This window comes from Shewanella goraebulensis, from assembly GCF_030252245.1.
Lineage (GTDB): Bacteria > Pseudomonadota > Gammaproteobacteria > Enterobacterales > Shewanellaceae > Shewanella > Shewanella goraebulensis.
In genome coordinates, this window is record NZ_CP126972.1 from 2,652,890 (window position 1) to 2,883,575 (window position 230,686).

General features: G+C 39.8%; 187 protein-coding genes, 8 tRNA genes, 1 pseudogene and 2 riboswitches (2 of these 198 cut by a window edge). Of the genes and pseudogenes, 56 read left to right on the forward strand and 140 right to left on the reverse strand.

Annotated features, from left to right (window positions below; translation table 11 throughout):
• The 7 genes from thiH to QPX86_RS11200 form a co-directional block, all read right to left on the reverse strand.
• A protein-coding gene (thiH, locus tag QPX86_RS11170; protein ID WP_285162693.1) for a 2-iminoacetate synthase ThiH crosses the window boundary here: on the reverse strand, positions 1-921 show its 5' portion. 189 nt of this gene lie to the left of the window's left edge; only the first 921 of its 1,110 coding nucleotides appear in the window; it begins with the start codon at positions 919-921; its stop codon lies beyond the left edge, outside the window.
• A gap of 13 nt (positions 922-934) precedes the next feature.
• Entirely contained in the window at positions 935-1,699 is a 765-nt protein-coding gene (locus QPX86_RS11175) for a thiazole synthase (RefSeq protein WP_220754313.1), read from the reverse strand.
• A 1-nt stretch (position 1,700) separates the two neighbouring features.
• Positions 1,701-1,904: a sulfur carrier protein ThiS gene (gene thiS, locus QPX86_RS11180; protein ID WP_220754314.1), complete on the reverse strand. Its 204-nt coding sequence runs from the start codon at positions 1,902-1,904 to the stop codon at positions 1,701-1,703.
• A gap of 35 nt (positions 1,905-1,939) precedes the next feature.
• Positions 1,940-2,782 (reverse strand): HesA/MoeB/ThiF family protein, encoded by an 843-nt coding sequence (locus QPX86_RS11185; protein WP_285162694.1) that lies wholly within the window; start codon positions 2,780-2,782, stop codon positions 1,940-1,942.
• Entirely contained in the window at positions 2,775-4,421 is a 1,647-nt protein-coding gene (thiE, locus tag QPX86_RS11190; protein WP_285162695.1) for a thiamine phosphate synthase, read from the reverse strand. The genes QPX86_RS11185 and thiE overlap by 8 nt, the downstream gene beginning before the upstream one ends.
• A gap of 2 nt (positions 4,422-4,423) precedes the next feature.
• Entirely contained in the window at positions 4,424-6,472 is a 2,049-nt protein-coding gene (thiC, locus tag QPX86_RS11195; RefSeq protein WP_285162696.1) for a phosphomethylpyrimidine synthase ThiC, read from the reverse strand.
• Between the two features lie 240 nt (positions 6,473-6,712).
• Positions 6,713-6,811, reverse strand: a riboswitch (TPP riboswitch).
• Between the two features lie 214 nt (positions 6,812-7,025).
• Positions 7,026-8,321, reverse strand: a complete 1,296-nt coding sequence (locus QPX86_RS11200; RefSeq protein WP_285162698.1) for a hypothetical protein — start codon at positions 8,319-8,321, stop codon at positions 7,026-7,028.
• A 288-nt stretch (positions 8,322-8,609) separates the two neighbouring features.
• On the opposite strand from QPX86_RS11200, the gene trhA reads away from it, so the two are divergent.
• From trhA to QPX86_RS11215, 3 genes are all read left to right on the forward strand, one after another.
• Positions 8,610-9,290, forward strand: a complete 681-nt coding sequence (gene trhA / locus QPX86_RS11205; RefSeq protein WP_220754318.1) for a PAQR family membrane homeostasis protein TrhA — start codon at positions 8,610-8,612, stop codon at positions 9,288-9,290.
• A gap of 95 nt (positions 9,291-9,385) precedes the next feature.
• On the forward strand, positions 9,386-9,730 hold the full coding sequence (locus tag QPX86_RS11210; protein ID WP_285162700.1) for an MGMT family protein: 345 nt from the start codon (positions 9,386-9,388) through the stop codon (positions 9,728-9,730).
• 236 nt (positions 9,731-9,966) lie between these two features.
• A complete protein-coding gene (locus QPX86_RS11215; protein WP_220754352.1) occupies positions 9,967-10,692 on the forward strand; it encodes a DUF3108 domain-containing protein in 726 nt (241 codons plus the stop codon).
• Between the two features lie 145 nt (positions 10,693-10,837).
• Here the strand turns inward: QPX86_RS11215 and QPX86_RS11220 are convergent, their stop codons facing one another.
• Positions 10,838-11,623 carry a class II glutamine amidotransferase gene (locus QPX86_RS11220; protein ID WP_220754320.1) on the reverse strand — a complete coding sequence of 262 codons (786 nt, stop codon included), beginning with the start codon at positions 11,621-11,623 and terminating at the stop codon, positions 10,838-10,840.
• A gap of 240 nt (positions 11,624-11,863) precedes the next feature.
• Between QPX86_RS11220 and fadE the strand changes: the two genes are divergently transcribed.
• A complete protein-coding gene (gene fadE / locus QPX86_RS11225; protein WP_220754321.1) occupies positions 11,864-14,311 on the forward strand; it encodes an acyl-CoA dehydrogenase FadE in 2,448 nt (815 codons plus the stop codon).
• Between the two features lie 247 nt (positions 14,312-14,558).
• The gene (locus tag QPX86_RS11230) at positions 14,559-15,539 is read left to right on the forward strand and encodes a DUF1214 domain-containing protein (RefSeq protein ID WP_220754322.1); all 981 of its coding nucleotides are present in this window, start codon (positions 14,559-14,561) and stop codon (positions 15,537-15,539) included.
• A gap of 58 nt (positions 15,540-15,597) precedes the next feature.
• On the opposite strand, the gene QPX86_RS11235 is transcribed toward QPX86_RS11230, so the two are convergent.
• The 5 genes from QPX86_RS11235 to dapA all read right to left on the reverse strand — a co-directional run bounded on the left by QPX86_RS11235 (position 15,598) and on the right by dapA (position 22,614).
• Entirely contained in the window at positions 15,598-15,933 is a 336-nt protein-coding gene (locus QPX86_RS11235; protein ID WP_285162703.1) for a Fis family transcriptional regulator, read from the reverse strand.
• Positions 15,934-16,132: 199 nt separating this feature from the next.
• A complete protein-coding gene (locus tag QPX86_RS11240; RefSeq protein WP_285162704.1) occupies positions 16,133-19,228 on the reverse strand; it encodes an efflux RND transporter permease subunit in 3,096 nt (1,031 codons plus the stop codon).
• Complete coding sequence (locus QPX86_RS11245) at positions 19,225-20,307, reverse strand: efflux RND transporter periplasmic adaptor subunit (protein WP_220754325.1); 1,083 nt, start codon at positions 20,305-20,307, stop codon at positions 19,225-19,227. Before QPX86_RS11245 ends, QPX86_RS11240 begins: the two co-directional genes overlap by 4 nt.
• Positions 20,308-20,625: 318 nt before the next feature.
• Positions 20,626-21,726: an outer membrane protein assembly factor BamC gene (bamC, locus tag QPX86_RS11250; RefSeq protein WP_285162705.1), complete on the reverse strand. Its 1,101-nt coding sequence runs from the start codon at positions 21,724-21,726 to the stop codon at positions 20,626-20,628.
• A complete protein-coding gene (dapA, locus tag QPX86_RS11255; protein WP_285162706.1) occupies positions 21,727-22,614 on the reverse strand; it encodes a 4-hydroxy-tetrahydrodipicolinate synthase in 888 nt (295 codons plus the stop codon). It abuts the gene before it with no gap.
• 355 nt (positions 22,615-22,969) lie between these two features.
• On the opposite strand from dapA, the gene QPX86_RS11260 reads away from it, so the two are divergent.
• Together QPX86_RS11260 and bcp are read left to right on the forward strand one after the other, a co-directional pair.
• Positions 22,970-23,497, forward strand: a complete 528-nt coding sequence (locus tag QPX86_RS11260; protein WP_220754328.1) for a glycine cleavage system protein R — start codon at positions 22,970-22,972, stop codon at positions 23,495-23,497.
• A 22-nt stretch (positions 23,498-23,519) separates the two neighbouring features.
• Entirely contained in the window at positions 23,520-23,993 is a 474-nt protein-coding gene (gene bcp, locus QPX86_RS11265; RefSeq protein WP_285162707.1) for a thioredoxin-dependent thiol peroxidase, read from the forward strand.
• Positions 23,994-24,102: 109 nt separating this feature from the next.
• On the opposite strand, the gene QPX86_RS11270 is transcribed toward bcp, so the two are convergent.
• From QPX86_RS11270 to dnaQ, 5 genes are all read right to left on the reverse strand, one after another.
• Positions 24,103-26,037 (reverse strand): cation:proton antiporter, encoded by a 1,935-nt coding sequence (locus QPX86_RS11270; protein ID WP_285162708.1) that lies wholly within the window; start codon positions 26,035-26,037, stop codon positions 24,103-24,105.
• A 234-nt stretch (positions 26,038-26,271) separates the two neighbouring features.
• Positions 26,272-26,348, reverse strand: a tRNA-Asp gene (locus QPX86_RS11275).
• Between the two features lie 50 nt (positions 26,349-26,398).
• Positions 26,399-26,475 (reverse strand) — tRNA-Asp (locus QPX86_RS11280).
• Between the two features lie 320 nt (positions 26,476-26,795).
• Positions 26,796-28,094: a TIGR03503 family protein gene (locus tag QPX86_RS11285; protein WP_285162709.1), complete on the reverse strand. Its 1,299-nt coding sequence runs from the start codon at positions 28,092-28,094 to the stop codon at positions 26,796-26,798.
• A 23-nt stretch (positions 28,095-28,117) separates the two neighbouring features.
• Entirely contained in the window at positions 28,118-28,852 is a 735-nt protein-coding gene (gene dnaQ / locus QPX86_RS11290; RefSeq protein WP_220754332.1) for a DNA polymerase III subunit epsilon, read from the reverse strand.
• 73 nt (positions 28,853-28,925) lie between these two features.
• On the opposite strand from dnaQ, the gene rnhA reads away from it, so the two are divergent.
• The gene (rnhA, locus tag QPX86_RS11295; RefSeq protein WP_220754333.1) at positions 28,926-29,399 is read left to right on the forward strand and encodes a ribonuclease HI; all 474 of its coding nucleotides are present in this window, start codon (positions 28,926-28,928) and stop codon (positions 29,397-29,399) included.
• Positions 29,400-29,495: 96 nt separating this feature from the next.
• Here rnhA and QPX86_RS11300 read toward each other — a convergent pair whose 3' ends face one another.
• Positions 29,496-30,245, reverse strand: a complete 750-nt coding sequence (locus QPX86_RS11300) for a class I SAM-dependent methyltransferase (RefSeq protein WP_285162710.1) — start codon at positions 30,243-30,245, stop codon at positions 29,496-29,498.
• Between the two features lie 403 nt (positions 30,246-30,648).
• Between QPX86_RS11300 and gloB the strand changes: the two genes are divergently transcribed.
• Positions 30,649-31,440: a hydroxyacylglutathione hydrolase gene (gene gloB, locus QPX86_RS11305; protein WP_285162711.1), complete on the forward strand. Its 792-nt coding sequence runs from the start codon at positions 30,649-30,651 to the stop codon at positions 31,438-31,440.
• Between the two features lie 142 nt (positions 31,441-31,582).
• The gene (locus tag QPX86_RS11310) at positions 31,583-33,097 is read left to right on the forward strand and encodes a LysM peptidoglycan-binding domain-containing protein (protein ID WP_285162713.1); all 1,515 of its coding nucleotides are present in this window, start codon (positions 31,583-31,585) and stop codon (positions 33,095-33,097) included.
• A 157-nt stretch (positions 33,098-33,254) separates the two neighbouring features.
• On the opposite strand, the gene QPX86_RS11315 is transcribed toward QPX86_RS11310, so the two are convergent.
• From QPX86_RS11315 to QPX86_RS11325, 3 genes are all read right to left on the reverse strand, one after another.
• On the reverse strand, positions 33,255-33,794 hold the full coding sequence (locus tag QPX86_RS11315) for a BsuPI-related putative proteinase inhibitor (protein ID WP_220754337.1): 540 nt from the start codon (positions 33,792-33,794) through the stop codon (positions 33,255-33,257).
• Entirely contained in the window at positions 33,794-35,635 is a 1,842-nt protein-coding gene (locus QPX86_RS11320) for an AsmA family protein (RefSeq protein WP_220754338.1), read from the reverse strand. Before QPX86_RS11320 ends, QPX86_RS11315 begins: the two co-directional genes overlap by 1 nt.
• Before the next feature lie 62 nt (positions 35,636-35,697).
• The gene (locus tag QPX86_RS11325; protein ID WP_220754339.1) at positions 35,698-36,192 is read right to left on the reverse strand and encodes a putative 4-hydroxy-4-methyl-2-oxoglutarate aldolase; all 495 of its coding nucleotides are present in this window, start codon (positions 36,190-36,192) and stop codon (positions 35,698-35,700) included.
• Positions 36,193-36,367: 175 nt separating this feature from the next.
• On the opposite strand from QPX86_RS11325, the gene QPX86_RS11330 reads away from it, so the two are divergent.
• A complete protein-coding gene (locus QPX86_RS11330; protein WP_285162715.1) occupies positions 36,368-36,679 on the forward strand; it encodes a hypothetical protein in 312 nt (103 codons plus the stop codon).
• Positions 36,680-37,032: 353 nt separating this feature from the next.
• Here QPX86_RS11330 and QPX86_RS11335 read toward each other — a convergent pair whose 3' ends face one another.
• The 17 genes from QPX86_RS11335 to QPX86_RS11415 all read right to left on the reverse strand — a co-directional run bounded on the left by QPX86_RS11335 (position 37,033) and on the right by QPX86_RS11415 (position 63,570).
• Positions 37,033-38,679 (reverse strand): methyl-accepting chemotaxis protein, encoded by a 1,647-nt coding sequence (locus tag QPX86_RS11335; protein ID WP_285162717.1) that lies wholly within the window; start codon positions 38,677-38,679, stop codon positions 37,033-37,035.
• 606 nt (positions 38,680-39,285) lie between these two features.
• Complete coding sequence (locus QPX86_RS11340) at positions 39,286-40,338, reverse strand: LacI family DNA-binding transcriptional regulator (protein WP_259651338.1); 1,053 nt, start codon at positions 40,336-40,338, stop codon at positions 39,286-39,288.
• A gap of 355 nt (positions 40,339-40,693) precedes the next feature.
• Complete coding sequence (locus QPX86_RS11345; RefSeq protein WP_285162720.1) at positions 40,694-41,176, reverse strand: GNAT family N-acetyltransferase; 483 nt, start codon at positions 41,174-41,176, stop codon at positions 40,694-40,696.
• Positions 41,177-41,289: 113 nt separating this feature from the next.
• Positions 41,290-42,246 carry a Gfo/Idh/MocA family protein gene (locus QPX86_RS11350; RefSeq protein ID WP_285162721.1) on the reverse strand — a complete coding sequence of 319 codons (957 nt, stop codon included), beginning with the start codon at positions 42,244-42,246 and terminating at the stop codon, positions 41,290-41,292.
• A gap of 311 nt (positions 42,247-42,557) precedes the next feature.
• Complete coding sequence (locus tag QPX86_RS11355; protein ID WP_220754344.1) at positions 42,558-43,091, reverse strand: cell division protein ZapC; 534 nt, start codon at positions 43,089-43,091, stop codon at positions 42,558-42,560.
• A gap of 189 nt (positions 43,092-43,280) precedes the next feature.
• Complete coding sequence (gene pyrD / locus QPX86_RS11360) at positions 43,281-44,303, reverse strand: quinone-dependent dihydroorotate dehydrogenase (protein WP_220754345.1); 1,023 nt, start codon at positions 44,301-44,303, stop codon at positions 43,281-43,283.
• A gap of 65 nt (positions 44,304-44,368) precedes the next feature.
• Positions 44,369-49,213 (reverse strand): NAD-glutamate dehydrogenase, encoded by a 4,845-nt coding sequence (locus QPX86_RS11365; RefSeq protein WP_220754346.1) that lies wholly within the window; start codon positions 49,211-49,213, stop codon positions 44,369-44,371.
• A gap of 266 nt (positions 49,214-49,479) precedes the next feature.
• A complete protein-coding gene (locus QPX86_RS11370; RefSeq protein ID WP_285162722.1) occupies positions 49,480-51,834 on the reverse strand; it encodes an efflux RND transporter permease subunit in 2,355 nt (784 codons plus the stop codon).
• A 141-nt stretch (positions 51,835-51,975) separates the two neighbouring features.
• A complete protein-coding gene (locus QPX86_RS11375) occupies positions 51,976-52,989 on the reverse strand; it encodes a WD40/YVTN/BNR-like repeat-containing protein (RefSeq protein WP_285162723.1) in 1,014 nt (337 codons plus the stop codon).
• Between the two features lie 48 nt (positions 52,990-53,037).
• Entirely contained in the window at positions 53,038-54,402 is a 1,365-nt protein-coding gene (locus tag QPX86_RS11380; RefSeq protein ID WP_220754349.1) for a DUF1329 domain-containing protein, read from the reverse strand.
• 13 nt (positions 54,403-54,415) lie between these two features.
• Entirely contained in the window at positions 54,416-56,467 is a 2,052-nt protein-coding gene (locus QPX86_RS11385) for a DUF1302 domain-containing protein (protein WP_220754350.1), read from the reverse strand.
• Between the two features lie 315 nt (positions 56,468-56,782).
• Entirely contained in the window at positions 56,783-56,998 is a 216-nt protein-coding gene (locus QPX86_RS11390) for a DUF2835 domain-containing protein (RefSeq protein WP_285162724.1), read from the reverse strand.
• 100 nt (positions 56,999-57,098) lie between these two features.
• Entirely contained in the window at positions 57,099-59,660 is a 2,562-nt protein-coding gene (gene pepN, locus QPX86_RS11395; RefSeq protein ID WP_285162725.1) for an aminopeptidase N, read from the reverse strand.
• Positions 59,661-59,755: 95 nt separating this feature from the next.
• Positions 59,756-61,870 (reverse strand): carboxy terminal-processing peptidase, encoded by a 2,115-nt coding sequence (prc, locus tag QPX86_RS11400; protein ID WP_220754700.1) that lies wholly within the window; start codon positions 61,868-61,870, stop codon positions 59,756-59,758.
• Positions 61,871-61,892: 22 nt separating this feature from the next.
• Positions 61,893-62,528 carry an RNA chaperone ProQ gene (gene proQ, locus QPX86_RS11405; protein ID WP_220754699.1) on the reverse strand — a complete coding sequence of 212 codons (636 nt, stop codon included), beginning with the start codon at positions 62,526-62,528 and terminating at the stop codon, positions 61,893-61,895.
• 269 nt (positions 62,529-62,797) lie between these two features.
• Complete coding sequence (locus QPX86_RS11410; RefSeq protein ID WP_220754698.1) at positions 62,798-63,256, reverse strand: GAF domain-containing protein; 459 nt, start codon at positions 63,254-63,256, stop codon at positions 62,798-62,800.
• Between the two features lie 20 nt (positions 63,257-63,276).
• Positions 63,277-63,570 carry a YebG family protein gene (locus QPX86_RS11415; protein WP_285162727.1) on the reverse strand — a complete coding sequence of 98 codons (294 nt, stop codon included), beginning with the start codon at positions 63,568-63,570 and terminating at the stop codon, positions 63,277-63,279.
• A gap of 229 nt (positions 63,571-63,799) precedes the next feature.
• Here QPX86_RS11415 and QPX86_RS11420 point away from each other — a divergent pair, with 229 nt between their 5' ends.
• The 3 genes from QPX86_RS11420 to QPX86_RS11430 all read left to right on the forward strand — a co-directional run bounded on the left by QPX86_RS11420 (position 63,800) and on the right by QPX86_RS11430 (position 67,752).
• Positions 63,800-64,429 carry a paraquat-inducible protein A gene (locus tag QPX86_RS11420; protein ID WP_220754696.1) on the forward strand — a complete coding sequence of 210 codons (630 nt, stop codon included), beginning with the start codon at positions 63,800-63,802 and terminating at the stop codon, positions 64,427-64,429.
• 106 nt (positions 64,430-64,535) lie between these two features.
• Positions 64,536-65,126 (forward strand): paraquat-inducible protein A, encoded by a 591-nt coding sequence (locus tag QPX86_RS11425; RefSeq protein WP_259651353.1) that lies wholly within the window; start codon positions 64,536-64,538, stop codon positions 65,124-65,126.
• Positions 65,113-67,752 carry an MlaD family protein gene (locus QPX86_RS11430; protein ID WP_285162728.1) on the forward strand — a complete coding sequence of 880 codons (2,640 nt, stop codon included), beginning with the start codon at positions 65,113-65,115 and terminating at the stop codon, positions 67,750-67,752. The genes QPX86_RS11425 and QPX86_RS11430 overlap by 14 nt, the downstream gene beginning before the upstream one ends.
• A gap of 104 nt (positions 67,753-67,856) precedes the next feature.
• On the opposite strand, the gene QPX86_RS11435 is transcribed toward QPX86_RS11430, so the two are convergent.
• Complete coding sequence (locus QPX86_RS11435) at positions 67,857-69,083, reverse strand: nucleoside recognition domain-containing protein (RefSeq protein ID WP_285162729.1); 1,227 nt, start codon at positions 69,081-69,083, stop codon at positions 67,857-67,859.
• A 135-nt stretch (positions 69,084-69,218) separates the two neighbouring features.
• Between QPX86_RS11435 and rsmF the strand changes: the two genes are divergently transcribed.
• The gene (gene rsmF / locus QPX86_RS11440) at positions 69,219-70,670 is read left to right on the forward strand and encodes a 16S rRNA (cytosine(1407)-C(5))-methyltransferase RsmF (protein WP_285162730.1); all 1,452 of its coding nucleotides are present in this window, start codon (positions 69,219-69,221) and stop codon (positions 70,668-70,670) included.
• A gap of 375 nt (positions 70,671-71,045) precedes the next feature.
• On the opposite strand, the gene QPX86_RS11445 is transcribed toward rsmF, so the two are convergent.
• The 8 genes from QPX86_RS11445 to apbC all read right to left on the reverse strand — a co-directional run bounded on the left by QPX86_RS11445 (position 71,046) and on the right by apbC (position 77,741).
• Positions 71,046-71,834, reverse strand: a complete 789-nt coding sequence (locus QPX86_RS11445) for a TatD family hydrolase (protein WP_220754691.1) — start codon at positions 71,832-71,834, stop codon at positions 71,046-71,048.
• Positions 71,835-71,878: 44 nt separating this feature from the next.
• Positions 71,879-72,205, reverse strand: a complete 327-nt coding sequence (locus QPX86_RS11450) for a PilZ domain-containing protein (RefSeq protein ID WP_220754690.1) — start codon at positions 72,203-72,205, stop codon at positions 71,879-71,881.
• A gap of 12 nt (positions 72,206-72,217) precedes the next feature.
• A complete protein-coding gene (holB, locus tag QPX86_RS11455) occupies positions 72,218-73,177 on the reverse strand; it encodes a DNA polymerase III subunit delta' (protein ID WP_220754689.1) in 960 nt (319 codons plus the stop codon).
• A gap of 35 nt (positions 73,178-73,212) precedes the next feature.
• A complete protein-coding gene (gene tmk, locus QPX86_RS11460; protein WP_220754688.1) occupies positions 73,213-73,842 on the reverse strand; it encodes a dTMP kinase in 630 nt (209 codons plus the stop codon).
• Positions 73,839-74,849 carry an endolytic transglycosylase MltG gene (gene mltG, locus QPX86_RS11465; protein ID WP_220754687.1) on the reverse strand — a complete coding sequence of 337 codons (1,011 nt, stop codon included), beginning with the start codon at positions 74,847-74,849 and terminating at the stop codon, positions 73,839-73,841. The genes tmk and mltG overlap by 4 nt, the downstream gene beginning before the upstream one ends.
• Before the next feature lie 17 nt (positions 74,850-74,866).
• A complete protein-coding gene (pabC, locus tag QPX86_RS11470; RefSeq protein ID WP_285162731.1) occupies positions 74,867-75,712 on the reverse strand; it encodes an aminodeoxychorismate lyase in 846 nt (281 codons plus the stop codon).
• 265 nt (positions 75,713-75,977) lie between these two features.
• Positions 75,978-76,616, reverse strand: a complete 639-nt coding sequence (udk, locus tag QPX86_RS11475; RefSeq protein WP_055024449.1) for a uridine kinase — start codon at positions 76,614-76,616, stop codon at positions 75,978-75,980.
• Between the two features lie 9 nt (positions 76,617-76,625).
• Positions 76,626-77,741 (reverse strand): iron-sulfur cluster carrier protein ApbC, encoded by a 1,116-nt coding sequence (gene apbC, locus QPX86_RS11480; RefSeq protein WP_055024448.1) that lies wholly within the window; start codon positions 77,739-77,741, stop codon positions 76,626-76,628.
• A gap of 155 nt (positions 77,742-77,896) precedes the next feature.
• Here apbC and metG point away from each other — a divergent pair, with 155 nt between their 5' ends.
• Positions 77,897-79,939, forward strand: coding sequence for a methionine--tRNA ligase (metG, locus tag QPX86_RS11485; RefSeq protein ID WP_285162735.1), 2,043 nt, complete (start codon positions 77,897-77,899; stop codon positions 79,937-79,939).
• A 75-nt stretch (positions 79,940-80,014) separates the two neighbouring features.
• Here metG and QPX86_RS11490 read toward each other — a convergent pair whose 3' ends face one another.
• Both QPX86_RS11490 and QPX86_RS11495 read right to left on the reverse strand, forming a co-directional pair.
• Positions 80,015-81,973, reverse strand: a complete 1,959-nt coding sequence (locus QPX86_RS11490; protein WP_285162737.1) for a monovalent cation:proton antiporter-2 (CPA2) family protein — start codon at positions 81,971-81,973, stop codon at positions 80,015-80,017.
• A gap of 112 nt (positions 81,974-82,085) precedes the next feature.
• Positions 82,086-82,853, reverse strand: a complete 768-nt coding sequence (locus tag QPX86_RS11495) for a Nif3-like dinuclear metal center hexameric protein (protein WP_220754683.1) — start codon at positions 82,851-82,853, stop codon at positions 82,086-82,088.
• A 197-nt stretch (positions 82,854-83,050) separates the two neighbouring features.
• Between QPX86_RS11495 and QPX86_RS11500 the strand changes: the two genes are divergently transcribed.
• A complete protein-coding gene (locus QPX86_RS11500; RefSeq protein ID WP_220754682.1) occupies positions 83,051-83,431 on the forward strand; it encodes a hypothetical protein in 381 nt (126 codons plus the stop codon).
• A gap of 94 nt (positions 83,432-83,525) precedes the next feature.
• On the opposite strand, the gene QPX86_RS11505 is transcribed toward QPX86_RS11500, so the two are convergent.
• Entirely contained in the window at positions 83,526-83,960 is a 435-nt protein-coding gene (locus QPX86_RS11505; RefSeq protein ID WP_285165162.1) for an outer membrane lipoprotein, read from the reverse strand.
• Positions 83,961-84,070: 110 nt separating this feature from the next.
• Here QPX86_RS11505 and aat point away from each other — a divergent pair, with 110 nt between their 5' ends.
• From aat to infA, 3 genes are all read left to right on the forward strand, one after another.
• Positions 84,071-84,778 (forward strand): leucyl/phenylalanyl-tRNA--protein transferase, encoded by a 708-nt coding sequence (gene aat, locus QPX86_RS11510; RefSeq protein ID WP_285162738.1) that lies wholly within the window; start codon positions 84,071-84,073, stop codon positions 84,776-84,778.
• A complete protein-coding gene (locus QPX86_RS11515; RefSeq protein WP_285162740.1) occupies positions 84,768-85,481 on the forward strand; it encodes an arginyltransferase in 714 nt (237 codons plus the stop codon). Before aat ends, QPX86_RS11515 begins: the two co-directional genes overlap by 11 nt.
• 83 nt (positions 85,482-85,564) lie before the next feature.
• Entirely contained in the window at positions 85,565-85,783 is a 219-nt protein-coding gene (infA, locus tag QPX86_RS11520; RefSeq protein WP_011496276.1) for a translation initiation factor IF-1, read from the forward strand.
• Between the two features lie 145 nt (positions 85,784-85,928).
• Here infA and clpA read toward each other — a convergent pair whose 3' ends face one another.
• Both clpA and clpS read right to left on the reverse strand, forming a co-directional pair.
• On the reverse strand, positions 85,929-88,187 hold the full coding sequence (gene clpA / locus QPX86_RS11525; protein ID WP_220754678.1) for an ATP-dependent Clp protease ATP-binding subunit ClpA: 2,259 nt from the start codon (positions 88,185-88,187) through the stop codon (positions 85,929-85,931).
• Positions 88,188-88,247: 60 nt separating this feature from the next.
• The gene (gene clpS / locus QPX86_RS11530; protein WP_102528713.1) at positions 88,248-88,556 is read right to left on the reverse strand and encodes an ATP-dependent Clp protease adapter ClpS; all 309 of its coding nucleotides are present in this window, start codon (positions 88,554-88,556) and stop codon (positions 88,248-88,250) included.
• 195 nt (positions 88,557-88,751) lie between these two features.
• Between clpS and cspD the strand changes: the two genes are divergently transcribed.
• Positions 88,752-88,958 carry a cold shock domain-containing protein CspD gene (cspD, locus tag QPX86_RS11535; protein WP_055024439.1) on the forward strand — a complete coding sequence of 69 codons (207 nt, stop codon included), beginning with the start codon at positions 88,752-88,754 and terminating at the stop codon, positions 88,956-88,958.
• Positions 88,959-89,195: 237 nt separating this feature from the next.
• Here cspD and QPX86_RS11540 read toward each other — a convergent pair whose 3' ends face one another.
• A complete protein-coding gene (locus tag QPX86_RS11540) occupies positions 89,196-91,421 on the reverse strand; it encodes an NADP-dependent isocitrate dehydrogenase (RefSeq protein ID WP_285162750.1) in 2,226 nt (741 codons plus the stop codon).
• A 284-nt stretch (positions 91,422-91,705) separates the two neighbouring features.
• Here QPX86_RS11540 and QPX86_RS11545 point away from each other — a divergent pair, with 284 nt between their 5' ends.
• From QPX86_RS11545 to QPX86_RS11570, 6 genes are all read left to right on the forward strand, one after another.
• A complete protein-coding gene (locus QPX86_RS11545; RefSeq protein WP_285162751.1) occupies positions 91,706-92,365 on the forward strand; it encodes an rRNA large subunit pseudouridine synthase E in 660 nt (219 codons plus the stop codon).
• A gap of 91 nt (positions 92,366-92,456) precedes the next feature.
• Positions 92,457-92,936: an NUDIX hydrolase gene (locus QPX86_RS11550; RefSeq protein WP_220754675.1), complete on the forward strand. Its 480-nt coding sequence runs from the start codon at positions 92,457-92,459 to the stop codon at positions 92,934-92,936.
• Between the two features lie 180 nt (positions 92,937-93,116).
• Positions 93,117-94,241, forward strand: a complete 1,125-nt coding sequence (gene mnmA / locus QPX86_RS11555; protein WP_285162753.1) for a tRNA 2-thiouridine(34) synthase MnmA — start codon at positions 93,117-93,119, stop codon at positions 94,239-94,241.
• Between the two features lie 3 nt (positions 94,242-94,244).
• Positions 94,245-94,865 carry a high frequency lysogenization protein HflD gene (gene hflD / locus QPX86_RS11560; RefSeq protein ID WP_220754673.1) on the forward strand — a complete coding sequence of 207 codons (621 nt, stop codon included), beginning with the start codon at positions 94,245-94,247 and terminating at the stop codon, positions 94,863-94,865.
• Between the two features lie 40 nt (positions 94,866-94,905).
• The gene (gene purB / locus QPX86_RS11565; protein WP_220754672.1) at positions 94,906-96,276 is read left to right on the forward strand and encodes an adenylosuccinate lyase; all 1,371 of its coding nucleotides are present in this window, start codon (positions 94,906-94,908) and stop codon (positions 96,274-96,276) included.
• Between the two features lie 83 nt (positions 96,277-96,359).
• Positions 96,360-97,490 carry a ribosomal protein uL16 3-hydroxylase gene (locus tag QPX86_RS11570; protein ID WP_285165163.1) on the forward strand — a complete coding sequence of 377 codons (1,131 nt, stop codon included), beginning with the start codon at positions 96,360-96,362 and terminating at the stop codon, positions 97,488-97,490.
• Positions 97,491-97,617: 127 nt separating this feature from the next.
• On the opposite strand, the gene lpxM is transcribed toward QPX86_RS11570, so the two are convergent.
• The 4 genes from lpxM to pheS all read right to left on the reverse strand — a co-directional run bounded on the left by lpxM (position 97,618) and on the right by pheS (position 102,428).
• Complete coding sequence (lpxM, locus tag QPX86_RS11575) at positions 97,618-98,553, reverse strand: lauroyl-Kdo(2)-lipid IV(A) myristoyltransferase (RefSeq protein ID WP_220754671.1); 936 nt, start codon at positions 98,551-98,553, stop codon at positions 97,618-97,620.
• Positions 98,554-98,737: 184 nt separating this feature from the next.
• On the reverse strand, positions 98,738-99,037 hold the full coding sequence (gene ihfA / locus QPX86_RS11580; RefSeq protein ID WP_055024430.1) for an integration host factor subunit alpha: 300 nt from the start codon (positions 99,035-99,037) through the stop codon (positions 98,738-98,740).
• Between the two features lie 4 nt (positions 99,038-99,041).
• On the reverse strand, positions 99,042-101,429 hold the full coding sequence (gene pheT / locus QPX86_RS11585) for a phenylalanine--tRNA ligase subunit beta (RefSeq protein WP_285162754.1): 2,388 nt from the start codon (positions 101,427-101,429) through the stop codon (positions 99,042-99,044).
• A 15-nt stretch (positions 101,430-101,444) separates the two neighbouring features.
• Positions 101,445-102,428, reverse strand: coding sequence for a phenylalanine--tRNA ligase subunit alpha (gene pheS, locus QPX86_RS11590; RefSeq protein ID WP_220754669.1), 984 nt, complete (start codon positions 102,426-102,428; stop codon positions 101,445-101,447).
• 391 nt (positions 102,429-102,819) lie between these two features.
• On the opposite strand from pheS, the gene QPX86_RS11595 reads away from it, so the two are divergent.
• On the forward strand, positions 102,820-104,328 hold the full coding sequence (locus QPX86_RS11595; RefSeq protein WP_220754668.1) for a methyl-accepting chemotaxis protein: 1,509 nt from the start codon (positions 102,820-102,822) through the stop codon (positions 104,326-104,328).
• Between the two features lie 118 nt (positions 104,329-104,446).
• On the opposite strand, the gene QPX86_RS11600 is transcribed toward QPX86_RS11595, so the two are convergent.
• From QPX86_RS11600 to yceD, 10 genes are all read right to left on the reverse strand, one after another.
• A complete protein-coding gene (locus tag QPX86_RS11600) occupies positions 104,447-105,319 on the reverse strand; it encodes an NAD(P)-dependent oxidoreductase (RefSeq protein WP_220754667.1) in 873 nt (290 codons plus the stop codon).
• Positions 105,320-105,384: 65 nt separating this feature from the next.
• Complete coding sequence (locus QPX86_RS11605) at positions 105,385-105,870, reverse strand: acyl-CoA thioesterase (RefSeq protein ID WP_220754666.1); 486 nt, start codon at positions 105,868-105,870, stop codon at positions 105,385-105,387.
• A 249-nt stretch (positions 105,871-106,119) separates the two neighbouring features.
• Positions 106,120-107,364, reverse strand: a complete 1,245-nt coding sequence (fabF, locus tag QPX86_RS11610) for a beta-ketoacyl-ACP synthase II (protein WP_285162757.1) — start codon at positions 107,362-107,364, stop codon at positions 106,120-106,122.
• A gap of 212 nt (positions 107,365-107,576) precedes the next feature.
• Positions 107,577-107,810 carry an acyl carrier protein gene (gene acpP / locus QPX86_RS11615; RefSeq protein WP_011496723.1) on the reverse strand — a complete coding sequence of 78 codons (234 nt, stop codon included), beginning with the start codon at positions 107,808-107,810 and terminating at the stop codon, positions 107,577-107,579.
• 160 nt (positions 107,811-107,970) lie between these two features.
• Complete coding sequence (gene fabG / locus QPX86_RS11620) at positions 107,971-108,717, reverse strand: 3-oxoacyl-ACP reductase FabG (protein WP_220754664.1); 747 nt, start codon at positions 108,715-108,717, stop codon at positions 107,971-107,973.
• Between the two features lie 9 nt (positions 108,718-108,726).
• Entirely contained in the window at positions 108,727-109,653 is a 927-nt protein-coding gene (fabD, locus tag QPX86_RS11625; protein WP_285162769.1) for an ACP S-malonyltransferase, read from the reverse strand.
• A 201-nt stretch (positions 109,654-109,854) separates the two neighbouring features.
• Complete coding sequence (locus tag QPX86_RS11630) at positions 109,855-110,814, reverse strand: beta-ketoacyl-ACP synthase III (protein WP_220754662.1); 960 nt, start codon at positions 110,812-110,814, stop codon at positions 109,855-109,857.
• A gap of 9 nt (positions 110,815-110,823) precedes the next feature.
• Positions 110,824-111,852 carry a phosphate acyltransferase PlsX gene (gene plsX, locus QPX86_RS11635; protein WP_220754661.1) on the reverse strand — a complete coding sequence of 343 codons (1,029 nt, stop codon included), beginning with the start codon at positions 111,850-111,852 and terminating at the stop codon, positions 110,824-110,826.
• Positions 111,853-111,867: 15 nt separating this feature from the next.
• The gene (rpmF, locus tag QPX86_RS11640; protein WP_011496728.1) at positions 111,868-112,038 is read right to left on the reverse strand and encodes a 50S ribosomal protein L32; all 171 of its coding nucleotides are present in this window, start codon (positions 112,036-112,038) and stop codon (positions 111,868-111,870) included.
• A gap of 17 nt (positions 112,039-112,055) precedes the next feature.
• Positions 112,056-112,580: a 23S rRNA accumulation protein YceD gene (yceD, locus tag QPX86_RS11645; RefSeq protein ID WP_285162774.1), complete on the reverse strand. Its 525-nt coding sequence runs from the start codon at positions 112,578-112,580 to the stop codon at positions 112,056-112,058.
• A gap of 240 nt (positions 112,581-112,820) precedes the next feature.
• Between yceD and QPX86_RS11650 the strand changes: the two genes are divergently transcribed.
• Together QPX86_RS11650 and QPX86_RS11655 are read left to right on the forward strand one after the other, a co-directional pair.
• A complete protein-coding gene (locus QPX86_RS11650; protein WP_220754659.1) occupies positions 112,821-113,435 on the forward strand; it encodes a Maf family protein in 615 nt (204 codons plus the stop codon).
• Positions 113,436-114,550: 1,115 nt separating this feature from the next.
• Entirely contained in the window at positions 114,551-115,774 is a 1,224-nt protein-coding gene (locus QPX86_RS11655; RefSeq protein ID WP_285162775.1) for a hypothetical protein, read from the forward strand.
• Between the two features lie 108 nt (positions 115,775-115,882).
• Here QPX86_RS11655 and QPX86_RS11660 read toward each other — a convergent pair whose 3' ends face one another.
• Positions 115,883-116,539 carry an HAD family hydrolase gene (locus QPX86_RS11660; RefSeq protein ID WP_285162776.1) on the reverse strand — a complete coding sequence of 219 codons (657 nt, stop codon included), beginning with the start codon at positions 116,537-116,539 and terminating at the stop codon, positions 115,883-115,885.
• Positions 116,536-117,492, reverse strand: a complete 957-nt coding sequence (gene rluC / locus QPX86_RS11665) for a 23S rRNA pseudouridine(955/2504/2580) synthase RluC (RefSeq protein WP_220754656.1) — start codon at positions 117,490-117,492, stop codon at positions 116,536-116,538. Before rluC ends, QPX86_RS11660 begins: the two co-directional genes overlap by 4 nt.
• Positions 117,493-118,098: 606 nt before the next feature.
• On the opposite strand from rluC, the gene rne reads away from it, so the two are divergent.
• Positions 118,099-121,293, forward strand: a complete 3,195-nt coding sequence (rne, locus tag QPX86_RS11670) for a ribonuclease E (protein ID WP_285162777.1) — start codon at positions 118,099-118,101, stop codon at positions 121,291-121,293.
• A 193-nt stretch (positions 121,294-121,486) separates the two neighbouring features.
• Positions 121,487-123,046, forward strand: coding sequence for a SulP family inorganic anion transporter (locus tag QPX86_RS11675; protein ID WP_220754490.1), 1,560 nt, complete (start codon positions 121,487-121,489; stop codon positions 123,044-123,046).
• A gap of 129 nt (positions 123,047-123,175) precedes the next feature.
• On the opposite strand, the gene QPX86_RS11680 is transcribed toward QPX86_RS11675, so the two are convergent.
• The gene (locus QPX86_RS11680) at positions 123,176-124,099 is read right to left on the reverse strand and encodes a bifunctional methionine sulfoxide reductase B/A protein (protein WP_220754491.1); all 924 of its coding nucleotides are present in this window, start codon (positions 124,097-124,099) and stop codon (positions 123,176-123,178) included.
• A 181-nt stretch (positions 124,100-124,280) separates the two neighbouring features.
• Between QPX86_RS11680 and QPX86_RS11685 the strand changes: the two genes are divergently transcribed.
• On the forward strand, positions 124,281-125,120 hold the full coding sequence (locus tag QPX86_RS11685; RefSeq protein ID WP_285162778.1) for an isopenicillin N synthase family dioxygenase: 840 nt from the start codon (positions 124,281-124,283) through the stop codon (positions 125,118-125,120).
• Positions 125,121-125,239: 119 nt separating this feature from the next.
• Positions 125,240-126,184, forward strand: coding sequence for a ribosome biogenesis GTPase YlqF (gene ylqF / locus QPX86_RS11690; protein ID WP_285162779.1), 945 nt, complete (start codon positions 125,240-125,242; stop codon positions 126,182-126,184).
• 113 nt (positions 126,185-126,297) lie between these two features.
• Here ylqF and QPX86_RS11695 read toward each other — a convergent pair whose 3' ends face one another.
• Positions 126,298-126,774: a low molecular weight protein-tyrosine-phosphatase gene (locus QPX86_RS11695; RefSeq protein ID WP_220754539.1), complete on the reverse strand. Its 477-nt coding sequence runs from the start codon at positions 126,772-126,774 to the stop codon at positions 126,298-126,300.
• A gap of 142 nt (positions 126,775-126,916) precedes the next feature.
• Positions 126,917-127,753 (reverse strand): DNA ligase, encoded by an 837-nt coding sequence (locus tag QPX86_RS11700; protein ID WP_285162780.1) that lies wholly within the window; start codon positions 127,751-127,753, stop codon positions 126,917-126,919.
• A gap of 173 nt (positions 127,754-127,926) precedes the next feature.
• Here QPX86_RS11700 and QPX86_RS11705 point away from each other — a divergent pair, with 173 nt between their 5' ends.
• Entirely contained in the window at positions 127,927-128,301 is a 375-nt protein-coding gene (locus tag QPX86_RS11705) for a diacylglycerol kinase (protein WP_220754495.1), read from the forward strand.
• A gap of 85 nt (positions 128,302-128,386) precedes the next feature.
• Here QPX86_RS11705 and QPX86_RS11710 read toward each other — a convergent pair whose 3' ends face one another.
• Positions 128,387-129,238, reverse strand: a complete 852-nt coding sequence (locus QPX86_RS11710; RefSeq protein WP_285162781.1) for a LysR family transcriptional regulator — start codon at positions 129,236-129,238, stop codon at positions 128,387-128,389.
• A 598-nt stretch (positions 129,239-129,836) separates the two neighbouring features.
• On the opposite strand from QPX86_RS11710, the gene QPX86_RS11715 reads away from it, so the two are divergent.
• The gene (locus QPX86_RS11715; RefSeq protein ID WP_220754497.1) at positions 129,837-130,724 is read left to right on the forward strand and encodes a hypothetical protein; all 888 of its coding nucleotides are present in this window, start codon (positions 129,837-129,839) and stop codon (positions 130,722-130,724) included.
• A 124-nt stretch (positions 130,725-130,848) separates the two neighbouring features.
• On the forward strand, positions 130,849-131,874 hold the full coding sequence (locus QPX86_RS11720) for a GGDEF domain-containing protein (protein WP_285162782.1): 1,026 nt from the start codon (positions 130,849-130,851) through the stop codon (positions 131,872-131,874).
• A 53-nt stretch (positions 131,875-131,927) separates the two neighbouring features.
• Here QPX86_RS11720 and QPX86_RS11725 read toward each other — a convergent pair whose 3' ends face one another.
• The 3 genes from QPX86_RS11725 to pdsO form a co-directional block, all read right to left on the reverse strand.
• Positions 131,928-132,539: a class GN sortase gene (locus QPX86_RS11725; protein WP_407696586.1), complete on the reverse strand. Its 612-nt coding sequence runs from the start codon at positions 132,537-132,539 to the stop codon at positions 131,928-131,930.
• On the reverse strand, positions 132,536-135,007 hold the full coding sequence (locus tag QPX86_RS11730; RefSeq protein ID WP_285162785.1) for a marine proteobacterial sortase target protein: 2,472 nt from the start codon (positions 135,005-135,007) through the stop codon (positions 132,536-132,538). The genes QPX86_RS11725 and QPX86_RS11730 overlap by 4 nt, the downstream gene beginning before the upstream one ends.
• A gap of 117 nt (positions 135,008-135,124) precedes the next feature.
• The gene (pdsO, locus tag QPX86_RS11735) at positions 135,125-135,922 is read right to left on the reverse strand and encodes a sortase-associated OmpA-like protein PdsO (protein ID WP_220754500.1); all 798 of its coding nucleotides are present in this window, start codon (positions 135,920-135,922) and stop codon (positions 135,125-135,127) included.
• A gap of 225 nt (positions 135,923-136,147) precedes the next feature.
• On the opposite strand from pdsO, the gene pdsR reads away from it, so the two are divergent.
• The 3 genes from pdsR (at position 136,148) to QPX86_RS11750 (ending at position 140,297) form a co-directional block, all read left to right on the forward strand.
• Positions 136,148-136,840, forward strand: coding sequence for a proteobacterial dedicated sortase system response regulator (pdsR, locus tag QPX86_RS11740; protein ID WP_220754501.1), 693 nt, complete (start codon positions 136,148-136,150; stop codon positions 136,838-136,840).
• Complete coding sequence (gene pdsS / locus QPX86_RS11745) at positions 136,840-139,005, forward strand: proteobacterial dedicated sortase system histidine kinase (protein ID WP_285162786.1); 2,166 nt, start codon at positions 136,840-136,842, stop codon at positions 139,003-139,005. Before pdsR ends, pdsS begins: the two co-directional genes overlap by 1 nt.
• 98 nt (positions 139,006-139,103) lie before the next feature.
• Positions 139,104-140,297: a cystathionine beta-lyase gene (locus QPX86_RS11750; protein ID WP_220754503.1), complete on the forward strand. Its 1,194-nt coding sequence runs from the start codon at positions 139,104-139,106 to the stop codon at positions 140,295-140,297.
• A 114-nt stretch (positions 140,298-140,411) separates the two neighbouring features.
• On the opposite strand, the gene QPX86_RS11755 is transcribed toward QPX86_RS11750, so the two are convergent.
• From QPX86_RS11755 to yegD, 3 genes are all read right to left on the reverse strand, one after another.
• A complete protein-coding gene (locus QPX86_RS11755; protein ID WP_220754504.1) occupies positions 140,412-140,894 on the reverse strand; it encodes a double zinc ribbon domain-containing protein in 483 nt (160 codons plus the stop codon).
• A gap of 62 nt (positions 140,895-140,956) precedes the next feature.
• A complete protein-coding gene (locus QPX86_RS11760) occupies positions 140,957-141,379 on the reverse strand; it encodes a CreA family protein (protein WP_119968384.1) in 423 nt (140 codons plus the stop codon).
• A 92-nt stretch (positions 141,380-141,471) separates the two neighbouring features.
• Positions 141,472-142,836 (reverse strand): molecular chaperone, encoded by a 1,365-nt coding sequence (gene yegD / locus QPX86_RS11765; RefSeq protein ID WP_119968312.1) that lies wholly within the window; start codon positions 142,834-142,836, stop codon positions 141,472-141,474.
• A 327-nt stretch (positions 142,837-143,163) separates the two neighbouring features.
• Between yegD and ppk1 the strand changes: the two genes are divergently transcribed.
• Complete coding sequence (ppk1, locus tag QPX86_RS11770) at positions 143,164-145,290, forward strand: polyphosphate kinase 1 (protein WP_285162787.1); 2,127 nt, start codon at positions 143,164-143,166, stop codon at positions 145,288-145,290.
• Position 145,291: 1 nt separating this feature from the next.
• A complete protein-coding gene (locus tag QPX86_RS11775; protein WP_285162789.1) occupies positions 145,292-146,806 on the forward strand; it encodes a Ppx/GppA phosphatase family protein in 1,515 nt (504 codons plus the stop codon).
• Between the two features lie 161 nt (positions 146,807-146,967).
• On the opposite strand, the gene trhO is transcribed toward QPX86_RS11775, so the two are convergent.
• Positions 146,968-147,945 (reverse strand): oxygen-dependent tRNA uridine(34) hydroxylase TrhO, encoded by a 978-nt coding sequence (gene trhO / locus QPX86_RS11780; RefSeq protein ID WP_285162791.1) that lies wholly within the window; start codon positions 147,943-147,945, stop codon positions 146,968-146,970.
• 330 nt (positions 147,946-148,275) lie between these two features.
• Between trhO and QPX86_RS11785 the strand changes: the two genes are divergently transcribed.
• Positions 148,276-148,983, forward strand: coding sequence for a glutathione S-transferase (locus QPX86_RS11785; protein WP_285162792.1), 708 nt, complete (start codon positions 148,276-148,278; stop codon positions 148,981-148,983).
• 206 nt (positions 148,984-149,189) lie between these two features.
• Positions 149,190-149,396, forward strand: coding sequence for a hypothetical protein (locus QPX86_RS11790; protein ID WP_220754508.1), 207 nt, complete (start codon positions 149,190-149,192; stop codon positions 149,394-149,396).
• Positions 149,397-149,539: 143 nt separating this feature from the next.
• On the opposite strand, the gene QPX86_RS11795 is transcribed toward QPX86_RS11790, so the two are convergent.
• The 10 genes from QPX86_RS11795 to hinT all read right to left on the reverse strand — a co-directional run bounded on the left by QPX86_RS11795 (position 149,540) and on the right by hinT (position 158,519).
• On the reverse strand, positions 149,540-150,088 hold the full coding sequence (locus tag QPX86_RS11795) for an NAD(P)H nitroreductase (protein WP_285162793.1): 549 nt from the start codon (positions 150,086-150,088) through the stop codon (positions 149,540-149,542).
• Positions 150,089-150,179: 91 nt separating this feature from the next.
• Complete coding sequence (locus tag QPX86_RS11800) at positions 150,180-150,764, reverse strand: HvfX family Cu-binding RiPP maturation protein (RefSeq protein WP_407696587.1); 585 nt, start codon at positions 150,762-150,764, stop codon at positions 150,180-150,182.
• Positions 150,765-150,866: 102 nt separating this feature from the next.
• Complete coding sequence (locus QPX86_RS11805) at positions 150,867-151,712, reverse strand: DUF6279 family lipoprotein (protein WP_220754510.1); 846 nt, start codon at positions 151,710-151,712, stop codon at positions 150,867-150,869.
• 44 nt (positions 151,713-151,756) lie between these two features.
• Positions 151,757-152,797 carry a phosphotransferase gene (locus QPX86_RS11810; RefSeq protein WP_285162794.1) on the reverse strand — a complete coding sequence of 347 codons (1,041 nt, stop codon included), beginning with the start codon at positions 152,795-152,797 and terminating at the stop codon, positions 151,757-151,759.
• Between the two features lie 67 nt (positions 152,798-152,864).
• Entirely contained in the window at positions 152,865-153,527 is a 663-nt protein-coding gene (pnuC, locus tag QPX86_RS11815) for a nicotinamide riboside transporter PnuC (RefSeq protein ID WP_285162795.1), read from the reverse strand.
• A gap of 108 nt (positions 153,528-153,635) precedes the next feature.
• Positions 153,636-153,896 (reverse strand): YkoF family thiamine/hydroxymethylpyrimidine-binding protein, encoded by a 261-nt coding sequence (locus QPX86_RS11820; protein ID WP_153915403.1) that lies wholly within the window; start codon positions 153,894-153,896, stop codon positions 153,636-153,638.
• Positions 153,897-154,055: 159 nt separating this feature from the next.
• The gene (locus QPX86_RS11825; RefSeq protein ID WP_285162797.1) at positions 154,056-156,242 is read right to left on the reverse strand and encodes a TonB-dependent receptor; all 2,187 of its coding nucleotides are present in this window, start codon (positions 156,240-156,242) and stop codon (positions 154,056-154,058) included.
• Between the two features lie 114 nt (positions 156,243-156,356).
• A riboswitch (TPP riboswitch) is annotated at positions 156,357-156,468 on the reverse strand.
• Positions 156,469-156,615: 147 nt separating this feature from the next.
• On the reverse strand, positions 156,616-157,005 hold the full coding sequence (locus tag QPX86_RS11830) for a YcfL family protein (RefSeq protein ID WP_220754514.1): 390 nt from the start codon (positions 157,003-157,005) through the stop codon (positions 156,616-156,618).
• Positions 157,006-157,141: 136 nt separating this feature from the next.
• Positions 157,142-158,152 carry a PaaI family thioesterase gene (locus QPX86_RS11835; RefSeq protein WP_220754515.1) on the reverse strand — a complete coding sequence of 337 codons (1,011 nt, stop codon included), beginning with the start codon at positions 158,150-158,152 and terminating at the stop codon, positions 157,142-157,144.
• Between the two features lie 10 nt (positions 158,153-158,162).
• Complete coding sequence (gene hinT / locus QPX86_RS11840) at positions 158,163-158,519, reverse strand: purine nucleoside phosphoramidase (RefSeq protein ID WP_220754516.1); 357 nt, start codon at positions 158,517-158,519, stop codon at positions 158,163-158,165.
• Between the two features lie 225 nt (positions 158,520-158,744).
• On the opposite strand from hinT, the gene QPX86_RS11845 reads away from it, so the two are divergent.
• Positions 158,745-160,502: a M61 family metallopeptidase gene (locus tag QPX86_RS11845; protein WP_285162799.1), complete on the forward strand. Its 1,758-nt coding sequence runs from the start codon at positions 158,745-158,747 to the stop codon at positions 160,500-160,502.
• Positions 160,503-160,582: 80 nt separating this feature from the next.
• Here QPX86_RS11845 and QPX86_RS11850 read toward each other — a convergent pair whose 3' ends face one another.
• The 16 genes from QPX86_RS11850 to htpX all read right to left on the reverse strand — a co-directional run bounded on the left by QPX86_RS11850 (position 160,583) and on the right by htpX (position 179,972).
• On the reverse strand, positions 160,583-161,434 hold the full coding sequence (locus QPX86_RS11850; RefSeq protein ID WP_285162800.1) for a CsgG/HfaB family protein: 852 nt from the start codon (positions 161,432-161,434) through the stop codon (positions 160,583-160,585).
• Between the two features lie 2 nt (positions 161,435-161,436).
• Positions 161,437-161,841, reverse strand: a complete 405-nt coding sequence (locus QPX86_RS11855) for a curli assembly protein CsgF (RefSeq protein WP_285162801.1) — start codon at positions 161,839-161,841, stop codon at positions 161,437-161,439.
• Between the two features lie 15 nt (positions 161,842-161,856).
• The gene (locus QPX86_RS11860) at positions 161,857-162,441 is read right to left on the reverse strand and encodes a curli production assembly/transport protein CsgE (RefSeq protein ID WP_285162803.1); all 585 of its coding nucleotides are present in this window, start codon (positions 162,439-162,441) and stop codon (positions 161,857-161,859) included.
• Positions 162,438-163,070 carry a LuxR C-terminal-related transcriptional regulator gene (locus tag QPX86_RS11865; RefSeq protein ID WP_285162804.1) on the reverse strand — a complete coding sequence of 211 codons (633 nt, stop codon included), beginning with the start codon at positions 163,068-163,070 and terminating at the stop codon, positions 162,438-162,440. Before QPX86_RS11865 ends, QPX86_RS11860 begins: the two co-directional genes overlap by 4 nt.
• 145 nt (positions 163,071-163,215) lie before the next feature.
• Positions 163,216-164,733 (reverse strand): beta strand repeat-containing protein, encoded by a 1,518-nt coding sequence (locus tag QPX86_RS11870; RefSeq protein ID WP_285162805.1) that lies wholly within the window; start codon positions 164,731-164,733, stop codon positions 163,216-163,218.
• Between the two features lie 40 nt (positions 164,734-164,773).
• A complete protein-coding gene (locus QPX86_RS11875) occupies positions 164,774-165,316 on the reverse strand; it encodes a curlin (RefSeq protein WP_285162806.1) in 543 nt (180 codons plus the stop codon).
• A gap of 294 nt (positions 165,317-165,610) precedes the next feature.
• Positions 165,611-167,524: a bifunctional protein-serine/threonine kinase/phosphatase gene (locus QPX86_RS11880; RefSeq protein WP_285162808.1), complete on the reverse strand. Its 1,914-nt coding sequence runs from the start codon at positions 167,522-167,524 to the stop codon at positions 165,611-165,613.
• A gap of 68 nt (positions 167,525-167,592) precedes the next feature.
• On the reverse strand, positions 167,593-169,059 hold the full coding sequence (locus QPX86_RS11885; protein ID WP_285162810.1) for a NarK family nitrate/nitrite MFS transporter: 1,467 nt from the start codon (positions 169,057-169,059) through the stop codon (positions 167,593-167,595).
• A gap of 11 nt (positions 169,060-169,070) precedes the next feature.
• Complete coding sequence (gene nirD / locus QPX86_RS11890; RefSeq protein ID WP_285162812.1) at positions 169,071-169,397, reverse strand: nitrite reductase small subunit NirD; 327 nt, start codon at positions 169,395-169,397, stop codon at positions 169,071-169,073.
• Positions 169,394-172,048 (reverse strand): nitrite reductase large subunit NirB, encoded by a 2,655-nt coding sequence (gene nirB, locus QPX86_RS11895; protein ID WP_285162814.1) that lies wholly within the window; start codon positions 172,046-172,048, stop codon positions 169,394-169,396. Before nirB ends, nirD begins: the two co-directional genes overlap by 4 nt.
• A 321-nt stretch (positions 172,049-172,369) precedes the next feature.
• The gene (locus QPX86_RS11900) at positions 172,370-172,999 is read right to left on the reverse strand and encodes an ANTAR domain-containing response regulator (protein WP_220754526.1); all 630 of its coding nucleotides are present in this window, start codon (positions 172,997-172,999) and stop codon (positions 172,370-172,372) included.
• A 70-nt stretch (positions 173,000-173,069) separates the two neighbouring features.
• Complete coding sequence (locus tag QPX86_RS11905) at positions 173,070-174,260, reverse strand: glycosyl transferase (RefSeq protein ID WP_285162816.1); 1,191 nt, start codon at positions 174,258-174,260, stop codon at positions 173,070-173,072.
• Complete coding sequence (cobA, locus tag QPX86_RS11910) at positions 174,253-175,164, reverse strand: uroporphyrinogen-III C-methyltransferase (protein ID WP_285162818.1); 912 nt, start codon at positions 175,162-175,164, stop codon at positions 174,253-174,255. The genes QPX86_RS11905 and cobA overlap by 8 nt, the downstream gene beginning before the upstream one ends.
• Positions 175,164-178,112, reverse strand: a complete 2,949-nt coding sequence (locus tag QPX86_RS11915; RefSeq protein ID WP_285162821.1) for a nitrate reductase — start codon at positions 178,110-178,112, stop codon at positions 175,164-175,166. Before QPX86_RS11915 ends, cobA begins: the two co-directional genes overlap by 1 nt.
• A 366-nt stretch (positions 178,113-178,478) precedes the next feature.
• Complete coding sequence (gene cctA / locus QPX86_RS11920; RefSeq protein ID WP_102529272.1) at positions 178,479-178,814, reverse strand: tetraheme c-type cytochrome CctA; 336 nt, start codon at positions 178,812-178,814, stop codon at positions 178,479-178,481.
• A gap of 294 nt (positions 178,815-179,108) precedes the next feature.
• A complete protein-coding gene (htpX, locus tag QPX86_RS11925) occupies positions 179,109-179,972 on the reverse strand; it encodes a protease HtpX (RefSeq protein ID WP_220754530.1) in 864 nt (287 codons plus the stop codon).
• A 403-nt stretch (positions 179,973-180,375) separates the two neighbouring features.
• On the opposite strand from htpX, the gene pepE reads away from it, so the two are divergent.
• The gene (gene pepE / locus QPX86_RS11930; protein ID WP_285162828.1) at positions 180,376-181,086 is read left to right on the forward strand and encodes a dipeptidase PepE; all 711 of its coding nucleotides are present in this window, start codon (positions 180,376-180,378) and stop codon (positions 181,084-181,086) included.
• A 169-nt stretch (positions 181,087-181,255) separates the two neighbouring features.
• On the opposite strand, the gene QPX86_RS11935 is transcribed toward pepE, so the two are convergent.
• The 13 genes and pseudogenes from QPX86_RS11935 to QPX86_RS11995 all read right to left on the reverse strand — a co-directional run bounded on the left by QPX86_RS11935 (position 181,256) and on the right by QPX86_RS11995 (position 197,052).
• Positions 181,256-183,511, reverse strand: a complete 2,256-nt coding sequence (locus QPX86_RS11935; RefSeq protein ID WP_285162830.1) for a TonB-dependent hemoglobin/transferrin/lactoferrin family receptor — start codon at positions 183,509-183,511, stop codon at positions 181,256-181,258.
• 448 nt (positions 183,512-183,959) lie between these two features.
• Positions 183,960-185,534, reverse strand: a complete 1,575-nt coding sequence (locus QPX86_RS11940; protein WP_285162832.1) for an efflux transporter outer membrane subunit — start codon at positions 185,532-185,534, stop codon at positions 183,960-183,962.
• A complete protein-coding gene (locus tag QPX86_RS11945) occupies positions 185,534-188,683 on the reverse strand; it encodes an efflux RND transporter permease subunit (protein ID WP_220754534.1) in 3,150 nt (1,049 codons plus the stop codon). Before QPX86_RS11945 ends, QPX86_RS11940 begins: the two co-directional genes overlap by 1 nt.
• Positions 188,683-189,906 (reverse strand): efflux RND transporter periplasmic adaptor subunit, encoded by a 1,224-nt coding sequence (locus QPX86_RS11950; RefSeq protein ID WP_285162833.1) that lies wholly within the window; start codon positions 189,904-189,906, stop codon positions 188,683-188,685. The genes QPX86_RS11945 and QPX86_RS11950 overlap by 1 nt, the downstream gene beginning before the upstream one ends.
• 379 nt (positions 189,907-190,285) lie before the next feature.
• Positions 190,286-190,480, reverse strand: a pseudogene (locus tag QPX86_RS11955) (DUF7661 family protein); the annotation flags it as partial.
• Between the two features lie 72 nt (positions 190,481-190,552).
• Positions 190,553-190,978 carry an N-acetyltransferase gene (locus QPX86_RS11960; RefSeq protein ID WP_220754537.1) on the reverse strand — a complete coding sequence of 142 codons (426 nt, stop codon included), beginning with the start codon at positions 190,976-190,978 and terminating at the stop codon, positions 190,553-190,555.
• A 163-nt stretch (positions 190,979-191,141) separates the two neighbouring features.
• Positions 191,142-191,486: a hypothetical protein gene (locus QPX86_RS11965; RefSeq protein WP_285162835.1), complete on the reverse strand. Its 345-nt coding sequence runs from the start codon at positions 191,484-191,486 to the stop codon at positions 191,142-191,144.
• Between the two features lie 104 nt (positions 191,487-191,590).
• Positions 191,591-191,890 (reverse strand): hypothetical protein, encoded by a 300-nt coding sequence (locus QPX86_RS11970; protein WP_285162836.1) that lies wholly within the window; start codon positions 191,888-191,890, stop codon positions 191,591-191,593.
• 494 nt (positions 191,891-192,384) lie between these two features.
• Entirely contained in the window at positions 192,385-192,777 is a 393-nt protein-coding gene (locus QPX86_RS11975) for a hypothetical protein (RefSeq protein WP_285162837.1), read from the reverse strand.
• Positions 192,778-192,888: 111 nt separating this feature from the next.
• Positions 192,889-193,695, reverse strand: a complete 807-nt coding sequence (locus tag QPX86_RS11980) for an alpha/beta fold hydrolase (RefSeq protein ID WP_285162838.1) — start codon at positions 193,693-193,695, stop codon at positions 192,889-192,891.
• Positions 193,696-193,803: 108 nt separating this feature from the next.
• Positions 193,804-194,457 carry a hypothetical protein gene (locus QPX86_RS11985; protein WP_285162839.1) on the reverse strand — a complete coding sequence of 218 codons (654 nt, stop codon included), beginning with the start codon at positions 194,455-194,457 and terminating at the stop codon, positions 193,804-193,806.
• Positions 194,458-194,610: 153 nt separating this feature from the next.
• Entirely contained in the window at positions 194,611-196,308 is a 1,698-nt protein-coding gene (locus QPX86_RS11990) for a P-loop NTPase family protein (protein WP_285162840.1), read from the reverse strand.
• Positions 196,309-196,425: 117 nt separating this feature from the next.
• Entirely contained in the window at positions 196,426-197,052 is a 627-nt protein-coding gene (locus QPX86_RS11995; RefSeq protein ID WP_285162841.1) for a hypothetical protein, read from the reverse strand.
• Between the two features lie 530 nt (positions 197,053-197,582).
• Here QPX86_RS11995 and QPX86_RS12000 point away from each other — a divergent pair.
• The gene (locus tag QPX86_RS12000) at positions 197,583-198,542 is read left to right on the forward strand and encodes an integron integrase (protein ID WP_285162842.1); all 960 of its coding nucleotides are present in this window, start codon (positions 197,583-197,585) and stop codon (positions 198,540-198,542) included.
• Between the two features lie 34 nt (positions 198,543-198,576).
• Here the strand turns inward: QPX86_RS12000 and bioD are convergent, their stop codons facing one another.
• From bioD to bioB, 4 genes are read right to left on the reverse strand one after another with little or no spacing between them, the layout of a single operon-like run.
• Positions 198,577-199,239, reverse strand: a complete 663-nt coding sequence (bioD, locus tag QPX86_RS12005; protein WP_285165165.1) for a dethiobiotin synthase — start codon at positions 199,237-199,239, stop codon at positions 198,577-198,579.
• A gap of 15 nt (positions 199,240-199,254) precedes the next feature.
• Positions 199,255-200,064: a methyltransferase domain-containing protein gene (locus QPX86_RS12010; protein WP_220755674.1), complete on the reverse strand. Its 810-nt coding sequence runs from the start codon at positions 200,062-200,064 to the stop codon at positions 199,255-199,257.
• Positions 200,065-200,122: 58 nt separating this feature from the next.
• A complete protein-coding gene (locus QPX86_RS12015; RefSeq protein ID WP_285162843.1) occupies positions 200,123-201,340 on the reverse strand; it encodes an 8-amino-7-oxononanoate synthase in 1,218 nt (405 codons plus the stop codon).
• Positions 201,341-201,358: 18 nt separating this feature from the next.
• Positions 201,359-202,411 carry a biotin synthase BioB gene (bioB, locus tag QPX86_RS12020; protein WP_220755672.1) on the reverse strand — a complete coding sequence of 351 codons (1,053 nt, stop codon included), beginning with the start codon at positions 202,409-202,411 and terminating at the stop codon, positions 201,359-201,361.
• Between the two features lie 110 nt (positions 202,412-202,521).
• On the opposite strand from bioB, the gene bioA reads away from it, so the two are divergent.
• Complete coding sequence (gene bioA, locus QPX86_RS12025; RefSeq protein ID WP_285162844.1) at positions 202,522-203,865, forward strand: adenosylmethionine--8-amino-7-oxononanoate transaminase; 1,344 nt, start codon at positions 202,522-202,524, stop codon at positions 203,863-203,865.
• 287 nt (positions 203,866-204,152) lie between these two features.
• On the opposite strand, the gene QPX86_RS12030 is transcribed toward bioA, so the two are convergent.
• On the reverse strand, positions 204,153-204,674 hold the full coding sequence (locus QPX86_RS12030; protein ID WP_220755032.1) for an Lrp/AsnC family transcriptional regulator: 522 nt from the start codon (positions 204,672-204,674) through the stop codon (positions 204,153-204,155).
• 219 nt (positions 204,675-204,893) lie between these two features.
• Here QPX86_RS12030 and QPX86_RS12035 point away from each other — a divergent pair, with 219 nt between their 5' ends.
• The 5 genes from QPX86_RS12035 (at position 204,894) to QPX86_RS12055 (ending at position 214,894) form a co-directional block, all read left to right on the forward strand.
• Complete coding sequence (locus QPX86_RS12035) at positions 204,894-207,047, forward strand: TonB-dependent receptor (protein ID WP_285162845.1); 2,154 nt, start codon at positions 204,894-204,896, stop codon at positions 207,045-207,047.
• A 97-nt stretch (positions 207,048-207,144) separates the two neighbouring features.
• Positions 207,145-208,500, forward strand: a complete 1,356-nt coding sequence (locus QPX86_RS12040) for a cytosine permease (protein ID WP_285162846.1) — start codon at positions 207,145-207,147, stop codon at positions 208,498-208,500.
• A gap of 129 nt (positions 208,501-208,629) precedes the next feature.
• The gene (locus QPX86_RS12045) at positions 208,630-209,769 is read left to right on the forward strand and encodes a DUF917 domain-containing protein (protein WP_285162847.1); all 1,140 of its coding nucleotides are present in this window, start codon (positions 208,630-208,632) and stop codon (positions 209,767-209,769) included.
• Between the two features lie 921 nt (positions 209,770-210,690).
• A complete protein-coding gene (locus tag QPX86_RS12050) occupies positions 210,691-213,666 on the forward strand; it encodes a TonB-dependent receptor (RefSeq protein WP_285162848.1) in 2,976 nt (991 codons plus the stop codon).
• Positions 213,667-214,012: 346 nt separating this feature from the next.
• On the forward strand, positions 214,013-214,894 hold the full coding sequence (locus tag QPX86_RS12055) for an NAD(P)-dependent oxidoreductase (protein ID WP_220755028.1): 882 nt from the start codon (positions 214,013-214,015) through the stop codon (positions 214,892-214,894).
• Positions 214,895-215,132: 238 nt separating this feature from the next.
• Here QPX86_RS12055 and QPX86_RS12060 read toward each other — a convergent pair whose 3' ends face one another.
• Complete coding sequence (locus tag QPX86_RS12060; protein ID WP_285165166.1) at positions 215,133-215,732, reverse strand: glutathione S-transferase family protein; 600 nt, start codon at positions 215,730-215,732, stop codon at positions 215,133-215,135.
• 100 nt (positions 215,733-215,832) lie between these two features.
• A complete protein-coding gene (locus QPX86_RS12065) occupies positions 215,833-219,255 on the reverse strand; it encodes a hybrid sensor histidine kinase/response regulator (RefSeq protein ID WP_220755027.1) in 3,423 nt (1,140 codons plus the stop codon).
• A 186-nt stretch (positions 219,256-219,441) separates the two neighbouring features.
• On the opposite strand from QPX86_RS12065, the gene acs reads away from it, so the two are divergent.
• The 3 genes from acs to QPX86_RS12080 all read left to right on the forward strand — a co-directional run bounded on the left by acs (position 219,442) and on the right by QPX86_RS12080 (position 223,697).
• Complete coding sequence (gene acs / locus QPX86_RS12070; protein ID WP_220755026.1) at positions 219,442-221,394, forward strand: acetate--CoA ligase; 1,953 nt, start codon at positions 219,442-219,444, stop codon at positions 221,392-221,394.
• A 212-nt stretch (positions 221,395-221,606) separates the two neighbouring features.
• Positions 221,607-223,364 (forward strand): DEAD/DEAH box helicase, encoded by a 1,758-nt coding sequence (locus QPX86_RS12075; protein WP_220755025.1) that lies wholly within the window; start codon positions 221,607-221,609, stop codon positions 223,362-223,364.
• A gap of 72 nt (positions 223,365-223,436) precedes the next feature.
• Entirely contained in the window at positions 223,437-223,697 is a 261-nt protein-coding gene (locus QPX86_RS12080) for a GrxA family glutaredoxin (RefSeq protein WP_055026330.1), read from the forward strand.
• Between the two features lie 117 nt (positions 223,698-223,814).
• Here the strand turns inward: QPX86_RS12080 and QPX86_RS12085 are convergent, their stop codons facing one another.
• The 13 genes from QPX86_RS12085 to tolQ all read right to left on the reverse strand — a co-directional run.
• Positions 223,815-224,966, reverse strand: a complete 1,152-nt coding sequence (locus tag QPX86_RS12085) for a DcaP family trimeric outer membrane transporter (protein ID WP_220755024.1) — start codon at positions 224,964-224,966, stop codon at positions 223,815-223,817.
• A 382-nt stretch (positions 224,967-225,348) separates the two neighbouring features.
• Positions 225,349-225,424: transfer RNA gene (locus QPX86_RS12090), tRNA-Lys, on the reverse strand.
• A 66-nt stretch (positions 225,425-225,490) separates the two neighbouring features.
• Positions 225,491-225,566 (reverse strand) — tRNA-Lys (locus QPX86_RS12095).
• 68 nt (positions 225,567-225,634) lie between these two features.
• Positions 225,635-225,710 (reverse strand) — tRNA-Lys (locus QPX86_RS12100).
• Positions 225,711-225,859: 149 nt separating this feature from the next.
• Positions 225,860-225,935 (reverse strand) — tRNA-Lys (locus QPX86_RS12105).
• A gap of 52 nt (positions 225,936-225,987) precedes the next feature.
• Positions 225,988-226,063, reverse strand: a tRNA-Lys gene (locus QPX86_RS12110).
• A 149-nt stretch (positions 226,064-226,212) separates the two neighbouring features.
• Positions 226,213-226,288, reverse strand: a tRNA-Lys gene (locus QPX86_RS12115).
• Positions 226,289-226,505: 217 nt separating this feature from the next.
• The gene (ybgF, locus tag QPX86_RS12120; protein WP_285162849.1) at positions 226,506-227,231 is read right to left on the reverse strand and encodes a tol-pal system protein YbgF; all 726 of its coding nucleotides are present in this window, start codon (positions 227,229-227,231) and stop codon (positions 226,506-226,508) included.
• A gap of 63 nt (positions 227,232-227,294) precedes the next feature.
• Positions 227,295-227,846: a peptidoglycan-associated lipoprotein Pal gene (pal, locus tag QPX86_RS12125; RefSeq protein ID WP_220755022.1), complete on the reverse strand. Its 552-nt coding sequence runs from the start codon at positions 227,844-227,846 to the stop codon at positions 227,295-227,297.
• Between the two features lie 20 nt (positions 227,847-227,866).
• Positions 227,867-229,195: a Tol-Pal system beta propeller repeat protein TolB gene (gene tolB / locus QPX86_RS12130; RefSeq protein WP_285162850.1), complete on the reverse strand. Its 1,329-nt coding sequence runs from the start codon at positions 229,193-229,195 to the stop codon at positions 227,867-227,869.
• Between the two features lie 9 nt (positions 229,196-229,204).
• Positions 229,205-230,140 (reverse strand): cell envelope integrity protein TolA, encoded by a 936-nt coding sequence (gene tolA / locus QPX86_RS12135; protein WP_285162851.1) that lies wholly within the window; start codon positions 230,138-230,140, stop codon positions 229,205-229,207.
• A 4-nt stretch (positions 230,141-230,144) separates the two neighbouring features.
• A complete protein-coding gene (tolR, locus tag QPX86_RS12140) occupies positions 230,145-230,570 on the reverse strand; it encodes a protein TolR (RefSeq protein WP_220755019.1) in 426 nt (141 codons plus the stop codon).
• Positions 230,570-230,686, reverse strand: the final stretch of a protein-coding gene (tolQ, locus tag QPX86_RS12145) for a protein TolQ (protein ID WP_220755018.1). Its footprint extends 573 nt past the window's final position; only the last 117 of its 690 coding nucleotides appear in the window; its start codon lies beyond the right edge, outside the window; its stop codon occupies positions 230,570-230,572. Before tolQ ends, tolR begins: the two co-directional genes overlap by 1 nt.

The window sequence follows — 230,686 nt, forward strand, 5'->3', positions numbered from 1 at the left end:
ATTGTCTCTGAACTCAGGAGTTTCTCGAGTAGACAAACTAATTTCTAACTGCGCATTGAACAATCTAAATGCACAAATCAGTTGCACTAAACCTTCGTCGGTGAGCTCAACTTTCGGCGTTATCCCACCAGTACAAGGCCTTAACCTAGGTAACGAGATACTATAGCGCGTTCGCCAATAATACTTCTCTAAATACCCAAGATGATATCCCATCACTAGTGCATCTAACCGCCAGTCATCCAGCCCAAGTAACACCCCTAAACCAATTTTATCAACACCCGCGGCAGCGACTCGATCAGGAGTTGCTAAACGATATAAAAAATCTTGTTTTTTTCCGCGAGTATGGTGCTTACGATACGTTTGAGGTTGATAGGTTTCTTGATATACCATCACGGCATCAAGACCCAGCTCCACTAACGTTCGATACTCTGATTCAGTTAACGGCTGTACTTCAATTGCAACATAGCTAAATTGTTGCTTTACGATGGGTAAAACATGTTTAAAGTACTCAATACCTACTTTGGTTTCATGTTCACCAGACACCAGCAAAATTGAATCAAAACCTCGCTGCTTAATAATACTCATCTCAGCTAATAATTCTGCATCAGACAGTGTTTTTCGCTTGAGCTTATTACTCATCGAGAAACCACAATAATCACACTCATTAGCACACAAGTTAGACAAATAAAGCGGCAAATATAATCCAATATTGGCACCAAAACGCTGCCGAGTCAGCTGATAAGCTTTTTGCGCCATTTGTTCAAGATATGGTTGTGCCGCTGGCGATAATAAAGCCATTAAACTGTCGATGTTACCTTGCGAATGTGAAATCGCACGCTCCACATCTACAGCAGTGGTTGAATATAAGCGCATAGACAATTCATCAAGGTTTAACTGTTTAAATTGTTCAGTAAAACTCATTACTATCCTGACCTTAAAACTTTAAAAAGTTCGTTAGCGGACTAGTGTGTTCTGCTTGTTTTGAAACATTGCCGAGCCCTGCTAAATACGCTTGCCTTCCTGCTTTGACCGCATTGTTAAAACACTCCGCCATAGAAATAGGATCTGTACTACTGGCAATCGCGGTATTTACTAAAACGGCATCAGCTCCCATTTCCATCGCTCTACACGCATGCGAAGGTGCGCCTATACCAGCATCAACCACAACTGGTATATTCGCTTGCTCAATAATAATTTCTAAAAAGGGCTCTGTAGCCAAACCTTGATTGCTCCCAATAGGGCTACCTAATGGCATAACAGCGGCGCAGCCCACCTCTTCCAGTCGATAACATAAAACAGGGTCAGCATGTACATATGGCAATACAGTAAAACCTTTATTGCATAGTATTTCAGCGGCTTTTAACGTTTCTACGGCATCTGGCATTAAGTATTTAGGATCTGGATGTATTTCTAGTTTGATCAGCTTTGTAGCTAACATTTCACTGGCAAGTTCAGCTGCAAAAATGGCTTCTTTTGCATTACGTGCTCCTGCAGTATTTGGTAATAACTTAACTCCCATTTGCTGCAATGGCGTCAGTAAGTCATCAAAATCTTTACTGTGATCGATCCGCTTCATCGCTAGCGTCACTAATTGGGACTGAGACGCCGCTATCGCCGCTAACATTGTTTTAGAGTCGGTAAATTTCCCTGTTCCAGTAAACAAACGTGATTCGAATTCTTGATTAGCAATTGATAACATCTTATCCCCCTGCTACTGCTGAAAATACGTCAATTTTGTCACTTTGTTGACATTCAATCTGCGCCCAACGACTACGAGGAACAACTTGGTCATTCAAAACTAGTGCCAATGACTTCGGATTTAAATCTTTTAACTCAACTAACTGCAGCAAGCTTGCGTTGCTATGTAGTTTTTCAGCTGAACCATTAAATTCTATTGTGATCATAATTTTTCCTAACGTACTTAAAAGGCTGAAACTGCTTAATTTAATGCGCAAATACAACAATTTGGATCTTGTGACATACCGACATGGCGCCACTGTAGATTTTTAGCATCGAATAAATGCAGGCGGCCTTTCAAATCTCGCTTTTGTATTTCATCGCTTTTTAACCAATTTAGGCCCAGTAAAGCTTGCATTGATGCAACGGACAATAATGCTGAGGTTAGCACTCCAGCTTGAGCGCATGACTGATTTACGGCTGAATCTTCTGGATAAAGACATTGATAACAACCCGCTTTGTGCTCAGTATTGTTAGACGGTAGGATGTCAGATCCAGAGCTATTTTTGTCATGAGTGGCGACAAGATCCCCGTAAGAAACAGCCTGAGTAAAATCGAGACAAAATAACTGCCCATTTGCACCGCTGACGGCACCACTTATCAGCGCTTTTTTAGCACGGACTGCAATCCGGTTTATCAATAAGCGAGAAGTAAAATTATCAGTGCAATCAAAGACTATATCTGCATCGTTTAATATCGCGTCATCTTGAGCCATAAACCTTTGACATAGCGGTGTTATGACACAATCAGCATAAGCTAGAGAGAGTTTATGGGCGGCAACATCAACTTTTTTAAAACCGATATCTTCATTTTGAAATAACAATTGTCTTGGCAAATTTGATAACTCGACAATATCGTCATCCATCAAGATAATCTTGCCGACGCCAGCAGCAGCAAGTTGGTGAGCTACAGCATGACCTAAGCCGCCAATACCAATAATGACCACAGTGCTGTTCATCAATTTAAGCTGACCATCCTCACCCATATCAGGCAGTAATACATGGCTTGAATAACGCATATACTGAACATCAGATAATTTATTCATGACTAGTCTCGCACTGTAAACTTAAATCATCACTTTGCCACTGACTCAACAAACGTTTATATGCTGATGTTGGATAGGCAGCTTCAGTGACCGCTCTTACCACTGCGACGCTATCGACTTTGCTGGCTTTTATCTGATCGAGAACCTGCCCATCTATGCCACCAATCGCCACTGTTGGATAAACTGATTTAAGCAGAGCTGAGTAACGGGCTAATTTTGTTAAACCTTGGGGCGCCGATGGCATTACCTTAGTGGTCGTTGGAAAAATATGGCCAAGAGCGATATAGGAAGGTTTTAATTGGTGGGCAAGTAAGATCTCAAAAACGCTGTGACTCGATAAACCAATCGCAATCCCCGCTTCATTAATTACATCTAGCGGCGCCAATTCTGCGTCTTCTTGCCCTAAATGAATACCAAAAGCACCATGTTTTAACGCAAGCTGCCAATGATCGTTAATAAACACTTGGGCTTGATAATCACGCCCTAAAGTAATCGCTTGTTGAATTAGCGTCTCTATATGCTCATCTAATGTATCACCAGTTTGTTTTATTCTAAGCTGAACTGTTGTGCATTTAGCTTTAAGTAACGCTTCAAGCAATGCAATATCTTCAACAACGGGATAAACACCAATTTCTTGCTCTAATTTCGCAAAAGCCTTATTTGAACCATGACTTGAGCCAATAGTTTGATCTGCTGAGTTCGTTAGATTCTTATTCGAATCAATTGCGTAATAATGACTAACACGAGGATATAGACCAATATCCTCTGGCCAACCGGTTTTAGCTAAAGGGCCAGCGCCTTTGCCAAATTGCACACTATCTAATAAGCCTTTTGACACGTATGCTTTCGCCATCACAATTGCATCGTGAAGCACGTAGTCATGTGCCATAAAACAAGCAATAGCAGAAGATAATGTACAACCACTTCCGTGATTATTATTAGTTCCAATACGTTTTGATGATAGCCAAAAGCTTTGATATTGATGTGATTCGCTGACACCTAAAACCTGCTGACAAACAAATAAGTCACTGGCTGTATCTCCTTGCCATTGCTGGGCATCACCGCCTTTTGCAAGAAGATTACATTTTAAATCTATATTTAGAAACGAAGCAGCATCATAAAAACTCGCTTTACCTAAATCGATTTTTACAGCTGATTTTGGTACTAACCTAAACAACTCTTGAGCATTGGGCGTCAATAAAGTGATCAAACCTTTAAAAGCGCTGAAATCCAGTTCAGCTTGTCGATTTAAACCATCTCCACAACTGGCAACCATTACAGGATCGACAATCACAGGCACGATTTTGTTGGCAATATCTTTGCTTCTAAACGATTTGAGCCACTTAGCAATAACATTCAGCTGTTGTTGATTGGCAATCAGTCCAATTTTTATTGCTGCAGGTGTTAAATCAGCTTCAAGCACATTTAACTGAGCGATTAACATGGCATCTGATACTGGTTCAACCAAGTTCACTTCCACAGAGTTTTGGGCAGTCAGTGTAGTAATAACACTGCAGCCAAAACAGCCTAAGTCGTTCATCGTTGCTAAATCTGTTTGAATACCTGCGCCGCCACCACTGTCTGAACCCGCAATGGTCCAGACAATAGGTTTCTTAATATTTTGCATCAGTTGAGACATACTTAGCCCTCAACGTCTTCAAGTTCAGGGGTCTTGTTTGCCGTTGTAGCATCTTGTGCAGTTTTAGCGCTCTTCTGATTATCAGTAACAGAATGATATATTGCTGAACCTGTCGCTTTGAACTCGGCTGATTTTTGCGCCATTGCCGCATTTACATCAAGCTCGATACTACTCTCTTTCGTTGCTTGGAACTCATTTGCGTCAACAATCGAAATTGTCTGCTCAACACCTGTCGAAAATGCCTGCTTTTCTTGTTTAGCGGCATACTCACGAACTTCCTGTGTAATTTTCATTGAACAAAATTTAGGGCCACACATTGAGCAAAAATGGGCTACTTTGGCAGATTCTTGCGGCAATGATTCATCATGATATGCACGGGCGGTATCGGGGTCTAAACCAAGGTTATATTGATCTTCCCAGCGGAATTCAAAACGAGCTTTTGACAATGCGTTATCACGTATTTGTGCAGCTGGATGGCCTTTTGCGACATCTGCGGCATGGGCTGCAATTTTATAGGCAATTAACCCCTGTTTAACATCTTCTTTGTTTGGTAAGCCAAGATGTTCTTTAGGGGTGACATAGCACAGCATTGCGACACCATACCAGGCCATTTGGGCTGCACCTATGCCAGAGGTAAAGTGATCATAACCAGGTGCGATATCCGTTGTTTGTGGCCCTAAGGTATAAAAAGGTGCTTCATCGCAGTGGGCTAACTGCTTTTCCATATTGACTTTAATGAGTTGCATTGGCACATGACCAGGTCCTTCGATAATGGTTTGCACATCGTATTCCCATGCCACTTTTACCAACTCACCTAAGGTCTCAAGTTCTGCAAATTGTGCTTCGTCATTGGCATCTGCAATGCTACCTGGACGCATTCCGTCACCAAGCGACAAAGATACATCATAAGCCGCGCAGATTTCACAGATCTCTTTAAAATTTTCATACAAAAAACTTTCTTTGTGGTGACTCAAACACCACTTAGCCATTATGGAACCGCCACGAGAAACAATACCCGTTAAGCGTTTTGCCGTCATTGGGACATAACGCAGTAACACCCCAGCATGAATAGTGAAATAATCAACGCCTTGTTCAGCCTGCTCAATCAAGGTATCGCGAAACACTTCCCAATTAAGGTCTTCAGCAACACCATTCACTTTTTCTAACGCTTGATAAATTGGCACAGTACCAATTGGTACTGGTGAATTCCTGATTATCCATTCACGAGTTTCATGGATATAACGACCTGTAGAGAGATCCATTACCGTATCGGCGCCCCACCGCGTTGACCACACCAGCTTTTCAACTTCTTCTTCTATCGATGAAGTCACGGCTGAGTTACCGATATTGGCATTCACTTTAACTAAAAAGTTACGTCCAATAATCATAGGTTCAGCTTCTGGATGATTGATGTTGAGCGGAATAATCGCACGGCCGCGAGCCACTTCGTCACGGACAAACTCTGCGGTAATTGGCTGCCCGATCACTGCGCCAAATGCTTCTCCAGTAGCTTTTTGAGTTAGTATTTCATCTGTTACTTGCTCTCTTGCCATATTTTCACGTATGGCAATATATTCCATTTCAGGCGTGATGATCCCCTGGCGAGCATAGTGCATTTGGGTTACACACTTCCCTGTTTTAGCGCGTCTTGGCGGTACTAATGCTTCAAATCGTAAATGATCTAAACCATCATCAGCTAAACGTTGCTGGGTAAAGTCTGAGCTCACTCCTGCAAGTTGCTCTGTATCTTCACGTTCATCAATCCAACTTTCGCGGAATTTGTTTAAGCCTAAGCGGACGTTAATTTCAGCATCGGGATCAGAATATGCCCCAGCGCAATCGTAAACCTTAATGGGTGGATTACCCTGGGTAACAGGAGCGTCATCAGTGCCACCTAAAATAGTGTTTGTTTGATGAATTTGGCGCATACCCACGAATAAATCTTCGCGGGAACCGGTAAGATAAATTTTTTCAGAATTTGGATGTTGTAGTGGCTTTAATGTATCAATAAAAGCTTGGGCTTGTTCACGGGTTTGGCGACGATTTGACATTAGCAACCTCAAAATTAATTAAAAAGAGTTGCTTGCCTGGAGAGGTTTGTTGATGACGAGCGAGTTATAAATAACCCTGTAATTTGCTTTAATAAAGTTTCAAATAAACCTCTCGTAAGAAGCCTATATAACTTTACGCAATGTAAAACTCTAGCTGCTGACGGCATAAATTTAATGTTCGTCAAAACACACCAAATAATTTTACACTTTCAAAAAATCTGAAAACAGAAAGAAGAAATAGCAAATTAACTGCTTGTTTCCTTCGCAGGTTTTAACCTGATCAGGTTCAACGGATCCCGAATAAACGGTCTCAGCCATAAGGCACTCCGACAAGATGTCGTGCAGTATACTCAGCATACGAATTAAATTACAAGTGAATTACATTCAATTTCAACAATACAGCAATGATATTAATTCATCCCCCAAACCTTTGATAAAATTGAAATTGATTTAAATATGAAACAATAAAAAGACTAATCAATGAATTTATACCTAAGTAAAACACCATAAAAATAAACTCATTTATAAAGCACCAACAAGTGGCGTACAAAAATTACGGTAGTTGTACTTTCGATAACCTATTTTGAATTGCTCTATTTAGCGCCTTTTTCATTCGCGCACTATCACAGGGTTCAGCAAACCCTAAACCTTCTGCATGAGGGTTAATTTGTGTCGGCAGTGGCACAATCCGATAGCAAGTATCACCATGTTTCATTATACGATTAGGGTCTAAGCGATGGTCGAGAGTTGTGGCTTGTCGCTTGTCTTCTATTTCTATGATTTCAATATTAAACATTTCAGGCGTCAGCTCACTCAAACTGGCTCCATCACCAGAGGTGGCTCTGCGCGCTTGTTGAGAAACCAACGTTTGTAACGCTTGCTGGTTTAAGTTTTGCAAAACATTACTTGTCGCTGAATTCAAAACATTAAATTGTGAGTCACTTAATTCATTTTTATTGAACAGGTGCGAATGGACAGCCTCATCCTTCGGCTCCTGCAGATACATGCTGTCGACACTGCTCCAATTAAATTCAGTATCTAGTTTACTGGGAGCAGTATTTATCGTTTTATCATTTATAGGTTCGACATTTGATAGTTCGTCTACAGTGACTTTTTCGATTATAACTTCTTCAATAGGAGCTGCAGGTAATGGTGCTTGCTCAATAACTTGTTCTAATGCTACTGGCTTCACTTCAGTATCTAGCGGTATATTTTCTAGTGCCTTTATTGCCGCTATTGTAGTGGCAGAGTCGGAATTGACTTCAGCTGACGGCTCTGATGTTTCTGCAGGAGTCTTTTGTGGAGTCTGCTCTGGGGTGATTTTATGTTTAGTTGCTTGAGAAATTGCCGCTAACTGTTCTGCAGAAATGAAATAAGCATTTATTTCATTATTCTCTAATTGTGATTGTATTGAACTGTCTATTTTGTCTTCTTGTCTAGCTTTAGCTATTTCGACAAACACATCAACGGTTTGCTCAGCCAATAACAATAGTAATAAGAAACCAGCGACATGAATGATGGTCACAAATATCACGCTTGGTGACAGTATCTGTTTTAATCTTGTGGCTAAATAGTGGTTTTCAGCAAGTGCAGTTGTCTCCCTAGCAGAATCAATTGACTCGGCACGCAAACTTGGAATGGATAGAGTAATATCTGCACAGTTAAGGTTTTTGAGGTTTGAAAATGCTAGTTCTGATTGTTCAAAATCGATATCTTTAGCTTGTGTCTGTCTTTCAGCTGAAATAAATGGCGTTACATTGCCTGCATCAATATTCTCAAGAAACAGATCGTGTTCCAACAATTTATTATTTGTTGCTGTTTTTAAATCTGCTTCATGCTTATCGATCATTTAGCGCATCCTATCGCTCGAAAACATACTCATTTCAATAAATTGTAATTGATTGGTTTTTTAACCACCTAGAATCTAATCATCATGGTTTGAATAACATCTGATTCACAATTACAGAAATAGTTCACTTTGGCATCTATTTTACTTACACCTCAACGTTTAACAGCTAACATTATGAATGTATTAGCAAAACAAATTAAGCTTACACGTGTACGCTAAAATCATAGTATTTTATTATTTAAGCTGTTACTCTAATTTCCACATTGCTTAACTAGGTTGTATGCAAAGATGTCTCTTGAGTTAAATGCAGATCAAAAAATTGAAGCTAGCCCGCACTACCAGTCAGATTATTGCGCGACTGAAGAGTTAGCTAATAGCGTTACCCATGGTATTGGCGTGTTTGCAGGTCTTATCGCAATGGTTGCTATGCTAGTGAAAGGCTCATCGCATTTAAATGCCACTGAAATGTTTGGTATTGGAATTTATGGTCTCAGCATTGTTTTATTATTTCTCGCATCAACCCTATACCACTCAAGCACTACGCAGTTATGGCGAAAACGTTTCAAAATGGCCGATCATTGTGCCATCTACACCTTAATTGCAGGTACCTACACTCCGTTAATGCTTATTAGTCTAGATGGCGAACAAGCCAATATTGTACTCGCTGCCATTTGGTTGCTCGCATTAGGTGGTATTGTATTTAAAACCCTGTTTATAGGTCGATTTAAAGCTTTCAGTGTCATTCTTTATTTAATCATGGGTTGGTTGTGCGTTACTGTGATGAGTGATCTTATTCAAGGCATGTCCAACTTAGGATTTAATTTGTTACTATTAGGTGGTGCTTTCTACAGCATTGGAGTCATTTTCTATGTGAGTAAGCGTATTCCTTATAATCATGCTATTTGGCATTTGTTTGTTCTATCTGGTGCGCTGTCTCATTTTCTGTGTATCTATTTAACGGTGATTTAGTGGTTTAATCACTGTCTCCAAATTTTATAGCTCGTAATGATTCCTATCAGCACAATGATGCTTTATGCTGATGTTTTATTTGTGATGCTTTATACATGAACGAGCTGTCTTCGAAACAAAAAATTTGGTTTATCGTCAACATGATCCCCGAAGGAAATGTTCTCGCCTACGGCAAGGTTGCCGATCTTGCAGGTCTTCCAGGCCGCGCACGTTATGTATCTAAAGCATTAAAGGACGCCCCATCTCATCTTAACCTTCCTTGGCATAGAGTCATTAACAGCCAAGGGAAAATATCCTTTAAACTCAATACGATTAGTTTCCAAAATCAGCAAGAGCGTCTAAGATCAGAAGGAATTGAAGTGAACAAAGGTAAGATTTCACTGTCAAAATTTGAATGGAAGCCTGATATGGCAACATTGGTTCTCTCTTTACCTTTTTAACTCCAGACATAGGTACTATTTTGGTTAAACTATTTTCTGAAATTTCGAATCATATTACTTTTAGCAAAAAGCCTTGTTCAATTATCGCCCTTCTGGCGACAATATACGTTCAACCATTCAATTTAGCTTATGCGCAAACCACAGAAGATATTCAATCAGAAACTACTAACGAGGTTAGCTCAGCTGTTACAGAATTAGATTCTACGAAATTGGCTTCTACCAATAAGACTTCTGCTATGAGTAACATTGAAGTTGAAAACAAAAGCGACTTCCTAACACCTCTAGCTCCACATGATGCCGAATATAATGTTTATTACGGCAGCATCCATTTAGGTAAAGCGCGCTATCAATTACCTTTATCAGATAACGGTTTCTATCAATACCGATTCGATAGTGATGTCAGCTTATTGATGCTATCTGATGTGCGTAACATCAGTAGCGAGTTCCAATTAGTCGAGGGAAAACTTAAACCTATTCGTTATATGAGTAAACGCACTGGCACAGGAAGTGACTATAACGAACAAACCGTATTTGCAGAAGGCCAAGGTGTTATTCACACCATATATAAAGATGAGCGAGCTAAACTAGACTATGCAAACGATATTTTCGACCCATTAATGGTACAACTGCAATTTAGAATGGATATGTACAATCCACCAGAGAAACTGCAATACAAGATGGTGAAAGATAAAGAACTCGATGATTATGAATTTAAAGTTGTAGGTAAAGAGCGAGTGACTATCGAGAGTGGTTCATACGAAACCATTAAGATTGAAGTAGTAAGAACCAGTAAAAAACGCCAAACTTTTTTTTGGATGGCGCCAGACTTAGGCTTCTTACCCATTAGACTTAGTCACTTCTCAAAAGGCAGTAAGCAACTAGATATTAAATTGGATAATTATCAGTTTTTAGACACACCTAAAACCGTAACAGCTGTGCCAGAAATGGCATCAAAAAAATAACAAGCGTTTGAAATTGATTTACGAACAGCGTTTGAATATGGTTATAGCGTTCATAATAATAAAATGACAATCTACCAATATCTCCTTATTGGAGACTGTCATTTATCTTTATGTTCAATCTATAACAAATGAATTTTTCTATTATCTATGCTTGATTACTCGCTTGAAGTTCACCTTTCCTGAAAAGCTTCCAGTCACCTGGTTTTAATATGTTCCACTCTTCATTTTTAGTAAGAGGCCTAGTCGCAATAACAGTAACAACGTCATTTGGCGTGGTTTCTTTATTAAAGTCGATAACCACATCTGTATCGATTAGTTTTGCTTTCCCAAAGGGTGCACGGCGGGTGATATAGCAAAGGTTATTGCTACAATATGTCATCAAGTCCACACCATCGCTTAGGATCATATTAAACACACCAAGCGTTCTAATCTCATCAGCTAGACCTGCAATAAACGCAAATACAGCGTTCATATTTTCCGGTTGTTTAGGACCAAATTCAACTAACACCTGTTCCATTATCCAGCAGAAAGCCAACTCACTGTCAGTGTCACCAACAGGTTGGAAACGGTTAACGACAAACTTTTCTTGATAATCAGATAACTGACCATTGTGGGCATATGTCCAATACTTACCCCATAATTCCCGTGTGAAAGGATGGGTATTTTCAAGTGACACACAACCTCGATTAGCCTGACGAATATGGCTTACGACTATCTCACTTTTGATAGGGTAAGATTTAATCAGTTTGGCAATATGTGACTCACTGCTTGGACAAGCATCTTTAAAAGTACGACTACCCTTGCCTTCGTAGAAAGTAATTCCCCAGCCATCGACATGAGGACCAGTCACACCGCCTCTTTCAGCTAAACCTGTGAAACTAAACACAATATCAGTTGGAACGTTAGCGCTCATCGCTAATAACTCACACATGGGGAAACGCCTTAAAAAGTTTTATAAGTCATAATTTTATCTAATAACTATTGTACCTAGTGCAAAACATTTTTGGGATATTTTATTGTAGAAAATATTTTAAACAATTGTTTGAAAAAACTTGTAATCGTGGTCAGTAACGTTTAATTTTATGTGATACAGGTCTGACCACACTCAGTTCTGTGAATAGGATCATTAATTTGTAAGTGCTCATTTTTGAATGCTTTAAGGAGAAAGACATTGACTACCCTGACTTGGATCATCGCCATGATCGCAGTGCTCGGCGCAGCCACTTATATGCGAGTGTCGTTACTCACGGCTACCGTAGCTGCTGCAGTCGTCATGCTGATTGGCAGCGTATTAGATATTGTTGGTAGCGTGGCATGGATTGTATTTTTAGTCTTAGCACTACCGCTAAATGTAAAATCATTCCGCCAAAACTTCATTTCCCGTCCATTGCTTAAAGTATATCAAGGCATCATGCCTGAAATGTCTTCAACAGAAAAAGAAGCCATTGAAGCTGGTACGACTTGGTGGGAAGCTGATTTGTTTGCGGGTAACCCAAACTGGAACAAATTACACAACTACCCTAAAGGTCGTTTGACTGCTGAAGAGCAAGCTTTCCTTGATGGCCCTGTTGAAACAGTGTGTAAAATGCTTAACCAACATCAAGTGTCACATGAACTTGCTGATTTACCACCAGAAGTATGGCAATACCTAAAAGATGAAGGTTTCTTTGCCATGATCATTAAGAAAAAATACGGTGGTCTTGAATATTCAGCTTATGCCCAATCTCGTGTGCTTCAAAAGCTTGCAGGCTTAAGTAGTGAATTAGCATCAACTGTCGGTGTACCAAACTCTTTAGGTCCTGGTGAACTACTTCAGCACTACGGCACCCCAGAACAACAAGATCATTACCTACCTCGCCTAGCAAAAGGCTTAGAAGTACCTTGTTTTGCATTAACTAGCCCTGAAGCTGGTAGTGATGCAGGTGCAATCCCTGATTTTGGTGTTGTGTGTAAAGGTGAGTTTGAAGGCGAAGAAGTGTTAGGTATGAAACTAACATGGAACAAGCGTTACATTACCTTAGCCCCTGTTGCTACTGTATTAGGTTTAGCGTTCAAATTACGCGATCCTGATGGCCTACTTGGCGATACTGAAGATTTAGGTATTACTTGTGCGCTTATCCCAACCGACATCCCAGGTGTTGAAACTGGTCGTCGTCATTTCCCACTTAACTGTATGTTCCAAAATGGTCCAACCCGCGGTAATGAAGTCTTTGTGCCATTAAGCTTCATCATTGGTGGCCCAGAAATGGCTGGTCAAGGCTGGCGTATGCTGGTTGAGTGTTTGTCAGTGGGTCGTGGTATCACCCTGCCTTCTAACTCTGCAGGCGGCATTAAAACGGCAGCACTAGCAACAGGTGCTTATGCACGCATTCGTCGTCAATTTAAGCTACCTATCGGTAAACTTGAAGGCATTGAAGAGCCAATGGCACGTATTGGCGGTAACGCTTATCTAATGGACGCTGTGAGCTCGCTTACCACTGTTGGTATCGGTTTAGGTGAAAAACCTTCGGTTATCTCTGCAATCGTTAAATATCATTTAACCGATAGAATGCAGAAATGTGTTATCGATGCGATGGATATCCACGGTGGTAAAGGTGTGTGTCTTGGCCCGAATAACTATTTAGGTCGCGGTTACCAAGCTGCACCGATTGCGATTACCGTTGAAGGGGCAAACATTTTGACCCGCTCAATGATCATTTATGGTCAAGGCGCTATTCGTTGTCATCCATATGTACTTGCCGAAATGGAATCAGCTTTTGATACCACTTCTGGTAAAGGCTTAAGTAACTTTGATAATGCGATATTCGGCCATATCGGTTTCGCTATGTCTAACTTTGTAAGAAGCTTTTGGATGGGTGTAACATCTAGTCACTTCTCAAAGTCACCTTATAACGATAAAACAAAACGTTATTACCAACAGATGAATCGCTTCAGTGCTAACTTAGCCTTGTTATCAGATTTAGCGATGGCAACACTGGGTGGCAACCTGAAACGTAAAGAACGTATTTCGGCTCGTTTAGGCGATTTATTAAGCCAATTATACCTCGCCTCAGCAACGCTTAAACGTTATGAAGATGAAGGTCGTTTAACTGAGGATTTACCGTTAGTCCAATGGGCTGTTGAAGATTCACTTTATAAACTACAAACATCACTTGATGATTTACTAGATAACTTCCCTATGGGTCTTGGTTTCGCCTTACGCGCTGTCATCTTCCCGTTTGGTCGCCCTCTTAAACGTCCAAGTGATGTACTAGACCATAAAGTATCAAAAATTATGCAAACTCCGTGTGCTAGCCGTGACCGCTTAGGTCAAGGTCAATTCTGGACTCCTTCAGAGCACAACGTGGTGGGTATTCAAGAACAAACCTTACTGGATATTCTGGCTTCAGAGCCATTATATGACAAGGTATGTAAAGCTGCAGGTAAACGTCTGCCATTTATGTGGTTAGACAAAGTTGCTGCGGAAGGTAAAGCACTTGGCGTGTTAAGCGATGCTGAAGTTGCATTACTCGAAAGAGCTGAAGTTGGGCGTCTGAAATCAATTAATGTTGATGATTTCGACTCAGAAGAACTTGAAGCAAAAGCTGCTGTAATAGCAAAACAAATTCAAGCAGCTTGATAGATTTCACAATCTAACTTCAAAGGGAAAGCAATTGCTTTCCCTTTTTTTATCTCCAAATGTCCCCTATTACACAAACCCTGCTATCGATTAACTTCCTATGAGTAATTGGAACATTGTTTTTCTTAAATATGGATATTGTTGTTAAATGCCAGCAAATTAGCGCTAGTTTAATTGTAATTTGTTAAGACAGTGACGATGAGTTAGTTTAGATTATAAACTGGTCACTTTACCTTCAAGGAAGAAAATGAAAATTTTGCCAAATCTAACTATTATTGCAATTTTAGCCTCAAGTAGCGTGAATGCTAAGCCGATTATAGTTACTCAAGATAATTTCCCCCAAGCTTATACCAACCTGCGTTTTGCTGCGATTATTGACAAAGCTGGCGGCTTAAATAAATTCATAAAGATGCCAGTTCCAAGTAGTGTTCCAACTGAGCAGTTCGTTGTAAGAATGAATAGAGATACTGCATATTCAACTTCTGTTTTCGATTTATCTAGCAGAAAAGTTTACGTCACAATCCCGAAAACAGATAAGTACGTAACCATTCAAGTCGTCGATGAAAATCATGAAACCCAGCGGATGATATATGGCTCAGGCAGGCACTTGTTAACCGCTAAGACAGATCATGCATTTGTCATAGTTCGTACTCTTGATAGTGAGTTACGTGACAATATTGTGGTAGAAGCACCACAACCAAAACCATTCAAAACAAAAAACTGGGATAAACAATCACTCCAAAAAACAGAAGAAGCTGGCAATGCCGATTTCAGTGATGGTTATTACCAAGCCAGTGCTTTTAGTAATGTTGAAAGCGGTCAAACTCCATACATGAACTATGTTGGTGTTGCAGGCGGCTGGGGCGGCGCAATGGTCATGGATAACATTTATCAAACCAGCCCCTATTTTGACGCTAATGGTTGCTACGAAACGACATTCGTCAATCCGGAAGCAACTTACTTTTGGTCAGCTACTGTATATAACGGTGACGGATATATGTTTAATGACGTTGCCAATATATCAAGTGAAATGAAGCCAAAGAAAAATGCTGATGGAACTTATACTTTACGTTTTGGTTGCAAAGGCCAGCCAAACAACATTCCAGTGTTAGAAGGAAATACCACAGGCAAATTTAATGTCTTGATGCGCCATTATGGCCCTAGTGAAATGGTGAGTAATGGCGAATACGGTTACAACATGACGCAGTTTATTCGAAAGTCTGATTAATGTTAAATACGCTATCAAGAGATTGATTATTGCGAAATGAATTGAGGCAAAGTAAAGATTATTTTAATCGCTTTGCCCAATTCCCATTATGCTGAGCTTCACAACGTGTTTCGCTATCAAACACGACTTGTTTTGTTTGCAGCTTAATGCCCTGCTGCTGTAATTTATGAATTATCAAATTTTGAATATAAACATCTTCTTTGTGTAATACTAAACCTGTCAGTTGAGCATCATTTTCAAAAATACATACGACTTTTAATGAGGTCGGAAATGCACTGAATTTAACCGTATGGGTTAGCCACTCAAAGCCTTGATATTGATCAAGTAACATATCGCAAACTTCTGTCAATGTTTCTGTAATTTGTCTGTCTAATTTTTTATCTGTTTTTTTCATTCATTCATTCATGACTTAGTGTTAACTACAGCCAGTTCCCCGCCATTATCATATTATTTTCGTATGTTTCTGAGTAAATTGCTAAAGAACCATAAGACCCAAGATGCTCTTTATACCGACTCACTAAATAAAAACATCTACATAACTAGCAATAAAAAAGCCAGTTAAAACTAACTGGCTTTATTTAGCTTGCTAAAGATTAATCGTTAGAAAGCTCTTTCTCGAGCTGTTTAGTAATAGCATCTGGAGAGCTGCTATTGCGAGCAAAAAGACTGTATGCCACCGGTATCACTAATAATGTAAAGAATGTCGCTAGCAATATACCTGACAATACCACAACACCTATAACAAAGCGGGTTTCAGCCCCAGCACCACTCGACATCACAAGCGGGATAGCCCCTGCAGCTGTAGTAATACCCGTCATTAATATTGGACGTAAGCGCTGTGAGGATGCCTGAATAACGGCTTCATCAAAGGCAATACCTTTGTCACGAAGTTGGTTGGCAAATTCAACAATCAAAATACCGTTTTTGGCCGCAAGTCCCACCAGCATGATGATGCCGATTTGACTGTAAATATTGATACTTTGATCAGTAAACCATAAGCCGATTAAGGCACCAAGTGTGGCCAATGGTACAGTAAGCATAATCACCATTGGATGCACATAGCTTTCAAACTGAGCTGCCAAAACCAAGAATACAATGCCTAAAGCCAAAACAAATACAAAGTACATTGAATTACCCGAACTCTGATAATCCAATGACTGCCCTTTGTAACTGATCACTGCTTCAGCAGGTAAATAAGTATCGGCAATATCATTAAGATAATCTAACGCTTCACCTAAACTGTAACCATCAGCTAAGTTAGCTTCAATGGTAATAGCGCGCATTCGGTTATAACGATTTAATGAACTCGCATCAGCGTATTCTTCAACAGTAACCAAATTTGATAATGGCACCAACTCGTTGGTTCTATCAGAACGAACATAGATGTTTTCAAGATCGGTCGCCGTGTTTTGATTATCACGATTACCTTCAATAATCACATCGTATTCTTCACCATCACGCATGAACGTGGTAACTAATCGCGAACCCAACATCGACTCTAACGTTCGGCCAATATGCGAAATCGACACACCTAAATCAGCCGCACGGTCTTTATCAATGGCAACTCTTAACTGAGGTTTGGTTTCTTTATAATCATGATCAAGACCTGCGAGCATTTCGTTCTCACCTGCTTTTTCAAGCATGATATCTCGCCAATTGGCTAACTCTTCATAGCTAGGTCCGCCTAATACAAACTGCACAGGTTTACCTACACCACGACCAAATGCTTGCCGCATAATTGGGAACGCTCTAACGCCAGCTAAATCTGATATTCTTGTTCGAATATCAGTAATAATCTCATTTGCTGGACGACGTTCAGCCCAATCTTCTAATACAATAATCGCCATACCATTAGAAAAGTCTGCTGCAGTACCAAAACCACGAGGAGCACGTATTAATAGGCGTTTAATGTCACCTGCTTCAACTAAAGGCATTAAGCGGCCTTCAATTTCATCCATGTACTTTTCTATGTATTCAAAGCTTGCACCTTGTGGGCCATTAACCACCAAAAACATCGAACCACGGTCTTCCTGTGGCGCAAATTCCTGTGGCACCTTATTCAATAAATAGCCGCTGAAAGCAAACGCAGCCACCACAATAATACCAATGAGATAAGGCTGCTTAATCGCGCTATTAAGATTTGATTGATAGATTTTGGTAACAAAATCCATCATCGCATCCACTTTACGAACTAACCAAGAAGATTCACCTGCTGGTTTGAGCAGTTTCGAGCACATCATTGGGCTTAAGGTTAATGCTACAAGGCTTGAGAACATCACTGCTGCACTCATAGTGACAGCAAACTCTTTAAATAATTTACCTAAATCACCATCAAGGAAACTAATCGGCATAAACACTGCGATAAGGACTAGAGTTGTAGCCACAACAGCAAACGCCACCTCACGTCCACCCAGATATGCCGCTTTTAATGGCGAATCCCCTTGCTCAATTCGACGATGAATATTTTCTAGCATTACAATTGCATCATCAACCACCATACCAATGGCTAAAATCATCGCCAGTAGGGTTAGCAAGTTAATGGTATACCCTAGGGTATATAAAACGATAAACGTTCCCATAAGTGATACAGGAACCGTTAATGCCGGAATTAACATTGCACGCACACTACCTAAGAAAAGGTAAATGACAATAATCACTAACACCATGGCAATAAACAGCGTTTGATATACTTCTTTAATCGAGGCTTCAATAAATACCGAACTATCGTAAGAGCGTTTAATCTCCATTCCCGCAGGTAATGTAGGATTTATTTCATCCACTAATGCATTGGCGGCGCGAGCAACTTCCAAGGTATTAGAGGTAGATTGCTTTGATACACCCAAACCAATCATCGACTCAGTATTACCGCGAAACATAATTCGTTCTTCTTCAGAACCAATTTGAACCTTAGCAACATCACCTAGCCTAACTAAATAGCCATCATCTCCTTGGGTAATAACAAGGTTAGCGAAATCTTGCTCAGTTCTAAAACTTCTATCGACACGTACTGTGAAGTGACGCTCTTTGGATTCAATGGAGCCCGCTGGCAGTTCAACGTTTTCAGAACGTAGCGCTGACTCAACATCCGCAACGGTTAAGTTACGAGAAGCGAGTGCTTGGCGGTCAATCCAAATACGCATGGCATAAACTTTACCACCACCTAAACGTATATTAGCCACACCATCGACTACAGAAAAGCGATCGGTTAAATAACGGCGTGCGTAATCAGTTAATTGCAATGTCGTCATTTGATCTGAGACTAGATTCAGCCACATAATCACTTCATCACCGCCATTGGCTTTTTCAACCTCTGGTGGATCTGCTTCTTCTGGTAAATTATCCATTAGTCCAGAAATTCTATCGCGCACATCATTGGCAGCAGCTTCGATATCTCGGCCGACATCAAACTCTAATGTGACAGACGAGCGACCATCACGGCTTCGCGAGCTGACATGTTTAATGCCTTCAACGCCACTTATTCTATCTTCAATTAATTGGGTAATACGACTTTCAACAACCGAGGCACTAGCGCCGCGATAACGGGTATCGATAGACACCACTGGTGGGTCAATGTTTGGATATTCACGTAATGGTAGTTTTTCAAAAGAAACTAAACCAAGGATGATAATCAAAATACTGATAACAGAAGCTAATACCGGCCTTTTTACCGAGATATCAGTTAAAATCATGCGGCATTCTCCGAACCTGCCACATTGGCAAAATTAAAGGCCTCAGCAGCTTCTGTTTTGACTTTATCACCCGGTCTTACTTTTAGTAGGCCGCGAATAATCACAGGCGTACCAATTTCAACACCATCGATGATTTCAACCCAGCCACGGTTTCGAATACCTAAAGTGACTGAATGTTGCTCAACCACATTTTCGTCATTGACTGTATATACAAAATGTTTTGATTGAATTGGGATGATTGCAGATTCAGGTAATAACAAGGTTTCACGATTTTGTTTAATCAATTTAACTTTCATCAACATACCTGGCAGTAAAGCAGCGTCGGCATTATCTATAATTGCTCTGACAATCACAGCACGAGTCGATGGATTCACACGGCTATCAATTGATGTCACAACACCTCTAAAAATACGGTCTGGAAACGCTATGGCTTTTGACTCTACACTTTTACCTAATTGAAGCTCTTGGATAAAACGCTCGGGTACAGAAAAGTCGAGTTTAATCTTACTCACATCATCTAGTGTGGTGATTTGAGTACCTGGAGAGACTAACGAACCGACACTTACTTGTTTAAGACCCAAACGGCCAGAGAATGGAGCGTGAATCGCTCTGTCTTCTAATGCTGCTTTGGCTTGTTCAAGCTCCGCGCGGGTTGTATCAATGAGGGTTTGCAGTCGATCTCTTTCGAGTTCTGCAACCGTTTTACTGGTCACTAGACTTCTAATTCTGTCTAATTCGCGTAAGTGATCTTTTACTTTAACTTCGGCAACTCTAACTTTAGCAACTTGTTCTCGGTTACGAAGTTGCACAAGTAAGTCGCCCTTGTTGACGATGTCACCATCATCAAAGTTAATTGAAGCCACTTGCTCAGTGACTTTCGGAGTAATAGTTATAGACTCAAACGCTTTATTGGTACCAATCGCTTCGACTTCATCACGCACTGGTAACATGGCAACCTTGGCCACGACAACATTTGGAATCGGTTTAACACGCTCTTTAGTATTACTAGGAGACAGAGTCGATTGATAACCGAACCAAGCGAGACCTAATGCAACGAGTAATATTATAATTTTTTTCATCGGAATTCCGTTCGTCAAACTCATATACAAAATGTTAAAAGGATTGAAGCAAACGTTAGTTTACCCAGCAGCAAGCTGGTATCAAGGCGTTTTACCTTTCCTTACAAAATACACATTTCATTAACACGCGCATTTTTACGAATCAAACTGAATTGCAGTTCACATTTTGTTATTTATTCCCACCTTAATGATGTAAAACAAACAATATCACTAGATAACCATCTAAAATCAGCATAAAAAAAAGAGACACATAAATGTGTCTCTTTGTAATAACCTGCTGCTTTTTAGAGCAAGTACAAATACTTTGGCGGTTTTAGATTAGCGAACTTTACGGTCCGCTTTCATCGCTTCGTTCAAAACACGATAAAGTTCAGTCACCACTTCATTATCTAATGGGTCACCCGCAGCATTCTTAATAAAGATTTTGGTTTGAGAGTTATCGTCGTTCTCTTCCAATTCAACACGATAATTACCACGCTCTAACGGTAACTTGTCTTCGCCCCACAACGAGCTCCAAAATCCGCCACTTTCTTCAAGAACAATATAATAAAGTCCCTTAGCGCTATTCATATCAACAATGTCAAAGCCAAGCTCTGGCATCACAATACGTAAACGATCCCAGGTTTTGGTAAAGTCAGCTTCAGCTACCCAGTAAGCACCAGTTTCTTCAGTTTCTGCAACTAAATCAACATCGATACCTAAACTTTGTTCGATTCGATCCGCTTTGATTTGCTTATCACGGGTAACACTCATGTAAGCAATGGTATTATTGAGCATATCAATAGTATATCGACGTTGGTCTTCACCACTTAAAAAGATTTCTTGTTCTTCACCGTCATATGATTCTTCATGCTCAACCAGATCAATACTCATACTTCCTGAGCGGCCATGTGGGCTAACATCAACGTCATAGCGGTAGCGCTGACGTAGTAAATAAACTTTATCAGCACCAAACCAACTGGTCTCGATCACATCTCTGTTTTCAATCCAACCAGTCTCTAGTACACCTGATTCATAATCTTCTTTCTCGACTGCGACATCGTACTTAGCAAGGAAGCCTTTGAGATTGTCAAAAACTTCTTGTTTGAGATCGGTTGTACTAGGAATAGACTCAACGATAATTTTAATGTTATCGCTACCCTCTTCAACACGAGTACCTTCAGACATTGGGAGTACAAGCAAAGGTGGACGTATATCTAAACGTTTGCCAATAAGTTCTTTATTAACGTCTTCACCAGCACTTGGAATATCGTATTCACGGCTATATGTGGGTTCAGTTAATCCTTCAGGGATTGTCAGCAACCGAACGGATTTAGCATTTACAAAATCTTCATTGCCATTGGCAACTCGACGATCTGTAGGTGTACTACACGCTGTAACGGCAGCAATTAATAAAATTGGGGTGACTTGCTTCAACATTTATCGGTTTACCTCTATCTGGGCTTGTTTCATCGCTTCTAACAACAGACCATGAAACTGCTCAGAAAGTTCAGTTAAAGGTAAACGAATATGTCCTTGGCTGATTAAACCCATTTGGTGAGCGGCCCATTTCACAGGAATTGGGTTGGCTTCACAGAATAGATGTTCATACAGACCTTTCATCGGCAGGTTAATGCTTTCTGATAGTGCATGATCTCCAGCTAACGCTGCATCACACATAGCTTTGAATGATTTAGGGACGATATTATTAGCAACAGATATAACACCGTCTCCACCTAATAATAAAAAGTCTCGGGCTGTCGCATCATCACCGCTGTACAATTTAAAGTCACTGCCACACAATTCGCGTAATTTCGCGACACGGGTCAAATCACCGGTGGCTTCTTTTACACCAACAATATTACTAACAGAAACTAATTCAGCTACTGTTTCAGGCAACATATCAACTGATGTACGGCCAGGTACATTGTAAAGAATTTGCGGTATGTCAGTACAAGCAGCAACGGCTTTGTAATGAGCAATTAAACCTTTTGGTGTTGGCTTATTGTAATAAGGGGTAACGCCGAGCATACCGACAATGCCAGAATCAGCCATAGATTGGGTCAGTTCAATGGCTTCAGCTGTTGCATTAGCGCCATTTCCGCCGATAACAGGAATTCTACCTGCAGCAAACTTAACGGTTTGTGCAACAACTTGTGCATGTTCTTTCATTGGTAGAGTCGCTGACTCTCCAGTGGTACCAACGGCTACAATCGCATCTGTGCCTTGGTCAATATGAAATTCTACGAGTCTTTCAAGACTACTGTAATCTACTGTGCCATCACTATTCATTGGTGTGATTAAGGCAACGATGCTTCCGTTTATCATCTAAATTCCCCAAGGTTTCAGGATTCGCTATGTTACTTATGCCTACTACTAATGACAAGCATTAACGGGGCTCTCAAATGCATTTATACAAAACTGGCAAAATATCGTGTTATTTGAACACTATTTTTATATTTTTATCTTGAACAACTCATGCAGAAATAAACTTTATTTCCTTATAAATCAATAGTTATTATAAATTAATGCTCAAACAATACTCTTTTCAATCAGTTTATAGCCTAATAAAGACATACTTATGTGGTTTAGTTCTAGTTATGGTAGCATTACGTCCCGCAAAAAAACTTTGCGTTAGCTCGCTAGTTTACGCTCTATGATATCGAAAAAGTGAGGAAAATCCATGACCAACTATCTGGTCGTTACTGCTATGGGCTCTGATCGCCCAGGTTTAGTAAGTCGCCTAGCCCGTTTAGCCAGTGAATGTGATTGTGACATAGTCGATAGCCGTATGGCTTTATTCGGAAATGAATTCACCCTGATCATGATGATCTCAGGATCTTGGGCTGCAATAACTAAGATAGAAACCCTATTACCTAGCTTAAGTGTTGAACTTGAGTTACTTACGGTAATGAAGCGCACCTCAAAGCATACACCTAAGAATTTTGTATCTCGAATCGAAGTCAGTGTAAACGGACAAGATCAACGAGGCACGATGAAGCGTATTACTGAATTTTTAGCAGATCGCTCATTAGATTTAGCAGCGGTACGTTCTCATGCCGATGATGATAATTTAACTCAAACCATTTTGTTTACGATTAACGTGCCTGAAAAAGTTGATCTATTAAAGCTTGAGAAAAGTATTCAAGAACTCGCAAATGAGCTTTCTTTAGATTGTTCCATCAATCACATGCAGGCCAGTGAAAAGTAAAAATAACAAATAAGGACTTTACATGAATACCCTAACAGTTGGTGATTTAGCACCGCAATTCTCTCTACAAAACCAATTTGACGAAACGATTGCGTTAACTGACGCTTTAAAAAAGGGCCCAGTATTAGTGTATTTCTACCCTAAAGCATCCACTCCAGGTTGTACTGTTCAGGCTCAAGGGCTTCGTGACAGTAAAGCAGAGCTAGCAAACCACAATGTAACGGTATTAGGTCTAAGTCCAGATCCAGTGGCTAAATTACTTAAATTTAATGATAAGCAGGAACTAAACTTCTCATTGCTTAGCGATGAAGACCACGCCATTGCCGATGCATTCGGTGTATGGGGTGAGAAAAAGTTTATGGGTAAAATTTATGATGGTATCCACCGTTTGAGCTTCTTAATCGGGCAAGACGGTAAAGTTGCTCACGTATTTGATAAATTCAAAACTAAAAATCATCATGAAGTCGTGTTATCTGTGATTGCTGAACAAAAATAAAACGAATTAAAGTAAACAAGTACAAACGATTAAAATAACTTGATGATTAAAAAGGCTTCGTTAATACGAAGCCTTTTTTGTTTCTATATGCCAGTCGCTGAAATAACCTTTACTTGGGCTCGTTTTCTTCAAGCTCGGAAGTTGCAGTTGTTTGAGCTTCTTCTTGTTCAATTGTTGCCTGTTTAGAATCTTCATCAGCAGCTGACTCTCGCTCAGCGACTTCTTTTAAATTACGCTGAATCACGTCTTTCTCTTGTGCTTCTGCAGGCAGCAAACTAATCAGCTCAATTCCCACTGGCAATTCCCTATCAGCACCAGAGATAATTTTCACTTTTTGATCTTTGGTGAGATAAATCAGCGGCATGGCAGTTTCACCATAACGCTCTTTGAAATCCTGTAGGGTAAAGTTATCCGTAATATTGGTAACTTTTATTACCGCACCTTTCGCCATATAACTGGCAATACGCGCATAAGAAACAGACTCACCAAATAAGCATAACCGTTTTAAATAAGATTCAGACAATTGATGCCTTGCACTTCCACCTTCTGCATTGTTTAAACCATAAACTTTTTGAGTACCCAATAAGTCTTGAAAATGAAAACTGACCAAGGGGTTTAATTGTCGATATGGCGATAATATTAATACGCGGCCAATGCCACTTAAGTCCATAAAGTTTTCGGCATGTTCAGAAGCTGGATTACCAAAATAAACAGGAATGTTAGCCATACGTGCTTGGCGAATATTGTCCCAGTTATTATCAGCAAGCATCACCTTTACATTTTTCTTGGTTAGAACTTTAGCAAGTTCGCGAGAAAATTTAGATGCGCCAAATAATAACAAACCCTGTGACGAATCAGCCTTAACACCAAGGAATTTTGCCCACGGCCCGGCTGTTAAACTTTGAATTACCACGGTGCCAATAATAATTAAAAATACCAATGGCACAATTGAACTTGCCCCATTAACGCCGATGGCTTCAAGCTTAATTGCAAATAAAGATGAAATAGCAGCTGCGACAATACCGCGTGGGGCGACCCAGCTTAAAAACCATTTATCTGACCTTGATAAACTGGTGCCGATACCTGATATCCAAATGCTTAATGGTCTTGCCACCAGCATTACAACCATTAGTACTCCAACACCGCCCCAGCCAAGATCTAACATAGCAGTTGAGTTTAATCGCGCAGCTAATAAGATAAAAAGCGCAGAGATTAACAATACCGTTAGGGTTTCTTTGAATTCTAAAATATCAGCAATATCAACCCCGCGCATATTAGCAAGCCATATCCCCATAACGGTTACCGTTAATAAACCAGACTCCTCTTGAATTAAATTAGAGCCAACAAACATGCCTAACATAATGGTCAACACAGCGGTATTTTTAAGATAATGAGGAAATACTGTCGTTCTCAACGCAATACCAATTAAATATCCTGCAATAGCCCCTAAGCCAAAACCGAGCAACAAGGTCATACCTAGTGCTGATAAGACATGTGTCGTAGGATCGGCCGCAGCAGCTACCGCAATATATTCATACACTAAAACGGCCAGTATCGCGCCAATAGGGTCGATGACAATACCTTCCCAACGTAAGATGCTAGCAAGGTTCGATTTAGGCCTTACAGTCCGTAACATAGGGACAATTACAGTTGGACCAGTTACCACAACTAAAGCGCCAAATAAGAGCGCCATCGGCCATTCAAAGCCTAATAACCAATGCGCTGCTGGTGCAATACAAGCCCAAGTGATAAATGCACCAAAAGTGACTAAATTTGTCACCATACGTCCATGGTCTTTGATTTCTTTGAAATTAAGGGTCAGCGCACCTTCAAATAAGATAACCGCTACACCTAATGAAATAATGGGAAATAACAAATCACCAAAAATTGCATCAGGATTTAAAATATCTAACCCAGGTCCGAGCAGTAAACCACATAACAATAGCGGCAAAATTGCGGGTAAACGCAACTTCCACCCTACCCACTGACACAATAGAGACAAGACGCCAATTAACGCTAGCATGCCTGTGATGTGTTCGACCATGTGTATATCCTTATAAAAGCGCTATTTGTTTTAGTCGTTTTTTTAAATGTCTATCTTTAATAAAATACTAAATACTGAAGTAGAGCAAGTGATATTAATACAATAGACGCAATTAATTAAAATTTTATTAACATCATAAGATGTTGATTTGAAATACGTAAAAGAGGTGAAATAAACAAGAATTGAAATTTAGACACAAAAAAGCCCTTGTCATATGACAAGGGCTGATCTGTTTGGCGGAGCGGACGGGACTCGAACCCGCGACCCCCGGCGTGACAGGCCGGTATTCTAACCAACTGAACTACCGCTCCTAAACTGTGTTATCTGTTAAAACAGATGAACAAAATATAAGTAACTTAACTGGCGGAGCGGACGGGACTCGAACCCGCGACCCCCGGCGTGACAGGCCGGTATTCTAACCAACTGAACTACCGCTCCACTTAAGTTGCGAAGAATAATAGAGATGTCGTCAAAAACCGTCAACCATTTTTTTCACCTTTTTGACTGTTTAGCTAAAAAATGTTCAACCAAGCTTAATTCATGTACTTTTTGTGCGTAAAAGAGTCAAGATTCTAAAGCGGCAAACTAAAATTGAATTAATGAGATGGCTGTTTTAAGTTTTACTTAGTGATTAATTAACAAGCGTTGGGCCGAATGTTCCCATTTTTAGCAGGTATTGAAGAAAAAGTTTAATTGAAATCAGAAGTAATGGAGTCACTACTGCAACCCCATATTTCGATATAGGTGTGTTTTATCAGCTATTTTTCATCTGGCATGGTTAAATCTAAATCATCGATAGTAGATTCTTGACTCTCTTCTCCAGCCCCCTCTTGCTCCAGTCGCAGTTTGGTTGCTGCTAACGCTTTATTTAGCGCCTGTTTTTTACGCCAAATAATTAAGCCTAAAATACCGATCACCAACAAGGTGCCATTTACCACTAAAATCCAGAATATAGCCTTCTCTTTTGCAGCCGCTTCTTCTTTTGCTGCTTGAATTGCCGCTCGCTGAGCTAATTCTTCCGCCGTGGGTGGCGGCGCAGGTGGCTCAATTAAATTGAAAAACTGCTCAGGCAAATCAAGTACAATTTCGCGACCTTCTATTGTGGTCGAAACTGCAGAGCCTTTAATTCGATAGCTGCCAAAATCAGTGACCGCAGGAATCGCGAGTAAGGTTTCTTTAAATTGAACCTCATTTAAACTTACCGGAAGTTTAAGACCTGCAGGCCCGACGATATCAAAGTGAAAATGAGTCTGTTCAAGTTGTAACACTTCATCATCAACAACCAGTTGAATATGCCATACCCCGTTTAACTTATCTTCAGGCTCGATAATATCGACTGCTATCGGTTTTTCCGAGAGATAAAAGGGATAACTAACCTCTCGCTGAAATATATTATTTCTTGCTTCAACCGTTAACGTATAATTTCCCCATGGTTGATTGAGGTTTTTCTTGCCCGTAAAGATGCCATCATCAGGGACTTCATCAAGCCCTTCACCGTTATCTTTATAAGACCCCACAATGATAGTACCAGTAGTAAAATTCGCGTCGGTATTCTTATGATGGCTGGCAAATTTAACAGTCCACTCAATCATGTAGTCAAGACCCGGCAACCTAACAGTCAAACCGTCTCCGAGTAACCGTGAAGTGACCTTAAGGCGTTCACCTTGAAATAAAGGTTGAGGAATCGGTTCGACATCAATTTCAAGTTTAGAAACTTTCTGAATGCTGGAGTTAGGCGCTAGATTGCCTAAAAGCTGCCAAGGACCAGGCATAGGCTTGGGGATTTTTATCATGTCACCCGTTAAGCCATCAACCCACTTAACAGATTCAGGGTGCCTATCTGAATACCATTTAGAACCGTCGGGTAAAATGACAATTACGGGGGCTGAGCCGTATTCTCGTTGAACAAGTAATGTAAGCTCATCAACCATATGATCAATTCTGAATCTATTTTTAAGTTCAGTGGCTTGGGTATATGGCACAGCAAAAACAGATTGGGGCAGCAGGCCACCAACCAATATTAACAATGACAATAAATAGGGGCTAAATCCTTTCATTAATTAGCGCATTACCTTAAGTATTAGGCTTCGCCTCTCCAGAGGCATTTTCCTGATTTTTGGACCAAATCCAATCGTTGGTCATGTGATACTAATTCATCGGCCGTAGCTGAGATCACTTTAAGATTAAACGCATTTTGTTCCACTAATTGAATACCGCCACCTTCTTGACCTGCCTTTTCGTTGGACAAATTAAACTTAATTTGACCACCTGTCATAATCAAATAGACATCGGCAAGAATTTCAGCATCCAATAACGCACCGTGATAAGTACGGCGTGACAAGTCGATACCATAACGACGACACAATGCATCAAGGTTGTTCTTTTGCCCAGGGTGCAAATGCTTGGCAACGACTAATGAATCAAGAATGCCACAGATATCAGCTGTCTTTGGACCTACTGGCTGTAAATGAGCAAACTCATGGTCCATAAAGCTAATATCGAACGGTGCGTTGTGTGCGACAATTTCAGCACCATCAATGAAATCAATAAATTCTTGGGCTATTTGATGAAAGCGTGGTTCTTTAGCGACTCTCTCATCGGTGATCCCATGAACTTCAATCGCTTCAGGGTCAATTAACTGACCTGGATTAATGTATTGATGATAAGTACGACCAGTCAATTTACGGTCTATCACTTCTACACAACCAATTTCAATAATGCGATGGCCAATATATACAGGCCCACCCGCTTGGTTCATACCAGTTGTTTCTGTATCTAAAATAACCTGGCGGCTTGCGCTAGAAATAATATTCATAGGTAACTCAATTAATTGTTATATGTTTAGGTATAATTGCCGACATTAATATGTATTGCATGGTAACAATTTGATGTCAGAACTAAAACAAATCAAAATATATACTGATGGCTCATGTCTGGGTAACCCAGGTCCCGGCGGATACGGTATTGTAATGAAATATAAGCTGCAAACCAAAGAAATGTCTGACGGATTTAAATTAACCACCAATAATCGCATGGAATTATTGGCGCCAATCATAGCATTAGAAGCCCTATATGAGCCGTGCAAAGTTATTTTAACAAGCGATAGCCAATATATGCGTCAAGGCATCACTCAATGGATCCATGGATGGAAGAAAAAAGGTTGGATTACATCAACGAAAACTCCAGTTAAGAACGTCGATTTGTGGAAACGCTTAGATGCCGTGAGCCAATTACATGACATGGACTGGCGCTGGGTTAAAGGACACGCAGGTCATGCAGAGAACGAACGCTGTGATGATTTAGCAAGATGGGCAGCTGAAGCTAAACCAGAGCAAGAAGATGTAAACTATAATCCCGAATAAAATTTTGTATATTCTAGATTCTTAACTTTACAATCTTGATTTTAAACTATTGATTTTTAAACTATGTCTTAAGAAATACGCCTTAAATTAACATTCTTAAGGCTCGTTAGGTTGAGACGGCTGCGAACAAGGCAAGGTAGAGTGACCTGATCTGCCCGCTGTAGATGCTGGTGCCCATTGTGGTGCTCTCGCCTTTTTCTTTTCTCTAATTGGCGTAAGCGGTGATTCCATTTTACGTGCCACAATCAAATAAACACTGCCAATTCCTGGTAACCAACGCTCAATTCGATTTTGCCACCATGTCCCTTGGTTTATATCCCCAATTAATGGATGATAGATAAAGCGTTCATCTTGAAGTATTTGATAACCTAACAACCCTAGCCAATCTTTTACCCTAGCAGGCATAAAAAACTGTCCTGACCAGGGAATTTTAGTTTGATATTTGGGTAATAACTTCCCCATAAACGCAGTACTTACTGGGTTAAAACCGCAGATAAAGATATACCCACCGCTTATCATGACGCGATCGACTTCTCTCAATAAACGATATGGGTCTTGTTCAAACTCGATAAGAAAACTCATTAACACCGCATCCATAGAACCACTATTGAGTGGTAAATGATGCGGATCAGCTATAATTGAAGCGCCTTCACCATCATGAATTGAAAAGTGTCGTGAAATGTTGCAATGAAGACTAGATATTTGGTGGCTTAATGGCCCAAGTTTTAATAGATGATAACCGAAAATCCTTGGCCACCAACAGGCTAACTTCTGTTCAACAGCCACTTGAATTTCATCGCCACAGGGTAATTGTTGCCAATCGTGCGGTTTCTCATTTATCGACATGAACAATTTACCCTCAAGGTTTTTGCGACTCATTTGAGTATAACGATTTTTATATTAAAGTCGTTAAGCTATCTCAATAATATTATTGTAATGAGATCAATGAGTAAATTTAGTCACTGTTTACATTTAGTGACGCTGCTAAGGCAAGAGCTATCCATTTAGTTACAGAACAATAAGTAATGTTGAGCGACGCAGTCACTCTCTACTAGTATCATTTTTAAAATAGTTCAGTTCTAACATACTTAGTCGCTTTACAAAAAAGTGCTAATTAAATAATTAATGTAAAGCATTCTGGCAATGAATAGTTATAGATGACAAGGTACTTCCTTTTTTAATCATCAGGGATTGGTGTCTTAAAGATAATCCGTTAATCTGTAGATTCTTATTTTATCAAGGTGCTTCCATGCTTTCAGTTATTACGATCCCGGCTTTCAATGACAATTATATTTGGTTATTTCATCAAGCTGACTCAAATAAAGCTTATGTTGTTGATCCGGGCTGCGCAAAAAGTGTATTAAGTTATTTGCAGGGTGCTGAAACTCAAGGAAACAAATTGGATTTAGTCGGTATTTTAATTACTCACCATCATGCGGATCACACAGGTGGTATCGCAGAGCTTCAAAAAGCCTATCAAAACCAACTCAATGTTTATGGGCCAAGTAAAGAAAACATCGATGGATTAACTGAGTTAATTGACCACCAACAATCACTATTACTCCCTTTTATTACTAATCCAGTGAATGTAATTGAAGTACCAGGCCATACATTAGGCCATATTGCATACAGTATCGAAGATGCCCTGTTTTGTGGAGATACACTTTTCAGCGGAGGTTGTGGTCGTTTATTTGAAGGCAGCCCAGAACAAATGTCGGCGTCGTTATCAAAATTATCATCACTAGATAAAGATACAAAAGTATACTGTGCTCATGAATACACCCAAGCTAATTTAGCCTTCGCTATGGCGGTTGAGCCTAATAACCCTCAATTGCAACAGTATAATCAGTCTGTTCTAGATGCCAGAATGAACAATATTTCAACAATCCCTACAACTATTGCAACAGAGTTAGCAATAAACCCGTTTTTAAGAAGTCACTGTACGGAAATTAAACAATCCATTTCGCAGCAGTTTAATGTGAACAATCCTACAGATATACAGACATTTACCTTGCTAAGACAGTGGAAAAACAATTTTTAAAAATTAGAACAAGGCTAAGCAAACGCAACTTAGCCAAGACAACAAGCGGGTTTTGCTCTACAATGCCGCTTCAATTTTGACCAATACTTTAGGCTTACAATCTTGTTAAGCCTGTTTGCAAGACTTAGGAATATCGTTTTCGATGCACAAATCTTTATATATTTTTGTTGGTAGCATGGCCTTTTTAACCGGCTGTCAAACACTAACAACTAAACCTACGCCAGAGCCTATTGCTATTCAAAAGCCGGCAGAGCCTGCAGAGCCTATCGTTAAAGTTGAAAAACCAGTTGAAATTACCGATGTATGGCAACGTATCAGTCTACAAATGGAAATGCCTATTGATGACCAGAAACTGGTCAATCAATATCGTGACTGGTATCTCGCAAATCCAAGACACTTAGAAATCGTGTCAAAGCGCGCTGAACCTTACCTTCATTACATTGTTGAAGAATTAGAAAAGCGTGATATGCCTATCGAAATTGCTTTATTGCCAATTGTAGAAAGCTCATTCGATCCTTCAGCTTACTCTGCCAGTGCAGCTTCAGGGCTTTGGCAATTAACCTCGCCTATTTCTAATTACTTCGGTGTAAAAAGTGACTGGTGGTATGACGGACGCCGTGACGTCCCAGCTGCAACTATCGCGGCACTAGATTTCCTAGAATATTTATATGACCGCACAGGTAACAATTGGTTGTATGCCATTGCGGCTTACAATACCGGTGAAGGCCGTGTAAATAACGCAGTACGTCGTAATAAAGCTGCTGGTAAAAGTACTGATTTTTGGTCGTTATCACTGCCAAGAGAAACTCAGCGTTATGTACCACAGTTAATAGCTTTATCTGATGTAATTAAAAATGCCGACAAATACGGTATTAACTTAACACCAATTAGCAACGAACCGCATATTGCGATTGTTGATATTCAAAGCCAAATGGATTTAAAACTAGCTGCTGATTTAGCTGACATGAACATTAACGAGCTTAAAAGCTTAAACCCTGGTCTTGATCGCTGGGCAACATCTCCTGATGGCCCCCACACACTGGTTGTGCCTTATGACAAAAAGGATGCTTTTGAGCAAAAGTTAGCTCAACTTGATCCTAAGTCAAAGCTAAACTGGCATCGTTATAAAATTCAGTCCGGCGACACTGTCAGCCACATAGCAAAGCGCTTCGATACTTCTGCATCGTTTATTCGCTCTAGTAATAATCTAAAGAATAACAATATTCGCGCAGGTCGATACTTGATTATTCCAGTACCACCAGAAGGTGCTGACTTAACTACCGATCAACTGTTAGCCCAGAACCAGTTAACACCAAAAGCTGTTACTTATACGGTTAAATCTGGCGATTCATTGTGGAATATTGCACGTAAATATGATGTTTCTGTAGATGCATTAATTCGCTGGAATCGATTACCGAAAAATGGAGCATTAAGTATTGGTAAAGTATTGACCATTGGTAGTGCTACAACAAACAGTGGCAACGAGCGCACAGTAAATTATAAGGTTCGCTCTGGCGACTCTTTAGCCCGTATTGCTGATAAGTTTAATGTCTCAGTAGATGATTTAATTAAATGGAATAAGTTGCATAACACTAAGTATATTCAACCTGGCCAAATGCTAAGGTTAGTTGTCGATGTCAGTAAGGTAAATGCATAAATCACCATTTATTGCAGGCGAAGTCTTGTAAAATAAAGACATAAAAAAGGCCAGTTAATCACTGGCCTTTTTATTGCAAATTTTTATTGCAAACGAGTCGTCGAAGCACATCTTATGTAAAGGTAACTATCTAAGTAATTAACTTTACTTACTTTAGTTACTTAACGATTAATGGAGTAGAGTTAGCATTAATCAATGGCATACTACTTCCATCAACTTTACCAGCGAATTTCACTTCAAAACGGTAACCAGGACCAGAAACCTTTTCCATAATGGCAACAGGTACACTGAAACGCGTTTTAATGGTTTGTGCAGGGGCTAAAGTCACATCTCTTAATGCTTGGGTATACATCATGTCCTGCGACGATGACCATACTTTCTGTCCTTTTGGATCATACAGCCACAAGTCAGCCGTCATTCCTGAATTAAACCTCAAGCTAACACTGTGACTTTGACTATTGGTCGCTGTGTACATCAAAGACATCGCTTTAGTTGGATCGGTATATTCCTTAGCTTCTAAAAAGCCAACAAGCACAGTTTCAGCCATAGTTGATACTCCAGCGCCTAAGGTAATCGATTTGACTTCCTTAGCGGGTTTTATGACAGCTGCATCTTTACTACCTTCAGCAGTCACATCGGTACTTGTCGCACTACAACCTACTAAAAGTAAACTTAAGCAACCTATAAAACGTTTCATTAAAACCCTCCTAATTTTTTGAACAAGCTATCTTTCAGCTTATCTGTTTCACCTTTTAACTTGGCATCAAATAACGCGCTAGTATCAATACCAAATTTAGGGTCTTGCATACTGCCTTTAATCGTTAGTGGAATATCCACCCCAGCCAATGGATCATTCTCGCCTCCTTGACCTGAAAGCGAACCAACAACCGAGGTTGTCAATTTATAGTCAACAGTTTGAGAATCAATATTGGCGCTGCCATTACCAGCTAAACGAATTAAAGGTGAAGCCATTGCTAAATCAGGATTAGTAAACATTGAATTTTTCAATGAATAACTACCTGTTAAACTAGTGAAATCAGTCTTAAGCTCTTCTTCATTCTGGGCAGATAAATCGCCTTTTAACTTATCTTGAGCGCTACGGATCATCTGCGGAATATTCACCCCATAAAGTGAGCCGTCTGCAATAGTAAAATCCCCATTTGCTAATAGATTTTTCTTTAAGTTATCAGGAATGAGACTTTTACCAGAACCTTTGATATTGAAATTTGCTGAACCAGAAATCAAATCGATATCTGCAGCATCTTTCAATAACGGGCGAAATTGTACTCCCGATAGTGATTTTTCAAAGTTATAACTTGCAACTTTTTGGCGTCCATCAAGTTTTGCTTTTGCAGTTATGCTGCCTTCATATAAATTTGCAGAAAAATCACTCAAATTAGCAATACCGTCTTTTACCGTCGCCTTCATTTCCCAGTCTTGAGTCAATAAATTAGCAACTTTTATTGATTTAACCGTCATGCCTAAAGTTAAATCTATGGTTTTCAATGCAGATAAATCAGGCTCTTGAGCAGGTTCAGTTGAAGCTACTTTTTCTGACGAAGCATCGTCTGCCTTCTCACTCGCTGGTGGCATTATTTTATCTAGATCAATATCACCGAAATCCATTTGAACATTAATCTTAGGGATTTTACTGCTGTAATTAACCTTAACTTCACCAGTAGCATTAATATTCATCGCGGACAGTTTACTGATTGCCACTTGTACGCTTTGTGAATCTAACCCAAGATTAATATCAGTGACTAACTGGGTGGTTAATTTCTTATTAGGAATGCTCTCACCATCTACGTCAGTATTAATGGTAAAACCTGCTATAGACACTTTAGTCAAATCTTTATTAACGGTAAGTTTGCCTTCACCATTACTGCTAACTGTCATATCTGGCATTTGGGCAGAAAAGTCATAAGCAAAATCTGCTGCATTCCCTAATGAAAACTCACCAAGTGTTAAACTATTTAATACAAATACCTGCTTGGTATCGTTCATTTCATCGATGAGATTAATCGTGGTGTTGGTAACCGATACACCACCAATTTGTAGGCTTTGAAGCTGTATATTACTGCTCGAAGGCTCTTTACTGCTCGAAGACTCTGCAGAAGCTTTCGGTTGTTCTGTTACTGCCGCTTTTTCGCCACTTAACCCATCTAAACTTGTCGAGCCATCCTTTTTCGTAACCATATTCAACGTTAAGCCATCTAAAGAAAGCATGGCGATTTGAACTTCTTGACTCAATAAAGGCATCAGTTCTACATTGGCAACGGCTTCATTGATTTCAACAAACGTAGCCGGAGAAAAGTTTTCTGGATTGGATAGTGAAATACCACCTAGGTTTATCCCTATTGATGGGAAGAAGCTCCAACTTAAATCATTTTCAATAACAAATTCGCGCCCAGTTTGTTTTGTAACTGCATCTACTATTTGTGGTTTAAAACTATTGAGATCAAAAAATACCGTTAAATACACGACCAGTATTAATACTAAACCGGCAACGATACCTAATAGCCATTTAAGTGCCTTCATGTTTGCATCCTTGTAAGCAAATTGAATTTCAATTTTAAGTTACTTATGTTGTTAATATTAGTTTAGCTTAATACCGTTAAATCTAAAGGTTTTTTCGCTATAGCTATGCCGTTTTCATCAGCATATACCATCATACTGGGTTTTATTGTGACACCTTCTATTTCAATATCGACATTGACTAAGCCGACCTCTTTTTTCACAGTTTTAATCGGGTTACTTGCTAATGCTTGTACCCCTATATCAATGGTTTTAAGCGTGCCAACATCACGAACAGCACCATAAATAATAATTCCTTCCCAATGATTGGATGCTGCTGATTCTGCAATCATGTCACCTAATAGTGCTCGGCGAAAAACGCCCCCCCCATCGACCACAAGCACTTTACCTCTTCCAGGCTTAGCTAGGGTTGATTTCACTTTAGAGTTATCTTCAAAACATTTAACTGTGACGACTTCGCCATAGAAAATAGTTCTACCACCATAGCTATTCCAATTTGATTGAACTAAAGTCAGTTCATCTTCGTAATAATCAAATAAGTCAGGTAATAAATCTAACATCTCACTCTCCATGTACTAAAATGAATAGAATTTAACATTAATATAAACGGGTATAGCTATTGAAACAATTCATAAATCTGAATAGACTGTCGCTTATACTCTATTGTTCATGGATGAAAACACTGCAATACCAACATTGCTTTTAATTAACTAACCTCTTTAAGTAGTTTTCTATATGACAGATATTAATTTACAAAATGTTATTAATGCTTTCGATGAATTAGATTTCGAAAACCGCACCACAAAAAACCTTGAGAATGCCCGCAATAGAGTTCAAATGAAGACATACTTATCCTCATTGGATTATAGCTTGCGTCGTTTAAAGATCTTAGAAGAAGTGGTATCTGAGATAGTAGAAGAAAAGCAAATTGAGTTATTAAAACAAGAACATATCCAAACCTACAAAGCAAAAATCATCCAGTTATCAAGAGAATATAAAATATCATACCAAGATGTTTTAAACATCATGGTAAAATTAAAACAATAATATTCTTCCAGATTAAAGCAGACATTATTTATTTCTGGCATCATGAATAATTCCTTACCAGTGTTTTAGCATACTTTGGGTTCTGTGTTATTAACTAGAAGCCAGTCGTATTATTAAATTCTATCTAGATGGATATCTAAGTGTGGATATTTAAGTGTAATTATCGTTAGTTTTCTTTTGATAGAAATGACAAATAGTACTAGAAATACAAAATAGTTCTAATGATATTGGTTGTTCATTTACCCTTCTATATTTAAAAATCTATCTATTCTTCTATTTTAAACACTAAGTGAGGAGCTGAGAATTAAAAAATAATGCCATTGATTAATAATACCAATCAATGGCGGCATTAATCACACTTTAAAATTACCGACAATCTTTCCTAATTGATTCGAACCATCAGCTATCTGAATACTGCTTTGAGAAAGTTGCTCATTATGTGTTTTATTTTCAAGCGACATATCGTTAATTCGAGTGATGTTCATATTCAACTCTGATATAACGGCACTTTGCTCTTCAGTGGCTCCTGCAATTTGAATATTCATCTGAGAAATATCGCCAATTGCCGTTTTTATTGAATTGAGTGCAACTTCTACTTTTTGAGTCTCACCGACAGTTTCATCGGATTGAATAATCGCTCGCTCAACCGACTGGTTAACATTTTCAATAGCTTCTCTAATTGCATCAATAATACCGTTAATTTCTCTGGTAGAATCTTGAGTGCGGCTTGCAAGGGTCCTCACTTCATCAGCAACAACCGCAAAACCTCGCCCAGCCTCACCAGCACGCGCAGCTTCAATTGCCGCATTTAAGGCCAGTAAATTAGTTTGTTCTGCAATGCCAACAATTACATCTAAAATTTGCCCTATTTGGCTAGAACTAACTTTTAATCCTTTGGCGACTGATCCAGTTTGTTGTAACTCTGTCGACAAATCACCAATCTTAACAATAGCATTATCAACAATTGCAGCGGTGTTATCAGCTTCACTGTCAGCAACATTGGCACTGTTAGCTGCAGTTTGCGCATTTGATGCTACTTCAGCTGCTGTCATCGACATTTCATTGATTGCTGTTGCAACGTTTTCTGTTTCCATTTGAACGCTAGAAGAGATGTCATTGGCTTTTGAAGAAATAGATGACAAATCACTAGCCAGAGTATGGCTTTCTGAAACAGAAACTGCCACCGAAGACACCAACTGCTGGATTTTATTGGTAAAAATATTAAAGTTTTGCGCTATCAAATTAAGTTCATCTTGACCATCTTCTGACAGCCTTAGAGTCAAATCACCTTCGCCTTTGGCAATATTTTCAAAAGCAGTAATCGTTTGTTGCATTGGCTCTGCAATACTTCGCGTAATCACAATTAAGAGAATAATAATCGGAACCCATATTACCAATAACAGCAATAAATATTGCATCACAAAAGTCGACTGTTGCGCTTGAATGTCATCAATATAAATACCAGTTCCTACAACCCAGCCCCATGGTTGGAAGCGCTCTACGACACTCATCTTAGGACTTGGTGAGTCTTGATTTGGTTTATTCCACATATAATTAACTGTGGCATTCTTAGATTGATTGGTTCGTTCAATCATTAACTGAAAAAGAGGTACTTTCTCAGGATCTCTCATGAATAAAACATTGGTATCTATTAATTTTTTAGCAAAAGCATGTTGAACCATGACGCCTTCTAAATTAATGGTAAAGAAGTATTCATTGCCAGAATATCGAAGTTCATTCAAAGCCGATATTGCAGCAGACTTGGCTTCATCCTCAGTTATTAGACCTTCTTGAGATTGTTGATGAAACTGAGATATAACGGAGCCGGCAACACCAACTAAAGAGGTAAGTTTTGCTTCTTTTTCTTGAACTAAAACATTATCAATTCGATTAAAAGCAAAGAAAAACATTAATATTGTTGCTAATGCTGCCACGATAATCATTGCCAGCAACCGATTTGCAATGCTAGTTTTGCGTAAAAATAGATAAACAGAATTCATGAGTATCACCATTTAATTGCAATTTAAGTTCACTCCGTACTCGTTATGTCGTATAAGCTATAAATTACTTAAAATACAATTGATAAGCTCTACAACCAACTGAAAAAGTGATTAATAGAAGCGAGAAACGATCTCAGCTTTAAAACACTGTAATGTATTTAGAAGCCACAAATCTCTCACTACGACTATTGTATTATCGACCACAGACGACAAATGTTGAACACTATTCGAGCAACCACTAGAATTAATTTGATATTATATTGATTGAAATCAGTTTTAAAAGTGACATGACGCACTGTCACATTGCCGCATTAATTTATTTAAGGTCTCTATCTTTTCATTAATTAGCTTTAACTTCAGACCTATTGAAACAATAATGAATGTTATAAAAGGAGGTTCAAGAAGCTTTAACAAATAAAATTACCAACTCACTCCAGATTAGCATCATGACTTTAAGAGATATTCACAAACCGTGATCTAATAGCAACTGATTTATCTTGATCATTCAAGTAAAAATTAACTGTTATAAACATAAATCAAACGGGAAGTAACCGTTTAAAGTAGAGTAAAAATCAAAAACTATTTTACATACACGTTTTCAAACTATTAGTTACTTTCAACTGAGTCTCGTTGTTTAATCTCAAAATCAAGTACATGTCGTAAACTTGATAAACTAGTCGAATCTATCTTATTCATATCTCCAGAAGTTAATAAATCAACAGATGACTCAGCCATAGCAATGATTGGTTGTTTAACCGTCGTAATATGTGGCCAAATAGTAGTAGCGATTGGCGTGTCATCGTAACCAGCAACACTCAAATCTTTTGGCACATTTAAGCCTAAAGAATTGGCTACTGAAATCACTGCTGCAGCCATATCATCATTACTGGCAAAAATAGCACTAGGTTTGTTAACTCTATCGAGTAATGCCTTAGCAGCTGACAATCCTGATTTATAACAGAATTGACCATACTCTATAAACTCTGGAGGAACTGGTAATTTTTTTGAACGCATAGCATCTAAAAATCCTTGATATCGTAACCTACAGGGACCTTTTTCTTGGTCGCCTACGATAAAACCAATATCTTTATGGCCGCTATTGATTAGCAAGTTTGTCATGTCATATGCAGCTTGATAATCATCCATGCAGACAAACGGAGATAACGTTAACTCTATATCTGGGGAAACACGAATATAAGGGACATTAAGCGAAGCTAGCTCCTTTAAAATAGAGATGTTATTACACAGTGGAGGCAATAAGATAACCCCATCCACACGCGTTTCTTCTATTAAATCACGAGTAATTTTTAGTTTATTTTCTTGGGTGCCTTCGCAATCATCAACGACTAAATGATAACCCTTCTTACGACAGCTTTTTAAAGCCGACAATATGAATTGACTGGCATAGTCACCGTCACTCGAATTCTCATACAACAGCCCAATAAAATAGGATTTTGAACTAGCTAACCTTCTTGCTGAAATATTTGGTCGATAATTCAGCTCTGAGGCCGCTTTCTTAACCTTAGTCCGGGTTTTATCACTTACCTTTTCATCATTATTGAGTACACGCGAAACGGTCATTTTAGAGACACCCGCCAATTTAGCTACATCTTGAATGGTTGTCTTTAATCTAGTACTCATATTAGTCGTTGCGCTCATCATAACTCATTAAGAATTGAAAATATTACAGACAAAGACTGTAACAAAAATAAAATAAAACTCAGAAACAATTTAAAAGAAACTCAAGATGATCCAAGGTATATCGTATATTGTTACCAAACAGGTTTAGCAAAAATATAAATAAAATCATTAACCAAAGCGTATATCACACATATGTTAACAAAAACGATAACCTCGGTATGTAACAACAAGTTTTAGGTTAACGATAACAATCATTAACTATTTCAACGTGCTTAAAGCTAATGTAATTAAAAGATTCACTCTAAATGAAGCTGTTCATTATCGTGTGAATCCTTAAGTCCCGTACTCGGTAAACACTCTTACTAAGCTAAAACTAAAGTTGTTTAAGCATCCACACATCACAACCGCCATGAATAGTGCCATCTAATGGTTGACTTAGATGCTCAAAGCCCACTTTTTCATATAATCTTATCGCTACAGACATGCTGGTTAATGTATCTAAATAACATTGCTTGAAGCCTGCTTTAGTTGCAAAATCCAAGCATTCTTGAGTTAATCGATTACCTAAGCCCAATCCTCGGCTTTGTGGAAGTAAAAACAGTTTACGCAATTCACAGGTATCTCTAGCATTATTAAATGGAGCAATACCTGCACCTCCTACAATTTCACCATCTACAAAAGCAACAAGGTAAATACTTTTCTGCTCAGGAAAATAATGCTGACTCATTTGTTCAACTTCCGCATCTGAGGGACCAAAGCCCTCGCCTACGGCACCAAACTCTTTACCAACTGCCTTTATGATGTTCGCAACGGCAGTATCTTGATCTGCACTTATAGGTTTTATGATTATATTCATCAATTTATTATATTTTTTTGCTTACTCGTATTTTTAGATTATCAGTAATTTTTTAATTTTAAAATAATTAATAAACCCACTTACTTAACCGGTTAATTAGCTAAATAATTTATCTAAATGTACGTTTTAACCCAGGCAATATGTTGTTGGAACAGTCTAGACATTTCTGGTGTCACAATGTCAGAAACTAATTTTCCAACCAGAATATCATTAGCAATGGCCTCAATTTCATAACTAAACCCAATGGTACTTCGGCAATCAGCAAATGAATCCTTATGGTCATCGAGTTCATAAAGATGACATTCACTGGCACGCCAAAAATCAGGGATAGTGATATAGCCTTTGTCGCCAATTATATAAGCCGAGTTTTGTAGTTTACTTCTAAAGGAAGTCCCTAAAACTGCCGTCATTTCAGAGTAATTGAATATAAAATTGGCTTCGTCTTCTACGCCATTGGGAGCAAGATGTGAACTTACATAAATAGATTCGGGGGATTGTTCAGTAAATAAATGTGCTAAAGCGATTGGATATATTCCCATATCAAAAACACATCCTCCGGCAAGATCAGTTGAATATTCTCGAGAATCCGGTGCATAAACTAGAGGGTAACCAAAATCAGCTTTAACTTGCAAAAGAGTGCCAATTCGACCAGCTTTAAGCCATTTTTTTGCTTGGATAATAGCTGGTAAAAAGTATGTCCACATGCCTTCTATAAGATAGACCTGCTGTTGCTCTGCTATTTCAAACAGCAAATGTGACTCTTCAACTGATACTGTAATTGGCTTTTCACACAACACGGACTTACCGGCAAGCATTGCCGCTTTAGCTTGCTCAAAGTGAAAGTTATGTGGTGTAGCAATATATACCACATCAATTTTGTCATCATTGTACAAACTCTCATAGTCGCCATAGGCAACCTTCGCATCGTATTGCTCAGCAAACTCTACAGCTCGTTTTTTATCACGTGCAGCCACTGCATAAAAATTGCAATTACTGACCACAGCCATATCGCTAGCAAATTGATGAGCAATCCGCCCTGCTCCGATGATGCCCCAATTAAGTGTTTTCATTTAAAATCCTTTTCATCGATATTAAAGCATCAATGTTGACGATGATATTTACACATAATTTAGTCGAAAAAGAAACCGAGCAAACTTTGAGTATAAAGTTTATACGATATAAGACTTGTTTAGCCTTTAATACTAATAATGTTAAAGATAGAAGTGAAAATCATGAATTACTATGACAATAAATTGGACAAGACTTAAGTATTGATTAACAATTTTATGGAGGTTAATGTAAGGTAAGAAGTTTTTAAGCAGGAAAATAACCCATATTGTTCAATATATTGAACAATAATAAGTTAATTTAAAACTGTTTATTATGCAGCTACAACAAGTTGTGCTTTTCTGAGCGGATTAAGTCTATTGTGCATCACTTTTATTGTTTCAAACTGCTGAAGGGTTTTATTTTCAGATAGTGGGCACTCTTTTGATAACACCATCACTAACGCAGCTTGTAAGCTATTTTCCACCACCATAACCAATACGCGAGTACCATTGGCATTAAGGTTAAATAACTTACCCACTTCGCAATAAACACATTCTTGGCTAATTTCAAAAAACCAAGATTTTGGCATTTGAGGTTTTAATAAAAAGTGCGCAGCTGTTGCATTTAATGCTGTTTGAACAACTGCAGCATCAGACATGTTAATAATTTTAGGAAGACTTTCAAGTAACTGTATATAGAATTTGGCGTGCTCGACACTAAATTCTGATGTTATTAACGCATCAGGAATGAGGGTTTTAGTTTTGTATGGGGTTAAGAACTCCATCTCGGAACCTAATGAAATACTTAATTGCTTATAGCTTTCATTATATTCCCACTGCCAGTCCTTATTTGGCATTAATAACATTTTTAGTACCTAATTATAAGAATACAATGTGATAATAGTTTATATTTCAGACAATATCAAAAGATAATTAAAAAAATTTGATATAAAGATCATAAAGTTATAGCGATCGAAAGATCGTGAATACGATCGCTATAACTTTTTTAGATCCAATTAATAGATCGTTTGTGCATTATTTAAACTAGTCAGATCTTATTTTGCTTTATAAGCTTTAACAATATCGTTAATTAAGCCTGGGCCTTGATAAATAAAGCCAGTATATATCTGAACTAATTGAGAACCTGCATCAAATTTAGCCAATGCATCTTCTGCACTATTAATTCCACCAACACCAATAATTGGGATCTCACCGTTTAAATATTCAGCTAATTGTTTGATCACTTTAGTAGAAAGATCCGTTAATGGCTTACCACTCAACCCGCCCATCTCATTGGCATTATCTAAACCAACTACGGCATCACGACTTAAAGTTGTATTGGTTGCGATAGCGCCATCGAATTTACTCTTTAATAATGACTCAGCAATTTTTTCAATCTCTTCAGTCGTTAAATCTGGAGCAATTTTAAGCGCTACTGGAACATACTTATTATACTTTTCAGCTAACTCGGCTTGTTTAGCTTTTAACGAGCTTAATAAATCATCTAAAAGCTCACCGTATTGCATTGTACGAAGACCAGGAGTATTCGGAGATGAAATATTAACCGCAATATAATCTGCATGTTGATATACTTTTTCCATACAGATTAAATAATCATTCTTGCCTTCATCGACAGGTGTATCTTTATTTTTACCAATATTAACACCAACAATAATATCGGTTTTCTTTGCCATTAAATTTCTGACTAAATTATCAACACCTTTGTTATTAAAACCCATGCGATTGATAATTGCTTTTGCAGGTTTTAATCTAAATAAACGCGGTTGTTCATTACCTGGTTGTGGGCGTGGTGTTACAGTTCCTACTTCAATGTGTCCGAAGCCCATAGCATGAAACGCGTCAATTGACTCACCATCTTTATCTAACCCAGCAGCAAGGCCTACAGGGTTATTAAACGTAATTCCCATGCAAGTTACTGGCGCCGCACTAACATTTTGACTGTAAAATAGGTTTAAAGGGTTGTTTCCAGTGTTTTTTAAACTTCCAATAGCGATGTTATGCGCTACTTCTGGATCCATTTGAAACATTACTTTTTGTGCAACTTTGTAAAAAAACATGCTTTCTCCTAAACCTAAAAAAAGCCCCGGCTATTTGCCAGGGCTTGTTAACTTATTATAATTAATTATCTTGGGCCTTCGCAATGAAGGATCAATAAATTAAGTTCTCGCAACGCCACTGAGAATTTCGCAAAGTCATGACTTTGAGAGACTTTAAAGTCTGCTAACAAGTGGAACCAACGCTCCAATAATTTCTCATTATTGTCTATCCATTGCTGAATAATCGAATCGGCATCACAGGTATCAGTACAAGCACGAAGCACTGTTGAGCTTAACGCTCGCTGCTGCCAATCTAACTCTTCTCTGAACGCTGCACGAGCAAGTGCTTGCCAATGGTTCGATACTGGTTGATTACTAATTTGTTCTAAGAACCAATGTAATTCAACTTTTGCACCTAATCTGAAGTAAGTTTCAGCAACTAATTGCACTGATTTTCCTTCAAGTTGAGCAATTTGAGCAATATCTAACGCTGAAAATAAAGTACTCATCTTAGCAACAACTTGTGCTAATGGCTTCGGTACATTTTGCTCAGTTAGTGATTTTATTTCACTTGAAATTGCAATCACTTCAGCAGCAATCATATATTGATCAACATTGGTCTTAAGCTCTTCAAATACTGGTTTGAAGAACGCCACTGTTTGCTCAATATTCTCACCTTTACTACGGTGGCGAATGAACCAGCGACACGCTCGGCGCATATTACGACGCAATTGATGCAGCATTTCGCTTTGTACATCAGCAGATACCACACCATTCAATTCAGTAATGGCTTGAGTTAAATCAGCTAAGCCAAAAACTTCGCGGGCCATAGTGTAGCAAATTGCAGCTTCGGCGACTGTGGCACCTGTCTCATCTTGCATACGTTGAACAAAATTAAAGCCCATATCATTAACCAATTCATTGGCTAATGAAGTAGCGATAATTTCACCACGTAGCGGATGAGCAATCATTTTGTCTGCGTATTTATCTTGTAATTGCTGCGGGAAATATGCCGTTAGCAATTTACTTAAGAAAGTGTCTTCAGTAATTTCAGCAGTAACTAATTGCTCTTTTAACACCATTTTACCATAGGCGACTAGCACAGATAGTTCAGGTCTGGTTAGCGGTCGGTTGTTAGCTAAACGCTCTGCTAATTCATCATCTGTCGGCAAGAATTCTAATGCTCTGTCTAACTTGCCATCTTTTTCAAGATACTGAATATAACGGATATGCTCTTTAAGTTGAGAAATACCATGTGCTTGCGTCACCGAGATAGTACGCGTTTGATCATTACAATCTTGCAGTACAATTTCACCCACTTCGTCAGTCATTTCTTCAAGTAGACGGTTACGTTGTTTAATGGTTAACTCGCCATCAGCCACTAAAGTGTTCAACAAAATTTTGATGTTAACTTCGTTATCAGAGCAATCTACCCCGCCAACGTTATCAACAAAGTCGGTATTAACACGGCCGCCATTAGCTGCAAATTCAATACGACCTAATTGGGTAGCACCTAAGTTACCACCTTCACCAATAATTTTAGCGTTTAACTCGTTACCATTAACACGAATAGCATCGTTAGCTCGATCGCCAACTTCTGCATGGCTCTCTGAAGTCGCTTTTACGTAAGTACCAATACCGCCATTCCAAATTAAATCAACGCGCATTTTAAGCAATGCTTGCATCAGTTGATTTGGTGTCATGGTGTCTAAATCAGTTTCAAGCATCGCTTTGATTTCTTTAGTCAACTTAAGTGACTTAGCAGAGCGATTGAAAATCACCCCGCCTTTAGACATCAATTTAGTGTTGTAATCTTCCCAGCTCGAACGCGGTAAGTTAAATAAACGCTCACGTTCTACATAACTCTTTTCAACGTCAGGATTTGGGTCTACAAAAATGTGCATATGGTTGAATGCAGCGACGAGCTTAGTATGACGTGATAACAACATACCGTTACCAAATACGTCGCCCGCCATGTCGCCAACCGCTAAACAAGTAAAGTCTGTGGTTTGGCAATCAATACCTTCTTCACGGAAATGGCGTTTAACTGACTCCCATGCACCTTTTGCGGTAATGCCCATTTTTTTATGGTCATAACCATTACTACCACCCGATGCAAACGCATCACCTAACCAGAAGTCATACTCGATGGCTATTTCGTTGGCGATATCTGAGAATGTAGCTGTGCCTTTATCAGCTGCTACCACTAGGTAGGCATCGTCTTCATCGTGACGAACCACATCTTTAGGAGGTACCACTTTACCTTCGATAATGTTGTCACTAATGTCGAGTAAACCGCGAATAAATAAACGGTAACAAGCTTGCCCTTCATTGAAGAATGCTTCTCGGCCACCATCTGTTGGCAGTTGCTTACAAACAAAACCACCTTTTGCACCTACTGGCACAATGACGGTGTTTTTAACTTGCTGTGCTTTAACAAGACCCAGTACTTCAGTACGGAAATCTTCACGTCTATCAGACCAACGCAAACCACCACGGGCAACTTTACCACCACGTAAATGCACACCTTCAACTCTTGGAGAGTAAACGAAGATTTCGAATTTCGGCAATGGACGCGGCATTTCCGGAATATCTTCAGGTAAAAACTTAAACGAAATGTAAGGCTTGTTCTCGTTTGTAGGTAATGTCTGATAGAAGTTAGTACGCAGTGTTGCGTTAATTAAATCTAGGTAACGACGGATAATGCGGTCATCATCAAGACTAGATACATCTTCAAGACGTAAATCCACCTGCTCTAAAAACTTACTTAATGTACGTGTTTTAAGCTTAGGGTTGAACTTACGAATAAACATTTTAACCAACAAGTCTGCTATTTGCGGATAACGGTTAAAGGTTTCTTCAATATAAGATTGGCTAAACGTTGCATCAATTTGGCGCATGTATTTAGCGTAAGCACGTAGAATAGAAACTTCACGACCGGTTAAACTGGTCGCTAAAATCATTCTGTTAAAACCATCATCTTCAAGCTCTTTATCCCAAACTTGAGATAAAGCATTTTGGAATCTATCTTGACTATCGGCCAAGTTATCAATAGCAGCGCCTTGCACTGTCATTAAGAAATCTAAGATCCAGAATGTATGACCATCAGCCGTTTTAACTTCGTAAGGTCGTTCGTTAATAACGCGTAAACCAAAGTTTTCAAGCATTGGTAATACATCAGAAAGATGGATAGGTTCATCTTTATGAAATAGCTTTAAGCGTACATTATTATCATTCAGCGCTGTCTCTTGCGGCTGATAGAAAAGCATGCCTAATTTGTGCTCATCATTTAATGCTTCAAGATGTTGAATATCAACAACTGCAGAGCTGGGTAGCACATCTTCTTTATAGCTTGGTGAAAATGCAGTTAAATAGCGTTTTGTAAGACCCGTACCTGACTGCTCACCTAACGCATTGTTAAGTGAACTGTGTAATTTATCTTCCCATGAGCGAGCCGCTTCAATTAGGTTTTTCTCAATAGCAGCCACATCGACGTCCATATTATTGTTATCAACTTTAATGATGTAATGCGTTCGCGCTAAAGTTGATTCTGAGAAGTAAGTGGTAAACTCTACATCTTCATTACTGTTAAAATGCTGAGCTAAAATGCGCTGAGTATCTTGGCGTAATTTAGTGTTGTATCTATCTTTTGATACATACACTAAGCAAGATAAGAAACGGCCAAAGCCGTCTTTTCGAACAAACAATTTAAGTTTGTCACGATCTTGCATTTGCAGTACACCACGCGCGATATGCGCCAGCTGATCTTCTTTTGCTTGAATTAGCTCATCGCGCGGAAGATTTTCAAGAATGTTCATCAAGGCTTTGTAATCATGAGAGCGCGGTGTTAGACCCGACTGCTCCATAACACGTTCAACTTTTCCTGCCAGAAGTGGTATTTCTCTTGGGCTACGGTTATACAAGTTTGATGCATACAAACCTAAGAAACGATCTTCACCAATCACATTTCCCGCTTTATCAAAGCGTTTAATACCAACATAATCTACGTAAGCTGGGCGATGAACACGGCTCTTAGTAGAACTCTTAGTCAATACGAGTAGGCTTTCATCCAGTGCTTCTTTACGGGCAGATGCTGAAAATGTTGATAGTAATAATCCGCGATCAGATTGTTGATTGCGTGAACGTGTCATCAAACCAAGGCTTGACTCTAAATCAGGAACCAGTTCCACATCCCCTTCGACACGTTTAAGCTCGTAAGAACGATAACCTAACAGAGTAAAGTGATGATTATTCAGGTAAGTCAAGAAGTTAGTAGCTTCTTCCATTTCAGCTTTTGTGCCAGGAAATGGTTGCTTAGGTAATTTCTTAATTGAGTCAGATAACTTATCCGACATTTGTTGCCAGTCATCGACTGATGAAACAACATCAGCAAATACTGACTCTAGCTCTTTGCCAATGGCTTTGATATCCGCTTCACTGCTTTGACGGTCAATTTCAATTAAAAACACTGCAACGTTTTCAGTTGCTTCTGGTGCATCTTTAATAAAAGAAACTTCTTTAACCAATTCCTCATCACGGACTAATGCTAATGGTGTATGTAGCACCATGTGCGCCGTGATCCCCATGCGATTTAATGCCATAGTCACTGAATCAACCAAGAAAGGCATATCTGGCTGAATAATTTCAATAATACTATGGGTAGACTGCCAGCCATGTTTCGACTGACTTGGGTTAAACACACGGATGTGGCTGTTGGTTTTAGCAGATTTGTTGAGCGCATTCCAAAGGCTTAATACCGCACCATAAAGGTCGCTGTCATTACGAGCATTTAAGTCGTCTTTTGACATGTGGGCATATATACAATTGGCAAATTGCTCAACTTGTTTAGCTTGAGAATTAGGGATTTTTTTATGAATTAAATTGACTACATTTTCTAGTAGTACTGAAGGCATTGCATCTTTAAAGGCCATGTTGCAGTTTCCTTAAGCGTTTATGGCAGCGCTTTTATCATTATATTGGATGCTTCGGCTTGTTGATTCAGTCTAAAACTGAGATCTGGAGCAAAGTTTATTACTAATTAACTGCTATATCGAGCACTATTTTAGTGGTAGATCCTCTAAAATCCTTGTTAACACAAGAATTATAGACACTATTTGACCAATCAAGCGTTTAGACAGACTAACTATGCAAAAAAAAGAGGAGCCTAAGCTCCTCTTGTTGATTCTAAACCGTCTGTTTACTTGGGTTTGCGCCAGAAAACTGCAGATAATGCAGGTAAAATAATTATCGCACCCAACATATTTACTAAAAACATGAAAGTTAACAAAATACCCATGTCCATTTGGAACTTAAGTGCTGAGAAGAACCAAGTACTCACACCAATAGCCAAAGTGAGGCCAGTAAATATCACCGCACTGCCTCGTTCGACTAATGCTTCAAAGTAAGCTTGCTGAACAGCCATACCTTGTGTAAGTTTGCCGGACATCGTCGATAAAATATAAATACCATAATCGACACCAATACCGACACCTAGTGCAATAACAGGTAATGTGCTAACTGCAAGTCCAATATCTAGCCAAGTCATTAACGCTTGAGCCAAGGTCGACACCACATATAACGGCACGATGACAGCAACTGTCGCTTTGATTGAGCGGAAACTAATAAGACACAATACAAACACGGCGCCATAAACATAAATCATCATTGGCAATTGCGCTTCACTTACCGCTTCATTGGTAGCAGCCATTACGCCAACAGGGCCAGATGCAAGTTTAAATTGCAATGTATCGGTGTTTAATTGCTCAGCCACTTGCTTCACTTTAGCAACTACAACCTCAATCGTTTCAGCCTTATGGTCTTTTAAAAATAAGAACACTGGCATGACTGAACAGTTACCATTAAGTAAACCTGAAGTCGTTGGTACTTGACCCACAGCTTGCACTAAACTTGCTGTAGTGCGTGGAAGTACTTGCCACTTAGGATTACCTTCGTTAAAACCTGCGTTAACACGCTTAGAGACTGACGCTAAACTCGCTGTAGACTCGACACCAGGCGTATTACCAACCATCCACTCAAATTGATCAATTTCATTTAGAATTTCATGATAAGTACATGCTTCAGGTGTCGCTTCAACAATTACAGTCATATAATCAGTCGTAATTGAATAATTATCTGTGATGTGAAAAGTATCTTGATTGTAACGCGAGTCTAAATGCAGTGCTGGTGCACCACCTTGTAAATCACCGATTTTCATATTGCTAGCTTGCTGGAAGCCAAAACCATATAAAATCGCCGTACAGGTTAATACAATCACCGCATACTTTGGAGTTGCAAAACGTGAAAGGCTACGCCATAAATTCTCAATTTTGGCTTTCTTAACTGGATCTTCTTTAGTTGGTTTAATCGTTGTATACGAAATAACCAAAGGTAATAAAATCAGGTTAGTTAGAATAATAACCGCGACACCAAGAGATGCAGAAATAGCCAGCTCTCGAATAATACCAATATCGATTGCCAGTAAAGTTAAGAACCCGACCGTATCAGATAACAATGCAACACCACCGGGTACCAGCAAACTACGAAACGCAGATGCAGAAGCTGCTTTAGTATTTTGACCATCGAGTACACGGCGTCTTACTGCATTAATCATTTGTACGCCATGACTTACCCCAATCGCAAACACTAAAAATGGTACAAGAATCGACATTGGATCTAGCCCGAAGCCTACAACCGTCAATAAACCTAACTGCCAAGTTACCGCAACCAAACTACATACAAGCGGTAAAATGGTAAGAATAAGTGATTTTGAAAACAGGTAAACCATCACCGCAGTAATTAATATTGCGATTAAAAAGAACAGTAATACGCCTTGCGCGCCTTCTGCTACATCACCGGCCATCTTAGCAAAACCGATAATATGAATTTTGATGGTATCTGTTTCGTACTTGCCGCGTAATTGCTGTTCTAATTGCTTAGCAAATTGAATGGTATTAAGTGGCTTAGTCGTTATATCTTTTTCAGCCCCTTCAGATTCTGCCATTTCTTCATCAGTTTTTGCCACGAAATCCATTAACTGAGCTGTTAACATAGCTGAAGAATAATCATTAGACACTAATCGACCAACGATACCCGCTTTCTCAACGTTATCGCGGACAACATTGAGTCCATAGTCATCATTGCGAAAATCAGCAGGAATAACCGGGCCGCCGGCAAAGCCATCTTCGACCACTTCTGTGAAACGTGTTGAAGGAGAATATAACGACTTAACTTGCGAGCGTTCTACACCAGGAATGAAAAACAGTTCATCATGAACTTTTTTAAGCGTATCAAAGTACTCAGGATTAAATATATTTCCGCTGGTATCTTCAACAGACACCATGATCCTATTTGCACCACCAAAGTCTTTTTGATGCTTAGTATAGGTTTTCATGTATTCATGATTTAGCGGTATATTTTTGCTGAAAGCCGCGTCCATTTGTAATTGGCTAGCTTGGTAACCAAGAAAAACAGTGATAAGCACGAATGATAAAATCACCCACATGCGGTTTCTAAAAAGATGGGTTTCAAATCCATTGACCAGTTTTTCTAACATCTTATCGGCCCTATTATTGTTGTTTTATTTTTATGCAAACTTATTGATTATTAGGTTCAATTCAAACAGTAACAGATCCAAATTGAAATGTTACTTGCCCCCGAAATTGAACACTCTCGTCCTGAGAAACCTATTCCGACTCTACTTGAGCTGAAATAACCCTTTAGAACCTGCAAACCAAACCTGTCCTTGGTTATCACTTTCTATTGCTACAATATTCTCACCCTGTCTGCGAGCGACAATAGTTGCATTATCTGAACTATCAAGTTCAATAACAACACCAGCATTACCGACGAGGTATAATGTACCTGTGTCAGTGACGAAAGCATTATTGATAGATGACTTTACTGGTAATTCAACTTCTTGCCATTGACTGAACTGTTTATCTGTTTTGAACACGTGACCACGCAGTCCCATCACATAAACAGCATCATTAACTTCAATAGCATTAAACATTGAGCCTTCATAATTGAAAGCTTGTGCGCTAAAAGTCTGACCGTTATCAGAAGATGTTGCGACTAAACCTAATTCACCGACCATCAATAATTGACTGTCAGATAACTGAATGACACGATTAAAATGAGGTAGTAAAGCAGCACGCTCCGATAAATATAATGCTTCATCCTCCGCTTTTAAATCTGCTAAATATGAAACATCTTCTGGAAATAGTAATTCTTCATGGAACTCTTGCACCCAATTTTTACCACCATCTATGGTGCGGTAAAATAAGCCGTATGCTCCAACTGCAATGCCATCTTTTTCGTTGAAGAATAAGATGTCCATTAATGGCTTTTCGACTTCAGTTGACTGAAATTGAACTTGCCAAGTTATGCCACCATCACTTGTATGAATAATTGTAGCATCATGGCCTACTGCCCAACCTTGTTTCTCATTCAAAAAGAACACTTTGGTGAGTTGAGAAATGACGGGAGAATTAATTTGCGTCCAATCTTGCTGCTGGTTAATTAATACGTGACCACGTTCGCCAACGGCAACTAGATTATCGCCTGCTTTAGCAATATCGAGAACCAAAGATGATTCAGCGAGTGGTTGTATTTGAACAGAAAGTGGATCGAATTGAGCATGGACTGGCGCAGTAGAAATAAAATAGCCTAAGCTGAGTGCGACAACATGGCGAAGTGTGCGAAACGACATACAAACTTCCTTAAAAATAATAGGGGCGCAATGCGCCCCTGATAGGTCTTAGCGAATACCTGCACGACGCAGTGCGTCAGGTGTGAAATTAGCTTCAGAAAGCTTGGCATCAAAGTCGTACATGCGGCCTTCGTTATCTAATCCCATAGCTAAATAACGACGAGATTGTAAATCATGGAAAATTTCTAACGTGCTCCAATGAGTAGGAACTTCATAGTAATTAATCGAGTGTGCTGTACCTACGCGGTAAAGTTCATCACGGTTATCATACATATCTGTTAGAGAAACCTGCCAAGAATCTTCATCGATATAGAAAACACGGGTTTTATAAATATGGCGCATGCCATCTTTAAGTGTCGCTTTAACTTCCCATACACGATGCTTTTCCCAACGAGCAAATTCAGGATTGATATGACCCGGTTTTAAAATTTGATCATATGAAAGTGAATCTGAATGTAACTTGTAATCGTTATATGGAATATAAAGCTCTTTCTTTCCAACTAGTTCCCAGTTGTATCGAACAGGTGACCCGTTAAACATATCGAAATCATCTGTCGTTCTTAGACCATCAGATACTGTACCAGGAGTATCGAAAGCTACATTTGGTGCTTTACGAACACGGCGTTGTCCAGTGTTGTAGGTCCAAGCTTGACGAGGTAACGCTTCTTGATCCATGGTTTCTTTAACAAGTAATGCAGTACCAGCAAGACGAGCTGGCTGACGTACAACTTGCTTGAAGAAGAACAAGGTATTAGATTCTTTTAACTGATCTAAGGTCACTTCTGGTCGACTGTAACTAAAACGAATTTCCTCAGCGGTTTCAATAAGCGTATAAGAACCGCCTGCTGTTGGAGCCGCTTGGCTACGTGCGGTTTTAATATCAACACCGCGATAGCGAAGAATATGGTTCCAAATAACTTCTAAACCATTATTAGGAATAGGAAATGGCACACTAATAGATGCACCACTTACACCATTACCATTTGCCACAAGCTCAGCATTTAATGCATTTGCTTTAGTCGCATCATATACATATTGCGGCAGAGAAGCTGTACGACGAGATTCATAAACATTCATTTTGTATGTATCTGGATACAGTTCAAAAAGCTTGTTTTGACCCGGCGTTAAAAATTCAGCGTACTGAGCTTTATTTGCATTAGTAATGGTAAATAAAATCTTATCTGAAGGAAATGGATCTGGGTGATGCATGCCCTTTTCATAACCAGCTACAGGAGAGGTAATCCCATTATCCCAAGCTGGAATTGAACCGTCAGCGTTACCCGCTTTAACAGCTCCAATGGGTGTAAGTTCATTACCCAATTTAGCTGCTTCAGCTTCAGATACTTTCGCCATCGCTGCAGGTGCGCTAAACGCCATAATTACTGCAGCCGATAATATCGTCAGTTTCTTCATTATTATTATCCTTCTAGATAGAATACTTGACGTTGAACGAGACGTAATCTCGGTCTGTCATTGCATTAGTTGTTCCTACACCACCGAAGAAGCTGTTGTAAGAAATATCTGCACCCCAGCGGCTGCGATAATCAAAATTTACGCCGACTGCTACTGATTTACGACCTTCGGTAAATAAGAACATTGGATCAGGTGTAATACCATCAACGTCATGTGAGAAAATCACACGTGGTGACATATTCACACCAGCAAAGATATTATTGTAGTCAGCTTTGGCAACTAAGCGATAACCCCAAGCAAAATCTGTTGGGAATGGATTAGTTTCAGGACCATCATGAAGTGCTTCGATGATGCCTGGCATATCTGGGTTACCACCTGAACGAGCCGTTCCTGGTCCGTTTAAGCGTAACTCGTCAAAACCTGGCATATCATGGATCCACACACCACCAATCTCAGCAAGCATAGTCAGATTATCTGTTCCTAATGTAGGGCCAAATAAATGCGTGAAAGTTGCCTGTGCTTGAGTAGTATCAGATAAAATAAATCCATCGATTGACTCGCCAGGTTTAACGCCTTCAATTTGAGAAATACCATCTAAATCAGGACGAAGTCCTGCTTCTGCTAATTGCTGAGGCATACCGGCAAACAATAACTCTACGTCATCAATTTGTAATGGCTCATCGATTCGATGAGAGATTTCACCCGCTACAGATGTGTCACCCACCAAAGTGTTAAAACTAAAACCATATAATTGGATATCTTCAGGGTAAACAATTTGTGCTTTAGTGAAGGTTTCCATACTAAGAAGTAATTCACGGTCAATTTCACCGCCACTTGCAGCTAAACGGCCGTAGTCACGAGCAACTGCTTCATCGGTGAAGTTAGACGCGGTACCACTAATAAGTGGACGACGGCTATGATAGTTCATGTAGTACAGACCAAATTCAGTTTCACCTAAAGACGGTGCGTAATAACCTAATTTGATACCATACTGACCATCATCACTTGGTTTTTCTTCATCTTGAACTAACGCCACTTTGGTAGCGTAAGGCACCATGTAAGCGGCATAAGCTGGATCAAAATTGGCTGCAGCTGCTGCGCCATATAGCGATGCATACTCAGACATTAAAAACTCAAGATTAATATCCGGGTTGGCATTAAAACCTAGTTGAGCATTTTGAGCATAACCACCAAAACCTGCGAAGTCATTGGTAGCAAAATTTGAGCCCGGAGTAGGCACCCAAATAGGCTCCCAGTCATATTGATAAAATGCTTCAACAGATAAGTTTTCAGTGACGCCTAAAGAAGCCCAAACCATACCTTGTGGACGGAATGCTTCTTTAAGTTCAGCACCAGGTGCATTCAAAATATTCAAATCAACAGAGTTAATTACACCAATACCATGCGGGATTAATGTACTTTCCCCCCATGAAACTACTTGGTTACCCACGCGGACAGATAGCGGGTTTTTACCGTCATTTAAATCGAAGTTACCGTAAACGAATGCATCTAATAAACGAACGTCCTTACATTGCACTTCTGATGCGCGGTCATCTTCACACGGATCAAATTCATTACCTGTAAGTGGGTCATTGAAGTCGTAATCGCCATCGTTTAATTTGCGATCGTAGAAATACATTCCACGCACAAATAAACCAAAGTTCTTATATTCTAAAGACAATTCATGTAAGCCTTTAAAAATTTCAGAAGTAGTATCACCTTGTGAGTAAAGTAAATTACTTAAGTCGTTGTTACTTGAATAAGAACCAGGTTGGCTCCAAATTTGAGAAGTGGTGTATTTTGGTGTTTGCCCAAAAGGCGCACCAAAAGCAGAATAACCAGACCAATCAAATTGTGGTTGGTTAACTTTACCGATTTGTCCTTCCCAATCACGCTCAGACACGCGCCAGCTTGCGCCAACAGTCCAAGTCGAGTCAAAGGTGCCTCGTACTTCACCCCAATCAAATGAAACAGCATTAGCGCTACTGCTCATCCCTAAAGTCAATGCCGACACCACCCCCAAAGCGAGTGCCGACTTGTTAAAGCGTCTTTTAACAATATTCATTTTTGCTTCTCTCCGTAACCTGCCGGATTCGTTGTTATAGGATTTGAACCAACATTTTGTTAGCCTGCAGGCAACACCATTGTTACAGCAATTAACATCATTGGGCAAGTTCAAAAAACATTAAATTTGTTAACGAATTGGTGTAGTTAGGAGAAATTTACTAAGAATAATCGAACGCTTATTTGAATTAGATCACACAAAATGACTACAGAGGAAGAGAAAAAGAATAAAAAATCTATATTTCAGTGACTTGCAAAAAACCAAGTGGAGCTAAATTACCATTTAACAATCAATTGACCGTTTGAAGTAATTACTCTAAATTTTATTTAAAGAAATAAATTTACCTGAAGATTCTAAGCGCAGAATGAACTGTCCATGGATACCAGAAGTAGTGACAAACGGTCTAAAATATTTACCATTTATATGTAATATTTTGCCGTTAACATCCTTTACCTCGACATTTTTTACAGTTCCTTGGTAATAAGGAAGAAAATCTTTAAAGCTGATGTACATCGAAAATATAAATTGCATACCGTTAATCGTAATTTAGAATAATAAACTGAAATATATGAAACAGGCAATGAAATAGCTAAGTTCAGCTAAACCATTGCCTTTAATTCACTAAAATTAATTAAGCTTGTTCTAGCGCTTTTTCAACTTTCTCGAATAAATCCTTAGACAAATTCGGTAATGCTTTTAATCGCAATAAACAGTCTTTCATTTTCTGCTGACGCTTTGCATCAAACTTACTAAATTGAATGAGTGGAGTGATCATTCGTGCTGCAATTTGTGGGTTTAGTTCATTCAATTTAACCAGAATATCGGTTAAATACTCGTAACCTGCTCCACTGGCTTGATGAAATTGATATGTATTCGCTGCAACAAAGAAACCAATCAAAGAACGAACTCGATTAGGATTATTAAAGCTAAAGCTTTCGTGGTTAGTCAGGGCTTTAATCTGAGATAACACATCGGCAGTATTCTGGGAAGCTTGTAAACTAAACCATTTATCCATCACTAACGGTGTAGATACCCATTGCTTTTCAAAATCTTGCATTAAAGCCTGTTGGCAAGATAACTGACCTAAAACCGCCGCTTTAAGTGCTGCTAAACTGTCTGTCATGTTGGTGGCAGAGTGATACTGCTGAGTCACTAAGTCTTCATATTCTGAAGAAACTCGAGATAACAACACTAAACAGATGTTTTTAAACGCACGTGATGCCGCGTCGTCTTCATTAACCAATGAACGATAGCGAGTGACCAATTCATCTAAACAAGCTTCCGCTAGTTCATCTACAACAAACTCTCGCGCTGCCTGCAAAGCATCTAAATCGACGGTTTTGACTTGCTCAATAAGTGCAGCAGCACTTGGGAAAGCTAAAATTTCCGCAACAAGTGCCTTATCGATATTTTCATCTAAAATAACTCCTCTAATAGCCTCAATGACTCTAGCATCAAGATGCATGGTTTCTTTTGCTGCTAATGTCGCAACATTTTGCCAAACCGCTTGACTGAATAACCCGACAGATGCTTCCCAGCGCGCAACTTCACTGGTAGCAAATCGTGTTAAATGCACTAATTGGTCGACATTAAATTCATAATCTAAACGCACTGGTGCTGAAAAGTCTTGCAGCAGTGAGGGCACAGGCATTGATTCAACATCGTTAAATGTAAACGTTTGCTCAGCTTGCTTTACCGCCAATACTTGATTGTTTATCGACTGACCTTCGGCATCTAATAATTCTACGCTGAAAGGTATATGCAACAATTTGCCTTTCTCGCCTTGTGAAGTCACAGATTGTTTAACGGTTAACTGATATTGTTTTTTATCGGCATCAAAGCTGTCAGTCACGCTAACAATGGGTGTACCTGCTTGGCTGTACCAATTTCTAAATAAACCTAAATCGATACCACTCGCTGATTCCATTGCATTAACAAAGTCATCGCAAGTCACAGCTTGTCCATCGTGACGTTCGAAATAGCACTTCATGCCTAATTGGAAATTTTTCTCACCTAAAATGGTGTGCATCATGCGAATGACTTCAGCACCTTTGTTGTAAACAGTCACGGTATAAAAGTTATTCATCTCAATGACTGATTCAGGACGAATTGGATGCGACATTGGGCCTGCATCTTCAGCAAACTGTTGGTTCTTCATTACACGAATGGCTTGAATTCTGTTTACCGCACGAGAACCAAGATCTGAGCTAAATTCTTGATCTCTAAATACGGTTAACCCTTCTTTTAGGCTTAATTGAAACCAATCACGACACGTGACTCGGTTACCAGTCCAGTTATGAAAATATTCATGACCAACAACTGACTCGATACCGTGATAATCTTCATCTGTTGCACTTGCTGTATCTGCTAATACATACTTTGTATTAAAGACATTCAGACCTTTGTTTTCCATCGCACCCATATTGAAAAAATCTACGGCAACAATCATGTAAATATCAAGGTCGTATTCTAAGTCAAAACGGCTTTCATCCCATGCCATCGACTTTTGCAGCGAGACCATCGCATGATCCGCTTTATGTAAGTTTCCTTTATCAACAAAAACTTGTAATTTCACTTCACGGCCACTACGGGTGGTGAATTTATCTTCGAGTAAATCAAAATCACCAGCAACTAAAGCGAATAAATAGCTAGGTTTTGGAAATGGATCTTCCCAGCGCACATAATGACGACCAGCAGTTGTTTCCCCCTTCTCGACAAGGTTGCCGTTACTTAACAAGAAAGGAAATGCAGCTTTGTCTGCTTCAACTTTCACAGTATAAATGGCAAGAACATCAGGACGGTCTAAGAAATAAGTAATTCTTCTGAAGCCTTCCGCTTCACACTGAGTACAGTATGCTCCATCAGACATATACAACCCTTCAAGGCTTGAGTTAGCTTCTGGATCTTGTTTGGTGACCAGTCTCAATTCAAAATCATTTAATTCTGTGGTCACCAATAATTGGCTATCTTGCTCTTTAAAGTCTGCAGGCTGACCATTAATTTCTACTGAGACTAAATTAATCTGCTCACCTACAAGTACTAAAGCTTCATTATGATCGCCAACTCTCTGAACTTTACTCGTTGCGATAACTTCAGTATCTGAGCCTTTTAAATTAAAATCTAACTCGATATGACTTATTGTGAAAGTCGGTGCTTGGTAGTCTTTTAAATGTTTTGCTTGAGCTTGAGTCATAAATAATCCTTGAATAACACTTAGCACTTTATAGGCATAAAATTTACATAATAAAAAACGCGCTTAAAGCGCGTTTTTTGGCAATAAAATAGGATTTATTTCACTGCTGATTTTTTAGCATCAACCATATCTAAGGTAATTAATGCAGTTTCTTCTAAGAATGCATCTGGCACTTCTAATTCATCTTCATCAGACTCTTCAGTATCGGCCATATCATTCTCAGCGACTTCAGTAGAACCTGCTTCAGTTTCAGTAGTCTCTTCATCTTCTTCATCAAGTGAAGCTAAAGGCTCAAGACCATTCTTAACACGACGCTCATTGGTACGGTCAAGAATACGTTTTTCGTCTTCTTCACGTGATGCAATACGCTCACTTTCAACTAATGAAATAGTCTTGTCGTTATGATGCTTTTTAAATTCTGCTATATCATCAAAAATATAACCGAATTCTACATCCGTTTTAATACGTTGCTGATGCTTAGTATCAAGTTTGGTGATCAGCTCTGGATAGATATTGCCAAGTGTTCCGTATTGCGCAACTGGCACTTTATCCCAAGGTAAAGCATTTTTCTCTTCAGATTCACCATATTCGCCCGGCTCTAAGGCACTTGGGAATTTAATGTCTGGTGTTACACCTTTAAGTTGAGTACTGCCACCATTAATACGATAGAATTTTGCGATAGTGTATTGAACATGACCAATTGGTTTTTCATACATATCGTAAATGCGGCCAAGGCTCTTGTGTTGTTGCACAGTACCTTTACCAAAACTTGCTTCACCAACAATCAGTGCACGATCATAGTCTTGGAGAGCTGCGGCAAAAATCTCTGAAGCTGAAGCGCTATAGCGATCGACCATTACTGTTAATGGTCCGCTGTATGCACTTTTTCCGTCATTATCACGATTTTGAGTCACACGGCCATTAGCATCACGAATTTGTACCACTGGGCCCATATCAATAAACAAACCAGTTAATAAAGTCGCTTCGGTTAATGCGCCACCGCCATTACCACGTAAATCGATGATAATACCTTCAACTTTATCTTCTTTAAGTTTGGCAATTTCTTTCTCTACATCAACTGATAAGTTCATGTAGAAGCCAGGAATTTGAATAACCCCCACTTTTCGGTTTGCAAATTCGCCTTCTGAAGGCTCAATTACTTTTGATGTCGCTGCGCGGTCTTCTAAACGAATTTTGTCACGAATAATGGTGACTTCGAATGTTTTAGCATTTGCGCCGCCTTTTTTAGGCAGAATTTCTAAGTTAACTTCACTGCCTTTAGGCCCTTTGATTAACTCAACAACATCATCTAAACGCCAACCAATAACATCAACTATTTCGCCGTCTTTTTGACCAACACCAATAATTTTATCTTCTGGAGACAGCTTTTCACTGCTTGCTGCAGGGCCTCCAGCAACTAAACTTTTAATAACTGTGTAGTCATCGTCCATTTGCAATACCGCACCAATGCCTTCAAGACTTAGGTTCATTTCCATTTGGAAACGCTCTGCATTACGAGGAGATAAATAACTTGTATGAGGTTCTACTGTACGAGCAAAGGCGTTCATCACACCTTGGAATACATCTTCGCTGTGAGTTTGGCTTAAACGCTTAATGGCATTGTTATAACGCTTACCTAATATTTCGACTGTTTCTTCCCAGTCTTTATCGGCAAGTTTGAGGTTCAATGCATCGTATTTAACACGTTGTCGCCACAACTCATTTAATTCTGCTTCATCTTTAGGCCACGCCGCTTCTTCACGATCAAATTCGTAGGCATCATCCGCTTCAGTGAAGTCAAATTCTTTATCTAATAAAGTCAATGCGTAGGCAAAGCGTTCATAACGACGTTTTTGCAATAAAGAAAACATATTAAAGGCAGGTTCGATATTGCCAGTTTTGACCATATCGTCAAACAGATGCTGATATTGTTTAAAGCTATCAACATCTGCTTGAGTAAGCACGTTACGTCTGAAATCTAACTGTTGTAGATATCGGTCGTAAATCAACTCAGAAAAAGCATCATCAAGCTCAAAGCGATGGTAGTGAGAACGAGTGAATAAATTCGTTACCCTCTTACTCGCAACCTTGTGTTGAGGCTCTTGCTCAAGTTTAGGTAACTCGTTGATTTGAATAGTTGGTGAAATTGCCCAAGCCGAAAAACCGACAAATAAAGTGGCAATCGACGCAGCCAAAGTGAGTTTTCGCATCAACAAGTTACTCCTTAAATGATCACGATAATAAAATATGCTCTGCACGTACTTTAACGACTAAACCAGAATCAAGCTGTACATGGACATCTTCTTTCTTGATATCAGTGATAACGCCAGCAACAGGATTTTGTCCTAACTTGACACTAACACGTTGTTTTTGTTTAAGCTCGTCAAATTTTGCAGCAACATAATTAACTTTTGGTGCAGCAGGCTTTTTAGCCTTCGCAGGACGGTCTTTCTTAACAGGAGCTGCTTTTGAAGAAGGTGCTTTTTTAGCTGTCTTCTTAGGGTTTGCTTTAGCTGCTTGCGCTTGACGCTTAGCTTTGGCTTTTTCTTGACCTTCTTTTAAGGTCTGCTGAGCATGATCGATATGCTCTTGTTCAAGTTCACCACAGTCTTGGCCATCAAGATCAATACGTTGAACACCGGTTTTAACACCTTTAAGGTAACGCCAGCTACTTGTATAACGTCTAAGTGCAACACGTAATTGTGTTTTACTTACTTTAGAATCTTCAGCCAACCTTTCAGCTAAATCTTGAAACAACCCAATTTTTAATGGCTTAGTTTCACCTTCTGCTATAAAGCATAAAGGAAATGTTTCATATAAATACGCTAAAACTGCGTTGGTGTCGGTCAACTTGTCTGTTGATTCCATTTTTACTTCCACGTTATATAAGGGGACTGGTTTATAGCTATCTTAGCTAGTTACAGTCGTTTATCTTTCGTTAAACAGAGTCTTGCTTAACGTTCAAATTAGCATTTCCTACATGATTGCTAAAGCAATTGAAACATGCCTTAACAAATTAACTTACTTACCTGCATATTTACAGTAAATAAATTTTGAACATAGTAATGCGTGCAGCTCAGTATTATAAAGCTCGTGTCAGCGATTGCGACCTGCAATTTGGCTTATTTGGTCGCAAATTAAGCAAATAAGCAAGATTCGAAGCTTTTAACTAAGTTTTCTAGGCCTTTTTGATCATCTTTATCAAAACGATTCAAAGAAGGACTATCAATATCTAACACTGCGATCACATCTTTACCATGATGCACAGGTACTACAATTTCAGAATTACTGGCTGCATCACATGCAATATGACCTTCAAATTGATGTACATCTTCAACAAGTTGAGTTTGATCTAATGCCGCAGCTGTACCGCAAACACCTTTTCCAATAATAATACGAGTACAGGCCACTTTACCTTGAAATGGACCCAGCACTAATTGGTCATTACGTTTAATGTAAAAGCCAACCCAATTAATATCGTCTAAATTATCATTCAACAACGCTGAAAAGTTTGCCATACCTGCAATAAGGTCGTCTTCGCCGTCCATTAAAGCCAGTACTTGTCGATTTAAGGTGTCATATAATTCAGCTTTCATTCTACTTCCTAACAATTATTTTATTCTGCTGCCGTTTTTTTAGTGGCTTTTTTTGTCGCAGGTTTTGCCGCTGCCGGTTTTGCCTTTACGACGCCTTTGAGTAAATTTGCGAGTTCATCTTTATTAGATGCAAGATAAAATGCAAGTTTCTCAACACTATTTTCGTCAATTTTTAACTCAGCGCTAGTAATAAAAGGAACTAAGTTATCTGCAATGTCGAGCATTTTGTCATAGGCATCGGCTTCTTTTTTAGATGTGAACGTCATCTTTTCCACCCCTTCTCTGACCACGACAAACTTTGTAATTACCGCCATGATTAACCTCTTACTGTTTTTATATACAGTGCATAGAGTGTCATAGAACTAACTTCTGATGCAAGTATTCTGATTATTCTGGTATTATCTCATTTCATTGTAACTCGAATCCGGACAGATAAACTCAGATTGAGCTCATATTTAAGGCAATATAGCCGTTAAAACATGTCTCAAATTGCATCAGGAGTTAGCTGCTCACATTTACTAAATGGATGGTTTTAGTTTTTATATGCCAAAAAGTTTAGATCAAGACACCATTATATTGTGCCGTTCTTGTGATTTAGCTGTACAACGTCGTGCTCTGCCCTCTAATGTTCGGGCATTATGTCCTCGTTGTCACACGGCACTTTACGACGTACCCTATTGCTCGGTTAATGGCATGCTTGCTTTATGTATTGCCGCTATACTTTTTTATATCCCAGCCAACTTTCTACCTGTTTTAGAAATTCATTTTTTAGGCAGTATTAGGGCAACGACCGTTTATGAGAGTGCTGTTGCGGTTTGGGTACAAGGTTATTGGATTGTGGCAGTTGCAGTTATTGCTGCAGCAGTGATTGCCCCTGGGCTATTAATCTTGTCGATATTGTTACAAATCATAATTGTTAAGCGCCGCCTGCATTCTGACTTTTGGCAACAAACCTATCGCAGGTTACTAAAAAACCATGGGCTACTTTCACAACTATCAATGCTAGAAATTTATGTAATTTCATTCTTAGTGGCTGCATTTAATTTATCCGATTTTTCAGATATTTATCTAGGCATGGGCACATTTTGTTTTGGAATGCTATTTCTGGTGATTTTATTTTTACAGCGTGAATACAATTTAGAACATATGTGGAGAATGGTTCATGAAGAATAATTCGACACAAACGACTGAAAGCAATTTAGCTGAAACTCATCTGACAGAGAACCTTTTGCCCAAAGAGCATGCTTTTAACACTGCTAAGCAAGGCAAAGAAATTGGCATGACACTTTGTGGTACCTGTCGTAATATTAATGCCATTTCAGATGCACGATGCAGTCGCTGTTACTCAAAAATACAACCCAGAAATGAACAAAGTTTACAGCAGAGTTGGGCGTTACTCATCACTGCTGCCATATTATTAATACCTGCCAATATTTATCCCATCACAATGCTGACTAACCAAGGCAAAGTGACATATGACACTATTTTTACTGGTATTGTACATCTGGTGCATTCAGATATGATCCCAATTGCTATTATTGTGTTTACAGCCAGTATATTAGTGCCTTGGTTAAAGATTGCGGGCTTAGCCATTTACTTAACCGCAATAAGTTTCAATTTACCTATTTCTAAAAAGAAGCTCATGGTTGGTTTCCATATTATCGAGTGGATTGGACGATGGTCTATGCTTGATTTATTCGTTATTGCGCTAACTGTTGCTGTAGTGAATATGGGACAACTTCTTGATGCAAAACCTGCACCTGCCGCTACAGCGTTCGCGCTAGTCATACTATTGACTCAATTAGCTGCAAAGGTACTTGATACACGTTTACTTTGGGATCGCTTGGAAAAAAACAATGACACGAATTGAATCACCAAAAGTCGTTAAAAAGAAACTCTTCTCACCTATTTGGTTACTGCCTATTGTGGCACTTGCTCTAGGCGCTTGGCTTGGAGTTAAAAGTATCAAAGAATCAGGAATCGAAATACAAGTTCATTTCCCAAGTGCTATTGGCATCGATATCGGAAAAACCCTTGTCAAATACCAAGGATTAACAGTTGGTAAAGTAACAGATATTAGCCTTGATAAAGATTTATCAGGGGTGAATGTTAAAATCGTCATGGATTATCGTTCGGACCCGTTCCTTAATAAAAACACGCTCTTTTGGTTAGTCACACCTAAAGCCAGCATTACTGGAATTGAAGGTTTAGATACGTTATTTTCAGGAAATTACATTGCGATTGAGCCTGGAGACGGTAGTTCTACTTCTGAATTTATTGCTTCAACCGAAGCGCCTTCAATGATCCCAAATGAAGAAGAAGGTATTGTGGTAAAACTGACCACCCCGACTTTAGGCTCTCTTGATGTGGGCTCATTGGTTTTTTATCGCCAAGTCCCTGTTGGTAAAGTTGTTAATTATCGCTTAATCGATAGCAACACTATTATTATCAGCACCTTTATCGAGCAGCAATATGCACACCTAGTTAACCAGGATTCACAATTTTGGAATGTCTCAGGTCTTAAAATCGATGCGTCACTATCGGGAATCAAAGTTAACACAGAGAGTCTCGCGTCTTTACTAGCAGGAGGTATCAGCTTTAATTCTGATACTAAAGCTGCCAAGGCCGTTACAGGAGACAACTACGTTTTATATCCAGATGAAGAAAGTGCTGTCAAAGGTGTTGAATTTGTTTTAACAGCCGATCATGCAGATGATATAAGTCAAGGCTCAGCCATCGTATATCGCGGTATCGAAGTAGGTAAAATTCACCAAACTAAACTTACCGAAAACGGGGTTAAATTTTTAGCCAAGTTTGATAGTCAATATCAACAGCTACTTAATGCTGATAGCCAGTTTTGGGTAGCCGGCGCAGAAATATCAATGGACGGTGTAAAGCATGCAAGTCGCTTATTAACGGGTAGCGTGGTTAATGTCTTACCTGGGGTTGCTGAAACCAGTTTACCGGCTCAATTCACATTACAGAATCAAGCTCCTGACCTCCTTAGCGGTGATAAGCTTCATATCAAACTTATTTCAGAAGAACATAGCGGATTAACAGAAGGCGCTGAAGTAAGATACAAACAAATGCCAATTGGTGAAGTAACTCAAGTGACCTTCTCTCATGATTTTAGTGGTGTTGAGTATAGAGTTGAAATATTGCCCGAATTTCAAAGTCTATTAACCACTGACAGCCACTTTGTTTCTGAGTCTGCTCTAACTATAGATGCGTCTTTAGATGGCGTTACTGTCACAACTCGCGATTTAAATACCATTGTCGCGGGTGCTGTATCTCTGGTCAGAGGAAAAACCAAAGCATCAGTTAGACCTAATAGCCAATATGCACTTTATAACTCCACTGAGCATGCCCTTGAGTCTATAAATCAACATAAACTAACCACAATGTCACTTGAGAGTATTGATGGTGCAGGTTTATCTGCAGGCTCACCGGTTTATTACAAAAAAATGCAAATTGGCTCCGTTAAAGCAGTCGACTGGGAAAGCAAAACTGATCAATTTTCAATTACTTTATCTATCCAACATAAATTTAACCAACTAGTCCGTGACAATAGCGTTTTTTGGCGTAATGACGCAGCGACCATTGATGCAAGTTTATCTGGAATTGAAGTCAATATTGCCCCGCTTGAAGGCGCACTAAAAGGCAGCATCAGCCTAGGCTTACTCAATGAAGATCAAATAGGCAATCAACAGCGTTTGTATGACTCAAAAGAATTAGCCCTTAAACAAGCTAAAACCATTACCCTTATCTTACCGGCAGAGGCTAAAGTGGCTTCTAAAGCCGCTATTCGATATCAAGGTCATCAAATCGGTGTTGTTCAACAAGTAAAGCTCAATCAGGATCTTGATAGCTTGACGGCATCGGCTTACCTCTACGGTGAATATGCGGATCATTTTACAAAAACTGATACTGAGTTCTTTGTTGTTGATGCTCAAATATCATTAGCAGGGATTAAAGCACCAGAAACCTTAATCACAGGTCCATATATTGGTGTATTACCAGGTAAGCAAACTGAAGCAACTGATTCATTTGATGCGCATTTATCAGCAAGATATGATGCAGACATAGACGAAGACGCAGTCACGCTAATTTTAGAAGACAAGCAATTAGGTTCAATTAAAGTGGGAACACCGATATTTTTCAGGGGGATATCTATTGGCCAAGTTGATGGTTACTCGTTATCAGATAGCGGCAATAAAGTCTTAATGTACTCCCACATTGAAAAGCAATACACGCACCTTGTTAATAAATCGAGCCGATTCTGGGATGCATCTGGCATCAAATTGGAAGTAGGTATTTTCTCTGGTGCGCAAATCGAAACAGGCTCTTTAGAAACCTTACTATCAGGTGGTATTTCGGTAGTTACTGAAGATGTGACAACTGATGTGAACGCTTTGTCATCAGGTGCTAGCTTTAGTCTTTATAATAAGATGAAAGAAGAATGGCGAAGATGGCAACCTGAGCAAGTTAAACAATAAGTAAAAAGTTAGGTAATCACTAATCTATTAAATCAATAAAGAGAATCAGTGAATAAAAAAGTCGGCTTATGCCGACTTTTTTATTGTTACGGATAATTAAAGATTCAACCATAAAACCAGTAACACACTCCTATAGCAGCCATAATACCACCGACATCGGCAGCTAAACCACACCCTAAAGCATGACGACTATTTCTAATGCCAACCGAACCAAAATACACCGCTAAGACATAGAATGTAGTCTCGGTACTACCCTGAAAGATTGCAGATAAACGTCCAGCGAATGAATCAACGCCGTGATGGTCCATTGTTTCAAGCATCATAGCTCTGGCGCCTGAGCCGCTAAACGGCTTCATCAAGGCTGTAGGCATAGCTTCAACAAACCGATTATCAAAGCCAAATAACAACACTAGATTAGATAAGCCCTGCAAAGCGTAATCTAACGCACCTGATGCCCTTAATAGTCCAATAGCCAATAGCATTGCAAGCAAATATGGAATAAGCATTATGGCTTGCGAAAACCCGCCTTTAGCGCCTTCAACAAATTCGTCGTATATTGCTACCTTTCGATAACCTGCAGTCAGAATAAAGCTCAAAATGAGCACCATTAATATTCCATTGCCTAAGGTTGTCGATAAAGTGCCAATAGCCTCTGCTGATAATGTCATCAAATAAAAAACGCTGGCAATTAATACGCTAATTAAGGTCGCGCCATAAGCAAGAACAACACCATTGAATAAGGAAATTCGCTGCACAATAGCAACAATCGTCAGGCCCACTAATGTTGATGCTACTGTGGCAAGTAGAATAGGCAAAAAGACATCGGCAGGTGCAGCAGCGCCCTGTTGAGCCCGATACAAAAACACAGTGACAGGAACTAAAGTAACAGAAGAAGTATTGAGTACTAAGAATAAAATTTGCGCATTAGTCGCTACAGTTTTTTCTGGATTAAGACTTTGAAGGTCTTGCATCGCCTTTAAGCCCAATGGCGTCGCGGCGTTATCGAGGCCGAGCATATTAGCAGTTAAATTCATAGACATACTACCGTATGCAGGATGCCCTCTTGGCACATCAGGCATTAGCTTTGATAACAGAGGTTCAAATAAACGAGCGAAAACACCTACAACACCGGCCTTTTCCCCCACCTGCATTAACCCCATCCACAGCGCTAACACGCCAATAAGACCAATAGAAATTTCAGCCGCGAGTTTTGCGCTGCTAAATACGGCATTGACCGAATCACTTAAGACTTCAACATGACCATTAAACAACTGCACAACGATAGCTATCGCAGCTGTTAGGAAAAAAAATAACCACACTCTGTTCAGCACTTAATACTCCATCATTATCGACCGACGCTGATCGCGTTTTTGTTTAGCTTTTGTAGTACGGGAAACCTAAGCTTTATTAATGCATGATATAATCTATTTCATTATTACACAGTTGTTTTATAGAAATTTTTTACTATGGCTCAAATTAACCCTGATTACCTGACACACATTGCGGCAGAACTTCCTGAACATCTTGATATGGATGAGTTTATCTCAGCCTGTCAACGTCCATTAAGAAAATCAATTCGCGTAAATACACTAAAAATATCGGTGGCAGATTTTAAACTAATCATGCAATCCAAAGGTTGGGAGTTTGAGCCTATCCCATGGTGCAATGAAGGTTTTTGGGTTATCCATGATGAAAAGCAACAACCAGGAAATAGTGTTGAGCATATTCAGGGACTGTTCTACATTCAGGAAGCCAGCTCAATGCTGCCTCCAGAAGCATTATTCGATGATTTTAATACTACAAATTTAGACAACCAGTCAATTGTATTAGATGTTGCCTCAGCGCCAGGTTCAAAAACCACTCAACTTGCTGCATTAATGCAAAACCAAGGCTTATTAATTGCCAACGAATACTCAGCAAGCCGCGTAAAAATTTTACATGCCAATGTCCAGCGCATGGGCGTTCGCCAAACAGCATTAACCCATTTTGATGGTAAGGTATTTGGTGAATACCTCTATGAGAAGTTTGATGCGATTTTACTTGATGCCCCTTGTGGTGGCGAAGGCACTGTGCGAAAAGATGTTAATGCACTAAAAAACTGGCAACTGGATGATGTTACCGACATTGCTGAAACGCAAAAGCAGTTGATTGAATCTGCTTTCTTAGCGCTAAAACCTGGTGGTTCACTGGTTTACTCAACCTGTACGTTAAGTCAGATTGAAAACCAACAAATATGTCATTTTATTCAGCAACAATATCCTGACTCAGTAGAATTTTCACCACTAAACCATTTATTCAAAAATTCAGAAAAAGCCTGTACACCAGAGGGATTCTTGCATGTTTGGCCGCAGATATTTGATAGTGAAGGGTTCTTTGTCGCTAAAATTAGAAAGACTGTGTCGGTTCCAAGATTAAAAAAATGCCCTAAACAGCAGCGAAACTTTCCTTTTGTCTCAGCTAAAGCGAAACAAACTGAAGAAATCGCTGAGTATTTAGCTAAGTCATTTAATATTAACTTACCGCAGCAATTTGATGTGATGATCCGTGATGATGAATACTGGTTATTCCCAGCCCAATTTAGTGAATTTATTGGATTAATGCGTTTTCAGCGTATTGGGTTCAAACTCGCAGACGTGCTCAAAAAAGGCTTTAAAGTTAAACATGAAGCCATCATTGCCTTAAGTGACTTTGTTAGTAACCAAGATAGAGTTATTGAGTTAAATCGTTCGCAAGCAGTTGAATTTTTAATGGGCCGTGATATTCCAACCAGTGATATTGAGGGATTAGATACCACACCCGCAGGTGAAATGATCGTTAGCTTTCATCACAAACCACTTGGCGTAGTAAAGCACTTGGGACATCGTCTTAAAAATAATTTACCAAGGGAATTGGTTAAAGATAAAATTGAAACGATTTAATTGTTGAAATAATAAAGCAGTTAAAAGTAACGAGTCAGATATTATCTGAATAGTTTAATTGACTCTAATTCAATTAATTTACTGTATTTTTCAGTCAGTATTGTATCTAACAAAAGCTATTTATTCGTTTAACAACCAATTTTAGTTTATTAATTGTGCAAATTTTAAATAGGCAACTATAATTTGTGCAGACGATTTATTTTCGAGAATAAAGTAGTTTTAAAGCTTTATTCTCGTTCATGTTTACTGAGAATAGCCTCTCAACAGTAGCGCAGGGCTCTTTTTAATAAGAGCCATTCCCCTAGACCCAGAACAATTGGATAGTTTTGGGTCTTTTTTTGTCTTATCAAAAGGAATAAACGACTTTATACGTCACTAGCGACCAATCAGTTTGGCTGCATCTGTGAATAGATTAAAGAAGTTCTCAGATGTGTAATCCGCTAAATCTTGATACTTTTCACCGCGAAGCTCAGCAACAAATTCCGCTACATCACGGACGTAAGCAGGTTGATTTTCTTTACCACGATGAGGAACTGGCGCTAAATAAGGCGAGTCAGTTTCTACCAGTAATCTATCTTGAGGCACTTGACGAATAACGCTACGCAGTTCACCAGCATTCTTAAATGTCACAATACCGGATACTGAAATATAAAAACCTAAATCAATTGCGGCTTTAGCCATTTCCCAGTTTTCAGTAAAGCAATGCAGTACACCACCTACTTTGTCAGCATTGCCCGCCTTTAACATGGCAATGGTATCTTCACGTGCATCACGAGTGTGGACTATTAAAGGTTTATTCACCTCAACAGCTAATGAAATTTGCTGTTCAAAGCACTGCTGTTGAAGGTTTTTCGTTTCTGGAGCATAAAAATAATCTAGCCCAGTTTCACCAATAGCAACCACTTTACGGTCGGTAGCGAACTGTTTAATTTCATCGACATTTAGGCCATCTTGGACATCAAGCGGGTGAACACCAGAGGAAAGGAATACATTATCAAATTGCGCCATCTTTTCACGCATAGATTCGAAACCTTGCTGGCGAACATTGACGCACAGCAGGTAATCTACACCGCGGGATTTAGCACCATCAACAATGGCTTGCAAACTAGATTGGTCAGGTGCCGCTTTTAAACGGTCTAAGTGGCAATGTGAATCAATTAACATGAGAATTCTATCAAAAGCTAAAATAAGCCAGCAAGAATACCTAGCTACATAGTGCAGGTCAAATCACTTGAAGAAAGTTCACTTGAGAGTAATTTTTCAATGTGATGCTTATGACTTTCCGGATCAGTTTTAATTTTAACCCCAATCCCAGCAGGTCGACCACCTGAAGCCCCTAATGGGTTAATCCAAACTACCACGCCTTTAAAGTCGGTCATTTGCATAGTGCCGGGTAACTTGTACGAAATCGACAGCTCTTGTCCCAAAAAATGGCTTTCGGTTGTCGAGATAAATAAACCCGCAGGTTTAATAAACGGCATATAAGCTCTGTACAATTGGTGCAGAGTATCAAAATTTACAACAAGATCGGTCATAATCTCAGTCTATTATTTAAGATGAATAAGTTGTCTAAATTCGAGTATATAATCCTGACATAAAGCAGGTGCATTGATACTCGCCATAGTTGCTAGTCGTTGGCACATTTGTGCCACTTTCGAAGACAAACCAATAATGTTACTCACAGCTAATGCATCTAGCTCTTTACTTTTTAACACATATTGCCTTAAGTACAAATATAAAACATTAAGTGCATCAACAATTTGATGCTCAGAAACTTTATTTAAACTGCCGCTCAAGTGGCCTGATTTAATACTTAACGCCCAATCAGTTCGAAACTGTATCAGCTGCTGATAGTGATTACTGCCAAGGCTCTCAGCTAACTTTAAAGGCCCGCCTATCATACTCAAACACCAAGTGACATCATGTGGCTTTTCGCCAGCACTTACAGAAGGCAGCAACTGATTCGCTTGTAACCATTGATAAACTTGCTTTCTGTCGGGACCATGAAAAGCCACTTGCTGGCAACGACTTTTAATTGTCGCAAGTAATCTAGAAGGCACATCAGTCTGCAAAATGATTAAGATATTATTGCCTGGTTCTTCTAAGGTTTTAAGTAATGCATTGGCTGACGCTAAATTAAACTGCTCACAATTAAAAATAATAGCAACTCGTTGGCCACCTTGCTGAGCCGTTACGGTAAGCTTTTGACATAAATCACGGATCTGGTCGACCTTAATCTGTGTTCCATCAGCTTTAATTTGATGACAATCAGGGTGAGTGCCGGCCTTAAAAAGTAAGCAACTCTTACAATGCCCACACGCACCCACTGGTGTTAATGCAGTGCACATAGCCGCTTCAGCCATCTCATTTGCTAAAATATGTCCACCTAGCCCCTGATCAATACTGACCAGTTGCGCATGGGCACTATGCCCACAGCTCCGCTCTTTAACAAAGCGCTCAAATGGTGCATCTAACCAAGGTAGCTGTTGTAAACTGAATGCTTGCATTATCTGCTTGCCTTATTAAACATTCTTGACATGTTTTAGCTTAACCTAGCTGTTAATTCACGAGTGATTTGCGCATGAACTTGCTCAATCGTCTGACTAGCATCAATCACAATGATGGTGTCATCTTCAGCCGCAAAAGATAGAAATGTTGTTCTAGCTCGTTCAAAAAATTCAATTTTTTGAATTTCAATTCTGTCTAATTCTCCACGACTGGCAGCTCTTGCAAGGCCTAATTGTGGGTCAATATCCAAGTACAGAGTCAAATCAGGCTTAAAGCCTTTCAAGGTAATATCACTAATTGATTTAACTAAAGGCATAAGCCCTCGACCACCGCCTTGGTAAGCTAATGAAGATAAATTATGACGGTCACCTAATACCCAAGTCCCTTTGGCTAACGCTGGTTTAATCACATTAGCAATTAGCTGCGCTCTTGCAGCATAAAAAAGTAAACATTCAGCTTCATCACAAAGAGGATCCGTTTCATCAGCAACTTTGACTAAATCCCGCATTTTTTCAGCAAGCGGTGTACCGCCAGGCTCACGAGTACATACAGGTTCTTGATGGCTATGCTGAGTGATGATTTTTTTTACCAGTTCAATCGCGCTAGATTTACCTGCGCCTTCTAGTCCTTCAATAACGATAAACTTTGCTTGCTCTTGGGTCATTTTCTATTTCTCTGGTATTCGTTTACTGCGCGGTTATGCTGCGCTAGCGTCTCTGAAAACACGTGGCTGCCATCATTACGTGAGACAAAATATAAATAGTTTACATCTGCAGGTTTTGCCGCAGCAAAAATCGCTGCTTTACTTGGCGCAGCAATGGGCGTTGGCGGTAAACCGTTAATGCGGTAGGTATTAAATGCAGTATGTTCACGTAAATCACTGCGGGTAATATTGCCCTTATATCGCTCTCCCATACCGTAAATGACGGTAGGATCGGTCTGTAAACGCATCCCCAGTTTCAAGCGATTATTAAATACAGCGGCAACCCAATCTCTTTCAGATGGTTTACCCGTTTCCTTTTCAATAATCGACGCTATGGTCAGTAATTCATACGGCGTTTTTAATTTAAGATCTGGGTCTCGTTCATTCCAAGCAGCTGCAAGTGTTTTTTGCATCATTTGGTAACTACGCTCTAAAATCGACTCAAGTGAATCACTTGCTTGGTATTGGTAAGTCTCTGGGAAAAACTTGCCTTCAGGTAGCCCAGAGTCATCACCATTTTTGACCAAAATACGATTAAACACATCTTCATCAAAACTCAAATGCGGTAAATCAACCAACGACTCATGCCACTCTTTAATTGTCTTACCCTCAATTAAGGTGACTGAAAAAGTCATTTCATCGCCACGATTAAGCTTGGTAAGTAAACTGTCGATGCTATCACCTGGAGTGATTTGATATAGCCCAGTTCGAATATGTGCATATTCAGGATTAATTTTAACAAGGTATTTGAGTTTCCAACTATCAGAAATAATCTGTTTAGATTCTAACTCTGCCCCAAGTTTGGTGACATTCATGCCTTGTGCGATTGTCAATTCAGTGGGTTCATCAATTGTTAACACCTGATTTGGGTAAGCAATAATTTGCTGGTAGCCCCAAAAGCCAATGACACAAGCGACTGTAGTTAATGTCATTAACGATGTAAGAATAATTGTAATGGTTTTTTTCATATTTTTTAATAAAAACCTTAGTATAAAAGTTTAAGCTGAGTTAATAAGTTATGGGTCATTCCCCAAGGTTTATAGTGATGCTTAGAGCTTAAATTGGCATTAATCGTGCCTAAATTTATGTGATTGATATTCACCATACCTAATAAACTATTACTGATAAATACATGGTCTGCACTTTGTAAGTCACTTAAGGTCACTGTTTGCGCCAATACTTCAATATTGTTCTTTAATAACGCATCAATTATTTGTTCACGCATAACACCTGAAACGCCACTATGCGACATGGTAGGAGTGATAACTTGATTACCTTTGACTATGAAGACATTGGCCATGGAGGATTCTATAACATGGTCATCAGTGTCTAACACTAGCCAATCATCGACCCCTTGCGGAAGCGCTTGTTGCTTTATCAAGACCTGCTCAAGACGGTTGAGGTGCTTCATTCCCGCTAATAATGGCTGCTTAGCTAATGCCACTGGAGAAAGCGCTAAAGCAATACCATTGGTTTGCCACTGGGCATATATTGCAGGTAATTCATGTAATGAAATGACTTCACAAACTTCTGGTGATTCAGGAGCTGTATAACCTCGACCGCCAACACCTCGGCTTAATAGTAGTTTAATGCAGCCATGTGTGAGTGTTTGAGCATGGAGACTTAGTCGATTAATTAATGAGGTTGTATCTTGAATATTAAAACCTAAACGATGACAAGCTTGCTGCAATCTATCTAAATGCTCATTCAAAAATAGAATCTGACCTTGAGCAACGCGCATAGTCGCAAACGCACCATCGCCATAGGCAAGCCCTCTATCAAGCGCTTGAACCGTATTTTCAGATTGTCCATTCACAAATACCGAAACCATGATTTCCCTGTCTTAAGGTGTTGTAAAACTTGTCTATTATTTTAGTCAGACTTATCTAATTTAACTAACAATTTATACTAATGAGTTAAGTTCAATAATCGCTGCGATTAGCAAGCATTGCAAAATAGCGATTTAAAGATAATGGCAAGAGTGAATGTTAGAGCTGGAAACACTGATACCAGAGTGGTCTCAGTTAAGAATTAGGCTCCACAGTAATGAAGCCTTTATCTAGCAAATCTGAGATCACATCCTTGTTATCTTAAGATTATCTTGCTAACAGATGTTGGATCCTTGCTTTAAGGATATCTGTTGCAATACGGTTTTTACCACCGCGAGGGACAATAATATCAGCGTGCTGCTTTGACGGTTCAATGAACTGTAAGAACATTGGACGAACAGTAGCTTTATACTGAGCAATCACTGATTCCATAGTACGCCCGCGCTCAGCTACATCACGAGTCAAACGACGTAAGAAACAAATATCCAGCGGTGTATCCATGAATACACTCGCATCCATAAGTTCACGTAATTTAGGATCAGTTAACAGTAAAATACCTTCTAAGATAATGACCTTTTTAGGCTGCATATCCAGAGTTTTACTCATGCGAGTATGCTCTTTGTAGCTATAACAAGGAATATTTACCTGCTCACCCTTCTTTAATTGCTTAAGGTGTTCAGCTAATAGTTGATGATCCAGTGCTTTAGGATGATCATAATTCGTTTTAACACGGTCTTCCATTGTCATATGACTTTGGTCACGGTAATAAGCGTCTTCATTAATCACACCGATTTGATCGGTGCCCAGGTCGCGCTTTAGTTCTTCAAAAATCGTTTGGGCAATTAAACTTTTGCCTGATGCTGAAGCACCTGCGATACCAATAATGACACATTGCTGAGAATTCATTACTTAACCTTACTCGTCGTCTGAAATACTGATTGAAACTGTGTTTTTGTTTTGCTGCTTGGCAAGTTGAGCACCCACTTTACGGGCAATTTCACGATAAATAGCAGCAACTTCTGAATCTGGCTTACTGGCAACCGCAGGGTTACCTTCATCCATTGACTCACGAATATTAATATTAAGCGGCAATGCGCCCAATAATGGCACTTCATAACGTTCTGCAATCTTACTGCCGCCATGGGTACCAAAAGGATGTTCTTTATGACCACATTCAGGACATAAATGAAAACTCATGTTTTCGATGATACCTAAAACTGGAATATCCACTTTTTGGAACATGGTGATGCCTTTTTTAGCATCTTCAAGTGCGATATCTTGTGGCGTTGTAACAACAACCGTGCCACTGACTGGAAACTTTTGTGACAGTGTTAATTGTATGTCACCAGTTCCTGGTGGCAAATCAATCACTAAATAATCTAATTCTGGCCACTGAGTTTCAGTTAATAACTGGTTCAATGCACCTGCTGCCATTGGACCGCGCCAAACAGCGGCTTCACCATCGCCTAGCATAAAGCCAATTGATTGAGCTGAAATGCCATGTGCAGAAGCTGCAGTCATCATTTTGCCATCTGGTGATGTAGGTTTAAAACCTTGAAGCCCCAACATCATTGGGATTGATGGTCCATAAATATCAGCATCTAAAATACCGACTTCAGCACCTTCTGCTTTTAATGCCAACGCAAGGTTGACAGCTGTTGTAGATTTACCGACACCACCTTTACCAGAAGCCACAGCAATCACTTGCTTGATATTTGGAATAGGTTCTACTGAAGCAATGGCTGAAAATACGCGAGGCTGGAAATCAATTTCGCATTCGACTTCGTCGATGGCGTCTAACACGGCGAGCTTTTTTGTCACATCCATAACCGTATCGCGATATTGCGTCATACAAGGGTAAGGATATACCAAGCCAAGAAGCAGTCGTTTGCCTTCTATCGCAAGCTTATTAACACAACCTGCAGACACTAACCCTTCGGCTAAATATGGATCTTGATATGCATCTAAAATACTCAATACTGGACCAAGAAGGTCATCACTTAATTGATAATCTGTATGCGAAGTAGACAAAAGCAGAACTCCCAGCGAAAAATTTGCCCAAGTGTACCAGAATTAGAGAAAAATGAGCGCTAATTTAGCCGTTTTTGTTGTTGTTTGATGAAATAATCACTTTGATCGGTTAGTATCTTGACCATATATTTAGTGTAATCGATTGTTGAGACAAAATGACAAATTCACAACGTAAAATCCTGGTGACAAGTGCCCTCCCATATGCCAATGGTCCTATCCATTTAGGTCATATGCTTGAGTATATTCAAACTGATATTTGGTCTCGTTACCAAAAGCTTCGTGGACATGAATGTCACTATATTTGTGCTGATGATGCCCATGGCACACCAATCATGCTCAAAGCTCAACAAATGGGTATAACCCCAGAAGAAATGATTGCTCAAGTACAAAAAGAACATGAACAAGATTTCGCGGATTTTAATATTCAATTTGATAACTTTCATAGTACTCACAGTGATGAAAACCGTGAACTAGCCAGTGATATCTATTTAAAATTACGCGATGGCGGTTACATTAAGACCAAAACTATCTCGCAATTATATGATCCTGAAAAAGAAATGTTTTTACCGGATCGTTTCGTTAAAGGCACCTGCCCTAAATGTAAAAGCGAAGATCAATACGGTGATAACTGTGACAACTGCGGTGCAACTTACAGCACAACAGATTTAATCAATCCTTACTCTGTTGTATCAGGTGCAACCCCAGTCATGAAAGACAGTGAACACTTCTTTTTTGACTTACCTGCATTTGAAACAATGCTAGGTGAGTGGTTATCTTCAGGCTCACTGCAACCTGAAATTGCTAACAAATTAAGAGAATGGTTCGATCAAGGTTTACAACAGTGGGATATCTCACGTGATGCACCTTATTTCGGTTTCGAAATCCCTGACCAACCAGGTAAATTTTTCTATGTATGGTTAGACGCACCTATCGGTTACATGGGCTCGTTTAAAAACTTATGTGATAAACGTGACGACCTTGATTTCGATGAATTTTGGAAAAAAGATTCTACAACAGAGCTTTATCACTTTATTGGTAAAGACATTGTTAACTTCCACGGCTTATTCTGGCCAGCCATGCTAGACGGTGCAGGAGTACGTAAACCTACAAGCGTATTCGCTCATGGTTACGTCACAGTCAATGGCGCCAAAATGTCTAAATCAAAAGGCACGTTCATCAAAGCACGTACTTATTTAGATAACCTAGATCCTGAATACTTGCGTTATTACTATGCCGCTAAGTTAAACAGTCGTGTTGATGACTTAGATTTAAATCTTGAAGACTTTGCACAGCGCGTTAACTCAGATTTAGTTGGTAAATTAGTTAACCTTGCATCACGTACCGCCGGCTTCATTAGCAAACGTTTTGAGGGTAAATTAGCTAAAATTAACGACAGCACGTTAATTGACACTTTCTTAGCGAAACAAGACACCATTGCAGAACTATACGAAACACGTGAGTTCGGTAAAGCCATGCGTGAAATTATGGCTCTAGCTGATTTGGCTAATGCCTATGTCGCAGATGCTGCGCCTTGGCAATTAATTAAAGATGAAGCTAAGCAAGTAGAAGCTCATCAAGTATGCAGTAATGCGCTTAACTTGTTCCGCATTCTAGTAACTTACCTTAAACCTGTGCTACCTCAACTTGCACTGAAAGTTGAAAGCTTCCTACAATTGACTCTCACTTGGGACAATTTAAGCCAAGATTTAGCGGGGCATGAGATTGCGAAGTTCAAAGCATTAATGCAGCGCATTGAGATGAAAAGCATTGAAGCAATTATCGAAGCATCAACTGAAAACCTGCAAGTAGCTGAAATAGCCGCTCCTAAAGTTGAAGAAGTGCAAACAGAGCTTGAAAAAGAGCCTTTGGCACCTGAAATCACTTTTGATGATTTTGCTAAAATTGATTTACGCATAGCATTAATTGCTAAAGCTGAACATATCGAAAAAGCCAACAAGCTGCTTCGTTTAGAGCTAGATTTAGGCGGAAAAACCAAACAAGTATTTGCCGGCATTAAATCTGCTTATGCGCCTGAAGACTTAATTGGCAAGCACACCGTTATGGTCGCTAACCTTGCACCGCGTAAAATGAAGTTTGGTGAGTCAGAAGGAATGGTATTAGCCGCTGGCCCTGGTGGTAAAGATATCTGGATTTTAGAACCACATGCTGGCGCAAAGCCTGGAATGCGAGTCATGTAATTGGTGAAATCACCATTACATTTTTAATAAAAAGCCGTCATGTGACGGCTTTTTTAGGTCTTAAATAAGTCTTTATTAAGACATCAACTTACTCTCTGAGTGAGTGATTTCGTTATCATGAGTTTGACCACACTCATCTTTGTCAGGATCACATGGGGTTTCTTGAGCGAAGCGTTGGCTTTTATAAGCTTCAGTATCTGCTTCAATCGCTTGTCTTAAGCGCTCTTCATATTCAATAAATAAATTAATGAAATCACCGCCAAACTTTTCGCCATCAGAGCGGCCCAGCCACTCATTATAAAGTACTTCAGCAGCTTCACTTTCAACTCGCATATAAGTGTGCTTTTGCTTTCCAACAAGTTCCTCTGAGAAACCCATGGCTTTCATTGATTCAGCGCCAACCTTAAGGGCTGAGCGGAAAGTTTCAGACTCTACATAGTCAGCCCCAGCTTGGCGGAGTAAATGTCCGTGCCCACGGTCGAACGCGCGACTAATGACTTTTAACTTAGGGTATTTGTGTTTGAGATGTTTAACTAGCTCAACACTACTTTGAGGGTTGTCTATCGCCACAACAAATACAGATGCAGTTGCAACACCAGCTGTTTCCAATAAATCCGGACGTGTCGCATCACCATAATAAGCTTTCGTATTAATTTTGCGTAGGTTATCAACTTGAGTTGCTTGGTGATCAAGTACCACCGTTTTAACGCCATTGGACAACAAAAGCCGATTAACAATCTGCCCAAAACGGCCAATACCCGCGATGATAACAGTCCCCTGATCGTCCACTTCATCTTGCTCACGATCATTTGAAGTTTGCTGGTATTTAGGCAATATGACTTTCTCATAAAAAATGAATAAACCTGGGGTCAAGAACATCGATAATGCCACCACTATCGAGAGCGGCTGAGCAACTTCGGCAGAAATGACATGATTTTGTTGGCTAAAACTCAATAATACAAACCCAAACTCGCCAGCCTGAGCCAAACTTAAGGTGTATAGCCATCTATCACTGCCTTTAATCCTAAATACAAAGCTTAATAGCAATAAAACCAATGCTTTAACTATCATTACTGCAGCTGTCATTCCTAAAATCACACTTAGGTAATCCCACAGGATTTCAAAATCAATCCCAGCACCTACAGTGATAAAGAATAGCCCCAACAATAAACCTTTGAATGGACCAATGTGGGTTTCTAACTCATGCTTAAATTCGCTATTTGCTAGCACTACGCCAGCTAAAAAAGTACCTAATGCTGGAGAAACACCGACTAAACTCATTAATGTCGCAATACCAATAACCAGTAGTAATGCTGCGGCAGTAGATATTTCTCGGACACCTGAATCTGCAATAAACCTAAACACAGGCCGACTTAAATAATGGCCACCAAACACTACAAGTCCTATCGATAGGACTAACACCAAAGCGTATAAACCGCCATGTAAATCAGCAACCAAGGACAGCTCTTCATGATGCTCTGCAGCAACGGCAACAGACGCTTGTGCTGCCTCCACTAATTCTGGCAGTGCTAACAGCGGTATTAATGCCAACATGGGGATCACGGCGATATCTTGAAACAGTAATACGCCAAAAGCATTTTTGCCCGCTGTTGTTTTGGTAAGCCCCTTCTCATTCAAGGTTTGCAGCACAATCGCAGTAGAGGATAATGAAAAGATTAAGCCAATAGTTAGGGCCACAGTCCACTGCATTTCAAACATCAATGCAATAGCCATCACTATCCCTGCCGAAAGCCCAACCTGCAAGCCGCCCATCCCAATTAAACGATGTCTCATTGACCAGAGCATTTTAGGCTCAAGCTCTAAACCAACGAGAAACAACATCATCACAACACCAAATTCGGCAAAATGCTGAATAGTATTAGTTTCGCTGCCCACAAGCCCTACAATAGGACCAATAACAACGCCAGCAATCAAATACCCAAGCACTGAACCTAAACCCATTCTCTGGGCTATTGGAACTGCGATAACCGCTGCGGAAAGATAAATAAATGCTTGAAGAAAATACTCTGTCATGATGCGCTTCCCTATTAGCTAATGATAGCTATGGCCAAATGATAACTTTTAGCTACTAATAATTATGAGCTGATGACAACTATAAATTAATGTAGTTATGACTTAGTGATAACTACACAGGATTCACAATGTCGATAAAGTGATGTTTTACACCAAACTCCTGAGCCAGATGCTCACCTAATGCTTGAATACCAAATTGTTCAGTAGCGTGATGGCCTGCCGCAAAATAATGGATGTTTTGTTCCATAGCGCAATGGTAAGTGCGCTCAGACACTTCACCACTTATAAATGCATCTACGCCTAATAATGCCGCGTGATCAATATAATCTTGCGCTCCACCTGTACACCAAGCTAATGATGAAATGAGTTTTTGCTTATCACCTATATGAAGCGGCTCTTTATTAAGTTTATCTGATAACAAAGCACACATTTGATCTGCAGTTAATGGCTTAGGTAACTTCCCTTGCCATAGCAAACTCTGGGGAATGTCAGCACAGACTTCAACGTCATTTAAACCCAGTTTATTAGCAAGTTCAGCATTATTACCTAATGTAAGATGCGCATCTAATGGTAAATGATAGCCGAATAAATTAATGTCGTGGGTCATTAAAGCTTTAATTCGATTGTATTTCATTCCTGTTATGACTTCAGGTTCACTTTTCCAGAAAAAACCATGGTGCACCAAAATTGCATCGGCATTTAACGCCGCGGCTTGTTCAATTAATGCTTGGCATGCAGTAACGCCTGTTACGATGGTTTTAATCTGTTCTGTGCCCTGCACTTGAAGACCATTTGGCGCATAGTCTTTAAATTGGTTTACATTAAGAAAATCATTTAGATATTTGGATAATTGTTGGCGAGATACAGACGTTAATGACATAAAACTAATCCTAAAAATTTTGATATTAACAGTGTAACGCAGTCCAATACTTATTGAAAAACCCTTGTTAAGATTGATTATTTGCTAGGCTATTTTTGCTTTAATTGGACTTTTGGGTGCATTAAACACTAAAATTAGGCTTAAGGGATGTTGAAAACATTAAATAAACTATTCATTAAAGAAAAATAGGTCTCAAAATGTCTAACTTGACTAAAGAAGCGCTTATCGCCGAATTAAAAGCTGCTCTTGAAAAGCAAACTTCAAAAACTGTTGAAATTGAACAGAAAGGCAGTTGGTATAAAATTGATGGCGGCAAGTCTTTACGCTTTAGCGATCTTGAGCAAATGCACCTTGAAGCTACTCAAGGCAAACCAGCAGATAAAGCTCCTGCGGCTAAAAAGGAAGTTGCTAAAAAAGACGTTGCGAAAAAGCCTGCTGCAATACCTGCAGCCAAGAAGGCCGTAGCTAAAAAGTCAGTTGCTAAGAAAGCGAATGCTTCAGGTGGTAAAACACCGAAAGAATTATGGCGTGAAAAATTAGCAAATGCGGGTAAGAATACTCTGCCACGCGGTTTCTAATATTCGCTAAATCTTTAAAACTAAAAAGGAGCCTCTGGCTCCTTTTTTATTATCGCATTTGTTTACTTGTTAAAGCCTTTAGCGCAAGAGCAAACTACATTGCAATATCAACTCTGACATAACCTTTAAGGTAAACCACTCTGACTTCATCGCCAGCAACAAATGTCATACCAGGATCTAAGTCTTGAATGACCATCACTTGGGTTCCATCATCTAAATTTATCATCATTTCAATCAGCTGATATTCGAGAGTTCGAGTTGAATTACCATATCGATTTGCCGCAGCACCACCTAGTAAAGCTCCCAATACTGTTGCGACATCTTGACCAGAACCGCCACCAAATTGGTGACCTACAACACCGCCGATTAATGCCCCGCCAAAGGTTTTCCAACCAAGATTACGATCTTCAACTAATTGAGTTTCAGTGACATGCTTGATGGACTCGACTTGACCGTATACAACCTTCTCAACTGGGACGGCTTGATTTCTGTCATAAGCTGACAAGGTAGAAGTGCTAACAATGGACATAAATAACGCAAAAAGCGCACTAAATCTTATCGCTGAGCTGTTTGTGAGTTTCAACATAGACAAAATTCCGCTAACGTAGGCATTAAGGTTTAGTCAATAATATACTTAATTTGAACTCACTGTCTTATTTAAATCATCTTCCGCATTTTCCAGATCCCAAACAAGCACTCGATGATCCTAATGGGTTACTTGCTGTCGGAGGTGACTTATCGCCACAGCGTTTAGTTGAAGCATACTATCAAGGGATTTTTCCTTGGTTTAATGATGACGACCCTATTCTATGGTGGTCGCCTGACCCTAGAGCTATTTTTACGCCAAAAGCTCAGCCACTTAATAAAAGCATGAAAAAATATCTACGTAAGACACAGTGGCGTTATACCATTAATCATGCCTTTGCTGATGTTATCAGAGCATGTTCAGAGCCTAGACTCACCCAACAAGAGACTTGGATTTCAACTAATATTCAAGAAGCTTACATTCAGCTCCATTTATTGGGCAAAGCTCATTCAATCGAAGTTTGGGATGGTAATCAGCTTATTGGTGGTTTGTACGGTATTGCTGTTGGGAGTGTGTTTTGTGGTGAGTCTATGTTCCATCGTCAAACTAACGCATCAAAAGCTGCTTTTGCCATACTCAACCAGCATATCGTCAAACACGGTTTTAAATTGATCGATGCACAAATTATGAATCCACACTTAGAAAACTTGGGCGCTCAAGCATGTCCTCGAGAAGATTTTTTATCTTCTTTGAAGCAATTACGTAATCAAGTTATCGATAATAAGGCTTGGGTAGCACAAGAGGTTTGTTTTGAGTTCTAGAAGTATCAGTGTGGGTATTAGCCACCCTTTTGATTGTAACTACATCGAAGGGTTAAAAGAGCAGCTGCTTATCATTCAAGAGTCTCAACTTGATAGTGCATTGTTTGAGCAATTGCTCGGCATGGGTTTTAGACGTAACGGCAACTCGATATATAAACCACGTTGCCCTAGTTGCTCTGCCTGCCAATCCATTCGAGTTGTCGTGCCAGAATTTAAAATATCTAAAAGGCAAAAGCGTACACTTAAAAATAATCAAGATTTACATTGGAAAGTGACCCATGAGGTCACAGATGCCCATTATACATTATACGAAAAATACATCATTGGTCGTCATTCAGATGGACCTATGTATCCACCCAGTGAAAATCAATATAAGGATTTTTTATTGTGTGACTGGCTAAAACCCACGTATATCGAAGTGTACCAAGAAGATAAATTAATTGGGGTCGCCGTCACTGACGTTATGAATAACAGCCTATCTGCTATTTACAGCTACTTTGACCCCGACTACGCTAAACGCTCACTTGGGGTTTATATGATCTTATTACAATGTGAATTAGCCCAGCAGCTAGGCAAGCAATTTCTGTATTTAGGTTATCAAATTGATGAAAACAGAAAAATGAATTACAAACGTTTATATCGCCCTTATCAAATATTAACGGCAAATGGATGGCAACATATTGAAAAAGAACCCACGCTATAGTGTTTCAATCCTTTACAGTAAGCGCTTTTTGGGGCATGATACGGCGAATTTTTTATATTTGAAGGCATAAAGGTAACCAATTAATGGCGAAAGAAGACAACATTGAAATGCAGGGCACAATCCTTGAGACCTTGCCAAATACAATGTTCCGCGTTGAACTTGAAAATGGTCATGTTGTGATTGCACACATTTCTGGCAAGATGCGCAAAAACTACATCCGTATTTTAACGGGTGATAAAGTTACGGTTCAGTTGACTCCTTACGATTTAAGTAAAGGTCGTATCGTCTTCCGCGCACGTTAATACTGCCTCATCTATTTAAAAACCCGGCTTAAATGTCGGGTTTTTTATTGGCTATAGATTAACGTTAATACAAAAATGGCTATCTGATTTCAGATAGCCATTTTTATTAAACGATTAACACGTCAACACTAAACCAATGTGCAAATTACGACACCTTTTCTTCGCATTCGCAGTTAATGACAATTTCATTGTCCTTAACATCCACTTTGGCAGTACCGCCCGCTTCCAATTTACCAAACAGTATTTCATCGGCTAAAGGTCGTTTAATCAACTCAGTGACAACTCGTCCCATAGGTCGTGCGCCCATGTTTTTGTCGTAGCCTTTTTCAGCAAGTAGCGTACGCGCTTCATCAGTCACTTCCAATGTCACCCGTTTCTCGTCAAGTTGTGCTTGTAGTTCAATTAAGAACTTATCAACTACTTTGGCAATAATGGTCATATCTAAATGATTAAACCAAATAATTGAATCTAAACGATTACGAAACTCTGGCGTGAATACCTTATTAATTTCAGACATAGCATTAAGACTATTATCTTGCTGCTTAAACCCAATTGAAGTGCGAATGGTTTCTTGCACACCGGCATTGGTTGTCATCACTAAGGTGACATTTCTGAAATCAGCTTTACGGCCATTATTATCAGTTAAGGTTCCGTGATCCATGACTTGTAATAGCAAATTGTAGACATCCGGATGGGCTTTTTCAATTTCATCCAATAACACCACACAATGAGGGTTTTTAATCACAGCATCTGTTAACAAACCACCTTGCTCATAACCCACATAACCTGGAGGCGAACCGATTAGGCGTGAAACCGCGTGACGTTCCATGTACTCTGACATATCGAATCGAATTAACTTCATGTTTAAACAAGAAGCTAATTGGTTAGTCACTTCAGTTTTACCCACACCAGTAGGTCCAGCAAACAAGAAACTACCTACTGGCTTTTTCTCAGCGCCTAAACCACTTCGAGATAATCGAATGGCTGAACTAAGCCCCTCAATCGCCTTGTCTTGGCCAAACACCAACATTTTAAGGTTACGCTCAAGGTTTTTAAGTAAATCCTTATCAGTAGACGATACGGACTTTTCAGGAATACGAGCGATCTTAGCGATTATCGCTTCAATTTCTGGCTGACCAATGGTTTTCTTACGTTTGCTTTGCGGCAACATCACCATACGAGCGCCCGCTTCATCGATTACATCAATGGCTTTATCAGGCAAGTGACGGTCATTGATGTGTTTTGCCGATAAACTCGCAGCTGAACTTATGGCAGCTTGAGTGTATCGCACGCCGTGGTGTTCTTCGTATTTGGACTTAAGCCCTAATAGAATTTTAGTGGTCTCGGCAACCGATGGTTCGTTAATATCTATTTTCTGGAAACGTCTTGCTAGGGCGCGATCTTTTTCAAAAATACTTTGGTATTCTTGAAAGGTCGTCGACCCCATACAGCGTAGCGTACCGTTAGACAGTAATGGTTTTAGCAAATTTGATGCATCCATAACGCCACCGGACGCGGCACCTGCGCCAATAATGGTATGAATTTCATCGATGAACAAAATTGCGTGTTCATTCTTACCCAGCTCTTTAAGTAAGCCTTTAAAGCGTTTCTCAAAATCCCCGCGGTATTTTGTGCCCGCAAGTAATGAGCCTAAATCTAATGAGTAAACAGTTGCATCTTTGATTACATCAGGTACTTGATCGTTAACGATACGATAAGCTAGGCCTTCTGCGATGGCAGTTTTACCAACACCTGCTTCCCCCACCAATAGCGGGTTATTTTTACGACGACGACATAAGGTTTGAATCGCACGTTCTACTTCGTCATCACGTCCTATTAATGGATCGATCACACCATCTTTAGACATTTGATTTAAGTCAGTAGCAAATTGCGACAAAAGACTCCTGTCTTCAGCAGACTCGCTGCCTTCTTCTGATGCTTCTGGATTATTAATTTCACTATCGTCGTCATCTTTCGGTAAACCATGTGAAATGTAATTCACCACATCTAAACGGGTGATTTCGCAACGACGTAGTAAGTAAACTGCTTGGGATTCTTGTTCACTAAAAATAGCCACGAGTACATTGGCACCAGTGACTTCATTACGCCCTGAAGATTGCACATGGAATACTGCACGTTGCAGCACACGTTGAAAACCTAATGTTGGCTGGGTTTCACGTTCTTCAGTGCTTTCGGCGATTAATGGGGTTGTTTGTTGAATGAAGTTAGATACTTCCTCGTGAAGACGAGTAATATCCGCGCCACAAGCCAATAGTGCTTCTTTGGCCGATGGGTTATTGATTAATGCTAATAATAAATGTTCTACCGTCATATATTCATGACGTGAATCTCTAGCTTGTTGAAAAGCTAGGTTCAAGGTGACTTCGAGATCTTTGTTTAGCATAAGCACCCCCTAAAAATACTCATAAACTGCAGAGTTACCAATGGAAAATCAAATCGTTCATCATGCAGTTTCTAATGAACACAGTAATGGATGTTGATTTTCTTTGGCAAATTGATTTACTTGTAACACTTTCGTTTCGGCAATGCCAAACGAATAAACACCGCATATTCCTTTACCTTGGTGATGGATAGCCAACATAATATCGGTGGCTTGTTGTTCATCCTTATTAAAAAAGCGTTGTAACACTTCTATCACGAAATCCATCGGAGTGTAATCATCGTTATTTAACACGACTTTGTACATTGAAGGTGGTTGTAGCTCCGATTCAACACGTTCTTCTGTGTGCTCTACGCTGCCTAATCTACCCATGAGTTAATACTAGCCTCTAGTTTGGTACAAGACCAATTGATATTATTAAATTAATTAAATGTTGTCATTTTGTTAATTTTTACTTGACATCTTTTCGTACAAATTTCATTCTGTTCTGAGGCGGCAATAGAGACCGCTGATAAAAATAAGTTTTACTATCTTACTGGTAAGTAGACAACAGAAGGAAGTGGAAGTATGGCAAGCGGAACTGTTAAATGGTTCAACAACGCCAAAGGATTCGGGTTTATTTGCCCAGATCAGGGTGGCGAAGATGTATTTGCGCATTATTCAACAATCGAAATGGAAGGTTATAGAACGCTTAAAGCGGGCCAACCTGTAGATTTCGAAACTGAGCAGGGCCCAAAAGGGATGCATGCTTCAGCCATTTCACCTACTAAATAGTAGCTGAAACTATAAAACAAAAAGGCAGAGATTTTAATCTCTGCCTTTTTTATTTAATAATTTTATTGCATATCACAGCTCGTTCGCTTAAAAAACACCCAAAAAGATTTCTTAAACACAAACTTTCTTACAAAATTAACGAGTCCAACAGCCAACACACTTAAATTTTTTGCACAAAAAAGCAGAAACTTTCGTTTCTGCTTTTGCTATTTAAGCGAATTAACACCTGTTATTGTATTAAGCCGTAATGAAAGAGTTCAACAATGCACTCGGACGCATTGCCGCTTCTGCTTTTGCTGCATCTAAACGGAAATAACCACCTAAATCAACAGCTGGACCTTGTGAATCATTTAACTCAGCAACAATTGCAGCTTCGTTTGTAGTTAATGATTCAGCTAACCCTGCAAATTCAGCAGCTAATTCAGCATCAGTTGTTTGAACTGATAATGCTTGAGCCCAGTACATAGCAAGATAGAAATGGCTGCCACGGTTATCAAGCTCACCTACACGACGTGAAGGAGACTTGTTACTATCCAAGAATTGACCAATAGCCGTATCAAGTGTATCTGCCAATACTTGTGCTTTAGGGTTGTTCTCAGTTTGGCTTAAGTGCTCTAAAGACGCCGCTAACGCTAAAAACTCACCCAGTGAATCCCAACGTAAGTGCCCTTCTTTCTCAACCTGCTGAACGTGCTTAGGTGCACTACCACCTGCGCCAGTTTCAAATAGACCACCGCCATTCATCAGTGGCACAATCGACAACATTTTAGCACTGGTGCCTAATTCAAGAATTGGGAATAAATCAGTTAAGTAATCACGTAATACGTTACCAGTTACTGAAATCGTATCTAGCCCATCATGAACGCGCGCAAGTGTTGCTCGAGTTGCCTCAACTGGCGCTAAGATTTGTAAATCAAGACCTGCTGTATCGTGATCTTTTAAGTACAGTTCTACTTTTGCGATAAGCTGAGCATCGTGAGCACGATTGCTATCTAACCAGAAAATTGCAGGCGTGTTGCTTAAACGAGAGCGTTTAACAGCTAATTTAACCCAGTCACGAATTGGTGCATCTTTAACTTGGCACATTCTGAAAATGTCACCCACTTCGACGTTGTGGCTCATAAGTACGTCACCCGCACTGTTGATAACCTTAACAACACCCGCTGATGCAATTTCAAACGTTTTATCGTGGCTACCGTACTCTTCTGCTTTTTGTGCCATTAGACCGACGTTTGGAACGCTGCCCATTGTCGTTGGGTTAAATGCGCCATTGGCCTTACAAAATGCAATAGTTTCTTGGTAAACACCGGCGTAACAACGATCTGGGATCATTGCTTTTGTGTCTTTTAGTTGACCGTCTGGTCCCCACATTTTGCCTGAAGAACGAATAGCAGCAGGCATAGAAGCATCAATAATGATATCACTTGGTACATGCAGATTAGTAATACCTTTATCAGAATCAACCATCGCTAGTGCTGGACGCTGTGCGTAAACAGCAGCAATATCAGCTTCAACTTCAGCGCGTTTTGCTTGTGGAAGCGATGCGATTTTAGCGTAAACATCACCAAAACCATTGTTTACATCAACACCTAACTCATCAAACAATGCTTGATGCTTAGTGAATACGTCTTTAAAGAACACTTTAACAGCATGACCGAATAAAATTGGGTCAGACACTTTCATCATGGTCGCTTTTAAGTGAAGCGATAATAAAACATCTTCAGATTTAGCGGCTTCGATTTCACGCTCATAAAAAGCTTGCAATGCTTTGTTACTCATCACTGCAGTATCGATGATTTCACCTGTGAGCAAAGGCAGGTTTTTCTTAAGCACAGCTTCTTGACCGTCAACTTGCGTTAGTACAATACTCACTGTGTCCGCGGCAGTTAACGTTACTGACTGCTCGCTTCCGTAAAAATCACCTTCTTGCATATGAGCAACATGAGATTGTGAGTCACTTGCCCATTTACCCATTGAATGCGGATTTTTCTTAGCGTAGTTTTTAACTGAAGTCGGTGCGCGGCGATCTGAGTTACCTTCACGTAATACCGGGTTTACCGCACTACCTTTAATCTTGTCATAACGGCTTTGAGTATCACGTTCAGCATCGGTTGTAGGCTCATCCGGATAATTCGGAATGTCATAACCTTTAGCTTGAAGCTCAGCAATACAAGCTTTCAATTGTGGAATTGACGCACTGATATTAGGTAACTTAATAATATTAGCTTCAGGAGTCCCAGCCATCACACCTAATTCAGTTAATGCATCGGAGATTTTTTGTTCTGCAGTTAACTTTTCAGGAAAGTTTGCAATGACACGGCCTGATAAAGATATATCTCGGGTCTCAACTTTAACACCTGCAGCGTTGGTAAATGTGCGGATGATAGGGAGTAATGAAAGCGTGGCTAATGCTGGCGCTTCATCAGTTTCAGTATAAATGATCGTTGGAGAGTTATCTTTCATGCTTTTTCCTACATTATTGAAATAAAAAGTTTTTATAAATTATTATTGTAATAAGTAACTACCTAAAATAGCTTCAATCTTGTTGTCGAAGTCTATTTATATACGGCACAAATCCATATGAAAATAGAAAAATAAACTGTGGCTGTGGTAACAAAAGTGGGCACAGATCACATTTTTTAGGCCAACATCATAGATCATTATCTCGCAGATTCAAATTCCACTAAGGCCCAATGCCAAGTAAACTATGCAAAATAACTTAATTTCGCCCTTAAATAGGCTTATCTATGCCAGCAAATGACAAAGCAAAACGATTTAGTACCAAACCGGCATTTGCCCGAACAGCTAAAAAGTCTACCAACAATACCAGAAAACCCGTTAAACGCACCGTAAAAAAAACGGTTAAAAATCCAATAATAGTGTTATTTAACAAACCTTTTGATGTTCTTTGTCAATTTACTGATGAGTCAGGAAGGCAAACATTAAAAGATTTTATTCCAGTAAAAGATGTTTACGCTGCAGGTAGGCTTGATAGGGACAGTGAAGGATTATTGTTGCTAACTAATGACGGTAAGCTACAAGCCCAAATAACTCAGCCCAAAAAGAAAACATATAAGACTTATTGGGCTCAAGTTGAAGGCGAGCCAAGCGAGCAAGCAATAAAAGAGCTATGCCAAGGTGTTGAATTAAAAGATGGAATAACCTTACCTGCTAAAGTGACGGTCATGAGTGAACCTAACGTTTGGGAACGAATACCACCGGTTAGGGAAAGAAAATCAATTCCGACAACTTGGTTAGAAATTCAAATTTGTGAAGGTCGTAATAGGCAGGTTAGAAGAATGACAGCCCACATTGGCCACCCTACTTTAAGATTAATTCGCTATAAAATAGGTCAATGGAGTTTAGATGATATCGATAATGGGCAATATAAAACGATTGCCCAGTAATTTTCATATTAAATAAACTGACTAATGAAGTGGACCCAATGTGCTTCAGCGTGTTTAGGGTTAGTGTTCACAACTAATATAGGATAATTCAATGACTCAGCAACGCTACAAACCTAATACGACTGTGGCCTGTGTGATCCATTGCCAACAAAAGTTTTTATTCGTCGAAGAAATCATTGAAGGTGAAGTTCGTTTCAATCAACCTGCTGGTCATATTGAGGCTCTAGAATCAATTCCACAGGCTTGTAAACGAGAAGTTAATGAAGAGACTGGGTTAGATATTGAATTGGCAGGCTTGATTGGTATCTATCAATTCAGCGCAGATGAGCAATTGGCTTTTGTGCGGTTTACCTTCGCAGCAGAGACTGAAAACTTGATAGATTGCCAGCCTTTAGATGAAGCGATTAAGGCTTGTCACTGGCTTACATTAGATGAAATAAAGTCCCGTAAACATCAACTTAGAAGCCCTTTGGTGATAAAATGCATCGAGGACTATTTACATAAAGGTCACAGCCCATTATCACTGATTGATAGTGACCTTCAGATGATAGCCGACAACAACAATGCGTGATAGAATATGCGCCGCACATTTTTGAGATTTTCGTGATGTTTTTCATCGATTTTTAAGGTCAGTTGTAAAGGTCGATTTTTACATTTATTTATGATGGCAAATACCTAGCGACTTGAAAAACGCTATTGTCGACCACATGATCATCTCTTGTATCCGTAAATTCACTGGTTTTTAGGTTTTATGACATCAATCAATCCCAATCCCAATTCAAATGCTAAAAAAGTCATCGTAGGCATGTCCGGCGGTGTAGATTCTTCAGTTTCGGCTTATCTGCTCATGCAGCAAGGCTATCAGGTTGAAGGATTATTTATGAAGAACTGGGAAGAAGATGATACGGATGAATATTGTCTTGCAGCTGAAGATTTAAAAGACGCACAAGCCGTCTGTGACAAACTCGGCATCAAATTGCACACGGTTAACTTCGCATCAGAGTATTGGGACAATGTGTTTGAACATTTCCTTGAAGAATACAAAGCGGGTCGTACACCGAACCCTGACATCATGTGCAACAAAGAAATCAAATTCAAAGCATTTTTAGAATTCGCTGATGAAATTCTAGATGCTGACTACATTGCTATGGGCCATTACGTTCGTCGCCACGACAACGAAGATGGCACCACTCAAATGCTTCGTGGTATAGATGCTAATAAAGACCAAAGCTATTTTCTTTATACGTTAAGCGACAAACAAGTTGCTAAAAGCTTATTCCCTGTTGGCGAATTAGAAAAGTTCCAAGTTCGCGATATTGCCAAAGAAATGGGTCTTATCACCCATGACAAGAAAGACAGCACAGGTATTTGCTTTATTGGTGAACGTAAATTCACTGACTTCTTAGGCACATACTTGCCAGCACAACCTGGTGATATTGAAACAGCTGAAGGTGAAGTGATCGGTACTCACCAAGGTTTGATGTATCACACCCTTGGCCAACGTAAAGGGCTTGGCATTGGTGGCTTAAAAAATAGCAATGACAACCCTTGGTATGTAGTTGAGAAAGATTTATTACGTAATGTTCTTATTGTTGCTCAAGGCGGTAATCACCCTCGCCTGATGTCACATGGCATGCTTGTGAGTCAATTGCACTGGGTTGACCGCAAAGGCCCTATTTCGCCAGCAACCATTACCGTTAAAACTCGTTACCGTCAGCAAGATGTGAAATGTACTGTTACGACTGAGGGCGAAGATAACATTAAAGTGATGTTTGATGAGCCAGTTGCAGCGGTAACGCCAGGTCAATCAGCGGTATTCTATGATGGTGAGGTCTGTTTAGGCGGCGGCATTATCGATACGTTAATTAGAGGATAGAGCGTGAGCCAAGTATTATTTGAACGCACAATGGCGTTTGCAGGTATTTTACAAGCTATTGCTCAAGTTCAACACCTCGCCCGTCATGGTGAGTCAGACGAGACAGCCATGGCGGCAAGTTTGAACACCATCATGGTGACAGATCCAGAATCAATTTCTGATATCTATAAAGATAAACAAGCGCTCAATAAAGGCTACCAGCTAATTGAAAATCAATTAGGCGACGGTAATAGCAAAGACGTTGAAACAACACGTTATTTGGTTGGCATGCTCGCACTAGAACGTAAATTAGCACGTTCTGCCAACGGCCTTGGCATGCTAGCTGAGCGTATTAACCAAGTTCACCGACAACTGCACCATTTTGCCATTACTGATGAGCAAATCGTTGCGAGCTTAGCAAGCATCTATAGCGATGTGATCAGTGAGCTTGGCCCTAAATTACAAATTTCTGGTAATCCAGCTTGCTTGCAACAACCGCAAGTACAACAAAAAATCCGTGCTTTACTTCTATCAGCTATGCGCAGTGCTGTTTTATGGCGTCAATTAGGTGGCAAACGTCGTCATCTGGTTTTTGCTCGTAAAGCCATTGTGGATACTGCTATTAGCAGCCGTAAAAATAATTAATCGTATCACCCTACAACAAAAGTTCATCAAGGAGCTTCAAATGGATCTTTCTGCACTGACTGCTATCTCTCCGATAGACGGTCGTTATGGTAGCAAAACCACCTCTTTACGAGGTATTTTCAGCGAATTCGGTTTAACTAAATACCGTGTTCAAGTTGAAATTAACTGGTTAAAACTACTTTCAAGCTGCCCAGAGATTGAAGAAGTTCCGCCATTCAGTGAAGAAGCATTAATCTTACTGGATAGCATCAAGGATAACTTCAGCGAAGAAGACGCATTGCGCGTTAAAACAATTGAAAGAACCACCAACCACGACGTTAAAGCGGTTGAGTATTTCATTAAAGAACAAATTGCCGATAACGCTGAATTAGTCGCTATCGACGAATTTGTTCACTTCGCGTGTACTTCAGAAGACATCAATAACTTATCTCATGCGTTAATGCTAAAAGAAGCACGTGAGTTAGTCTTGGCACCACAGTGTCTTGAAATTGTTGATGCAATTAAAAAATTAGCGACTGAAAACAAATCAGTTCCGTTAATGTCACGTACTCACGGACAACCAGCTTCACCTACTACATTAGGTAAAGAGATGGCTAACGTTGCTGTACGTCTAGAGCGTCAACTAAACCAAATCAACGCAGTTGAAATCATGGGTAAAATCAATGGTGCTGTAGGTAACTACAACGCACACATCTCTGCTTACCCAGAAGTTAACTGGCATGAACTGTCACAGCGTTTCGTTACAAGCTTAGGCATCAACTGGAACCCTTACACAACTCAAATCGAACCGCATGATTACATTGCTGAACTATTTGATGCTGTAGCACGATTTAACACCATTCTTATCGATTTCGATCGTGACATTTGGGGTTACATTGCAATGGGTCACTTTAAGCAACGTACTATTGCTGGCGAAATTGGTTCTTCAACCATGCCGCACAAAGTTAACCCTATCGATTTTGAAAACTCAGAAGGTAACTTAGGTATTGCTAATGCGCTTATGCAGCATTTGGCCGCTAAATTGCCAGTTTCAAGATGGCAACGTGATTTAACGGATTCAACCGTATTGCGTAACCTAGGTGTTGGTATGGCTCATTCATTAATAGCTTATCAAGCAACAATGAAAGGCATCAGCAAGCTAGAAGTTAACGAAGCAAACCTATTAGCTGAATTAGACAAAAACTGGGAAGTACTGGCTGAGCCTGTACAAACGGTTATGCGTCGCTATGGCATCGAAAAACCATACGAAAAGTTAAAAGAATTAACCCGTGGTAAGCGTATTGATGGTGAGCAACTTGCTTTATTCATCGATGGCTTAGAGCTACCAGACAGCGTTAAAGCTGAACTTAAAACAATGACACCAGCTAACTATATCGGCCGTGCTGAAGCATTCGTTGACGAGTTAAAATAATCCTCCAAATAAGCACTTAAGGTGACTTATTAGATGAATAAGGAATGGCGACGCCTCGTAAGAGCTGTCGCCTTTTTAATACTATGTATACATTAAATTTCGATACAGCTGACTTCACCCGTGAATATTGGCAAAAGAAGCCCATTGTTATTAAAAATGCCTTTAATGACTTTGAAGATCCCATTTCAGCAGATGAACTTGCAGGTTTAGCAATGGAAGAAGATATATCTTCGCGCATTGTTCAAACACAAGCGCAGGGCTGGAATGTAGTTCAAGGACCATTTGAAGATTATGATGAATATGGTGAAGATGGCTGGCAGTTATTGGTTCAAGCCGTTAATCATTGGTATCCAGAGTCTCAACCATTAGTCGAGGCGTTTCGCTTTTTACCCGACTGGCGTTTTGATGACTTGATGGTGTCATTCGCAACACCTAAAGGCGGCGTCGGGCCACATATCGATAACTACGATGTATTCATTATTCAAGGTGAAGGTAAGCGACGCTGGCAGGTTGGCAATATTGGCAACCACCAACAACGTGGTGGTGATAAAAACAGCCCATTAGTCGATGACTTTGAACCTATTATTGACGTGGTATTAACCAAAGGTGATGTACTTTATATTCCGCCTGGTTACCCACATTGCGGTGAAACGTTAACACTTGCTTTAAGTTACTCAATTGGTTTTAGAGCGCCGAGTCAGCAAGAGTTGCTGACCGAAATGGCAGATTCATTAATTGATAATAATCTTGGTAAGCAGCGATTTACCTCAACTGAAGAAGTAGCAAATAAAGGCTTCGTGAGTGAGCAACAACAGCAAGGAATGATGAATTTACTAACTCAACTTGCCCAAGACCCAAATCAATATCAAACCATGCTGGGTAAATTGTTAAGTCAAAACCGTTTTGAGTTAGACCTTAACCCATTTGAGCAACCAATTTCGGCTAATGATGTTACTGAAGCCATTGAAGATGGCGCTAGCATTCAACGCATTGGTGGCTTAAAAGTCCTCAAGTTAGAAGCTGATAAGCAAGCACAATTATACATCAATGGTGAAGTGGTAACAGTTGCAGGTATCGATGCTGATATTGTAGCAATTATTGCTAATGAGCACTTTATCGACCAAGACTCTTTATTGAAATGGAGTCAACAACCCGCTCTAGTGAAGTTAGTTGCTCAGTTAATCAACCAAGGTTGGTTTTACTTTTCTGAATAGCATTTAAAGTTATAAATAGCATTTAAAGTTATAAATCGAGTCATTAAAAATGGCTGAAATCCAGTTATAAAAAAGGCACTAAAGAATCTACGTTAGTGCCTTTTTTATCTGTACTTATAACAAAAAATTAATAAAGGTCGGTTTCGCCTATCGGACGAGTTTTTAAAAACTTCAAAAACCACATGTACTGTTCAGGGTAAGCGTTAATCACCTGTTCAACCATATGATTTAGCGCGATAGCTTCATTGTCTTTGCCTTGCATGTCTTCTGGATTCACCGCTGGCATCACGGTTAAATTAAATTGGCGAGCTTGTTTGTCATAGCCAATTTTGACCGGCAACACTTGCGCCTTTCCTGCTTGAGCTAAGCGCCCTACCACTGGCAAAGTGGCTTTAACGGTGCCTAGTAGCGGTGCAAAAACACTTTGCTCGCGGCCTAAATCTTCGTCAGGTAGATAAAAGAAACTATTATCTTGTCTTAATTCACTGATTAGAGCGCGTATACCTGCCTCTCGCATGTAAACCCGACCGTTTTGACTACTACGTAGACGATTACTAAACCAGTTAAATAAACCGTTTCTGTGAGCTTTTGCCATCGTAACCATGGGGAGCTCAATGTTAAGCCTAATACCTGCATAATCAATCGGCCACACATGGGGCATAATAAAGATGATAGGCTGACCAGCTTGTCTTGCTGAGTTAACATGCTCAAAACCATCAATCGTTACCCTGCGTTTGATATGCGCATTCGAGCGAAGCAACAATTCAGCTTGTGACATTAACGTCAATACAAACATATCGACATTGTCTTTAATCAAAGCATCAATTTCAGCAGCAGATTTTTCAGGAAAACAGGTGCGTATATTAATGCGAGCAACATTTATTGGCTTTTTAGCTATCAGCATCACAAGCCTTGCCAATAGTCGAGAAAGTGGGTCTCGGATCAAGGCAGGCATTAAACCAAATATAAACAAGATGACAATGGCAAGCCATGTGCCCCAGTACTTGGGATGCAATAAAGAAAGAGTAAATCGACGGTCGAAATGTTTTGCTTGTCTAGCCAAAAGAAACCTCAAAAAATTACATCAATGCTATGAAATATAAAGAGCGGAACCAAACACGTATAATAACAATTTTCTAGTACTGACAACACGATAATTTTATATCATCTACTTAACTCACACTGGCTTATCCGTCTTAGAAAACAAAAAAGCCACTCAAACGAGTGGCTTTTTTAATCAAGCGAAACTATTTCTTAGCCGAGTTTGATTCTTCAACTCGAGTTTTCAACTTTTGTCCTGGACGGAAAGTCACAACACGTCGAGCTGAAATTGGAATATCTTCACCAGTTTTTGGGTTCCTTCCCGGTCTTTGATTCTTGTCGCGCAGATCAAAGTTTCCAAAGCCAGATAACTTGACCTGCTCACCACTTTCGAGTGCTTCTCTAATTTCTTCAAAGAAAGACTCAACCATCTCTTTGGCAACACGTTTATTAATGCCCAGCGTTTCAAAAAGATGTTCTGCCATTTCGGCTTTGGTAAGTGCCATACTTTTAGTCCCTCAACGATGCGTTGAACTCGGTCTTAAGTGCAGACACAACTGAATCAACAGTTTCAGTTATATCCTTTTCTTCAAGCGTACGAGTAATGTCTTGTAATGTAAGTGCTATTGCAAGGCTCTTTTTGCCTGCTTCAACACCTTTACCTCGGTATACGTCGAACAAGTTTAAGCCAACCAACTGATTTTCGCCAACTTTTCTTATCAAATTCATAACATTAGTTGCAGAAACTTCTTCTTCAACAACAACAGCAATATCACGTCGATTTGCAGGAAACTTAGATACAGTCTGGGCTAGCGGCAAACTGGCATGCAGTAAAGCGTCCAGTTCTAACTCAAAAATAATTGTTTTACCATTTAGTCCAAAAGGCTTTTCCAAACTAGGATGGACAGCACCAATGATACCAATGACCTGATTATTTCTTAGTATTTCAGCACATTGCCCCGGATGAAGAGCAGAATGTGTTGCACTTCTAAAAGTAAATTCAGAAGTCGAAACTGTCAAGCCGATAATTGATTCTAAATCACCTTTTAAATCAAAGAAGTCGACAGTTTTAGAATCCATAGACCAATGTTCATCATTTTGAACACCAGAAATCACCGCACCAATCATGGCTTCTTGTCTAACACCAGAATCTGCTTTTGCATCAGGTACAAAGCGTAAACCCGTCTCAAATAAACGCACACGACCTTGCTGACGGCTTTGGTTATAACCTACTGAGGTCAACAATCCAGTGAACATAGAAAGGCGCATAGCAGACATTTCAACCGAAATTGGGTTCGGCAAAATCATTGCTGGTGCATCTGGGTGAACAAGATTTTGTTGCTTAGGGTCAACAAAGCTATAAGTCACAGCTTCTTGGAAACCGCGAGCAACTAGCACATTACGTACTTTACGTAATGAAATATCCGCTTCTTTATGATCAGACATGGTTAACGAGGCTACAGGTGCAATATTCGGGATATTGTTATATCCGTAAATACGCGCAACTTCTTCGATTAAGTCTTCTTCAATGGCCATATCGAAACGGTAAGTTGCCGTCACAACAGTCCAAGTTTCCGCATTAGCTGTCACAGTAAAGCCTAAACGCTCAAGAATTTCAGTCACATCAGCTGCAGGAATATGGTGACCTAAAATTTTATCAAGCTTGCTACGACGTAGTGTTAACTCAACTGGCTTAGGTAAATTAGCTTCAGTAACCGCTTCTTCAACAGGACCAGCCTCGCCACCACAAATATCTAATACTAGACGTGTTGCTCGGTCCATGACCTTGTGTTGTAGTTCAGGGTCAACACCACGCTCAAAACGATGTGAAGCGTCTGTATGAAGACCTAAACGGCGTGATTTACCCATAATCGCAAGCGGAGCAAAAAATGCACACTCTAAAAGGATATCTTGAGTCTTAGTCGTTACGCTGGTTTTTTCGCCGCCAAACACACCTGCTAAGGCAATTGAGCCACTGTCATCTGCGATAACTAAAGTGTCATTAGGTACTGTCACTTCATTACCGTCTAATAATGTCAGCTTTTCAGCGCCATCACTTAAACGTACTTGAATCGCACCAGACAATGTTGCTAAGTCAAACGCATGCATTGGTTGACCGTATTCAATTAATACATAATTGGTAATATCAACAATTGGGTCAATTGAGCGAATACCACTACGACGCAATTTTTCTTGCATCCATAATGGAGTCGCAGCAGCTAAATCTACGTTTTTAACCACACGGCCTAAGTAACGAGGACAAGCTTGTGAATCAATCACATTGATTGCAACTTTATCTTCGATGGTCGCTGTAACCGCATCCCAAGTTGGCTCTGTTACTGCTTCACGATTTAATACGCCGACTTCGCGGGCAAGACCAGCCATACCAAGGCAGTCTGCGCGGTTTGCAGTTAAATCAACATCAATGATGGCATCATTAAGGTCTAGGTATTCGCGAACGTCTTTACCGATTGGCGCATCCGTTGGTAATTCGATAATGCCATCGCTTTCGATGTCGATACCTAATTCACCATATGAACACAACATACCAAATGATGGTTGACCACGTAATTTGGCTTTTTTGATTTTAAAATCACCAGGAAGCACTGCGCCAACCATAGCAACAGCAACTTTTAAACCTAAACGGCAATTTGGTGCGCCACAAACGATGTCGATTAACTCTTCTTCACCGACATTAATTTTGGTAACACGCAGTTTGTCAGCATCAGGGTGCTGACCACACTCAACAACTTCACCGACAACAACACCACTAAATGCGGCAGCTACTGGGTCAACGCCATCTACTTCAAGACCGGCCATTGTAATTTGGTGTGATAACTCGTCACGGCTTACTGATGGGTTAACCCACTCACGAAGCCAAGATTCACTGAATTTCATCTTTATATCGCTCCGTTATTTGAATTGCTTAAGAAAACGTAAATCGTTTTCGAAGAAGGCACGTAGGTCATTTACGCCGTAACGCAGCATTGTTAAACGCTCAACACCCATACCGAAAGCAAAACCAGAGTATTTTTCAGGGTCGATACCGACACTGCGAAGTACGTTAGGATGCACCATACCGCAACCTAATACTTCTAACCATTTACCGTTCTTACCCATTACGTCGACTTCAGCTGAAGGCTCAGTAAACGGGAAGTAAGACGGACGGAAACGCACTTCTAAATCTTCTTCGAAGAAGTTACGTAAGAAGTCATGCAAAATGCCTTTTAATTCAGCAAAGTTAACTTTTTCATCAACTAGCAGACCTTCCACTTGGTGGAACATCGGCGTATGAGTTTGATCGTAATCGTTACGGTAAACACGGCCTGGAGATATAATACGTAAAGGCGGCTTTTCGTGTTCCATTGTACGAATTTGAACACCTGAAGTTTGCGTACGGAGCATTACTTTCGGGTTGAAATAGAAAGTGTCATGATCAGCACGAGCAGGATGATGCTCAGAAATGTTCAATGCATCGAAGTTATGAAAATCATCTTCAATTTCAGGACCGTTTTTAACAGAGAATCCTAACTCACCAAAGAAAGTTTCAATACGTTCGATAGTACGTGTCACTGGGTGAAGCCCACCCAATTCAATGGTACGACCTGGTAAGGTAACATCGATTTGCTCAGCGATAAGTTGCGCTTCTAACTCTGCAGCCTTTAAGCCTTCAATGCGCTCAGAAAGTTCTTTCTGTACCGCTTGTTTAGCTTGGTTGACTGCTTGTCCAAAAGCAGGTTTCTCTGCTGGACTTAAGCTACCCATCAATTTCATCATGTCAGTGATCTTACCTTTCTTACCAAGGTAATCGACACGGATATCATCCAATGCCTTTAGATCACTGGCCTTACCAATTACTTCTAAGGCTTGTTCTACGATCTCAGTTAACTGCTGCATTATATCTTCCACTGCATTCTTGCATATCAAATGCGTTTGGGCGCCCAAGGTACGGACGACATATTTAGTCTAAGTTTTAATGTTAAATTAAACCTAAAGCATGGGGTTAAAACAAAAGATGAGATTTTACGTGACCTAGGCTTATTTGGCTAGCATTTATTGTAATTAAAGCCAGTAAACTCCTGCATTATCATGAGTTAGCTTCTAATGGTCTTGTTTCATTTAAACTTGAAAAAAACTTATATCGTAAATTGTAATTTTTTCTATTAATAAATATCTCAATACTTGTGAAAAATAGCCTTCTTCATTTTAAATTTATTGAAAGTCAAACTAAAGTTTATGTCGTTACATCCGATACAATTGTATTGCGTAATAAAATTAAGAGGTAAGCATGAAAGAAGTAAAGTTCAGGTGGGTAGATCAATTTTTGATTAAGTTATCAATCAAAGCAAAGTTCACCATCTTGGCAATTGTTCCAATAGCTCTAATTTTATTACTTACTTTTACACTTATTAATAGTTTTCAAACTACCTTAGCTAAAGCTGAAATTGACGAGGCGGTATCGTTAAATAACACATACAATCACGCTGTTGATGTAGCACTAAATCTACTTGATGAAGATAAGCATCAAGCCTTTTTATCCGATTTAGATGGCTCAAGCCGTGCGGTTAATATTGATACTCTTACTCGCCAAGAGCAGCAAATTGCACGCCAGGGCGGCGGGTCAATTGAAACCAGTACTGGGTTTACCGTATTTAGTGAAGTTAATGCACACGATATTGTCATTACAACCCAAATTAAACATCAAACTATCGAAGAAAAAACAAGTGATGATAACAACTTAGCTTATTTATTAATGACAATAATCATCATCATCATTTTTCTATTTTCTTACTATATTTCAACCTTTATCGGCGGAGCGCTCTACACAACCGTGATGGCACTTAGAAGAGCTACGGACGGTGATTTAACCAGTCGATTAAACTTTTTTGAAGTCCCTGATGAGTTCAGTTTACTTGCCATCAGCGTTGATGAACTTGTTGATAGACAACATAAACTTGTTTTACAAATGACACAGGCGACAGAGCAAATCAGGCAAGTCGTTCACGGGTTTAGAACCACGGCAGAAGATGGCCAAGCCGTTGCAGTGAATCAACGTCAGCATCTAGACTCGCTAGCTACCGCGATGGAAGAAATGACTGCTGCGGTAAAAGAAGTAGCTCGTAATGCCGAGCAATCTTCATCTGAAACTCAAGAAGCAAACAATCAAGTGACTGCTGGTTCAAATGACATCGAAACCACGGTTCAAGCCATTGATTTACTTTCAACTGAAATCGCTGGCGCGTCTGATGCGGTCAACGAACTCAATGACAATGCCAGTAAAATTGATGCTGTGGTAACGACCATTAATGCTATTTCTGAACAAACTAACCTATTGGCGCTCAATGCCGCTATTGAGGCAGCGCGCGCTGGTGAACAAGGTCGCGGCTTTGCTGTTGTTGCTGATGAAGTGAGAACCCTTGCAGGGCGCACTCAGTCCGCCACAGTAGAAATTAAAACCATGATTGAAGCGTTACAATCTGGAACACAAAACCTGACTCAGGTGATGTCGCGAACTGTTGATCAAGCTGAAGAAGGTAAAAAACATGTACTGCAAACCGGAGAGGATTTAGCAAGTATTGCTCATCACAGTGGGAAGGTGTTCGAGATGAGTGTGTTAATTGCAACGTCAGCAGAAGAACAGTCTGCTGTGGCGAATGAAATAGCCTCTAATTTAATGGAAATTAGAAACCAATCTCATAATGTTGAAGAAGCGGCTAATCTATCGGTGTCAGGCTGTAATGAACTTAACAGTACTGCTGAAGAATTAGATAAATTGATGATTGGACTCAAAATTTAATCTACTATTTCTAACAGATAAAATTAACTACAATCTATAAAAAGCTCGTCACTATTGGTGACGAGCTTTTTTTATTCTAAAACCTAAAATGCAAACATTAAAGTGACAACTTGTTACGTTATCGGTTCTTTTCTAAACGCGCTAATAAGCTAGACGTATCCCAACGATTACCTTTCATCGCCTGCACCTCAGAGTAGAATTGATCCACTAACGCTGTAACAGGTAAATGACTGCCATTTCGGCGCCCTTCTTCCAGTGCAATGCCTAAATCTTTTCGCATCCAATCAATGGCAAATCCAAAATCATATTCACCCTGCCACATTGTTTGGTATCGGTTTTCCATTTGCCAGCTTTGCGCAGCACCTTTACTAATAACTTCAACTACTTTTAAACCATCAAGTCCAGCACTTTTAGCAAAATGTAAGCCCTCAGCAAGCCCTTGTACCACACCTGCAATACAAATCTGATTTACCATTTTCGTTAACTGGCCTGCACCTACTTCACCCAGCAATTCGGCACAGCGACTGTACGATTCAATAACAGGCTTAACTTGATTAAATACAGACTCTTTACCCCCCATCATCACAGTAAGTACGCCATTTTCAGCACCCGCTTGGCCGCCAGAAACTGGCGCATCAAGAAATTCAATATTTTTATCAGCCAATATCGCTGCCACTTCACGGGCAACATCTGCTGATGCCGTGGTATGGTCCACTAAAATAGCGCCAGATTTAATACCGTTAATAACACCATTTTCACCAAGGACCACTTGCCTTAAATCATCGTCATTACCAACACAGGTAAAGACAATATCTTGGTCTTTTGCAGCCAATGCAGGAGTTAGTGCAAATTCACCTTGGTAATCATGTGTCCATTGTTTAGCTTTTGCAGTGGTGCGATTATAAACCGTAACTTGATGGCCCTGCTTAACAAGATGTCCCGCCATCGGGTACCCCATAACGCCAAGGCCAATAAATGCTACTTTCGCCATAATATCCTTCTTATTATTCTAATGAGTGAATGCTATTAACTATGTGAGTTTCTAGTATCTAAAACTTAAAGTGCAGGTTTTACATGGGCTTCCATTTCAGCACCAATGCGCTTACGCATATCCATTAATCTGAGTGCCGAATCTCTTAAACGAATATCATCTTCATTTTGAGGGATCCATTCAGGCACGGAAGTCGGTTTACCATCATCGTCTACTGCAACCATAATCACAATACAATGGGTGGTTAAATGACGATCAGGTTCTTTAGGATCGCCAGCTTTTACATCAATGCCTAAATGCATTGAAGAAGTGCCGGTATAAATGACTTTGGCACTCACCTCAACAATATTGCCTACATGGATAGGTTTAACAAAGCGAATACCACCCGCATAAACGGTAATACAGTATTTTCCACTCCAGCCGGCTGCACCTGCATAGGCGGCTAAATCAATCCATTTCATTACAGCGCCACCATGGACTTTTCCGCCAAAGTTTACATCAGCAGGTTCTGCTAAAAATCGTAAGGTGATCTCTCTATCTACTCCGGCCATAACGCCTCCTAAATTGTTGCACTCGCAACAGTTTACGATACTTTGCTGCTTAAATGGATAAATTCATCTTGTTTGATTTAATTAACATCTTGGACTGAATATTCGCTAAACAAATCACCTATTTTATAGCGTTGATTTCATATTCTTCATTCTAACTTTCATTAAGCAACATCTTGATATATATGAGGCAAAAAAAAACAGCCACCTTAGTGACTGCTTTATCATCAAGCACCTATAAAGCTTTACGATTTACGCATCGCCTTTTTTAAATAAAAGCGATCCGTTAGTCCCGCCAAAACCAAATGAATTACACAAAGCATAATCAAATGTATGCTCTTTTGCTTTATGGGCAACAAAATCTAAATCGCAGCCTTCATCAGGGTTATCTAAATTGATTGTTGGCGGCACAATTTGATCACGTAAAGCCAAAATGGTCACGATCGCTTCAACCGAACCTGCAGCACCTAATAAATGGCCGGTCATAGACTTAGTTGAACTCACTAATAAGTCATATGCATGTGGGCCAAATACTGATTTGACTGCAGCAGCTTCCGCTTTATCGCCAGCAGGAGTTGATGTGCCATGAGCATTAATATAACCCACTTTCTCATTAGCAATTTGCGCATCATTGATTGCGTTGACCATTGCAGCGGCTGCGCCTGCACCATCAGCTGGAGGCGAAGTCATGTGGAATGCATCGCCACTCATGCCAAACCCAACTAACTCAGCATAAATTTTTGCGCCGCGGGCTTTAGCGTGCTCATATTCTTCCATCACCATGACACCAGCGCCATCACCAATCACAAAACCGTCACGGTCTCTATCCCAAGGACGACTGGCCGCTTGTGGTTCTTCATTACGAGTTGATAACGCTTTAGCTGAGCCAAAGCCAGCCACAGCAAGCGGAGAAGTCACATCTTCAGCGCCACCTGCCAACATCACATCGGCATCGCCATAAGCGATAGTACGAGCGGCAAAACCAATGTTATGCACACCTGTCGTACAGGCCGTTGTGACTGCAAAGTTAGGGCCTGTCATGCCATATTTAATTGATAAATGGCCAGAAATCATATTAATAATGGTGCTTGGTACAAAGAATGGAGACACTTTACGCGGGCCACCTTTTAACAAAGCTGCATGATTTTGCTCAATTAAAGGCATGCCGCCCATGCCTGCACCAATCGCAGTACCGACGCGAGAAGGATTTTCTTGTTCCATATCCAAACCAGCATCATTCATCGCTTGGATACCTGCAGCCATGCCGTATTGGATAAACAAATCCATTTTACGAGCATCTTTACGTGATAAGTACTGCTCAACGTCAAAATCTTTAACAGAGCCACTGAAGCGAGTGCCAAAATCAGTTGCATCAAATTTGGTAATGGGTTCAATACCACTTTTACCTGCTAATAAAGATTGCCAAGAAGAATCGACATCGTTACCCACTGGAGTAACTAGTCCTAGGCCTGTAATCACGACACGACGTTTAGACACAGTAGTCACCTTTGAAATAATTAGGCATAAGCCAACAATAAACAGTATGGGTTAATCCATCATCAATGACTTTGTACTGGGTACATTTAACATTGAGCAGATAAGAAGCGAGCTGAAGGATTAACACTTTGGAAATAAGTCTAGTCGAATAGTATCGACTTCAGAAACAAAAACAGGCGGCATAAATGCCACCTGTTTTTGTGAATCTGGGATTACTGATTTTTTGAAACGTAATCGATCGCTGCTTGAACAGTAGTGATCTTTTCAGCTTCTTCATCAGGGATCTCGGTATCAAACTCTTCTTCTAGAGCCATAACCAATTCAACAGTGTCCAGAGAATCTGCACCTAAATCGTCTACGAATGATGCAGCTGATTTAACGTCTTCTTCCTTAACGCCAAGTTGCTCAATGATGATTTTCTTTACACGTTCTTCGATGTTGCTCATTAGTTTTCTTTCCTATTCAAATTACACACTTGCGTAAGATTGCGAGTAGTTTATTCGATCCAGCTGACAATGCAAGCTTAGTTTTCGTGGTCTAACCACGAAAATTATCATACTTTGATATCAATCCAGATTCAATAAAAGTCGTTGCCCTTACAGGCGATTAAACCATGTACATTCCACCATTTACATGCAGGGTCTCACCTGTAATGTAAGCAGCAGAATCAGATGCTAAAAATAATACTGCGTTAGCAATCTCTTGTGCTTGCCCTAAACGCTCCATTGGCACTTGAGACATGATAGCTTGCTGTTGTTCTTCATTTAGCTCATCTGTCATGTCAGTTTGAATGAAACCTGGTGCAATAGCATTCACTGTTATTTGACGAGATGCAACCTCTCTTGCAAGAGATTTTGTAAATCCAATCAAACCAGCTTTAGCAGCTGAGTAATTAACTTGCCCTGCATTGCCCATGGTTCCTACAACTGAACCAATATTGATGATACGTCCATTACGTTTTTTCATCATAGAGCGCATAACAGGTTTTGATAACCTAAATAGCGACGTTAAGTTAGTATCAAGAATATCTTGCCACTCATCGTCTTTCATACGCATTAATAAATTATCACGTGTGATACCCGCGCTATTGACAAGAATATCAACATCACCGGCTTTTTCTTTGATCTGGGCGAATAATTGCGCAACTGATTCTTTGTCAGTGACGTTTAATACTAAACCGTGACCTTTATCACCAAGGTATTCTTGGATTGCAGCAGCACCTTTTTCGCTCGTTGCAGTACCAATAACTACAGCGCCGGCTTCGACTAAAGTTTCAGTAATAGCACGGCCAATACCGCGACTTGCGCCAGTCACTAAAGCAACTTTGCCAGTTAAATTAAAGCTAATGCTCATGAAAATTCCTTATTGGATTAAAGCAGATAAAGAAGCCGCGTTATTTACCGCCTGCCCCTTTAATGATTTATTAATTCTTTTTGTTAAGCCAGTTAACACTTTCCCTGGGCCCATTTCCACTAAATCTGTAATACCTTTTTCGGCCATTAATTCAACTGATTCGCTCCAACGAACTGGGCAGTAAAGCTGACGAACTAAGGCATCTTTAATATCACTTCCAGAAATCGGTGTCGCAACATCAACGTTATTAATAACTGTGATATTTGGTTCATTAAATGTCAGCTGTGCAAGTGCATCAGCTAATTTATCAGCAGCAGGTTTCATTAACGCGCAATGAGACGGTACACTGACAGGCAATGCAACGGCCATTTTAGCTCCAGCAGCTTTACATGCTGCTGCAGCTCTTTCTACTGCTTCTTTTTCGCCAGCAATAACCACTTGACCAGGACTGTTAAAATTAACAGGGCTAACAACTGCACCATTTGCTGATTCTTCACAAGCTTTGGCAATAGCATCGTTATCCAGACCAATAATCGCAAACATAGCACCTGTTCCTGCTGGTACAGCTTGTTGCATTAACTGACCACGAAGCTCTACTAATTTTACTGCATCAGCAAAATTAATTACTCCTGCACACACTAGTGCAGAGTATTCACCTAAGCTATGTCCTGCAAGCAAGCTAGGCTTAGCTGCGCCGCTTGCTTCATAAGCACGGAAAATTGCAACACTTGCTGTTAATAATGCAGGTTGTGTTTTATCAGTTTCATTAAGGTTTTCTGCTGGCCCATCTTGAGTCAACGCCCATAAATCGTAACCTAATACTTCACTTGCCTCGGCAAACGTATCTGTTACAACTGGGAATTCAGCAGCTAAATCAGCTAACATGCCAACAGCTTGAGAACCTTGTCCAGGAAAAACAAAAGCCATATTTTCCATTGTATTTATTACCTTTATTCGTTCATGAAAAATGAAATATTCGTCATATTTTAAAGCATTGCATACCAAAACTTTAACGATAGAGAACAGTTAGTTAATGAGTGCTCTGTTCATAAACTAAAAATATCTTACTGACGTTTTAACAATAAATCTAGAATCTTACTGGTGCGCTAAGGCTAAAAGCGAACAAGCGCACTAATACTAAAAACGCACAAGTGCGCTGCCCCAAGCAAAACCGCCGCCAAATGCTTCTAATAAAATCAGTTGGCCGCGTTGAATTCTGCCATCTCTTACCGCTTCATCTAATGCAATAGGCACAGATGCAGCAGAAGTATTACCATGCTTCGCCAGCGTTAAAACCACTTTGTCTAAACTCATATTGAGCTTCTTAGCTGTGGCTTTAATTATTCTAAAGTTAGCTTGATGCGGCACTAACCAGTCAATTTCTGATTTATCAATATTATTAATTCGTAATGTTTCAGTTACCACGTGAGAAAGCTGAGTGACAGCAAATTTAAAGACGTCATTACCTTTCATCGTCATAAAGCTAACCGCTTCTGATGACTCATTTGCTCGCGGTGGGAATGAACACTTCAATAAATCGCCTTGACGACCATCAGCGTATATATGAGTAGAAATAATACCTGGTTGTTCACTAGCACCAATAACTGCAGCGCCAGCGCCGTCACCAAATAATATCACTGTGGTACGGTCATCAGGGTCACACAGGCGTGATAACACGTCAGCGCCAATTACCAATACTTTTTTAGCGGCACCCGTTTTAACAAACTGGTCAGCGACTGATAAGGCATAAACAAAACCTGAACACGCCGCAGCGATATCGAAAGCAGGAATCGTATGAATACCGAGTAATTTTTGAATTTCGCATGCTGCAGCTGGAAATGCATTACTGGCGCTTGTGGTACCGCAGACAATCATGTCTAACTCACTGGCTTCAATACCTGCCATTTTTAATGCTTTTAATGCAGCTTGATAACCCATTGTTGTAACAGTTTCATCTTCAGCAGCAATGCGACGTTCAGAAATACCTGTACGCTCCACAATCCACTGATCTGAAGTGTCGACCATTTTTTCTAGATCGAGGTTACTACGAACTTGCACCGGCAGATAACTACCAGTTCCGAGAATTTTTGTATGCATATAATGAGATCAGCTATTGATGTCTAAAAGAATCGTCTCCAAACGATCTTTAATCATTTCCGGAAGACGACGTTTTGCTTCTGTAGCAGCTAAATTGATTGCTTGTAAGTAAGCGGCTTCATCAGCGTTTCCATGACTCTTTACTACTATTCCGCGCAATCCTATCAGACTTGCGCCATTGTAGTGGTCGGGGTTCATCTTGCTGAGTACTGATTGTATACGTGGAGCGAGGAGTTTAGACAACATCCGCACGAACAAACCTTGCGTTAGTCCACGTTTTAATTGGTGAACTAATAACTTAGCAATGCCTTCAGATGTTTTTAATGTGATATTGCCAACAAAGCCGTCACATACAATGACATCAACACTTCCAGTGAATATCTCATCACCTTCTACAAAGCCTGTGTAATTGACTTGTTCAGTATCCATTAAATACTGCGCAGCTTGTTGAACTTGATCGTTACCCTTCACATCTTCAATACCGACGTTTAGTAAGGCAACTTTAGGTTTGGCGCGTTTATGGACGGCTTCGCATAACACTGAGCCCATAACTGCAAACTGAAACAAGGTTTCAGAGTCACAGGATACGTTGGCGCCAAGATCCAATAAATAAACAGGTTTACCTGTGACTGCAGGTAAACAACTCACTAAAGCGGGCCTATCAACGCCAGGAAGCGTTTTTAGTAAAATCTTAGCCAATGCCATTAATGCACCAGTATTACCGGCACTAACGCAAGCTTGGGCTTTACCATCTTTAACTAACTCTAGCGCCAAACGCATTGAGCTTTGTTTACGCGAGCGAATAGCTTGGATAGGCCTATCACACATAGTGATAACTTCAGTGGTATGAATAATTTGAATTCGTGCACGAACAGCACTGTCAATTTCAACTAAATGGGGATCTATTTCAGCTTGGTTGCCGACTAGAATAATGGATAGTTGGGAATTGAATTTCAGTGCCTGCAAGGCTGCAGGCACTGTGACGAGGGGGCCATTATCGCCCCCCATCACATCTAACGCGAGCGTCAGATCCGTCATAAGATTAGCAACAAATTACTTGTTGATAACCTTTTTACCGCGGTAGAAACCATCAGCAGTCACGTTGTGACGTAGATGTAATTCACCGCTAGTAGCGTCTACAGATAATTGAGCAGTGCTCAATGCATCGTGTGAACGGCGCATGCCGCGCTTTGAACGTGATTTTTTATTCTGTTGTACAGCCATTTGACTTGTCTCCTAGATTACTTGCTCTTCAGTTTTTCTAACACTGCAAACGGATTTGGACGCTCCTCTTGAGAGGGCTCGATTTCGCCTACAGCTATGTCACTTGTTCCTAGGTTGCAATCAGCATTCTGATGCATAGGAATAATTGGCATAGCGATTATCAATTCATCTTCGATCAACTGATGCAGACGAACTTCACCAATTTCATTGCACTCAATCGGCTCATACGCATCCGGGAGCTCATCGATTTCTTCTTGTGTCTTACAAAGACCAAAGGAGAAGTCGACCGTAACCTCTGTGGTATATGGTGTCATGCAACGTTGACATAGCAGAGTGAGCTCCGTCACAGCCTTCCCGCGAAGGTAGACTATCCCCTGAATATCGACGCCACATTCTAACGACACTGTCACATCGGAACAATCGCCAGCACATAACTCGTTTAATCGCTTATTCTGTTTGCCGGGCACAATACCTTCATAACGAAGGCCGCTGGCTGCAGTTCGAATAGGATCAATTGATACTGGTATCTTTACTGTTTGCATAAGGCGCGCATATTATAGTTTGAAAACGCTAGAGTCAAAGGAAATTTATCCAAATTGAGGTTAATTGCTTAACTAAACAAAATGAACAATTTACTAAAACGCCAACATTAAAATTGATCGAAGCGAAATATTACCTGTCACAGCCTGCGATCACAAGCACGATCCGGCTAAATTTACTGCATTTGAACGCAATTTTGACTTATTATAGTCGTAATTATCTAAATATATGAAAGACGTAACATGAATAGCAAAATCATCTTGGCTTCTACCTCGGTTTATCGCAAAGAAATTCTTCAAAAGTTACAACTGCCCTTCGAGTGTATATCGCCAAATATAGACGAAAGCCCCTATGAAAATGAAACAGCACAAGCATTAGTGTTAAGACTTGCAGAAGCTAAAGCCTTTGCAGGGACTGAATTATACAATTCTATAAATAAAAATGATCAAAATGAAAGCTCATCAGTACTTGTTATTGGTTCTGATCAAGTGGCTGTAATAGATGGTCAAATTATTGGTAAACCTCACACTACTGAAAAAGCTATAAAGCAATTACAACAAGCATCAGGTAAAGCAATTACCTTTTATACAGGTCTTAGTGTAATAAATAGTCATACTAAGCAGGTATTCAGTTTAATCGAACCATTTACCGTGCACTTCAGAGAATTGACTCTTGCAGAAATTACGCGTTATGTTGAACTAGAACAACCTTTATACTGTGCTGGCAGCTTTAAAGCTGAAGGACTAGGAATCGCTCTGTTTGAAAAGCTTGAAGGCGATGACCCTAACACCTTGATTGGCTTACCACTGATTAAGCTTATTCAGTTACTTAAAAAACATGATATTCAAGTATTGTAAAAGTGACGTTTTTTAATAAAAAATATATGAACCTTTATTAAGGATAATCAAAGGTTCAATTTAAAATCGGTAATTTTTGAATGACTATTATCGGGCTCATTAGAGTTCAGCGTCTAGAACATGGAATAACTCACCTCCACCTCTTTTAACCAAAAAATTAAAATAACTATTGAAAACTAAGAGGCAAGGACTACAAACAAAAAATTAGGAATTAATTAACACTAATAAAAATGACAATCAGCAATAGAAATTCACAAACTCACATAGAGACAATTGAAATAAGTTAATCAATAAGTATTTAAAGCTCAAATAACCGACCAGAAATAAAATAACAAGTACACTCTACCTTTCGATATAATATTCAAATCTCATCAAAACTCCTTTCATCTCATATAAGTCAGCTCCCTAACCCTGCAATATATTTACATTGTTGCAGATTAAAAAAAAAGCTAAAAAGTTAATAAAACGATAAATTAATGTATCCCACTCTAATTAGCAATTTAGCATCACTTTGTAATAAAAATAAATCGCCAACATGGAGAGGAAGCAGTAAAACGAACAATAACATTAACTTAGCCAAGAACACAGTAAGGCGACCAAACAACTTAAGATTCAGCTAAACCAATGTTTAGTTCGCAAAATAACTTAAATATACATTTAGATCACATTGCAACTAATATCATTTATCATGTAAGAATAAAATTGACATTCATCACATACTAATTCTTTGCAAACATTTACATTCCTCACCGAAGCAATCACGGAATTACTAATAATAGATAATAGGATTAGTAATTAATAAAAATTAAACCTGCAATATCAGAGGTGTTAACTAAAACATCGATATTACACAAATGATTTTTCCACACTGCTTTATTACATCTAAATCAATTTAGATATTCAAACATTTTAAAGCCAAGTGTATTTAAACGTTTTTATTAACGGATGAATTAGTAAATTATTCGTCTCACCTAGTGTTTTACAAGACATTTATTTAAATGGACGTCATGAAAGCTATTAAGGTAAAGACTGTTTATCCCATCCACCGCTTTAAACTGTAGATTGAAATAAAAATAATATTAAATGCTAAGCGCTAGCTAGCAAGGAACATAATGATGAACAAACAATTCAAATTAAGCCTTATTTGTGCTTCAATTTTGGCCTTAACTGCGTGTAATGATGATGACACAGTTACGATTGATCCCAATCCTGATTTAGAAGTTCAAATAGCTGAGCTAACAGAACAGAATCAACAGTTAGACGAGGCTAATAAAGACTTAACTGAAGCGAACTTAACCCTTGCTGATGCCAATGAAGAATTGGATGGCAAAGCTGCTAGTTTTGTCAGTACCTTCCAAGAACAATGTGCCAACATCGGTGTGAATTTCGAATATGAAAATCCAAACCCAGATTCGCCATATGTCAATAATGGTAAATCACCAGAAGCGAGTTTAATTGGTGTATTTGGCATGCCTGAAATCCCTTTTGAGCATAACGAAGGTTCGACATGTACTTCATGTCACACCGATGGCCACGATAGCGGTATGGCTTGTGATACTTGTCATAGTTTTGCAGCTGAACCTGTTGAGCCAACAGATCCTGTTGAGCCTGTTGACCCTACTGATCCAGGCGCACCTGACATGCCTACTCATCCAGCTGATGGAAATTGGGATAGCTACACAGGCGCATCGAATGTAGGCACTTTCTATTACAATGCTGATGGTGCTTCATTTGTAAACGCTGCATTCTTAGAAACTCGTATGGGTAAACAAAATACCTTCTACGAGTGGAAAGAAGCTGCTGAAGGTGAAGGAGTCGCAACTCTTAAAACGGCCTGTGGTCTAGAAAATCGTGAGTTTATTACTCATGAATACCCTGAAGATGGCAAATCTTACACCTTAAATAGCTACTCTAACTTCAAAGGTGCATCTACTTTCACTACTTTCCGTATGGAAGAAGGCACTCCTATAGCAAGTTCTGCTACATTTGGCCCAGGTATGAGTTTAGAGGATGATGGTGAGTATTACATCGACTTGTTTATTACTAAGAATAATACTTGTAAAAACTTAATCACTAATGGACGCGGTGAAGTACATTACTATGAATACGATACGCGCTCTAATGTGAAAAAAGGCTCACCAGATATGGGCCCACGTAACGCAGGTGCTCGTATTCAAGTCACAGCTGATTTGCATAAGTCCGTACTAAAAAGCTTTGATTGGTTCACACCAGTTTACGGTGCAGATGGTCAATCATTCGACCCACAAGCTGTTGATTGGGATACTGTAGGTTCTTGTGATCTTAAACTTAAAGTACAAGTAATTTATCCACTAGGTTAATTTCTGCTTTAGTTCTATACACAAAAAAGCCGATGAGTAAATCATCGGCTTTTTATTTATTCATAAGTCACTTAAGCAACCATCTACCTAAAGTATGAATACAATAAGCTAAAGGTACTGCAATATGTCAGTTGGCTTATTTGCTGTAGCTGTCGGATTTTGACTCAATAATTCTTCCAAACTATGGGCGCCATAGGTTACTGCAATACTGCTCACACCGGCATTATTAGCCATTGCAATATCTAACTTAGAATCGCCAACCATTACCGCTTGCTCTGGCGCAATATTGAGCTCTTCAAGTAATGAGGTAATCATTGAAGGATGTGGTTTAGACTCAGCTTCATCAGCAGAGCGTGTCGCCACAAAGTATTGCCCTAAACCAGTTTCAGCTAACATGCGATCAAGACCAGCTCTTCGCTTACCAGTTGCAATTGCTAGCGTGTGCCCTGCTGCTTGAATTTCAGTTAATACTGTTTCGATGCCATCAAATAAAGGGCTAGGAGTAACATTTATATTGAGATAGTAATTTTTATACGCTTCAAGTAAATCATCATATTGATCAGCGTTATTTGGAAACAAATTTTCCATGGCTGGTAATATTGATAATCCGATGATATCGCGCACTTGCTGATCAGTCGGCACCGGCAAACTCAAATCTGAAGCCACACACTGCATACAATCGACAATTTTGCCGATTGAATCCATTAACGTGCCGTCCCAGTCAAAAATTACTAATTGATACTGATTGGTAGTGTTTAGAATCATGCGCGTTTTAACTTTTCTAAGGTCGATAACAAGATATCATCTAAAGGTGCTTTAACCGTTTTAACTTCATCATTTTCAGGATGGATAAACTTAAGCTCTGCAGCGTGCAAGAATAAACGATTTAGCCCTTTTTCTCGCATTGAGTCATCAAACTTTTTCTCACTGTACTTATCGTCACACGCAATCGCATGACCAGCATATTGACAATGAACACGAATTTGATGGGTACGCCCTGTAACAGGGCTTGCCTTGACTAAAGTACAGCCATGATAACGCTGCATAATTTTATAACGGGTTTCTGAAGGCTTGCCTTCAGGATTAACCCTGACAATACGTTCACCTGATTTCAAAGTGATTTTTAATAACGGTGCTTTAATCACTTTATCTTTAGCTTGCCAATCACCACGCACTAATGCCATGTAATCTTTTTGCATGGTCTTTTTTCGGAGTTGGTCATGCAAATGTTTAAGTGCACTGCGCTTTTTAGCAATTAAAAGTACGCCGGAAGTATCTTTATCTAAACGATGCACTAATTCTAAAAATTTTTGTTGCGGTCGTAATGAACGAAGGCCTTCAATCACACCAAAGTCGACACCACTGCCACCATGTACAGCAATTCCAGCAGGTTTATTCAATACGATAAGGTGATTATCTTCATGAATAATACGTGCTTCGAGTTGCGTTACTTTCGACAGTTTTGCCGAAGGCGCTGTACGGTGATCTTTTTCAGCCATTCTTACTGGCGGAATACGCACTACATCATCAATTTGTAATTTGTACTCAGGTTTTATCCTTTTCTTATTTACACGCACCTCACCTTTGCGCACGATTCTGTAAATCATGCTTTTAGGAACACCTTTTAATTTGGTGAGGAGAAAATTATCGATGCGTTGCTCAAAATGATCTTCATCAATGGTGACCAATTGAACTTTTGTGGGAGTTTCTGTATTCATGATGCGCCTATAGTAATTACGGCGCACATTGTACCCTAAGTTTTCCCTTGATGGGACAATAAGAATTCGTTGTTTTGATTGCTGTATAAATTGTTTATTGCTATATTTGCGCAGTGATTGAGGATAAACAGTGAATAAAATGTTCACAACCTCAATTTATTAAGGTGTATTTTCAGTAGAATTCATGAGCACGGCAGGTCGCAAATCATTGATTTGCAAATTGTAAACATCACAAAGCAATAAGAATTGCTTTTACAGTTAAACCGTCTGTTTCATCATTATTTACAAAGTTTTCCTGAAACTTAACACCCCCCAAATTCGAACAAATTTTAGCTTGTCATCAAACAGACAGATTCGACTTGGGCATTACCGGAAAAGAAATTTAAAATTTATGGGGTTGGTTGCTTATTAACAACGAATTCCTTGTTTTTGTAATCATTAAAAAATAAGCCATAAATAGGATGCGACACGCAGCGATGCGTCTTACAGCAATGCGCACCTAACTTGCCTAAAAACCAGCCGCGAGGCTTCGTGAATAATAATTTTAGGCCCGTAATGCAACGATAAGTCTTTGTTTGATGACCTTATTAGAAGAATTAAGTCATCATGAAACGTATGTTAATTAATGCAACTCAATCGGAAGAGTTGCGCGTTGCCCTAGTAGATGGGCAACAATTGTATGATCTGGATATCGAAAGCCCAGGCCATGAACAAAAAAAATCAAATATCTATAAAGGCACCATCACTCGCGTAGAACCTTCTTTAGAAGCTGCGTTTGTAGACTACGGTGCAGATCGTCACGGTTTCCTTCCGCTTAAAGAAATCGCTCGCGAATACTTCCCTAAAGGTTATTCTTTCCAAGGCCGTCCAAATATCAAAGAAGTGGTATCTGAAGGTCAAGAAGTTATAGTTCAAATCGACAAAGAAGAACGTGGTAATAAAGGCGCTGCTTTAACAACGTTTATCTCTCTTGCCGGTTCTTACCTAGTTTTAATGCCTAATAACCCACGTGCAGGCGGTATTTCTCGTCGCATTGAAGGTGATGAGCGAACTGAACTTAAAGCGGCAATGTCTGAGCTAACTGTACCAAATGGTATGGGTCTGATTGTGCGTACTGCTGGTGTTGGTAAAGACGCTGCTGAACTAAAGTGGGATCTTAAAGTCCTACAACATCACTGGGATGCGATTCAAGAAGCGGCTCAAAGCAAGCCTGCACCATTCCTAATTCACCAAGAAAGTAATGTAATTGTTCGCGCAATCCGTGATTACTTGCGCCGTGATGTTGGTGAAATTCTAATTGACCACCCACGTATTTTTGAAGAAGCAAAACAACACATTGGTCTAGTTCGCCCTGATTTTGTAGAGCGTGTTAAACGTTACGAATCAGAAGTACCATTGTTTACTCACTTTCAAATCGAATCTCAGATTGAGTCAGCTTTCCAACGTGAAGTTCGTTTGCCTTCTGGTGGTTCAATCGTTATTGACCCAACTGAAGCATTAACGTCTATCGATATTAACTCTGCCCGAGCAACTAAAGGCGGCGATATCGAAGAAACTGCACTGAACACTAACCTTGAAGCCGCGGATGAAATTGCTCGTCAATTACGCCTACGTGACTTAGGTGGTTTAGTGGTTATCGATTTCATCGATATGACACCAGTTAGACATCAACGCGAAGTTGAAAACAGAATGCGTGATGCGGTTCATTTAGACCGTGCCCGTGTTCAGTTAGGCCGTATTTCTCGCTTTGGTTTAATGGAAATGTCACGCCAACGTCTACGCCCTTCTCTTGGTGAGTCTGCAGGTCATTTATGTCCTCGCTGTCATGGTCAAGGGACTATTCGCAGTACTGAATCGTTAGCACTTTCTATTCTTCGCTTAATGGAAGAAGAAGCGATTAAAGAAAACACTTCACAAATTGAAGCCGTTGTCCCAGTTGATGTTGCTGCGTTCTTGTTAAATGAGAAACGTAAAGCTATTCGCATCACTGAAGAGCGTCACAATGTTGAAGTGTACGTTATCCCAGATTCGCACATGACGACACCTGACTACCGCGTGTCACGCTTAAGAAGCGATGATGAAGTAGTTGAGTCAAGTTACAAGCGCGTAGAAAAGCCAGAAGCTAAGTTGTATGAGCCACGTAAACTTGAACGTGCTGAAGCTCAACAACCTGCGATTAAAGGTTTTGGTACGCCAAAAACGACTAAGCCAACTCCAGCGGCAGAGCAACCAGCAAAAGCTGCTACGCCAGCTGCATCAGAGCCAGGTTTCTTCGCTAAAATGGTTTCTGCAATTAGCAAACTGTTCTCATCTGATGAGCCAGCTAAAACCGAATCTAAGCCATCTGATAAGAATCGTAAAGATAACCAAAACAACCGCCGTAACCGTCGTAATGATTCGCGCCGTAATGACAACCGTCGTAACCGCAATGACAGCCGTAATGAAAACCGTAACGATGCTGACAACAAAGGTAGAGACAACAAAGGTCGTAACAAAAAGAATGACAGAGATGTTGCTAATAAAGAGCAAGCAGATAAACGTCAGCCTAAAAACGACCCTAAAGCAAAGACAAACAAACCTGTTGCCGATAAATCTCGCAATGAAACAGAAAAGTCGCCTAAGCAAGAAGCAGCAAGGGAACGTCGCCAACGTCGTAACATGCGCCGTAAAGTTCGTATCGAAAACGAACAAAACGAAGCTAAGTTAAATGAAGTTGAAGCAACCTCAGCTAATGCATCTGTTGAAGTAGCAGCAAAACCTACAGCAACTGAGCAGTCAGCTAAGCCAGCTCGTACTCGTCGCCCTAGAAAAGACAACACAGCGAAAACTGAAAATGTTGAAGCTGCAACGTCAGAATCTTCAAAAGAAGCTGAAGTTGTTAATGTTGAAAAAGCAGAAACTGTTAAAGAAGCTAAAGCTGATACAACAGTTGTTGAAGCACCTGTAGTTACTGAAGCTGTTAAACCAGCAACTGACTCATCAAGTTCGGCTGCAGCCGCTGCACCAGAAAAAGTTAATGCAACTACTGAAACAACTGAAGAAGTTAATGCTGAAGACAGTGAAGAGAAACAAGGTCAACGTCGTAGCCGTCGTAGCCCACGTCACCTTCGAGCTGCTGGTCAACGCCGTCGTCGTGATGAAGATGAAACATCTCCTGCAACAGCAGTATTTACACCAGTTGACGAGCTAGAGAAGCAACTAGATGCTGAACAAGCTGCCGAAGCTGTTGAAGTTAAGACTGAGGCACCTACTGTCGAAGCTACGCCAGTAGTTGAAGAAGTTAAAACTGAAACACCTGTTGTTCAAGAGCCAGTAGCTGAAGAAGTTAAAGTTGAAGCACCTGTTGCTCAAGAGCCAGTAGCTGAAGAAGTTAAAGTTGAAGCACCTGTTGCTCAAGAGCCAGTAGCTGAAGAAGTTAAAGTTGAAGCGCCTGTTGCTCAAGAGCCTGTAGTTGAAGACATTAAAGTTGAAGAAGTTAAAACTGAAGTATCAGAAGCACCAGCTAAAGATAATTCAATAGCTTCTGCTCCAATGGCAAAACCTGCTGCTATTCAACGCAAAGTCGTTGCAACTCCAACAGCAACAGCAACAGCCACTAAGGTTGAAGCGCCAGCTAAAAAACCTGCTGCCGCGAGCCGCTTTGGTTCTATGGTGATGTCAGATACAACGAAACCTGTTTCTGAAGCTCGTACTCAGCAAGCTGTCCCTAAAGGTCGTGAATACGAGAAATCTCAGCCTGATGCTGAAGCTGCAAAATCTAAAGTAGCTAACAGTGCCTCATCTGATACCACCAAGGCATAAGTCTTTAGGTAAAACAGATAATACTTAATTTAAAAAGCCACGCTAATTAGCGTGGCTTTTTTTATGTTTACAGTTTGATTAAATATTCTATTTATCTTCAATTAAGCTTATTTTCAGGTTTAGCCAAGGGTTAATTTTTGTTAACATACGCACACTTTTACTTTCAAACACATCAATTGTTTTCAGGGGCTAAATGTTCGATTTACTTCGTCACAAAACTAGTAGTAGCAAAGCAGATATCTTATCTGGTTTGACTGTTGCTCTTGCACTTATTCCAGAAGCCGTTGCTTTTGCATTCGTTGCACAAGTTGAACCTATGGTCGGTTTATACGCAGCCTTTATTATGGGCATTATAACTGCTGTAATTGGTGGTCGTCCGGGAATGATTTCTGGTGCTACAGGCGCGATGGCCGTTGTAATGGTATCTCTGGTTGTTGAACACGGAGTGCAGTATTTATTCGCAGCTGTGGTGCTGGCGGGGATTATTCAAATTTCTGCTGGGGTATTCAAACTCGGTAAGTTCATTCGCATTGTTCCTTACCCAGTAATGATTGGCTTTGTGAATGGTTTAGCCATTGTGATTTTCTTAGCTCAGCTTGGGCAATTCCAAGTTAAGGATGCTGCAGGAAACATGGTTTGGTTAGGACAAGAGCCACTAATGATCATGCTAGGACTTGTGGCACTGACCATGGCAATTATTCACTTTTTACCTAAACTAACTACTGCGATTCCATCTTCGCTTGTGGCTATTCTTACGGTAACGGCGTTAGTTGTGGGGTTAGATTTAGATACCCGAAACGTACTCGATTTCTTAAAAACCATGAGCGGTGATGAGCATGCAACAATTGCAGGCAGCTTGCCTTCATTTGCAATTCCAAGTGTACCTTTTAACCTAGAAACACTTTACATCATATTGCCATATGCATGTATTCTTGCTGCCGTTGGTCTGATTGAATCCTTACTAACACTAACAGTGATTGATGAAATGACTAACAGCCGTGGTCGTGGTAACAAAGAATGTGTTGGTCAAGGTGTTGGTAACATCACAAGTGGCTTCTTTGGTGCTATGGGCGGTTGTGCCATGATTGGCCAATCAATGATTAACATCAACTCTGGTGGCCGTGGTCGACTATCAGGTGTCACTGCCGCATTAGCATTACTAGCCTTTATTCTATTTGGTGCAGCCTTTATTGAGATTATCCCTTTAGCAGCCTTAGTAGGCGTAATGTTCATTGTTGTACTGGGTACATTTGAATGGGCAAGCTTTAAAGTGATGCGTAAAGTGCCGAAACATGATGCGTTTGTTATTGTGTTAGTGACCACAGTAACGGTATTCACAGATTTAGCGTTTGCGGTATTTGTTGGTGTTATCGTTTCAGCTCTTGTTTTTGCCTGGGAACATGCAAAGCACATCAATGTTGAAAAAAGCATTGATGCTAACGGCTGGAAAGTTTACAAGTTAAATGGTCCATTATTCTTTGGCTCAGTTTCTAACTTCTTAGAACTATTTGATGCTGAAAATGATGCTGAAGATGTGATTGTTGACTTCCAAAACTCTCGCGTTGCTGATCACTCAGCATTAGATGCAATTGATACTTTGGCTGAGCGTTATGTTGCTGCAGGTAAGCGATTACACTTAAGACATTTAAGTGGCGACTGTAAAGAGTTACTGCATAAAGCGCGTGACTTAGTTGAGGTTAACGTCATAGAAGATCCACACTACAAAGTGGCTGATGATGCTCTAGACTCTTAATCAATAAGAGTTAAGTTAACTTTATATAAAGTCCACACAATAAAAAGCGAACTATTCAGTTCGCTTTTTTATGTTTGAAATCTGACATTCAAGTACTAAAAATTAACCTAATGAATAGCCAATAATCTATTAGTCTTTTTTCAATAGCGCTTCAAATTGCTTCATCGCTTTTTCAAATTTAGGTTTAATCAACAGCTGACAATATGGCTGTTCTGCATTTTTGGCAAAGTAATCATCGTGAAAATTTTCAGCATGATAAAATGCTTCATACATAGACACTTCAGTCACAATCGGTTTTGGCCAAATCCCCTGCTGTATTAACTTACTGATGGCAATCGTTGCATCATCGACCTGCTGGGCATTATGAGTAAAAATAACCGAACGATATTGCGGACCTTTATCATTGCCTTGCTGGTTAAGCGTGGTTGGGTCATGTATGGCAAAAAACACTGATAATAACGTGTTGTAGCTAATAACCTCAGGGTTAAAAGTTACTTGTATCACTTCGGCGTGGCCAGTGACACCACTGCACACGGCATCATAGTGTGCGTCTTCTGTCGTGCCGCCGCTGTAACCAGAATAAACGCTCTCAACACCATCAAGCCTTTGAAACACGGCTTCGATACACCAAAAGCAACCCGCGCCGAATGTTGCCAGTTGCAATGCCTTAGTGGCATTACACTTTTCAGCTTCAATATCTTCATAGCTTTTAAACAACATCGACACTGAATTAACACAATGGCGCATGTTTTTACCTGTGAGCATTTCACCTTTAAAAACATGTCCAAGATGACCACCGCAATCATGGCAAGTAATTTCAGTACGCTTTCCATCAGCATCTAATGTACGTTTAATCGCGCCATGAATTTCATCATCAAAGGCTGGCCAGCCACAAAAAGCATTAAACTTATGCTCACTTTTATATAAAGGCGCTAAGCATTTTTTACATAGGTATAGACCTTCAGCTTCATGATTGACGTATTCTCCACTAAATGGACGTTCAGTTCCTTTCTGCTCAATGACATACTTTTCAAACTCAGTTAATTCATTCATTTGCATCGTCCTAACTTCAATCTTGACCTTCTTACTGTATCGCAATATCTAAACAGATGGCAGTATGCCTAATAAACATCACTATTTCGACTTATTAGACCTGTTTTCAAGTCAAAAAATTGCAGCAAAGTGTGACGAAGGTTAAAATCATATCGGGTCAAAAAAACAATAAGTAGAAAATATGAAATTAGAAACAATTGATTACCGCTCAGAAAATTGTGCTAAACAATTTGTTGAGTCATTAAGAGAAACCGGTTTTGGAGTGTTATCCAATCACCCTATCAGTAAAGAACTTGTCGAAACCATCTATAAAGAATGGTACGAGTTTTTTCAAGCTGAACAAAAAAATGATTTTTTGTTTAAACCAGAGACACAGGATGGTTTTTTCCCTGCCTCAATTTCTGAGACAGCTAAAGGTCATAGCGTAAAAGATATCAAAGAATATTTTCACGTATATCCTTGGGGCCGAATTCCTGAGTCGCTAAAAACCAATATCTTAGCTTACTACAAACATGCCAATGATTTAGCAGCAGAGTTATTAGGCTGGATTGAACAATATGCACCAGCCGATGTTGCCGCTAAGTTCTCTATTCCATTACCTGCAATGATTGCTGAAAGTGAAAAAACACTGCTACGTGTTTTACATTACCCGCCAATGGCTGGTGATGAAGAGCTGGGGGCTATTCGTGCTGCAGCCCATGAAGACATTAATTTAATCACCGTTTTACCAGCAGCCAATGAACCTGGTCTTCAGGTACAAACCAAAGATGATAACTGGGTTGATGTACCAAGTGACTTTGGTAATATTATTATTAATATCGGCGACATGCTTCAAGAAGCTTCTGGTGGTTATTACCCTTCAACATCACATCGAGTGATTAACCCAGAAGGGACGGACAAGACTAAATCGCGTATTTCTTTACCGCTATTTTTACATCCAAACCCTGAGGTTGTGCTATCTGATCGCTATACTGCTGATAGCTATTTAATGGAAAGATTACGCGAACTGGGTGTTATTTAAGTTCCGGTATCAATTCAATAGGATTAAAGCGCCAATTGGCGCTTTTTTTTATCATTTGGCGGCATAACAAGGTAGAATATGCCCCCTTTGTTAGCAGTAGTTTTAAAAAAGGCAAACACATGGCAATTCAATGGTACCCAGGACACATGCACAAGGCTCGAAAAGAGATTGAAGAGGCGATGCCTCAAGTCGATCTTGTTATCGAAGTATTAGATGCACGTATTCCATATAGTAGTGAAAACCCTATGGTTTCGACCTTAAGGGGCGATAAGCCATGTATAAAACTACTGAACAAATCAGACTTAGCCGACCCTAAAGTGACGGCACATTGGATTGAATACCTCGAACGTGAGCAAGGCGTTAAAGCAACGGCCATTACTACTTTGCAACCAGGCCAAGTTAAGAGTATTCCAGATATTTGTCGTAAACTAGTTCCTTCGCGGGATAAACTCGAAAAAGATATTCGTACCATGATTATGGGGATTCCTAATGTCGGTAAATCTACCATCATTAACGCCCTTGCTGGACGTACGCTAGCTAAAACAGGTAATGAGCCTGCGGTTACAAAACGTCAGCAACGAATTAATTTGAAAAACGGTATCGTACTGTCTGATACTCCAGGTATTTTGTGGCCAAAAGTTGATAATGAAGCCAGTAGTTATCGCCTTGCTGTTACCGGTGCGATTAAAGATACCGCTATGGAATATGAAGATGTGGCCATGTTTGCCGCAGAGTACTTCTTACATGCCTACCCTGATGAAATTTGTGAACGTTATAAGCTTAAATCGTTACCTGACACAGACATTGAGTTACTTGAAGAAATTGGCCGTAAACGCGGTGCATTGAGACCCGGCGGTCGAATCGATTTACACAAAGCTTCTGAATTATTACTGCATGAATTCCGTTCAGGTAAAACCGGTTTATTGACCTTGGAAACGCCAGAAATGGCAGAAATTGAAAAGGCTGAAGTAGCCCGAGTGCTTGCAGAAAAAGAAGCGATTAAGCAACAAAAGCTTGAACAAGAAAGATTAAAACGCTCCGGTAAACGCCATCAAAATGACTAAATGTTCCTGACGACTTATTAAAATGGCGTTAGCAAAAAAGTAAACTTTAACGTCATTGAATGAAAGTAAAAGGCTTATCAGTTGATAAGCCTTTTTAATTTCAGTAGTAGACGCTATCCGTTATTAATTTTCTGCGCCAAACGACCTAAACTTGTATCTAATAAATCTAATACAATTTCAAAACCATTTTCGCCGCCATAATACGGATCAGGCACTTCTTCTACTCCATTAAGCTCATTATCGCCAAAAGATAATATCAACCTAATTTTATGTTGATATTCAACAGGGCAACGACTGAACAAATCCTCCAAATTACTGTTATCAGCAGCCAGAATTAAATCAAACCGATTAAAGTCTTCATTTGTGACTTTTCTAGCTTGCATACCACTGAAATCGAGTCCTCTAGCTTCACCGGCTTTTATTGAGCGGGGATCTGGAGGATTACCTTGATGATAGGCTGCAGTACCTGCGGAATCGATTTGCAATTCAAGTTGTAATTCATGGGCTTTATCTTTAAATACTGCCTCAGCGCTTGGAGAGCGACAAATATTACCAAGGCAAACAAACAACACAGATTTTACCTCAGCCAAATTTAATGGATTATCGCTATCCTTTATGCTTTTAGATGTAAGCTTGGAGTTCAATGTCGTTCCCTCTTGTTTTATTTAAGCTTAAAGTTAAAGTCTAATTATTCTGTTCTAAATTATTCTGTTCTAAATTAATCTGGCCTGATTATTCCAGCCTTAGTCGTAAAAAATGTGCAAAACGCGGTATACCATTTTTAGTGAACCCTAAATATTGGTAAGTCACTACCGCACCTATCGCTGGCGGGTCTGCTCTTTCTTGATCACTAAAACCACTGCCAATATTAAACCTTTTACCATCAGGCATTTCAACGGTGATAGAGCCCAATAACCCGGAATACTTGCCCTTACCTTCATTATGGGCAACGACCACCGCCTCAGCATCATACTTGGGTTTAAGTTTGACAATATTGGGGCTACGACCAATTGTATACAACGCCGTTTTTTTATGTAGCATCAAACCTTCACCTTGATTTTCTATCACCCTATCAAGTTCATTGTATAACTGCACTTGAGTAGTAAATTCTTGCTGAGGTATTTGCTGTATATATCTGGAATTTACTGCTATATGCTTCATCTTCGCAACTCGCTCACTAAAAGCACCGCCGTGTTCAGGCAAGTCGAAGATCATAAACGTCACTTGCTGCCATAATGGGCTTTCAGCTTTATGACTTCTCGATAGTGCTGAAACGGCCTCAAAGTCATTTCGCTTTATCCATAATTCGCCATCTATTTTTTCTTTTGGAAAATCGGCAGTAAACCACTCGGGGATAACAATAACTCTCCCCGAACGCGAGAGCATCTTTTCGCCATTCCAATAACCTCTCACTCCATCAAGCTTTTCACTCACATAATAATCGTTAACATTGATGCTTTTGTGAAAACGGCTAGCTAGTTGTATTGGCAGAGTGTCAGTGGCAAACCCACAAATAGGAATTAATAAATAGATGAACAGAAATATAATAGACAGTAAATATCTTGGCATAGTAGCATCCTTGCTAGTCATGTTAGCGAAATTGCGCTTTTACAGTATCAATTCTAGAGCCTGTTGATTGTAGTCAGGAAATCAAGCTTTGCTATTTTTATGGCAAGTAAAATATTTTTAATGGGTAGTAAAACAATTTCGCGAGAGCAAACAATCAAATACTAAGGTTAAAAATGAAACCAGTAGATAATCATGGGATAAAACGGGTCATCCGCGCCACAGGCTTTTCAATTCAAGGGCTCATCAGTGCGTGGAAAAACGAAGCTGCATTCAGACAAGAGCTTATTCTTGTGGTGGTACTGCTACCTATTGCACTATTAGCTAATGTCAGTTTAGTTGAATCCATTTTGATGATAATGACACTTTTTATTGTGCTGATAACAGAGTTATTAAACTCGGCCATCGAGGCGGTTGTCGATCGCATCAGCGATGAAATCCACCCGCTCAGTGGTCAAGCGAAAGATGTAGCTTCTGCAGCAGTATTTTTAAGTCTAGCTTTATGCGGCATCACCTGGTGCGCAATACTAGTGAATGCCTACATTTTGTAGGTTTGAATATTCCCAAGAGTTTTAATTTAATACTGCCTAAGTCATGTTTACATGAGGATTTGCTGTTAATAAAACAAACCTGACGCTATTGATAAGCTTTATCAGTAAGCAGTATTAGCGCTTGTTCAATTTCATCTAAACGCTCATTTTTCCCCCAATGAGCGGCATAAATATGTCGGCGCATAGGGTTTACGCCCTCGACTAAGAATATGTCGTTATTTTGTATTTTTGCCTTAACCATGGTTTCTGGTAAAAAAGCGCAGCCTCCATTACTCAGCATAAATTCACACGCAATTTGGGCTGAACTGGTATGTAACTTTGGCATAGGTAAGTTTGTTAACTCTTGTGCATGCATGATATTAAAAGCCGTTCCCCAATCTACTTTTATATATTGAGACTGTTTAAGACTATCAATGGTTTGCCCTTCTTGATGGCTTACCAACACCAAGTTCACTCGGTTTAACTTTGTGATTTCAATATCATCGATTCGCAATGGGTCGAAACTTAACGCGATATCTAGCGTTCTTTCAGACAATTGTTTCGACATCACTGCTGTCGAAATCACATCCATTCTTAGGGAAACATCTTCTAAGCCAGAACTTAATGGCTGCATAAAATCGTTTAAGAAACTATCCCAGACATTATGGCCTATACCAAGAGTAAGTTGCACAGATTGCAGCTTTGATAGCGACACATCTTGTTTGGCTCGCTCAACCGCAGTTAACACTGCATTGGCATGTTCTAACATTCGCTCACCAGCAGGCGTTGGCTGAATATTATTACGCTGGCGATCAAATAAAGACACACCTAACAATGTCTCAAGTTGTTTAACCCTAAAACTTACCGCGCTGCGAGTTAAAAATAAATTATCAGCAGCTTTGCCAAAATGCCGAGTTCGATAAACTTCTAAGAACGTTTTTAGTAAATCTGTATCCATAATGGCTTAATGCTCAAACGTGAATGTACTTAACCATGTTAATAGCGTTTTATAGCAAAAATATTGCAAAGAGTATTCAGCTACGATTTTTGATTGTGAACTAGGAATTTATAATTTTAAGTTGGGGTTTGTAATTGAAATTTCTACTCAAAATGCTGACTTGATACAAATGGTTCCAATCAGCAGTTTTTTGACAAAAAACAACAACTCATAAAAATTAACATTTTGTCAAATAAATGACTGTGAATTTGTTGAAAAAACTGAAGATTTTATAATTGTCTTATAAAGATATACAGTGTTTTCACGATTAAAAACATAGCTCTTACGTTACTTGGCAAGTCAAGTTTAATGATATTATTAATGTTATTTTACAGCAACTTAAAAGGGTAAGTCGAAAGGCGTAGTTTACTGTTCAAGTCATGAGATACGAACAAACATTGATCTAGGATCATTTTAAGGCAGATTTACACTAACAAAAACTTCACATCTGGTTACATAATGCTAGTATAAATACACAAAAAGATATAACCCTGATTATCCAATAAAAATAAAAAGCACGAATGGCTCAAGTTGAGCACATAATAAGTGCGGAGATAAAATGTTTAAGCGAGCCTCTTTAGGACTTTTAGCTGCAGTTTGTACTACCGGCCATGTAAAAGCTGATGAATATAAAATTACCATTGGTGCATTTTACGCTAGCTCAGATTCAACCATGCTAGTAAAAAGTGCAAAAGATACTGGTAATTACTATTTACTCGATTTTGAAGATGACTTGTTACTTACAGATGAACAGTTTCTTCCTTTCTTTGAATTCAAGTACAGTTTCAATGACCGTCATAATATCTACCTCGATTGGAAGTCACTTCACCGTAATGCCGATACACCGCAATTAGGTTTTGATATTGAAATTCCTGAGTTTGGCGACAATGATCAAAGCTTTTTAATCGATGGTAACGCTAAACTAGCCACCACACTCAATATTGATATTTTACGTTTAGGTTATGGTTATGATATTTGGGAAGGTGATAACTATACTGTAGGTGCCTCAATCGGTTTACACACAATGTTTATCGAAACCGTATTCGAAGGCACTATTGGTTTGTGTGAAGCCAATACCGATGCCAATAGCTTGTGTGATACCGCTACCCTAACTCCTAGAATTGTTGATAACGCCCTCACAGCACCTCTTCCCGATATCGGTGTTTATGCCAGTTACGAATTTTATCCTGGCTGGGTATTTAACACTCACGCGCAATACTTTGCGATTAAATACGATAATATCAAAGGTTCATTGGTCGATATTCGTGCTGGAGTTCAAGCTGAAATCTGCGAAGATTGGCACTTATCTTTAGCCTATAATTATTACGATGTAGACATTGATCTTGAACGCTCTCGTAGTGTTTTAGACAAAGAGTTTAGAACCTTAGACTACAATATTAATTACAGTTTCACAGGCCCCATGTTCGCCGTATCCTACTCTTTTTAATTTAAACTAAGCACCTAATGACAGGTGCTTTTTTATGGATTATGATTTAATAATTATGTCACTTTCAAACATCTTCGCTCATTATTTAATTTGCTAAGTGGCCCATTCACATTTGAGGGATTGAATGTCAAATGATCTACTAAAATCTGCCGCTTTTAATTTAAAAAAGGCAGTTCCTTTGATGTTAAAACACAGCATACCCACCACACCGACAAACTATGCTCTTTGGTATGCCTACGTTGCAGAATCAAATCCTAAACTAAATACCGCGCTTGATACTGTGATAGCACAGAATCAACAATATTCGCCTATATCCAGTGAATTACTTTACCGAGAGCACATCTCTGATCCTGTTGAGTTAGATGTACGCGACATGAGGCAAAACCTAGATGCCATGGTTTGTGAGTTATCGCAATCATTAAAAGACACCAATCATGACACCAGTAATTTCCAATCAAAAATAGAGAAAGAGTTCAGCAAACTAACCGAGCTTGAAAGTAAAGGTTTTTCTCTTGAGCAAGTGATTAAAGTGGTTCGTGGCATAGTGAATGAGTCCGCAAGTATTCATTCAAGTACGGTTAGCTTTACGCAACAACTAACCAAAGCTCAAAGTGAAATCGAAGCACTCAAGCAGCGTTTGGCAGAAACAGAAAAAGATGTGTTATTCGATGCGTTAACTGAAGTTCTTAATCGCCGCGCTTTCAATGAAGACATTAATGCCATGGTTAATCAATCTCCTGCTGGCTGCTGCATGATCCTTGCTGATATTGACCACTTTAAGCAATTTAATGATACCTATGGCCACCAGCTTGGTGACTTAGTTCTAAAGGTGGTTGCTAAACGTTTAAAAGAATCTTGCCGAGATGGGGTAAAACTTTATCGCTTTGGTGGTGAGGAGTTTGCTATTTTACTGCCAAATAGCAACCAACGTATTGCAAGACAATTAGCTGAAGCAATGCGCCGTTCTATTGAGAAACTCAGTGTTAAAGATCGACGCAGTGAAACGCGTATCGATAATATTACCGCGTCATTTGGTGTAGCGCAGTGGAAAGAAAAGCAAACAACTAGCCAGCTTATTGAAGCCACTGACAAGTTGTTATATGAGGCAAAACGACTTGGACGAAATAGAGTTATGCCCATTTCTAGCTAATCGCTAACATTAAACACCACTCGCTAATGGGAGTTATTCGTCATTAATAGATTTTATATTAATCGATGTCCGCTATTCATTTTTTTCGCCGTGACCACATAGCGATAATCACTACTAGCGGACAAATCTTCAAACGGATAGCAAGTAATTAAAGTAAGCTGGTTATCCGTCGTCATACTAAGCACTTCAGTTTGCGTTTCATGAACGATATCAATCTGAGTAATCAAATAGTTTTGTTGTAAACCATGTGGTGTTTCTAACTCTATAATGTCGCCTTTTTTCACTTTTTGTAGCGGTAAAAAGTGAGTATCGCGATGACCTGCAATAATCGTATTGCCCTGCTCACCTACTCCTGCGCCGCTCAATAATAAACTGGGACCAAAGGCGAGGTTTCTGCCTGAAGCGCCAGCCAATACAAACATTGGCTGACCAATAGGATACAAATCAGTTTCCTTATCGGCGTAAAGCTTTAACTTCCCCACAGGGTGAGTGTCAGCCCAACTCCATGGCTTGTGGGGTAATTGATCTTCTAACGTTTTACTCCATGCTTGCTCAATCAAATATTGAGCAAAATTGGCTTTAATTTGCATATATGCTCCTTGTGATAAAAAACTCACTCCTATAAGCGCCACACAACACGGTAAAATCCACTTGTACGACATCATAAAGCCTCCAACTTGCCACCTTTTGGTAAAACCAATCTCTGGCCTGGTAAATAGCCTTTTAACCAAAGTCCATGTAATAGCGCGATAATCAGTAAACTCAGACCAATAAGCATGTTTAATCGACTCGAGGTTGCCGTTTGGGGTAACACGCCTTGTGGTCGTTGCCAGCCATCTGGCAAATGTCTTTTAACCTGTAGATTTTGATTAAACTCGGCCATTGGGTTCACGGGGGTTTTATCGACAGCCACTAAACTGGTTTGTGAGGTCACTAAATGATATTTCATCCCTAAGGCTTCAACTTGAGATTTAACCCTCGGTAAGTTTGCTCTCGTTTGTGTGGCTTCAATTGCACTTATCTGCGCATTTGCCCATATCAAATCAAGACCTACTGCTTGTTTAGGGTTATTGCGACTAATCTGTTGCTGCCAAAATTGGCCTTGGCTATAACCTGAAACAATCAAATCCTGTTGGTTATATGAAGGCGATTTAAAGCTCACCAATAATGGTTCATCTTGATATAAGTCAGGGATTTGGACAGGCCAGTAATCAGGAACAGTCCCATCTTGGTATGTAAGTTTAATGTCGGTGCTCACTGGCTTTTCAATTTTTGCTAGTAGCTTAGCAATCTTGGTTTTAACTTCTGATGTTTTACCTATGTAGGTGTAGGTTCCTCGGCCAAACATGGCGGCACGTTCCATAAAGTAAGCATTTGGCGCTGAGCCTATACCCACAGTAAATAATCGGCTGTCACCTAATTCAGCTTCAATTTGTTGAAATAGCCCATGCTCATTACTAACAGCCCCATCGGTGATAAAAATAACTTGTCTTAAATGGTTCTGCGCAGAAGCACTTTCTTGCGTGCTATCGCCATAATTTGCTACTGCTTTATAATTTTGTACCGTTTCATTAGTTATTAGTGAAGCCGACAGTGCTTTACCTATCTCAGTACCACCGTTAGCCTCTAGCCCTCTCACAAATTGATTCGCTTTTCCGATATTCGAGCTTGTACCTAGCAAAGATGTCGCCGATAACTGACTGACCGAATGATTAAATTCAATGACATTGAACTTATCTTGGCTGGTTAATCCCGCTAAAGCATACAACATGGCTTGTTTAGCTTGTTTAAGTGAGCCACCAGACATAGAGCCTGAAGTATCAATCACCAGAATAAGTTCACGAGGGACATGAGATTGACCAATCCCTTCATATTGAGCTTCAAATTTACTTTCGAGTTGCTCTTGTGAGAAACCACTATCAGTAGCAAAAGACGGGGTTAACATAACTAAACCATATTCAACGTTATTGTGAGCTTGATGACTGTCACCTATTGTTTGCATATTCTTGAACTCATCACTTCCTTTAACCTGTCCTGAACGAGTATCAAGCGATGTTGCATGGGTTTGACCGCGCTGAGTAAATACCGCTGTCAGTGGCTGCGCACTTTCGATAACAGAATCATCTGCGCGCCAGGTTAATACAAAGTCTTTATTGGCTTTTTCTTGTTTAACAAATTCAATTTGCCACTTATTGTCAGCACCGGTTTTTGACACCTGATGATAGGGACTATCGATATTCGCTACATTAAAGCCCGCATCTAGCTCAATTGATAAGCTCACCGTTAAAGATTCTTTCTCTTTAGAATCGTCAAAATTATCAGCAATAAAAAACTCATTAGAAAAGTTAAAAATCGAAGTCGGCAAACTTGGCGATAATGACTCATAAAATGAGTTAGATAATGAAGATTCACTCGCTGAGGCTTTTCCAGTACCCTTAATCGCTGGCGAGTAGCGTGGATTAATGGTCATTGGGAAACGAAGGCTAAATTCACCCTCTTTATAAACCAACTTTTCTTGGTAACTGATCTCTACGGTCAAAGTTTCACTGGGACCAAGATTAGCGACTTCAGTGGTAAAAATATTTGGACGTTGCTGCGAAACAAGACTGGCTCTTTTTCCCTGCGCTTTGGCTTTTTCAAAAGTGGCTTTAGCGACATTTTTCGGTTGAATATCCCCCTCGATAACGCGTTCTCCAATAATTAAACGCATCTGATCTACCGCGCCATTATGCGGTAATGGAAATATATAACTGCCATTAATCCAAACTGTAGAGTCATTAGTAAATGTTTGCTTAACACTCACTCTATTTGTCCAGCCCGAGACTTTCATTTGCACATCGGTGCTCAGAGGCAAACTCTCAAACCGCTGACCATTATGCTGATAACGCAAAATACCTTGTGTCACCTTTTCGCTGTCTGCTTGCCCTTCAACTTCAACCATACGAGTATTGTTCGGTGACATTGCATGCACTGGAAATAACACATTCAATATCATCAGCACCACAAGGATTAATCCTGAACAGCCATAAGCAGCTATATTGTTAAATCGGCGAATACTTTCATTTTCTCGCTTGTCATTGTCTCGCTTGTTATTTGCGGATTCACTCACCTGATAACGGGTTACCCTTTTCATTATTTTCTCTCCATGAACTCAGCACTCCCCTTCGTAAAAACAATTCATATAAAACCCTGATAAAGCGATATTTATGCGAAATGTTTTACGAAGGCTGGATCGGTAATTAAGCTAAAATTAGTTCGCAGCGAGTGCTTCACCGACTGGCATGATTTTTAAGGTTACGCGGCGGTCAAAAAAGTCATTCTCAAAACTTTGCTGCGCATGTAAAGGCGCTGATGCACCGAAAGCTTTAGCGTGCAGGCGCTCAGATGACACACCTTGACTGACTAAGTAATTAGTGACTTCAATTAAACGTTGCTCTGAAAGTGCTTGATTAAATGTGCTATCACCGCGGCGATCAGCATAACCTGTTAAGTCCAACATCAACTCTGGAGATAACGCCATTAAATAGGCCACATCATCCAACTGCTGTACAAAATGAGGTTCGATAGTGGAAGAGCCTGTCTTAAACTGAACATTGAGGCCAATAGCTAGCTCTTGTAACTGTTGCTGCTGTGCTTCACGTAAATCTGTTAACTGCGATTGCACTAACAAATACTCATCTGTTACTTCCGCTAAAGATTGTTGCTTTTCATGTAATGCGGTTAATTCTGAAGTTTGAATCTCAATCGATTGTTGCTGCTGAGCCAATAGCTCTTTTTGGTTTTTAATTTCAGAGTCATCTCCTACTGTTTTGCCTATTAAGGTTCCGGCAAATGCGCCAATGATTGCGCCAACTGGACCGCCAACGACAGCGCCTAATACTGCACCTGAAGTCAGTCCGACTAACTCTTCTGTATGTTCACGTTCATCGGTGACTTCAGTTGCTTCAGTCATCAGATTGCTATCGTCTAGCATTTCATCATTAGCCACTGAAATGTTTGAGATAAATAGGCTACTGATAACGGCTACTGCGATTAATTGCTTTTTCATGGTGTTTTCCTTTTAAGTTCTATTAATGTCGTTTAATAAATGAGGCTTAAAATGTGTGTCTCATTCGATGTAGCTATTAAACACAATTGAAATGGCAACTAAGGGGCATAAAAATGGCAATGTGAGGATGAAATGTGGCAACAATATGGCAATTGCTTTGAGGCAATTTTTTTGGAACAGAAATCATGTATAGTCAGCCATATAAGTCATAATCAATGCTATTACATGAAAAGAATTGCCATCGTTGAAGATGAAGTCGCTATCAGAGAAAACTACAAAGAATTGCTACAACAGCAAGGCTATAATGTCCAAGGTTATGCTAACCGCCCTGCGGCTATGCTCGCCTTTAACGCCCGCCTACCTGATTTAGCTATTATTGATATCGGCCTAGAGAATGAAATCGATGGTGGTTTTACCTTGTGCCAATCACTCCGCTCCATGTCTAGCAGTTTGCCTATTATCTTTTTGACCGCTAGAGACAGCGACTTTGATACAGTTTGCGGCCTGCGCTTAGGGGCTGACGACTACCTATCAAAAGATGTGAGCTTTCCTCACCTTATTGCACGGATTGCCGCACTTTTCAGACGTTCAGAATTAATTGGCGCCGCTACGGTAGAAGACAACCTTATCGAACATGGGTCTTTAACCATTGATGGCAATCGTATTCAAGTGTATTGGGACCAACAACCGATTGAGTTAACCGTTACTGAGTTTTGGATGGTGCATGCGATGGCAAAACACCCTGGGCATGTCCGAAGCCGTCAAGACTTAATGCAAGAAGCAAAAATCTTTGTCGATGACAGTACGATTACTTCGCATGTAAAGCGTATACGTAAAAAGTTTATCAGTGCTGATAAAGATTTTAACTGCATCGATACGGTTTACGGAATGGGTTATCGCTGGGATAGTGTTAGCTAATGTTTAATATCCCCATTGGTCTTCGCGCCAAAGTTGTTATCTTATCTTTATTCCTACTTTGCTTGCCTTGGCTGGGGTATGAGTACGTGTGGGAAATGGAAAAATACCTACGTCATGGTCAAGAAAAAACCCTTGAGGGTACCACACAAGCATTAGCAACAGCATTGCATGAACGACCTAAACTATTTAATCATCAAGCGAGCTTTTTAAGCCAAGTAGAAAAAGGCCGCGACTTATATGCCTATCCATTATCAGGCCCCATTCAATTAGATGGGAAATTGATTGATTGGCAGCAGTATCAGCACCGTATGATTAATTACTCCAGTGAGCATGTGATTTTTAATCGTGATGAAAACCAACCTGTTGATATTAATTTTACCCATATGGTGGGTAAATATGGCGGTTACTTATATGGTTTTTTTGAGGTGCACGATAAGCAGCTTGTGTATCGCAGTAAAAACAGTCTGCGTGTGGATAAAAACGATCACTTAATCATTGCGACTCAAGCGCCTGATGGACTGTTTAAACGCTATATTGTGGCTAATATGCAAGATGGTTGGTTAAGCGCATTTGAATTGCCGCAAGACCCCACTCTCTCGATGCCCGTCACTCCAGAAATCCGCATACAAGGCCAATGGGTAGCGACTAAAGATGGCTATAATATCGAATTCAGAATGCCGCTATCTATGGTGGGCAGTAAGCTTGGTTTTGCAATTTATAACGTGGATGATGTTAAAACTCGCACAGTGAACACCATTATTGGCACATCGGCAATCGACTCTGTCGATCATTTAGGTACAGTCTTGGTGCCCTCTCCAGAAATTGAAAATATCATCAAAGGCATGAGCCACAATAGCTCACGTATTTGGGTGGTGGATAATCACGGTCGTGTATTAGCTAAGTCTGGAGACATTCGTGCCAGTAATAACGTTTGGTCATCAAGCTTAACTGAAACAGAAAATCGTAGCGCGTGGAGTCAATTTAAAAGCGATCATCTATTGCCTTTGTACTATAAGATTTTAACTAAACCACCGCAGGACTTTGTTGACTCTTTGCAAGACTCAACTGAACTCAGTGGCAGCCATATCCAGCAAGCACTAGATGGTAAACGCGGCTCAACTTGGCGATTAACTCCAGATAACAAAGCGGTAGTATTAGCCGCAGCCAGTCCTATTTGGATTGACGACAAAGTCATGGGTGCGGTAATTGCAGAAGAAACCACTCATGGCATTCGTACCTTACGAAATCGCGCCTTAGAAAAACTCTTTAATGTCATTTTAACCATCATGAGTATGGGCACACTTGCATTGTTTATCTTCGCATCGAGTATTTCTAGTCGTATCCGTAAATTACGCGATCAATCAGAACAAGCCATCGACAGCCAAGGTCGGGTAAAACAACAAATTGTGCCTTCTAAAACTCGTGATGAAATTGGCGACCTATCTCGAAGCTTTGCCAGTATTGTTGGTAGGCTGGGGCAATATACTCATTATCTTGAAAATATGTCGTCACGCTTGTCTCACGAACTAAGAACGCCTGTTGCAGTAGTGCGCTCATCACTTGAGCATTTAAGTTTGCAAACCCTTGAGCCTGCCAGCGAAAAGTATGTCGCTCGCGCACAAGAAGGCGTCAGTCGTTTGCATCTCATTTTAAATAATCTAAGTGAAGCCACTCGTCTAGAGGCCAGTTTGTCACACGTTGAACAAAGCGATTTTTCACTGCAACAAGTGGTCAGTGGCTGCATGCAGGGCTATCAATATACTTACCCTGACAATGAGTTTGCCGTAGACATTAACGATAGCTCAATGTCGATGCACGGCGTACCTGAGTACATTGCCCAACTAATGGATAAGCTAATCAATAATGCTATTGAGTTTAGCACTGAAGATCCCATTGAAGTGTCACTGAAACTCACAGGCAAAACAGCTAAATTAACCGTTAAAAATCGCGGACCACTGCTACCTTTTGATATGAGTGAACAAATTTTTGAATCCATGGTGTCTATCAGACCCCAAGGTGTACAGGCAAAACCCCATTTGGGATTAGGTTTGTATATCGCAAGATTAATCACTGAGTTTCATCAAGGCAGTATTCGAGCGCAGAACTTAACTGACGATTCAGGCGTCGAGTTTTATTTAGAATTTCCAGTAACAGAATCAAAATAAGCATTATTATCATCCTAGCGCTTTATTATGGCCGTATAGATGGTAGGATGGCTAAATAAAATGAATAACATCACCTTGCATTAATTGGGAATGAATTTATGAGTCATCAACAAGACAAACTCGCAACGCAAATTGTCAGTGTGGGTAGAGAGAAAAAATACTCTAAAGGTATTATCAATCCGCCAGTATATCGCGCATCTACTGTTGTTTTCGACACCATGGATGACATGCGCTTTGCCATTAAAAACAAAACCAATGGTGAAATGTTTTATGGACGTCGTGGCACCCCGACTCATTTTTCTTTTCAACAAGCGATTAGCGAATTAGAAGGTGGTGCAGGTACAGCCCTCTATCCATCTGGCGCTGGTGCTATAAGTGGCGCCTTACTGTCATTTTTGAAAAGTGGCGACCATTTACTAATGGTCGATAGCGCCTATGAGCCAACCCGTGATTTATGTAATAAATTACTAGCTGGTTTTGGCATTGAAACCACCTACTACGATCCGCTGATTGGTGAAGGTATTAAAGACTTAATTCAGCCAAATACCAAAGTGTTATTCTTAGAATCGCCTGGGTCTATTACTATGGAAATTCAAGATGTGCCAACATTAAGCCGTATTGCACATGAACACGATGTAGTAGTAATGCTCGATAACACATGGGCTTCACCCATCAATTCACGTCCATTTGAAATGGGCGTCGACATTTCGATTCAAGCAGCGACCAAATACATTGTCGGCCACTCTGATGTGATGATGGGCACAGCCACAGCCAATGAAGCACACTGGGAGCAATTGCGTGAAAACAGTTACATCATGGGTCAAACTACCTCACCTGACGATGTATATCTTGCTGCACGCGGGTTACGTACATTAGGCGTGCGCATGGCCCAACATGATAAAAATGCCCTTAAAGTCGCTAATTGGTTAGCTAGTCGACCTGAAGTCGATCATTTGCGACACCCTGCTTTCGAAACTTGTCCTGGTCACGAGTTTTATCAGCGCGACTTTAGTGGCGGCAATGGTTTGTTTTCATTTGTACTAAAACAAGGCAACTTAGCTTCTGTCACTGCTTTTGTGGAAAACATGCGCCACTTTAAAATGGGCTTTTCGTGGGGCGGATATGAAAGCTTAATTCTTGGTGTATTCGGAATTGATAGGCTTCGCACAGCAACCCAATGGGATACCAGCAAACCGCTCATTAGACTTCACATCGGTTTAGAAGATCCTGATGATTTGATTGCTGATTTAACTGCCGCATTTGAACGCTTTAATAACGTTATTGGAAAATAACGTTTAAATTTACGCGGCTTAAATAAAGGGCCTTCTCATAGAGAAAGCCCTTTTTGCTTTATATGCACTATCACTAACAACACCAATAAACTCTATCTAAAACCCGTTAGCGGATCAGTTCGCGTTTACGATGGATTGCAGTACTCTTCGCAGTTCGTCACTGTTGGCTTTCGATAAGCCAATTATCACACTGGGTTTTTGACCTCGAGTTTCAATTTCGACTTTGTCCCAAATAATGCCGCTACGATAATTAAAGCCCGCAATCTTATTCCATGGGACTTCATCTGTGTTATTCCATAGCCTAAAAATGCCTGGTGTATTAATCGTAATCTTATCTTCATCAGTGACAATTTCTTGGGGTAAAAACCGAAATCTGAATAACAATGATGCCAACACTTCTGAATTAAATGACATAGACAACTGGGTGACATCAATACTTATTTGGCTAAAGCGATAATGACAATGCATACAGACTTTAGCCTCTAAAGGTAATGTGCCATGGCAATCAGGGCACACATGGTTAGATAAATATTCAAGACAATGACCACATTTAAGCGCGCCATCATTTAATTCATTCTGACAAAAAGGACAATCCATGTAGTCACCTTAGCTATTGTTGTTTTTGTTACTATATCTAAGTCTTTAATACACCATAAATACTAGTTTGTTGCTTGCACCTGGCTGTAAGCTTTAGTTCCCCATAAAGGCACTGTCGACAGGCTGTGCTTGTAGCTTCCTGAGGTTTCTTTTGTAGAATAAGAAACATACATTAGTGTTTGGTTTTCTTTATCAAAAATACGTCTAATTTTCATGGTTTTGAAAAAGATACTTTTTGATTTTTTGAACACAATTTCGCCCGATGCAGACATATCAATTGCAGCAATCATTTGCGGGGTAATTTCACCGGTTTGACGACATGAAATAGCGGAATCAGAAGGATCAGAAAAACTTAAATCCGCTTCAATACTCGCTACATGACAAGTCACGCCAGTCACAATCGGGTCTACCATCATATTGAGCTTAATATCTTTAGTGGTAAACACTCCTAGACTCACTTTACCCACATCATCACTACAGCTCATTGTGAGGAAACTTGTTGCAACAATGAGTAAGGCTGACGATAGTTTTTTATTTAAAAATATTTTTGATAGAGAAAACATAAAGCGACTTTTCCTTAAGAGTTAAATACTTTACCAGCCCAGCGCACTAAGCCACTGGTCACACTGCCAAAGTGATCGCCGACCACGATTTCAGCTTGGCTAAATTGATCGGTAATACATTGATGGATAACTGGGCTTTTGGCCGTACCGCCTGTCACATAAACCACATCAGGCATAACACCTGCTTCTTCAACTGCTTGCTTCATAATAGTGACTAATTTGGCTACAGGTTGATCCACTGCAGTTTCAAAATCAGTTTGATTTACACCAACTGCAAATTGAGACTCAATAAATGATAAATCAGCGTCGTACTCAGCTTGAGTTGATAAACCAATTTTCGATTGCTCTGCTTGACGCACAAACTGGTAACTCATTTGATGCTGTCTTAATGACTTTAAGCGCGTCAATAACTCAGGTTTTAATGAATCTTTGATTAATTCATCAATTAGCTTCGCCGTAGACAGTGAATTAAAGTCACGCTGAGCACTAATATCATTCACAGCAACGCCATTCCAAAACGGTTGGCGTGGTACCGTTAAATTGGTTTTTAATTGCGATCCCAAGCCTAAATGAGGCATAAAGCAGTTCATCGCAACGGCAATGTCTAAGTCATTACCACCCACACGCTGACCACTATGGCCTAACACGTCGTCACTGCGATCGGTTTTATGCTGTAAATCAGGGCCCATTTTCACCATAGAGCAATCCGTCGTACCACCGCCCACATCCACAACCAATACTGTTTGATTACGGCTCATTGAGGCTTCGAAATCCATGGCTGCTGCCATTGGCTCAAATAAAAAGCTTACCTGCTCAAAACCTGCTCGTTTGGCCGCGGTTTCTAAAATCGCTTGGGCTTGTTGATTACTTAATTCTCCACCAATTCCTTGGAAATTAACTGGTCTGCCGATAACTGCTTGGGTAATGGGTTCGTTAATTAATTTGTTTGCACGGGACATGACCTCTAGCATCATTAACGTCACAATATCTTCAAACAAAGCAACTTGCTCTGGGCGGAGACCACTGGCACCAAGAAACGATTTTGGCGACCGGACATAAAAACCTTCATCAGGTAAATCTAAGTAAGCATCGATGGCTTCTGGGCCTACAAACACCACTTGTTCATCTGGATAAATATCCAAATCATGGCGTACCATTCTTGCGCGGCTTAATTGCGCTGAGCGTAACTTGCCATATTCAGCTTTAAATTCTGGTGCAATACGTTGATAAACAGCTTCTGCGATTAACTCTCGATCCATTGCATATAAGGTAGATGATAAGAAATTACTGTCGCCATTGATCGGAATTAACCTGACTTCACCCTCTTTTTCAATACCAACGGAACAATTTGCACTGCCATAATCAAACCCAATAAACATTTCTTACCACTCAAAAATTCAAATCAATGCTAAAAATAACACAAGCTTTATATCGGATCTTATAAAGTTTAGTGTTCACTGTTATTTAGCTGACAATTTCATCAATTGGTTTAATTTGCTTAATCAATTTGTTGCACTATTGAATTTGCTGAAAACAGTGTTCGCCTCAATAACATCACAAAATTGTCATATTACTGCAGTAAAATACCTTTGAACTTTATTCATATTAAACAGTGAATTAGCTATTCCACTCTAGCGTATTATTTTCGCACCATTCGATTATGGCTTTTATGAAAGTACTACCGTAATGCTTTGCAGGAGCAAAATGTGACTGAATCCCGTCATCTTAAATTCGTTGATAAAGAACTGTCTTGGTTGTCATTTAATGAACGTGTATTACAAGAAGCTTATGATGCTTCTGTACCACTCATTGAGCGAGTGAGGTTCTTAGGGATTTTTTCAAGTAACATGGATGAGTTTTTTCAGGTTCGAGTCGCTGCTGTTAGACGAGCGATACTCGTTTCTGGGATCAGTTCTAAACAGCTTAAATACCAGCAATTAATGACCAAAATTCAGGAAAAAGTATTCGACTTACAAGAGAAGTTTGATCAAATTTACCCTGTATTAATGAAAGAGTTAGCTCGCTGTAATATCTTTTTAATTAACGAGACTCAACTGAGTGAGTTTCACAGTGCTTGGCTTAAGAAGTACTTTAAAAATCAATTGAAGCGTCATATAGCACCCCATATCGTCACCGATGAAAGTGACTTAGTGCAGCACTTAGTTGATGGGACAACCTACTTAGTCGCTAGCCTGCAATCGGGCGATAATAAAGAGTACGCTTTGGTAGAAGTGCCCAATAAGAATGTACCTCGATTTTTAGAACTACCAACTGAAAAAACATCAAAAATTAAACACTTAATATTGCTAGATAATATTATACGTCACTGTATTGATGATTTATTTAGACCTTTTTTTGAGTTCGATACCATTCAAGTTTTCTCAATGAAAATGACCCGAGATGCGGATTACAACATCAGTAATGAGCTTGAACAAACAACTCTTGAACGAATGACAAAAGGGATTAAAAAACGTTTAAATGCTCAACCAGTAAGACTGGTTTATGACCGCAATATGCCTGAAGATATGTTAGAGATGCTCAAGTCACACTTGCATATCAGCTCTACAGAGTGTCTTGTGCCGGGCGGCCGATATCATAGCTTCAAAGACTTTATGGACTTCCCCAATCCAAGTCGAAAAAAACTGGTAAACGAGAAGCTTCATCCTATTGATAGCAGTCAGTTTTTAGCGTTTGACAACAGTTTTGATGCAATTAGGCATAAAGATATTATGCTTAATTACCCGTATCATAAGTTTTCTCATTTTACTGAATTAGTCAGACAAGCCGCTTATGATCCAGCAGTTAAATTCATTAAAATTAACCTTTATCGAGTGGCGAAGAAAAGCCACATTATGCAGTCACTGATTGATGCCGTTAAAAATGGTAAACAAGTGACCGCAATCATTGAGCTTAGAGCCCGTTTTGATGAGGAATCAAACATTAACTGGACTCGGCGCTTAGCTGAAGCCGGAGTGACTGTGCATCATGGTATTCCGAGTTTAAAAGTCCATTCAAAACTATGCCTCATTGGTCGTAAAGAGCATGGTCAAACCCAGTATTATTGCCACATAGGTTCAGGTAACTTTAACGAAGGAACTGCCCGTTTTTATACTGACTTTTCGTTGTTTACCGCCAATCAAGATATTGCAGGTGAAGTCAAACAAGTTTTTGATTTAATTGAAAGACCTTACCGTAAAGATGAATTTAATCATCTCATCGTCTCGCCTTATAACTCGCGAACACGCTTTTTAAGCTTAATCGATGATGAAATTGCACAAGCTAAACAAAACAAGCCTGCCAGTATTCAGCTAAAACTGAATAATCTGGTGGATGACATCATGATTAATAAGCTATATGAAGCCTCGAATGCCGGTGTCAAAATCACCATGCTTATCCGTGGTATGTGCAGCTTAATCCCCAAAATACCAGGGCAAAGCGACAACATTAAGGTTTATAGTATTATCGATCGTTATTTAGAGCATTCACGGGTGATGTTGTTCCATGCCGGCGGCGAACAAAAACTGTTTATTGGTTCCTCTGACTGGATGACGCGTAATATTGATGAACGAATTGAAGTCTCAACCCCAGTATATGATAAGCAGTTAAAACAGATGGTTATTGCTATACTTTCGTTGCAATTTAAAGATAATACTAAGTCTAGGGTGATTAATCAGCAGCATGATAATCGCTATAACCCTAGAGGAAATAAACGCAAACTTCGTAGCCAAATTGCCATTCATCAATACCTTAATAGCTACGAAAAGAAAGTAAAAACTGCATTAGCAGTCAAATATAACAATAAGAACCAAGCAGAATTACCACAAGAGGCTTAAATTGGCTGATGTTATTGCACAAGACTCACAACATTTTGTCGCTATCGACATGGGGTCAAATAGTTTTCACTTAGTTATTGCTCGTGAACAAGACGGGCTTTTGCAAGTGTTGCATAAAGAAAAACGCCAAGTGCAGCTAGCCAAATACCTTGATAATCACAATGTGTTAGCGGAAGTTGCAATCGAAAATGGTGTTCAATGTCTTAAAGACTTTAGTCAGCGTTTTTCAAACTTAGCGAAAGCCCAAGTCAAAATTGTCGCCACACACACCTTACGGGTAGCCAAAAATCGCCAATCTTTTTTAACTGCAGCCCGCAAAGTGCTGCCCTACCCAATTAATGTTGTTTCAGGTCATGAAGAAGCGCGGTTAATTTATACCGGTATCGCCCACAGCCAAGTGCTTGAACAAAAAAATATAGTTATCGATATTGGTGGTGGCTCAACAGAAGTGATTGTGGGTAATGAAAAACGCGCTAAACACTTAGCCAGTTTAAAATGTGGCTGCGTCAGTTATAACAAACGCTTTTTTGTGAATGGACACCTAACAAAAGAAGCGTTTAAACAAGCTATTCAAGCTGCAGATAAGCAATTTTCATGCTTAAGCCAAGTTTACTTTAACCAAGATTGGTCACTCGTGTTAGGGAGTTCAGGCTCAGCAAAAGCTATCACTCTCGCCATCAGTGAAGTGACTGATAATGGCAAAGGTATAACCAGTAAAAACCTTTTAGCGTTAAAAAAACACCTCATCAATGTCGGTAGTATCGACAAGCTTGAATTCGAGCTATTAGATGAAAGAAGGATCCCACTTCTAGCTGCAGGTTTGGCAATCTTAATCAGTTTTTTTCGGCAATTGGGGATTGAACATTTGCAAGCTGCAAAAGGTGCACTTCGCGAAGGAGTCCTCTATGAGCTTGCCAAGATTGAACAACAAGTTGATATTAGGCAACGCACATTATCGAGTTTGGCTCAGCTGTATCATGCTGATGTTAACCAAGCATCTAAGGTGACTAAAACTGCCTTGACCTTATTTGAGCAAGTCAGTAATTCATGGCAATTAGCAGATTATCGTTGGTTACTAGAAGGCGCTTGTCAGCTCCACGAAATTGGCATTTCGATTAATTCAAAATCACACCATAAGCACGGAAGTTACATTCTCGAAAATAGTGACTTACCGGGTTTTAACCAACAGCAACAGCAAATGTTAGCCTTGCTCGTAGGCAATCATCGAAAAAAACTAAACTATTCAGCAATGACAATAGCTGATGAGATTCAGCGCCAAGCTTTTATGCGCTTATTAACCCTTCTGCGTCTCGCAGTATTGTTTAATTTAGGTCGAACATCCAGCAGCAACCAACAAATAAAGGTTAAAGCGCAACAAGCAGATTTGACGATTAAGTTTTCGCAGTGCAAAGAGCAGGATAAAGAAGCAACTCAACGCAGTGAGTTATTAATACAAGATTTATATGCCGAACAGAAAAAGTTAGCCACAATAGGGATTAATTTGTGTTTTAAGTAAGTTGTATTTTAAGTAAGTTGAGCTTTAACTCATGAGAACACCCATAAAAAAGTACACGCTATTTTAATAACGTGTACTTTTTAGCTATTTAAGCCTAAATAAAAAACTTTAACTTGGTGATGTTCCTTATCGAAAACAAACTGATAAAAGTAGAGTTTTAACTAGCTTTCGTTTTGCGCTTGCTTTAACGACTCTTTATCTTTGCGGCGCTGTGCAATGACTTGTTTTACTTCACTGCCAATGTGCGCTTCACCACGTTGCTTTGCTAATTGTACTTGGCGTTCACGTTCAATAAAGCGCTGGCGTTGCTCATCTGAAATTTTATCAATACAGTGTGGGCAACTAACCCCTTGAACATAAGCTTCTGTTTGCATTTCTTCTTGGGTAATCGGCATGCGACAAGCATTACATTGATCGTAAATGCCTTTTTCAAGTTGATGGTTCACTGCGACGCGGTTATCAAATACAAAGCACTCACCTTCCCATAAACTTTGTTCAGGCTTTACTTCTTCTAGATATTTTAGGATGCCACCTTCAAGGTGATAAACCTCATCAAACCCTTGCTCTTTTAAATAAGCAGTCGATTTTTCACAGCGAATACCACCAGTACAGAACATGGCGACTTTTTTATGTTTGGCAGGATCTAGGTTTTCTTTAACGTAGTCAGGAAATTCACGGAATGTCTCTGTTACAGGGTTAACAGCATCTTTAAACGTACCAATTTGTACTTCATAGTCATTTCGGGTATCAACTAATAGCACTTCAGGATCTGAAATTAACGCATTCCAATCTTTAGGCTTTACATAAGTACCTACGACTTCGCGAGGATCGATTCCCTCAACGCCCATAGTCACAATTTCTTTTTTAAGTTTTACTTTAGTGCGATAAAAAGGCATTTGTTCATCAAATGAAAGCTTACACACAATATCAGCTAAGCCTTCTTGTGTGGCTAACCATGCCAGTAATCCATCAATGGCTTGCTGGCTACCAGCAACTGTACCGTTAATGCCTTCTTTAGCCAGTAGTAAGGTACCGCGGATTTCAGCGTTTTCCATATGGGCTAATAACGGTGCTCTAATAGATTCAAAATTAGGTAAGGCAACAAACTTATATAACGCACAAACTACAACGTGTGACATGGTTTTCTCCGCTAGCTGGAACTTAATTTCCAGTGCATAGGTTTTATCGAAATAATGTGTTTATTAAGCTTTAAATTTGAGAGCTTTGTTATAGAGCAATATTGATTAACGCCAATAGGCAACAATAACAACCCCAGAGTAAATGAGGCCTACCTCAAATAAAAGCGCAGAATTGTACCTTAATCACACTTATCTCGGCAATTTTATTTGATTAAGATCACACTGCGAAGGGAGTTAATATTAATTGCTAAGCGCAATTATTACTAACAATCCATTGATTAACGTCTTAGAATGGCTCGTACATTAAGAAATCAAAAATAAACACGCCACATGATTCTATACAGTTTTAGACGTTGTCCTTACGCAATGAGAGCCCGCTTAGGCCTACACTTATCTTCTCTAAACCCGCAGGTACGAGAAATCATCCTTAAAAATAAACCTGCTGAAATGCTGGAGATTTCCCCTAAAGGAACGGTGCCGGTTTTAGCCATTCAATCCGAAAGCCAACACCAATACGAAAGCATTACTAATAAATGGCTTATATTAGAAGAAAGTCTAGATATCATTAATTATTCACTCAGCCATTATCCTGCAACGAATTACAAATATTTATGCAAAGATGAATATGATTTATTGATAGAGTCGTTAACTGACAAAGATACAAAAGCATTAATTGATATAAACGATAATGAATTTAAACCTTGGCTAGATAAGTACAAATATGCAGATAGACACCTTGAATTTACGGAAGAGTATTACCGCGAAAAAGCATGTAAATTCATAGCAATACTGGAGGCTAAACTGAACGACAAAGAGCATTTACTTGCTAACAGTCCAACCTTTGCCGATTATGCTATTTTCCCATTCGTTCGCCAATTTGCCCACGTTAACCGAAGTTGGTTTGAACAAAGCCAGTATTCACAAGTAAAAAAATGGCTTAAACACCATATTGAAAGTGATTTATTTCAATCCGTTATGTGTAAATACCCACTATGGTTAGACGACAAAACCCTTAAAACAAAACTAAAACAGTCATAAAATGGGTACAGTAAATTAGTAACTGCTTAATTATCAATCTTATTTTCAACCTTTTGTATAAGTATTCACTAAAACCATTGAATTAGTAGGTGAAATTAAAGTAAGTTATATCAACTATAAGATGGATTTTTTATTGTTTTTACTGCGAATTTCCAAAATGAGATTAAGCTTAAATAAGTCTCTTTGCAGTAATCAAGGATGCAGACATGGAACAAATGGATTTGGTGATGTTGTTAATACTGCTACTCAGTATTTTACATATCATGTTTTGTCATAGAGCAATGACAACTGGCGCTCATATAGATAATGTGCGCAGATATTTATGGGGAACCATCAGCCTATTTTTTGGGCCTTTGGGTTACTATATTTATCAGAATTTACTGCCGCTAGATTCATTAGACCCTAATGAGTAAATCAAACTTGCTTTAGCAACTATCCCAATGACTTTTATCATACCGACGCTGCTTTTGATGCAGCGCCATATTTTATATTTTCTTTTTATGTTTGCTTTGATGTACAGACTTTTTAGTTCAAAGTGCTTTGATAAATCATACCACTATAAAAAACGAGCAAACTGACGACCATCCTTTAAAGGTTTCACTGGTGCTTTAACTGCTGGAGTTCCAACATATAAGAAGCCTACAATTTGTTCATTTTCAGCTAAGCCTAACTCTTTATTCACAGTGGCATTAAAAGCAAAGTCACCTGTACGCCAAACTGCGCCTAAACCAATAGAAAATGCTGCTTGTTGCATTGCCATAGTCGCACAGCCTGCAGCAAGTTGCTGTTCTAGCAACGGAACTTTCGGATGCTGTTGGTTTTTAGTCGCAATGGTAATGACCATAGGTGCACGATGAGGCATGCCTTTAGCTTTAGTGATAAAAGCTTCTTCAGCTCCATTAGCGCTAGCTGCTTTAACAAAAATTTCGCCTAATTTATTAAGGCCATCGCCAGCGGCAATGATAAACTCCCAAGGTGTTAAAGCACCATGATCAGGCACACGAGCACCAGCATTAAGAATAAAATCCAGTTGAGATTCTGAAGGTGCTGGCAGCGTTAATCTCGGTGTTGATTGTCGGGTGAGTAATAATTCTGATGCGTCCAATGAAATGTCCTTTTTATCAATCACATTAATTAAATTCAGACTGATACTAACAAAAATCCCACATTGAAGTGGGATTTTTTAACGATTCTATTTATGACATAAAACGCTTTCGAATAAAGTAATCAACGCTGGTGTATCGACCACCTCCCAGCATCAGTAGAGCCAGCAACATAAATAAATAGGTTATGGCAAACTCGATACCGTTATTCAAAATAACAAAATTACCAGAGCTGGTTAGCCATTCATAATTTCCGTGCTGTTGTAAAATGGACTTGGCGGCGGCTAATTTTTCAGCCGAAGAAGCAACATTATCATTCGCTAACCAAGAACTCGCATCCGCTATCGCTAACCAACCATTATCAATATGTACAGCAAAAGCTGCGACGAACATGGTAAACATCATCGGAATTGCAACAAGTCGAGTCGCCAATCCAATTAACAATAAAAAACCACCAAATAGTTCTGTACCAGCAGCCAATGCCGTCATGACTTCAGGCATCGGTAAGCCTAATCCCCAGTCTGGATTACCAAACCAGGCTGCGGTATCGCTAAAATGCGACAATTTGTTGTAACCCGCTTGCATTAATACTGGCGCAAGATAAACACGTAAAGCTAATGGTGCTATGCCTTCAATATGTTTTAAAAAGTTTAAAAACTGCTGGTAAAGATTACTCATATTTATTCCTTAAAATATTCGCTCATTACGTCACTAGACCAAGCATAGTAGATAAATCTTTCAAAACATGATTAAAAATTACTAATTTACATTACGTAACCTTTACTTAATCTCCTTTGATAGGTCACTTAAGTCGGCTATTAACTCATCCATTTTTTTAGTGAAATGTTGTCTTTGTTTGGCTGATAAACTGCTATTAAGGTCAATGATTAATTGACCAAATAAACGAGAGTTTTGGTCAACATGTTGCTGATAAACTTCTGATTTCAATTCATCAGGTGATGTCATCAATAAGCGCATACGCTGCTCAAGTAGCACTGTATCATCGCGCATTTCAATGGCTTGTTGAAATTGCCTTAACCAATCCAGTCGATACTCTAGCCACATATCAAGTGTCGCTATTCGCTGTTTATTGTATTGCTTAACTAATGCTTCTTGCTGTGACGAAACACTGCCTAACCAATCGTCAATGTTATCAATGACTTTTTCATTTGAATCGTCTAGCAATTGCTGCGGAGTTTTTCCGGCATACTTCTGGTTTAACTCTTTATTATCCTCTTTAAGCTTTTCTATCATTTCGCGAGCTTGTTGATCAGAAAGGCTGGATAAAATAGGTAATAAATCAGGTAATACAAAATCAAAAATGCGAAACCAATGTGCTTTAGCATCGGTGACTTGCTGTTGCCATAACTCAGGAGTAACAGTTTGGTTTTGTATCGCTTTTGAAAGAGAATTGAGCTGCTGACTATATCGGAGTAACTCATCTTTTTGATGCCAGATTAGGAATTTCTCTAGTATTACATCAAACTTTTTTTGCTGTTGTTTATCAAAAGTAACGTACTCCTCTACCCGCCACTCGATGGCCCAATCGAGAAAGAAATAGCTAAATTTAGTGGAACACCCCACCAAAAACACCACCAGCAATAATGGAACGAATGACTTCTTCAACGGACGTTCTCCTTAATCTTGGCTATTGATTAAGAATAATAGCCTTATGATATTAAAGATAGGTATTTGTTGAATAACAAAAAATATGAAGTTTTTAAGTTAGTTGAACTTTCATCAACTAAAGTAACATTAATGAGTTGCTCATCTTCTGAGTGCGTGCTTTTAGCTGCCATCATTAATGCCCAGGCCGCACCAAATGCCCAAAAGCAGTTATAGATTTGTTCTAAATAGTGAATAGCATTGGATTGTAGGTTTGGATGCTGACATAGATATTGCTCAGAAAGATCTTTAGCTTGTTGCTCAGTTAATTGATGGGTTGCCAAAATCGAGGCTAAATCAAACATCGGATGGCTTGCTGCACAATATTCAAAATCGATACACAACAAATTATCTTGTTGTAGCAATAAATTAAAAGGTGATAAATCGCGATGACAAAATTGAGGCCTAATCAAACAAGACTCTAAATCAGTCAGCCAAGAAGTCATTGCTGGCTTTAAGTTTGTTAGTTGCTCAAAAGCATCACACCATTGTTCATCTAATTGGTTATTTGACAGTTCAGCTAGTGACTCAAGATAGACCTGCCACTGCTCAGTAATGCTAATGACTTTCGGGGGTAATGCTAAGGTAGTGAATTGCTTTAGTAAGCTCAGTAATTGGCTAACGGGTTCGTACTGTTCAGCTAAACCATCGCCATATCGAAAGGAATTGTTACTGGGTCGATTAGATGAGCTAAAACCATATTCAGAGAATGTAGATGACCAATCAAAGCTTGTTTGCTTGATAAACTCACTTAAATAAAACTGCTTAGTCTCACTTTGCCATATGAGTTTAGGTGCTAATTTGATAGCTTGTGCCATTCGCCAGCAAGCCACTTCATTGTCTCTATCACACCACTGTTCAATATCTTTATTATCACGTAACACCCAGTCTTGAGATGGCATTTTAAGATAATAATTACTGTTACTTAACCCTGCAGACAATCTATCGACGCCAGTACAATTGTCGCTGATATCCACCACTAATGATGACGGCAATTGATGTTTAAGCTCAGTTGGCAATAATGCCCAAGGATTAAATACTGTCATCGGTTATTAATCTTTATTCTCGCTCAGTTTATGAATTAAAAAATAGCTGAATGTTTATTAACACGTGTTATTTAGCTAGATTTAACTGTGTTTCAAGCGTATCTTGCTGCATTTTTTTACGCCACATAAAATAACCACTCACCGCCATAAATAAATATAAAACCAGTAAACCAGAAGTAAGCATTAAGCCTTTTTGAAGATACAAATATATAGACAATGAATTTATCACCATCCAGTAATACCAGTTTTCAATTACTTTTTTAGCTACTAGGTAGGTGGTCATCACGGCAAAACACGTAGTTAACGCATCAAGGTATGGAAAAGATGCCGAAGTATTCGTGGCCATCAAATAACCGACAATCAATGATATTACTGACGTTACCGCAATAATAATCAAATGCTTATTCAATGACCAACTCACAATAGCTAGCTCTGTGTCTTGTGAGCTGCCTTCAATTTTATTACTGCCATAACGCCATAACCAAAAGCCATACACTGCCATAGCCATATAATAGACGTTAAGTAGGGATTCCATTAATAGTGAGACTTTCCAAAACAACACCGTATAAATAGCGGTACTAACAAAAGCTGCGGCCCAGCACCAGATATTGGTTCTCATGGCTAAAACTAAATAGGCGATCGCAAGTACAACAGCAATAGCTTCCCACCCTGTCATAGCGGACGCTTCTGTTATCGCGGTTTGAAAGTAACGGAAAATCTCAGCAAGCATATTAATAGTTTCTTTTTCTATACAAAAATAAATTAACTAAAGTATTTAAGGGAAATAGTTCTTAATAATCAGTTTCTTATAATGAGTAGCAATAGTTCGTTATGAACGTTATTCAGTGTGAGTTAAATCCAACTCACCACCAATGAATTTACACACAAAAACAGCCTTGCCCCACTTTTGGTGAGCGGCTTCCATCTCCACAGCAAGCATTGACATAACATCTGCATATTCACCACAAACTTGAGTTGCCATTGCATTAGTTTTTCTTTCGATATTTGAGTAGCTATCAACACGGCCAATAAACCATTTTATCGGATCTAAATAGTTTTCGTTAAACGGGTACATACTGATTTCAGCTGTTAATTTCATCAGGAACTCCTTTGGGACGACTTAAGTAAAAATACCGCCGTAGTTTAGCAAAGAAATGGCAAACCATGGCGGTATTTCACTGTATAACATTGTTAAGTAACAATATTAAAACCATTGTTATTGTTAAAGAAATTTAGCTTTATCAATAACCAGTAAACGCTACATAAACTTCACATCAAGTGTAATGCCTAATTGACGAGGATCGCCATAACGAACATATTGTTTGTCAGCCCAATCTAAATCTGGCTCATTACCAAAGTAGAAACCACGTACGCCATATTGCTCATCAAATAAGTTTCTGCCCCATAAGTAAGCAGACCACATTTGTGACTCATAACCAATGCGCGCATTGAATATAGTGTAAGCATCTGATTTTGATTCATTGCTATCAGAGTAATAGAAGTCACTTTTACCACTCGCATTTAAGTTGGTGAACCAGCCTGAGTCACTGACATAACTCATACCAGCACTGTAAGTGAAATTAGGCGCATGAGCCTGGTCGCGCCCCGTTAAATCTATAACGTTGCCGTATTTATCATTGTATTGATAATCACCGTATTCTGTTTCTAACCAACCTACACTGCCGTAAAATTCAATATTATCAGTGGCATAGTATTTAAAGTCAGCTTCTGCGCCATAGTTTTTGGCACTACCAGCGTTTTCAGTGTATAAAATGAAGCGTTGCTGATCGTCAGGATCTTGTTGTGATGCCGATACTTGTTGGTTTTGACGGTCCATATAAAATAACGCCATATTGGTCGCCACTGCGCCATCTAGCCATGATGATTTAAGGCCTAGTTCATAGTTGTATAGAATTTCTGTATCAAATTCTTTTTTGTCGGCAAGTTCAGGTGGTAAGGTCATATTAAAGCCACCCGCTTTGTAACCACGAGCGATTCTAAAGTAAGCGTTATGATCTTGATTTAAGCTTTTAGAAATCGCTAAATGCCCGCCCCACATATTTTCTGTAGGATCGAACTCGTCACCATTACTGTCCGAATACTCACTTACACGACGTTCTAAACGTACCCCTGCAGAAAATACGTAACCATCACCAAATTGAGTATCGGTTTGAGCAAAAATGGCATAGTTGGTGGCTTCATATTCTGATTGCAAGACTTCATCAGGCCAGCCATTGTATTCAGAGTATAAATCGTTATCTTCTTTTAGGTTCATGCCATATAAACCCAATAACCAGTCCGTAGAATCGTTAAAAATTCGGCCTGCTTCGTTCGAGCTAATACGGAACTCTTGTGAAATGGTTTTGCGGTCGCCTTGCTTATCCCATGTGTAATCGTAAACACATGGCTCTGTGCCAATCTCTACCCAGTTATCATCATAAGCAGTACATTCTTTTGAAGCCCAGTACTCAGGGTTAGCCCAATCACCATCATAATTATGGTGATGGTCAGTTTGCGCAAATGAGGTCAACGAAGTCAGTTCAAATTTTTCAAACTGAGTAAAAATCGCTTTTAGGCCAACGCCAGTGGTTTTTTGACTATCAACTCCAGGCTTGTCCGTAATGGTTTCAAAACCATTATTATCTAATGTCCAAGCATCATAGCCGTTATCAAAATTGGCGTGTAATAAGGTTAAATCAAGCTGCACGTCATCGGTTGCATACCAGCGCAGTTTTGCTCTAGCGGTAAACTCGTCACGGGCGTTTGTGTCTTCACGCTCCAGATAGGTATTATCACGGTAACCATTTTGAGAATGCTGCTCTAACGATACGCGGTACAACAATTTACCAGAGTCAGATAAGGGACCTGAGCTGAAACCAGAGAAGGTTTGTAAATCATCGTCCCCCATTGATACTTGTGCACCATGTTCAAATACATCCGTTGGGTCATTACTTTTCAAATAAATTAAACCCGCTAAAGCATTAGCACCGTATTGAGTCCCTTGCGGCCCACGCAGCACTTCTACTTGTTGCATATCGTACATGCTTGAAACCATGCCGATACCTGATAAATCAATATCATCAACGATAAAGCCAACTGATGAGTTAGGTGCGCCTTGATATTCTTCTTGCTCACCCACACCACGAATTTGGAAATATTTTGGACGTGAACTACCACCTGACCAGTTAAAGTTGGCTATTGAATTCAACACATCTTCAAAATGCTGCGCCCCTTCGTCTTGTAATTGCTGACTGTCGATTACCGTCACACTAGAAGGCGCTTTTTCAAGCTCGATATTACTGAAATCAGCATTAACAACAATGACTTCCATCTTTTCTGCATTTGGCGCTGCGCGCTCAATATCTTCAGTTTGTGCAACAGCAGAAGTCGATAAAGCGGCGAGAATGGCAATCGCAACAGGCGATTTAGGTTTAAATAAAGACATAGGACCTCAAATAATAATTTTGAGATCCGGCAAGCATAGTGAATGAGTGATGTGCATCTGTGACAAAATGGTCGAGTTCGCTTTACTGCCTCAGCGCTAGTTCAAAAATGATGTCTTAAAAAATGCAGCCTATTCCTACGCCGGTATTAGCCGGATCAGGTTCTAAGGGTTTGTCATAAAACATCTCAGTTAACTCTTTTTCGAGCTAACACCCCTTGGCGAGGCGGATTATAAACGATTAGACATAAGTACGACACTGTTACTGAGAACTTTTCATTAACTATTTAAGTACAAATTTGCATCACCCCAAAAACCATGAAATTTAGGTATAAAAAAACACCCAAATAAGGGTGCTTTTTAAAAATGTTGACGCTTAATTGGAAAAGGCTTTGCGCACATAAACATCAAATCGTGTGGCTGAGGCATTCGGTGCGACTGCGGTTACTTGCATTTGTTGTTTGCCATGAAGTTTCAGAGACTTCCAGCTTGTAGCTTCATCTTCAATGGTAAATCCTCCAGCATCATACCAAGTAAATTTATATTGCAGACGTAAATCGGTGCCAACCTTACTTAGAATTAACGCCGAACCTTGTAATAAATCACCTTGAGTACGCACGTTAACTTGTTCGACAGTAACTTCTTGACCAAATGAGTAATTATCAACCCGAGTTTCGCCATTGGAACCTGCTGATACACCTGCGGTGTGATTCGCACAAGCTGACATCATTAATACTAATGTTACGACAACTATTGAAAATTTCATCATGCATCCTCTTGATAACTTAACCCAATTGGGTTGAAACTGACTGTTAATAAATGACTTATATTAGGTAGCTTATAATAAGCGGCTAATACTAAGCGGCTTACATTATTTACTATTCTACAGAATAGACAAAAGCCTATTGGTCTAATAAAAAGTGCGCTCTAGCGGTGGCAATTAATTGCTTTCTATTTGTTTGCCAACAATTGATTGTAACATGAGCGACTCTGCGACCTTGACGGGTGATTTTGCACTCAGCGAAGGTATCTTGGTGTAAACCAGCCCTTAAATAATCAATTGAAAAGTCAATAATTTTAGGCACTTTCTTCGCTTGCATAAACACCATTAGTTGCACAATTGCCGACATTTCCATAAAGCCTGCAATCACACCACCATGAATAGCGGGTAAAATCGGGTTGCCAATATTGTCGTCTTTTTGCGGTAATTTAAACACCATTTCATCACCGAAACGATTAACACTCATGCCGATAAACTGTGTATACGGCACTTTAGCTAATAAATAACTATAATCGTTCAAGTCGATGGCACGTTTAACAATATCATGAACATTTAAATCATCCGCCGCAAAAGCATCCGCAATTGGCGTAACTGACTCTCGAGTCTCAACATTACTTTTGCTTGACTCTACAGTATTTTTTGACTCGCCCATTAATGCTTGACGGAATTCTTCACCTACCATTTCAGGACTAATACGCATAAATGAACCCACGGCGTGAGCAATAGGGTCATCAACACTGTCTTGATAAGCAATCGCCCTAGTGAATGCTACATTGGCAGATAAACGATAACACTCCGCAATGGCATATAGCGGCTTATCGGGTTCAGCTGGCTTCATATAGTCGACACGCAAATCCAGTGTTGGTGATATCTCTAAAGACTCATATTTAGCTAAAATCGCACTCACAACCGAAGTCCCAGATGCAGTGTCGATTAGCGTAGTCACTACCCCGCCATGGATAACACCAGTATCTGGGTCGCCAATAATATCCTGGCTATATGGCAGTTCAAGTAACACATGATGTTCACTGGCTTCAAGCACACTGATATTCAATCTGCGGCACTGCGCTAATTGATTAACAAAGCGGGTTGCCACTTCTGTTAGCGGAAAAAAATCACTGTTTATTTTCATTTCGCTCAATTTATCCTGCGTGATTTAGCATAGAACCCAATGGTTTTCCGCCTACCAAATGCATGTGAATATGATAAACCTCTTGGCCACCATGTTTATTACAATTCATAATTAAACGATAACCATCTTCAGCGATACCAGCCTCATCAGCTAATTTAGCTGCAACTGACATCATGCGACCTAACGCAAGTTCATCTGAAGCTTTAATATCATTAGCAGTCGGAATAAGATGATTCGGAATAATTAAAATGTGAGTCGGTGCTTGAGGTGAAATATCACGAAACGCAGTGACTAGCTCGTCTTGGAATAAAATATCCGCAGGAATTTCGCGGCGAATAATTTTACTAAAAATGGTTTCTTCGGCCATGGGTAATCATCCTTATCGTTTATGTAGGGTGAAGCCTGTTACGGGATCTACAAACTAGGTTATCTTATAGTATCAACTACCGCCTTTGTCACTCCAGTAAATACTCCTTTTAGATTTAGAAGATTTGTACATCAGCATTTGCACATTGTGAGTGATTTTGGCAGCATTAAGATTCTTCTAGCTCGCATTTCTTTTTAGCAACACCCACTTACTTGGAATTTGTTCATGCATTATCACATCATTGCTATCGATCCTAAAGCGCATTTATTTGAAGTCACTCAAACAATTAGCACAGCAAAACCTCATCAGATTTTGTCATTACCCTCTTGGCTACCTGGCAGTTATATGATCCGTGATTTCGCCAGAAACCTGATTGATATAAAAGCGGTTGATAACAATGAACAACCGATCGAAGTATTGCAGTTAGATAAACAAACTTGGCAATGCCAAAACAGTGAAAATTTTATCAAAATTAGTTATCAAGTTTATGCTTGGGACCTATCTGTGCGTTCAGCGCACTTAGATACTACCCATGGCTTTTTTAATGGCAGTAGCGTTTTCTTATGCGCTAAAGAACTTGAAGAAACCAAGCATACTTTAACCATTGAAAAACCAGCATTAGATGAGTTAAAGCAATGGAAGTTAGCCACCAGCATGAAAAGAACTGCAGGTGAACAATTCGGCTTTGGAGAGTTTTATGCCGATAACTATGATGACTTCATTGATCACCCTGTTGAAATGGGCGAACTGACTATTGAAAGCTTTGAAGCTTGCGGCGTACCGCACGATGTTGTCCTCAGCGGTAAACATCGCGCATCAATGCCGCGCATATGTAAAGACTTAAAAGCCATTTGTGAATACCAGATAAACCTTTTTGGTGGCAATGCTCCCTTTGAACGCTATGTCTTTTTAACCACTGTTTTAGGTAATGGTTTTGGCGGATTAGAGCACCGTGCAAGCACTGCGTTAATGTGTTCTAGAAAAGATTTACCCACTAATATGGAGCACGAGGTCAACAAAGATTATCGGGTTTATCTATCCCTATGTAGTCACGAGTATTTCCATAGTTGGAATGTAAAACGGATTAAACCTGCCGAGTTTACGCCATTCGATTTATCTAAAGAAGCTTACACAGAGCAGCTTTGGGCCTATGAAGGCATAACATCCTACTTTGATGACTTTTTAACTTATCGAAGTGGTTGTGTAGATCAAACTCAATATTTAACCATGCTTAGTGAAATCATGACTCGAGTTTATCGCTCTCAAGGTCGTTTTAAGCAAACCTTAAAATCGTCGAGCTTTAATGCGTGGACTAAATTTTATAAGCAAGATGAAAATGCCAATAATGCCATTGTCAGCTACTATACTAAAGGCGCGTTATTCGCACTCTATTTGGACTTAACGATCCGTCTAGAAACTAACGGAAAACAGAGTTTAGATGATGTTATGCGCGAACTTTGGCAAGATTATGGCTCAAAAAACATTGGCACCCAGATTGATACCCACCAACAAATTATCGAAAGTCTGTTAAACAGAAATTGCGATGATTTATTTGCTTACCTTGATAACACCCAAGATATCCCGCTAAAGCCTTTACTTGAAAAAGTAGGGATTACTATGCGACTTCGAGCAAGCGCAGGAAATACCGATTTAGGTGGCGGAGATGTGTCTGGCAATAAAATCGCATTTGGCGCAAAAACTAAACCGGAATCTATCGGTCTAAAAGTCTTAACGGTGGCCCAAGCTAGCCCTGCTCATCAAGCTGGATTAAGTGCTGGAGATTTATTGATTGCAGCTAATAACTTGCAAGTTGATGCTCAATTTGAAGCGCAACTTCAAACTATGACCGTCGGTGAAGAATTGTTATTTCATTGGTTTAGACGAGACGAGCTGATGCAGGGGGTTATGCCAATCAATGAATCAGTAGCTGATACAATTAGCCTTGAAATTCAAGATAAAAATAAGCTAAGCATTTGGCTATAGTGAATATCAAATCTTAATAAGTAATTTATAAGTAAAAAAAAAGGTGCCTCAAAGGCACCTTTTTACGTGATGCTGATAAATTATCCTCGTTTGATTCTCGCGCTCACTTTCGCTTCGCTGTGAGCTTCTAACCAATATTTCTGTAAGGTTGTGTTTTGCATTCCTGTTGCTGAATCACCTAAACTCCACGCCCCTTTCCAAATTCCATCAGCGATTAAGTGAACCACTGCGCTTTCAATTGCCGAAACAACACAAAGACTCACAGGTTCATTTGAAGTATAGCCAGCTTCAGCTTCTAATAAATCTTGAGCATCAATAAACTTAAACACTCCTGCAGTAATTTCTTTTGATATAACCGCTTTAGTTGTCGTAACACTACTCAGTAAACGGCCTGTTCGAATGTCCACTGCACGTAGGTTGACAGTAATACTGTCAACACGATACTGCCCTGACGCACCTATACCTAAATAACGTGCGCCTGCACCGCCAGTTTTAATGTTGGTATCATAAGCGACAATTCCGCCTTCCATTAACACCTGAGCACTGTTTAATTGTGGAAGTTTACTCGCATCCCCTTTAAGTCCTGCGCGAACAATTTTTCGCTCCGTCAAAAGGTTTTGAAGTCCTTCTCTCTCTACTGGTATAAACCAAGCCGAATCATTTAAAGACTGCGCTAAAAACGCTGTCCCAGACTGTGGCACTGCTGTTGAAAAGTTACTTGATGGAATTGGCTTGTATTGGCCTGTTTGGTCTCTAAAGTCGTAAACAGCAGCAACCATAGCGCCTTGCGGAAAAGGTAAACTTGTTAGGTCATAATAAGTTTCACTTTTTGGCATTAGGCTAGACGTTGCATCAATATTTTCGAATTCTTCATCAACGGATGAACAAGCCGACAACATGAGTACAAGGCCACAAATAATCATCTTATTCATCGTTAGCCACCCACACTATCGTCAACAATACCACCAACTTCAATAATGGTAGTTTCGCCAGTTAGCACATCAGTTATATGTACAATTAACGAACCATCTTCATTGACGACATTAATTTCGAAATCATCAGTTAATAAATATCCTTCCCCACCATTAGCTGCATCATTAAATAGCTGACTCATTAATCTCGACTGCAAAGAGCTAGAAAGCCTTTCCAAAGCTGTTGGAGAAACATAGCCAGAACCACCACCATCATGGTCATTTTGTGCCGCAGCATTCGCTAATAAATATGAACCATTTAAATAACTACCACCAAAAGCTGGATTCACAGGTTGATAAATCAATTGAGTTGCAAAAGTATCAAGTGAGAACATTAATACTATTGAAGTTAATATTAGTTTTTTCATATTGGCATTCCCTGCTTATATCTCATCAGGAGCAAGATCAGGATCAAATAACGCTCCCAACACTGCTTGTTCGTTTCTTTTAGTCACTGCAGCATTCACTCTCTTAGCTGCGTAATCAGCCTGATCGTCCATATTCCTACTCACCGGTGAAACAAAAGTGACAAATATGGTTTTACGATTATGTTGAATTAAAATTTTACTACCACTTCTTGCTGTTGCTTGTTCAACAATGGTTAAGCCTGAATGTTTGGTGTTACCACCTATATCTCTATAAGCACCTACAAATTCCCGATAAAAACGATGACCTAATCTCGTCATCGCTCTGTTTAATATAAGTCCATCAATTAAGTCTGATTCTTGTTTCGATTTGTTATCATTAACGATGATTGACTTGGTCCCTGGTTTTTTTAATGAATTTTCTTGCGCCACAGATGCTTTAGACTCTGGCACGATTTCATCTAAAGCTGGCTTCACCTCAGGGACTGACACTTGTTTTTGAGGTTCGACTTCAACTTTATTAACTTCAGCAGCCACCGACTCATTCATCAAAATGACAAATAAGAAATTAAGGCTGATGAATATCAATAAAGAATTTTTCACACTCTTACCTCATGCATATGGGTTTGAGCCCAAGCAATCGCTTGTCCACGACTTGATACACCAATTTTTCTGAACGCTCTATATAAATGCGTTTTGATGGTACTTTCACTGACAAATAGTTGATTAGCGATATCTAAGTTAGTACTGCCTGTTAGCAAAGCCTGCAGCACTTCTCTTTCTCTAATGGTTAAATGTTCAGATTCATCATCGGCATCATCATTCATAATCGATTTATGCAAATCATTCGGGATAACACTACGGCCTTTTAAAATTTCATTTAATCCACTACTCACTTCAGTCAGATCTGCATCTATATAAAATGCGCCCGAAGTCGTAGCAGGATGAATTAGAAATTTGGCATCAACTTGTTTTGGGAAGTTAATGAACACCGTTTTCACGACATAATGTTCACGCTCAATAAGCCTTTGTAGTTGGTAAGCTTGTTGTAAATCTATGGTGGCTAAATCAAACACAACTAAAGAAATTTGTTGAGTTGATAATTGTGAACTCATCGTCGCTGGAGTGGCTTTGGCAAGCTTGACCAAAAACTCTTGAGGCCAACGACAATCTAGTAAATCAATAAGTAATTGAGAACGGGAAACTATCATCCAATTGATAACTTTAAACATCACTTACACTCCATGTGATTGCGAATAAATATAAATTAATAAACTCTGATACTGTACCTGTATCATTAAAGCCAGATTAGCAAGCTAACCTGGCTTTAACAATTAGCCGAAAGGGTGTTTAAAAAGCCTCCCTTATACTTTAGTACTACTGAGGGGCGGCACCTTGTAAAACAGTAACTTGGTTATTTGAACCGTAAGAACTCACTGTGGCACTGTTATTCATATCAGTTTGAGTCACTGTAACCATGTTATTACCACCGCTAAAGTCACCGACAAGAACTGATGCGTAATGGTCACTACCAGTTTGATCTATATCAATCCCATCACCTGTGCCATAGGTAGTACCATATGCGTCATTAAGCTCGCCTTCTTGCATAATATCGACATTGGAAGCTTCTGAACCTGCACTTGCAGAAGCATAGTTACTATCACCAGTTTGCTCAACACTCGCTGTACTACCATCGTACCAAGCTTGTGTTGAACCAATATTGCTATCTCCAGTTTGATTTACTGTTGCAGTCGAACCTGCCCCATAAGTATAAGCAGAACCGTAATTAGAATTACCTGATTGATCTACTGTTGAAGTACTATCGTCACCCGCATAATATGAACCACCATATGCAGAGTTACTATTACCAACCTGATCGATATCTACAGTATGAGTACCTGCTGAAGTTTGATAAGTATAGGCATTGTTTGAATCACCTAATTGGTAAATATTCACCGTTCCATCTTGACCATACTGATAAGAATTAACAGTATTACCGACTCCATCGGTATATACGGTAGCATCATTATTCAAGTTTGTTTGGGTAACATTAAGCTCGTTATCACTACCATAATAAGCTCTCACATCAGCTGAATGATCATCACCACTTTGATCTATACTGATGCTGTCATTTGTTCCATATGTTTGACCATAAGCGTAGTTGTCATCGCCCAACTGCCCAATAGTAACCGACGCTTGATCATAACCAGCGTAAGCAGTAGCAGAGTTACTATCGCCTTCCTGATCAATAACAGCAGAACTATTGTCATAATAACTTACCGCGCTACCAGAATTGTTGTCACCCAACTGTGTCACTGAAGAGGTATCTCCAGTCCCATGAGTTGAAGCATAGCCATAGTTTGAATTACCAGTTTGGTTAATTGTTGCAGTACTTCCAACACCTGAATAATAAGAATAACCATTTGCTGAATTACTATCGCCAACTTGATCTATATCGATAGTAGCCCCATCGCTGCCAGAATCTTGATATGCACTAGCAGAGTTTGAATTACCTGTCTGGTCCACTGTAACAATTCCGTTCATACCATCTTGATTAACATAGGCAGAGTTACCGGTTCCAAGAGTTGATCCACCTTGATTAACTGTTGCAGAGTTACCTGAACTAATTTGGTTAACATCTGCAAAGTTACTATCATCCCCTTGAGATATTATGGCTCCATTAGAAGATCCACTTTGAGTCACTGAAGAGGTATTAAAATCACCAGCTTGAGTAACTGAAGCACTATTACTAGTACTATCTGCCTGCTGGGTAATAGTGACAGCATTATCATTGCCTGTTTGTCCTACTGTTGCTGAATTGTTGTCACTTGCATAAGCGCTACTAGAAGCAAAGATTGCTGCTGTAACTAATAAAGCTATTTTAGAATGTTTCATTATCGTATTTCCCTTTACTATGATAAAAGATATTTATGGGTTAATTACCACAACACTTCTGCGTAATTTCCACATGCTGCGAATTACCCCATTGAAGTACACCTACCGCATTCCCGGATCCGTACTGCTGGATCCCAATCGAATTTTCGTAACCACTTTGCTGTATTAAAGCTACGTTTCCTGTTCCTGTTTGCATCACATCGAGCAATAAATTTTCTCCGTGTTGCAAAGAGACAACCACATTACCTACCCCTGTTTGTAAAATTTCGGCTTCAATATTGGCTCCAGACTGAACTAAACCAACAAAATGTTGCGAGCCTTGCTGACTAGTGTTTATTGAATTATTAAAGCCACCTTGATGAGAACGGAATGAGTTGTCCATTCCAGATTGATTTAGGTTTAATGAGTTATCACTGCCGTCTTGATTAATACCAGCAACATTATTTGCTCCACTAACAAGCTCATCATATTCACTTAAATCTGACTGACTGAAACTAGGAAAAGAAGCTAGACAAACAACAAGAGCAAGCATCCCTGCTATTGTTTGTAAGCGATGTAATATCTCACGCTTGAATAAGTCCATGCTTCCTGCCCTTAACATAGTGAAGAGTTAATCCCTCCACATTTCCAATACGGTTAGTATTACGCTTCCTTAACAGACCTGAATCCACCCCGAGTATTAAAGGCGCATAGACCAATAGGCTAAAAAAAATTGCCCCCCCCACTTTATTACTATTAGCTGAAATAGTACTTAACATGGTAAGCAACTGATTAGTTTGCACAAATTTGTATTGCGTCAGTAAAATGACATATAACGAAAGATTGAGGAGTTTAGTAAAGGTGAGAATTTTTAGACTTTATTGGTGTCGCTTAAGGCTTAACTTAATAACAAATATATGCAACAAAATAGTAGAGCTGCACTTAGGCTTTGCCAAAATTTAATTGGATTTCTTTGAATAAAAGGAATGAAGGTTTTGGAATCAGTTTGGCTGGGTGTAGTTAATGCGTGAATAAACTCATTGGTATCAGCAAAGCGTAATGAAGGCTCAAAAGATAACGCTTTTTGTAATGCTTTATCCATCCATTCGGGCACCATGGGATTAGTTGCATAAACGGGGATATAAGTAAGCTTTAAAAAGTCATTTCTGCTATGGCATTTGGCTAGTTGTCCTTTAAAAGGCTGTTCACCAGCAAGCATTTCATAAGCTATAACGGCAAAAGAGAATAAGTCAGCTCTGCCATCGGACTGATAACCTAGAATAACTTCAGGTGATGTGTAATCCGCAGTACCCAGTATCTTGTCTCGTTTAAGCGGCGTATTAATTTCAGCAATGCCTTTAATATGGCAAGCACCAAAGTCAATAATTTTGACCACCCCATCTCGAGTGAGATAAATATTATCTGGCTTTAAATCTTGATGAAGTGTTTCTTTACGATGAAAAGCCCGAATACCAGTCTCTACTTGCTTTAGTAACAGTAATACATCCTCAACAGGCCCTCGCTGATGTTGTTCCATCCAATCAGCCAAACTTAAGCCTTCTAGATATTCAGTCAAATAATAAAGTGCCGACTTATTAACATGATGATCAACGACTTTCACCACATGCTGATTATTAATTCTATGACCTATCCAACTTTCAAGCATAAAACGTTCAATATAAGCTGCATCATCAATGTAATTTACTGACGGTGTTTTCATACAACGTTCTTCACCGAGCTTATTTTTTACGATATACACTTGGCTGCGTTGACTTTGATGCAGCACTTTAGTGACTTCATAGTCATCCAGTTTCATCCCTACTGCCATTGGCGGCGGAAAAGGACGGCTAGAAAGTTTACGATAAACATCGTCAATGGCTTGAGTGGGTAGCTGTTTTACTCCGATAAGCTGGGCGCTTAAGTTATCCTTGCTCTCCAATTCAAAGGCTTTATCAAGCAGCTTTTGACAAAATATCTCACAGGAATTATCCGATAAAGTTGGATTAGATTGTTGAAAATTCGATAAACTTTTAGCCAGTTCATGATCGGTAACCACATCATGGATACCATCTGTGGTCATTAAATAAAGGTCACCAACTTCAATATTAAACTGTTTGTAATCAACCTCTAGATTGACATCCATTCCCAATGCGCGAGTAAGATAACTGGTAAAATCATTCACTGATGTGCTGTGATCGCGACTTAATTTGACCAGTTGACCTTGTCTAAAGCGATATATTCGCGAATCACCCACATGCAGCATATGCGCCGAACACGACTTAAACACTAACGCACTAAAAGTACATACATAGCCTTTCCGTGCATCGCGATAGTCTTGACCTAAACCATACAACCAGCGATTAAGCGCAGTTAAAACACGAGTACTAGAGGTCAAAACACTCCATGATTCAGGCGTTGAATAGTAATCAGCGATAAAGTTAGACACGCTTATGGCTGATGCTTTAGCACCACCTTCAGCTGCACTCACTCCATCGCTGATGACACTCACAATCCCTTTTGTGGTTAACATCAAACCCGTAGGTATTTTGATGCCAATTGCATCTTCATTATCTGGTTTGCGCCCTTTATCAGACACTTGTCCTGCAAATACTTCTAATACTCCAGAAATCGGTAATTGCTCAGCTTTTGGGTTTGCAGCATCCACTAAAACAGCTTTGCTCTTACTCAAGTGACTGTCCATATGAGCCTCGATATGAGTATCAACATGAGCAACTGCTTGAGTTAAGGTGTTCTCACTCTCTGCATTATTCAAACCTGCAGTGTTCAATTTAGTATTATGGTTTGATTGCATCACAATCCTATAAAAAAACTAACACCGTAAAGTTAATACAAAACGGTGTTAGTGATTGATAGAGAAGATTAATTAACACTAATCAGTGTCACTTCACCCTTTTCATTCACTTCAGCCATATGGCCTTTAGGCTCAGTCATAAAGAATAAAGTAATAAAACCGAGTACCGCACTGACAGCAATAACATAAAAGAACACAGAGGTCGGTACCATTGAATAAACGGTTAAGAAAAATACCGCGCCAACATTACCATAAGCCCCTGTCATACCTGCAATTTGGCCCGTTAAGCGGCGCTTAATGAGTGGTACAGCAGCAAATACAGCACCTTCTCCACCTTGAACAAAGAAAGAACATGCCATAACCACAACAACTGCTAATGGCAAAGACCAAGAACCATCAATTTGCCCAACAGCAAAGTAACCAACCGCTAAACCTGCTGTAAGAATTAATAAGGTATTTTTACGGCCAAATTTATCACTTAACCAACCGCCACCAGGGCGAGACATCAAGTTCATAAACGCATAACTCGATGCCACCATCCCCGCCTGCGCCATGCCTAACCCAAAGGTTTCAGCAAAAAATAATGGCAACATGGAGACAACAGCTAATTCAGAACCAAATGTCGTAAAGTACAATACATTCAACACCGCAACTTGCTTAAAAGGATAGCGTTCAAACTCAGGTACTTCTTTGACAAAAATATCTTTATTCACTTGATATGTTTGATAAAGGTCGACAAAGAAGATACCGACTAAACCTGCATAAATAATGTTTGTAGTTTGCTCATCAAGCATAGCAACGCCTGCAGGTGATAACTTCCAAGCAAGTAGTGCTAAGGTTGCGTACATCGGGATCTTCATGAAAATCAGTAAAGCAAAATCGCCTTTACTAGTGACTTCTAATCCGCCTGCTTTTTTAGGTTTAAAATAAGTCGAACCTTTTGGCGTATCAGTGACATTAAAGTAATACACAAATGCGAACGCTAAACTCATTAATCCTGTTAGACCAATGGCATAACGCCAGCCATCTTCACCACCAAAAAATATTGCAATGGCTGGTAAGGTAAATGCAGCAGCTGCTGAACCGAAATTACCCCAACCGCCGTAAATGCCTTCAGCAGTGCCAAGCTCTTTTGCAGGGAACCATTCACTAACAATACGAATACCAATAACAAAGCCTGCGCCAATGAAACCAATTAAAAAACGCGCTAATGCGAGTTGTTCAAATGAGTCTGCGACAGCGAACATAAAACACGGTATCGAACACACACCCATTAACACTGAATAAGTTAAACGAGGTCCATATTTATCCGTCACCATGCCGATAATAATTCGCGCAGGAATCGTTAGTGCGACATTTAATATCAATAAGGTTTTAATCTGCGATTTAGTCAATCCTAGACTATCCGCGATTACGCTCAATAACGGCGCAGCATTAAACCAAACGACAAAAGTAATAAAAAATGCAATCCAGCTTAAATGCAGTGTTTTCATCTTTCCCGAAAACGACAGTAAGTTAAATTTTTCAGAACTCATTCTTCACGTCCTTATGACTTAGCCAAGATAAGAACTTGGCCAGCTTCCTTTTTAATCTCATAGGGAGAAGCAACTAATGCTTCATTTTCAATACACACGCCAGTCTCAAGGCTGTAATGTTGCTTATATAGCGGTGATGCAACACAGAGCACCCCTTCCATATCGCAAATTAATCCTCTAGCTAATAAGCTAACGCCAGTCGCAGGGTCAACATTATCAATAGCAAATAATCCGTGCTTACCAAGATCAAATATCGCAACCGCTTTACCAGCAACCCAAGCAGCAACACCTGTTCCTTGAGGTAAAGTTGACTCATTACATACATTTACCCAACTCATACTAATTCCTCCGCTACAGCTTGCTCGTTTTGTTCACTGGTGATGTCTTTAATCGCTATATTTCCAGCACCTGAAGATTCAGGACTTAATGGGAAACGTTGCTCACGAACGCGCTCGTATAAATGTGTCTCACCTTCTGGCATCGCATCTGGATTAACAAACTCATTAAAGCGCGCTAAAAACTCGGGGTTATCTAAACTGGTTTTCCATTCGCACTGATAAGTATCGACCACATTATTCATTTGCGTATCTAACTCGGCAGCAATGCCTAAACTGTCTTCAATCACCACGGATTGCAGGTACTCAAGGCCGCCCTCTAACGATTCCATCCAAACAGAGGTGCGTTGTAATTTATCTGCAGTTTTAATATAGAACATTAAAACTCTATCAATGTATTTCACTAAGGTTTCAGTATCTAAATCAGTGGCAAATAAATCACCATGACGTGGACGCATCCCTCCGTTACCAGCAACATACAAATTCCAACCTTTATCCGTTGCAATCACACCGATATCTTTACTTTGTGCTTCTGCACATTCGCGGGTACAACCAGAAACAGCAAACTTAATTTTATGAGGGCTACGCAGACCTTTGTAACGATTCTCTAAATCAATCGCGGTGCCGACTGAATCTTGAACACCATAACGACACCAAGTGCTACCGACGCAAGATTTAACAGTACGTAGTGATTTACCGTATGCATGACCAGTCTCAAACCCTGCATCAATAAGCTTGTGCCAAATAATCGGTAGCTCAGATAATTTGGCGCCAAACATATCAATACGTTGACCACCGGTAATTTTGGTGTACAAATCGAACTCTTTGGCCACTGCGCCAATTGCGATTAAGCCATCTGGCGTTATTTCGCCGCCCGCAATACGTGGTACAACTGAATATGTCCCGTCTTTTTGTAAGTTACCTAAGTAGGCATCATTAGTATCTTGAAGTTGCACGTGACTACTTTCTTGGTTCAATACATATTTATTCTGTAGCGAAGCAAAAATTGATGCTGCAGCAGGTTTACAAAGATCACAACCAAACGTGCTGTGTTGTCCTGTGGGTGATTTTTTACCATGCTTAGTAATCAAAGTGTCAAAGTCAGTAATATTCTCGACCTGGCATAAATGATAAAGCGACTGTCTGTCATGCTCGAAATGCTCACAAATACCTGTGTTACATTCAACTCCTTCTGCAGTAAGCGCCTGATCCATCACCTGTTTAACTAGTGCTGAACATCCGCCACAACCTGATGCAGCGCGGGTACATGACTTAATTTCAGCGATGGTATGGTTACCTTCCTTCACTGAATTGACGATATCGGCTTTCGTTACCTGATGACACGAACAAATAATAGAGGTGTCTTTTAGCTCAACGGCTGACTCATCGCCAGTCATTAGCAACTCAACCGCATTGCCTTCAATTTCATCTTGCGATAAATAACAGTCTAATAGTCGGTTATAGTCACTATTATCACCGACTAACACCGCGCCTTTTAGGAACTTACCGGTTTCATCTAGCCAGAGTTTTTTATAAATTCCAGATTGGTTATCTGAAAGTTCAACAAACTGTGCATTTTCAAAGCCACGACTTTCACCTATTGCAGCAACATCTACACCCAGTAATTTAAGCTTGGTGCTCATGTCCGCACCTGTAAACGTAGAAGATGAAGTTGCACCATCAGCACTTGCAGCAATGTGCGACACTGCAACACGCGCCATTTGATAACCTGGTGCAACTAAGCCAAAGATGCGGTTTTGCCATAAGGCACATTCACCTATGGCATAAACATCTGCCGCTGAAGTCAAACAATTATCATCAATAGTGATGCCACCTCGCTCACCCATTGCCAACCCACTTGAACGAGCCAACGCATCTTGCGGGCGAATACCTGCTGAAAACACAATCATGTCAGTTTCAAGGAAGGTGTCATCGTTAAATGTCATACGATGCATAGCCGACTCACCATCAATAATAGCCGTAGTCGCTTTTGAAGTATGAACCGAAACACCCAAGTCATTAATTTTACTTTTCAGTAAATCACCGGCTTTATCATTTAACTGAACAGGCATTAACTGCGGTGCAAACTCAACCACATGGGTTGTTACCCCTAATGCCATTAGTGCATTTGCCGCTTCTAAGCCTAATAGCCCGCCACCAACAACCACACCGACCTTAGACTGGCTAGCGGCAGCTTCAATATCCTGTAAATCTTCAATGGTGCGATAAACCACGCAACGCTCGCGGTCATTGCCATTAATTGGCGGTACAAAAGGATATGATCCCGTTGCCAACACTAAACGATCATATGCGCCAGTGATGCCATCTTCGGTAGTAATGGTTTTATTTTCTGTATCTACTGCCGTAATGCGCGTATCTAGATGAAGTTTTACGCCCCAATCTTGGTAATCCTGCGCACTTGTTAACATCAGCTCATCAGCGCTGCCTGTTTCAAAGTACTTGGATAACTGCACACGGTCATATGCTGGACGAGGCTCTTCACCAAAGACTTCAACATCGAATTGATTTTGTAAGCCTTGACTACATAACTGTTCAATAAAATGGTGCCCGACCATGCCATTTCCGATCACAACAAGCTTTGGTTTTGCACTCGTTACTTTCGTTGAATTCGACGTTCCTGTTGAATTAGCCATCGTAGGCTCCTTTATTTTTTTGAATACTAAAAAACAAAAAGGCGCCAATCTCTGGATTAACAGAGATGGCGCCATTGCCTATGATTCAAATTTTTAAAATATAAACTGAAAAAACTTTCACTGACTAACAAATCTTTATGAGTGTGACTAAGACGCCATTGCCTTAAGTAAAACCCTCATATTCATCAAAAAATCGCTAGCCTTTAATCTTGGATAAATGTCTCACTACATGTATTTACATATTGCATCGACTATGCCAACCCGATAAATAATGTAACTCACTGATAATTAAATACTTAAAGTCATGTGAAATATATACGCTTAGGCTTCCTTGTTCACCGCAGGAGCAGTTGCACCAAACTGATGCATCTTCTTTGCCTCAAGTTGTTGCGCGGCAGAAATGATCTGCTGCGCCATATCAGCAAGACTAATACTTCTATCCATCGCCTGTTTTTGAATTAATTCATGAGCTTGTGATTCAGAAATACCTTGTCTTTGTAGCATTGACTTGGCCTTAGACATGAGTTTTAAACCTGTACATTTGGCATCAAGTAGCTTGACCTTTTCAAGCATATTAGACGCACTGTTAAAGCGAATTTTTGCTAAGCCGACTAATGAATTTAATCGCTTAGGAGTCATTTTCTCTGGCACAAAAGTGACTCGACCACACTTTAATAGGTTCTCAAGATGACTCTCGTCCCAAGCGTAAGCATTAACGATTATTGGCAATGCAGTACTTGCTAGTAATCGCTCAATAAAAACTTGTTGCATCGGTTGTAGCGCTTCAGTAAAAAACACCAAGCACAAACCATTACCTTTCATGGCTTGGCGTTCTAACTGACTTAGTGAGCTCATCTCGACACAAGGCTCAACAGAACTCAGTTCAGACATACAATCAACAAACAAATCTTCATTTTTAAACGAAGGGTCACGATAAACTAAATTAACCATGAATTAGCTCCGAACGTTATGGTTAAAAAACACGATATTAAATTCGCTAAAACTCCTGAAATCAATAACTTCATGGGCGCTGCTCACAAACATTAGCATCCGCTTGATAAGAGTTCATAAACGTCTCACCAGTTTGGCTTAAGTCATCTTTAAAAGAGGCGCTATTATTGCGAAGAAGCCAGTCTTTATTGGCTCTTTCAATTGCCTTTTCAATGGTTAACGAAGGTGATAACAAGGCGTACACTAAGGCCATTGTTGCAATAATACTGCTAATGGCTTGCTGCAACTGTAAATCTGTCAGTTCGGTTTCGTTAATATCAACACCGCGCCACAACTGTGCAAGTAAGTATGCAGGCAAATCAGACTGCCCTACTTTTGCACCAACAAAAGCCTCAAGCTGTGTGGGCATGTCCAACTGCTCAGTTTTAGAAGTAAACTGAGTACCGTTAGCACTAAAACGCAGCAAGCTTAACTGAGTGGTCACTCTCGGGTTAATCTCTGTTTCACCCTGCAAACCTTTAAAAATGGCAATATTGGCAGGTTTTTCAGTTCCATTAGGTACTTGTTGTGCAGCCAGCAACATTGCTACTTGTTGGTGCTGCTTATCTAAACCGGGATGAAAATAGCTGCGTAAACTAAATGCAGCATTAGTTGGATTAATACAACGAACTGACATTTGAATTAAACTTCGAAGCCCCAATTCTTGGTGTAAGCAGCGACAATCATTAAGTACAGGAACAATATCAGCAGAATTAACGTAGATAACCCCAGAAGACGCTAAGTTGGATTTCGCTTGTTCTGCGGTAAAACAGCGTGGAATATCTAGCGCAGAAATAAAAGCTTCAACATGTCGACGATGAGGCAAGGATTGACTATCACCATGTAAGATAATGGTTTTGCCATTTTTCGCGAGTGTTTTAGCGGCTAATAATAACCATGGTAATTGCTCGCGCTTACCCGCGTAAACTGGCCAGTCGATATCAGCTTTAATTGATTGCCATTGAGTTGGGACTAACTTTTTTAGCCCTGCAGCGACGCCCGCCAATTCTTCAATGGATTCACCACGAACACGCATCAACATCATTGCTGCTGCCATTTGGCTATTAGTGACATCACCTTTAGCAAAAGCTGTGATTAAATGTGACGCCTCTGCAAAATTTAAGCTGCGACTGCCTTTAATCCCTTTCCCCAAGGTTTTAACTAATTTTCGGGTATCAAAGTCTTCGGCTGTCAGCATGGCTTCATCATGTTGTTCAACCATTTACGACCTCGTCTAGATGGTAATCAGCCAAATTGTTGTTCGCTAAATTGGCATCAGCAGAGTGAGTGTCAATATCTTCAAGTAGCGCTGTTAACTCTTGGCCAACGGCAACAACTTCCCCAATAATAATCAGTGTCGGACCACTATCTTTAATGGTTTGTGCTTTGTCAGCCATGTTGCTCACATTAGCGAACGTCACTAACTGATTCGGTCTACCACCGTTGGTTACAAATGCCACAGGAAGTTGAGCAGGTGCATCCACCGCCAGTAAACCTGCTGAAATTGCCGTGGCTTGTTCTTTGCCCATATAAAAAACTAAGGTTGATTCTGCAGCAAGCAAGGCTTTCCATTGAGTTGGCGCTTGATGATTACCTTCACTAATAAACCGTGTACCTGTTACTAAGGTGACTGAACGCGCGGTGCCACGATACGTTAAAGGAATACCTGTGGTAGATGCACAGCCCAATGCTGCTGTTACTCCGGGAGTAAATCGACTCACTACCCCTTTTTTAGCAAGGTAAATAGACTCTTCAGCTCCGCGGCCAAAAATATGTGGGTCGCCACCTTTTAAACGCACAACCTTTAACCCTTGTAGCGCAAGCTTTGCCAGCAAAGCATTAATATCATCTTGTTTATAGCTAGGTTGACCGCAACGTTTACCAACAAAATGGCGTTGACACTCTGGTGACACTAGAGAAAGAATATCGCTACTGACTAGGCTGTCATACACCAGCGCTTCGGCTTGAGAAACAATGCGCGCTGCTTTAATCGTCATCAAATCCAGTTGTCCACAACCTGCTCCAACAATTTCAACTTCACCTGCGCCTAATTGATTTTCATCCGCTTGGTTTAAAGAGGTTATGGCCTGATTAAAGTTAACTAACTTATTAAATGAATGGCTCATCACGCCACCTCCTCTTGTGTAGATTTTGTCGGACTTTTCTTGGTGTTTTCTGGTTTTGCTTTTACTTCAGTGTTTTGAGTGGCTACCGCTGGCGTTTTCGTTTCATTTTCAGAATTTTTGGTTTCAATAGCCATATCTTCAAGCCCAACTAACCAAATATCATTGGCACATTGGACGACTTCACTATAACAACTGCCGCATTGTTTTCCGCATCCAAGTTCTGCCTGAGTTTCACTAAGTGCTGCATTAAAGTCAGCTTGGTTAATTGAAATATTGTCTGTTGCGCTGCGTTTATTAAATACGGTGTTGTCGAGTTTTTGCAGCATAGCATCTTGAATTTTAGCTTCCGTAACGCCTGTACATGCACAAATAAGTGGGCTGTTACCTGCTTTGATTAACTGATGCAATTGCTGCATTAAGGCAGTATCGACTTCTTTTCCAATAAGCAAGTGCATAGGTTCAAGCGCCACTTCAACCTGTTGTTCGCTTAACAATTTTAGCGATACCAGCAGACCTTTATGAATATTGCATTGCACATGAATAAGTTGCTTACTGAATAAACTGATGGTCCATTTAAGAGAATAAAGCGTCGATTGGAACCCAAAACCTTGCTCTGCATCACTAAAAGCAATGTGAAAACACTCGCCTTGTGATAATGACTGCTGCACGTTCCAGCAAGTTCCATTAAATTCAGGGTCATGCTCACCAAAAATAACCCCTTGCAGTGCGGCATAAACTTTTGAAATGCTAACGGTTTGACACTTAAAAGCAGGTTGCTTTGATACTGGGTCAACATCGCTGTTTAAAGCCTGATTAACCCCATCGCCAACTGAAAATTGCGACGACCAATGCATTGGCATAAACGCAATATCTGGAGCTTGATTCTCATCAGAAACAACTCTGGCAGCAGCAACTTTTCTACTAACAGTTTCGGCATCATCAACTTCAGTTTCAAAACTGACCAAGTCACCATTTTGTAAATCAAGTTGCTTGATTTTTAACGGGTGCATTGCAATGAATGGCTCAGGAATACTGGCGCGAAGACTGGCAATATGACCAGTACGTGTCATGGTGTGCCATTGATCGCGGCTGCGACCACTGTTTAATTTAATTTGATGCTGATTAACAACTTCAGTGGCCATACTAACTGCTGTTGAATGTGCAGTGGTTATAAATTGCGCTTTTTGGCTTGGGGTTGAGAATAAGCCATTTTGATAAACTCTTTGATTCGATTGACCTAGTTGTGAGGTATCTGCCACAGGCCATTGAGTCGGCTTTAAACCATCATATTGCTCATTCGTTAAATCACTCATGCCAGTTAAGTCGAATTGTTTTTCAGGAAAACGGCTTTTTACGGCTTTTGATAATTGTGCAAATTCCTTAAATACTGCAGCGCTATTTTTAAAATCAAATTCATTTTCAAAGCCCATTAATTTAGCAACTTCAGCAAGTGCCCACCAATCAGCTTTAGCCTCACCTTTTGTTGGGATAAAACCACGCTGGCGAGTAATGACTCTTTCACTATTGGTCACAGTGCCGCACTTTTCTGACCAACCTAATGCAGGCAACAAAATATCCGCTTGTTTGGCCGTTGCTGCATCTTGAGTAATATCAGATACCACTACAAAAGGACAAGCATCGAATGCCTGCTGAATTTTAGCAGTATTAGGTAGCGACACTAACGGGTTAGTTCCCATAATCCATACCGCTTTAATTTTTCCTTCAGCCATGGCATCAAAAAGCTCAACAGCGGTTAAACCTTTTTCTTTAGCAATAACACCGCTCTTATCATCGGTATGCCAAAAGTCAGCAAGCAATTGACGTTCAGCATCAGTAAAGCCCATATGACAAGCAAGCTGCGTAGCTAAACCACCGACTTCGCGGCCCCCCATTGCATTGGGTTGTCCTGTGAGAGAAAAGAAGCCGCTACCAGGCTTACCGATATGTGCTAATGCTAAATGGCAATTGATCATCGCATTGGTGGTATCAGTTCCTAAAACCGACTGATTTACCCCCTGACAACTGGCTGTCATTACTTTTTCATTTCCAATGAATAATTGGTAAAAATGCAGCAACTCACTGGTTGATAACCCCAATGAAGTGGCTAGATTATCCACTTCAAATTGTTGCTTATCGTGTGACAGTTCAGTCAGCACAGCTTCAATATCTTGAGTATGCGCCGCAATGTAATCGGTATCAGCAGCATCATTATCGACAATAAACTGCAGCAAACCATTAAATAGTAAACTGTCAGTACCTGGGGCAATTTGTAAATGTAAATCTGCCTGACTTGAAGTCGCGGTTTTAGCAGGATCAATCACAACGATTTTTGTGCCACGCTGTTCACGGGTTTTTATCATACGCTGGAATAGCACTGGGTGAGTCCAAGCGCTATTGGCACCGACTAATACAATCACATCGGCAAGTTCAAAATCTTCATAACAACCTGGCACCACATCTTCGCCGAAGGCGCGCATATGTCCACTAACCGCCGAAGACATACATAAACGCGAATTTGTATCTACATTGGCAGTACCAATAAAGCCTTTGGCCAGTTTATTTGCAACATAGTAGTCTTCAGTCAGCAATTGGCCTGAAAGGTAAAAGGCTACTGAATCTGGCCCATGTTCTGCAATTGTTTGCTTAAAAGTCTCTGCCACTGTATTCAGCGCTGCATCCCAAGAAACTGGTTTGCCTGATTTTAATTTGGGGTAGCGCAAAGTATTAGGCCGAACCAGACTCTCGATGAGTCGTTCGCCTTTTGCACAAAGCTGACCTTTATTGGCTGGATGGGCTTGATCGCCAATCAACTCAAAATTTGCATTAAATGCAGTTGATTTTTGAGAACCAGCATTTAGCGAACTTGAGTTTAAAGAGTTTGATTTCGGTGAGATAGTAACGCCACAGCCAACTCCACAATAAGCACAACTAGATTGGATATTAGACATGCAACTTCCCTTTACTGACAAAATTTTATGTCAATAACATCGCAAAAGTTGTGCCAATTACTAAGGTGATGATTTAACGAGGATTTAACAAAAAAGTAAAAGAGAAGCACTAAGAACTGTGCAACATAAGTGCACCATTTCGCACCAAGTTTGCGCAAACCATTGAAAACAAACGATTATAAATACCTCTTTAGAGGTACAAAAAGAGAGTAATTTTGAGAATATTTTGAACTTCAAATTAAAGTTTGACGACAAACTGTATTTAAAGCCATAAAAAAAGCGCCAACATCAACGGCGCTTTTTTAAACTTTTTTGCATCGTACTCATAATCAGCATCGATGAAAAATAGCAATCAAGTTATCGAAACTACTGAGCAGAACGCCCATCATCATGACAGCTATCACATGTTGGTACATCGCCAACATTCATGTCATGTGGTGCGTGACAATCTGCACACATTAGCATTCCATCATGCGGTGCGTGATTATCGTCCATTTCAGCAAGTGTTCCGTGACAGCTTTGACACTGTTCGAACTCATACTCACCATCTGCTGAAGGCTCGCCGTCAGCGTGACAGCTTTCACAACCACCCATCTCAGCGTGGAAATCAGCAAGATTTTCATCTGCGGCAAAAGCATTTGATGACAAAGTTAGTACAGCAAGAGCTGCTGCAAACAATGCTACAAGAATTTTATTGCTCACTATAATACCCTCCATTTGTGATATTCGAGAAAGCTCTCATCAAGTGGCTTTCTTCGATATCGGTTATCAGCACGACATTTATGGCTCAGTTATAAACTTAGCTAACACTGGTTATTTTAGCAACAGCAAAAGTAACCACTAATAACTAACAACTAACAACTGCACCAACCCCCTAATATGCGTCACTCTTTGTATCCGCAATATTAAAGTCGAGGTTATTCTACTCGTTCAAGAGTAAAAAGAAAGCAATAAAAAAGGAGCCACAAGGCTCCTTTTGTTAATCATATTAAGATATTAGCTGTTCTTAAGAGCGCTAATACGCTTATCAAGAGGTGGATGGCTCATTAAGAATTCAGCCATTGAACCTTTACCATTAATACCTAGTGCTGACATTTGTGCTGGCATTGCGCCTGCTTCAGGGCCCGTTTTTAAGCGCTCTAATGCAGCAATCATTTTGTGCTTTCCGGCTAGTTTCGCAGCACCTTCATCAGCTTTAAATTCACGAATACGTGAGAAGTAAGCCACAATCATTGACGCTAAAATACCAAATAACATGTCCATGACGAAAACAACCGCCATATAAGCAAACATACCTAGGCCTTCACCGTCTTCACTGTTGTTAGCTACTACGTTGTTCACGATACCTGCTACAACACGGGCAGCAAAGATAACGAAGGTGTTTACCACGCCTTGAATTAGGGTCAGTGTCACCATATCGCCATTGGCAACGTGGCTAACTTCGTGCGCTAGCACGCCTTCTATTTCGTCTTGAGTCATACCATAAAGTAGACCAGAACTTACCGCGACCAATGCATTGTCTTTGCTTGGGCCAGTGGCAAAAGCATTCATTTCTGGTGATTGGTAAATCGCCACTTCTGGCATTTTGATACCAGCTTGCTCTGCTTGACGAGCAACGGTGTCAACCAACCAACGTTCAGTGTTATCACGTGGTGATGTAATAACCTCACAACCCATGGTCTTTTTAGCCATCCACTTAGAAATCGCTAAACTGATGAATGCACCACCAAAACCAAACATTGCAGCAAAAATTAATAACCCGCTCATGCTTGAAGTGCTCACTCCAAGTAGAGACATAACAATTGAAGCTACTAGCAAAATCGCTAAGTTAGTTCCAATCAATAACATAATACGTAACATTACAACTCCTATCTGGCACAGATGCCGCTTTAAACTTAAATATTGAACCCATCAGTTCGCGTTAATCGCGGTACTGTTTACATTTTTTTCGTCTGTCTTAATCAAACAATCGATGAACACTTAACGACATAATATGTCCTAAAAATTGTTTTTCAAGGGTCGAATGTCAAAAATAGACATAAAATGTCGACTACTTTGAAAAAAATATCACAGCAAGCCTTACCTAACCTGAATGTGTCGCTTGTTTGTCGCAGAGTCTAGGTAGCTTGCATTAATCTAAACTTAAAATTTACACTCATTTACGCCCAAGTCATTAGTTAAGTTATGGAAAGCGATTAATCTTTGTTAATATCGGTGTATACCAGAATAAGAAGTTAATAATTAACCAGTTAAGGATATTTACATGGCTATGAATGCATTGATGTTAAGCAGTTCTCGTGAAGGCAATACCGCTTATTTAGCCCATGCCATTGATTACATCAAACCACTGACAACCCATGCTAAAAAATGGGTGTTTATTCCCTACGCAGGCGTGAGTGTTGACTATGATAAATACCTTGCAATGGTCACCGAAGGTTTGTCACCACTGAATATTGAAGTCAGTAGCATTCATCAATACAGTGACCCGAAACAAGCCATAAAAGACGCAGATGGAATTTTAGTTGGCGGTGGTAATACTTTCCAGCTATTAAACGAACTTTATCGCTACGACCTAATCCATTTAATCAATGAACAAGTCACTAATGGTAAGCCCTATATTGGTTGGAGCGCAGGTTCTAACATCACAGGTTTAAGTATTCGTACCACAAACGATATGCCAATTGTTGAACCTGCATCCTTTACGGGCCTTAAACTGCTTCCATTTCAACTAAACCCGCACTACACCAACTATCAAGCACCTGGTCATAATGGCGAAACTCGAGCACAACGATTACTTGAGTTCACCTTAGTTGACCCTATTACGCCAGTGATTGGTATTCAGGAAGGTACAGCACTTTGGCGACGTGGTGATACTTTAACCTTGGTCGGCGATAAAGAAGCCTATTTATTCCATGGCAAGCAGCAAGAAGTCGTTATCCCTGTCGGCAGTGACTTGAGTAGCTACTTAGATTAAACAAGTTAACGCTTAAGCTATATCAAATAAGCTTCTTCGTTTTAACTTAGGCGGTAAAAACCTAGCGACAATAAAAAAGCCTTAAATTCAAATAGAATTTAAGGCTTTTTTGAACTATTACCAGTTGATTAAGTGGAAATAGTGATAACAGATATCAAATCACCATCACTTAAAACGTGTAGTTCAATTTAACGCTGAAGTAACGTCCAGGTTGGCTATAAGTTTCTTCAGTCACACCTAAGTTGGACATCAGGAATTTTGATTGACCAGCAACATCAGCATAATCGATGTACTCAGTGTCAAACACGTTGAATACCCCTGAGCGTACTGACCAGTTTTCACTTAAAACAAAGTTAGCCGTGACATCAAAGACTGCGTAACCTGCGGTATTAAATACTTCATTGAAATCCATTCCAGGAATATTACCCGGGAAAATATCTAAATCAGTAGTGCGATCCATACTGTCAGCAAAACGCACTGTTAAACCAAAGTCCATTTCGGTATTGGCAAGGTATGTATAGTAATTTACACCCACATTACCTTTAAGCGGGCTAACTGAATTTAAGTAATCACCGTTTTGATCTTCGCCATGAGTGTAAGCAATGTTACCCCAAATTTCGATCTCGTCACTCAGCCACTGACTAAATGACGCTTCAGCACCATACAAAGTCACTTCATCAAAGTTTGTGTATTGGTATTCAAGTGATTGTGGAAGTACACAACCTAAAGGCCCGCCACAGCCAACAAACTCCCAGTCGATATAGTCATTTGCTTGAGTATAGAAAGTGGTGAATTCGTATTGAGTATCGCCGTGATGACCACGTACACCCACCTCGATAGTATGGCTTGATTCAGACTCTAAATCGTAGTTCGCTTGGATCATTACTGGGAATGGCATTTTGCCATCTTTAACTTCAAGCTCACCCCATTTTTGATCTGGCGTAGGCATTTTGTAACCGTAAGCGTACTGAGCATACACATTGACGTTCGGCGTCATGTGGTAAACAAGGCCTAATTTAGGTGACCAAAAACCATCACTCATTTCTTCAAAATCAGCTGGGTCGCGGCCCGCTTCTTCAGCTTGGTTTTGATCTGGCGTGTTTTTAAAGTAATCGTAACGCAAACCTAAAATGGCATTTAACTTGCCATCATAAAAGGTGATGTCATCTTGAATGAAAGCACCAACACGTAGGCTTTTAGTATCAGCAAATGAAAAAGTATCAGTATCTGATGGTGCCCAGTTACCATTGTCATCCATCACTTGGTAATCACGTGGACGGCTCATTTCTGATTGCTCAACATCCACACCATAAATAATGTTGTGGTCATGACCCGTTAGGGATAAAGATTTGCTAAAAGTACTGGCAAAACCTACACGGTATTCATCAAACTGGTAATCTCTGTGCTCATAAATATCACGAGCCTCACCGTTAGCACCATTGTAGTAATCACGCTTCTCACTTTGATCTGTTTTACCGTAATACAAAACGAAATCGACATTGTCGTGAATTACTCGGTCTTTAGTAGAGCGTAAACGTAGCGAAGTGTTTAATGATTGTGTTTGACGATCATAGTCAATAGAGCTATTTCCTGCACTATCAAATGTGTTTTCCCAGCGGTCAAGCTGCTGATTCATATAATCAACAGTTAACTGCAAGTTAGTGTCATCATTGAAGTGATATTTACTTTTAATTAAGAAGCTATCTGTCACCAAATCACTATCAGGAAGTGTTTCACTGTAGTTTTGTTGCTCTTCACCTTCACGACGTTGATACGTCACTAAGTTATCAAAATTACCTGCAGAAAACGCACTGGTAAAACCTGCACTATACTCATCATTCATGCCGGTGTAACCCGCATTAGCTGAGAAGTAGTAATCTTCGCCTCGTAAATAGTCATCAGCATCTTTTGATGTCATCACTAATACACCGCCAAGTGCATCTGAACCGTACATAGTTGATGCTGCAGCTTTTAAAACTTCGACTTGCTTTAAGCCTTCTACTTCAGTTAAACCACGGCCTGTACCTTCAGCACCAGGACCTAATGGTGAAGCATATTGGTTATTTACACGAACGCCATCCTTCACCATCATGACACGGTTGCCACCAATACCACGGATAGTCACCGAGCTTGGTTTACCTGCTCCGCCTTTAACATCAACAGCCGCTTCATTGCGGAACAAAGTTGAAAAATCAGTGCTCATATTGCGGGCAATAGCTTCTTCATCAATAACCACAACAGAGCCAGCAACTTGATCAAGCGTCTGTTCCATACGAGAACCTGAAACAACAATCACTTCATGGAAGTTTGAGATAGATTGTTTAATTTCTTCTTTGGATACGACTTCTTGAGTCTCTGCAACGACCTGAGGCGATAATGCAGCAGCAATTGCAGCACTAATTAATTTAACTGAAAGTGGTTTCATCAACGCTATCCTTAATTAAACCTTAATAGGAATTAATCTCATCTTTAATGGCGCAGGAGTCTACCATGAAGATTTTTTCACATAGCGATCACGATCCCAATATGAGTGTGTAGCGATGAATCTCAAGAATTTTCTTCGCCACTGTTTAATAAATGTAAAAACATAGATTGCTAATGTTTATTTAATTGAAACCAAAACAGCGGGATAGGACAACATTTGCATCAAAATGTATCCTAAAGTCCAACAAAAAATATTGAGGGGTTAACGGTAAACAGATGAAATGCCTTAATGAGAACCTAGAGCCAGCCTAAAAATGCAATGGATAAACTAAAATGATTTTATAATGGATGAAGAATGCAAAAAAAGAGCTAACAGAATTTAGCCTGTTAGCTCTTTTTATTGTCATCATTGTTTATTAAAAACTAATACTGATAAGTTAACACCTTAATCAGTCAGTGCTCTGTGAACCATCAACTGACTGTTTCTCAAGATTAACGCTATGAACATCTTTTAGCTCTTGCTCAGTCAATACACCTCCTCCCAATGAACGGTAAAGGGTGATCATTGATAATAAACGGTCGCGTCTAACTTGGCTCAAGGTTAATTCTGCGTTAAACAAGCTTCGCTGAGCATCCATTAAATCTAACGAGCTCGATACCCCATTACGATACCTCAGCATAGCCAAACGCGTGTATTCTTTTGAAGCTGCTACCAAATCTTGCTGCGCTTCAATAGCAAGCTCTGAGCGCCTAAAGCTATTCATCGCATCATTGACTTCAAAGTATGCCCGAAGCACGATGCTACGATAAGCTAGATTAGCCTGTTTATATTCTTGCTTAGCAATCTCATATTGTGCGGAAATACTGCCAGCATTGAAAATCGGCGCAGTAATGCCCCCCAATAGAGACCAAGTCACGCCTTGGCTGTCAAATATGCTGCTAAGATCATCCGTTTCGGTGCCGTAACTACCGCTAATCGTGAACTGTGGAAAGAAAGCTGTTTTTGCTACACCCACATTAGCGTTAGCAGCTATGAGTGCTTGCTCTGCTGCTTTGACATCAGGACGCTGTGATAACATTTGTGACGGCACACCAACAGCAAAAGTAGTGGGAAATAACTGAATATCTTCTAATAACTCAGTGCCAGTTTTTACCTCTAACGGATAATTAAACTCCCCTAGTAATATTTTCAGCTGGTTTGATTTAGCTTTTCTTTCAAAATCTAGATCGGGCAAGGTCACTTTAGCGCTTTGATATTCCACTTCAGCTTGACGCACCTGTAAGCCTGAAATAACCCCGTTCTTCTTACGCAAACGAGACAAGTCACGTTCTTTTAAACGAATTTCAACAGTATTTAAGGCTATTTGATAGCGTTGCTCGATATCTAACCATTCATAGTAGCGACTAGCCACATCACTAATAAGGCTGATAACTGCTAGGTTTAACGAATCTTGAGCCGAGATAAAATTGGCATATTCAGCTTCACTTCTGCGTCTATTCGCTCCCCAAATATCAAGTTCCCAAGATACAACGCCATCCAGCGTAAACTCATTACCATGGTCAGGATCAGTACTGGTTATTGCACTATCAATTGAGCGTTCAGCGCCAGCTTCAAGCCCTAATGATGGATACAGGGCTGCATCAGTCACAGTAACTTTAGAACGAGCAGCAATTAATCGAGAGCGCACAGTCTCTAAATCTAAATTTTGCGATAATGCATGAGAAATAAGCACTTGAAGCTCTGGGTCTAAATAAAATTCTTTCCATTTAGATAAACCCAAGTTTGTTTGCGACTCTTGGGCTAGGTCATCATGATATTGCTCAGGGATTTCCAGCACTGGCCTTTCATATTCAGGACCCATAGCACAGCTTGATAACAGCACACTAAAACTTATCGCTTGCAAAGCGCTGCCAAACTTATAGGTTAAATGATGCCCTATTGGATAAGACTTTCTCAGTACTTTGCTATTAAGCACAGTAGCAAAACGCTCAAGAGACAAAGAGTTAAGTTGATAACTAGACATTATTCTGCCTCCTTAACGGTTTCTGGCGTTGTGCTTGATACAACCGTTTTGGCTGACACTTTTGATTTAAGCCAACCTGCTGTAGTCACAAAAAATAGCGGCACCATCACAATACCAATCGAGGTGGCGAAAATCATACCGCACAAAATCGGAATAGAAATACTTTGACGACTCACAGCCCCAGGCCCAACGGATAGTACTAATGGTAATACCCCAAGAATAAATGCCATCGAGGTCATTAAAATAGGCCTAAAGCGCATGGTAGCAGCCTCTAAAGCCGCATCAAGTCTACTCTTACCGTCGTTATGTAACTGGTTGGCAAATTCAACAATCAAAATTGAGTTTTTAGCAGCCATACCAATAAGCGCAATAAATGCCACCTGGAAAAACAAGTTACTTTCCATGCCACTAACTAATGTCCCCAATGACGCACCTAACATCGCAATTGGCGCAATCAACAGTACAGCTATGGGAATAGTCCAACTCTCATATAAAGCAGCTAAAAATAAGAATACAAACAGCATCGCTAACGAAACTGCAATGCTCGTTTGATTGGCAGATTGCACTTCTTGATAAGTAATCCCAGTCCACTCGTAACTAAACTCAATAGGCAACATAGGTTTAGCCACTCGTTCAATGGCCTTAATCACATCACCCGATGCGTAACCTTGAGCTGGGGTTGCATTAATCGAGGCACTACTGAACAAGTTATAGTGCGTAACTGCTGCAGGACCTACCGTATAGTCATATTTTGCCAGCACCCCAATTGGCACCATTGCCCCCGTATTTGAGCGAACGTAGTAATCTTTTATTTGCTCAGGGAATTGACGGTACTGCTCTTCAGCCTGTACTTTTACCCGATAAACACGGCCGAATAAATTAAAGTCATTTACCGTCGATGAATCAGTAAAAGTTTTAATCGTGCTGTAAATATCAGCCACATTCACCCCAATTGCCATGGCTTTCGCTTCATCAACGGTAAGATGTAGCTGCGGAATCGCGCTCTGCAAAGACAAACTCGCAGAGGCAATTTCAGGTTGTAGCTTCAGTGCTTCAACCAATTCATCCGCGGTTTCCATTAAGCCTTTAAAGTTCGTCCCAGAAGTATCTTGTAACTCCATTTCAACCCCAGAACCATTACCAAGCCCCGGTACTGCAGATGGTAAATACAGATTAAACTCTGCTTCTAAAATGTTATGTAGCGAAAGACGAATATCTTTCATGACCTTTTGCACAGTTGCATCACTTTCGGCTCTATCAACCCAAGGTTTTAAAATCACCTCAAACTGGCCGTTTGCTTGGTTAGAACCTGAACGTTTATTTTCCCCTGCAAGGGTAAATGAATAAGCAATGGCAGGATGGGATAACACATAGGCTTCGGCTTTTTTAAGCACAGCTTGTGAGCGATTAACGGTTGCGCCATCAGGTAAGGTCATGTCAATAAAGAAACGACCTTGGTCTTCATCAGGCATAAAGCTTGATGGCAGCGTCGACATGATGAAGTAAACACCACCGACCATTAAGGCAAACAACAAATAACTGCGTTTCGCATGCTTAGTGGTTAACGCCACCAACGCAGTATATTTGGTCGTGCTGATATCAAGCTTATCGTTCATCCATTTGAAAAAACCTGAGGTGGGTTTATCACCCGGTCTTAATAACAAAGCACACAATGCAGGAGATAATGTCAGCGCAACAACGGTTGAAATGAGAACAGCGACAGTAATTGCCACAGCAAACTCGCGGTACATAATGCCGGTGATCCCAGATAAGAATGACACTGGAACAAATACAGCAGCCAACACTAAACTGGTAGCAACTAACGCGCCCGACAGTTCTTTCATGGCTGAACGAGTTGCTTCTGCTGGCGATAAACCATTTTCATTCATTAATCGCTCAACGTTCTCGACCACCACAATTGCATCATCAACCACAATACCAATGGCAAGTACTAAAGCTAAAAGACTCACTGTGTTAATGGTAAACCCAAACGCTAACATAGCGGCCAGAGTGCCGATTAGCGACACTGGCACGGCAATGGCCGGGATTAACGTCGCACGCACATTTTGTAAAAACAAATACACCACCAGAATCACTAATATCAGTGCTTCCACCAATGTTTTAACCACTTCATCAATGGAGTTTTCAATAAATACCGAAGCATCAAAAAACACTTCCCAATTCATGCCTTGAGGGAATTTTTCGGCAAGTTTTGCCATCTCGGCTTTAACGTTTTTGGTGACCTGTAATGCATTAGCACCAGGCAATAGGTAAACCTGTAAAATAGTCGCATTAGCGCCATTAAGCTGAGATTGTAAGGTATAAGAGGAAGAGCCTAACTCAATCTTCGCAATGTCACGTAAACGAATGATAGAACCATCATTATTGGCTCGAACAATAATTTCTTTAAATTGCGGCACACTGCTCATACGCCCTGCTGCTGTGATTGGCAGTGTCATGCTCAATGAGTCACTATTTGGCTGAGAGCCAATTGAACCCGCTGGAGATTCTTTGTTTTGTGCTTTTACTGCGTTAATCACATCCGCAGTGGTTAAACCATAACCAGCCATCGTATCGGGTCTTAACCAAACTCGCATCGAATAACTTCGTGCACCAGTATTACGTACTCGGCCAACGCCAGGAATTCGCTTAAGCGCCGATTCAATATTTATGGTGCCGTAATTGCTTAAATAAATCTCATCAAAGCGTTCATCACTTGAGGTTAGAGCAAGCTTTAATAACTCTACTGAGGCTTCTTTAGATACCGATACCCCTTCTGTTTGTACATCAATGGGCAAACTACCAGTCGCTTGCTGGGTAGAGTTTTGCACATCAACAGCAGCGAGATCTGGATTCGTACCCACGTCAAACGTAATAGTGACATTGGCGCTACCAGAGTTGGTGCTTTTTGAACTCATGTAAATCATATTGGGCAAGCCGTTAAGCTCTTGCTCAAGTGGGGTGGCAACCGATTCAGCAGCTGTAGTTGATGTTGCACCTGGGTATGATGCTGACACTTTTACCTGTGGCGGCGTAATATACGGATATTGATCAATCGGCAGCTGAAACATGGCAATTAAGCCTAGTAGCACGATGACAATAGAAATTACGCACGCATAAACAGGTCGATTAACAAAGAACTGAGCCATTATTTTTGCTCCTGTTCTTGTTCTTGCTCCTGTTGCTTAAGCGCTTGTTCTTTAAGAATTACATCTTCTCTTTTAAGGTACTCATCCGCAGTTAATGGCTCAGCTAATTGACCATGACGCACACGATGCATACCTTCAACAATCACCAGTTCTCCCGCTTTTAGTCCGCTTTTGACCACCACGCCCATTTGGCCTTGATGCTCAATCACAATAAAGCGACGCTCCACTTTATTGTCAGGCAGCACCACCATGACATATACCCCGCCTTGCTCAACTTGAGTGGCCTTTTGCGGGATAACAATCGCGTTATTAACTTCATTTAGTTTAATACGAACATTGGTGTACTGACCTGGAAGTAACTCTCTATCTGGGTTTGGTAATTCAGCTCTTACTTGGAATGTACCCGTTTCAGGGTTAACTGATGGGTCAGTAAAACCAACATCCCCTAAAAAACGATACTCACTGTTATCTGGCAGTGTAATGGTTACAAATCCCTCTACAGCTTTACCTTCAGCTTCGGCTTCTTGTTGTTCGCTATAGCTTGTCATACGTCGGCGAGCGTTGAGGTAATCAAGGGCTGACATATTAAAGGTCACGTAAATAGGGTCGACTTGTTTCACTCGGGTTAATAATGATTGACCACTGCTACCGACTAATGCGCCGATATCAACTTCAGAACGACTCACCAGACCTGAAATTGGCGAGGTAATTTGGGTATAGCTAAGTTCAAGTTCAGCTTCTTCTAGCTCTGCTTTACTGGCGGCAAGGCTTGACCTCGCTTGAGAAAGCACCGAAATCGCATTATCAAAATCAAGCTGACTGGTGGCGTCTTGCTCATAAAGAGGCTTTAAGCGCTCAACGTCTCGCTTGGATTTATCTAGCACTGATTGCTGTGACTCAACGTTAGCTTTTAATCTGTTAACAACGGCTAAATAAGGACGATTATCAATGCTATAAAGTAATGCCCCTTCTTTAATCGCACTGCCTTCAATAAAGCTTTTATCTTGTACAAAACCGTCGACACGCGCCCGAACCTCAACATCTAATGACGCTTGAGTTACCCCAACATAGTTACCAAATAAGGGCACAGTTGCAGTGTTCACTTGCTCAACCACCACTAGTTTAGGCGTAATTTTTGGCTCTGGCTTTTCACAGCCTGACAATGTTGCCGCAGCGATAATCACTGCTAACGAAAGTACCTTGGGTGTGAAAGAGGTTGCCATATCTATACCTAAATCCTTTATGGTTATCGCTTTAAATCTGCTGCTTTATTGAACATAAAAACACAAAAAAAACAGCAAGATATTGAAGTTACACTTTAATAACAGTGTATGTTCAATTTTCTAACACAGCAAGCAAAGGTTTGTATAAGTTATCAACAGTGATTAATGAGGTTTATTAGACTATTTCAGTGTGGTTTTATCTGTTTAAAGATGAATGCAAAACAGGTAAATATAATGGTTTTCGATTTTAAAATGTATAAATATCTCGATTTGATAGAGAAGTCGTTATTTTTATTACGTGAAGGGAATCGGGTAACTTATTACTTGAAAAATAACTGAGATCAAAATGCTAGCAAGATAAAGAGGAGTAACTTTTTATTTAAGCGAATAACCTCTGTGTTATCCCCCTAGCACTTTCATGAAAAATATCACCTAAATACAGAGCAAGTCCACTTTCTAACAATTCACTTGGAATGATTACGTCATAAGCCCTAGTGGGAATATCTGTATTTGAATCGATAAATAAATGCCACTCTTTATCGACTATTTTAACGGACATCAACTTAGCAAACGCACCAAACGTTAAAACATAGAGGGCCCTAGTGAGTTGGGCTAGCTATGCTTTATTTAGCACCATAGTCTCTTGTTATGTGTTCATACTCATAGCGTACTCAGCACAACCAGTATGCTCGCAAACATGCTCATTATCTACCTTAAAACCTTGTGATAAATAGAATTGATAAGTTGCTTCATTGTCTTTGTATACGTTTAAAGTCAATTCCGAACATTGTCCTTTTGCATGTGCAATTAATCGCTTACCAATACCTCGACCTTGATGTTCAGGCGAAACAAAAATCGCAGCTAACAGGTTTTCATATAACGAGTAGAAGCCAGTGACATAACCTTCATTTTCGAATACATAAGTCTTCGATGCTGGGATGTAGATTTCACGCATATTTGAGACTTGAGATTCCCAAAACTCTGCTGCGACAAAATCATGAGCTTGTATTGATGCTTTAAGCCAAATATCGAGAATTAACTCGATATCCTCTGATTTGTACTGTCTAATCATTTTCGATTCAACCGATAATAAATTGTAAAATATAGGCTATATGATGCCGAATATGACGGCCTAATAATTGAAGATTTACGACAATTGGGGCTAAAATGTGTAGCGAAGCGAAACCGAGAAAACTGTTAGCATTGTCCTGCTTGAATGACTTGTTATAACCCGCCTACTCAATACTTACAACTTGGTATAGAGCACCAAATTGATTATTTTCGTCTAGTTTTTTCAGAGTCAAAACAACATCAGTAATATCCTGTTCAATTAATGCGTGTTGTCCGTAAATCACTTTAAATGAACCATCAACCACATCCCCTAAAATGACGTTATGGACTCTAGTGTTGAACAGATAAAAAGTTGAGTATGTTGTGCACTCACTATCTCCGAAACAAAGCTTTCCAGATTCCACATTTGTGTTTGTAATAAACTCTAGATCTGCTCGAATCTTCACATCATCACTCGCAAAAGTGAAATATGAAAAAAAGCATAATGTAAGAACAATCAACTTTTTCATAAAGGGTTATAACGCCCGCATAAGGGGCTGATTAATAGTTTGCTAAAATGTGCAGCGTAGCGGAACCGAGCAAACTGTTAGCAGTCCCGTGCTTAATGCGCTTGTTAGGTGTTTTTACGCACAAGCATTTGTTCTTTAACATTGTTTGGAATATTAACCCATGTTGTTTCATTATTTAAACTTAAATTAATACTGCAATTCTTTGCGACTTTGATGATGTGATGAAACCAATCAGAATGACTCCACTCTCTGGGTGGTGGAGATTTAAATGCTTTTAGATTGTTGTCCCAATTTACTTCAGCAGCTTCACGATAAATATATTGGTAGCTAGGGTCTCCGCCACTAGCCAAAACCACTATCAATTGATCATTTTCGAGTATCTCAACTCTCTCGATTACTTCCATGTTCGATAAACACCTAACGCTCCACTTAGCGGGAGCAGACTGCCCGGCTATAATCCGCGAGGCACGAGCGCAGCCGGGCTAGCTGAAATCCGCCTACAGTGCCTTGTTATGTTGCGAAACCTTGTTTTAATCTAGAAGAAATCACCCAGAAAAGCATCAAAGTCATTATAGCTATAGAAATCCATAAATTAGTGAAGCGTTCAATTAGCCCTATAATTGGCGCACTTATGCAGACGATCGAGACAAACATAGTATCTCTTTTCTTAAATCTTGGATCGGTAATGCTCACCAAAATTAATACTACAGCCAATAAGATCGCTGAGTACAACGCAACATCCATTTAACGATGCTCCCTTTTGAATTGACTAGATTTACTTACGGACAATATTCAGCAAGCAACATAACGCCCTGCTCAGCGGAAGCAATTCAGTTGGCTAAAATCCGCGAGGCACTCGCAACAGCCAACTGAATTGCGATCCGCCTGCAGCGCCTTGTTAGTATGCCTGCAGCTCATCGGCACACTTATATGACTCACTAGTTGAAGCAAGCTCAAGCATTCTCTTGTTGAATGCCTCTGCATAGGAAAACGCCTTGGTTATTAAATCATTTGAGGACCCACAAACTGAACTATCAGCACCAACCCACAAAGTTTCCCACTTAGTTTCCAATACTACGCAAACAGTCATCTCAATATCGTCAAATGCAGGACGTGCAGGAGCAATGCCATTAGCTACAGATATAAATGAAACTCCTGACTTATCGAAGGCTAAGTCAGCATCTTCGGAAGCATTGTTTACATAATATCTAGCTTGCTCCGACTCAAAACGGCAGTCATCAGCATATGCAATACTCGACCATGCAATAAACACTAATATGAGGATTCTCATACTACCTCCTGGCATACTAACGCCAGCATAAGGGGCGCATAAATACTTGGCTAAAATTAGTGAGGAACGAACGTAAGCCAAGTGTTTTGCGTCCATTCCTTAATGCTCTTGTTAGGGTTTAATACGGGACAACAGTTCAGCTACTTCTGCAACAACCATTTCTGGTTCATCATTTTGCGGATAGTGATAACTTTTATTTGTTAAGACTGCTTTGCCCTGTGGAAAAGTATTTACCCAGTCCGAGTGCAATTGTCCCCACATATCGCGAGCTTTATCAGTGAAAAATAGAATTGGGGGGGCTGCAAATTTTTTTGTTGAGACTATTACAGTTACTGGGATATCTGGAATTTGGGGGTAATCTGGTAATGGACGTTTTGACCAAAAATCTAGATAATTATTAGACATACCATTTGCAAGATCATCTAGCTTTACTTGGGCGATTTCTTTTTCAGCTAACTCTAAATCAATTTTACGCATTATATCAACATCATGCTCTGAAGCTGGCTCTATCAGCATTAAGGCTGATACTTTTTCAGGGTACGTTGACGCAAAGCGCCTTGCGATATATGCCCCATAAGAATGAGCTACGTAAACGACTGGTTGATCTATTTCTAAAACATCAAGAAGCAAAGATGCTTCTTCGGCATATTCTTCGGAAGTGTAATTCTTTTTAATTTTCTCAGAACCACCATTCCCAATTCTTGAATAGCGAATAACTTTGGTTTTTTGAGCTAGAGTTTCAAAGACTGGATTCCAATCAGATAACCCAGCAGAACCTCCAGCTTCGAGGAAAACTATCCGCTTCCCGCTTCCTTTAATTTCATATTCAACATCGTAGCCTTTTACTTTCACTAAATTTATTTCAGCTTCAGCACTAAAAGCAACCAAAAGTACTAAAAATAACCATCCAGGTTTCACGTACATTCCTTAAACACTAACGCCGCATTAAGCGGACAAAAATAGTGGGTTAAAATGTGTAGCGAAGCGAAACGTAACCCACTGTTTTTGTTCCATTTAAATGCCTTGTTATGTTTTTATTTCATGTAGAAATCTATCCAACAGCCAATTTTCATCATCAGGACAGCTAATTATCCGACACTGCTCATATTCATATTTTTTAAGCTGGCATTTAGATTTATCATCAATTAACGCTGAAGCTAGAAACAACTTCATTTCAACTGATGTCAGGCGTGAATATATTTGTAAAACATATAAGCTTTTTTCACTTTTATTAAATGTTGGCTCACGATCGATCAACTCTATTAGCAACTGGATACTCATCACCAAAGGCTGAATTTCACCATAGTTTTTCTTTATACGATCAATTAATTCAGGCTCCTGCGAATTTTTTATTACATTCCAAAGCCAATCTAAGTAATCATGACCTTTATAAGATTTAGAATATTGAGTTGTATACCCCATTACATATTCAACATGATCTTTAAGTAAAGTCAGAAATATTTGTAAAGCTGACTGTTTACTCTGCTTACGATATGAGTCAATTAAAAATAATAAAGTAATCGCAGCTACTATAGGACCAGTAACTCCGCCCATGTAACTTCCAAATGCTCCCCAATCAACCTGATTATTTGAAAGGCTTGCCTCATGGTGATTAAAATAAAACCAAAACGGGAAAAATGGTGTAAGTAGAATGGCTAAAATATATTTTGTTGAACTCATAAAATCCTAATTTTTAAATATTGCAGATTGTAAAACATAACGCCTAAATAACAGGCTAAGTAATGGTTGGCTAAAATTGTGTAGCGAAGCGAAACGTAGCCAACTGTTACGTGTCCTTGTTGATTTTCTTGTTATGTCTTCAGTCCGCATGACCTAATTATTTATATCAATATCGATACCGAATTTCTTAACTCTCCGCTTGTTGATTTCACTTTCTGCCGCAATTTTCTTTAATGCGGAAACGGAATTAGTTAACAAAGAACTAGGTTCTCCGTCTTTGGAGGCGTAATTACCTAGTTTCAAACAGCTTTCAACATAAAGGGATAAATCAATGCCTTTTGTTTCTTTAAATATTTCATAAAACCCATCTATAGAAGTATCACCTAAAATAGTTATATCTTTATCATTCCAGCCATTCTGCTTTGAAACCCGAGCCAAAACAGATTTAGCAGATTCATCAATGACGTATTCCTTAAATTTACCTTCAAATTTTTCTCTAATTTCTAAATCTGTTACATCACTAGAGAATGGATTACTCATAAAGTCATTAAGATTAAATAGGTTGGGTGTATCTTTTCTACTTTCAATATATTTATCTATTGCAACACTAGCCTTTTTATCTTCACCAAGCTCCCTAAAAAGAGTAACTGTACCATTTAAGTTCATGGGGGAAATATGCTTAGCATTTGCAACTAAGCTTTCAAAAAGGGCTTCAACAACTTCACCTTGATTATTATCAAAATTATGATGGTATAGCTCCCAAGCTTTAGTAAACGAATTTTCAGATTTGGACGCTAATATTTGAGAGTTTTTAACCTCAGACTTTGCTCTGAGCTCCCCTTCCACTATATAACCTGTTTCTACGGCTTTGGCTAAGACAAGATCCAACTCATCGGTAATACCGTATCCGTATTCATGCAAAAGGACTTTCCACTTTTTAGTTTGTTCATCCTCTTCCTTCTTACCACCAATGCCGTATGAGCTATATGATGTTCTAGTGACAAAATCAAAGCTAGGAACTTTATCATTCCCTTTGGAACAATAATAAGCCCATGAAAATAGTACCAAGGAATGAATAACTTGATGCGTTACTTCTACTTCCAGTCCTTTCAGAATTGGAGTAGCAATTGAAACAAGCCTTTCTATTTTCTTTAATACTCGAATATTCTTTATTTCAAGTTTTTCAGAAAGAGTTCTTAAACTCTTTGCTTCATAAGAATCCCCTTCAAAAGCAACCGCAGCACACTCGCGAGCCGTAGGAGAAAACTCCAGTTCTAAATCAATAACTTTTTCTCGGTATTTAAAATAATCATCTAAGCCATCTTCACCGTCATTTAACAAAATGACAATTTTGCATTTCTTTTGCTCTTTTAGTAATGAGATTAAGCCTAGTAAGTCTTTAATGTCTAGACCTTTCCCTTTCCTCTCCAAATCATCAATGCATATGAGAGTTTCCGTAATAGATAGAAATGATAGTGATTCGATTGTCGAGCTGAAATTTTTGATTAATGGCGCATTCCTGAAAATGTTATAAGATTTTCTTGTTAGAGAGTCTGCTATTCCTGTTGTATTTTCTTTAAACGTTTCAATACTTGCCTCAGTACCGATCAAATCTCTTTTTACGGTATTTTCAAAAATGGCATATTTAAAAGCATCTAAAGAATTAATACCGAATAACGAAACATATGAATATCTAGGCAACGCTATAGCATCATCAAACTTATATTCAGATAAGTACTTTTTCCAACTATACGTTTTACCAACTCCCCAAGCACCTTTAATACCCATAACTTCAGGGGTTGAAGAACTAACAAAAAGCTTAACTTGATGTTTCACTATTTCTATAGACATACACTCATTCCACGAAGAAGACATAACGCCTAATTAACAGGCAAAAAATTGTTGGCTAAAATAAGTGAACGGAGTGAACAAAAAGCCAACTGTTTTTTGTCCTTGTTTAATCTCTTGTTAGGCCTTGATTACGCAAAACCTTGAATCTATTGTACTAATAACCAAGTTTAAGTTATTTAATACAGGTTCAACAACCTCTGTAAGAATTAGAGATGAAATGTTTTTTGCCAACCCCATTTCATTTACAGTACAAACATAGCCTTGATGAACCACTTTATTTCTAATTTTTTGAACATCCTCGGCTTCCGACAAAATTGGCTTTCCATTCATACCTTTGATATCCGATAACTCAATATCGGCGGCATGTGAACACAGTACATTTAGTAATTTGTTATATCTAGCAAAACCAGATTGACCAATAGTAGATCCAACAATTAGTTCTGCCACACTTTCGTTATGCACCATGCCGTATAGGACAGGCTTTAACAAAACAACTTTTAAGAATAGTTCGATTGCTGTTGTGTACATAATTAACGCTGAGCGAGGAGATATTTGTAAAAGCTCATTTGCGTGATGATAACTAACAATCGGAGCTTCTATTAGATGAGGATGTTTTAAATAATATGACTGCATTCTTTCTTCAATGAATTCATCAATAGCTTGCTCTTTATGATCAGGATAAAGCTCTTCACTCATACGATCATAAAAATCATCCATTGCGGCATCATGTTCGTCGTAACTCATATCTATCCCTAGAAACTTAACAGCTTATTCAACGGCGCATCATTCAATGTCGGCCGTTTAAGTTATTGATTAATAACATCCTACATTTGCTATCTTATTGATGTAAAGCACTTTAAATTTCAATAATGCCAAAACAAAGCGAGCAAAATGTATTTAAAAAATATTTATCAAATTTCACTCTGAAAAATATCAATATAATTATAGCTTTACAAAAGTTCAGTCTTAATTACTCCTACAACTTATGGGTAATTTTTGACCGAAGAATACATAAATCAGCCTAAAACCATTATAACTGTATAAATATACAGCTATAAGTAAAAGCAGGCGAATTTATGAAGAATGCAGGCTATTTAGGCGCAATTAGAGAACAAATAAGAGTACGTCATTATCGTTAACCTCAGCTTGGGATAATAAATAGGTTTCAAACAGCCCTTTACACCGCTAACTGCGTTGAATTCACTTACAATAGGCTAGCTATTGGTGCGTCAATTCGCCTTGTTATCAATGCAAAGTTCAAGTTTGAATGCAAAGTGCTAAATAGAGAACATCAAACGCCATTTCTCCATCTCTTAACCCAAGCTGAGGTTAGCTACCAAACAGAGAAGTCATATTTGTATTGGAACCGATACTTTATTAGACACTTTAAATTTTCCTCGGCCAAAGAAATTACCCCATCACATATTGAACAATTTCTGACTTTTCTTGCCAACATAAAGCAAGTATCTTCCAGTACCCAACAACAGGCACTATGCGCACTTGTTTTTGCATTCAAACATGTACTTGCAATTAACACCGATGATTTGCAATTCCCCTATGCAAAACCACCCAGCAGAATTCCTCAGGTACTTGACGATTCAGAGGCGAAGTTAATTATTGAACAGTTAACAGGAAAATATAAACTATTGGGGATCTTACTTTATGGTGCTGGACTTCGTCTTACTGAGGCTCTGAGCTTGCGCATAAAAGATATCGATACTCAAAATCAGTCCCTATTTATTTACCGAGGAAAAGGTAAAAAAGATCGAGTGTGCATTTTACCGCAAATGGCAAATGAGTTAATTGATAAGCAATTTAATCACGTACGCCAAACTCACTTAACAGATTTATCAAAGGGATTAGGTATGGCTTCGTTACCTGCTAGCCTAATAAAAAAGTTTGGCACTAGTGCCAAGCTATTCCATTGGCAGTATGTTTTTCCATCGATTCATTGCGCTTTGCACCCCGTAGATGGCTATATTTGCAGACATCACATTGATCCAACAACATTTAGAAAAGCTTTACAAAAAGCAGTTAGCAAAACATCAATTACCAAGCGGGTAACCGCGCACACTTTCAGACATTCTTTTGCAACCAACTTACTTAGACGCGGCCATGATATAAGAACCGTACTAGAACTACTTGGCCATAATGATGTAAAAACAACCCAAATATATACCCATGTTGCGGGCTTACACCAAACAGGCGTATTAAGCCCGATGGATATAACGTGACAAATTTTTAAACTGAAATTGTTTGAATGCTAGATTAGAAATTAATAAATTGAGCAGCTTGCTTTGCGTTTGGATTCGATAAATGAGCCACATAACCAAGAAAATCAGAGCTCATCATTTGTTTTAATGTTGCGAGGTTTTCATCTTGATATGCCATATCTGGATCGACTTGGTTGGCTACCCAGCCAACGATTTTTAATCCATCAGACAATATGGCTTCTTGAGTTAATAAAGCGTGGTTAAGGCAGCCTAATTTCATTCCTACGACCAAAATGATTCCGACTTGCTGCTGCATTGCCAGCAACTTAACACTGTCTGATAAGTATTCTCCATTACCAAGTGGTAAGCGCCAGCCTCCAGCACCTTCGATTAAGGCAAAATCAGCATTAGCCAGCTCTGTTAATGGTAAGGTGTCTACAACACCTTGAGCGGTTAACATCACGCCTTGTTGCATAGCAGCAATATGAGGCGCAATAGCTGGCTTAAATGCAACTGGGTTGATTTGGTGATATTCAAGCTTGATATTTGACTCAGCAATCAAAGCTAATGCATCGCTATTTCTCAGGCCATTTTCAGTTTGCTCACAGCCTGATGCAATGGGCTTAACGCCCATTTTATTCCCTTTAGCGCTGTGCAATAACGCTGACGAAACTAAGGTTTTACCGCTATCGGTGTCTGTACCTGTGATGAAATAAATCATTGCGATTAACCTTTATTTTTTTGTTAGCTGCAAATAAGTAATTTGATAAGTTAAGGGAATGCCTTTAGCTTGTCGCAAGGTTTCAGCATGTTGCTTTAGTGCTAGCCAATCTTGACGCCCACGAAGCGTTACCCGCTCTATTGGTGAACAGCTTTGAAGCGAACGCGCTTGTATTGAAGGCTTTTGTAATGAAGGCTCTTGATACGACTTTACCGATGCCCCAACCCCTTTTATTGAATAAAGCAGTGCTCGTAAATCATTAAAATACAAAGATTCACTGCATTCATCTACGCTATCAACTTGCCAATATTGGCTATCGATTTCTGCTGTTATTTCTTCAACTGAACGAAAGGTATTATGTCCCAAGCCTAAAGTTTCAAGCTCAGGCAAACTGCCACGACTGACAATACTGATTAAACACGGTGCAGTAGGTTTTAGTACTCGATGAAACTCGCTAAATACAGCTTGTAAGTCATCACACCATTGCAATACAAGGTTTGAATATAAGCCGTCAAATTGCTGTTCAATTATTGGCAAGCTCACAGCATCAGCGCACAAGGTTTTATAAGATGGGAATGACTGATTCACCACCGCTAGCATCGGTTCTGATAAATCAATGGCAGTCACAGTAGCAATGCCTTGGTGTTTGTTGTTAACCGAGGAAAAGTCAGTTCCTGGGCCACTACCAATATCGACAATATCGCCCTTTAGCGGGATGTGACTTAATAATTTTTCAGCGGTTATCCGCTGCAACACATCATGCTGTTTATAGGTTGACGCTGCCTGAGAAAACTTTACTGCCACAGGGTTATTTGAGTTCATTCACGCTCTCGAAAAGATAGCTAAGCGATACTTTTTGATAGAAGTATGCTTAAAAAAATTAAATTAAGGCTGCCAATACGTCGACCAATTGAGCGATGTCGTTTTTATTATGCTGCGCATTAATCGTGATACGCAGTCTTGCTTGACCAGCAGGAACCGTCGGTGGCCTGATGGCACCAACTGCAAAACCTGCATCATACAATTTACTCGCAATCAGTAATGTTTTATCACTATCACCAATGATCACTGGTTGAATTGCAGTGGTGGAGTCGGTAATTGCAATATTGTGTTTAATACAAGCTTGTCTAAATGCGCCAATATTAGCATTAAGCGCTTCAAGCCTATGTGGCTGCGACTGAGTTAAATTGACCGCAGTTAATGCTAAATAAGCACTTGCTGGCGATAAGGCGGTTGAGTATATATATTGGCGAGATTGCGCCACCATAAAATCAATAACGGCCTTAGGGCCAAGAATCGCAGCCCCTTGGCAACCAAGCGCTTTACCAAATGTCACCACTTGAATGTCGCACAGTCTCTTTTTTTGTTGAGAATGAGTTTGCTGAAAGCTGTTTTGTTGAGAGTTGTTTTGCTGGGAGCTGAATTGCTGACTCTTATCTTGTTCAGGCTTGTGTTGCTGAGAGTTGTCTTTTGGAGTTTGAGGGACACCAAAACCATGGGCATCATCAACCACAAGCCAACTATTATATTGCTCACACAAACGCTTTAGTTCAAATAATGGCGCTGTATCACCATCCATACTAAAAACGCTTTCTGTCATTAACACGCTATTAGGATTTCGCTTAAGCTGTTGCTCGGCGTGGTCAAGATCATTGTGTTTATAGCGTCTAAAGACTGCCCCACTATCTTTTACGCCATCAATCACTGATGCATGAATGAGCTTATCGGCAATCACCACATCATTAGCGTCAAATAGTGTTTTGACTAGCGCTTGATTGGCACTGAAACCTGAGCAAAATAAAAGCCCTGCTTCATGGCCTGTCAGCTCGCACAGTCTTTGTTCTAGTTGCAAATGAGCTTGGCTATAACCTGAAACTAAAGGCGATGCCTTACTGCCAACGCCGTAGATTGTTGCCCCTTGCGTAACAGCATCAACCATTTCAGCGGCATTGGCTAAGCCAAGGTAGTCATTATGGCTAAAGTCGATAATGTGTTGATTTTTATCAGCCTTTGACAACTTACGTTGTCTGAGCAAGCCATCGTTTTCTAGCTTGTGCATACGTTGGCTGATTTTATCTAAAATAGGATGACTGCCCATAATCACTGCCTTTAACGACTAGATAGCGCCCGCATCAAAGAACTGTTGAGTCGCTTTATCTTTTTTAGCGTTCGCTTTTGCTAACAAGGCGCTGTCTGATTCAATATCTGCCGATGGACCTTGTTCAGGATGCAAACCTAAACGCTTGAATAGAGTCATATCGTCGTTTTCTTCTGGGTTTGGCGTTGTCAGTAACTTGCAACCATAGAAGATTGAGTTGGCGCCAGCGAAGAAACACATAGATTGTAATTCATCAGTCATGTTCTCGCGTCCAGCTGATAAGCGAACTCGTGATTTAGGCATGATAATTCGTGCAACAGCAATAGTGCGGACAAATTCAAGCGGATCTAAATCATCAATTTTTTCAAACGGCGTTCCCGCCACTTTAACCAGCATGTTAATTGGTACAGAGTCAGGATGTTGTTCAAGGTTAGCGAGCTGTTGCAGTAAACCTGCACGATCGGTTGCTTTTTCTCCCATGCCGACAATGCCACCTGAACACACTTTCATGCCTGATGCGCGAACATTAGATAAGGTATCGATACGATTTTGATAAGTACGCGTGGTAATAACATCGCCATAGTACTCAGGCGAGGTATCTAAATTATGGTTGTAGTAATCAAGACCTGCACTGGCTAACTCGTCTGCTTGCTCTGATGACAACATGCCTAAGGTCATGCAGGTTTCCATGCCTAAGGCGCGAACATCTTTCACCATTTGAGTTAAATAAGGCATGTCACGTTCACGCGGGTTACGCCAAGCGGCTCCCATACAGAAGCGTGATGCGCCAGCAGCTTTGGCACTTTTCGCTTCAGTGATAACTTTCTCGATTTCGAGTAAACGTTCTTTTTCAAGACCGGTATCGTAGCGTGCACTTTGCGGACAGTATTTACAATCTTCTGGGCAAGCACCGGTCTTAATCGACAATAAGCGACTAATTTGCACTTCGTTAGGATCAAAAGATTCACGGTGAATACTGTGAGCTTTAAACAATAAATCATTCATTGGTAAAGCAAATAACGCTTCAATTTCTGCTTTGGTCCAGTCGTGACGGATCGCTGACGATGACATGATTAATCCTTTTTTATTCATTTTGTATTCACTTTATATTGGGTTAGGATACCTTCAGCGTTTAAACTGTCAATGCTAGCAAGCAACACACCTTGACTAACGGTTAAAATATGAACAATAAAGATTTTCAACATTCAGCCTCAACCATCGACTTTGACTTCGATAAACAGCATATTTGGCACCCTTATACTTCCATGAGCCACGCCGCAAAAGTCACGGGAGTCCAATCTGCTGACGGCTGTGAGTTAACCTTATCTGATGGTCAAGTGGTTGTTGATGGCACTAGCTCTTGGTGGGCTTGTATTCATGGCTATAATCGCCCTGAAATTATCGAAGCCATGCAGTATCAATTAACCACATTAAGCCATGTGATGTTTGGCGGTATTACCCACGCACCTGCAGTTAATTTGTGTAAACGCCTTGTAGAAATGACCAGTCCTAATCTGACTAAAGTATTTTTAGCAGATTCTGGCTCCATTGCAGTAGAAGTTGCCATGAAGATGGCGATGCAATATTGGCAAGGTAAAAACCAGCCATTAAAACAACAATTGCTTACCGTGAAACGTGGTTATCATGGCGATACTTTCGCAGCCATGAGTGTCTGCGATCCTGATAATGGTATGCACACTATGTTTGGCAATGCGGTCACTGAGCAATTATTTGCTCCTGCACCGCAATCAGCTTTTAATCAGGCACTAGTCAATGGTGATACTGATGCCTTAGAAGCAATATTAAAAACTAACCATCAACACATTGCCGCAATTATCATTGAACCGATTATGCAAGCCGCTGGCGGTATGCACTTTTACTCAGCCGAATACTTAGTTGCTTTGCGCGGCCTATGCGATAAATACCAAGTGTTGTTAATTTTAGACGAAATCGCCACTGGTTTTGGCCGCATAGGTAAACTGTTTGCCTATGAATATGCCAATATCGAAGCTGATATTTTATGTTTGGGCAAAGCGTTAACAGGTGGGTACATTAGCCTTGCAGCAACGATTTGTAGTGACGAAGTGGCTAAAGGAATAAGTGACTCTCCTGCTGGCGTGTTTATGCATGGACCGACCTTTATGGGGAACCCACTCGCATGCGCCGCTGCGGATGCAAGTTTACAGATTTTACAAACAAGCAATTGGCAGCAGCAAGTAACCGATATTGAATCGCAAATGAAGCAAGAGCTTGCTGAAGCAATTGATTATGAGCATGTAAAAGATGTTCGAGTGCTTGGCTCTGTTGGCGTGATTGAAATGGACAGTGCGATTAATACCGGAGCACTGCAGAAAGCATTTATTGAGCTTGGCGTTTGGATTAGACCTTTTGACAATGTTATATACATCACCCCGCCCTACACGATTACGTCAGCTCAGTTAACCAAACTGACGAATGCGATGAAAATCATCGCAGCTGATATCACTCAAGAACAAAGCAGTGCTGATACATTCAGTAATGGCTAACTTGCCTTAAACATAAAAAGACCTTTGATCATAGAATGGATCAAAGGTCTTTTTTATTTCCCGAAAGAAAATTAGCTAAATAAACAGTCTCAATAAATTGAGTTTCATATCGAAATTTATCCAACTATTTATATTTAGAAACAATCTACAGTGAATAACTATTGTGTTTATAAAGTGCGTAAATACCTGCTTGTCGTCAGAAGTCACTTTATCTATCGGTATGAGTTTAATGGCGCTAAATATGTTTCGAACGTTATTTGCTCTAGTTGCAAAAATAAATAGCCTATTTAGATAGAATCTGCTTCTTGAGGTGTGTCATCTAACCATTTTAAACTGCCTAATGGGTAGCCTAAAAACCATTTGCTGCGCTCTAACACAATGCGAGTTTTGATATTTTTAATACTTAACTCGGAGCGGTCAGATAATTCTGTACAGATATCATTGAGTTTTTTGATATTAGGAAAGCAACTTAACGACATGTAATCAATATCTCCGCTCAATTGCATACAGTCCATAAACTCTGGAATTTCTTGAATTGCACTCACAAAGCGACGACGAGACGGTGCACTATTATCGTGTAAAGTGAATTCTACGTACGCCATAACATGTTCACATATTTGCTCTAAATTCACATCAGCATGAAACGTTCGAAAGTAACCTGCTTCTTTTAGTGCTTTGACTCTTTGAAAACATGCACTCGGCGATAAGCTGACTTTTTCAGCTAATTCGATATTCGTCAGATCCCCTTCAAGATGAAGTGTCGCCAAAATCTTCTTATTGTAGCTATCAATTTTTACTTTCTTTTTCATTTTCAGAAACCTAAGCCTGCATTTGCTTTGCCTATACTGGATTATCCCTCATTTGTTTGCAAAATTTCGTTAGTTTTATCTCAAAGCGATAATTTTTTACTGCATTTAAATAGCATTACAAAATATTATTTTTCAGCAAAGCGCCACAATGGTTATAACGGATCACACACATGCACAATATCTACATAATTATGCATATAAGCCTATGAGGGCAACTACATGAACACTAGCCATCGTCACATTTTTGCAAAATCAATTTTAGCAACTGCGATCAGTTTCTCGCTCGTCACTTCGGCTTATGCTGCAGATGAACAGCAACAAATAACGAATGCAGAAGCCGGTATTGAACGAATTCAAATTAGTGCTCGTGGTCGTGTAGAGACACTGCAAAATGTACCTGATTCTGTGACCGCATTCAGTGGCGACATGATCCAAAATCAGCGTATTGAAAACTTCCGTGATGTGGCTGATTTAACACCTAATTTAAGCCAACTTGATAACTTCCGCCCTGGGTTAGCCAGAATTACCATTCGTGGACTGATTACCCCTCAAGTGGGCGATGCCCCTTTAGCATTTGTGGTTGATGGAGTTACAGCACCTGACTTAGAGTTTATTAACCAAGATTTAGTCGATATTGAACGTATTGAAGTGATGCGCGGAGCACAAGGCGCGCTGTACGGTAAAGGGGCAATTGGCGGCGCGGTTATCGTGACCACCAAAAAACCGACTGATGAATTAGAAGGCACATTAAAAGGCTCTTACGGTAATGGCAACACTTACAATTTAAATGGTGTCGTGTCTGGTGCGTTAAATGATGATAGCAGCGCATTCTTCCGTGTTGGCGGTTATACCAAAAGCTCTGATGGATTAATTGATAATGCATTTTTAGATGAACAAGCAGATTACTTATCTGAAGACTCAGTATTTGCTCAGTTAGAATTTGACTTGTTTGACGATACAACATTAAACCTTCGCGGCCGATACACCACCAGTGATGCTGGTTTTGCTTATTATCAAGGCGTGACTGAAGATACTTCTGAAGATTTTGATATTCCAACTTCGCAAAATATCAGAAATAACGATCAACGCGATGTATATGAAGTCAGTGCTAAATTAACTCAGCATTATGATTTAGGTACGTTCGACTTTATTACTGCCTATAGCAGCAGTGAAAACACTCACTTTTATGATGGAGACTATTCGGCAGACCCAACCTTTATAGATGAAGATGACTTCTTTCGAGCGCCTTTTGGCACCGAAGGCTTAAATGACGTTAAATCATTAACGGTAGAGTCTCGGTTTACTTCTCAAAGCGATCAAAGACTAAGGTGGGCAGTGTCAGCTTTTTATCAAGATAAAGAGCGCGATAACACTATTAATTTCTTTGATGATTTTTTAGGAGACGTGCCACTTGATAGAGATGATTTTACCGACGATATGATTTACTTAACCATTGCTGATAAAAACAGTAGTAAAGCATGGGCTCTTTCTGGTCAAATTAACTATGACATTACTGACAAACTTGAGTTAACTGCGGCGCTGCGTTACGACAATGATAAGCGCGAGTCTTACGATCCCAATAATCCCGTGGATACCTTCGCAGAAGATACCTTTAGTGAATGGCAGCCAAAATTCACTTTGGCATATCAAATGAACCCAGACTTATTGTTATATACCGGATATTCTAAAGGATTTAGAAGTGGCGGTTTCAATGAACCCGCAGAAGGCATTAACCGCGTATTTAATCAAGAAGTGTCAGACAGTTATGAAGCAGGTTTTAAAACCACGCTGTTTTCAAATAAGGTCACTTTAAACGGCGCTGTGTTTATGATTTCGCAATCAGATGCACAAATAACCCAGTTTAATGTTGATACCTTTACCCTTGAAAACTTAGCCATTGACGACGTACTAACAAAAGGTGCAGAAATTGAACTTGGTTGGGCGGCTACTGAAAACCTAGATGTTCGATTTAATGCAGGTTTAATCGATTCTGAAATTAAGGAATTTACTGACAAACCTGAACTTGAAGGCTACTCGCAAGTATGGGTACCAGAATATACATACAGCTTGTCTGCTAATCACTTGTTCCCTATCGGTGCTAATTGGTCAATCGTTTCACGAGCTGATATTCAGGTTCAAGGGCCACAATACTTTGATATTGAAATCCCAGATGTGACGTCTTCTACCTTTACCTCGATTAATGCTGGCATCGGCTTACAGTCAGATGATTGGACAGTACAGCTATATGTTAATAACTTAACCGATGAGCGCACTATTGAAGACATCTTCTTTTTCGGTGACGGTGTGACAGACTTAGCACGTATGCCAAATAAACCTCGTACCTATGGTATTGAAGCAATATATAACTTTTAATCTAGTACTTGTTAAATAAGTCGCTCGTTAAATAACTTACTTATTAAATAAATTGTTCAATAAACCAAAGGCCTCATTAGAGGCCTGTTGAGGGTTCATGTCAGTAAAGCAATCATCACACACCAATGATCTAGCTAATTCATCGCAACCAGACTCATCTCAATCACACAGAGATGACATATTTGATGATTATGCTACTCGCCCTGTACCACAACATAAAACCGTGGGCGGTATTCGCATTGGGATGATTAATGGAGGACTCGCCTTTGCGGTGCCAGGCCTCATTACAGGCATAGAGCTTGGCGGAGAATTAGGACTAGAGCAAAGTATTTACGCTTTTTTGATTGGCGGTCTGATTCTGTCAGTACTCGGTGTGGTGACAGGGTTAGTTGGCATGCATAACCGTTTAACATCATGCATGACAATGAAATTTGTATTTGGCACTAAGGGAGCTAACTTACTCAGCTTAGCATTCGTGTTGTCATTGCTGGGTTGGTATGGCGTTAACATCAATTTGTTTAGCGAAGTATCGCAAACGCTAATACTGCAGATGTTTAACTTTACAGTCCCTATTTGGGTACTCGATATTTCGTCCGGCATCCTTATAACACTTACCACTATTTGGGGTTTCTCATTGATAGAGAAAGTCTCAAGCTTGTTTGTGCCAGTGTTGTTTATCTTAATCAGTTACATGCTTTATAAAAGTTTCGGTTACTCATTGAGCCCTGCCGAGAGTATTAATCAACAAATGGACACCATTTCATTGACTTTCGGTGAAGCGGTATCTGCTGTTGTAGGAAGTTTTATTGTCAGTGTTGTGTTAATGCCTGACTTTACCCGTTTTGCTAAAACAAAAACCGATACCGTCGTCGCTTCTTTCCTGCCCTTTTTATTACTCAACACATTTGTTTATGTCGCCGCTGCAATTGCAGGGTTAGCCGTGCAACAAAGCGACATATTACAAGTCATGTTAACGCTCGGCATTGGTGCCTTAGCTTTTGTACTGCTAATTATGTCGAGTTGGGTGACAAACGTGGTTAACCTTTATAGTGCAGCATTAGGTATTAATGCGATGAATGCTCATTGGAAGGAATGGAAGATTATTGTATGCGCTGGGGTGCTAGGCACTGGGATTGCTTCATTTAATTTACTGGAAAATTTCACCGACTTTTTATTTAGCTTATCAATAATCTTTACCCCAGTTGCTGCAATTTACGTAGTGGACTTTTTCCTGCTTCGTCATCAGCAAGTTTATCAACTTACACAATTAACCAGTTTACCCACCTTTAACTATTGCGCTGTCATGGCATGGGGGATCGGCATACTTACCTCAATATTAGTCAATAAAGGTCACTTAACTCTGACAAGCATTGAAGTATGTGACGCCATAATCGTCACTGTGCCGGCTTATTACTTTTTAATGAAAGCCTTTGCAAAAAAAACGCTCACATGAGGTGAGATATCGCGATGATTGTTTTGTGTAACGCTTAAATTTGAACACATATTTTTGCAGTGATTATTAAAATAACTTCAGATAACACAGATTAAAATTCCAGAGCAAACCTAAGCTTAAGAGATGTAAATGATGAAAACACTGACTCGATTAGACTTATCTGACATATTACACGGCTGCGCAATTCTTGGCACTGGCGGAGGTGGTGAGCTAGATGAAGGTTTTCACTATATTGATAAAGCGCTCGAGGCAGGTAAAACCTTTAATCTTATTAGTGTAGAAAATGTCCCTGCAGGCAAGAATATCTGCACTCCTTATATGCTTGGCGCACTAACGCCAATGTCAGAGGAAGAAGAGCTGCAATATAAACGTCTTCCAAAAGCTGATAAATCATCAATAATGACTGCATTTAAACGCCTAGAGCAATACACTGGTGATGAATTTTACGGCACTATATGTTGCGAACTTGGCGGCTCTAATACCGCGATCTCCTTTTACGTTGCCGCAATGGCTAATGGTTATATCATCGATGCCGATGTTGCTGGCCGCGCCGTTCCTGAAATCACCCACTCTACTTATTACTTTAATGACATTCCAGCAGCGCCTATCGTCACTGCAAACGAATTCGGTGAGTGCTTTATCTGTGAGAATGTCATCGATGATTTACGTGCAGAAAGCGTTGTGCGAGCCTTATCAATGATAAGCCGCAATGACATTGCAGCTATCGATCACGCAATGCCTATTGAACAAGTTAAAGATGCTGTCATTAAAGGCACAATATCTAAATCCTTAGCCATTGGCCAAGCCTATCGCAAAGCAAAAGAACAAAATAAAGATATCGCAGATGAAATAGCTAATCACGGTGAAGGATATGTGGCATTTAGAGGCATAGTCACTGAGTTTAGCTTTAAAACTCAAGATGGTTTTACTTTAGGAGATGTCTATATTGACGGTACAGGCGAGTATGTAAGTAACCGTTATCATATTGAAGTGAAGAATGAGAACTTGGTAAGCAGGCTGAACGAAGAAGTCGATGTCACTATTCCTGATTTAATATGCTGCTTAGACATGGACACCTTAACCCCTATTACCAATCCAAACTTTAGCCAACAAATGAATGTGGCAATTGTAGTACTTCCAGCACCAAAAGAATTTACGACTGAGCGAGGCCTTGAAGCCTTTGGTCCTGCATATGTCGGGCTCAAAATGCCATATATTGCTGCTGTTGAACGCCACTTTAAAAATAATCGGTATAAAAATATAAAGTAAAAATACCAATATGAGTATTTTGTAGGTTCTAATTTTGTCTAATAATGATGTTCATAGACTTTAAGTATTAGGTGACTTTTTGCATTAGGTGACTTTAAGTATCAGGTGGCTTGGAACATATGGGTATATTTGTTCTATTTACTGAATAGATTTAACCACTTGCCACTTAACAAATTAACTTAAGTCAACTGACTTAAGTCAATAATCCCGAATCAATAAACCCAAAACACAGCATCAATTTTAAATGTATGCAGGCCTCTCATAATAATTCCCTTTCACGCCCCATAGCTTATGAGGGAGTAAATGTAACAATCGCTTCACAAGCAAATTTTTAAAGGAATATGTAATACTGAATTGACATTAAATTGCCTTTCAATGAATTAAACATTTCTTAGCAAGAATTCCACAGCCACAAACATACGTTGTAAAATGATGATTTTAAACACATAAAAGGCAATATTTCACTTTTTTAATTGTTCATTATTATGCTTAATAAAGCCTATTAGCGTTCAAAAATCTTCTCTAATTTGACTAATACCGTTACAAAAACAACCAGAATTGGTATTACCAATACTTAAACCAAAACATGACCAAAGCTTTACCACCAATCATCCACTTCGAAGAACACTTAACTATACTCACTTATAGGTAAAATAAATAAAGCCTTTAAAATCAGAGCTATAAATACAAAACCCTATAGGAAACTTATATTACCTATTACAAATCGAAATTTTAAAGTGATCGTTCACGTATGACAACAAACCTAGTCACACTAGACCTTGGTATACCAATGTAATGATTTTGGTAATAATAAGTTGCAATCAAATTACCCCTGTTATATAAATGTTGCTGTTGATTAAAACAACAACAATTGGTCATAACAAAGTTTAACAATGACTAAAAACAATTTTTGGGGGAATTATGAAGCTTAATAGAATAAGCGCTATGTTTAGTGAGGCTAAAAGTAAAGCGACTAATGTGTCGCTCTTTGGTGCGACTTTAACGGCTTTGCTAACCATGCCAGCATTTGCAGCTGAACCTGCTGCAGAAGCTGATACAAGTGAAATCGAAGTAATCGCAGTTAAAGGGATCTTCGGTAGCTTGAAAGCTGCGAACTTACTAAAACGAACTGATGACCGTATTGTCGATGCTATTGTTGCTGAAGACATTGGTAAGTTACCTGATAACAATATTGCAGAAGCACTACAACGTATTACCGGTGTTTCAATTGGTACTGACTTCGGCGTAGGTGAATCTGTCACTATTCGCGGCGTATCAGAAAACCTTGTATTACTGAATGGTCGTTCTACTGCTGGTGCTGGTCGTGGCGGTATTGGTTTAGATGATTTCCCATCTAGCTTCTTAAAAACTGTTGAAGTCATTAAGTCTCCAACACCAGAAATGATTGAAGGTGCCTTGGGTGGTACAGTCAACATGCAAACAATTCGCCCATTAGAGCTTTCAGAGCCACTTGTAGCGATTACGTTAGATGGTGAATACGCGGATAAAACAGAAAATACAGCACCTAATTTTTCAATGGGTATTGGTGACAACTGGGACCTAGGTGATGCGGGTACTTTTGGTGCCTCTGCCAATTTAGCTTATTTAGATCGCGAATTACGTCGTGATGAATTTTTTAGTAAAGTAGACTTACAAGACAATATCGATATTAATGGTGACGGTATTGTTGACGATTCAGGTGGACCAAACGGTAAATACCTGCGTCGCACTCAAAACACAGTTGAACAAAAAACTGAACAACGTGAACGTACTGCTTATGGTATTTCTCTACAATGGGAGCCCGTTAGTGCTGAAGCCAATATCTACCTAGATTTAAATGCAACCAAACTAGATGGCGGCCAGTCTGCTTATTCTATTCTTGATGTAGGCGGTTCTTCTGTAGCAAGAAGTGATTCTTACTACGACTCTAACGGCGAGCTTCATAATTACGATTTAGATGGCGTACTAGTAATTCCAAAAACATGGAGTGATTTTACTACGTCAGATACCACCTCACATGCCATTGGTGGTGAATGGTTTATCACAGATAATATTGAGTTATCTGCTGAGTATTCATTATCTAAATCTGAAGAAAAACAAACAGCAAACGAGTTTAACCTACGCCCTATTGAACGTACTGACCCAACTGATTCATTAACTACTCATACAAGTACAAGTAGCTCATACAGCGGTGGTGGTATTCCAGGTTATATGTATGCTGACTCAGGTATGCTAACTAATCCAGACAACTTAGTGTTCCGTGAATTTTTCCACAAAACATTAGAAACTGACAATGAAGAGCAAGCATTACGCTTTGACTTTAAAATCAGTGATATTGGTGTAGATTGGGTATCAGCTGTTAAAGCCGGTGTTCGCTTTACTGACCGAGATTACACAGCAAACCGCTTTGATCTTAAACCAATTAATGGTGACACAACACTTAAAGATTCATATAAAAAAGCGGTTGATGATAATGGTAACTTCGCACCAATCTGGATCGATAACGCCTTACTTGCTGATAGCATGAATATCGTTAACTTGAATAATTCGTTCGACCAAACTGGTGTTAACGGCCAAAACGACTTATTGACGTACAATGTATATGACGCTGATCAACTGCAAGATACTGAAGCGACTTACGCACTTGTACAACAAATGCTGCAAGACACTTCTTATGCAATGAACGGGACTTTAGCCGACAACATGGTTGAAGATAACGGCGCATATAAAGAAATCAACGAGAAAACCAGTGCTATTTACGCTCAGTTCCATTTAGATTTTGATGATTTAACTGCGGTATTTGGTGGTCGTTATATTCAAACAGAACTGGAGTCGAGTGTTGTTGCTTCTGTTGACGCTGACGGTAATAAAGTACTAGATACTGGTAAAAATGATTATTCAGATTTCCTACCTAGCTTAAACGTGACTTATACCTTAACTGAAGAAACGTTAATGCGTTTTGCTGCAGCGAAAGTAATGCGTCGCGCTGATTTTGATGAATTAAGCCCAGCACTTTCAATCGATAACTCGTTAGTAACTGGTACTCAAGGTTCTTACCAACTTGAGCCATACCGTGTTACACAATACGATTTATCTGTAGAGCATTACTTTGGTGATGGCGGTATCGTTTCTGCGGCGCTTTTCTATAAAGATGTTAATTCATTCACCCAAACTGACAGCAGCTGTTTAGCTGATGCAAGTACCGTATCAGGTCAAAACACGACTGAATGGGGTAACATTTGTTTACTCGACACTGCTGGTCAAAGTCAAGGTGATGTTAATTTCGCTACAGAAGATCAAGGTTTAGCTTATGTAGACCAACAGAAAGCTGCTGGCCAAACGGGTATTGTAATTGATACTGACGTTAACGGTGGTAGTGGTGAAGTGAAAGGTCTAGAGCTTGGTTATCAGCAACAGTTCACATTCTTACCAGGTTTCTGGTCAGGTTTTGGTGTTAATGCTAACTATACTTATGCAGACAGTGAGCAGCCTGATGGTAACCCACTACTGAACATTTCAGAAAATACAGCTAATGGCCAAATTTACTGGGAAAATGAAGATCTTCAGTTCCGTTTAGCATACAACTGGCGTGACCGTTACTTATATTCACAAGCTGAAAAACGCGTTCAAACTGTTGGTGCATTGGGTTATAACGTATTTAACCAAAATGACCCTACTGCAGATGACTTTGACGCAACAGTAGGTAATAACTACCGTGAAGCACGTGGTCAGTTTGATTTCTCTGCAAGTTGGGATATTAACGAACACTTCGCTGTTGTCGGTAACGTTGTTAACTTAACTGGTGAGCCAATTGAGTATACAACGGAACTTGGTTCTGTATGGAAATATAGCGAATCAGATCGTCGTTACACGTTAGGTTTACGCGCTAGATTCTAATTTAGTCGCACCTCGCAAAGAGAGCCTATTAATTTGATAGGCTCTCTTTAAATAAACCCTAACCACACCACTGTATTTACTTCGAAATAAAACAACCAATGTCACAAAATCAACAATTGGTAAACCAATTATAATAATTGGTCAGTAAACAATTGGCTTTACAGTCTTATTGTAATACAATTAAAAAATCAGAAGTAAGTAAAGAATTCGTACACTTTTAATTGAAACTATAAAAGCAAAACTAATAATCATTTTCGCTTTTATAAAAATAACTTAGCACGCCTATTCTTGATGCTAGCGCAAATAGCATTCAGATAGCATTTACCAATATATTTAGGAGTTAGATATGACAAAGCCTGTCATTGGTTTCATCGGACTTGGCCTTATGGGCGGCAACATGGTTGAGAACCTTCAAAAGAGAGGTTATCAAGTAAATGTAATGGATCTTAGTGCAGAAGCTGTTGCTCGAGTTACTGACCGTGGTAACGCAACTGCGTTTACTTCAGCAAAAGAGTTAGCAGCTGCAAGTGATGTCGTTCAGTTCTGCCTAACAACTTCAGAAGTTGTTGAAAAGATTGTTTACGGCGACGACGGTGTTTTAGCAGGTATTAAAGAAGGTTCAGTATTAGTTGATTTTGGTACTTCTATCCCAGCTTCTACTAAGAAAATCGGTGCTGCACTAGCAGAAAAAGGCGCGGGCATGATTGATGCTCCTTTAGGTCGTACTCCTGCACATGCTAAAGATGGCCTATTAAATATTATGGCTGCTGGCGACATGGATACATTCAATAAGGTTAAGTCTCTTTTAGAAGAGCAAGGCGAGAATGTATTCCACCTAGGTGCATTAGGTGCAGGTCACACTACCAAGTTAATCAACAACTTCATGGGCATGACTACTGTTGCTACTATGTCTCAAGCTTTTGCAGTTGCAAAACTTGCAGGTGTTGATGGCCAACAACTGTTTGACATCATGTCAGCTGGTCCATCTAACTCTCCGTTCATGCAGTTCTGCAAGTTCTATGCTGTAGATGGTGAAGAAAAATTAGGTTTCTCTGTTGCTAATGCCAACAAAGATCTTGGTTACTTCCTAGCAATGTGTGAAGACTTAGGTACTCAGTCTTTAATTGCTCAAGGTACTTCAACAAGCTTACAAGCTGCTGTTGATGCTGGTATGGGTCAAAATGACGTACCTGTAATTTTTGATTACTTCACTAAGTTAGCAAAGTAATTTAAAACAAGCTTACTCAAAAGCCTTACTAGAGTGTTAACACTGCGATGCAGTCATACTCAGTAAGGTTTTTTTATGTTCTAAGGTAATGTTTGGAAATAAATATTTTGAAGCTAACATTTTGAAATAAACATTTTTAAGTTAACGTTTTCTTCTAATTAATCAAGTTTTTATAAATAATTAGCGCATGTATTAAAAGAATTCTCTCTTCTATTCTTATAGTTTAATCCATCTCTTGTCAGCCAAACATGCTCACATATCCCCTTTGCTTAGTAACCCGTTCTAACCAGTTATTAATGTTGACATAATGAGTTAAATCAAAACCACCTTCATGTGCGACATGGGTATAGGCATAAAGTGCAATATCGGCCAAGGTAAACTGAGAGCCAATAATAAACAGGTTATCTGATAACTGCTGATCAAGTAAGCCAAGTATTTTAGCCCCCTTAGCATGTAATGAATCATATTCAGACTGACGCTCAACAGGCATGTTTTGGTATAACTGAATAAAGCGTGCCACGGCAATGCATGGCTCATGAGTATATTGCTCGTAAAACATCCATTGATACATCAACGCCTTATCAAATTCATCTTTAGGAACAAGCTCAGAATTACCAGCTAAATAACCAATAATCGCATTAGATTCAGCTAGGACTCTGCCATCAGTTAATTCTATAATCGGTAACTTACCTTGGGGACTTTTGGCTAAAAACGCTGGCGTAGTTGTCTCCCCTTTCATCAAGTCTACGGCTTTCCACTGATATTCAATATTCAGCAGATGTAGTGTGAGTTTAATTTTATAGCAATTACCTGACTTCTCATCACCGTATACTGTAATCATTCGCTGTCCTTGTGAAACTGATATATAACTTGGTTTGATGACTAATAGCTTATTTTACTCTTAACTTTTTGGCTGACCTAACTCTTAATTTTATGTATTACTTAACTAAGCTAGAAATAAGCGCTCTTAATGCGGCAGGTTTTACCATTTTCGCCATATAGTGATAACCACGCTTTTGTACATCGTCAACCAAATCTTTATTGGTATTAGCAGTAATCAAGATCCCTGGTAAATGCTCACCGTAACGAGAGCGGATGCCATCCATCGCATCAACACCATTTTGATCATTATCTAAATGGTAATCGGCTAAAACAATATCGGGCGCGACGCCCTTTAAGCCCAGTTTAATTCGTGCATCTGCTAAATCAGATGCACACACGACTTCACACTTCCAACGAGTTAATAAGCTTTCAAGCCCTGCTAAAATGGCTTCTTCGTTATCAATACAAAGCACTTTCACCCCAGCTAATGGCTGAGTTAATGTTGGCACTGGTTTAATGACTTTTTCACTGACTGTCTCACCAAGCGGCACCGTTATAGAAAATACCGAACCCTGACCCAATTTGGATGTCACTTGTATTTGATGTTCAAGCACCTTGCTGATCCTGTCTGCAATCGCTAAACCTAGGCCAAGGCCACTCACATTGCGACTACTCGGGTGATTGAGCCGCTTAAACTCTTTGAAAATTTCTTCGGTTTCGTTTTCATCAATTCCGCAACCGGTATCAATAACTTGTATTTCAAGGAAGTCACCACGACGGCGACAACCCAACAAGACTTGCCCTCCTTTTGCATAGCGATACGCATTGGTCAGAAAGTTTTGTAAAATACGTCTTAATAAAGATAAATCAGAATTTATCGTGGCAGTGCAAGGCATCATGTTAAATCGAATTTGGTTATCATTAGCCATCGCATCGAACTCAACAGATAAGCCATTTAACAGCTCTGCCACCGCAAAGTCGCGACGATTAACTTCGACCATGCCTGAATCTAACTTAGAGATATCCAGTAAATCTGTTAATAGCTCACCCGCTGTGCGAAGTGAATTATTGATATGAGAAATAGTAGTTTTACCTTCTAAATCTAAATTGGGGTATTGTGCAAGAGACGCTGTAAATAAACGCGCCGCATTTAAAGGCTGCATTAAGTCATGTCCTACTGCTGCCAAAAAGCGACTTTTAGAGGCATTTGCTAACTCTTCTTGGGCTTTCGCTTCCAGTAGTTCACTGTTAAGCATTGCCAGTTCATAAGTACGCTCTTGTACGCGAGACTCTAGTGTTTCATTAGCTTCAATCAATGCCTTTTCTTGCAGTCGATACTGAGTAATATCGGTAAAGGTCATCACAAAACCGCCATCTGGCATGGGATTACCTTGAATCTTAATGACCTTGCCGTCTTTTCGTTGTCGCTCTGAAGTATGTTCTGTGCCGTTTCGCATGTGCTGAACACGGATCTCAACCTGTGTTTCTATATCGCCTTCACCACAATAACCTCGCGCAGCATTAAAACGCACGACTTCACTGATTGGCATACCTTGTTGTAAAAAGTCATCAGGATAATCATAAAGCTCTGCGTATTTATAATTCCACGCAACAAGGTTTAAGTCTTTATCAACAACGCTCATGCCTTCATAGGCATGTTCAATAGCGCCGCGAAGCATGTCTTGGCTCAAAATAATTTTTGACGACGCTTCATCTACTAAGCTGAAAACTTCATCAAGGGCTAAATCACGTCCTTGTAATACAGAATCCATCACCAGTGAAGCACTGGATGCACCAAGCACACCTGCGAGCATATGTTCAGTATGAGAAATCAGTTCTTCACCAGCAACCTTGTGCCATGAGTCACTGCGCACTGCATCAGGGGAGAATTTACTGAAGCTTTCATAAGCTCTTGTCGGACTGACAAAACGACTCGCAAGGATTAATAAGTCCTGCTGAGAAATTGCGCCATGTTTGCGGTTAGTGTCCTTCTTATCACCCTGCTTATTTGCCCCAGGGTTAATAAAATGACTTGCTTGAATACGCTCTGCTACACCCGCTCTGAACCAAAGAGAGCCTAAAATATAACAAACCACATTGGCGAGTAATGCAATTAAGGTATCGGCAACTTCTGGGCTTATAGACGCTAGCAGACCCGTTTCGCCGCCAATCCCTACACTGCCCTCAAATAAGATGTAACACCAAAGCGAGAAACCAACGGCTAAGCCTAAAAAGACCCCAGAACGATTACCATATTTCCAATACATTCCACCTAATAAAGCTGGCGCTAATTGCGCAAATGCCCCAAAAGAAAGCTGTCCAAGGTGAGACAGCGATTCGCTGTTGCCAAACAACAAATAACTTAAATAACCTAACGCCAGAATGATGACGATGGCTAAGCGACGGGCGTTTAATAAAAAGCGGGCAAATTGATTAAAGTTGGTTCCATTAACACGGCCTGTTCGCAACATAAACGGCACTAACCATTCGTTACTGATCATCACACTAATAGTAACTACCGCTACGATTACCATACCTGTCGCTGCAGACAAAGTACCCAATAATGCGATGACTGCCAGCACGGGCTGGTCTAATGCAAGAGGTAGATTAATCACATAGGTATCTGCAGCAACACTATCACCTAATAACAAGGTGCCTGCTAATGCCAGCGGCGCGACAAATAGCCCGAACATGGCTAAATAAAGCGGAAAAATCCAACGAGCTTTGTTAAGTACCGCTTCTTCAGCACACTCAACTACCATCACATGGAATTGACGCGGCATACACATGAAGGCAGCTATCCCCACCAGCATTTCAGGCAAAAATGACACGATATTAAGGCTGCCATTTTTGATGATATCTTTGTCTGATGCTTGCTGCCAAATATCGCCAAAACCATCAAAGTATAAATAGGTAATCACAAAACCGACGATCAAGAATGCCGCCAATTTTACCAGCGACTCAAATGCAATGGCTACCATCATGCCCGGGTTATGTTCTGTGGCATCCAGTTTTCGGGTGCCAAACAAAATGGCAAAAATAGCCAATATAAAAGTAATAAGTAAAGGTACACTGACAGCACTTAAAGGCTGATTGTCTGGTTGGAAAAGATTTAAACTAAACACCATCGCTTTAAGTTGTAAGGCGATGTAAGGCATGATGCCAAATAGTGCAATGAGGGTAACAATCGCTGCGAGAGTTTGAGATTTACCATATCGAGCGGCAATAAAATCAGCCACTGAAGTAATATTTTGCGCTTTTGAGATGATAACCATCTTGCGCAATACCCCAAAACCGAGCGAAAAAACTAATATGGGGCCTAAGTATATCGGTAAAAAAGACCACAAATCGTTGGCAGATTGACCAACTGTGCCTAAGAAGCTCCAAGAAGAACAGTAAACCGCTAGACTTAAGCCGTATATCCATACCTGAACTTTTTTGGTGATCTTGCTAAACCATCGCTCAGCTCCCCACGCTAAAATAAACAGTAAAGAAACATAGCAAATTGCAATCACAGCAACGACTAAGGTCAAATTCATGGCTTTCTCTTCTTATTATATTCGCTTAATAAATAAGCAATAAATCTGTGTCAATTTGGTGCCATGCTAACATGCGCAACAGGTTAAATATTAAGGATATTTTAAAACTAGACCAAGGTCTAATAGTGTTAACCTCACCTTGCAGACGATACTTTCGTAACGCTAAATTCGACAAAGGGAAGCCATATGAGCTCGCAGTCTCTCTATAAAGTACCAGCAGATTTCGCAACCAACGCACTGGTAGACAATGATACCTATAAGAAAATGTACCAAGAATCTGTGGTAAATCCAGAAGGTTTTTGGAGAGAACACGGTAAGCGTATTGATTGGATCAAACCCTACACCAAAATTAAGAAGACGTCATTTGATGATCATAACCTGTCAATTAACTGGTTTTATGATGGCACATTGAACGCTTCAGCTAACTGTTTGGATCGCCACCTTGAAAAAAATGGTGACCGTGTTGCCATTATCTGGGAAGGCGATGATGCCAGCGAACAACGCAAAATTACCTACCGTGAGCTTCATACTGATGTATGTAAGTTTGCTAACGCCCTACGCAGCCAAGGTGTTTGTAAAGGCGATGTAGTAACCATTTATATGCCAATGGTGCCAGAAGCTGCAGTCGCAATGCTAGCATGTGCACGCATCGGTGCTGTTCACTCTGTTGTCTTTGGTGGCTTCTCACCTGACTCAATTGCATCACGTGTGATTGATGGTAATTCAAAAGTGCTAATTACTGCCGATGAAGGTATTCGTGGCGGTCGTAAAATTCCATTAAAGCGAAGCATTGATGACGCACTGAATAATCCAGATGTTGATTGCGTCGAAAAAGTTATCGTACTTAACCGAACTGGTGGTGACATCGATTGGGTTGAAGGTCGTGATATTTGGTGGAGCGATGTAATGGCAACAGCTTCAGAGCATTGCCAAGCAGAAGAAATGGGCGCTGAAGACCCGCTTTTCCTACTGTATACATCAGGCTCAACCGGTAACCCTAAAGGTGTGTTACACACCACAGGTGGTTACATGGTTTATGCTTCAATGACTCACGAATATGTCTTTGATTACAAAGAAGGTGAAGTTTACTGGTGTACTGCTGATGTGGGGTGGATTACCGGTCACTCATACATGGTATACGGCCCGCTTGCTAATGGCGCAACCGTGCTAATTCACGAAGGTGTTCCTAACTCGCCAGGCCCTTCTCGTTTAGGCGAAATGATTGACCGTCATAAAGTCAATATTCTTTATACAGCTCCGACATTAATCCGTGCATTAATGGCTGAGGGCAAAGAGCAATTTGAAGGTTTCGATGGCAGCTCTTTACGTGTCATGGGCTCAGTAGGTGAACCTATTAACCCAGAAGCATGGCGTTGGTACCACGAAGTGATTGGTCATGAGTCTTGCCCTATTGTGGATACATGGTGGCAAACAGAAACTGGTGGCATTCTAATTAGCCCGTTACCAGGCGCAACTGATGCAAAACCAGGCTCTGCTACTCGTCCATTCTTTGGCGTACAACCTGCGTTAGTGGATAACATGGGCAATATTTTAGACGGCGCGGTTGAAGGAAACTTAGTCATCCTAGATTCATGGCCTGGTCAAATGCGAACTGTTTATGGCGACCATGACCGTTTTGCACTGACCTACTTTAAAACCTTTAGAGGCATGTACTTTACTGGTGACGGTGCTCGTCGTGATGAAGATGGTTATTACTGGATCACTGGCCGAGTAGATGACGTTATTAATGTGTCCGGCCATCGACTTGGTACAGCAGAAGTTGAAAGTGCACTTGTTTCACATGAGCTAGTTGCTGAAGCTGCAGTAGTTGGTTACCCCCATGATATCAAGGGCCAAGGTATCTATGCTTATGTGACGCTTACTAAAGGCGTTGAAGAAACAGAAGAACTTCGTCAAGGTCTACGCCAATGGGTTCGTAAAGAAATCGGCGCCCTAGCGACCCCTGATTTAATTCAGTGGGCTGGCGGACTACCTAAAACGCGTTCAGGCAAAATCATGCGTCGCTTCTTACGCAAGATTGCAGCAAATGAAGTGACCAACTTAGGTGATTCTTCAACACTGGCAGATCCAGCGGTAATCGATACACTTATCGAATCCCGCTTAAATAAAACCGAATAACACTGACGATTAGTGATTGTCAGGTTAATCGTAACCTTTACGTCCTACCCACCTAGAGAGTCTTGACCAGATTCTCATTGCCCCCTCAAATGAGGGGGCTTTTTTATGTTAAAACTCAGCTTAAGCAAATCGTAATAACCTAACATCCACTGCGTTACGTGATAAAGTAACCCCTCAGTTATCTTTTCAAAACATTCAACAATAACGAGTTTATGCCAGTAACAATTTCGCTTCGTGATTATCAGCAAGACTCAGTCAATGCTGCCATAGCCCATTTTAAACAAAGTAATGATTCAGCGGTGCTGGTATTACCCACAGGTGCAGGTAAAAGCATCGTCATCGCTGAGCTTGCACGTATTGCACGTGGAAATGTTTTAGTGCTCACTCACGTTAAAGAGTTAGTTGCACAAAATGCAGAAAAAGTGGGTTTACTAACCGAAGAAGCCAGTATTTATTCTGCTGGATTAAATCAAAAAAAAGCAGTTGGTAAAACTGTTGTCGCCAGTGTGCAATCTGCAGCAAGAGCGCCAGAAAAATTCAATCAGGTTTTTTCTTTGGTGATCATTGATGAGTGTCACCGCGTGAGTAACGATGAAAATAGTCAATACTGGCAATTGCTGGCTCATTTAAAAAAACGTAACCCACAACTTAAATTATTGGGTTTAACAGCAACACCATACCGCTTAGGTTTAGGTTGGATATATCGCCACCACTACCATGGCAAAGTGGGTAACACTGAAAAACCGATTTTTGAAAAATGTATATTTGAGCTGCCAATGCGGCCTTTAATCAAGCAAGGTTATTTAACTGCGCCTAAGATTTTTGATGGCTTAAGTGCTCAATATGACTTTAGCCAAGTCACACCTTCAGAATCTGGGGAGTACCCGCAAAAAGAAGTCGATGACTTACTCAATCATCAAGGCCGAGCAACAACCGCTATTATCAAACAAGTGCTACAACTTGCCGAGCACCGTAAAGGCGTGCTCATATTTGCAGCAACAGTGCGTCATGCACAAGAAATAATGACGTTACTCGATGATAGTGCAGCATTAATAACCGCTGAGACACTTCATATCGAGCGCGATGAAATAATTACTCGCTTTAAACAACAGCAACTTAAATTTATTGTTAACGTTGCAGTATTAACCACTGGCTTTGACGCCCCTCATGTGGACTTAATCGCGATTTTAAGACCTACAGCATCAGTGAGCCTATTTCAGCAAATGATTGGCCGAGGGCTCCGTTTAGCGCCTGATAAAGATGATTGCCTAGTAATTGATTACGCAGCAAATGGCTATGACTTATACTTCCCAGAAGTTGGCCAAGTGAAAACCAACAGTAAATCTGTACCTGTGCAAGTTCACTGCCCCGTTTGTCAGTTTGCCAACACGTTTTGGGGATTAGTTGATAGTGACGGCGATATAGTTGAGCACTTTGGCAGGCGGTGCCAAGGCTTAGTAGAAAAGACTCATGATAATCAAAAACATCAATGTGACTTTCGATTCAGGTCAAAATCCTGTCCTGATTGCGGCGCTGAGAATGATATTGCTGCCCGTATATGCCAAACCTGTCAATCTACATTGATAGATCCAGACAAACGCTTGAAGCAAGTCTTATCTTCTCAACATCACCATCTCTTTAAATGCCAAGAAATGCTACTAACGGCAGATGACAACAAATTAATCGTTCAATACTTCGATATTGAAGCGAATGACTTTAAAGAAACCTTTAGAATGGAAACCCCTGCCCAGCGCCGCGCGCTATTTGCCATTTTTATCGCACCGCATTCGCGAACGCCAGGAATGAAACATCCACAATACAAAACACCGCAGCAACTTATTACTCAAGCAGATCACTTTAAGAAACCTGATTTACTCCTATTAAAAAAACAGAAAAATAAATGGGATTTAGTCGAGAAGTTTTTTGACTATAAAGGTCGTTATAAAACGATTGATGAAAGTAGTTTTTAACCGAGTTCTGTATAAATTATCAATTCAATAAGAGTTATGGTATAAATCGTCAAATCAAAAAAAGGAGTCACTATGTTTGTTGTAATTTTTGGCCGTCCAGGCTGTCCATATTGTGTTCGTGCTGTTGAATTATCAGAAAAATTAACTGAACAGCGTGACGGTTTTAAATTTAAGTACGTAGACATTCATGCTGAAGGCATTTCTAAAGCTGACCTAGAGAAAACTGTGGGCAAGCCAGTTGAAACGGTACCGCAAATCTTCGTAGATGAAGTTCATGTAGGTGGTTACACTGAGTTCGAACAGTATGTTCGTTCAAATAACTTATTAGGCTAAATATTTTCGCTACAATTCGCTAATATATTATTGAAAGAAAAAGGGTTAATTCAATGAATTAACCCTTTTAAATGTAACTTGATTTTCGGGGGGAAGTTACAATATCAAACTACTTTACTATAGGACGTATTTAGCAGAAAACAAAATACGGCTTAAGTCACCATCGCTACCATCTTCTCTTTCATTCATCGCATACATATACTCAACACCAAAAGTTAACGGCTTAGTTGGTGAATACAGCAAGTTAATATAGCTAGAATATGATTCAGCATTAACCTGATCACTTGATAGCATGGTATCGTTATCAGCCTTAAACGCTGAAACAGTTAAGCTAGAACGCCATTTATCATTCCACCAATGACGATAAGCTGCATAACCACCATATGAACTGATGGTTTGTATTTCGCCAGATGCATCTAAATTACCTGCATTTGCATAGTTAAGCGCCATATAACGGCCTAAACCTTCACCATATGTTGCTGAAAACTTAAAGTCATCTCCGCCAACTGGAATAATACCTGCGATGCTCGCACCATAACCCATTTCTGTTGAGTCAACGGCTTGCGTGCCAACATTTTGTTCTACATTTAATTGACGTAAAATACCTGCTACAGAAATGGCTGTACCACCTTCTGTTTTAAAGTTATAACGCGCAACAACATCTGGCACAATACCACTTCCACTGGTTAAACGAGATGCTGTTTGGTATTGATTTACGGTTGTTTCTGGATTTTCTACCGCTAACTGGAAGCCACCATTGGTATATCGGATCATCGCTTGACGCACAAATGGCGTACCCTCAGCTGCCCCAACGAAATCTAAGTTCTCTGGCAACGCACCAGGGTTTTGAAATGTGGTCCATGTTTGACCTACAGTCCAATTATCATAGCTTACAAATGCTTGGCGAATACGAGGAGAATAACTGTTTGATACACGTTCATTACCATCTGTATGAGTCATGAAATCTAATTCAATAAACCCTGTTAGCTTATGGCCATCAAAATCTGACACAGTTTTAAAATTAAAGCGTGTCTCACGTGCTTGAAAATCGACAACTTGGTTGCCATTTCCTTCTTCCCCATAAATAGTACCAGGCACATAAAACTGACGAGATAAACTTCCTGAGTCTGGCGCCCCATTACCATAATCACTGAACATCACATCGGCTTTTACATAACCACCAAACTGCATATCAGTATCTGCATAGCTCACATTACTTAATGCCAGCATCGAGATACCTATTACTAAACCATATTTTGCTTGTTTCATCATGCTCTCCCTGTTCTTATCATCCATAGCAATATGACCCAGTTAACATCCAAGCAACATTAGCAATAGGTCTATTAGACAAAAGTAGATGAGAGAAAACTAAAATGATTATCAGAATTGCAATTAAATGGTGGATAACATTAGCAATTAGAATACGTTAAGACTGATCGGTGAATTTATTAGCTAAGCTGTATTTTTGTGAACAAAAGAATACTTATTTATGAGGCGATAAAGTTGACAAAAAGTACAACATCAACATACAAGAGATGAATTTATATCTAAGCTGAATAAATTAAAAAACTGGAATATAAATAGATTAAAAACGATAGGACAATAGGGGGTCTGAATCAAAGCCGAACAGGCTATCTCACTTTCAGAAAAGTGGTGGGTCGTGAAGGATTCGAACCTTCGACCAATTGGTTAAAAGCCAACTGCTCTACCAACTGAGCTAACGACCCATCTAGTTTTACGTAACGATTCATTACGTCTAAATCTATGCCTAACAGGCAACACTTTTAGAAAAGTGGTGGGTCGTGAAGGATTCGAACCTTCGACCAATTGGTTAAAAGCCAACTGCTCTACCAACTGAGCTAACGACCCATCTAGTTTTACGTAACGATTCATTACGTCTGAATTAAAGCCTGACTGGCAATCTCACTTTCAGAAAGTGGTGGGTCGTGAAGGATTCGAACCTTCGACCAATTGGTTAAAAGCCAACTGCTCTACCAACTGAGCTAACGACCCATCTGTATTTCATTAAAACTATGTCTTAATTGGAGAGAAAGCCAACTGCTTAATTAAACCAAGCAACTGATCTAACGACCCATCTAGTTTTACGTAACGATTCATTACGTCTGAATTAAAGCCTGACTGGCAATCTCACTTTCAGAAAGTGGTGGGTCGTGAAGGATTCGAACCTTCGACCAATTGGTTAAAAGCCAACTGCTCTACCAACTGAGCTAACGACCCATCTAGGTAATGCATCTAAATCTATGCCTAACTGGCAACACTTTTAGAAAAGTGGTGGGTCGTGAAGGATTCGAACCTTCGACCAATTGGTTAAAAGCCAACTGCTCTACCAACTGAGCTAACGACCCATCTGTATTTCATTAAAACTATGTCTTAATTGGAGAGAAAGCCAACTGCTTAATTAAACTAAGCAACTGTTCTAACGACCCATCTAGTTTTACGTAACGATTCATTACGTCTGAATTAAAGCCTGACTGGCAATCTCACTTTCAGAAAGTGGTGGGTCGTGAAGGATTCGAACCTTCGACCAATTGGTTAAAAGCCAACTGCTCTACCAACTGAGCTAACGACCCATTTCTGTTTCTTAGATTAAGTGAAGACTATAAATAGAGTTCAATCAATCTGTCATCAAAATAAGTTAATCTAACCTGTTTAATGACCCCAGAACGTCGCTCCGTTCTGAGGGCGCCTATAATACCTTTTTCATCTTCTCATGCAAGTGCAATTTATGGTTTTTTTGCCGTTTGCACTAAAAATAAACTAAGAGGCTGTTTTTTAGTTAAATTAGGCTTATAAAGCCGACAGTTGTTGTTGTGCTAGACGAGCAGAGGCACTATTTGCATATTCTTTTAATACGCGGTTATAGAAAGTCTTTGCTGTTGTGCTATCACCCTCTTTCTCTGCGATCATACCTAGCTTGACTAAACTATCACCACGCTTGTTTGAGTTAGGGTATTTTGTCACCACAGTATCAAAAGCTTGCTTAGCTTCTGGGAAGGTACCTTTATTAAATAATAACTGTCCAAGCCAATAATTTGCGTTAGCCGCATAAGTTGAATCAGGATATTGCTTAATAAACTCGCTGAAGGCTGGAATCGCTTCATCATACTTTCTTTCTTTCAACACAAGGTTGACCGCTTGCTCATAGCTGGCAGTTTCACCTAATGTGGACTTTGTCGCTGAACTTGCACTTGAATCAGCAACAGTCACTGTGGTTGAAGCAGCACTTGCTGATAAATTGGCAATTTCTTCATAAAGCTGACGTTGACGCTGAAGCATTTGACTAATTTGGTAATCTTGCTGTTCGGTAATGCCACGTAAATCCAATACTTCACGTTGTAAAGCATCTAAGCGTTGTTGGGCTTCGAATTCAGTTTGTTGTTTCGCTTTAATTATACGCTCTAAACGAGAGATGCGATCATCACTTGAACCACCAGCAATGTCTTGTACTGGCGCAGGTGCAGCTGTGGCACCCGCAGTTACAAACATTGCAGCAACTAAAACAGCATGTTTCATCAATAAACTCCTAAAATGGCCAGCAGGACTGGCCCTCCGTATACGTCAATTGTTATAACGTAATTAGTAAACTAAAACACCACGACGGTTTTTAGCAAAACCACTTTCTGAACGAGAAAAATCTAATGGTTTTTCTTCACCGTAACTAACCACACTCATTTGGCTAGCTTGAACACCCATGCCTTGTAAGTATTTTGCAATGGCTTTGGCACGGCGTTCCCCAAGAGCAATATTGTATTCAGGTGTACCACGCTCATCTGCATGACCTTCAATCAATACTCGCACATTTGGATGTTCTACTAAGTAGTTACCGTGAGCTTGGATAATTGCCGCATTTTCGCTTTGTACTTCACTACGGTCAAAATCAAAGTAAATGATGTTTTGAGCACGTAATTCTTCTTGCTCAACTCTTTGTTGCTCTTCTGGTGTTAAGATTGGCGCTACGCCACCAGTTTCAACTCCACCAGAACCATATTCACCGCCAGTAGTTGTGGTTGTTGAACCACTTGTTGAACCACTTGCATCTGTTTCAGATTCTGAAGTTGTGCTACATGCCCCTAATGCCATTACAGGTACAACAACTAACATAGCTTTAAACAACTTATTCAGATTCATGGGTAATCCTTAATTAATTTTTATAAAAATGGAGACCAGGCTGGCGATTTCACTTCGCCTTGGCCTGCTGGTAGTCTTGCTTTAAATCTTCCATCCATAGATACCGCAGCTAACACTTGGCTACCGCGGTAAGTGGTACCATAAATAACCATGGTTCCATTTGGCGCAATACTTGGAGACTCATCAAGTTGAGTCGAAGTCAGTACTTGCATAAAGCGAGTTTTAAGATCCATTCTCGCGATATTGTATTTACCGTTAGTGCGGTTAACAAAAATCATGCTGCGACCATCAGGTGTTATCGTGCCACCTAAATTCCACTCACCTTCAAATGTCACACGTGATATTTTTCCAGTGCTCAGTTTCACTTGATAAATTTGCGGTCTACCGCCGCGTTCAGAGGTAAAAATCAACGACTCACCATCTGGTGTCCACGAAGCTTCAGTATCAATCGCATAATGATTAGTGACACGCTTCAATGCTTTAGTGGCGATATCAATAATATATATTTCTGGCTGGCCATCTTTAGATAAAGTCACCGCCAGCTTTTTACCATCAGGTGAAAAGCTTGGAGCACCATTTATACCATTATGCGAGCTAACTTTAACGCGCTCTTGAGTATAGATATCTTGAACAAAGATTTCCGCTTTACGGTTCTCAAAACTTACATATGCTAAACGACGTCCATCAGGCGACCATGCTGGTGACATTAATGGCTCAGGTGAACGTAATAACATTTGTTCGTTATAACCGTCGTAATCTGAAATCATTAAATGATATGGCGACTTTTCGCCTTGCTTAACCACAACATAAGCTACACGGCTTAAAAACGCACCACGAATACCAGTTAATTTTTCATACACGATGTCGCTGATACGGTGACCGTATTGTCTAAATTGCGCTTCACTAATGACCGTTTCACGACTTTCAAGTAATAAGTCATTAGAAGTCGTAGGACCTTTACCTGATTGCAGTTGCGCTTTAACAAGATCAATCAGATCAAAGCTCACTAAATATTGATTAGTACCATAAGGTTTAATAGAACCTACGAGTAATGCTTCAGATGCCGTTTCGCCCCAACCAGTGGCAATAAACTCTTTCACAGTGCTGATATTCGTTTGTGGTAAACCGCGTGCATCAAGCGGATTAAACGTACCGCTTCGCGCTAAATCACTGGTAACAACATCACTAATTTGCTGTGGAGCTGGACCTGTACCCTGCCAAACAAAAGGCATAATCGCGATAGGTCTAGCTGCATCAACACCTTCAGTGATAACAATATCTAATGCAGCATTAGCGGTAGTACTAATAAATAGTACCAATATCGTTAACCATTTTGCCAAAATCTTCATGTGACTCCTTTAATTAAATTCCGGTGATACGGTTAAATTAATTTCTTTCATTTTGTTATAAACGTCTGCTTCAGCTGAAACAGGTAAACGCCCTGCTTTGTTAATAGCCGCTTTAGCTGCACGGCAAACTACTTGGTCGCCACTTAATGTTTGGCTTGCAGTGACAAAACCATCTTGCGCTAAGCGAATTAATACTCGACAACTTTTACCACGCATCGACTCATCGACAACCAAATTACGCTGAATAGTTGATTTAATCATTGCGGTGTACTTGTTTACTTCAGACACAACTTGCTTATTACGAGTAGCCGATAGCGCAACTTGTTCAGCCGCCATTGCTTCTGCCATTTCACGTTCTTGGCGAGCACGTTCAGCTTCTTCAGCCTTACGTTTTCTTTCAGCCTCTTCTTTACGTTTGCGTTCATCTTCACGTTTTTTAGCCGCCGCAGCTTCTTCTGCTTTGCGTTTTTCAGCAGCTTTTTTCTCAGCAGCTTGACGTTCAGCTTCTTGCTTTTTACGTAAATCCGCTGCTTTTTGGGCTTTAGCTTTTTCTTCAGCTTCTTTTAACTTTGCAGCTTTCGCCGCATTGTTGGCTTTAAGGGTTTCTTGCTCTTTTAACTTACGCTGATTTTCGAGCTGCTTGATGCGTTCTTGCTCTTTACGCACTTCATCTCTTGCTTTGCGTGCTTGCCTGTCTAACTCTGCTTGACGTTCACGCTCAATACGCGCGGAATCAGCACGTTGTTTCTTCAGTTTTTCAGCATGTTCATTAATACGCTGTTGATCCACCACCACAGCTTGCACTATTGGCTCTGACTGTTGAGCTTGCGGCAAATGTTTAGGCTTATCATCAAAGCTAATGCCTAATGCTAGCGCGACAATAACGCCAACATGCACACCTGCTGAGATTGTAATTGGTAAGGTTAATTGAGATTTAGCAGCCACCAAATTACTCCTTAGGTGAATCAGTCATCAAGCCCACTGCAGGCACACCCGCACCTTGCAGACTGACCATTAACTGAATCACATTTTCATAAGGAATACGGCGGTCAGCTTTCACGACCACCGGTCTTTCAGGTTCAAGTAAGATCATTGCGCCCACTTGAATTGAGATTTCATCCAAAGACAGTGAATCATCATTAGATCCACTTCCTACATTGAGGAAATACTCTCCAAACTCATCTATAGATGCCACAATAGGTGGTTTACTTTCAGCTGGTAACGGTTCAGCTTCACCTTGAGGTAATTCAACTTTGACCCCTTGCGAAACTATTGGCGCAGTAACCATAAAGATGATTAACAGCACCAACATCACGTCAATATAAGGTACAACATTGATTTCGGCGACCGGACGACGGCGCTTACGTTGATACATTACACCGCTTCCTTCTCACTGTAGGCCTGGCGTTGCAATATGTTAGAAAACTCTTCCATAAAGTTAACGTGCGACATTTCAATCTTTTCGACTTGAGTCGAGAAACGGTTATAGCC

Coding starts and splice junctions, on each gene's coding strand:
- fabD (WP_285162769.1), bottom strand. CDS start 109,653: ATGGAAAATATGGCTTTTGTTTTTCCTGGACAAGGTTCTCAAGCTGTT.
- clpS (WP_102528713.1), bottom strand. CDS start 88,556: ATGGGTAGATTAGGCAGCGTAGAGCACACAGAAGAACGTGTTGAATCG.
- QPX86_RS11345 (WP_285162720.1), bottom strand. CDS start 41,176: ATGAATATAATCATAAAACCTATAAGTGCAGATCAAGATACTGCCGTT.
- QPX86_RS11655 (WP_285162775.1), top strand. CDS start 114,551: ATGAACAAACAATTCAAATTAAGCCTTATTTGTGCTTCAATTTTGGCC.
- gloB (WP_285162711.1), top strand. CDS start 30,649: ATGCTTTCAGTTATTACGATCCCGGCTTTCAATGACAATTATATTTGG.
- trhO (WP_285162791.1), bottom strand. CDS start 147,945: ATGTCACACGTTGTAGTTTGTGCGTTATATAAGTTTGTTGCCTTACCT.
- QPX86_RS11985 (WP_285162839.1), bottom strand. CDS start 194,457: ATGAGTTCAACAAAATATATTTTAGCCATTCTACTTACACCATTTTTC.
- QPX86_RS11970 (WP_285162836.1), bottom strand. CDS start 191,890: ATGGAAGTAATCGAGAGAGTTGAGATACTCGAAAATGATCAATTGATA.
- QPX86_RS11835 (WP_220754515.1), bottom strand. CDS start 158,152: ATGAAAATAAACAGTGATTTTTTTCCGCTAACAGAAGTGGCAACCCGC.
- QPX86_RS11315 (WP_220754337.1), bottom strand. CDS start 33,794: ATGAAACGTTTTATAGGTTGCTTAAGTTTACTTTTAGTAGGTTGTAGT.
- QPX86_RS11685 (WP_285162778.1), top strand. CDS start 124,281: ATGAAATTAGAAACAATTGATTACCGCTCAGAAAATTGTGCTAAACAA.
- QPX86_RS11355 (WP_220754344.1), bottom strand. CDS start 43,091: ATGTTATTAATGCCAAATAAGGACTGGCAGTGGGAATATAATGAAAGC.
- pnuC (WP_285162795.1), bottom strand. CDS start 153,527: ATGCTTGCTGAGATTTTCCGTTACTTTCAAACCGCGATAACAGAAGCG.
- QPX86_RS11950 (WP_285162833.1), bottom strand. CDS start 189,906: ATGGCAACCTCTTTCACACCCAAGGTACTTTCGTTAGCAGTGATTATC.
- QPX86_RS11990 (WP_285162840.1), bottom strand. CDS start 196,308: ATGTCTATAGAAATAGTGAAACATCAAGTTAAGCTTTTTGTTAGTTCT.
- QPX86_RS11185 (WP_285162694.1), bottom strand. CDS start 2,782: ATGAATAAATTATCTGATGTTCAGTATATGCGTTATTCAAGCCATGTA.
- QPX86_RS11820 (WP_153915403.1), bottom strand. CDS start 153,896: ATGAAATTAACAGCTGAAATCAGTATGTACCCGTTTAACGAAAACTAT.
- QPX86_RS11220 (WP_220754320.1), bottom strand. CDS start 11,623: ATGTGTGAGTTATTAGCGATGAGCGCTAACGTTCCAACTGATATTGTG.
- QPX86_RS11415 (WP_285162727.1), bottom strand. CDS start 63,570: ATGGCGGTAATTACAAAGTTTGTCGTGGTCAGAGAAGGGGTGGAAAAG.
- QPX86_RS11785 (WP_285162792.1), top strand. CDS start 148,276: ATGATTCTATACAGTTTTAGACGTTGTCCTTACGCAATGAGAGCCCGC.
- QPX86_RS11905 (WP_285162816.1), bottom strand. CDS start 174,260: ATGGTTGAACAACATGATGAAGCCATGCTGACAGCCGAAGACTTTGAT.
- acpP (WP_011496723.1), bottom strand. CDS start 107,810: ATGAGCAACATCGAAGAACGTGTAAAGAAAATCATCATTGAGCAACTT.
- pdsS (WP_285162786.1), top strand. CDS start 136,840: ATGTTTAATATCCCCATTGGTCTTCGCGCCAAAGTTGTTATCTTATCT.
- mltG (WP_220754687.1), bottom strand. CDS start 74,849: ATGAAAAAAACCATTACAATTATTCTTACATCGTTAATGACATTAACT.
- QPX86_RS11830 (WP_220754514.1), bottom strand. CDS start 157,005: ATGAAATTTTCAATAGTTGTCGTAACATTAGTATTAATGATGTCAGCT.
- QPX86_RS11630 (WP_220754662.1), bottom strand. CDS start 110,814: ATGCATACAAAAATTCTCGGAACTGGTAGTTATCTGCCGGTGCAAGTT.
- QPX86_RS11330 (WP_285162715.1), top strand. CDS start 36,368: ATGACAGATATTAATTTACAAAATGTTATTAATGCTTTCGATGAATTA.
- bamC (WP_285162705.1), bottom strand. CDS start 21,726: ATGTTGAAGCAAGTCACCCCAATTTTATTAATTGCTGCCGTTACAGCG.
- QPX86_RS11605 (WP_220754666.1), bottom strand. CDS start 105,870: ATGGCCGGAGTAGATAGAGAGATCACCTTACGATTTTTAGCAGAACCT.
- QPX86_RS11570 (WP_285165163.1), top strand. CDS start 96,360: ATGTATACATTAAATTTCGATACAGCTGACTTCACCCGTGAATATTGG.
- QPX86_RS11215 (WP_220754352.1), top strand. CDS start 9,967: ATGAGTAACATTGAAGTTGAAAACAAAAGCGACTTCCTAACACCTCTA.
- QPX86_RS11600 (WP_220754667.1), bottom strand. CDS start 105,319: ATGGCGAAAGTAGCATTTATTGGCCTTGGCGTTATGGGGTACCCGATG.
- QPX86_RS12035 (WP_285162845.1), top strand. CDS start 204,894: ATGAACACTAGCCATCGTCACATTTTTGCAAAATCAATTTTAGCAACT.
- QPX86_RS11310 (WP_285162713.1), top strand. CDS start 31,583: ATGCACAAATCTTTATATATTTTTGTTGGTAGCATGGCCTTTTTAACC.
- rpmF (WP_011496728.1), bottom strand. CDS start 112,038: ATGGCTGTACAACAGAATAAAAAATCACGTTCAAAGCGCGGCATGCGC.
- QPX86_RS11790 (WP_220754508.1), top strand. CDS start 149,190: ATGGAACAAATGGATTTGGTGATGTTGTTAATACTGCTACTCAGTATT.
- QPX86_RS12075 (WP_220755025.1), top strand. CDS start 221,607: ATGCCAGTAACAATTTCGCTTCGTGATTATCAGCAAGACTCAGTCAAT.
- tolR (WP_220755019.1), bottom strand. CDS start 230,570: ATGTATCAACGTAAGCGCCGTCGTCCGGTCGCCGAAATCAATGTTGTA.
- QPX86_RS11350 (WP_285162721.1), bottom strand. CDS start 42,246: ATGAAAACACTTAATTGGGGCATCATCGGAGCAGGGCGGATTGCTCAT.
- QPX86_RS11500 (WP_220754682.1), top strand. CDS start 83,051: ATGTCTAACTTGACTAAAGAAGCGCTTATCGCCGAATTAAAAGCTGCT.
- QPX86_RS11940 (WP_285162832.1), bottom strand. CDS start 185,534: ATGTCTAGTTATCAACTTAACTCTTTGTCTCTTGAGCGTTTTGCTACT.
- pyrD (WP_220754345.1), bottom strand. CDS start 44,303: ATGTTTTTTTACAAAGTTGCACAAAAAGTAATGTTTCAAATGGATCCA.
- bcp (WP_285162707.1), top strand. CDS start 23,520: ATGAATACCCTAACAGTTGGTGATTTAGCACCGCAATTCTCTCTACAA.
- QPX86_RS11325 (WP_220754339.1), bottom strand. CDS start 36,192: ATGTTAGATTTATTACCTGACTTATTTGATTATTACGAAGATGAACTG.
- QPX86_RS11945 (WP_220754534.1), bottom strand. CDS start 188,683: ATGGCTCAGTTCTTTGTTAATCGACCTGTTTATGCGTGCGTAATTTCT.
- QPX86_RS11340 (WP_259651338.1), bottom strand. CDS start 40,338: ATGAGCGCAACGACTAATATGAGTACTAGATTAAAGACAACCATTCAA.
- QPX86_RS11495 (WP_220754683.1), bottom strand. CDS start 82,853: ATGTCATTAACGTCTGTATCTCGCCAACAATTATCCAAATATCTAAAT.
- QPX86_RS11880 (WP_285162808.1), bottom strand. CDS start 167,524: ATGCAATCAAACCATAATACTAAATTGAACACTGCAGGTTTGAATAAT.
- pabC (WP_285162731.1), bottom strand. CDS start 75,712: ATGGTTTCGGTATTTGTGAATGGACAATCTGAAAATACGGTTCAAGCG.
- nirB (WP_285162814.1), bottom strand. CDS start 172,048: ATGGCTAATTCAACAGGAACGTCGAATTCAACGAAAGTAACGAGTGCA.
- QPX86_RS11800 (WP_407696587.1), bottom strand. CDS start 150,764: ATGAGTAATCTTTACCAGCAGTTTTTAAACTTTTTAAAACATATTGAA.
- QPX86_RS11430 (WP_285162728.1), top strand. CDS start 65,113: ATGACACGAATTGAATCACCAAAAGTCGTTAAAAAGAAACTCTTCTCA.
- prc (WP_220754700.1), bottom strand. CDS start 61,870: ATGCGAAAACTCACTTTGGCTGCGTCGATTGCCACTTTATTTGTCGGT.
- infA (WP_011496276.1), top strand. CDS start 85,565: ATGGCGAAAGAAGACAACATTGAAATGCAGGGCACAATCCTTGAGACC.
- QPX86_RS12015 (WP_285162843.1), bottom strand. CDS start 201,340: ATGGGCAGTCATCCTATTTTAGATAAAATCAGCCAACGTATGCACAAG.
- thiS (WP_220754314.1), bottom strand. CDS start 1,904: ATGATCACAATAGAATTTAATGGTTCAGCTGAAAAACTACATAGCAAC.
- QPX86_RS11965 (WP_285162835.1), bottom strand. CDS start 191,486: ATGAAAAAGTTGATTGTTCTTACATTATGCTTTTTTTCATATTTCACT.
- fabG (WP_220754664.1), bottom strand. CDS start 108,717: ATGAGCATTAGCTTTAATTTAACTGGCAAAGTTGCTTTAGTGACTGGC.
- ybgF (WP_285162849.1), bottom strand. CDS start 227,231: ATGAAACATGCTGTTTTAGTTGCTGCAATGTTTGTAACTGCGGGTGCC.
- QPX86_RS11595 (WP_220754668.1), top strand. CDS start 102,820: ATGAAAGAAGTAAAGTTCAGGTGGGTAGATCAATTTTTGATTAAGTTA.
- tmk (WP_220754688.1), bottom strand. CDS start 73,842: ATGACCCAAGAGCAAGCAAAGTTTATCGTTATTGAAGGACTAGAAGGC.
- QPX86_RS11375 (WP_285162723.1), bottom strand. CDS start 52,989: ATGTCGTTTCGCACACTTCGCCATGTTGTCGCACTCAGCTTAGGCTAT.
- pheS (WP_220754669.1), bottom strand. CDS start 102,428: ATGCAGCAGTTAACTGAGATCGTAGAACAAGCCTTAGAAGTAATTGGT.
- htpX (WP_220754530.1), bottom strand. CDS start 179,972: ATGTTACGTATTATGTTATTGATTGGAACTAACTTAGCGATTTTGCTA.
- QPX86_RS11175 (WP_220754313.1), bottom strand. CDS start 1,699: ATGTTATCAATTGCTAATCAAGAATTCGAATCACGTTTGTTTACTGGA.
- QPX86_RS11915 (WP_285162821.1), bottom strand. CDS start 178,112: ATGTCTAATATCCAATCTAGTTGTGCTTATTGTGGAGTTGGCTGTGGC.
- QPX86_RS11390 (WP_285162724.1), bottom strand. CDS start 56,998: ATGCAATTTATATTTTCGATGTACATCAGCTTTAAAGATTTTCTTCCT.
- holB (WP_220754689.1), bottom strand. CDS start 73,177: ATGCAAGCATTCAGTTTACAACAGCTACCTTGGTTAGATGCACCATTT.
- pepN (WP_285162725.1), bottom strand. CDS start 59,660: ATGACTCAAGCTCAAGCAAAACATTTAAAAGACTACCAAGCACCGACT.
- QPX86_RS11210 (WP_285162700.1), top strand. CDS start 9,386: ATGAACGAGCTGTCTTCGAAACAAAAAATTTGGTTTATCGTCAACATG.
- tolB (WP_285162850.1), bottom strand. CDS start 229,195: ATGAAGATTTTGGCAAAATGGTTAACGATATTGGTACTATTTATTAGT.
- plsX (WP_220754661.1), bottom strand. CDS start 111,852: ATGACGGATCTGACGCTCGCGTTAGATGTGATGGGGGGCGATAATGGC.
- QPX86_RS11865 (WP_285162804.1), bottom strand. CDS start 163,070: ATGTTTAAAGTTATCAATTGGATGATAGTTTCCCGTTCTCAATTACTT.
- QPX86_RS11730 (WP_285162785.1), bottom strand. CDS start 135,007: ATGAAAAGGGTAACCCGTTATCAGGTGAGTGAATCCGCAAATAACAAG.
- QPX86_RS11960 (WP_220754537.1), bottom strand. CDS start 190,978: ATGATTAGACAGTACAAATCAGAGGATATCGAGTTAATTCTCGATATT.
- QPX86_RS11550 (WP_220754675.1), top strand. CDS start 92,457: ATGACTCAGCAACGCTACAAACCTAATACGACTGTGGCCTGTGTGATC.
- QPX86_RS12030 (WP_220755032.1), bottom strand. CDS start 204,674: ATGAAAAAGAAAGTAAAAATTGATAGCTACAATAAGAAGATTTTGGCG.
- trhA (WP_220754318.1), top strand. CDS start 8,610: ATGTCTCTTGAGTTAAATGCAGATCAAAAAATTGAAGCTAGCCCGCAC.
- QPX86_RS11755 (WP_220754504.1), bottom strand. CDS start 140,894: ATGGATTGTCCTTTTTGTCAGAATGAATTAAATGATGGCGCGCTTAAA.
- QPX86_RS11365 (WP_220754346.1), bottom strand. CDS start 49,213: ATGGCCTTTAAAGATGCAATGCCTTCAGTACTACTAGAAAATGTAGTC.
- QPX86_RS11505 (WP_285165162.1), bottom strand. CDS start 83,960: ATGTCCATTGTTAGCACTTCTACCTTGTCAGCTTATGACAGAAATCAA.
- rluC (WP_220754656.1), bottom strand. CDS start 117,492: ATGAATACAGAAACTCCCACAAAAGTTCAATTGGTCACCATTGATGAA.
- QPX86_RS12045 (WP_285162847.1), top strand. CDS start 208,630: ATGATGAAAACACTGACTCGATTAGACTTATCTGACATATTACACGGC.
- acs (WP_220755026.1), top strand. CDS start 219,442: ATGAGCTCGCAGTCTCTCTATAAAGTACCAGCAGATTTCGCAACCAAC.
- cspD (WP_055024439.1), top strand. CDS start 88,752: ATGGCAAGCGGAACTGTTAAATGGTTCAACAACGCCAAAGGATTCGGG.
- QPX86_RS11935 (WP_285162830.1), bottom strand. CDS start 183,511: ATGAAACCACTTTCAGTTAAATTAATTAGTGCTGCAATTGCTGCTGCA.
- cobA (WP_285162818.1), bottom strand. CDS start 175,164: ATGAGCCATTCATTTAATAAGTTAGTTAACTTTAATCAGGCCATAACC.
- QPX86_RS11320 (WP_220754338.1), bottom strand. CDS start 35,635: ATGAAGGCACTTAAATGGCTATTAGGTATCGTTGCCGGTTTAGTATTA.
- QPX86_RS11715 (WP_220754497.1), top strand. CDS start 129,837: ATGTTTAAGCGAGCCTCTTTAGGACTTTTAGCTGCAGTTTGTACTACC.
- proQ (WP_220754699.1), bottom strand. CDS start 62,528: ATGGAATCAACAGACAAGTTGACCGACACCAACGCAGTTTTAGCGTAT.
- QPX86_RS11410 (WP_220754698.1), bottom strand. CDS start 63,256: ATGAAAGCTGAATTATATGACACCTTAAATCGACAAGTACTGGCTTTA.
- QPX86_RS11235 (WP_285162703.1), bottom strand. CDS start 15,933: ATGAAAAAAACAGATAAAAAATTAGACAGACAAATTACAGAAACATTG.
- QPX86_RS11900 (WP_220754526.1), bottom strand. CDS start 172,999: ATGGTTAATTTAGTTTATCGTGACCCTTCGTTTAAAAATGAAGATTTG.
- QPX86_RS11700 (WP_285162780.1), bottom strand. CDS start 127,753: ATGCCAAGATATTTACTGTCTATTATATTTCTGTTCATCTATTTATTA.
- rne (WP_285162777.1), top strand. CDS start 118,099: ATGAAACGTATGTTAATTAATGCAACTCAATCGGAAGAGTTGCGCGTT.
- QPX86_RS11380 (WP_220754349.1), bottom strand. CDS start 54,402: ATGAAGAAACTGACGATATTATCGGCTGCAGTAATTATGGCGTTTAGC.
- QPX86_RS11285 (WP_285162709.1), bottom strand. CDS start 28,094: ATGAAAGGATTTAGCCCCTATTTATTGTCATTGTTAATATTGGTTGGT.
- QPX86_RS11370 (WP_285162722.1), bottom strand. CDS start 51,834: ATGTTAGAAAAACTGGTCAATGGATTTGAAACCCATCTTTTTAGAAAC.
- purB (WP_220754672.1), top strand. CDS start 94,906: ATGGATCTTTCTGCACTGACTGCTATCTCTCCGATAGACGGTCGTTAT.
- bioB (WP_220755672.1), bottom strand. CDS start 202,411: ATGTCATCGTCAGCGATCCGTCACGACTGGACCAAAGCAGAAATTGAA.
- yceD (WP_285162774.1), bottom strand. CDS start 112,580: ATGCAAACAGTAAAGATACCAGTATCAATTGATCCTATTCGAACTGCA.
- QPX86_RS11995 (WP_285162841.1), bottom strand. CDS start 197,052: ATGAGTTACGACGAACATGATGCCGCAATGGATGATTTTTATGATCGT.
- QPX86_RS11650 (WP_220754659.1), top strand. CDS start 112,821: ATGAATAGCAAAATCATCTTGGCTTCTACCTCGGTTTATCGCAAAGAA.
- QPX86_RS12065 (WP_220755027.1), bottom strand. CDS start 219,255: ATGAATTTGACCTTAGTCGTTGCTGTGATTGCAATTTGCTATGTTTCT.
- bioA (WP_285162844.1), top strand. CDS start 202,522: ATGAACAATAAAGATTTTCAACATTCAGCCTCAACCATCGACTTTGAC.
- QPX86_RS11855 (WP_285162801.1), bottom strand. CDS start 161,841: ATGAAAAAACTAATATTAACTTCAATAGTATTAATGTTCTCACTTGAT.
- dnaQ (WP_220754332.1), bottom strand. CDS start 28,852: ATGAATATTATTTCTAGCGCAAGCCGCCAGGTTATTTTAGATACAGAA.
- QPX86_RS11680 (WP_220754491.1), bottom strand. CDS start 124,099: ATGAATGAATTAACTGAGTTTGAAAAGTATGTCATTGAGCAGAAAGGA.
- QPX86_RS11240 (WP_285162704.1), bottom strand. CDS start 19,228: ATGATTTTAACTGATATCTCGGTAAAAAGGCCGGTATTAGCTTCTGTT.
- pheT (WP_285162754.1), bottom strand. CDS start 101,429: ATGAAATTCAGTGAATCTTGGCTTCGTGAGTGGGTTAACCCATCAGTA.
- QPX86_RS11720 (WP_285162782.1), top strand. CDS start 130,849: ATGTCAAATGATCTACTAAAATCTGCCGCTTTTAATTTAAAAAAGGCA.
- QPX86_RS12085 (WP_220755024.1), bottom strand. CDS start 224,966: ATGAAACAAGCAAAATATGGTTTAGTAATAGGTATCTCGATGCTGGCA.
- QPX86_RS11545 (WP_285162751.1), top strand. CDS start 91,706: ATGCCAGCAAATGACAAAGCAAAACGATTTAGTACCAAACCGGCATTT.
- ihfA (WP_055024430.1), bottom strand. CDS start 99,037: ATGGCACTTACCAAAGCCGAAATGGCAGAACATCTTTTTGAAACGCTG.
- QPX86_RS11875 (WP_285162806.1), bottom strand. CDS start 165,316: ATGGACTTATTCAAGCGTGAGATATTACATCGCTTACAAACAATAGCA.
- QPX86_RS11445 (WP_220754691.1), bottom strand. CDS start 71,834: ATGTTAATTGATTCACATTGCCACTTAGACCGTTTAAAAGCGGCACCT.
- QPX86_RS11810 (WP_285162794.1), bottom strand. CDS start 152,797: ATGACAGTATTTAATCCTTGGGCATTATTGCCAACTGAGCTTAAACAT.
- QPX86_RS11760 (WP_119968384.1), bottom strand. CDS start 141,379: ATGAGCTGTAGTGATGATGTGGGTAAAGTGAGTCTAGGAGTGTTTACC.
- QPX86_RS11845 (WP_285162799.1), top strand. CDS start 158,745: ATGCATTATCACATCATTGCTATCGATCCTAAAGCGCATTTATTTGAA.
- QPX86_RS11710 (WP_285162781.1), bottom strand. CDS start 129,238: ATGGATACAGATTTACTAAAAACGTTCTTAGAAGTTTATCGAACTCGG.
- pal (WP_220755022.1), bottom strand. CDS start 227,846: ATGAATCTGAATAAGTTGTTTAAAGCTATGTTAGTTGTTGTACCTGTA.
- thiC (WP_285162696.1), bottom strand. CDS start 6,472: ATGTCAAATCGTCGCCAAACCCGTGAACAAGCCCAAGCTTTTATTGAT.
- hinT (WP_220754516.1), bottom strand. CDS start 158,519: ATGGCCGAAGAAACCATTTTTAGTAAAATTATTCGCCGCGAAATTCCT.
- QPX86_RS11450 (WP_220754690.1), bottom strand. CDS start 72,205: ATGACCGATCTTGTTGTAAATTTTGATACTCTGCACCAATTGTACAGA.
- QPX86_RS11245 (WP_220754325.1), bottom strand. CDS start 20,307: ATGAAAAAAATTATAATATTACTCGTTGCATTAGGTCTCGCTTGGTTC.
- QPX86_RS11425 (WP_259651353.1), top strand. CDS start 64,536: ATGACACTTTGTGGTACCTGTCGTAATATTAATGCCATTTCAGATGCA.
- rsmF (WP_285162730.1), top strand. CDS start 69,219: ATGGCTCAAATTAACCCTGATTACCTGACACACATTGCGGCAGAACTT.
- QPX86_RS12055 (WP_220755028.1), top strand. CDS start 214,013: ATGACAAAGCCTGTCATTGGTTTCATCGGACTTGGCCTTATGGGCGGC.
- QPX86_RS11750 (WP_220754503.1), top strand. CDS start 139,104: ATGAGTCATCAACAAGACAAACTCGCAACGCAAATTGTCAGTGTGGGT.
- QPX86_RS11490 (WP_285162737.1), bottom strand. CDS start 81,973: ATGACAGAGTATTTTCTTCAAGCATTTATTTATCTTTCCGCAGCGGTT.
- QPX86_RS11385 (WP_220754350.1), bottom strand. CDS start 56,467: ATGAATATTGTTAAAAGACGCTTTAACAAGTCGGCACTCGCTTTGGGG.
- QPX86_RS11420 (WP_220754696.1), top strand. CDS start 63,800: ATGCCAAAAAGTTTAGATCAAGACACCATTATATTGTGCCGTTCTTGT.
- rnhA (WP_220754333.1), top strand. CDS start 28,926: ATGTCAGAACTAAAACAAATCAAAATATATACTGATGGCTCATGTCTG.
- QPX86_RS11270 (WP_285162708.1), bottom strand. CDS start 26,037: ATGGTCGAACACATCACAGGCATGCTAGCGTTAATTGGCGTCTTGTCT.
- udk (WP_055024449.1), bottom strand. CDS start 76,616: ATGAATTCTCAGCAATGTGTCATTATTGGTATCGCAGGTGCTTCAGCA.
- QPX86_RS11230 (WP_220754322.1), top strand. CDS start 14,559: ATGAAAATTTTGCCAAATCTAACTATTATTGCAATTTTAGCCTCAAGT.
- QPX86_RS12010 (WP_220755674.1), bottom strand. CDS start 200,064: ATGAACTCAAATAACCCTGTGGCAGTAAAGTTTTCTCAGGCAGCGTCA.
- yegD (WP_119968312.1), bottom strand. CDS start 142,836: ATGTTTATTGGGTTTGATTATGGCAGTGCAAATTGTTCCGTTGGTATT.
- QPX86_RS12040 (WP_285162846.1), top strand. CDS start 207,145: ATGTCAGTAAAGCAATCATCACACACCAATGATCTAGCTAATTCATCG.
- QPX86_RS11885 (WP_285162810.1), bottom strand. CDS start 169,059: ATGAGTTCTGAAAAATTTAACTTACTGTCGTTTTCGGGAAAGATGAAA.
- QPX86_RS11850 (WP_285162800.1), bottom strand. CDS start 161,434: ATGAATAAGATGATTATTTGTGGCCTTGTACTCATGTTGTCGGCTTGT.
- QPX86_RS12080 (WP_055026330.1), top strand. CDS start 223,437: ATGTTTGTTGTAATTTTTGGCCGTCCAGGCTGTCCATATTGTGTTCGT.
- QPX86_RS11335 (WP_285162717.1), bottom strand. CDS start 38,679: ATGAATTCTGTTTATCTATTTTTACGCAAAACTAGCATTGCAAATCGG.
- QPX86_RS11975 (WP_285162837.1), bottom strand. CDS start 192,777: ATGAGAATCCTCATATTAGTGTTTATTGCATGGTCGAGTATTGCATAT.
- QPX86_RS11300 (WP_285162710.1), bottom strand. CDS start 30,245: ATGTCGATAAATGAGAAACCGCACGATTGGCAACAATTACCCTGTGGC.
- QPX86_RS11725 (WP_407696586.1), bottom strand. CDS start 132,539: ATGATGTCGTACAAGTGGATTTTACCGTGTTGTGTGGCGCTTATAGGA.
- mnmA (WP_285162753.1), top strand. CDS start 93,117: ATGACATCAATCAATCCCAATCCCAATTCAAATGCTAAAAAAGTCATC.
- QPX86_RS11540 (WP_285162750.1), bottom strand. CDS start 91,421: ATGAAAGATAACTCTCCAACGATCATTTATACTGAAACTGATGAAGCG.
- pdsO (WP_220754500.1), bottom strand. CDS start 135,922: ATGAAAAAGCAATTAATCGCAGTAGCCGTTATCAGTAGCCTATTTATC.
- clpA (WP_220754678.1), bottom strand. CDS start 88,187: ATGCTAAACAAAGATCTCGAAGTCACCTTGAACCTAGCTTTTCAACAA.
- dapA (WP_285162706.1), bottom strand. CDS start 22,614: ATGATAAACGGAAGCATCGTTGCCTTAATCACACCAATGAATAGTGAT.
- QPX86_RS11705 (WP_220754495.1), top strand. CDS start 127,927: ATGAAACCAGTAGATAATCATGGGATAAAACGGGTCATCCGCGCCACA.
- metG (WP_285162735.1), top strand. CDS start 77,897: ATGACAAATTCACAACGTAAAATCCTGGTGACAAGTGCCCTCCCATAT.
- QPX86_RS11825 (WP_285162797.1), bottom strand. CDS start 156,242: ATGTCTTTATTTAAACCTAAATCGCCTGTTGCGATTGCCATTCTCGCC.
- pdsR (WP_220754501.1), top strand. CDS start 136,148: ATGAAAAGAATTGCCATCGTTGAAGATGAAGTCGCTATCAGAGAAAAC.
- ylqF (WP_285162779.1), top strand. CDS start 125,240: ATGGCAATTCAATGGTACCCAGGACACATGCACAAGGCTCGAAAAGAG.
- QPX86_RS11675 (WP_220754490.1), top strand. CDS start 121,487: ATGTTCGATTTACTTCGTCACAAAACTAGTAGTAGCAAAGCAGATATC.
- nirD (WP_285162812.1), bottom strand. CDS start 169,397: ATGAGTTGGGTAAATGTATGTAATGAGTCAACTTTACCTCAAGGAACA.
- QPX86_RS11870 (WP_285162805.1), bottom strand. CDS start 164,733: ATGAAACATTCTAAAATAGCTTTATTAGTTACAGCAGCAATCTTTGCT.
- pepE (WP_285162828.1), top strand. CDS start 180,376: ATGGCTATGAATGCATTGATGTTAAGCAGTTCTCGTGAAGGCAATACC.
- QPX86_RS11200 (WP_285162698.1), bottom strand. CDS start 8,321: ATGATCGATAAGCATGAAGCAGATTTAAAAACAGCAACAAATAATAAA.
- QPX86_RS12050 (WP_285162848.1), top strand. CDS start 210,691: ATGAAGCTTAATAGAATAAGCGCTATGTTTAGTGAGGCTAAAAGTAAA.
- QPX86_RS11260 (WP_220754328.1), top strand. CDS start 22,970: ATGACCAACTATCTGGTCGTTACTGCTATGGGCTCTGATCGCCCAGGT.
- thiE (WP_285162695.1), bottom strand. CDS start 4,421: ATGTCTCAACTGATGCAAAATATTAAGAAACCTATTGTCTGGACCATT.
- QPX86_RS11660 (WP_285162776.1), bottom strand. CDS start 116,539: ATGATTCTAAACACTACCAATCAGTATCAATTAGTAATTTTTGACTGG.